The sequence below is a fragment of the Cupriavidus sp. HE11 genome (genome assembly GCF_056097175.1).
Genome location: NZ_CP184465.1, coordinates 57672 through 283526, shown reverse-complemented (window position 1 = coordinate 283526; position 225855 = coordinate 57672). Strand labels below are relative to the sequence as shown.

General features: G+C 65.9%; 208 protein-coding genes and 1 riboswitch (1 of these 209 cut by a window edge). Of the genes, 99 read left to right on the top strand and 109 right to left on the bottom strand.

Going from position 1 to position 225855, the window contains the following annotated elements; translation table 11 throughout:
• Nucleotides 1-115 precede the first annotated feature (115 nt).
• Complete coding sequence (locus ACOABP_RS18730; RefSeq protein ID WP_474229406.1) at nt 116-1039, top strand: rolling circle replication-associated protein; 924 nt, start codon at nt 116-118, stop codon at nt 1037-1039.
• Nucleotides 1040-1518: 479 nt separating this feature from the next.
• Here the strand turns inward: ACOABP_RS18730 and ACOABP_RS18725 are convergent, their stop codons facing one another.
• From ACOABP_RS18725 to ACOABP_RS18715, 3 genes are read right to left on the bottom strand one after another with little or no spacing between them, the layout of a single operon-like run.
• Nucleotides 1519-2952, bottom strand: coding sequence for a TolC family protein (locus tag ACOABP_RS18725; protein ID WP_474229405.1), 1434 nt, complete (start codon nt 2950-2952; stop codon nt 1519-1521).
• A gap of 4 nt (nt 2953-2956) precedes the next feature.
• Entirely contained in the window at nt 2957-4135 is a 1179-nt protein-coding gene (locus tag ACOABP_RS18720) for an HlyD family secretion protein (RefSeq protein WP_474229403.1), read from the bottom strand.
• On the bottom strand, nt 4136-4621 hold the full coding sequence (locus tag ACOABP_RS18715; protein ID WP_474229401.1) for a DUF3302 domain-containing protein: 486 nt from the start codon (nt 4619-4621) through the stop codon (nt 4136-4138). It lies immediately after the preceding gene.
• A gap of 795 nt (nt 4622-5416) precedes the next feature.
• Here ACOABP_RS18715 and ACOABP_RS18710 point away from each other — a divergent pair.
• Nucleotides 5417-5764 carry a hypothetical protein gene (locus ACOABP_RS18710; RefSeq protein ID WP_474229399.1) on the top strand — a complete coding sequence of 116 codons (348 nt, stop codon included), beginning with the start codon at nt 5417-5419 and terminating at the stop codon, nt 5762-5764.
• Between the two features lie 69 nt (nt 5765-5833).
• On the opposite strand, the gene ACOABP_RS18705 is transcribed toward ACOABP_RS18710, so the two are convergent.
• The 7 genes from ACOABP_RS18705 to ACOABP_RS18675 form a co-directional block, all read right to left on the bottom strand.
• Nucleotides 5834-6340 (bottom strand): glycine zipper family protein, encoded by a 507-nt coding sequence (locus tag ACOABP_RS18705; protein ID WP_474229398.1) that lies wholly within the window; start codon nt 6338-6340, stop codon nt 5834-5836.
• A 192-nt stretch (nt 6341-6532) separates the two neighbouring features.
• Entirely contained in the window at nt 6533-9481 is a 2949-nt protein-coding gene (locus ACOABP_RS18700; protein WP_474229397.1) for an ATP-binding protein, read from the bottom strand.
• On the bottom strand, nt 9481-10131 hold the full coding sequence (locus tag ACOABP_RS18695; RefSeq protein WP_474229396.1) for a response regulator: 651 nt from the start codon (nt 10129-10131) through the stop codon (nt 9481-9483). The genes ACOABP_RS18700 and ACOABP_RS18695 overlap by 1 nt, the downstream gene beginning before the upstream one ends.
• 278 nt (nt 10132-10409) lie before the next feature.
• Nucleotides 10410-10973, bottom strand: a complete 564-nt coding sequence (locus tag ACOABP_RS18690) for a hypothetical protein (protein WP_474229395.1) — start codon at nt 10971-10973, stop codon at nt 10410-10412.
• Between the two features lie 241 nt (nt 10974-11214).
• Nucleotides 11215-11601, bottom strand: coding sequence for an ion channel (locus ACOABP_RS18685; protein WP_474229393.1), 387 nt, complete (start codon nt 11599-11601; stop codon nt 11215-11217).
• A gap of 151 nt (nt 11602-11752) precedes the next feature.
• On the bottom strand, nt 11753-13195 hold the full coding sequence (locus ACOABP_RS18680; protein ID WP_474229392.1) for a DUF2252 domain-containing protein: 1443 nt from the start codon (nt 13193-13195) through the stop codon (nt 11753-11755).
• A 34-nt stretch (nt 13196-13229) separates the two neighbouring features.
• Entirely contained in the window at nt 13230-14957 is a 1728-nt protein-coding gene (locus ACOABP_RS18675; protein WP_474229391.1) for a SulP family inorganic anion transporter, read from the bottom strand.
• Between the two features lie 433 nt (nt 14958-15390).
• Between ACOABP_RS18675 and ACOABP_RS18670 the strand changes: the two genes are divergently transcribed.
• Genes ACOABP_RS18670 through ACOABP_RS18660 form a run of 3 tightly spaced genes read left to right on the top strand, consistent with a single transcriptional unit; the run spans nt 15391 to nt 18951 of the window.
• On the top strand, nt 15391-16035 hold the full coding sequence (locus ACOABP_RS18670; RefSeq protein ID WP_474229390.1) for a 4Fe-4S dicluster domain-containing protein: 645 nt from the start codon (nt 15391-15393) through the stop codon (nt 16033-16035).
• A 13-nt stretch (nt 16036-16048) separates the two neighbouring features.
• Nucleotides 16049-17698, top strand: coding sequence for an FAD-binding protein (locus ACOABP_RS18665; RefSeq protein ID WP_474229389.1), 1650 nt, complete (start codon nt 16049-16051; stop codon nt 17696-17698).
• Nucleotides 17699-17706: 8 nt separating this feature from the next.
• The gene (locus ACOABP_RS18660; RefSeq protein WP_474229388.1) at nt 17707-18951 is read left to right on the top strand and encodes a complex I 51 kDa subunit family protein; all 1245 of its coding nucleotides are present in this window, start codon (nt 17707-17709) and stop codon (nt 18949-18951) included.
• A 49-nt stretch (nt 18952-19000) separates the two neighbouring features.
• On the opposite strand, the gene ACOABP_RS18655 is transcribed toward ACOABP_RS18660, so the two are convergent.
• Nucleotides 19001-20506: a DASS family sodium-coupled anion symporter gene (locus ACOABP_RS18655; RefSeq protein ID WP_474229386.1), complete on the bottom strand. Its 1506-nt coding sequence runs from the start codon at nt 20504-20506 to the stop codon at nt 19001-19003.
• 216 nt (nt 20507-20722) lie between these two features.
• On the opposite strand from ACOABP_RS18655, the gene ACOABP_RS18650 reads away from it, so the two are divergent.
• Nucleotides 20723-22078: a dicarboxylate/amino acid:cation symporter gene (locus ACOABP_RS18650; protein WP_474229385.1), complete on the top strand. Its 1356-nt coding sequence runs from the start codon at nt 20723-20725 to the stop codon at nt 22076-22078.
• 89 nt (nt 22079-22167) lie between these two features.
• Here the strand turns inward: ACOABP_RS18650 and ACOABP_RS18645 are convergent, their stop codons facing one another.
• From ACOABP_RS18645 to ACOABP_RS18635, 3 genes are all read right to left on the bottom strand, one after another.
• Entirely contained in the window at nt 22168-22608 is a 441-nt protein-coding gene (locus ACOABP_RS18645) for a DUF6691 family protein (protein WP_474229384.1), read from the bottom strand.
• 2 nt (nt 22609-22610) lie between these two features.
• The gene (locus ACOABP_RS18640; protein ID WP_474229383.1) at nt 22611-23045 is read right to left on the bottom strand and encodes a YeeE/YedE family protein; all 435 of its coding nucleotides are present in this window, start codon (nt 23043-23045) and stop codon (nt 22611-22613) included.
• Nucleotides 23046-23109: 64 nt separating this feature from the next.
• Nucleotides 23110-23634 carry a metal-dependent hydrolase gene (locus ACOABP_RS18635; protein ID WP_474229382.1) on the bottom strand — a complete coding sequence of 175 codons (525 nt, stop codon included), beginning with the start codon at nt 23632-23634 and terminating at the stop codon, nt 23110-23112.
• Nucleotides 23635-23839: 205 nt separating this feature from the next.
• Between ACOABP_RS18635 and ACOABP_RS18630 the strand changes: the two genes are divergently transcribed.
• Nucleotides 23840-24103 carry a hypothetical protein gene (locus ACOABP_RS18630; RefSeq protein ID WP_474229381.1) on the top strand — a complete coding sequence of 88 codons (264 nt, stop codon included), beginning with the start codon at nt 23840-23842 and terminating at the stop codon, nt 24101-24103.
• Between the two features lie 313 nt (nt 24104-24416).
• On the top strand, nt 24417-25310 hold the full coding sequence (locus ACOABP_RS18625; protein WP_474229380.1) for a DMT family transporter: 894 nt from the start codon (nt 24417-24419) through the stop codon (nt 25308-25310).
• A gap of 72 nt (nt 25311-25382) precedes the next feature.
• On the opposite strand, the gene ACOABP_RS18620 is transcribed toward ACOABP_RS18625, so the two are convergent.
• Complete coding sequence (locus ACOABP_RS18620; RefSeq protein WP_474229379.1) at nt 25383-26720, bottom strand: epoxide hydrolase family protein; 1338 nt, start codon at nt 26718-26720, stop codon at nt 25383-25385.
• 357 nt (nt 26721-27077) lie between these two features.
• On the opposite strand from ACOABP_RS18620, the gene ACOABP_RS18615 reads away from it, so the two are divergent.
• Nucleotides 27078-28286 carry a cytochrome P450 gene (locus ACOABP_RS18615; protein WP_474229378.1) on the top strand — a complete coding sequence of 403 codons (1209 nt, stop codon included), beginning with the start codon at nt 27078-27080 and terminating at the stop codon, nt 28284-28286.
• Between the two features lie 39 nt (nt 28287-28325).
• On the opposite strand, the gene ACOABP_RS18610 is transcribed toward ACOABP_RS18615, so the two are convergent.
• From ACOABP_RS18610 to ACOABP_RS18595, 4 genes are read right to left on the bottom strand one after another with little or no spacing between them, the layout of a single operon-like run.
• The gene (locus ACOABP_RS18610; protein WP_474229376.1) at nt 28326-28988 is read right to left on the bottom strand and encodes a response regulator transcription factor; all 663 of its coding nucleotides are present in this window, start codon (nt 28986-28988) and stop codon (nt 28326-28328) included.
• Nucleotides 28975-31815 carry a molybdopterin-dependent oxidoreductase gene (locus ACOABP_RS18605; RefSeq protein WP_474229375.1) on the bottom strand — a complete coding sequence of 947 codons (2841 nt, stop codon included), beginning with the start codon at nt 31813-31815 and terminating at the stop codon, nt 28975-28977. Before ACOABP_RS18605 ends, ACOABP_RS18610 begins: the two co-directional genes overlap by 14 nt.
• Nucleotides 31796-32647, bottom strand: a complete 852-nt coding sequence (locus ACOABP_RS18600) for an FAD binding domain-containing protein (protein WP_474229374.1) — start codon at nt 32645-32647, stop codon at nt 31796-31798. Before ACOABP_RS18600 ends, ACOABP_RS18605 begins: the two co-directional genes overlap by 20 nt.
• A gap of 2 nt (nt 32648-32649) precedes the next feature.
• Nucleotides 32650-33333 carry a TetR/AcrR family transcriptional regulator gene (locus tag ACOABP_RS18595; protein WP_474229373.1) on the bottom strand — a complete coding sequence of 228 codons (684 nt, stop codon included), beginning with the start codon at nt 33331-33333 and terminating at the stop codon, nt 32650-32652.
• 347 nt (nt 33334-33680) lie between these two features.
• Here ACOABP_RS18595 and ACOABP_RS18590 point away from each other — a divergent pair, with 347 nt between their 5' ends.
• Entirely contained in the window at nt 33681-35060 is a 1380-nt protein-coding gene (locus ACOABP_RS18590; protein WP_474229372.1) for a sensor histidine kinase, read from the top strand.
• 21 nt (nt 35061-35081) lie between these two features.
• Here ACOABP_RS18590 and ACOABP_RS18585 read toward each other — a convergent pair whose 3' ends face one another.
• Nucleotides 35082-35711 (bottom strand): hypothetical protein, encoded by a 630-nt coding sequence (locus tag ACOABP_RS18585; protein ID WP_474229370.1) that lies wholly within the window; start codon nt 35709-35711, stop codon nt 35082-35084.
• A gap of 130 nt (nt 35712-35841) precedes the next feature.
• On the bottom strand, nt 35842-36246 hold the full coding sequence (locus ACOABP_RS18580; RefSeq protein ID WP_474229369.1) for an SRPBCC family protein: 405 nt from the start codon (nt 36244-36246) through the stop codon (nt 35842-35844).
• 266 nt (nt 36247-36512) lie between these two features.
• Here ACOABP_RS18580 and mdeB point away from each other — a divergent pair, with 266 nt between their 5' ends.
• Nucleotides 36513-39176: an alpha-ketoglutarate dehydrogenase gene (gene mdeB / locus ACOABP_RS18575; protein WP_474229368.1), complete on the top strand. Its 2664-nt coding sequence runs from the start codon at nt 36513-36515 to the stop codon at nt 39174-39176.
• Between the two features lie 376 nt (nt 39177-39552).
• A complete protein-coding gene (locus ACOABP_RS18570; protein ID WP_474229366.1) occupies nt 39553-41058 on the top strand; it encodes a SulP family inorganic anion transporter in 1506 nt (501 codons plus the stop codon).
• Nucleotides 41059-41122: 64 nt separating this feature from the next.
• Here ACOABP_RS18570 and ACOABP_RS18565 read toward each other — a convergent pair whose 3' ends face one another.
• The 7 genes from ACOABP_RS18565 to ACOABP_RS18535 form a co-directional block, all read right to left on the bottom strand.
• Nucleotides 41123-41533 carry a VOC family protein gene (locus tag ACOABP_RS18565; RefSeq protein ID WP_474229364.1) on the bottom strand — a complete coding sequence of 137 codons (411 nt, stop codon included), beginning with the start codon at nt 41531-41533 and terminating at the stop codon, nt 41123-41125.
• 105 nt (nt 41534-41638) lie between these two features.
• Nucleotides 41639-42067 (bottom strand): helix-turn-helix transcriptional regulator, encoded by a 429-nt coding sequence (locus ACOABP_RS18560; RefSeq protein WP_474229362.1) that lies wholly within the window; start codon nt 42065-42067, stop codon nt 41639-41641.
• Nucleotides 42068-42134: 67 nt separating this feature from the next.
• Nucleotides 42135-43277: a hybrid sensor histidine kinase/response regulator gene (locus ACOABP_RS18555; RefSeq protein WP_474229361.1), complete on the bottom strand. Its 1143-nt coding sequence runs from the start codon at nt 43275-43277 to the stop codon at nt 42135-42137.
• An 8-nt stretch (nt 43278-43285) separates the two neighbouring features.
• Nucleotides 43286-43882: a chemotaxis protein CheB gene (locus ACOABP_RS18550; RefSeq protein ID WP_474229360.1), complete on the bottom strand. Its 597-nt coding sequence runs from the start codon at nt 43880-43882 to the stop codon at nt 43286-43288.
• A 9-nt stretch (nt 43883-43891) separates the two neighbouring features.
• Nucleotides 43892-44782, bottom strand: a complete 891-nt coding sequence (locus ACOABP_RS18545; protein WP_474229358.1) for a CheR family methyltransferase — start codon at nt 44780-44782, stop codon at nt 43892-43894.
• The gene (locus ACOABP_RS18540) at nt 44764-47916 is read right to left on the bottom strand and encodes a response regulator (protein ID WP_474229357.1); all 3153 of its coding nucleotides are present in this window, start codon (nt 47914-47916) and stop codon (nt 44764-44766) included. Before ACOABP_RS18540 ends, ACOABP_RS18545 begins: the two co-directional genes overlap by 19 nt.
• A 161-nt stretch (nt 47917-48077) precedes the next feature.
• Entirely contained in the window at nt 48078-48491 is a 414-nt protein-coding gene (locus ACOABP_RS18535) for a DUF1801 domain-containing protein (protein ID WP_474229356.1), read from the bottom strand.
• Between the two features lie 305 nt (nt 48492-48796).
• Between ACOABP_RS18535 and ACOABP_RS18530 the strand changes: the two genes are divergently transcribed.
• Together ACOABP_RS18530 and ACOABP_RS18525 are read left to right on the top strand one after the other, a co-directional pair.
• A complete protein-coding gene (locus tag ACOABP_RS18530) occupies nt 48797-49693 on the top strand; it encodes a LysR substrate-binding domain-containing protein (protein ID WP_474229354.1) in 897 nt (298 codons plus the stop codon).
• Between the two features lie 14 nt (nt 49694-49707).
• Nucleotides 49708-50823, top strand: coding sequence for an NAD(P)H-dependent flavin oxidoreductase (locus tag ACOABP_RS18525; RefSeq protein WP_474229352.1), 1116 nt, complete (start codon nt 49708-49710; stop codon nt 50821-50823).
• 170 nt (nt 50824-50993) lie between these two features.
• On the opposite strand, the gene ACOABP_RS18520 is transcribed toward ACOABP_RS18525, so the two are convergent.
• The 5 genes from ACOABP_RS18520 to ACOABP_RS18500 all read right to left on the bottom strand — a co-directional run bounded on the left by ACOABP_RS18520 (nt 50994) and on the right by ACOABP_RS18500 (nt 57452).
• Nucleotides 50994-52106, bottom strand: a complete 1113-nt coding sequence (locus ACOABP_RS18520) for an acetoin dehydrogenase dihydrolipoyllysine-residue acetyltransferase subunit (RefSeq protein WP_474229350.1) — start codon at nt 52104-52106, stop codon at nt 50994-50996.
• Complete coding sequence (locus ACOABP_RS18515) at nt 52106-53122, bottom strand: alpha-ketoacid dehydrogenase subunit beta (RefSeq protein ID WP_474229348.1); 1017 nt, start codon at nt 53120-53122, stop codon at nt 52106-52108. The genes ACOABP_RS18520 and ACOABP_RS18515 overlap by 1 nt, the downstream gene beginning before the upstream one ends.
• A gap of 61 nt (nt 53123-53183) precedes the next feature.
• A complete protein-coding gene (locus ACOABP_RS18510; protein ID WP_066740255.1) occupies nt 53184-54182 on the bottom strand; it encodes a thiamine pyrophosphate-dependent dehydrogenase E1 component subunit alpha in 999 nt (332 codons plus the stop codon).
• Nucleotides 54183-54233: 51 nt separating this feature from the next.
• On the bottom strand, nt 54234-55277 hold the full coding sequence (locus ACOABP_RS18505) for an ATP-NAD kinase family protein (protein ID WP_474229346.1): 1044 nt from the start codon (nt 55275-55277) through the stop codon (nt 54234-54236).
• 192 nt (nt 55278-55469) lie between these two features.
• Nucleotides 55470-57452 carry a sigma-54-dependent Fis family transcriptional regulator gene (locus ACOABP_RS18500; RefSeq protein ID WP_474229344.1) on the bottom strand — a complete coding sequence of 661 codons (1983 nt, stop codon included), beginning with the start codon at nt 57450-57452 and terminating at the stop codon, nt 55470-55472.
• 333 nt (nt 57453-57785) lie between these two features.
• Between ACOABP_RS18500 and ACOABP_RS18495 the strand changes: the two genes are divergently transcribed.
• On the top strand, nt 57786-59381 hold the full coding sequence (locus ACOABP_RS18495) for an FMN-binding glutamate synthase family protein (protein WP_474229343.1): 1596 nt from the start codon (nt 57786-57788) through the stop codon (nt 59379-59381).
• Here the strand turns inward: ACOABP_RS18495 and ACOABP_RS18490 are convergent, their stop codons facing one another.
• The 8 genes from ACOABP_RS18490 to ACOABP_RS18455 form a co-directional block, all read right to left on the bottom strand.
• A complete protein-coding gene (locus tag ACOABP_RS18490; protein ID WP_474229341.1) occupies nt 59382-60149 on the bottom strand; it encodes a YdcF family protein in 768 nt (255 codons plus the stop codon). It abuts the gene before it with no gap.
• A gap of 93 nt (nt 60150-60242) precedes the next feature.
• Nucleotides 60243-61031 (bottom strand): 3-oxoadipate enol-lactonase, encoded by a 789-nt coding sequence (gene pcaD, locus ACOABP_RS18485; RefSeq protein WP_474229339.1) that lies wholly within the window; start codon nt 61029-61031, stop codon nt 60243-60245.
• Nucleotides 61032-61045: 14 nt separating this feature from the next.
• Nucleotides 61046-61330 (bottom strand): muconolactone Delta-isomerase, encoded by a 285-nt coding sequence (gene catC, locus ACOABP_RS18480; RefSeq protein WP_066740264.1) that lies wholly within the window; start codon nt 61328-61330, stop codon nt 61046-61048.
• A gap of 33 nt (nt 61331-61363) precedes the next feature.
• Nucleotides 61364-62422 (bottom strand): cyclase family protein, encoded by a 1059-nt coding sequence (locus tag ACOABP_RS18475; RefSeq protein WP_474229338.1) that lies wholly within the window; start codon nt 62420-62422, stop codon nt 61364-61366.
• Between the two features lie 21 nt (nt 62423-62443).
• Nucleotides 62444-62740 (bottom strand): YciI family protein, encoded by a 297-nt coding sequence (locus tag ACOABP_RS18470; protein ID WP_066740266.1) that lies wholly within the window; start codon nt 62738-62740, stop codon nt 62444-62446.
• Between the two features lie 42 nt (nt 62741-62782).
• A complete protein-coding gene (locus ACOABP_RS18465; RefSeq protein WP_474229337.1) occupies nt 62783-64120 on the bottom strand; it encodes a short-chain fatty acid transporter in 1338 nt (445 codons plus the stop codon).
• A 407-nt stretch (nt 64121-64527) separates the two neighbouring features.
• Entirely contained in the window at nt 64528-65175 is a 648-nt protein-coding gene (locus ACOABP_RS18460; protein ID WP_474229336.1) for a BON domain-containing protein, read from the bottom strand.
• 163 nt (nt 65176-65338) lie between these two features.
• Complete coding sequence (locus ACOABP_RS18455; protein WP_474229334.1) at nt 65339-66238, bottom strand: LysR family transcriptional regulator; 900 nt, start codon at nt 66236-66238, stop codon at nt 65339-65341.
• Between the two features lie 132 nt (nt 66239-66370).
• Between ACOABP_RS18455 and ACOABP_RS18450 the strand changes: the two genes are divergently transcribed.
• Nucleotides 66371-67837: an amidase gene (locus ACOABP_RS18450; protein ID WP_474229333.1), complete on the top strand. Its 1467-nt coding sequence runs from the start codon at nt 66371-66373 to the stop codon at nt 67835-67837.
• Nucleotides 67838-67875: 38 nt separating this feature from the next.
• Nucleotides 67876-68802, top strand: a complete 927-nt coding sequence (locus ACOABP_RS18445; protein ID WP_474229332.1) for a LysR family transcriptional regulator — start codon at nt 67876-67878, stop codon at nt 68800-68802.
• Between the two features lie 14 nt (nt 68803-68816).
• Here ACOABP_RS18445 and ACOABP_RS18440 read toward each other — a convergent pair whose 3' ends face one another.
• Entirely contained in the window at nt 68817-69743 is a 927-nt protein-coding gene (locus tag ACOABP_RS18440) for a dihydrodipicolinate synthase family protein (RefSeq protein ID WP_474229331.1), read from the bottom strand.
• 255 nt (nt 69744-69998) lie between these two features.
• On the opposite strand from ACOABP_RS18440, the gene ACOABP_RS18435 reads away from it, so the two are divergent.
• The 5 genes from ACOABP_RS18435 (at nt 69999) to ACOABP_RS18415 (ending at nt 75837) form a co-directional block, all read left to right on the top strand.
• Entirely contained in the window at nt 69999-70964 is a 966-nt protein-coding gene (locus ACOABP_RS18435) for a Bug family tripartite tricarboxylate transporter substrate binding protein (RefSeq protein ID WP_066740280.1), read from the top strand.
• A 12-nt stretch (nt 70965-70976) separates the two neighbouring features.
• On the top strand, nt 70977-72002 hold the full coding sequence (locus ACOABP_RS18430) for a 4-hydroxythreonine-4-phosphate dehydrogenase PdxA (RefSeq protein ID WP_474229330.1): 1026 nt from the start codon (nt 70977-70979) through the stop codon (nt 72000-72002).
• Nucleotides 72003-72026: 24 nt separating this feature from the next.
• Nucleotides 72027-73202 carry an L-rhamnonate dehydratase gene (locus tag ACOABP_RS18425; protein ID WP_474229329.1) on the top strand — a complete coding sequence of 392 codons (1176 nt, stop codon included), beginning with the start codon at nt 72027-72029 and terminating at the stop codon, nt 73200-73202.
• A 115-nt stretch (nt 73203-73317) separates the two neighbouring features.
• Nucleotides 73318-74361, top strand: coding sequence for a patatin-like phospholipase family protein (locus ACOABP_RS18420; RefSeq protein ID WP_474229328.1), 1044 nt, complete (start codon nt 73318-73320; stop codon nt 74359-74361).
• A 3-nt stretch (nt 74362-74364) separates the two neighbouring features.
• Nucleotides 74365-75837: a GntP family permease gene (locus tag ACOABP_RS18415; protein ID WP_474229327.1), complete on the top strand. Its 1473-nt coding sequence runs from the start codon at nt 74365-74367 to the stop codon at nt 75835-75837.
• A 22-nt stretch (nt 75838-75859) separates the two neighbouring features.
• Here ACOABP_RS18415 and ACOABP_RS18410 read toward each other — a convergent pair whose 3' ends face one another.
• Nucleotides 75860-76969: an NADH:flavin oxidoreductase/NADH oxidase gene (locus ACOABP_RS18410; protein WP_474229326.1), complete on the bottom strand. Its 1110-nt coding sequence runs from the start codon at nt 76967-76969 to the stop codon at nt 75860-75862.
• 93 nt (nt 76970-77062) lie between these two features.
• On the opposite strand from ACOABP_RS18410, the gene ACOABP_RS18405 reads away from it, so the two are divergent.
• A complete protein-coding gene (locus ACOABP_RS18405; RefSeq protein ID WP_474229325.1) occupies nt 77063-77938 on the top strand; it encodes a LysR family transcriptional regulator in 876 nt (291 codons plus the stop codon).
• Between the two features lie 21 nt (nt 77939-77959).
• Here ACOABP_RS18405 and ACOABP_RS18400 read toward each other — a convergent pair whose 3' ends face one another.
• Complete coding sequence (locus tag ACOABP_RS18400) at nt 77960-78496, bottom strand: cupin domain-containing protein (protein WP_474229323.1); 537 nt, start codon at nt 78494-78496, stop codon at nt 77960-77962.
• Between the two features lie 197 nt (nt 78497-78693).
• On the opposite strand from ACOABP_RS18400, the gene ACOABP_RS18395 reads away from it, so the two are divergent.
• The 6 genes from ACOABP_RS18395 to ACOABP_RS18370 all read left to right on the top strand — a co-directional run bounded on the left by ACOABP_RS18395 (nt 78694) and on the right by ACOABP_RS18370 (nt 85338).
• Nucleotides 78694-79602 carry a DMT family transporter gene (locus ACOABP_RS18395; protein ID WP_474229322.1) on the top strand — a complete coding sequence of 303 codons (909 nt, stop codon included), beginning with the start codon at nt 78694-78696 and terminating at the stop codon, nt 79600-79602.
• Nucleotides 79586-80356 carry a helix-turn-helix transcriptional regulator gene (locus ACOABP_RS18390; RefSeq protein ID WP_474229320.1) on the top strand — a complete coding sequence of 257 codons (771 nt, stop codon included), beginning with the start codon at nt 79586-79588 and terminating at the stop codon, nt 80354-80356. Before ACOABP_RS18395 ends, ACOABP_RS18390 begins: the two co-directional genes overlap by 17 nt.
• A 121-nt stretch (nt 80357-80477) precedes the next feature.
• A complete protein-coding gene (locus ACOABP_RS18385) occupies nt 80478-82712 on the top strand; it encodes a VTT domain-containing protein (protein ID WP_474229319.1) in 2235 nt (744 codons plus the stop codon).
• Nucleotides 82709-83461 carry an endonuclease/exonuclease/phosphatase family protein gene (locus ACOABP_RS18380; protein ID WP_474229317.1) on the top strand — a complete coding sequence of 251 codons (753 nt, stop codon included), beginning with the start codon at nt 82709-82711 and terminating at the stop codon, nt 83459-83461. The genes ACOABP_RS18385 and ACOABP_RS18380 overlap by 4 nt, the downstream gene beginning before the upstream one ends.
• Before the next feature lie 52 nt (nt 83462-83513).
• Entirely contained in the window at nt 83514-84617 is a 1104-nt protein-coding gene (locus tag ACOABP_RS18375; RefSeq protein WP_474229316.1) for an alpha/beta fold hydrolase, read from the top strand.
• Between the two features lie 295 nt (nt 84618-84912).
• Nucleotides 84913-85338: a hypothetical protein gene (locus tag ACOABP_RS18370; protein WP_066740307.1), complete on the top strand. Its 426-nt coding sequence runs from the start codon at nt 84913-84915 to the stop codon at nt 85336-85338.
• A 44-nt stretch (nt 85339-85382) separates the two neighbouring features.
• Here ACOABP_RS18370 and ACOABP_RS18365 read toward each other — a convergent pair whose 3' ends face one another.
• Nucleotides 85383-85940 (bottom strand): hypothetical protein, encoded by a 558-nt coding sequence (locus tag ACOABP_RS18365; protein WP_474229314.1) that lies wholly within the window; start codon nt 85938-85940, stop codon nt 85383-85385.
• A 107-nt stretch (nt 85941-86047) separates the two neighbouring features.
• Nucleotides 86048-86791: a histidine utilization repressor gene (gene hutC, locus ACOABP_RS18360; protein WP_474229313.1), complete on the bottom strand. Its 744-nt coding sequence runs from the start codon at nt 86789-86791 to the stop codon at nt 86048-86050.
• Between the two features lie 297 nt (nt 86792-87088).
• Here hutC and ACOABP_RS18355 point away from each other — a divergent pair, with 297 nt between their 5' ends.
• The 4 genes from ACOABP_RS18355 (at nt 87089) to ACOABP_RS18340 (ending at nt 91095) form a co-directional block, all read left to right on the top strand.
• Nucleotides 87089-88108: a Bug family tripartite tricarboxylate transporter substrate binding protein gene (locus ACOABP_RS18355; RefSeq protein ID WP_474229311.1), complete on the top strand. Its 1020-nt coding sequence runs from the start codon at nt 87089-87091 to the stop codon at nt 88106-88108.
• A 10-nt stretch (nt 88109-88118) separates the two neighbouring features.
• A complete protein-coding gene (locus ACOABP_RS18350; protein ID WP_474229310.1) occupies nt 88119-89123 on the top strand; it encodes an ornithine cyclodeaminase family protein in 1005 nt (334 codons plus the stop codon).
• A 1-nt stretch (nt 89124) separates the two neighbouring features.
• Nucleotides 89125-89931 carry a phosphate/phosphite/phosphonate ABC transporter substrate-binding protein gene (locus tag ACOABP_RS18345; RefSeq protein WP_474229308.1) on the top strand — a complete coding sequence of 269 codons (807 nt, stop codon included), beginning with the start codon at nt 89125-89127 and terminating at the stop codon, nt 89929-89931.
• A 120-nt stretch (nt 89932-90051) separates the two neighbouring features.
• The gene (locus ACOABP_RS18340; protein WP_474229306.1) at nt 90052-91095 is read left to right on the top strand and encodes a TRAP transporter substrate-binding protein; all 1044 of its coding nucleotides are present in this window, start codon (nt 90052-90054) and stop codon (nt 91093-91095) included.
• 51 nt (nt 91096-91146) lie between these two features.
• On the opposite strand, the gene ACOABP_RS18335 is transcribed toward ACOABP_RS18340, so the two are convergent.
• A complete protein-coding gene (locus ACOABP_RS18335; protein WP_474229304.1) occupies nt 91147-91911 on the bottom strand; it encodes a DUF4410 domain-containing protein in 765 nt (254 codons plus the stop codon).
• Nucleotides 91912-92325: 414 nt separating this feature from the next.
• Between ACOABP_RS18335 and ACOABP_RS18330 the strand changes: the two genes are divergently transcribed.
• On the top strand, nt 92326-93273 hold the full coding sequence (locus ACOABP_RS18330) for a sterol desaturase family protein (RefSeq protein ID WP_474229303.1): 948 nt from the start codon (nt 92326-92328) through the stop codon (nt 93271-93273).
• A gap of 107 nt (nt 93274-93380) precedes the next feature.
• On the opposite strand, the gene ACOABP_RS18325 is transcribed toward ACOABP_RS18330, so the two are convergent.
• The 4 genes from ACOABP_RS18325 to ACOABP_RS18310 form a co-directional block, all read right to left on the bottom strand.
• Entirely contained in the window at nt 93381-94997 is a 1617-nt protein-coding gene (locus ACOABP_RS18325; RefSeq protein WP_474229301.1) for a carboxylesterase/lipase family protein, read from the bottom strand.
• Nucleotides 94998-95080: 83 nt separating this feature from the next.
• The gene (locus tag ACOABP_RS18320) at nt 95081-95839 is read right to left on the bottom strand and encodes an enoyl-CoA hydratase/isomerase family protein (protein ID WP_474229300.1); all 759 of its coding nucleotides are present in this window, start codon (nt 95837-95839) and stop codon (nt 95081-95083) included.
• Nucleotides 95840-95888: 49 nt separating this feature from the next.
• Nucleotides 95889-96668, bottom strand: a complete 780-nt coding sequence (locus ACOABP_RS18315) for a glutathione S-transferase family protein (protein ID WP_474229298.1) — start codon at nt 96666-96668, stop codon at nt 95889-95891.
• A gap of 15 nt (nt 96669-96683) precedes the next feature.
• Nucleotides 96684-97664, bottom strand: coding sequence for a quinone oxidoreductase family protein (locus tag ACOABP_RS18310; protein ID WP_474229297.1), 981 nt, complete (start codon nt 97662-97664; stop codon nt 96684-96686).
• A 228-nt stretch (nt 97665-97892) separates the two neighbouring features.
• Here ACOABP_RS18310 and ACOABP_RS18305 point away from each other — a divergent pair, with 228 nt between their 5' ends.
• Both ACOABP_RS18305 and ACOABP_RS18300 read left to right on the top strand, forming a co-directional pair.
• Nucleotides 97893-99089, top strand: a complete 1197-nt coding sequence (locus ACOABP_RS18305; RefSeq protein WP_474229296.1) for a CaiB/BaiF CoA transferase family protein — start codon at nt 97893-97895, stop codon at nt 99087-99089.
• Between the two features lie 64 nt (nt 99090-99153).
• Nucleotides 99154-100137 carry a Bug family tripartite tricarboxylate transporter substrate binding protein gene (locus ACOABP_RS18300; RefSeq protein WP_474229294.1) on the top strand — a complete coding sequence of 328 codons (984 nt, stop codon included), beginning with the start codon at nt 99154-99156 and terminating at the stop codon, nt 100135-100137.
• 50 nt (nt 100138-100187) lie between these two features.
• On the opposite strand, the gene ACOABP_RS18295 is transcribed toward ACOABP_RS18300, so the two are convergent.
• From ACOABP_RS18295 to ACOABP_RS18260, 8 genes are all read right to left on the bottom strand, one after another.
• A complete protein-coding gene (locus ACOABP_RS18295; RefSeq protein WP_066740324.1) occupies nt 100188-100874 on the bottom strand; it encodes a GntR family transcriptional regulator in 687 nt (228 codons plus the stop codon).
• A gap of 199 nt (nt 100875-101073) precedes the next feature.
• Nucleotides 101074-104262 carry a pilus assembly protein gene (locus ACOABP_RS18290; protein WP_474229293.1) on the bottom strand — a complete coding sequence of 1063 codons (3189 nt, stop codon included), beginning with the start codon at nt 104260-104262 and terminating at the stop codon, nt 101074-101076.
• A gap of 87 nt (nt 104263-104349) precedes the next feature.
• Nucleotides 104350-104889 (bottom strand): pilus assembly PilX family protein, encoded by a 540-nt coding sequence (locus tag ACOABP_RS18285; RefSeq protein ID WP_474229292.1) that lies wholly within the window; start codon nt 104887-104889, stop codon nt 104350-104352.
• The gene (locus ACOABP_RS18280) at nt 104886-105932 is read right to left on the bottom strand and encodes a PilW family protein (RefSeq protein WP_474230439.1); all 1047 of its coding nucleotides are present in this window, start codon (nt 105930-105932) and stop codon (nt 104886-104888) included. The genes ACOABP_RS18285 and ACOABP_RS18280 overlap by 4 nt, the downstream gene beginning before the upstream one ends.
• The gene (pilV, locus tag ACOABP_RS18275) at nt 105932-106534 is read right to left on the bottom strand and encodes a type IV pilus modification protein PilV (RefSeq protein WP_474229291.1); all 603 of its coding nucleotides are present in this window, start codon (nt 106532-106534) and stop codon (nt 105932-105934) included. The genes ACOABP_RS18280 and pilV overlap by 1 nt, the downstream gene beginning before the upstream one ends.
• The gene (locus ACOABP_RS18270; protein WP_474229290.1) at nt 106531-107019 is read right to left on the bottom strand and encodes a GspH/FimT family pseudopilin; all 489 of its coding nucleotides are present in this window, start codon (nt 107017-107019) and stop codon (nt 106531-106533) included. Before ACOABP_RS18270 ends, pilV begins: the two co-directional genes overlap by 4 nt.
• Before the next feature lie 22 nt (nt 107020-107041).
• A complete protein-coding gene (locus ACOABP_RS18265) occupies nt 107042-107479 on the bottom strand; it encodes a type IV pilin protein (protein ID WP_474230438.1) in 438 nt (145 codons plus the stop codon).
• Between the two features lie 367 nt (nt 107480-107846).
• Complete coding sequence (locus ACOABP_RS18260) at nt 107847-108929, bottom strand: mechanosensitive ion channel family protein (RefSeq protein WP_474229289.1); 1083 nt, start codon at nt 108927-108929, stop codon at nt 107847-107849.
• A gap of 276 nt (nt 108930-109205) precedes the next feature.
• Between ACOABP_RS18260 and ACOABP_RS18255 the strand changes: the two genes are divergently transcribed.
• Nucleotides 109206-109559: a hypothetical protein gene (locus ACOABP_RS18255; RefSeq protein ID WP_474229288.1), complete on the top strand. Its 354-nt coding sequence runs from the start codon at nt 109206-109208 to the stop codon at nt 109557-109559.
• 51 nt (nt 109560-109610) lie between these two features.
• Here ACOABP_RS18255 and yddG read toward each other — a convergent pair whose 3' ends face one another.
• Nucleotides 109611-110540 (bottom strand): aromatic amino acid DMT transporter YddG, encoded by a 930-nt coding sequence (gene yddG, locus ACOABP_RS18250; RefSeq protein ID WP_474229287.1) that lies wholly within the window; start codon nt 110538-110540, stop codon nt 109611-109613.
• A 246-nt stretch (nt 110541-110786) separates the two neighbouring features.
• Between yddG and ACOABP_RS18245 the strand changes: the two genes are divergently transcribed.
• Nucleotides 110787-111281, top strand: coding sequence for a hypothetical protein (locus ACOABP_RS18245; protein WP_474229286.1), 495 nt, complete (start codon nt 110787-110789; stop codon nt 111279-111281).
• 279 nt (nt 111282-111560) lie between these two features.
• Nucleotides 111561-112448 (top strand): acyltransferase, encoded by an 888-nt coding sequence (locus ACOABP_RS18240; RefSeq protein ID WP_474229285.1) that lies wholly within the window; start codon nt 111561-111563, stop codon nt 112446-112448.
• 224 nt (nt 112449-112672) lie between these two features.
• Here ACOABP_RS18240 and ACOABP_RS18235 read toward each other — a convergent pair whose 3' ends face one another.
• Nucleotides 112673-114067 (bottom strand): FAD-containing oxidoreductase, encoded by a 1395-nt coding sequence (locus ACOABP_RS18235; protein WP_474229284.1) that lies wholly within the window; start codon nt 114065-114067, stop codon nt 112673-112675.
• A gap of 315 nt (nt 114068-114382) precedes the next feature.
• Between ACOABP_RS18235 and rpoD the strand changes: the two genes are divergently transcribed.
• The gene (gene rpoD, locus ACOABP_RS18230; protein ID WP_474229283.1) at nt 114383-116386 is read left to right on the top strand and encodes an RNA polymerase sigma factor RpoD; all 2004 of its coding nucleotides are present in this window, start codon (nt 114383-114385) and stop codon (nt 116384-116386) included.
• A 98-nt stretch (nt 116387-116484) separates the two neighbouring features.
• Here rpoD and ACOABP_RS18225 read toward each other — a convergent pair whose 3' ends face one another.
• Nucleotides 116485-116688, bottom strand: a complete 204-nt coding sequence (locus tag ACOABP_RS18225) for a cold-shock protein (RefSeq protein ID WP_066740354.1) — start codon at nt 116686-116688, stop codon at nt 116485-116487.
• A 120-nt stretch (nt 116689-116808) separates the two neighbouring features.
• Entirely contained in the window at nt 116809-117951 is a 1143-nt protein-coding gene (locus tag ACOABP_RS18220; protein ID WP_474229282.1) for a citrate synthase, read from the bottom strand.
• A gap of 117 nt (nt 117952-118068) precedes the next feature.
• Between ACOABP_RS18220 and ACOABP_RS18215 the strand changes: the two genes are divergently transcribed.
• The 14 genes from ACOABP_RS18215 to ACOABP_RS18150 all read left to right on the top strand — a co-directional run bounded on the left by ACOABP_RS18215 (nt 118069) and on the right by ACOABP_RS18150 (nt 131014).
• On the top strand, nt 118069-119022 hold the full coding sequence (locus tag ACOABP_RS18215) for a 2-hydroxyacid dehydrogenase (RefSeq protein WP_474229281.1): 954 nt from the start codon (nt 118069-118071) through the stop codon (nt 119020-119022).
• A gap of 39 nt (nt 119023-119061) precedes the next feature.
• Complete coding sequence (locus ACOABP_RS18210; RefSeq protein WP_474229280.1) at nt 119062-119739, top strand: fumarylacetoacetate hydrolase family protein; 678 nt, start codon at nt 119062-119064, stop codon at nt 119737-119739.
• Between the two features lie 67 nt (nt 119740-119806).
• A complete protein-coding gene (locus ACOABP_RS18205; RefSeq protein WP_474229279.1) occupies nt 119807-120565 on the top strand; it encodes an SDR family oxidoreductase in 759 nt (252 codons plus the stop codon).
• A 90-nt stretch (nt 120566-120655) separates the two neighbouring features.
• Nucleotides 120656-121645: a Bug family tripartite tricarboxylate transporter substrate binding protein gene (locus ACOABP_RS18200; RefSeq protein ID WP_474229278.1), complete on the top strand. Its 990-nt coding sequence runs from the start codon at nt 120656-120658 to the stop codon at nt 121643-121645.
• A gap of 151 nt (nt 121646-121796) precedes the next feature.
• The gene (locus ACOABP_RS18195; RefSeq protein WP_474229277.1) at nt 121797-122300 is read left to right on the top strand and encodes a hypothetical protein; all 504 of its coding nucleotides are present in this window, start codon (nt 121797-121799) and stop codon (nt 122298-122300) included.
• A 106-nt stretch (nt 122301-122406) separates the two neighbouring features.
• A complete protein-coding gene (locus ACOABP_RS18190) occupies nt 122407-123129 on the top strand; it encodes a ProQ/FinO family protein (protein WP_474229276.1) in 723 nt (240 codons plus the stop codon).
• A gap of 132 nt (nt 123130-123261) precedes the next feature.
• Nucleotides 123262-123873, top strand: coding sequence for a redoxin domain-containing protein (locus tag ACOABP_RS18185; RefSeq protein WP_474229275.1), 612 nt, complete (start codon nt 123262-123264; stop codon nt 123871-123873).
• Nucleotides 123874-123888: 15 nt separating this feature from the next.
• Entirely contained in the window at nt 123889-124563 is a 675-nt protein-coding gene (gene bluB / locus ACOABP_RS18180; RefSeq protein ID WP_474229274.1) for a 5,6-dimethylbenzimidazole synthase, read from the top strand.
• Nucleotides 124564-124650: 87 nt separating this feature from the next.
• Entirely contained in the window at nt 124651-125574 is a 924-nt protein-coding gene (locus tag ACOABP_RS18175; protein ID WP_474229272.1) for a LysR substrate-binding domain-containing protein, read from the top strand.
• A 166-nt stretch (nt 125575-125740) separates the two neighbouring features.
• Nucleotides 125741-126880 carry an NAD(P)/FAD-dependent oxidoreductase gene (locus ACOABP_RS18170; protein ID WP_474229270.1) on the top strand — a complete coding sequence of 380 codons (1140 nt, stop codon included), beginning with the start codon at nt 125741-125743 and terminating at the stop codon, nt 126878-126880.
• On the top strand, nt 126864-127172 hold the full coding sequence (locus tag ACOABP_RS18165) for a (2Fe-2S)-binding protein (protein WP_066740374.1): 309 nt from the start codon (nt 126864-126866) through the stop codon (nt 127170-127172). Before ACOABP_RS18170 ends, ACOABP_RS18165 begins: the two co-directional genes overlap by 17 nt.
• On the top strand, nt 127169-128653 hold the full coding sequence (locus ACOABP_RS18160) for an FAD/NAD(P)-dependent oxidoreductase (protein ID WP_474229269.1): 1485 nt from the start codon (nt 127169-127171) through the stop codon (nt 128651-128653). Before ACOABP_RS18165 ends, ACOABP_RS18160 begins: the two co-directional genes overlap by 4 nt.
• Before the next feature lie 211 nt (nt 128654-128864).
• On the top strand, nt 128865-129842 hold the full coding sequence (locus ACOABP_RS18155; RefSeq protein WP_066740380.1) for a Bug family tripartite tricarboxylate transporter substrate binding protein: 978 nt from the start codon (nt 128865-128867) through the stop codon (nt 129840-129842).
• A gap of 116 nt (nt 129843-129958) precedes the next feature.
• The gene (locus ACOABP_RS18150) at nt 129959-131014 is read left to right on the top strand and encodes an AbrB family transcriptional regulator (RefSeq protein WP_474229267.1); all 1056 of its coding nucleotides are present in this window, start codon (nt 129959-129961) and stop codon (nt 131012-131014) included.
• A 39-nt stretch (nt 131015-131053) separates the two neighbouring features.
• Here the strand turns inward: ACOABP_RS18150 and ACOABP_RS18145 are convergent, their stop codons facing one another.
• Complete coding sequence (locus tag ACOABP_RS18145) at nt 131054-132331, bottom strand: TIGR03862 family flavoprotein (protein WP_474229265.1); 1278 nt, start codon at nt 132329-132331, stop codon at nt 131054-131056.
• 98 nt (nt 132332-132429) lie between these two features.
• Nucleotides 132430-133242 (bottom strand): class I SAM-dependent methyltransferase, encoded by an 813-nt coding sequence (locus ACOABP_RS18140; RefSeq protein ID WP_474229263.1) that lies wholly within the window; start codon nt 133240-133242, stop codon nt 132430-132432.
• A gap of 218 nt (nt 133243-133460) precedes the next feature.
• Here ACOABP_RS18140 and ACOABP_RS18135 point away from each other — a divergent pair, with 218 nt between their 5' ends.
• Nucleotides 133461-134600: a 3-deoxy-7-phosphoheptulonate synthase gene (locus tag ACOABP_RS18135; RefSeq protein WP_474229262.1), complete on the top strand. Its 1140-nt coding sequence runs from the start codon at nt 133461-133463 to the stop codon at nt 134598-134600.
• A 56-nt stretch (nt 134601-134656) separates the two neighbouring features.
• Here ACOABP_RS18135 and ACOABP_RS18130 read toward each other — a convergent pair whose 3' ends face one another.
• Both ACOABP_RS18130 and ACOABP_RS18125 read right to left on the bottom strand, forming a co-directional pair.
• Entirely contained in the window at nt 134657-134938 is a 282-nt protein-coding gene (locus tag ACOABP_RS18130) for a calcium-binding protein (RefSeq protein WP_474230436.1), read from the bottom strand.
• 199 nt (nt 134939-135137) lie between these two features.
• Nucleotides 135138-136070: an AraC family transcriptional regulator gene (locus ACOABP_RS18125; RefSeq protein ID WP_474229261.1), complete on the bottom strand. Its 933-nt coding sequence runs from the start codon at nt 136068-136070 to the stop codon at nt 135138-135140.
• Nucleotides 136071-136352: 282 nt separating this feature from the next.
• Between ACOABP_RS18125 and ACOABP_RS18120 the strand changes: the two genes are divergently transcribed.
• The 3 genes from ACOABP_RS18120 to ACOABP_RS18110 all read left to right on the top strand — a co-directional run bounded on the left by ACOABP_RS18120 (nt 136353) and on the right by ACOABP_RS18110 (nt 138358).
• Nucleotides 136353-137093, top strand: a complete 741-nt coding sequence (locus ACOABP_RS18120) for an SDR family oxidoreductase (RefSeq protein WP_474229259.1) — start codon at nt 136353-136355, stop codon at nt 137091-137093.
• A 36-nt stretch (nt 137094-137129) separates the two neighbouring features.
• Complete coding sequence (locus ACOABP_RS18115; protein ID WP_474229258.1) at nt 137130-137906, top strand: SDR family NAD(P)-dependent oxidoreductase; 777 nt, start codon at nt 137130-137132, stop codon at nt 137904-137906.
• Between the two features lie 116 nt (nt 137907-138022).
• Entirely contained in the window at nt 138023-138358 is a 336-nt protein-coding gene (locus ACOABP_RS18110) for a hypothetical protein (protein WP_474229256.1), read from the top strand.
• Between the two features lie 15 nt (nt 138359-138373).
• Here the strand turns inward: ACOABP_RS18110 and ACOABP_RS18105 are convergent, their stop codons facing one another.
• The gene (locus ACOABP_RS18105) at nt 138374-139363 is read right to left on the bottom strand and encodes a D-2-hydroxyacid dehydrogenase family protein (RefSeq protein ID WP_474229255.1); all 990 of its coding nucleotides are present in this window, start codon (nt 139361-139363) and stop codon (nt 138374-138376) included.
• Nucleotides 139364-139600: 237 nt separating this feature from the next.
• Here ACOABP_RS18105 and ACOABP_RS18100 point away from each other — a divergent pair, with 237 nt between their 5' ends.
• A complete protein-coding gene (locus ACOABP_RS18100; protein ID WP_474229253.1) occupies nt 139601-140074 on the top strand; it encodes a (2Fe-2S)-binding protein in 474 nt (157 codons plus the stop codon).
• 1 nt (nt 140075) lies between these two features.
• Complete coding sequence (locus ACOABP_RS18095) at nt 140076-142373, top strand: xanthine dehydrogenase family protein molybdopterin-binding subunit (protein WP_474229252.1); 2298 nt, start codon at nt 140076-140078, stop codon at nt 142371-142373.
• 147 nt (nt 142374-142520) lie between these two features.
• Here ACOABP_RS18095 and ACOABP_RS18090 read toward each other — a convergent pair whose 3' ends face one another.
• Entirely contained in the window at nt 142521-143180 is a 660-nt protein-coding gene (locus tag ACOABP_RS18090) for a TetR/AcrR family transcriptional regulator (RefSeq protein ID WP_474229250.1), read from the bottom strand.
• Between the two features lie 125 nt (nt 143181-143305).
• Nucleotides 143306-144739 (bottom strand): cardiolipin synthase, encoded by a 1434-nt coding sequence (gene cls / locus ACOABP_RS18085; protein WP_474229249.1) that lies wholly within the window; start codon nt 144737-144739, stop codon nt 143306-143308.
• Nucleotides 144740-145124: 385 nt separating this feature from the next.
• Here cls and ACOABP_RS18080 point away from each other — a divergent pair, with 385 nt between their 5' ends.
• Complete coding sequence (locus ACOABP_RS18080; RefSeq protein WP_066740400.1) at nt 145125-145898, top strand: response regulator transcription factor; 774 nt, start codon at nt 145125-145127, stop codon at nt 145896-145898.
• 4 nt (nt 145899-145902) lie between these two features.
• Here ACOABP_RS18080 and ACOABP_RS18075 read toward each other — a convergent pair whose 3' ends face one another.
• Complete coding sequence (locus ACOABP_RS18075) at nt 145903-147735, bottom strand: EAL domain-containing protein (protein WP_474229247.1); 1833 nt, start codon at nt 147733-147735, stop codon at nt 145903-145905.
• Nucleotides 147736-148044: 309 nt separating this feature from the next.
• Between ACOABP_RS18075 and ACOABP_RS18070 the strand changes: the two genes are divergently transcribed.
• The 3 genes from ACOABP_RS18070 (at nt 148045) to ACOABP_RS18060 (ending at nt 151135) form a co-directional block, all read left to right on the top strand.
• Nucleotides 148045-149649 carry a methyl-accepting chemotaxis protein gene (locus ACOABP_RS18070; protein WP_474229245.1) on the top strand — a complete coding sequence of 535 codons (1605 nt, stop codon included), beginning with the start codon at nt 148045-148047 and terminating at the stop codon, nt 149647-149649.
• Nucleotides 149650-149849: 200 nt separating this feature from the next.
• A complete protein-coding gene (locus ACOABP_RS18065; protein ID WP_474229244.1) occupies nt 149850-150050 on the top strand; it encodes a hypothetical protein in 201 nt (66 codons plus the stop codon).
• A 434-nt stretch (nt 150051-150484) separates the two neighbouring features.
• Entirely contained in the window at nt 150485-151135 is a 651-nt protein-coding gene (locus ACOABP_RS18060; RefSeq protein ID WP_474229242.1) for an HAD domain-containing protein, read from the top strand.
• A 120-nt stretch (nt 151136-151255) separates the two neighbouring features.
• On the opposite strand, the gene ACOABP_RS18055 is transcribed toward ACOABP_RS18060, so the two are convergent.
• Entirely contained in the window at nt 151256-151801 is a 546-nt protein-coding gene (locus ACOABP_RS18055; protein WP_474229241.1) for a carboxymuconolactone decarboxylase family protein, read from the bottom strand.
• A gap of 133 nt (nt 151802-151934) precedes the next feature.
• Here ACOABP_RS18055 and ACOABP_RS18050 point away from each other — a divergent pair, with 133 nt between their 5' ends.
• A complete protein-coding gene (locus tag ACOABP_RS18050; protein WP_474229239.1) occupies nt 151935-152813 on the top strand; it encodes an AraC family transcriptional regulator in 879 nt (292 codons plus the stop codon).
• Here the strand turns inward: ACOABP_RS18050 and ACOABP_RS18045 are convergent.
• The 4 genes from ACOABP_RS18045 to ACOABP_RS18030 all read right to left on the bottom strand — a co-directional run bounded on the left by ACOABP_RS18045 (nt 152810) and on the right by ACOABP_RS18030 (nt 157507).
• Nucleotides 152810-154909 carry a TonB-dependent receptor gene (locus ACOABP_RS18045; RefSeq protein WP_474229238.1) on the bottom strand — a complete coding sequence of 700 codons (2100 nt, stop codon included), beginning with the start codon at nt 154907-154909 and terminating at the stop codon, nt 152810-152812. The two genes, ACOABP_RS18050 and ACOABP_RS18045, sit on opposite strands and share 4 nt — an antisense overlap.
• A gap of 260 nt (nt 154910-155169) precedes the next feature.
• The gene (locus ACOABP_RS18040) at nt 155170-155565 is read right to left on the bottom strand and encodes a DUF3325 domain-containing protein (RefSeq protein ID WP_474229237.1); all 396 of its coding nucleotides are present in this window, start codon (nt 155563-155565) and stop codon (nt 155170-155172) included.
• Nucleotides 155562-157208 carry a PepSY-associated TM helix domain-containing protein gene (locus ACOABP_RS18035; RefSeq protein WP_474229236.1) on the bottom strand — a complete coding sequence of 549 codons (1647 nt, stop codon included), beginning with the start codon at nt 157206-157208 and terminating at the stop codon, nt 155562-155564. Before ACOABP_RS18035 ends, ACOABP_RS18040 begins: the two co-directional genes overlap by 4 nt.
• Nucleotides 157208-157507 (bottom strand): DUF3649 domain-containing protein, encoded by a 300-nt coding sequence (locus ACOABP_RS18030; RefSeq protein ID WP_474229235.1) that lies wholly within the window; start codon nt 157505-157507, stop codon nt 157208-157210. Before ACOABP_RS18030 ends, ACOABP_RS18035 begins: the two co-directional genes overlap by 1 nt.
• Before the next feature lie 309 nt (nt 157508-157816).
• Between ACOABP_RS18030 and ACOABP_RS18025 the strand changes: the two genes are divergently transcribed.
• Together ACOABP_RS18025 and ACOABP_RS18020 are read left to right on the top strand one after the other, a co-directional pair.
• Nucleotides 157817-159418 carry a class I adenylate-forming enzyme family protein gene (locus ACOABP_RS18025; RefSeq protein WP_474229234.1) on the top strand — a complete coding sequence of 534 codons (1602 nt, stop codon included), beginning with the start codon at nt 157817-157819 and terminating at the stop codon, nt 159416-159418.
• 8 nt (nt 159419-159426) lie between these two features.
• Entirely contained in the window at nt 159427-160266 is an 840-nt protein-coding gene (locus tag ACOABP_RS18020; protein WP_474229232.1) for an IclR family transcriptional regulator, read from the top strand.
• 47 nt (nt 160267-160313) lie between these two features.
• Here the strand turns inward: ACOABP_RS18020 and ACOABP_RS18015 are convergent, their stop codons facing one another.
• Entirely contained in the window at nt 160314-160808 is a 495-nt protein-coding gene (locus ACOABP_RS18015; protein ID WP_474229231.1) for an MgtC/SapB family protein, read from the bottom strand.
• Between the two features lie 92 nt (nt 160809-160900).
• Here ACOABP_RS18015 and ACOABP_RS18010 point away from each other — a divergent pair, with 92 nt between their 5' ends.
• The 3 genes from ACOABP_RS18010 to ACOABP_RS18000 all read left to right on the top strand — a co-directional run bounded on the left by ACOABP_RS18010 (nt 160901) and on the right by ACOABP_RS18000 (nt 162143).
• Nucleotides 160901-161269, top strand: a complete 369-nt coding sequence (locus ACOABP_RS18010; protein WP_474229229.1) for a 5-carboxymethyl-2-hydroxymuconate Delta-isomerase — start codon at nt 160901-160903, stop codon at nt 161267-161269.
• Nucleotides 161270-161386: 117 nt separating this feature from the next.
• A complete protein-coding gene (locus tag ACOABP_RS18005) occupies nt 161387-161626 on the top strand; it encodes a DUF2789 domain-containing protein (protein ID WP_066740421.1) in 240 nt (79 codons plus the stop codon).
• 151 nt (nt 161627-161777) lie between these two features.
• Nucleotides 161778-162143, top strand: a complete 366-nt coding sequence (locus ACOABP_RS18000) for a hypothetical protein (RefSeq protein WP_474229227.1) — start codon at nt 161778-161780, stop codon at nt 162141-162143.
• A gap of 138 nt (nt 162144-162281) precedes the next feature.
• On the opposite strand, the gene garD is transcribed toward ACOABP_RS18000, so the two are convergent.
• Both garD and ACOABP_RS17990 read right to left on the bottom strand, forming a co-directional pair.
• On the bottom strand, nt 162282-163871 hold the full coding sequence (gene garD / locus ACOABP_RS17995; protein WP_474229226.1) for a galactarate dehydratase: 1590 nt from the start codon (nt 163869-163871) through the stop codon (nt 162282-162284).
• 16 nt (nt 163872-163887) lie between these two features.
• Entirely contained in the window at nt 163888-165255 is a 1368-nt protein-coding gene (locus ACOABP_RS17990) for an MFS transporter (protein ID WP_474229224.1), read from the bottom strand.
• A 457-nt stretch (nt 165256-165712) separates the two neighbouring features.
• On the opposite strand from ACOABP_RS17990, the gene kdgD reads away from it, so the two are divergent.
• On the top strand, nt 165713-166627 hold the full coding sequence (gene kdgD / locus ACOABP_RS17985; RefSeq protein WP_474229222.1) for a 5-dehydro-4-deoxyglucarate dehydratase: 915 nt from the start codon (nt 165713-165715) through the stop codon (nt 166625-166627).
• A gap of 178 nt (nt 166628-166805) precedes the next feature.
• The gene (locus ACOABP_RS17980) at nt 166806-167606 is read left to right on the top strand and encodes an enoyl-CoA hydratase (protein WP_474229221.1); all 801 of its coding nucleotides are present in this window, start codon (nt 166806-166808) and stop codon (nt 167604-167606) included.
• A 33-nt stretch (nt 167607-167639) separates the two neighbouring features.
• On the opposite strand, the gene ACOABP_RS17975 is transcribed toward ACOABP_RS17980, so the two are convergent.
• Nucleotides 167640-168566, bottom strand: a complete 927-nt coding sequence (locus tag ACOABP_RS17975) for a LysR family transcriptional regulator (RefSeq protein ID WP_474229219.1) — start codon at nt 168564-168566, stop codon at nt 167640-167642.
• Nucleotides 168567-168665: 99 nt separating this feature from the next.
• Between ACOABP_RS17975 and ACOABP_RS17970 the strand changes: the two genes are divergently transcribed.
• Both ACOABP_RS17970 and ACOABP_RS17965 read left to right on the top strand, forming a co-directional pair.
• A complete protein-coding gene (locus ACOABP_RS17970; protein WP_474229218.1) occupies nt 168666-169748 on the top strand; it encodes a zinc-binding dehydrogenase in 1083 nt (360 codons plus the stop codon).
• Nucleotides 169749-170068: 320 nt separating this feature from the next.
• A complete protein-coding gene (locus ACOABP_RS17965; RefSeq protein ID WP_474229217.1) occupies nt 170069-171061 on the top strand; it encodes an isopenicillin N synthase family dioxygenase in 993 nt (330 codons plus the stop codon).
• A 127-nt stretch (nt 171062-171188) separates the two neighbouring features.
• On the opposite strand, the gene ACOABP_RS17960 is transcribed toward ACOABP_RS17965, so the two are convergent.
• Entirely contained in the window at nt 171189-171650 is a 462-nt protein-coding gene (locus tag ACOABP_RS17960; protein WP_066740433.1) for an HU family DNA-binding protein, read from the bottom strand.
• Between the two features lie 273 nt (nt 171651-171923).
• The gene (locus ACOABP_RS17955; protein WP_474229215.1) at nt 171924-172421 is read right to left on the bottom strand and encodes an Mpo1 family 2-hydroxy fatty acid dioxygenase; all 498 of its coding nucleotides are present in this window, start codon (nt 172419-172421) and stop codon (nt 171924-171926) included.
• Between the two features lie 216 nt (nt 172422-172637).
• Between ACOABP_RS17955 and ACOABP_RS17950 the strand changes: the two genes are divergently transcribed.
• From ACOABP_RS17950 to ACOABP_RS17940, 3 genes are all read left to right on the top strand, one after another.
• Nucleotides 172638-173540 carry an arylamine N-acetyltransferase family protein gene (locus ACOABP_RS17950; protein ID WP_474229214.1) on the top strand — a complete coding sequence of 301 codons (903 nt, stop codon included), beginning with the start codon at nt 172638-172640 and terminating at the stop codon, nt 173538-173540.
• 214 nt (nt 173541-173754) lie between these two features.
• A complete protein-coding gene (locus ACOABP_RS17945; protein ID WP_474229213.1) occupies nt 173755-174519 on the top strand; it encodes an SDR family oxidoreductase in 765 nt (254 codons plus the stop codon).
• 24 nt (nt 174520-174543) lie between these two features.
• Nucleotides 174544-176310, top strand: coding sequence for a class I adenylate-forming enzyme family protein (locus tag ACOABP_RS17940; RefSeq protein ID WP_474229212.1), 1767 nt, complete (start codon nt 174544-174546; stop codon nt 176308-176310).
• Between the two features lie 40 nt (nt 176311-176350).
• Here the strand turns inward: ACOABP_RS17940 and ACOABP_RS17935 are convergent, their stop codons facing one another.
• The 3 genes from ACOABP_RS17935 to ACOABP_RS17925 all read right to left on the bottom strand — a co-directional run bounded on the left by ACOABP_RS17935 (nt 176351) and on the right by ACOABP_RS17925 (nt 177786).
• A complete protein-coding gene (locus tag ACOABP_RS17935) occupies nt 176351-176839 on the bottom strand; it encodes a CreA family protein (RefSeq protein WP_474229210.1) in 489 nt (162 codons plus the stop codon).
• Nucleotides 176836-177324, bottom strand: a complete 489-nt coding sequence (locus ACOABP_RS17930) for an acyl-CoA thioesterase (protein WP_092601105.1) — start codon at nt 177322-177324, stop codon at nt 176836-176838. Before ACOABP_RS17930 ends, ACOABP_RS17935 begins: the two co-directional genes overlap by 4 nt.
• Nucleotides 177325-177504: 180 nt before the next feature.
• Nucleotides 177505-177786 (bottom strand): HU family DNA-binding protein, encoded by a 282-nt coding sequence (locus ACOABP_RS17925; RefSeq protein ID WP_008651272.1) that lies wholly within the window; start codon nt 177784-177786, stop codon nt 177505-177507.
• 562 nt (nt 177787-178348) lie between these two features.
• Here ACOABP_RS17925 and ACOABP_RS17920 point away from each other — a divergent pair.
• The gene (locus tag ACOABP_RS17920) at nt 178349-179551 is read left to right on the top strand and encodes an ammonium transporter (protein WP_474229207.1); all 1203 of its coding nucleotides are present in this window, start codon (nt 178349-178351) and stop codon (nt 179549-179551) included.
• Between the two features lie 233 nt (nt 179552-179784).
• Nucleotides 179785-180645: a mechanosensitive ion channel family protein gene (locus ACOABP_RS17915; protein ID WP_474229206.1), complete on the top strand. Its 861-nt coding sequence runs from the start codon at nt 179785-179787 to the stop codon at nt 180643-180645.
• Nucleotides 180646-180663: 18 nt separating this feature from the next.
• Here ACOABP_RS17915 and ACOABP_RS17910 read toward each other — a convergent pair whose 3' ends face one another.
• Entirely contained in the window at nt 180664-181878 is a 1215-nt protein-coding gene (locus ACOABP_RS17910) for a Bcr/CflA family multidrug efflux MFS transporter (RefSeq protein ID WP_474229205.1), read from the bottom strand.
• 261 nt (nt 181879-182139) lie between these two features.
• Here ACOABP_RS17910 and ACOABP_RS17905 point away from each other — a divergent pair, with 261 nt between their 5' ends.
• Nucleotides 182140-182721, top strand: a complete 582-nt coding sequence (locus tag ACOABP_RS17905) for a hypothetical protein (protein WP_474229203.1) — start codon at nt 182140-182142, stop codon at nt 182719-182721.
• A gap of 75 nt (nt 182722-182796) precedes the next feature.
• On the opposite strand, the gene mdoH is transcribed toward ACOABP_RS17905, so the two are convergent.
• Nucleotides 182797-185403 (bottom strand): glucans biosynthesis glucosyltransferase MdoH, encoded by a 2607-nt coding sequence (gene mdoH, locus ACOABP_RS17900; RefSeq protein ID WP_474229202.1) that lies wholly within the window; start codon nt 185401-185403, stop codon nt 182797-182799.
• Nucleotides 185376-186890 carry a glucan biosynthesis protein G gene (locus ACOABP_RS17895; protein WP_474229200.1) on the bottom strand — a complete coding sequence of 505 codons (1515 nt, stop codon included), beginning with the start codon at nt 186888-186890 and terminating at the stop codon, nt 185376-185378. Before ACOABP_RS17895 ends, mdoH begins: the two co-directional genes overlap by 28 nt.
• Before the next feature lie 561 nt (nt 186891-187451).
• Here ACOABP_RS17895 and ACOABP_RS17890 point away from each other — a divergent pair.
• Nucleotides 187452-187853, top strand: a complete 402-nt coding sequence (locus ACOABP_RS17890; protein WP_474229198.1) for an RT0821/Lpp0805 family surface protein — start codon at nt 187452-187454, stop codon at nt 187851-187853.
• A gap of 46 nt (nt 187854-187899) precedes the next feature.
• On the opposite strand, the gene ACOABP_RS17885 is transcribed toward ACOABP_RS17890, so the two are convergent.
• From ACOABP_RS17885 to ACOABP_RS17875, 3 genes are all read right to left on the bottom strand, one after another.
• Nucleotides 187900-188469 carry a surface-adhesin E family protein gene (locus tag ACOABP_RS17885; protein WP_474229197.1) on the bottom strand — a complete coding sequence of 190 codons (570 nt, stop codon included), beginning with the start codon at nt 188467-188469 and terminating at the stop codon, nt 187900-187902.
• A 171-nt stretch (nt 188470-188640) separates the two neighbouring features.
• Nucleotides 188641-189327 carry a 3,4-dihydroxy-2-butanone-4-phosphate synthase gene (ribB, locus tag ACOABP_RS17880; protein WP_474229195.1) on the bottom strand — a complete coding sequence of 229 codons (687 nt, stop codon included), beginning with the start codon at nt 189325-189327 and terminating at the stop codon, nt 188641-188643.
• A gap of 128 nt (nt 189328-189455) precedes the next feature.
• Nucleotides 189456-189618, bottom strand: a riboswitch (FMN riboswitch).
• A gap of 110 nt (nt 189619-189728) precedes the next feature.
• The gene (locus ACOABP_RS17875) at nt 189729-190601 is read right to left on the bottom strand and encodes a helix-turn-helix domain-containing protein (protein WP_474230590.1); all 873 of its coding nucleotides are present in this window, start codon (nt 190599-190601) and stop codon (nt 189729-189731) included.
• A gap of 201 nt (nt 190602-190802) precedes the next feature.
• Between ACOABP_RS17875 and ACOABP_RS17870 the strand changes: the two genes are divergently transcribed.
• From ACOABP_RS17870 to ACOABP_RS17850, 5 genes are all read left to right on the top strand, one after another.
• Complete coding sequence (locus tag ACOABP_RS17870) at nt 190803-191102, top strand: type II toxin-antitoxin system RelE/ParE family toxin (RefSeq protein WP_474229194.1); 300 nt, start codon at nt 190803-190805, stop codon at nt 191100-191102.
• Entirely contained in the window at nt 191099-191446 is a 348-nt protein-coding gene (locus ACOABP_RS17865; protein WP_474229192.1) for a HigA family addiction module antitoxin, read from the top strand. The genes ACOABP_RS17870 and ACOABP_RS17865 overlap by 4 nt, the downstream gene beginning before the upstream one ends.
• Before the next feature lie 110 nt (nt 191447-191556).
• Nucleotides 191557-192870, top strand: coding sequence for a hemolysin family protein (locus tag ACOABP_RS17860; protein WP_474229190.1), 1314 nt, complete (start codon nt 191557-191559; stop codon nt 192868-192870).
• 434 nt (nt 192871-193304) lie between these two features.
• Entirely contained in the window at nt 193305-194642 is a 1338-nt protein-coding gene (locus ACOABP_RS17855; RefSeq protein ID WP_474229188.1) for an EAL domain-containing protein, read from the top strand.
• 127 nt (nt 194643-194769) lie between these two features.
• Complete coding sequence (locus ACOABP_RS17850) at nt 194770-194901, top strand: entericidin A/B family lipoprotein (protein WP_474229186.1); 132 nt, start codon at nt 194770-194772, stop codon at nt 194899-194901.
• A 127-nt stretch (nt 194902-195028) separates the two neighbouring features.
• Here the strand turns inward: ACOABP_RS17850 and ACOABP_RS17845 are convergent, their stop codons facing one another.
• Genes ACOABP_RS17845 through ACOABP_RS17835 form a run of 3 tightly spaced genes read right to left on the bottom strand, consistent with a single transcriptional unit; the run spans nt 195029 to nt 197950 of the window.
• Nucleotides 195029-195670, bottom strand: coding sequence for a bifunctional 4-hydroxy-2-oxoglutarate aldolase/2-dehydro-3-deoxy-phosphogluconate aldolase (locus ACOABP_RS17845; protein ID WP_474229184.1), 642 nt, complete (start codon nt 195668-195670; stop codon nt 195029-195031).
• Between the two features lie 58 nt (nt 195671-195728).
• Nucleotides 195729-196664 carry a sugar kinase gene (locus ACOABP_RS17840; RefSeq protein WP_474229182.1) on the bottom strand — a complete coding sequence of 312 codons (936 nt, stop codon included), beginning with the start codon at nt 196662-196664 and terminating at the stop codon, nt 195729-195731.
• Between the two features lie 17 nt (nt 196665-196681).
• Entirely contained in the window at nt 196682-197950 is a 1269-nt protein-coding gene (locus ACOABP_RS17835) for an amino acid deaminase (protein WP_474229181.1), read from the bottom strand.
• A gap of 124 nt (nt 197951-198074) precedes the next feature.
• Here ACOABP_RS17835 and ACOABP_RS17830 point away from each other — a divergent pair, with 124 nt between their 5' ends.
• From ACOABP_RS17830 to ACOABP_RS17800, 7 genes are all read left to right on the top strand, one after another.
• Nucleotides 198075-198980, top strand: coding sequence for a MurR/RpiR family transcriptional regulator (locus tag ACOABP_RS17830; RefSeq protein ID WP_474229180.1), 906 nt, complete (start codon nt 198075-198077; stop codon nt 198978-198980).
• 1 nt (nt 198981) lies between these two features.
• Nucleotides 198982-200451 carry an N-acyl-D-amino-acid deacylase family protein gene (locus tag ACOABP_RS17825; RefSeq protein ID WP_474229178.1) on the top strand — a complete coding sequence of 490 codons (1470 nt, stop codon included), beginning with the start codon at nt 198982-198984 and terminating at the stop codon, nt 200449-200451.
• A 44-nt stretch (nt 200452-200495) separates the two neighbouring features.
• A complete protein-coding gene (locus ACOABP_RS17820) occupies nt 200496-200888 on the top strand; it encodes a RidA family protein (RefSeq protein ID WP_474229177.1) in 393 nt (130 codons plus the stop codon).
• Between the two features lie 156 nt (nt 200889-201044).
• Nucleotides 201045-202400 (top strand): GntP family permease, encoded by a 1356-nt coding sequence (locus ACOABP_RS17815; RefSeq protein WP_474229176.1) that lies wholly within the window; start codon nt 201045-201047, stop codon nt 202398-202400.
• 135 nt (nt 202401-202535) lie between these two features.
• Nucleotides 202536-203717 (top strand): ABC transporter substrate-binding protein, encoded by a 1182-nt coding sequence (locus ACOABP_RS17810; protein WP_474229174.1) that lies wholly within the window; start codon nt 202536-202538, stop codon nt 203715-203717.
• Between the two features lie 153 nt (nt 203718-203870).
• Nucleotides 203871-205130, top strand: coding sequence for a PQQ-dependent sugar dehydrogenase (locus ACOABP_RS17805; protein ID WP_474229173.1), 1260 nt, complete (start codon nt 203871-203873; stop codon nt 205128-205130).
• The gene (locus ACOABP_RS17800) at nt 205127-205450 is read left to right on the top strand and encodes a c-type cytochrome (RefSeq protein ID WP_474229172.1); all 324 of its coding nucleotides are present in this window, start codon (nt 205127-205129) and stop codon (nt 205448-205450) included. Before ACOABP_RS17805 ends, ACOABP_RS17800 begins: the two co-directional genes overlap by 4 nt.
• 60 nt (nt 205451-205510) lie before the next feature.
• On the opposite strand, the gene ACOABP_RS17795 is transcribed toward ACOABP_RS17800, so the two are convergent.
• From ACOABP_RS17795 to ACOABP_RS17775, 5 genes are all read right to left on the bottom strand, one after another.
• Nucleotides 205511-206011: a GNAT family N-acetyltransferase gene (locus ACOABP_RS17795; RefSeq protein WP_474229171.1), complete on the bottom strand. Its 501-nt coding sequence runs from the start codon at nt 206009-206011 to the stop codon at nt 205511-205513.
• Nucleotides 206012-206125: 114 nt separating this feature from the next.
• A complete protein-coding gene (locus tag ACOABP_RS17790) occupies nt 206126-206845 on the bottom strand; it encodes an ABC transporter ATP-binding protein (RefSeq protein ID WP_474229170.1) in 720 nt (239 codons plus the stop codon).
• On the bottom strand, nt 206838-207590 hold the full coding sequence (locus tag ACOABP_RS17785) for an ABC transporter ATP-binding protein (protein ID WP_474229169.1): 753 nt from the start codon (nt 207588-207590) through the stop codon (nt 206838-206840). The genes ACOABP_RS17790 and ACOABP_RS17785 overlap by 8 nt, the downstream gene beginning before the upstream one ends.
• Nucleotides 207587-208576, bottom strand: coding sequence for a branched-chain amino acid ABC transporter permease (locus ACOABP_RS17780; protein ID WP_066740498.1), 990 nt, complete (start codon nt 208574-208576; stop codon nt 207587-207589). Before ACOABP_RS17780 ends, ACOABP_RS17785 begins: the two co-directional genes overlap by 4 nt.
• Complete coding sequence (locus ACOABP_RS17775) at nt 208573-209439, bottom strand: branched-chain amino acid ABC transporter permease (protein ID WP_404851414.1); 867 nt, start codon at nt 209437-209439, stop codon at nt 208573-208575. The genes ACOABP_RS17780 and ACOABP_RS17775 overlap by 4 nt, the downstream gene beginning before the upstream one ends.
• 227 nt (nt 209440-209666) lie before the next feature.
• Between ACOABP_RS17775 and ACOABP_RS17770 the strand changes: the two genes are divergently transcribed.
• From ACOABP_RS17770 to ACOABP_RS17750, 5 genes are all read left to right on the top strand, one after another.
• A complete protein-coding gene (locus ACOABP_RS17770; RefSeq protein WP_474229167.1) occupies nt 209667-210587 on the top strand; it encodes an aldo/keto reductase in 921 nt (306 codons plus the stop codon).
• A gap of 27 nt (nt 210588-210614) precedes the next feature.
• Nucleotides 210615-212006 (top strand): NTP/NDP exchange transporter, encoded by a 1392-nt coding sequence (locus ACOABP_RS17765; protein WP_474229166.1) that lies wholly within the window; start codon nt 210615-210617, stop codon nt 212004-212006.
• A 124-nt stretch (nt 212007-212130) separates the two neighbouring features.
• Entirely contained in the window at nt 212131-213237 is a 1107-nt protein-coding gene (locus tag ACOABP_RS17760; RefSeq protein WP_474229164.1) for an S-(hydroxymethyl)glutathione dehydrogenase/class III alcohol dehydrogenase, read from the top strand.
• Between the two features lie 11 nt (nt 213238-213248).
• Nucleotides 213249-214097, top strand: coding sequence for an S-formylglutathione hydrolase (gene fghA, locus ACOABP_RS17755; protein WP_474229163.1), 849 nt, complete (start codon nt 213249-213251; stop codon nt 214095-214097).
• A gap of 140 nt (nt 214098-214237) precedes the next feature.
• Nucleotides 214238-215719, top strand: a complete 1482-nt coding sequence (locus ACOABP_RS17750) for an amidase (protein WP_474229162.1) — start codon at nt 214238-214240, stop codon at nt 215717-215719.
• Nucleotides 215720-215731: 12 nt separating this feature from the next.
• Here ACOABP_RS17750 and msuE read toward each other — a convergent pair whose 3' ends face one another.
• From msuE to kbl, 9 genes are all read right to left on the bottom strand, one after another.
• Complete coding sequence (gene msuE / locus ACOABP_RS17745) at nt 215732-216295, bottom strand: FMN reductase (protein WP_474229160.1); 564 nt, start codon at nt 216293-216295, stop codon at nt 215732-215734.
• A 170-nt stretch (nt 216296-216465) separates the two neighbouring features.
• Entirely contained in the window at nt 216466-217224 is a 759-nt protein-coding gene (locus tag ACOABP_RS17740) for a MetQ/NlpA family ABC transporter substrate-binding protein (RefSeq protein ID WP_474230589.1), read from the bottom strand.
• Nucleotides 217225-217346: 122 nt separating this feature from the next.
• A complete protein-coding gene (locus tag ACOABP_RS17735; RefSeq protein ID WP_474229159.1) occupies nt 217347-218840 on the bottom strand; it encodes an efflux transporter outer membrane subunit in 1494 nt (497 codons plus the stop codon).
• Nucleotides 218837-219811, bottom strand: coding sequence for an efflux RND transporter periplasmic adaptor subunit (locus ACOABP_RS17730; RefSeq protein WP_474229157.1), 975 nt, complete (start codon nt 219809-219811; stop codon nt 218837-218839). The genes ACOABP_RS17735 and ACOABP_RS17730 overlap by 4 nt, the downstream gene beginning before the upstream one ends.
• Nucleotides 219808-220017: a DUF1656 domain-containing protein gene (locus tag ACOABP_RS17725; RefSeq protein ID WP_066740578.1), complete on the bottom strand. Its 210-nt coding sequence runs from the start codon at nt 220015-220017 to the stop codon at nt 219808-219810. Before ACOABP_RS17725 ends, ACOABP_RS17730 begins: the two co-directional genes overlap by 4 nt.
• Nucleotides 220017-221993, bottom strand: coding sequence for an FUSC family protein (locus tag ACOABP_RS17720; protein WP_474229155.1), 1977 nt, complete (start codon nt 221991-221993; stop codon nt 220017-220019). Before ACOABP_RS17720 ends, ACOABP_RS17725 begins: the two co-directional genes overlap by 1 nt.
• Before the next feature lie 5 nt (nt 221994-221998).
• The gene (locus tag ACOABP_RS17715) at nt 221999-222463 is read right to left on the bottom strand and encodes a MarR family winged helix-turn-helix transcriptional regulator (RefSeq protein ID WP_474229153.1); all 465 of its coding nucleotides are present in this window, start codon (nt 222461-222463) and stop codon (nt 221999-222001) included.
• Between the two features lie 126 nt (nt 222464-222589).
• Nucleotides 222590-223567, bottom strand: coding sequence for an L-threonine 3-dehydrogenase (locus ACOABP_RS17710; RefSeq protein WP_474229151.1), 978 nt, complete (start codon nt 223565-223567; stop codon nt 222590-222592).
• Nucleotides 223564-224766, bottom strand: a complete 1203-nt coding sequence (kbl, locus tag ACOABP_RS17705) for a glycine C-acetyltransferase (protein WP_474229149.1) — start codon at nt 224764-224766, stop codon at nt 223564-223566. Before kbl ends, ACOABP_RS17710 begins: the two co-directional genes overlap by 4 nt.
• 98 nt (nt 224767-224864) lie before the next feature.
• On the opposite strand from kbl, the gene ACOABP_RS17700 reads away from it, so the two are divergent.
• A complete protein-coding gene (locus ACOABP_RS17700; protein ID WP_474229147.1) occupies nt 224865-225467 on the top strand; it encodes a helix-turn-helix domain-containing protein in 603 nt (200 codons plus the stop codon).
• A gap of 86 nt (nt 225468-225553) precedes the next feature.
• Here the strand turns inward: ACOABP_RS17700 and ACOABP_RS17695 are convergent, their stop codons facing one another.
• A protein-coding gene (locus tag ACOABP_RS17695; RefSeq protein ID WP_474229145.1) for a GntR family transcriptional regulator crosses the window boundary here: on the bottom strand, nt 225554-225855 show its 3' portion. 370 nt of this gene lie beyond the right edge of the window; the window shows 302 of its 672 coding nt (coding positions 371-672); the start codon falls outside the window, past its right edge; it ends in the stop codon at nt 225554-225556.

Here is a 225855-nt window from a genome sequence, read left to right as displayed (position 1 = left end):
ACTGACACTTAAGAAATCAGCACGCGGCACGCAGGCGACAGACAAAGAAAAACCCCGGCAAGGACGGCAATCCTTCCGGGGCGTGGCACAAGCAGTCAGGCTAAGGACATTGCTCATGCTGGAAAACATTATAGATAGCGCCTATGACGTTTCGCAACCCGATTTTGTTGCGAAGCAGATAGACTTTCACCGGCGCATGGCGCTGGAAGACGTCGAGCGGGAACAGCGGGTGTTGCAGCCCAACGTGCGCAAACAGACGATCGTGCGCGTTGTGGAAATGCCTGACGGACAGACTGAGGTGGTCGGCTATCAGATCAACCGCCACAAGGACCACTGGCGCCCCGACATGCCGCGTGCAATGCGCGGTGAGTCTGAAGACCGCGAGCGCAACGTAGGTCGTGCTGCGCAACGTGCTCGCAAGAACGTTCGCCTGAAGGTGAAGGCTATCCGTGGCGACCACCTGCTGACGTTGACCTATCGCGAGAACATGGAAGACCGCGACAGGGCGGCAAAGGACTTCAAAGAGTTCGTTCGCCGCGTGAACAAGCTCAAGAGTCGTGCCTTCTCCAGGCTGGATTACGTGGCCGTCCTTGAGACGCAGGAACGGGGCGCTTGGCATATCCATGCCGCTGTGAATGGCTGGCAGTCGGTCAAGGTGCTGCGCGCCATCTGGCTTGAGGTCGTGGGGCGTGACAATGGCAACATCGACGTTCAAGGCCCTAGGTCGAAGACCACCGGCAAGCCACGCGGTGTGCATCAGATCGCCGACTACCTTTCGAAATACATCGGTAAGGACGTGGACGACAGCGTTCTGAACAAGAAACGCTATTGGGCGAGCAAAGGCATCGTCGTGCCTGAACGGCTGACGTTGGGGACGTGGGAAGGCGACGACATCGATGAGGCCATGACGCACGCTTTCCGCTGGCTGGCGGACAACCACAATATGCAGGGCGTGGCCGCATACGTGTCACGGGGTCGGCACTGCTTCTGGTTCGCGACTGCGGACCGCTGGTACACCAAGCCAGTGGGCGAGGAATGACGCTAGAACAGTTCCATCTGACGCGTGCGGAATAGGACTAGGTCAAATGCCCATCGTGGCACTGGTCGATGGCCTGCGCGGTATTGCTCTATAGTGCGGACTGTGCGGCCAAGCCAGAGGGCTAGAACCTTGTTTGGGATGCCGGTAGTGGCGGCGTTGAACTCTGACGCGAAAACGTGCTTGGTGGCGGTGTACGGCTTCTTGTTCTGCATGACCCAACGAAGTTTTTTCGCTGGATTGTAAATGCCTGAAACCCGCGTGGGGCAAGGCGTTGCGCCCTGCCCCGATCAAGATGACGTTCTATGTATTATTGCCCGGACGCATGTTGGCGCTAAATAGTAGTGTCGTATCTGAGCCAAATAGAAATGTCGCCCCCTTAGCCAGGCACGTCAGGCGGCTGGTTTTGCGGCTGCTGGAGGATGGTCCCGGTGGACTGATATCGCGCAAGCGCGAACGTGCAGGACATCCTCGTCTTTTTTTCATTGCACCACGGGTACAGCCCCGGAAACGTCGGCGACATCGCCTCTCCACTTCCAGTCTCCCCCCAGCGCCAGCAATAGCGCAATACGTCGGTTGAGATGGGCGCCTCGCACGTTGATGAGGTCCATCTCGGCAGCCAGGAGTGACTGCCGGTCCTTCAGGACACTGCGCGTGTCGGAGGCCCCAATCCTGGCACGTGCTTCTTCACGCTGGACCAGCAACCGGCTTTCGCGCACTCTGTCTTGCAGTTGTGTCGTCCGCTCGGCATAGTTGGAATCGGCCTTCAACCCCGCCTCCACCTCGCTCAGCGCCTGCAGGGCGCTGTTGCCATAGGCGATCAGGGCGGCCTTCTGCCCGGCCGTGTAGTAGTCCGCCCTGGCCTTGAGCTCTCCGCCAGTAAAGATCGGCGCGAAGAACGAGCCATTCAGCCCCTTGATCGGGCTACCGGCCTGATTGAGCAGGAACACATCGCTGCGGATTCCAGTAATGGCCGCGCTGATGGAAATGCGCGGCAAGCGCGCTGCCTCGGCCGACTGCCTCATGTCGAAGGCCGCGGCAACCTGGTGGGCGGCGGCCGCGAGATCAGGGCGACGATCGAGCAGTTCCGCCGGCAGGCCTGCCGGAGGGGCCGCCGGTATGGCCGGCAGATCCAGCCCTGGCCCGATCTTGCCGATTTCACCCGCGGGATAGCGGCCCAGCAGCAATTCCAGGGCCTGTGCAGCCTGGCTTCTAGCCAGCTCAGCCGATTTGAGCGCGTCAAGCTGCGACCGGCGCGCACTCTGCACCTGCAGTAGCTCGCTGTCCGGCGCGATGCCGATGGCAACACGCTTGCCGGCAAGCTCCACCAGTTGATCCTCGATCGCGACGGCCTGCCGCAACCGGTCTTCGAGCCGCGCGTTCTGGATCAGCGTGAACCATGCCGTGGCCGTGGCCGCGGCGACGATGCGCTGTGCCCAGAAATAGTCGTCCATGGTAGCGGCGTACTGGGATTTTGCCGCCCGCGATTGCGCGCGGATACGCCCCCAGAGATCGATCTCCCAGCTCGCGCCAATGGAAAGGATCTGAGTCTCCGAGTTGCCGGCCCTGCCCTTCACGCCTGCGCCCGGCAGCAGGCCGCTGCCCTGAATGGTAACGAGCGCCTGCGCCTGCTCGACGCGCACCGCGGCGAGCAGGAGGTCGCCGTTGTGCGCGATGGCTTCCCGCACCAGCCGCTGGAGTTCAGCATCGTCGAAGGTTGCAAGCCAGCCGTCAGGGGGGCTGCCCGCTGCAGCGTCGTTCGCCCAGGCGGGGCTACCTTCGAGCGCCGGGACCGCCTTGTGTCGAAGGTCGGCACCTTGGGGCGGCGTTTGCAGAGCGCAGCCGCAGAGCATGGCGACCGGAATCGCCAGCAATGCCGGAATAATCTTGTTGACATATGACGACGACACAGACATCCCTTTAGTGAAGCTTGAATACCAGATAGTTCAGCTTGGAGCTGACGCGAAGGAAGACCATACGAATGATGTGGAACATCTCCATATGCTTTGTATAGATCGCGCCGGCCCCGACTGCGCCGGCAGGAAGCATCATGTGCTTCGACTCGTCACGCAGGTCCAGCTTGACCGCGAACCGATTCGGCACGATGTCCGTTGCGCCGGTATCGGGAATCATGCCGCCCTGTGCAAATTGCCCTTGTGATTGCGCCCACACGACCGAGTCCACCTTCGCCTTGATGATCTCTCCCGGATGCGTCGGCAGATAGATCTCGGCAAGGTCTCCCTCCTTGACGTTGTAGAGCTCGTTCTGTCTGTAGAAGGCCAGTACTTCCTGCTGATCCTCCACAAAGCTGAATGCCGGCGAGAAAGGGAACGGGACAAGCATGGTGCCTACGCGCACCTGCAGATTCACGACCTTGCCATCTGAAGGTGCCCGATACACAGTCTGGTCAAGCTCCCACCTGGCCTTCTCAAGCATGACTTCGGTCTCCGCACGCTTGGCGCGCGCAGTGGCGATGGCCGCAAACTCGCCCTGGCTCTTGGCTGACAGCTTCTCTCTGGCTTCATCCTCGGCGGCCTGCGCGCTGACCAGTTCGCCTTCCAGCTCGCGCTGGCGGGCCAGTGCATCGTCCCTGTCGAACTTCGAGCCGGCCCCGGCCGATAACAGCGCGTTATGTTCGTTGAGCCGCTGACGTGCCAGCGTCAGCTTGGCCTGCACCGTACTCACCCTGCCGGCCGCGCCACGCACGAAATCGCTGAGCTGGCGCGCCGACGCCTGGGCCTCGGCAAGCGCCGCGTCGTCCGCCATCAGCCTGCCCTCGAGTTGCTTGACCGAGGCCTGATACGGCGTCGGATCGATACGCAGCAGCACATCGCCCTTCGTGTAGCTCCGGTTACCCTCGGCAGCGAGTTCGATGATGCGGCCGCGAACCTGCGGGACTACCTGAAGGACTTTGCCCACGACGCGAATGTCATGAGAGGAAGGCGCAACCACGTTGAGCGTCAGGATCAGCAGCGTCATCGCGATCACCGGGATCGTGACCGCGATGACCATCGACGTGGTGTTCCACGGCAGCAATTTGAACTTGAAGAAGATCAGCCAAACGGCCAGCCCGTAGACCGCAAGCAACAGAGCATCCATTCAGACCGACTCCTTTCCGCCGCGCATGGCGCTAGCGACAGGTTCCGGCGTCGACAACCCGACGGTCTGCATCCCGTATGCGACGCCTTCGCTTGTCCTGGAGGTCGATACCTCGGTGCCATGCGATGACGCCTCGTCGTCCTCCGGTGCCTTGTCAGTGCCATAGGCCGCCCGATAGAACACCGGCTTGGTATGCGCCCAGAGCCAGGCCAGTGGCCACAGCAGTCCTCCGAAGAAGAGCGAGAGCAGGCACAGCGCGTGTATCGCCTCCATTTGTGGATGGCGCTTCCGATGCGCGACCTTCTCGGGCCAGATATGGAGCATCCAGAACAGGTAGACCCCGGCTACGGGCACAAAGATCAACACCACCCAGGAGATGGCATTGGCCACGTTCTCAAGCGCCTTTCCGCTGAGCGCGGATGCAAAAGCGGGTTCAGTCAGCGCCAGCAGGACGACGCCCGCCAGCAGATATGGTCGCAGTTTCATGGAGTAGTTTCGGGATGGAGCACGAGGGCTCAGTTTCACAGTGCGCCGGCAAGTCTAGGAGGTAGGTGTCCCGCTACGGAGGCCACTGCGGGGAGCGTCCTTGGACGTGCGCCCTGCCGGCTGGCCAGATTGCTCGTCTTCCACTGACGACGGCGTGCCATCGATTGCCGGTGCATCGTCGGCGTACAGGAGGTTGTACTTGCTCCTGGTTGAGGCATCCGAAGCAAGGCACATGGCGGCCTTCGCAGAAAGACCGGCTCCCGTGCACAGGTCAGACTGCTCGGTGGACCTTTGCTGTCCGGGGTTGGGCGAGATCTGCGCGTGCGAAGGCCCGGCGCCCATGATCAGCATTGCAAGGCCTATTGCCTGGACGGCCGATCGGCGGGTCGTGATCATGTCTGCTGTTTCCTCCAAAGGTAATTCCACTACCGTCAACGCCCACCGGCACTTCCGGCGACGTCACGATCGGGCACATACCTTATGGCAGCGCATCAATTGCCGCTATCAAAGAAATTAGAAAGTAAGCACGTGCGGGACGGACCAGTCCCCCGTATCGCCAGGTTTTTCGAATTCCTTTGATAGCCCGCGCGGCGAGGCCGCGCTTACCCTGTCAGCCGTCGCACGCCTCTCAGGTGAAGCCCTGCTCCGCCTGAACCAAATACCAGAATGAATGTTGTTTCCTTGATATCTGCCGGCGTCATTGCCGTCACAGCCACAAGCGTCCTGTCTGGATGCGCGATCCCAAGTGCCGATAGCTTGCACCCGTTCCAGGAACCCTGGCCGTGGACCAGGATCGTGGCCGTCAATCGCACCGATCATGACGTGCTCGCCGTGCGCGCCGGTCGTTGCGAAACCGGGCCCGCATTGCAGCACTCGCAATCAACCCCAACTTTCTGCTTCCTTGGCAAGAAGCCCGACGGGTCGATCGCGGTTACCTGGAACGATGCCGTGACCGGTGCAGAATCCGGTACGGCTTCGAATGAGGGCAAGACCCACGCCTCCAAGGCCCCCCCGCCAGGCCTGTGGCATAACGATCCCCGTCCGGAAGACATCACGGGCGGCTATCTGTGCGTCCTGTTGCGCAACGACGCGCAGGTGAGCCTGAATGCTGCCACCACCGCCGAAGCGTGTGCCGTCCTCTAGGACGTTTTCACACTGGCTCCCCGGGGCCAGGGTGGACCGGTGGCCAACGGCCCGGTCCACCTTCCGCGCCTATTGCACCGAGTAGCCCCGGCCCGTCATACATGCCTTCCACGCCTGCCAGTAGGACGCCAACGCCAGATCGTTGCTGGCCTGCGTCTGCGCGCTGATCGCAGCCGCCTGGCGGCGCTGCTGGCGATGCGTGACACCTCCGGCAACCATGCCGACGGCCGCGCCGGTTGCGGCCCCTTTGCCCGCGTCACCGCTGATCGCACCCACCACGGCGCCGGCGGCCGCGCCACCGGCTGCTCCCCTCAGCCGCTCACCACCCGGCACGATGACCGGGACTGGTGAACTCGCGACTCCGTACGGATCAACGCCTGACTGCCGCTTGGCCCAGCCGTAGCAGGCGCCATCGTCGCTGGCCTGCAGACCGGTTGATTGCCCTCTGGCCGGATAGGCAACGGGCTTCTGCAAAATGGTTTGCGCTTGTGCCAGTCCGGCCGTCCCGGGTATTGCGCCTGACACGAGAGCAAATGCCGTGCACGCGGCAAGAGCGAAGTCGTTACGATTGCTCATGAATTCTCCTGTTCAAAGAAAAAACGCCCACAGGGAGGCGGGCATCTGCGAGGTCTGCCTGGGGAGAGTGCCCAAGACGGTTGCCCGCAAGGGCGGGGGCAATCACTCGTTCCCTCAATGCTCGCCGTACAGAAGAGCAATCACAATCGTAGAAATTAGAAACACAGCGGAGCCGCGCAGCCCGCAATCTGGCTAAGCGGCCGGCAGGGACTCACACATTTTCCTCAGACGCTGCGTGATGTAGCCGGACTGGAGTTCGATCTCGTCGTCCCAGCGATCGGTGTCCGCCGCGTAGTCACGCAGGTCTTCGCACAGTTCGGCCAGTTGCGAGGGGCCGCATACCGCCAGGGTGCCCGAGATGCGATGCAGCAGCCGTTCCAGCCGGTTCACGTCGTGTCCGGCCCGAACGACGTCGCACTCATCCAGATCCGCTCCAGTCTGTATGAGGAAGGCTTCGACATACCCGGCCGGGACCACCGGCATCTCGGGGAGCTCGTCGTCGGCCAGAATATCCGCCTGCACGCCATCGTCCGAGTGCATCCTGCCCGCAGGATCACCGACACCAGCGAGAACTGACGCGAGGCCGGCGAGAGACAGCGGCTTGGTGAGATAGCCGGTGAACCCCCTCGCCTGCCCCTGCGCCACATCCTGGGGCCGCGCGCTTGCGCTCACGGCGTACACCGGAATCTGCATTCCCGCTTTCCTCATTTCGCGGAGCAAGTCGAAGCCGTTCATGACTGGCATGTCTATGTCCGTCAGGACCGCGTCCACGCGATGCTTCATCAGCGCCGCCATCGCCTCGCTGCCGTTGCTCGCTTCGACAACCCTGGCACCCAACACGCGAAGCTGGTCCCGCAACAGGTTCCGGTTCAGCAGGTTGTCTTCGGCAACCAGCGCAGAGAGTCCCGCAAGCGGCGCCAAGGGCCGCTCCTGCAAGGCGGATACGACGAGGGCATCGCCAGGCCGCTTCGGAGTCCGGACCTTTGCCGCGACTGCCTGCGCAGCGGCAAGAATGCCGGACAGACTGTAGGCGGAAACCTCATAGCCACCGTCTTGTCGCGTCATTTCCACGATCGAGCCCAACTGCTTCAGCCATACGATCGATGCCGGCTTTGGCCACCAGTTGATGACTTGCCCGGGATCGAATGCCTCGGAAACCAACAAGCAGTCATAGCAGTCCACGTCAACGGCCTCGTCCATGTCCGAACGCGCTGACGGCTGACACGCCCCCCAGTCGAAATGGTTCAGCAGCCCTTCAAGGCACTCTGGTTCCCGCGACAGCACAAGCGTCCGGGTCGCCGGCAGACGCAGGCGCGGTGGTGGCGCCGTGTCAGACACCCGGAGTGGGAGACGGACCGTGACCCGGGTCCCAACGCCCAGTATGCTGTCCAGCGTGATACGGCCTTTCATCCGCTCCACCAGCCGCATGCAGATCGACAAGCCAAGCCCGGTCCCTCGGGCTTGGGCGAAGCGGTTGTTGTCGACCTGTGAGAATGGCTGGAAGAGCCGATCCTTGTACTCTTCAGGAATGCCAATGCCGGTATCGGAGACGACGATCTCAAGATTCTCGTCCACCCAACGCGTGCGCAAGACGATCTTGCCAACCTGCGTAAACTTGAATGCATTGCCAAGCAGGTTGCTGACGATCTGGGTCACGCGTACCGGGTCAAGATCGAGCCGTGCGGGAAGATCCTTGCCGTGCACCACAAGGAAGTTCAGCTTGCGCTGCGCCGCTAGCGGCGCGAGCGAGATCGCAATCCGGCTGAGCAGTTCAGTGACAGATACAGATTTCTCGACGAGGCTTATTGCCCCCACATCGATCCGGGAAAAGTCGAGCATGTCATTAACGATCTGCAGCAGCCCCTCGGCCGAAACCTGCATCGCACTCATCCTCGTCCGCTGCTCCGGTTCCAGCGCCCCCATCGCGACAAGCTCCATGTTGCCAAGGAGCGAGGCGAGCGGCGTGCGTATCTCGTGGCTCATCGACGCAAAGAACGACACCCTGGCCCTGGCGGCCGCATCGCTTGCGAGCTTCGCCTCGTGCAAGAGCCGCTGTGCGCGTGCTGCTTCGGCATAGGTCCCAGTCAAGAAGCGATAGTTCCAGTAACGGTACATCGCAAACAGCAAGGCGATGAGCGCGACGGCGATCAGGCCGATGACGATCAATTCATCCGTCATTTCCTGAAACTGCTGGCCCACCGGGAGCGCAAAGATCAGATGCCCGAAGTCGGCCACCAGGGGCGGGCGGCGCAACGCCCATCCATAGTCCGGAACCCAGTGAAACATCCCGTCCGGCTGATCTGCCAGCCGGACATCGACGCGTTGCACGCCGTCGCGGGCGTCCGTTGCAACCAGCGGCGTGCCGAGGCTGTCGAAGACAATCGGCTCGGGAATCGACAGGTTGGGCCCGGCAGGCCGTAGCAGCTTCCGCAGGGGGATTCGCGTCAGGACGATGGCGTAAAGCGCATCGCCCTTCGCTACCAACGAGGCGCCGATAATCTCGGGATCGTCTCCTGCTGCCCGGGCCGGGATTCCCTTCCAGATAACGCGCTTCTCTCTTGCCGCCTGCAGGAGGTCCATGTTACGGCTTTGAAAGCTCTCGATGACCGTGCGGATGATCGTCGGTGAGGGCATCAACGGCAGCTCCGATTGCGCGGCCGGTCCCGATGGATCCGTTGCCTCATAGCGATACGTCGCGCCATTTGCAATCGAGATCATCTCGATCGATGGCTTCTGGCTTGCGGCCGTCAGCGTGCGGACCGACTGGTCGCAACTCTGCTGCAAAATTTCGTCCGGCGGAGAAGATGGCGAAACCTGCTTGCAGAGATTGCCGGCCGACCGACCCTTCGAGACGGGAAACGTGCCATTGGCACGCAGTTCCAGAATCAGGTTCGTGGCAGTAAGGGTGCTCCGGCGCTCCAGGACAGCATCGACTACACCTTGCTCATACAGCCGGGCAACCTGCTCCTGCGCGCGCAGTGAGCCATTCAGCCGGACAAGCAAGATTGCTCCTGCAATCGCGATGACGAGCAGCGCCAGCAAGAAGATCACCATCGAGAACACCCGGCGTTCCCGCTGCAGGTGCCGTTCAACGGCGTCTAGGTCGGCTGACGGCGGCGGAGGCTCGAACTCGCCTTGCATCACGCAAGACCGTTGTCGCGCGCGTAGGTGACAAGGTCAGCATTGCTCGTGATGTTCAGCTTTCGCATTGCGGAGCGCTTCTGCGTCGCGACGGTGGCCGGCGAGCGATGGAGATACCTGGCGATTTCCGTGACGGTGCTGCCTGCCGCGAACATGCGCACCACCTCGATCTCCTTCGGAGACAACGGGCTTGAGGTGCCATTGTCCAGTGCACCGGCGCCTGCCATCCGGGCCGCAATCGCCGGCGAGAGACGCTGGCCGTGGCCGGACACCGCGTCGACGCAAATCTGCCTCAGGACGACCAGTTCTTCGTTCTTCCCAACGATGGCAGCGACACCCGCCTCCTTGAGACGAGTGAGCAGGCCACCATTGGTCAGCATCGTGAAGACAACGATCGGTGTTCCGGGGCTAAACTGCCTGAGCCGCTGAATCAGGCGAAGTCCGTCGTCATTGCCCTGGGAACGCTCCATTGTGAAATCCGTAACGATGAGATCAGGGCGTCGCGTTTCCAGCGCGGCGAAGAGTTCCTTTCCTGATGAGCACGTTGCAGAAACTTGGACATTTGGGATCGCGCTCAAGGTGCTCTTGACCGCGAGTTGAATCACCGGGTGATCGTCCGCGATCACGACGGAGATGGTACGTAGGGGCATGCGCGTGACTTCTCCACACTCCAGATCATCCTGGGTGAGTATTCTCTTACAGCATGCAAAGTGGTCCATCCACAAGGCCGAACGGCCTCGATACGTCCTGCGGCACGCACAAACGGACTTGGGGGGCGGCCCGGCCTGTCGGTGGACCAGCCTGCATAGGGCTCCCGAGTCTAACAACTTGTCAGTACGCTCATTTGGCAATAAGGGACAAAAATTTGACTATTCGTCCCATTCACTACCGAGAACACCGGCTTGCAGACCTGGCGCCTGGCGACTCCTCAGTGCACGTCGTGGCTCGCCCCGTAGCTGTGGATGTAGAAGCGGCTACCTGGCCCCGATGCCTGGGTCGCGGGCGCGGCAACCCGGCTGGCCTCTTGTTCGGCGCAGGTCAGCAGTTCCGCCTCTCGCCACTCTTCGCCATCCCATTGCTGAAACATCAACTCGGATACGGGGATGACCTCGAGCGTGCCCGTCCAGTCCGTGGGGCTGGCTCCGACCTGGAGCGCCCGGGACACCAGGGCGATCGACTCGGGGATCGCCATCCCGGCCAGGCTGGTGATCGTCGGCCATGGCGCCAGTCGCTTGTCGCCTGCGGGGAGGCCGAAGCGGTACAGGCCTTGCTGCCTGGATTCGCGCTGCGTAGGCGGGAAAGCCTTCCCGGAACTGCGTTTCCACGACAGGGTCGCGGCCGCCGGCTCCCACGTCTGGGCCTTGGAGAACCACAGGATCGCGCCGCCGCTGTTGGCATACGGGGCGGTCGTGGGCAAGAGTTTCCTGGTTTGGGTAATGGCTGGCAGGTGCGTGCCCACGGTGTAGTGCCAGACCAGTGGGGTGGACATCATTGCTCCTCTCGTGTTCGTTCAACTTGAGAATGGGCGATACCTGGCTCCCAAACAAGCAAGGGCACGGACCATTGCGAGCGCAACAATAGAGCAACACCTCTAGATCCTTGGGCGATAAGCGCATGAGCGCCGTGTCCTGACCTTCCGCCGACCGGTCGGCCCCGCTCCCGTTCTGAATGAGAGGCGTTAGCTGACCAACAGCCTTGTCCTGCACAAGATGGCCACGCGGACACCGCCGGCGTTACCTTGGCCGAATGCCAGCGTGATGTGCTGCAGCCTGGATGCCATAAACCGCAGCGGCGGTCACAAGGCCCATGATAAGGACGCCGAGCAGACCCAGCAGCACTGACAGCACCCGACCGAAGTCAGTCGATGGCACCACATCCCCATATCCGATAGTCAGTGCCGTAATTGCGCAGAAGTACACCACATGCCCCAACGACGCAGGCTCATGCGTAGCGGAATCGACCGCCCCACCCCCGTAGCGCATGGCGATTGACAGCGCGACAAATATCGCCAGCAGGAAGAACATGACGGATCGGAGATGCCATAGCACTCTCGCAAACTCACCGATCGCGTGGCTGGCATGGACGGTGACGTTGGAATAGTCTTCGTCTGCATCGCGCATCTGAGCTCTCCTCGATTTGACACAAATTTCGTTCAGGCGGCCGAGCAACCGTCGCGGTATGACAATTCAGGCGCCCCATGAATCCCTGCCAGAGGAAGGGTCGCCAGTGGCGGCACCCGCGCCAGGCTGGCGGCTGTCCTGCGGGTATTCGTCACTCTCTGCGCGCCTGTATCCGGCCCGACTTTGCAGCTGCCTTCAAGGCAGACCAATCGGCCTCGTTGCGTTCGGCGTACGCGAGCGAAAATTGTTGAATGGCCTCGTCGAAAGCGTCAGATTTTCCGAGATATCCACACAGCAGCGCCGGGTCGCCAGCCTTTGCCATCGAGTGGGCCAGTGCGTGGCCGCAGGACACCGCGTACTCGCTGAAATCCTTGCCGTCGAAAGTGCCGAAGTCGAAGGCACCTTTCATGTCGCGCAACTGGCGCACGTAAAAATCGGTGCTCGTTCTGGACCAGCCCAGGAAAATGTCGCTGGCGGACTGCAGAAGCCGTTGACCGTTGACTACCCTCTCGCCGTGGTTGCCATACTTGCTCGCAGGCAGGTATTGCTCGAGTACAGACGCACGCGCCTCCTTGACCTGCAGAAAGAGCGGACTCTCCCCGTCAGCCATGAAGAGTGCTTCATAACAGCGCGTACCGACCGAACCCACACCAACGACGCGCACTGCAACATCGACCATTTCGTAGCGATCGAACAACGCGCGCTGGGCGCCAGGCAGCGTCAGACGATACTCGGCAAAGAAACGCCGCAGCATGTCTTCAAACTGCTGCGACTCCTTGCGATTTTTGACCGGAAAGTGATAGACAAGCGGTGGCAAGTCCTTGATGCACAGTTTGCCGTTGACCAGTTCCGTGCCATGACTCAAAACGAGTTGCGACGACTGCTGCCTGGCCTTGCTGATGACCGCCCGCTCTCTCCGCCTTAAAACGACCGAATCGGCAATGTCCACCATGCTGTCCGCGCCGAACTGGTAGTACCAGACGTCGAGCGTGTCCATTGTGCTGAACTCTGCCATGCACTGGCGGAAGGTCGCGCACAACCGGCGAACAATGGCCCGCTGCTCGCGCACACCAAGACCGCGTTCGCGAGCGGCAATGGCAAAAGAGGTGGCGAGCCTGCGAACGTCCCAGTCGAAGGGGCCCGGCAGCGTTTCATCGAAGTCATTGGGGCCGAACAGGATGCGGCGCTCCGGGCTGGCAAACAAACCGAAATTTGCCAAATGTGCATCGCCGCCCAACTGTACGATGATGTCCGTCCGTGGCAGCCTGGCCAGATCGAATGCCATGACAGATGCCGCGCCGCGATAGAAGGCGAACGGACTCGCCAGCATCCGGCCGTAGCGGATCGGTATCAGGTCCGGAACCCGGCCGTTATTGGAAGCCTCGATCAAATCGACCGGGTCCCGTTGCACCAGGTTGCAGGTCGCAAGTATCGCGCGCGGCAGACGCTGGCGTGCCGCCTTCCCTGCATCGATCCGTGAAGCGCGAGGACCGCGCCCGGCAAACAGCCCGGAAAGGTCATCAGGCTCTGCAGCCCGAGGCTCCGCCTGTTTTACGGATGCCGCCTCGCGCCGAACCTTCGAAGTCTTTGGCATGACAGTTCGAGATCGATGCACGTTGTCGTGCAGATCACGCCGGCGGGGCGCCAGGAACGGAACTGGGCGGCGGCGCTTCACGGAGGATCTTGATTGCCGCTTCCAAGGTCGGGAATATCTCGTGATGCCCGGCAACCCCGCCGAGCGCGCGATAGATTTCCAGCTCTGTCAGCACCCCCTCAGGTATCGCAACCGTAGCGATACCTACGCCGCGCCGGTCCAGTTCCTGGCAAAGCTGCTGCAGGGTTTTGCCCGCGGTGTAGTCGATATTGAATATCTCGGACGCATCGATGACGACCCAATTTACCTTTGCATTCGTCTGCTCGACGAGTCTCAGGACCTCCTCCATGAAGCGGCCCGAATTTGCGTAGAAGAGGTCCGCCTCGAAGCGATAGGCGACGATTCCCGGTGCCGCGAACAGGTCTGGTGCCACATCGTGCGTTGCCCAAAGCCCGCTGGGATGCGGCGTCAGAACACGCGTGCGCAGCCGGTAGCTGTAGCGCGTATGGTCTATCAGCGAAAGCAGCACAGCGGCAAGAATGCCGTGCATGACATCGACGAAAACCACCACACCCGCGGTGATCAGGGCGATAAGGAATTCGTCCTTCTGGACGCGGAACAGCTCCTTCATGCCATTCACATCGATCAGCTTCACGCCGATCATGAAGACGATTGCCGAAAGCACCGCCGCCGGCAGGAAGCTCAGCGGCCCGGTCAGAAACAACAGCACCAGCAGAACGATGACTGCAGTGGTCAGATGGGCGAACTGGGTTCGTCCGCCCGCGTCATCAACCATCTCCGTCTTGGTCGGGCTCCCGTTGACCACGAAGGTGCCGGTCAGCGCAGCCACCGCATTCGCCCCGGCAAGGCCGACGATATCGACGTTGTCATCACTTCGCTCGTTGTAGCGATTCGCATATGCACGCGCAGTGGCCGCACTTTGCGCGATGATGACAATGAAACACGAGGCGGCCGTCACCAGCACCTGCTCCAACTGGGACGCGTTCAAGGTCGGCAGTGAAAGGGATGGCAACCCGCTGGGAACCTTGCCGATGACCTCGATACCGTGCCGCGAGAAATCGAATGCCGCGCTGGCTGCAATCGCGCCGATCACGGCAATCAGCGCGCCCGGGGCGCGCGGCGCGAATCGTTTGCATCCGAGAATCACGACCAGCACCGCGCACGTAAGTGCAGTCGTGACCAAGCTGATCGCGCCAAACCGCTGAAATACCGAGACGACTTGAAAAAGCGGACCATGCCCCTGCTTGGCCAATCCGACCAGACCCGCAAGCTCACCGGCGGCAACTTGTACGCCGACGCCGGTAAGAAAACCTATCAACGCGCTGCGCGACAGGAAATCGGCAAGAAAGCCAAGGCGAAGAATTCGTGCAAGCACGAGCATGATCGCAACGGCCATGGCGACGGCGCTGGTCAGGCCGACATACTCCGGGCTGCCCAGTGCCGCGACGGCCACCAGGGAGCTTGCGAGGATGGCTGCTGTAGCCGAGTCGGCAGCAACGACCAGGTGCCGCGATGCCCCCAGCAGGGCAAAGGCCACCATTGGCAGCAATATTGTGTAGAGCCCGGTGACGGTCGGGGTGCCCGATATCTTGGTGTATCCCATTACCTCCGGGATGCCGAGCGCGGCCAGCGTGATTCCGGCGACGATATCGTGAGGCAGTTGCGAGCGGTTGATGGGCAGCAAGCCTTTCAAGAAGGGCATGCGATGAGCGGGAGCATTGGTCGGGGTAGTCACCAGCATTTCGTGGGCCTCGAAACGGGACGTTTTCTTCTTCAGCCGACGCAGTGGAATCCGCTCGACCGGCTACCACGCAGGACGCACTTTGCTATGACCACACCACCGAGAGTTCTGCACATTCCCGCCTGAATACATCATAGCGTCACGATTTCAAATCGTAGCCCGGCTGTGTACCGCGATGCAGCATAACCGTGGGCGTGGGCGGGCTGCAGGGGCGTACGGTTGACCCTGGGCCGCGCCGTTCTGGCATCGAATGTGCAATAGGCGCCTCAGATCCATGGGTCATGTCACGGAAGTGCGAACAGGCTGATTCTGCAAAAACAGCCTTTGCGATCTCCCTTGGCAATAACCTTCCCTGTGCTAAGGTTTTATATGACCTATTCGATGGCGCGCCCCGTGTGACGACGCCACCGCAAAATGGGAGGGCGCGGGCAGCATGGTACGTCTGAACATAGAAGGACGAGAAATCGGAGCGCCGGCCAACTGCTCCATTCTGCAGGCGTTCATCCACGCGGGCGAGACGCTCGTCGAAGGTGTCGGCTGCATGGGCCAGGGCGTGTGCGGGTCCTGCCGGGTCATGGTGCGGCGCCGTGGCGAGCAGGAGGTCACCACCGCGCTGGCCTGCGAGACGATGGTCGAGGACGGCATGCAGGTCGCCTTTCTTGATTACTTCACCTCTTCGTCGCGCCATGTCTATCGGATCGACGAGATCGGCGATAGCTGGCAGATCCTGCGCACGATTGCCGAGACCTTTCCGGAGGCCGCCCACTGCCGGCATTGCAGCGGCTGCGACCGGGCCTGCCCCAAGCAACTCGACGTCCAGCGCGGCGTCAATCTGGCCGTGGCGGGCGAATTGACCGAGTCGGCGGCGGTCTTCGACGAATGTGTCATGTGCAACCTGTGCACGCTGGCCTGCCCCGAACTGATCCAGCCGAACCACCTTGGCCTGTTCGTGCGACGGATGATCGCCGCCCTTTCCCTGCGTCCGGCAAACCTGATGCAGCGGCTGCAACAGATCGAGCGTGGCGAGATGACGATCGACCTGGACGCGCCGGGCGCGCATCCCCCACAACAAGGTTGAGGCACGACAAACCATGCCGGCCAGCATCCCCTATGAGGTGGCATGCCAGCGCTACAAGCGCGGCGTGACGCCCCCCATGCGCGACGATGCAACGTCCGTCGACGCCCTCCTGAAGGCCTATCACCCCGATCACGGACCCAATGCCAGAGTCGCCCTGTCTGTCGGGCCAAACCGTGGCGACCCCTGCCAGCCGGATCTCGCGCGCTGCCTGCAGGCCAATGCCCTGATAGACGATGTCGACATCGCCGGCGCGCAGCTCGTCACGACAGACGTCCTTGTCATTGGCGGCGGCGGTGGGGGTTGTGCCGCGGCGCTGACCGCTGCCGCGCAAGGTGCACAGGTCGTCCTGGCCACCAAGCTGCGGCTGGGCGACAGCAACACTGTGATGGCCGAAGGCGGCATCCAGGCGGCAATCGGCGAAGACGACAGCCTGCAGATGCATTTCGAGGACACCCTGCGCGCAGGCCATTTCTGTGCCGACCGTGAACTCGTCGCGCAAATGGTCTCGGATGGTCCCGACGTGATCCGGTGGCTGATTCGGCTCGGCATGATGTTCGACCAGACGGAAGACCGGCCGATCGGCGGCAACCTGCTGCGCAAGAAGCCCGGCGGCGCCTCTGCGGCGCGCATCCTGTCCTATCGGGACTACACCGGGCTGGAAATGATGCGCGTACTGCGCGAAGCGGTAGACCTGGATGCCGGTGTCGCCGTATGGAACCGCTGCCCGGTAGTCGAGTTGCTGTCTGACGAGCGCGGGCGCTGCGCCGGCGCCGTGATCTACAACCTCGAATGGGGTGCCTTCGTGCTGGTGCGTGCCCGGGCGGTGATCCTCGCCACAGGCGGTGCGGGCCGGCTGCATCTGAACGCGTTCCCGACGTCCAACCACTATGGCGCAACGGCCGATGGGCTGGTGCTGGCCTATCGCATGGGTGCCCGGCTGCGCGAGCTTGACTCATTCCAGTACCATCCCACCGGCATCGCCTTTCCGCCCCATCTGGCCGGCGGACTGATCTCGGAAGCCGCGCGCTCCGCCGGGGCAAAGCTGATCAACGGCATGGGCGAGCGATTCGTGGACGAACTCAAGCCGCGCGACGTGGTGGCTTCGGCGATTCTGCGCGAGTGCGCGGAGGGCCGCGGAATCAGCCGCGACGGGCAGGTTGGCGTGTTTCTCGACACGCCCACGCTTGAACTGGAGCATCCCGGCATCCTCGCCAAACGCCTTGTCACCCTGACCCATCTTGCGCACAAGTGCGGGCACGACGCCGCGCAGGAGCCCTTCCTGGTCTACCCGACGCTGCACTACCAGAACGGCGGCGCAGCCATCGACAAGGACGGCGCCACCAACGTGGCGGGCCTCTACGGCGTGGGCGAAGTTACCGGGGGCATCCACGGGCGCAACCGGCTGATGGGCAACGCCCTGCTCGACATCCTGAGCATGGGGCGCCGTGCTGGCGCAAAGGCTGCGGAATCGGTACGCGGTGTGCTGCCCAGCCGCGCCGGCATCGGCCACGTGCATGCATGGCAGCGCGAATTGACGCTGGCGGGCCTGCCGTTGCATATCCAGGCGCCGCAGCTGTTTCCCGGTTACGCGCATTTCGATCTCCGTGTCGACGCCGGCCTGCGCGCCGGCACCCGAGGCCGTACGGTAGGCAGCCTACGATGAGCGATGCCATGGAACGCCCGAACAAGGTACTGCTGAATAAAGAGATCCAGGTCGGTGCCGACCTGGCCGCGTGGCTTGCACACGGCGGCGGCGAAGGGCTGGCCAGGGCGCTTGCCGATCCGGCCGCGATCATCGGCGAAATCGCCCAGGCGGAACTGCGCGGCATGGGTGGCGCCGGCTTCCTGACGCATCGGAAATGGGCGCCGGTCGCGGCAGCGCCCGATGGCGACAAATACGTGATTTGCAACGGCAACGAAGATGAGCCGGGCACGTTCAAGGATCGCGTCCTGTTGGAGCACACGCCACACCAGGTGATCGAGGGTGCGCTGATCGCCGCCGCCGCGACCCGGGCCAACCATGTTGTCCTGTACGTCAACCCGCACCAGGCGCAACCCCTTGCGGTCACGCGCCTGGCGGTCCAGCAATGGCAGGCACATCCGCTATTCGACCAATTGGCGAGCGTGGTCGGTGGTGCCGTATCCCTGCGCGTCATGCCAAGCTCGGGGCTGTATATCGGTGGCGAGGAAACGGCGGTGATCGCCAGCGTCGAGGGCGGATTTCCGTTTCCACGCCGCAAGCCGCCCTACCCGGCCGAACACGGCGTTCATGGCGCGCCAACCATCGTGAACAACACCGAGACGCTGGCCCACGTGCCAGGCATCCTGCGCCACGGCGCGCAGTGGTACCGCGACCTGGGCCTCGGCAAGGCAGTGGGCACGAAGCTCTATTCGCTTTCGGGTGACGTGCTGCGCCCGGGCCTCTACGAATTGCCCATGGGCACCAGCCTGGAATCGCTGGTATTCGGGCACGGCGGCGGCATGCTTCAGGGCAAGGAGTTCAAGGCCGTCTTTACGGGGGGGCCCTCCAACACCCTGCTGACCAAGCGCGATCTCGACGTGGCGCTGGACTTTGATTCCGTGCGCCAACGTCGTTCCAGCCTCGGCACCGGGGCGATGATCGTTGTCTCGGAAGGCACCAGCATCGTGCGCAAGGTTGCCGAGTATGTGAGCTTCTTCGCCCAGGGTTCATGCGGCCAGTGCCCGTCCTGCAAGGGTGGCACGTTCCAGTTGATGCGGCTGCTCAACCGGATCGACACCGGCCGCGGGGTGCGGGCGGACGTGGAGGCATTGGAGAATCTGTGCCGCATCCTCCCGGGGAGCGGCCGCTGCGGACTGATCGACGGCGCCGTGACCGTGGTGGAGAGCTCCATGCACCAGTTCCGCGAGGAGTACGAAAGCCTGTTGACGGCCTGACGCGGCCGTCGGCACCGCCCCAGCCACCGGGCCGTGCGGCCATGGGGCCTCACCAGAAGCCCAGCACCTTCCACCAGAGGCCGCCGACCACGGCGAAGACCAGCAGTTCGAACACGCACATCACCGCGCCCGCCCGCCACCACTGTCCCAGCGTGACATAGCCACTGCCGAAGATGATCGGCGAGGTGCCGGTCGCGTAATGGGTCAACGTCATCATGATCGCCGACCCGGCCGTCATCATCAGCATGAACGGCGGGATGTACTCCGGCGGAATCAGATGCGCCCCCACCGTGAGAAACGCCAGCATCATGGCGCTGATATGGGCGGTGGTGCTGGCGAACAGGTAGTGCGAGAACACGAAAGCCAGCACCAGCACGGCGGCGATCCCTTTCCACTCCATGCCGCTGGCGGCGATGGCGTCCCGCATGTCGGCCGAGAACCAGGCGATCACGCCCAGCTTGTTGAGTTGCTCTGCCAGCATGACCAGTGCGCCGAACCAGATCAGCGTGTCCCAGGCGCTTTTTTCGGAAAGCACATCGTCCCAGTCGATGGTCCCCGTGATGATCAGCGCAAACAGGCCAAGAAAGGCCACCACGGTTGGATCAAGCGTGTAGGCGGGCCCGAAGATCATCGCAGGCAAGTTGGCCCACAAGACCAGCATCATGGCGAACACGCCCATCATCACGCGCTCCTTGCCGCTCAGCGGCCCCATGCGCGCAAGCTCGCCGCGCGCGTAGTCGACGGCGTTGGGCGTGACCTTCAGCTCCGGCGGGGACAGCAGGTAGATGATCAGCGGCATCACGAACAGGCAGAGCAGGCCCGGCAGCAGCATGCATAGCGCCCAGGTGGTCCAGGTCAGGTGCAGCGCCTGCCCACTGGCCTTGGCCACGTAATCCACCACCAGCGGGTTTGGCGCCGTTGCGGTCAGGAACATGGCAGAGGTGATCGGATTGGCGTGGTAGTTCACCAGCGCCAGGTATGTCCCGACCTTGCCTTGCGTGCCCTTGGCCGGATCGGAGTCGAAGGCGCCCGCGATCGATCGCATGATCGGGTGGACGATGCCCCCGCCGCGTGCCGTATTGCTGGGCGTGAACGGCGCCAGCACCAGTTCGCAGATTGCCAGGCCGTACCCGATGCCTACGGTGCGCTTGCCCAGCGCCGCGATGAACATCAGCCCGATGCGATTGCCCAGCCCCGTTTTCTTCAACCCGCGCGAGATCAGGATTGCCACAACGATCAGCCAGATCAGCGGATTCGAGAAACTGCTAAGCGCATCGGCAATGGCACCCTTCGAGGTGGACGATGTCACCTGTGCGAGCGACACGATCACGATCGCCATCATCGCCATGACGCCAATCGGCATCACCTTGAGAATGATGGCAACAATCGTCGTCAGGAAGATGGCAACCAGATGCCAGGCTTCGGGCTTGAGCCCTTCTGGTGCCGGAAGCAGCAGCAGGGTTACCAGGACAACCGTGGCAATAATGGCGGGAGTCAGCCGGAATGGAACGACTGACACGAAGTAGCGGTACATCGCTATCAGCTTGGACAGCATTGCTGTGGACCTCCCTCGCGCGGGATGCGGCGAATACCAATTTCCGGATGACGGATTTTTCGGTTTTTACCCGCTGAAATATGCTGCGTCAAGCGTTTTCAGACAAGATCGTTTCTGAGGGTTGTTGCTTCTAGGCCTTTGGGTCCATACCCAAGCCCGACTACAGGGCACTAAGCTCGCCTTAGCGAATTCCCGGAACCCGCAGTGGAGACGACCATGGAAAAAGCCGAACACGCAAAAAAGCCGCTCTATAAGTCTCTGTACTTCCAGGTCATCACCGCCATTATTCTCGGCGTCCTGCTGGGCCATTTCCATCCGCAGACCGGCGAGGCGATGAAACCGCTGGGCGATGGCTTTATCAAGCTGATCAAGATGATCATTGCCCCGATTATCTTCTGCACTGTCGTGGTCGGCATTGCCGGCATGGAGGATATGAAAAAGGTCGGCAAGACTGGCGGGCTGGCGCTGCTGTATTTCGAGATTGTCAGCAGCATTGCACTGCTGGTCGGCTTGCTGATTATCAATATCGTCAAGCCGGGGGCAGGCATGAACGTCGATCCGTCCACGCTCGATACAAAGGGAATCGCCGCCTATACCGGCCCGGGAAAAATGCAGGGCACGGTCGAATTCCTGATGAACGTGATTCCGAACACCGTCGTCGACGCGTTCGCCAAGGGCGAAATCCTGCAGGTCCTGCTATTTGCCGTCATGTTCGGCTTTGCGCTGCACAGGTTCGGCGGGCGCGGCACGCTGGTTTTCGACTTTATCGAGAAATTCTCGCACGTGCTGTTCACGATCGTCGGCTACATCATGAAGGTCGCGCCGATTGGCGCCTTCGGTGCCATGGCATTCACCATCGGCAAATACGGCGTGAGCTCCCTGCTCCAGCTTGGCCAGTTAATGGCCACCTTCTACGCCACCTGCCTGCTTTTCATCTTTGTCGTGCTCGGTTCCATCGCACGGTTCCACGGATTTTCGATCTGGAAGTTCATCAAGTACATCAAGGAGGAACTCCTGATCGTGCTCGGCACATCGTCGTCGGAATCGGTGCTGCCGCGCATGATGGCGAAGCTTGAGAATCTCGGTGCCCGCAAATCGGTGGTCGGCCTGGTTATCCCGACCGGATACTCGTTCAATCTGGACGGCACCTCGATTTACCTGACCATGGCCGCGGTGTTCATTGCCCAGGCCACCAATACCGACATGACCCTGACCCAGCAACTCACCTTGCTCGCGGTGCTGCTGCTGACCTCGAAGGGCGCAGCCGGCGTTACCGGCAGCGGCTTTATCGTGCTGGCAGCCACGCTTTCCGCAGTGGGGCATGTGCCGGTAGCAGGGCTTGCCCTGATTCTCGGCATCGACCGGTTCATGTCCGAGGCGCGTGCCCTGACCAACCTGATCGGCAACGGCGTCGCCACGGTCGTCGTGGCAAAGTGGACCGGCGATCTGGATATGGAACGGATGCACAGCAGGCTGAATGGCGAGACCGACATCGAGGCGGACGAGCCAGAAGTGGTACTCGATCAGGTTGCGTCGCATATGCCGGACGCCGACGCCGGCGAGAAGCGATAGGCCGGACTTCACGCTGCGCGGCGCCAGTCCGTCATGGGTGCCGCCAACGTATTGTCATGTCCGGCCGCGCTGCGCCCCGCCGCTCCGGATCATTCCTGGGGATTCAGCTTTCGCAATGCCCGGGCGCGCTCCACCACCTCGAAGACGGCCATGCCGGCCAGCATGGCGGCGACGAATCCCGCTGCCTTGGAATAGCCAGTGCCCAGCGCCACCAGTGCCGGGCCCGGACAAAAACCTGCCAGCCCCCATCCCACGCCAAAACACGCACTGCCCAGCACCAGCCGCGCCGTGACACCGGTATTGGCGGGCCACTGAAGCGGCAACCCCAGAACCGTCCGGCCGCGACGCCGTGCAATCAAAACCCCGAGCACCGTCAGCGTGATCGCCCCGATCATGACAAAGGCGAGCGACGGATCCCAGGCACCTGCCAGATCGAGAAAGCCGAGCACTTTGGATGGATTGGCCATCCCGGACACAATCAGCCCAACGCCGAACACCAGGCCGGCCAGCAATGCAAACACGAATGGCATGCTCAGGCTCCCAGGATGTGCCGCTGCACGAAGACGGTCAGGAAGCCGGCCGCCATGAAGGTCAGGGTCGCCACGATGGATCGGACCGAGCCGCGCGACATCCCGCAGACGCCATGGCCGCTGGTGCAGCCACTGGCATAGCGGGTGCCGAGACCCACCAGAAAACCGGCCACCAGGATTTCGGGCCAGCCTGCCTCGATCCTGGATATCGCGGGAAAGCCAAATGCCGCCATCACGACCGGGGCGCCAATCAGGCCGGCGACAAAGGCGATTCGCCATGCCACATCGTGGCGTGGCAAGGCGAGCAGTCCACCCAATATCCCGCTGATGCCGGCGATCCGGCCGTTGAAGAGCAACAGCACCGTTGCCGCAACACCGATAAGGATTCCGCCAGCCAGCGAAGCCCACGGCGTAAAGCTGGAGAAGTCGACCAGCATTATCGTAGTTCCTCCAAGAAAACCGTGATCATGCCACGCGCCTTATCCTGGGCGGGAAACGTGCTCAAAAGCGGATCGTTGCCATGCGCAGATGATGAAGCAGCGCCACGCTGTGTTGCCCATAGAACCAGAGATCGTCGGACACGAAGAAGGCAATCAGCCACGAGGCCGCGACGACAAACAGGTCGCAGCGTCCGCTCTTCCACAAGTTCAGCGAATGACGCCCGGCAATCCATGGTACGCCGAGCGGGTTGGGCCAGTCGGCCAGCAGGTGCATCACGCCGCCGCAGGCGAAACCGAATGCCGGTGCCGCCAGCACGTTCGTGCCAAGGGCGTAATAGGCCCACACCAGCAGGCCGACCCACGCAACGCCCCAATGCGTCCAGGATCGATGCGTAATCCAGAGGCGCCGCGACCTGGACCACCACGCAACTTCCAGCCAGTCTGGCGCGGTGCTGCCGAACAACGCCGCCACGAATCCGAGCACGCCTTCCCAATACCAGCCGTTGCCACCGTGCCTGGCAATAACGGCAACGGCGATAACGGCCGCCGCCCATCCGGTGGCGTGATGTGCCTTGTTTGAAGCCATGGTGACGCGATGCTGGTTCGGCTGCGGTGATCGAGGGGGCGCAATCTTGGCAGATGTGCGCGCGAAACGCCAGCGATGCAGGCAACGCCCGCATTGATTGTCTGGTCCAGCGTGCAATGCGGGGCCGCAACAGTAGGCCCTTGGTCCAATGGAACACGCGACTTGATCGGACTACCGTGAGCGGACCTCACTCTGGAGCGAAAGCATGAAGCCCATCGTCATTCTGGCCAGCGCCGTACTTGCCTTGTCTGCCCTGCCCGCCATGGGTCAATCGGCAAGCGGCGCCAAGGCCCAGCCACCCAGCGACGAGATTGTCCATATGCGACAGGAAATCGCGGCGGCACGGAAGACATACGACACCAAGGTTGCCGAGGCAAAGAAGATCTACAACGAAGCGAAGGCCGCGGCGGCCAAGGAACGTGATGCGGCGATTGCCACCGCGCGCGCCAACGCGAATCAGAAGTCGTAGCAGCCAGGTATCCGCGGTGACGCGCCAGCCCCGCAGCGGCGCGCCCGCCACCATCGCATGGCCGTCTTCATAGACGGCCATGCCGATCCACGACGATCCAGGCCGCCGTCGCCCCAGACCTGACCTCGCCTGACCACGCCTGACCAAACCGGCCGGCAGCCAAGGCCACCGTGTCCGCCCCACCCGCCGAACCGAAGTGCCGCCAACCGGTACAATCGCCCCGCGGTCATCGCAGTACGCCTCCCGTCAACGAGATCCATCCCCTGCCCGGCTGGCTACAGGGCCAGCATCGCGCCGGCGCGCCGGTATTTCCATGAAAACAACCCGCATCGATTCGACCACGCTGTTCCTGCTGACGTTTCCGCCGCTGGCCTGGGCCGGGAATGCAATCGTAGGGCGTCTGGCAGCCGGCAGCGTGCCGCCGATCACGCTGAATCTCGTACGCTGGATCATTGCCGGACTGCTGCTGGTGCCCTACGCCTGGCCAGGCGTGGTTGCCCATCGGGCGGCCTTGTGGCGGCACACGGGCATGCTGGTTGCCATGGGCGTATTGTCGATCGCCAGCTACAACGCGTTCCAGTACCTCGCACTGACTACCTCCTCGCCGATCAATGTCACCCTGATTGGCGCATCGACACCCCTTTTCCTGCTGATCATCGGCGCCTGCTTCTTCCGGGAACGGCTGCGCACGTGGCAGGTGGCCGGCGCCCTGCTGTGCCTGGTGGGCGTGTCATTCGTATTGATGCGTGGCGAACCGGGCCGGCTGGCCCAGCTTGAGTTTGTCGCGGGCGACCTGTTCATGCTGGCGGCAACCATTGCCTGGAGCATCTATACCTGGCTGCTTCGCAAGCACCGGCCCGACCTGCCGCTGCGGGTACTGCTGTTCGCGCAGATCGTTACCGGCGTGATCGCGAGCCTGCCGATTGCGGCATGGGAAATCGGCACGCTGACCCAGCCGCTGCAGTGGAGCGGCAAGGTCGGCTGGATCCTGCTCTACGTGGGCACCGTGCCGTCGCTGCTGGCGTACTTCGCCTGGGATCGCGCCATCGCCCGTGCCGGCGCCCAGCTGCCGGTGTTCTTTATTACGCTGACGCCGCTGTTTGCCGCCGTGCTGTCGACCGTGCTGCTGGGCGACTCGCCGCACTGGTACCACGCCGCCGGCCTGGTCTGCATCGGCGCAGGCATCTGGCTGGCGCAGCGCCGCTAGGCCGGCGCCAGACAAAAAAGCCCAGCCATGCGGCTGGGCCAAAAAGCGGGTCAAGTCCGATGCAGGATTGCCTTACCGCACCGATTTGAACGCCGCACGGAGTTCCTCCGCAAACAGCTGCGGCTGTTCCCACGCCGCGAAATGCCCGCCCTTTGCCACCGAGTGGTAGTAGTACAGCGACGGGTACGCCTGCTTGCTCCAGCTTTCCGGTGCCTGGTAGATCTCGTGCGGGAACACGCTGATAGCCACCGGCACCTTGATTTCGCGCGTCTTCTGGGTCTCGGCACTGAAGTTGTTATTGTTGTTCTCCCAGTAGAAGCGCGATGACGAAGCCCCCGTATTGGTCAGCCAGTAGAGCGTGATGTCGTTCAGGATGGCATCGCGCGACAGCACCCGCTCGGGCACGCCGCCGCTGTCGCTCCACTCGGCAATCTTCTCGTAGGTGAATGACGCCAGGCCCACCGGCGAATCCGACAGCGAATAGCCGATGGTCTGCGGACGCGTCACCATCATCGCGCCATAGGCGGCATTGCGGCCAAAGAAGCTGCTCAATGACTGATAGGCCTTGCGCTCCGGATCGGTCAGTTCCGAAGGCGCTGCATCGCCGGCCAGGATCGACTTCATCAGCGGCCCCGGCACCGTGGCCGGCATGTTCAGGTGGATGGCCTTGAGCCCCGGCGGTGCCTGGCGGGCCAGCGCATCGGAAATGACCGAGCCATGGTCGCCACCCTGCGACACGTAGTGCGTATAGCCAAGCCGCTTCATCAGGGTGTCCCATGCGCGCGCCGTGCGGTCGGGGCCCCAGCCCAGTTCCGTCGGACGGCCTGAGAACCCATAGCCCGGAATTGAGGGAATGATCACGTCGAAGGCATCTTCCGCGCGACCACCGTAGGCCGTGGGATCCGTCAGCGGCCCGATGGTCCTGGTGAACTCGAACACCGAGCCCGGCCAGCCGTGCGTCAGGATCAGCGGCAACGCGTTGGGATGGCGCGACTTCACGTGGATGAAATGGATATCCAGGCCATCGATCTTCGTCACGAACTGCGGCAGCGCGTTGAGCTGGGCCTCGGCCTTGCGCCAGTCGTACTGCGTGCCCCAGTACTTGACCAGTTCCTGCACACGGGCGGTCTGGATGCCCTGGGATTCGTCGCTGACGGTTTCCTTGTCGGGCCAGCGGGTGGCGGCAATGCGGCGGCGCAGGTCATCGAGCTGGGACTGCGGCACATGCACACGGAACGGACGGATGCTCTCGTCGGCGTTGACCTGCGCGGCGGCGACCTTTGCCTTGGGGGCGGCGTCCGCAGCCACGGCGGGCTGGAGATAGCCGGCAAAGGCGATGGCCGCCAGGGCGGCAGTGGCTGCAACCGTCCGGCGCGCTGCCGGAAAGTCTCGGGTCAAAACATGGGACATGATGGGTCTCCTGGTTGGCTCCGGCCCATGCCATGCGGCAAGGATCGGGAGCGGGCGTGAATGAACCATCGCAGTCTAGAAATCGAATGCACGCATGAAATGTCGGCCCGGCCACGTTTTTGGATCGCCATGTATCACCTTGCCCGGGCGATACAGCGTGATACAGAGCGCGCGGCCATCCGGCGCTCCGTAACACCTTGTACCAACGGGCGCCACGGATACATTGCGACACATAACGCGATAGATTGCCGGCCGGCGTACTGCTATAAGTTGCAGCGAAAGCCTGGACCGGCCATCCCTCTTGTCCTCCCTCGCCAGAACAGGCCTACCCAGGCAACCCCAAGAAAAAACGCCCTGATGAAATTCGAGTCCTTCGCCTCCCCCGCCTTCTTCGAAAACCCGTACCCGCTGTACGAGCAGGTCCGCAGCGCCGGCGCCCTGTTGCCGCTGGGCCCGAACATCTTCGTCACGGGCCGCTTCCACGTGATCGACGCCCTGCTGCGTGACCGCCGCATGGGCAAGACCTACCTGCAGAGCGTGCAGGCCCGCTACGGCGAGGCTGCCACGCAAGACCCGGTGTTCCAGGCGCTGAGCCGCACCTTCCTGATGATGAATCCGCCGGCCCACACCCGGCTGCGGGCCTTGCTGATGCAGGCGTTCAACCGGCGGCAGGTCGAAGCGCTGGCGCAGATCGTCGAGACCACCACGCGCAGCCTGCTCGACCGGATCGGCAACAGGACCGAATTCGATCTGATTGCCGATTTCGCCTTGCCGCTGCCCGTAGAGATCATCTGCAGACTGCTCGATATCCCGGTCGAAGACGGCGTGAAGCTTGGCACGGCGGCCAGCCGGCTGGCCAGCGCGCTCGATCTGGCACCGCTCGATGCCGGCCAGCTGGCAGAGGCCAACGAGGCAGCGCTGACGCTGGAGGCCCATTTCCGCAACGTGGTGGCCCAGCGGCGTGCACAACCGGGCGATGACCTGATTTCGAGCCTGCTGGCGGTCGAGGCGGACGGCGCGACGCTGACCGAGGCCGAGATCATCTCGAACGTGATCCTGTTGTTCGTGGCCGGCCACGAGACCACATCAAACATGATCGGCAACACGATGATCGCGCTGTTCCGCGCGCCGGCCGAACTGCAACGTCTGAAGGCGGGTCTGTCGGATCGGTCGCTGGTTGCCAGCGCCGTGGCGGAGTGCCTGCGCCATGACGGCGCCGTGCAGATGGTGGTGCGCACGGCCTTCGAAGACGTGGCGCTGGACGATGTGAGCGTGCCGCGCGGCAGCATCGTCTTCATGCTGATCGGTGCCGCCAACCGCGATCCGGCCGTGTTCAGCAATCCCGACTGCCTGGACCTGTCCCGCGAAGGCGCGCCGTCGTTGTCGTTCGGCGGCGGCATTCACTATTGCCTGGGGGCGCGGCTGGCTACGCTTGAACTGGAATCGGCGATTGCCGGGGTGCTTGGGCGCTTTCCGGCGTTGCAGCCGGTCGATCTGGCGCAGCTGTCATGGCACCGACGCAATAACCTGCGCGGCGTGCAATCCCTGCGCGTTCGCACGCGCTGAAGCCGCCGGCCTGGCGGGCACTGCCAACCCGCCCGCAGGTCAGACGACGCCCTCGCCCGCCAAAGCCTGCATCATCCGGACCACCTCCACCACGGATCGCGCGTTCATCTTGCGCATGGCGTGGCCGCGATAGATCTTCGCGGTGATCTCGGCCACGCCCATGGCGGCGGCAATCTGCTTGTTCATCAGGCCGGTCACCAGGTGACGCAGCACTTCGCGCTCGCGCACGGTCAGCGTTTCCCAGCTGGCGCGCAGGCCGCGCAGCGCGTGCTCGGCCTCCAGCCGCTTCATGTCGCGTTCCAGCGCGGCAATCACCGCATCGATCATTTCCTGGTCCCGGAACGGCTTCGCCAGGAAGTCGACCGCCCCGGCCTTCATGGCGGTGACGGTCATACGGATATCGCCGTGGCCGCTCATGAATATGATGGGCATGTGCGGCAGGCCCTTTTCCACGACCGAGCGCTGGAATGCCAGGCCGCTCTGGCCGCGCAGCCGGACGTCCAGTACCAGGCACGCCGGGCCTTCCGTTTCGGGCGCGCGCAGGAATTCCTCGATGGAGGTAAAGGACCGGACCTGCAGGTCGATCGATTCGAACAGGCCAACCAGCGCGCCGCGCACCAGTTCATCGTCGTCCACGACATGGACCGTGCCTTGCACGAAGTCCAGTACGTCCGGCTGGGGGCTGAGGTCAACGATGGACATGATCGGAATCCGTGGCGCGTACGCCGTCAGTCATGCATCCGGCCAGCGCGCGCCGCACCACGTCCGGCGTGGCAGGCGCCTGTCGTATGCGTACGCCCGTGGCGTCGTGGATGGCGTTCAAGATTGCGGCTGCCGTCGGCACCAGCGCAGGTTCGCCGATTCCCTTGGCACCGTACGGCCCCAGCGCCGTGGGCGCCTCGATAAAGATCGCCCGCACCTCGGGCATGTCGTGCACGGTCGGAATCAGGTAGTCATGCAGGTTGTTGTGCTTGCCGGGATGGTATTTCTCCATCAGCGCCAGGCCCACACCCTGCGCCACCGCGCCTTCGACCTGGCCTTCCAGCAGCGTGGGATTGACCATGCGGCCCACGTCATGCGCGGCCACCACCTTCAACACCCGCACACGGCCGGTCTCGCAATCGACCAGCACCTCCGCGATCTGCGCGCCGAAGGCATAGGTGGCATAGGGCTTGCCCTGGCCTGCGCCGTCCAGCGCCGTAATCGGCGGGTCGAAGCTTTCCTCGGCCGCCACGGCGTAGCCGTGAGCGTCGGCCGGCAGTGCCCGCAGGTCCAGCGGCCGGCCGTCGACGCGCAAGCCGTCAGCGTGGCCGGAAATCGTGGCATCTGCCGGCGCGTTCGCCAGCCGCAGCAACTGCTGCCGCAGCGCCGTGCCCGCCAGGAACGCGGCGCGGCCAGTGATAAATGTCTGCCGCGATGCCGAAGTGCGGCCGCAGTCCGGCGTCAGGTGCGTGTCCGGGCCCACGATCTTCAGACGGTCGACCGGCACGCCCAGCGCATCGGCCGCGATCTGCGGAATCACGGTGTTGGCGCCCTGCCCGGCATCCACCGCGCCCTGGTGCAGCACGATCACGCCGTCAGGCCGCACCCCGAATCGCACCGTCGACGGATTCGGCAATGCCGTGTTGCCACAGCCATAGAAAAACGCGGCAATGCCCACGCCATGGCGCAGCGGCCCCGGTGAAGCCGCATTGAGCGTGGCAATACGGTCGCGGGCCTCGCGCCATACTGGCCTCAGCGCATCCAGGCATTCGATCAGCCCGACGCTCTGGTCCAGCACCTGGCCCGTCGGCAGCGAATCACCGGGGCGCAGCGCGTTCATCGCGCGGAACTCCAGCGGATCGATGCCCGCCTGGTGCGCCAGGTCGTCGATCAACTGTTCCTGCGACATCATGGTCTGCGGCACGCCAAAGCCCCGAAACGCGCCGGCCGGCGTGATATGCGTATGCACCGCCCGCGAATGTGCGCGGTAGTGCGGCACGACATAGGGGCCGCCAGCATGCACCGGCACCCGGTTCGCCACGGCGGTACCCCACGACGCAAATGCGCCGGTGTTGTAGTCGCCCTCGAACTCCACCGCACACAGGCGCCCGTCGGCATCGGCAGCCATGGTCGATACGATCCGGGCCGGATGCCGCTTGGTGGAAGTCGCAATCGACTCCTCGCGCGAGAACACCATGCCGACCGGCCCGTCCACATGCCACGCAGCAAGCGCCAGCCAGGGCTGGACGGTCATGTCCAGCTTGCCGCCGAACCCACCGCCCACGGCAGTGGCCACCACGCGCACCCGTTCCGGGGCAACACCGAGGATGCGCGCCAGATCCCCGCGATGCGGGTGCGGTGCCTGCGTGGAGGAATGGATCTCCACGATGTCGCCTACGCGCCGGGCCCAGCCGGCCTCCGGCTCCAGATAGGCATGCTCGACAAAGCTGGACGTGAACGTGGCGCTGGCAATGTAGCGCGCATCCCGCAGCGCGGCCGCTGCGTCGCCCTGGCGCACCAACCCTTCGATCAGGATATTGCCGGGTCGTCCGGCGTGCAGTTGCGGGCTGTCGTCCTGCGTGGCCTCGTCCACGGTAAGCACCGGCGTCAGCGGCTGCCACGTCACCGGGAATCCCCGCAGGTCCAACGCAGTCACGGCCTCGCGCTCGCCCACGATCAAGGCGACGGCCTCAAGATAGTGGCGCGTTTCGTCGACCGCCAGCACGGGCTGGTCGGCGTAAGGGGTGGCCACACCATGGAGATTCAGGCCCGGCACATCGGCATGCGTCAGCACGCGTTTCACACACGGGTGCGCGGCAAGCCAGGCATCGAGATCGCCAAAGACAAAGCGCGCCCGGTGATGCGGGCTGCGAACGGCCCGCAGCACCAGACTGCCCACCGGCCAGCCATCGGCGCCAAAGCGCTCGCTGCCATCAACCTTTTCCGGACCATCGAGCCGGGTCAGCGGCACGCCCACCGCAGGCCCCTGGCCTGGCGGCAAGGTACATGGCCGGGCGGCGCCGCCACATCCCACCTCGGTCACCGCGTCGACGATCTTCTGATAGCCGGTGCAACGGCACAGCACGCCGTCAATCGCGGCACGCGCGCTGGCGCGATCCGTGACGCGGCCGGCATCGATGGCGGCTGCGGATGCCAGCAGCATGCCCGGCGTGCAGAAGCCGCATTGCACGGCCTGGTGCGCAAGAAATGCCTGCTGAAGGCGTCCGCCGCATTGCGTGCCCCCGGCGATGCCCTCTACGGTCACCACGCTGCGGCCTGCCACCTGCCCCATCGGAACCAGGCAGGCATAGCGCGCTTCGCCATCCACCAGCACCGTACAGCTGCCGCAATCGCCCTGGCGGCAGCCTTCCTTGGTGCCGAATTGCCGCAGGTCGGCGCGCAGATGGTCGAGCAGCCGCATCGATGGGTCCACCGGCAAGGCATGCCATGCGCCGTTGAGCGCGAACCCGTTGTCGCTTGCCGGAACGGCAGCTGCGTCAGCGGCAACTGCGTCGGCGCAGTTGTCCTCAATTACCGGAATCGTCATGCCCTGAGTCCTCGATGCAATGGCCGACCGCCCGCGCGATGGCAAGACGGGCGAGATCGATGCGATGCGCGGCCGTGGCACGGCAGTCGTCAATCGGTGACAACGCCGCCAACGATGCGTCTGCCACCAAGGCCGCAAGCTCGCGCCGGGGCCGGCCGGCCAGTGAGGCCTCCAGCACCGCCATGCGCAGCGGCACCTCTGACGCCCCACCGACAGCGATGGCTGCGCTTGCCAGCGTGTCGTCATCGGCCATGCGCAGACGGACGGCTGCCGAGACCACGGCCAGTGCCATCCCATCGCGATTGGTGCATTTCACGAACGCCGTGCGCTCCGCCACCGCCGGGAGCGCAAACATAACCGCCACCAGCAACTCATCGGCCGCCAGCGCGGTGCGATGCCCGCCCAGCACAAAGTCGCGCAGCGGCAGGCGGCGCACGCCCCGTACGCTCGCCAGTTCGACTTCGGCATCCAGCGCCAGCAGCGGCGGCACGCTATCGGCCACCGGAGACCCATGGCAAAGATTGCCGCCGATGGTGCCCTGCACGCGGATCTGCCGCGAACCGATGCTCGCCGCGGCATCGCGCAGGGCCACCGGCAGCCATGCTGCCTGCACGATGGCTTCCCAGGTGGTGGCCGCGCCGATACTGACGCCGCCGCCGCGCCGCCCAATGCCGCGCAGCGCGTCGATGCCGCTGATGTCCACCCATTCGTGCCGGCCGGGCACAAGCGCCGGCGCCGCGAAGCAGTCCGTGGCGCCGCACAGCACGCGCCGCGGCCGCTCTGCGAGCCTGGTCAGCACGGCGTCGATGGTATGGGGGCGAAGGTAGTGCATGGTCAGGCGGTCTGGCGGCTGGCTGGCGCGTCCGCACGTACCGTGCGCAACACGCTGTCAATCACAAACGACTCCCAGTGTTGCACTGCCTCGGGAGTATCGAGTTCCTCGCCCAGAAACGCGGACAGCGTGTATCGGTTCGACGTATAGAAATACGCCGGCGAGGCGATCAGCAAAAAAACGTCGCGCGCATTGAGGTTCGGGCGAAACAGGCCTTTGGCAACGCCGCTGGCCAGGATCTGCTCGATGATCTGCATGGCATGGGACGAGTACTCGCCCCGACGGCCCGACTTGGATACATGCCGGCCCTTGTGCAGATTTTCCGTATTGAGCAGATTGACGAAATCGGGATTGCGCCGGTAGTAGTCCATCTTGAAACGGATCACGGTCTTCAGCGCTTCCACGGGATCCGACGCATCTGGCGCCACCTTCGCCTCGGCCTCGTCCATCCGCCGGTAGATGCCTTCCAGCACGGCGATGAACAGGCCCTCCTTGCTGCCGTAGTAATAGTAGATCATCCGGTCATAGGACTTCGCCAGACTGGAAATCTTTTCCACGCTGCCGCCCTCGTAACCGTAGCGCGCGAAAACCTTGGTCGCCGCGCGAAGAATCTTGTCGCGGGTGGCCTGCGCCGCGGCCTCCCGGACGCCGGTGCCACGCACGGCCTTTTTTGCTGCTTGTGTCATATCGCTCCTAGGACAGCGACCCGTCGCCGCTGACTCATGAATCCTCACCGATGGATTCGCTCCGTGTCATTTCATACAGGGAACACTACATGAGCGAACGGATCATACCCGGCGAGCCGTCCAATCGCAAGACGATTCAATAAATCCTTATTTTTCAGCATCTTGCGAGGCATTTATGGCAATGGAACCGCTGCGTTCCGGCACCCGAGAAACGCTTATGCATTTGTCATTTCCGAAAACAATGTGCTAAGGTTGATTTATGGAGCGTTCACTACATGAGAGGCGATTCGAAGGGGCCTGTGCGGATCGAACGGAACGCAAGATCAGCGGGCAAGAGGTAAAAGAACATGAACAACGAACTCGACGATTTCCGCTGCACCGTTACGGCGCATGCCCCGCGCCCCCAGGGCCACGACCGTGGCCTTGCGGAGATTGCGCCGCCCGACATGCAGGCCCTGCGTCAGATCTCGCACAGCCTGTCCAACGAAGTCCTGCCGGCCAGGCGCATCGAAACGCTGCTACAGGCGGCGTTGCAAAGCACCGACGCCTCCTGGGGCTGCCTGGCCGTGCTGCACGATGGCGAGTGGGACATCGCGGCCAGCGGCGTGGCGCCCGACCCGTTGCTGACACTTGCCGACCCGGACACCTTCCTGCTGCCGGTCGCCATGGGCGTGCTGCCCATCGGCATCCTCGATGCGGCCGTCCAGTTGCGCAACGGGCTGGTGCTGCGCGACGCCCTGGATGCCCGGGATGCCGCCGACTGGCCGGCTGACGACTATGTACGCCGCTTCCGGCCCCGTTCGGTGATCTGCGTGCCGATGCGCTGCAATGGCGGACTGGTCGGTGCCCTTTACCTGGAACACATGCATACGCCGGGCGTCTTTACGCCGACCCGGACTGCCGTGGTAGAAATCATCGCGCTGCAGGCTGGGTTTGCGCTGGAGAATGCGCGACTGCACGACGCGCTATCGGAACAGTGCGCGCGCCTGAGCAGCACCGAGGAGAAGATGCGCGACACGCTATCGGAACTGGCCCGCGCCAGCCGCTTCCAGGCGTATGGCGAACTGGTCGCGTCAATCGTGCACGAGGTGGCGCAGCCGGTCACGGCGCTGGACTCGTCGGCGCGGGCGGGGCTGCGCTGGCTTGACCGCAGCAGCCCGAATATCGATGGCGCCCGCGAAATGCTCGCGCATATCTCGGCTTGCGCGCTGCGTGCGCGCACCATCATCAACGGCCTGCGCGCCAAGGCCCGGCAGGCGCCCCCTGCGTTCACCGTCTTCGATCTCGATGACGCCCTGCGGGAAGTGGCCGGCATGGTGTCCTGCACGCTCGATGCGATGCAGGTGGAACTACGCGTGGATGGCCCTCCTGCCGCAACACCCTTGCGCGGCGACCGCGTGCCGCTACAGCAGGCCATCATCAACCTGCTGATGAACGGCGCCGACTCGATGCTGGGCATTCCCACGGACAAGCGGTTACTGACGCTGGCCTGCGAGCCCGCGCAGGACGTGCTGCATATCCATATCGACGACCATGGCGAAGGCGTCGCGCCCGAACTGGCCGACCGCATCTTCGAACCGCTGTTCACCACCAAGCCCAACGGCATGGGCATGGGCCTGGGAATCTGCCGATCGATCGTCGACGCCCATCACGGCCGGCTCGACCTGACGCGGCGCGCCACGGGCGGCACGCGGGCCACCATCACGTTGCCGCGCCTTGTCAGCTAGGCCTGCCACACCGGCAACCGACTATTTCCCGCCTGCGGTCTCTATTGGCCCGCAGCACGCTTTCAAGTCGATTTTCCGGTCGCGGCATGCCGGAAGTGCTGGCGGATTCTTGCATAGCAGCGAGGACGGTGGCCGCGCAAAGCGGAATTGCCGGTCGATCATGCACAACTGCGCCGCTGCAATGTCGTTCAGCTTCATGAAGTCGACAGGTTGGATCAGCGTGGTATATCCGCACGCCGTCATGGCCTGCTTGACACCTTCGATATCGGTGCCGGGCCGGCTCCATTGCGTGTAGGCCGGGGGCAACTTGGGACGCTGGCCGAGCAAGGCGGGATCGAAATCAGCGTCGGTGCCGAAGGTCTTGCCTCGCGGTACGTTGGCGCAGGCGGGCAATTCCGGCGAATGGGTGCACACAATGCTTCGGTCGGTATAGGTGAAGCCACGATCGAGCATGCACAGCTGGGCGCGGGCATAGTCGTTGCGCGCCATCTCCACCGGCGTGACCTGCGCCGCATCGGGAAAGCCGCATTCGAGCAGCGCGCTGCGCACCACCTGCTGGCTTGCGCCCGGCTTGGCCCACGTCTCGAACAGCGGTGGTGGCGGCTGCATCGGCCGTGTCATGCAGCCGCCGAGGCCGATGCACAGCAGCAAAGGAATCAGTCTGGCAGGACGGAAAAGCATATTGATTTTCTTTTTGGCATTTTTGCCGACATTCTATGGCATGCCCCGATGCCGGCGCGCCGGCCTGCCACCGGGCGCGCATCGTGCCGGACGTCGCCGACTACTTGCCCTCGACGTGCCGCCTGAAGTTGTCGAGGATGCTCTGCCAGCCCTGCTGCTGTTGCTCCACCGGGTATTCCGATTCCGGGTCGAAGGTCACGCGCACCGTCACGCCCTGGGGCGTCTCCGTAAAATCGACCTCGGCGTGCCGGTCGCCGAAGGCGTACACGATGCGCCGGTTCGGCACGATCTCGGTGTAGGTGCCCGCAAAGTCGAAACCCATGCTGCCGTCCCTGGCTTCCATCCGCGACGAGAACGCCCCGCCCACACGCAGATCGACCGACGCGGCCGTGGTGTGCCAGTCGTCGGACGCGGCATTCCATTGCTTGATGTCCTCGGGCGTCGTGTAGGCGTGCCACACATTGGCGATCGGGGCGGCAACCGTGGTTTGTACGGTGATCTTCATCGTGGAGTCTCCTTGATAGTTAGCCGGATGGATAACTATATGTCGCAAGGAGGCCAAACGCAAACTCAATCTTCCCCGGCATCGCGCGCCCCAGCGGCCTGGCCTGCCACATTTCCGATGGTCAGCCGATTGTTTTGCAATGAGGAGCAACGACAGCACAACATGCCGCCACATGGCATTTTCGCCGCGCAATCCGGAACGTTCTGTTTCCATCCGACACCTAGAATCGATGACACCACAAGGGCATTCGCATCAGGAGACAGGTCATGGGCCGCGCCGAACCGCTTCAGCCGTTGCAGATCGATGGCGATATCGATCCACTGGAAACCCGGGAATGGATGGATGCCCTGAGCGGCATCGTGGCGGCGGCGGGGCCGCAGCGCGCGGGGTTCCTGCTGGATCGGCTCGGCGAGCATGCCAGCCATCTGGGCCTGGACAAGCGTGCGCATCCCTACTCCGCCTACCAGAACACGATTGCGCCGCAGGCGCAGCCACCCTACCCCGGCAACCTGGCAATCGAGCAGCGGCTGACGGCCATCCTGCGCTGGAATGCGCTGGCGATGGTGGTCCGCGCCAACAAGGCCTACGGCGAACTGGGCGGGCACCTTGCCAGCTACGCGTCGGCCGCCGAAATCTTCGAGGTCGGGTTCCAGCATTTCTTCCGCGCCGACACGCCGGAGCGCAAGGGCGACCTGGTCTTCTTCCAGCCGCATTCGGCGCCGGGCGTCTATGCGCGCGCCTTCCTGGAGGGGCGTCTTTCCGAGGCACAGCTGGGCCGCTACCGGCAGGAAGTCGATGGCGGCGGCCTGTGCTCGTATCCGCATCCGTGGCTGATGCCCGATTTCTGGCAGTTCCCGACCGGCTCGATGGGCATTGGCCCGATCAGCGCCATCTACCAGGCGCGTTTCCTGCGCTATCTCGAGCATCGCGGCATCGCCACCACGGCTGGCCGGCGCGTCTGGGGCGTGTTCGGCGATGGCGAGATGGACGAGCCCGAATCGCTGGCGGCCCTGTCACTGGCCGCCCGCGAGGGCCTGGACAACCTGACGTTCGTGATCAACTGCAACCTGCAACGGCTCGATGGTCCCGTGCGCGGCAACGGCCAGGTCATCAACGAGCTTGAAGCGCTGTTCAGCGGCGCCGGCTGGAACGTCGTCAAGGTGATCTGGGGTTCCGAATGGGACGCGCTGTTCGCCCGCGATACCCAGCATGCCCTGCTGAAGCGCTTTGCGGCCATGGTCGACGGCGAGTACCAGAACCTGGGCGCCAAGGACGGCGACTACAACCTGCTGCACTTCTTCCACCAGGACCCCGAGCTGAAGGCGCTGGTGGCGGGCATGAGCGCGGCCGACATCGACGGCCTGCGCCGTGGCGGCCACGACCTGCGCAAGCTCCATGCGGCCTACCATGCCGCCGCCCGGCATCCCGGCCAGCCCACCGTGATCCTGGCCAAGACCAAGAAGGGCTATGGCATGGGCAATGCAGGCGAATCGCGCATGACCGCCCATCAGCAGAAAAAACTCGACCTCGATGCGCTGCACGCGTTTCGCCAGCGCTTTGCGCTGCCCATCGACGATGCCGCACTGGAATCGATGCAGTTCTACAAGCCGGCCGACAACAGCCCCGAGATGACCTACCTGCGCGAGCGCCGTGCCGCGCTGGGCGGGCACCTGCCGCGTCGCACCGATGCCGCGCCGGTCTTGCCCGTGCCGCCGCTCGACAGCTATGCCAGCTTCGCGCTGGCGCCCGACGGGCGCGAGGTGTCGACCACCACGGGCGTGGTGCGCCTGTTCACGAACCTGATCAAGGACCGCACGCTGGGCCGGCGCATCGTGCCGATCGTGGCCGACGAGGCGCGCACGTTCGGCATGGCCAACCTGTTTCGCCAGATCGGCATCTATGCACCGCAGGGGCAGCTCTACGAGCCCGAGGATGCCGGCTCGATGCTCTATTACAAGGAGAGCCGCGACGGCCAGCTGCTGGAAGAAGGCATCACCGAGGCCGGCGCGATGGCGTCCTGGACTGCGGCAGCTACGTCGTACAGCGTCAGCGGCGAACCGATGTTGCCGTTCTATATCTATTACTCGATGTTCGGGTTCCAGCGCGTGGGCGACATGATCTGGGCCGCCGCGGACCAGCGCGCCCGCGGCTTCCTGATCGGCGCCACTGCCGGCCGCACCACGCTCTCCGGCGAGGGCCTGCAGCACCAGGACGGCAGCAGCCAGCTGGTGGCGGCCACGGTGCCCAACTGCCGTGCCTACGACCCGGCCTTTATCGGCGAGGCCGCCGTCATCATCGACCATGGCGCCCGCGCGATGCTGGAACAGCAGCGCGACGAGTTCTACTACATCACGGTCAACAACGAGAACTACGCGCATCCGCCCCTGCCGGCCTCGGCGCATGCCGACGTGGTGCGTGGCATGTATCGCTTCGGCGCACGCGGCGACGGCGCCGCCCGGGTGCGGCTGCTGGGATCGGGCCCGATCCTGCGCGAAGTGATTGCCGCCGCCGACCTGCTGGCGCAGGACTGGAATATCGCCAGCGAAATCTGGAGCGTGACGAGCTTTCCGGAACTGGCCCGCGAGGCGCGCGAGTGCGAGCGGCAGCAAATGTTCGGCGCCCATGCGACCAACGCCGATACCACCAGCCATGTCGCGCGCTGCCTGGCCGGCACGGCCCCGGTGATCGCCGCCACCGACTACGTCCGCGCCTACGCACAACTGATCGCGCCCTATGTTCCGGCGCGCTTTATCGCCCTGGGTACCGACGGCTTCGGCCGCAGCGATACGCGAGGCGCGCTGCGGCGCTTCTTCGAAATCGACCGCCACCATATCGTCACCAGCGCGCTGCATGCGATCGATGCCACGCTGCAGGCGCAGGCGCTGGCGCGTTACGGGCTCGCTACGGGCGCCGCGCCCTGGGACCGCTGATCGGCGGAAAATCTCCGCGAACCTGACCGACGACACATCGATTTGTGGCGAACGCGGCACGGCGACACTGGACGCCGCGTCGTCGTTTGCCTAAAATGCTGCATCGCAGCGATCCACTCGTCTGCGCGCGCTGACATCGCGCAAAGCCCCCAAGTCCCCCGCACCGAGATCCCGATGTAACGCCACCGCGCAACCTCCCCTCGTCACCGCCCCATCGCCAGAAACCGATGGGCCTGACCGAACGGAGGTTCGTGGAGCACGTTTACCCAGCGCATCGCAGTGCGCCGGACCATCGTGGCATCGCTGCATCGCCAATCCCCTCTTTTTCCGTCGTCGCCCGGCCTGGCCGCAGTCGACGCCCCAGCAGGTTTTTCTCATGCAATCGCGTACCTTCGCGCAAGCCTTCCGCGAGGAATGGTTCTCCAACGTCCGGGGCGACATGCTCGCGGGCATCGTCGTGGCGCTCGCACTGATTCCCGAAGCGCTCGCCTTTTCCATCATTGCCGGCGTCGATCCGAAAGTGGGCCTGTACGCCGCCTTCAGCATCGCCGTTGTCTCGGCCATTGCGGGTGGACGCCCCGGCATGATCTCGGCCGCCACCGGCGCCGTGGCGCTGGTCATCGCATCGCTGGTCAAGGCGCACGGCGTGGAGTACGTGCTGGCGGCCGGCATCCTGGCCGGCCTGCTCCAGATCGGCGCCGGCTACCTGCGGCTTGGTGCGCTGATGCGCTTTGTCTCGCGGTCGGTTGTCACCGGCTTTGTCAATGCACTGGCGATCCTGATCTTTCTGGCCCAACTGCCGCAACTGCAGGGCGGCGCCTGGTACGCGTATGCGATGGTCGCGGGCGGCCTGGGCATCATCTACCTGTTGCCGCGCCTGACCCGCGCCGTGCCCTCCCCGCTGGTCTGCATCGTGGTGATGACGGCGATCGCGATGGCCCTGCAGCTCGACCTGCGCACTGTGGGCGACATGGGATCGTTCCCGGACGAACTGCCGGTCTTTGCGCTGCCGCAGGTGCCGCTGTCGCTGGACACGCTGCGCATCATCTTCCCGTACTCGGTCAGCATTGCCGTGGTGGGCCTGCTGGAATCGCTGATGACGGCCAGCATCGTCGATGACTTCACCGATACCGCCAGCGACAAGAACCGCGAATGCCGCGGCCAGGGCTGCGCCAATATCGTGGCCGGCTTCCTGGGCGGCATGCCTGGCTGCGCGATGATCGGCCAGACCGTCATCAACCTGAAGTCAGGCGGGCGCGGCCGCCTGTCTACCTTCGTTGCGGGGGCCTTCCTGCTGGTGCTGGTGGTGTTCCTGGCGCCATGGGTGCGGCAGATCCCGATGGCGGCACTGGTGGCCGTAATGGTGATGGTGTCGATCAGCACGTTCGACTGGCGTTCGGTCGCCAGGCTCCGGACGAACCCGAAAAGCTCGTCCGTGGTCATGGTCGCGACGGTCATCGCCGTGGTGTCGACCCACAACCTTGCCATCGGCGTCGGCCTGGGTGTGCTGCTGAGCGCGGTCTTCTTCACGGAGAAGGCGCGCCGCATCCTGACCGTGTCGTCGACGCTCGATGCCGCCACGCAGGCGCGCCACTACGTGGTGCGCGGCCAGGTGTTCTTTGCTTCGTCGGAAGCATTCGTCGCCGAATTCGATTTCCGGGAGCCGATCGAGGCAGTCAGGCTCGACCTGTCACACGCCCATTTCTGGGACATCACCGCCATCGAGGCACTGGACCGCATCGTCCACAAGTTCCGCCGCAACGGCATCGCCGTCGATATCGCGGGCCTGAACCGCGCCAGCGCAACGATGATCGAGAAGTACGCCACGCACGACAAGGCGGCCGGGGGAGCCGGAGCGGCCGGCGCCGAACTCTCGCACTAACCGCACTCAAACCACATTGAGTCGCGCGCCGGGGCCCCGGCAGGCACCCGACGCGCTGCCCACGTCAGGTCAGTTGCTGGATACGAAGCATGTTGCCGGCGGGGTCGCGCACGCCCATGTCGCGCACACCGTAGGGTTGGTCGGCAGGCTCCTGGACGATCTCGGCGTCACAGTCCTGCAGCCGCTGGAACGTGGCATTCAGATCCTTCGCGCCCAGCAGCAGCATCGCGAACGTGCCCTTGGCCATCATTTCGGCGATCGTGCGCTTTTCGTCGTCGGTGACGCCAGGCGTGGCATTGGGCGGATACAGGACGATCGATGTCTCCGGCCGGCCCTTCGGTCCAATGGTGATCCAGCGGTTGCCGCCGAACTCCACGTCCTTGCGGACCTCGAAATCCAGGGCGTCGCGGTAGAACGCCAGCGAGACTTCCGGGTCGCTGTGCGGCAGGAAGGTCGAATGTATGGTGATGTCCAAGATCGGTCTCCGTGTTGGGAATTGTCAGGAATCGGCCCGGCCGGTGGGGCTGGCCGTTATGGCTGCCCCCGCGTCCGGACCCTGGAAGCCAGTCTAGCCGGGCGGCTACTCCTGCGCTTCTCGATTCCTGATCGGTCGTGTGACCTGCTTGGCGACGCAGGACGGCAGGCCCTCGGTCTGAAGCGCGCACGCGCGCCGGTAGGCACTGGGCGACATCCCGACCAGCTCGGCAAATCGCGTACTGAAGGTACCCAGCGATGCGCAGCCCACCTCGAAGCAGACCTCGGTCACGCTCAGGTCTCCGCGGCGCAGCAACGCCATGGCACGCTCGATGCGCCGCGTCATCAGGTAGGCGTACACGGACTCGCCGTAGGCCAGCCGGAACTGGCGGCTGAGGTGACCGGCCGACATATGAACGCCCCGGGCCAGCGCCTCGACGTCGAGCGGCTGGGCATATTCGCGGTCGATGCGATCCCGCACGCGGCGCAGGCGGGCAAGATCGCGCAGGGTGGTGTCGGGGGCGGCGGCGGACATCGGCCTATTCTGTCATCGGCATCCGCCATCGATCAAGACCCTGCCGCGCGCCGCCGATCCGGCATCGTCAGGCCTGGATGGCCCGCTGTGCCTGGCAGCATTCGCGCGGCAGCGTCACCGTGAATACCGTGGTGCGTTGCTCGGGGGACGACTCGGCCACCACGGTGCCGCCGTGGAGCATGGCCAGTTCCCGGGCGATGTAGAGACCCAGGCCCAGCCCCTCGGAACTGCTGGCGCCGCTTGCAGCGGACGTCGCGCCCATGCCCGAATGAAAGGCATCGAAGATATGCGGCAGCATGCGGGCATCGATCACACCGCCGTTCGATACCGTCACCGTCACGCTGTCCCGGGCCGTGCCGTCCACGCGCACGGCCACCGGCGCACCGGCATCCCCGTGCTGCAACGCATTCCCCACCAGGTTCTGCACGACCTGGGCGACCAGGTCCGGATCGATCGTCACGCGGGTATCGCCCAGTTGCTCCAGCACCAGCTCCAGCGAGCCCCGCGACACCTGGCATTCATCCACGATGGCCGCGCAGATCGCGCCCAGGTCCGCCGGCTGCGGCATCAGGCTGACCCGCCCGCCATGCAGGCGGGCCACGTGCAGCAGCTGGTCCACCATGCGCGCCATGCGCTGGCTGCTGCGGGCAATCCGGTCCGTGGCGGGCCTGAGCTTTTCCTCTCCGCCAAAGCGGCCCAGGAACGACGCCGAGGCGATGATGGCCGACAGCGGCGTGCGCAGATCGTGCGCCAGCACGGCCATCAGCATTTCGTTGGTCTTCAGCAGTTGCTGGGCGGTTTCGAGCTGTTCGGCCAGCAGCTGCTTCTGTTGGGCCAGTTGCACGAACACATCGACCTTGGCGGACAGCACGCGCGCGTCCACAGGCTTGAACAGGAAATCGACCGCGCCCGACGCATAGCCGCGAAACGCGCGCTGGCTGTCATGCCCCGCCGCCGTCAGGAACAGGATCGGGATCTGGCTGGTGCGCTTGCTGCCACGCATCAGTTCGGCCAGTTCGAAGCCGTCCATCTCGGGCATGTGCACATCCAGGATGGCCAGGCCGAAGTCATGGTCCAGCAGCAGTTCCAGCGCCTGGGCGCCGGAGTTGGCGTGGATGATCTCCACGCCCGGCCTTGCCAGCACGGCATCGAGCGCGGTCAGGTTCGCGGCAATGTCGTCGACGGCGAGGATCTTCACGGGAGCTTGCATGGTAGGCATCATTCAATCAGGCGGGCCAGCCCGTGGCCAATCGCTTCCAGGTTCAATATGCGGTCGGCCGCGCCACGTGCGATGGCCTCTTGCGGCATGGTCTCCACCATGGCGGATTCGGGCGACTGCACCCACGCCTGGCCGCCCGCCGCGCGAATCACGGCCAGGCCGCGCGCGCCGTCGTCGTTCGCGCCCGACAGCAGCACGCCCAGCACGCCCGCCCGCCAGGCCACGGCCGCCGATTCGAACAACACATCGATCGATGGCCGCGAAAACCGCACGGGCGGTGCCACCGACAGGGCCAGCCGCACGCCGGCTGGCGCGTCGGGATCCTGTTCGAGCAGCAGGTGGTAATCCGGGGGTGCCAGGTAGAGATGGCCCGGCTGCACGGGCAGCTTGTCTTCGGCCTCGTGCACCGGCATTGCGCAACGCAGGGCAAACAGTCCCGGCAGCAGGCTCGGCCCCGAGGACAGCTGGTGCATGACGATGACCACTGGCGGCATGAAGCGCGCGGGCAGCATCGGCAGCACGGCGTTCAGCGCTTCCAGCGCGCCGGCCGAGCCGCCGATCACCACCCCGCTGCACGGTTGCGTCATGGCTTTCATGATCGCATCTCAGAGCTTGCGGTACAGCCGCTCGCGCGACGACACCGCCTCGAAATCCTGCACATGGGCACTGAAATGCAGGCTTTCCTTGCTACCCAGCCCCAGGAACCCGCGCCGCGCCAGCGCATCGCGAAACAGGCCGATGGCGCGGTCCTGCAGCGGCCGGTCGAAGTAGATCAGCACATTGCGGCACGAGATCAGCTGGGCCTCCTGGAACACGCTGTCGGTTGCCAGGCTGTGGTCCGCAAACACCGATTGCCGGATCAGCTGCCCGTTGAATTTGGCCTTGCCATAGGCGGCGTGATAGTAGTCCGACAACGACGCCCGCCCGCCGGCGGCCAGGTAGTTGTCACCGAAGCTGCGCAGGCGCCCGGCGTCGTACACGCCCGCGCGTGCGGCCGTCAGTGCTTCCGGGTTGATATCGGTGGCATAGAACACGGTGCGCGACGCAAGCCCCTCTTCCTCGAACAGGATAGCCAGCGACCATAGTTCCTCGCCGCTGCTGCAGCCTGCCACCCAGACATTGACCGACGGATAGGTCTGCAGCACCGGCACCACGTGCTCGCGGATGGCCCGGAAGTACGAGGGGTCGCGGAACATCTCGCTGACCTGCACCGTCAGGTATTGCAGCAGCCGGCCAAACAGCACGGCGTCGCGCAGCATGCCGTCCTGCAACTGCGACAGCGTGACCAGGCCCAGGTCCCGCAACGCCTGTTCCAGCCGGCGCCTCAGTGACGCCCGCGAATAGCGCCGGAAATCATGCTGGTACTTGCGGAAGATGGCCTCCAGCAGCAACTCCAGCTCGATGTCGAAATTGACGTCGAGCAGCACCGTGCCGTCGTCCGTCCGCGCGTCGACCAGTGGTTCCCCGCTCCTGGGCTTCAGTTTGCGTGTAGCCATACGCGACACAGCGAAAGCAGTTTGTCCACATCGATCGGCTTGGCGATGTAGTCGTTGGCGCCGGCCTGCAGGCAGGCCTCGCGGTCGGATTGCATGGCCTTGGCCGTCAGCGCGATGATCGGCAGCCGCGCGTACTGGGGCATCTGGCGGATATGCCGCATGGCCGTGATGCCATCCATCTCGGGCATCATGATGTCCATCAGCACCAGGTGGATGTCGTCCACCCGGTTCAATAGATCCAGCGCCTCGCGCCCGCTGCGGGCAATCTCCACGGTGGCGCCCAGCGGCTCGATGACCTTGGACAGCGCGAAGATATTGCGCGCATCGTCTTCCACCAGCAGCAGTTTCCGGCCGTCGAACGTGTCATCGCGGCTACGGGCGGCGCGCAGCATGCGCTGGTGTTCGGGCGGCAGCGACGACTCCACGCTGTGCAGGAACAGCGTCACCTCGTCGAGCAGCCGGTCTGGCGAGCGCGCGCCCTTGATGATGATCGACTTGGAATGGCGGCGCAGCTTCTGTTCGTCCTCGGCGGACAACTGCCGGCCGGTATAGATGATCACGGGCGGCATCGCGCCGGCATTGGCCTGCGCCCGCTGCGCCATGTGGGCCAGCAGGTCGTGACCGGAGCCGTCGGGCAGCACCATGTCCATCACCACGCAGTCGAACGGCGTACCGTCCAGCGCCGCCGTGGCCCCGGCCACGCTGTCAGTGGTCACGATCTCGGCCTCCAGCGACTTCAGCAGCGCGCGAATGCTCTCGCGCAGCGCCGGGTCATCCTCGATCACCAGCACCCGGCGCTGGCCTGCTGCCATGCGCGCCTCCAGGCCCCGGATTGCCGCAGCCAGCTTGTCGCGCTCGCTGGGCTTGAACGTGTAGCCCACCGCGCCCAGGTGCAACGCCGCTTCGGCGTGGTCGCTGACCGATACCAGGTGCGTGGGGATATGGCGCGTGGCGGGGTCGCGCTTGAGCCAGTCCAGCAGCGTCAGCCCCGACTGGTCGGGCAGCGCCACGTCCAGCAGGATGCCGCACGGCTGGTGCTGGCGGGCCAGTTCCAGGCCCTGTGCCGACGTGGTGGCGTGGATGCAGTCGAAATCGAGTTCGTGGGCCAGGTCGTAGAGAATGCCGGCGAAGTCGATATCGTCCTCGACCACCAGGATCAGCCGGTTGCCGCGCGTGCGATGGTCGCGGTCGTCGGGAATCGGCGCCGGATAGCCCGGCTGCACGCGTTCCAGCGGTTCCTGCGCCGGTGCCGGAGCAGGCGGCACGGCGCGGGACGGCGGCGCCATCACCAGTTGTGCCGGCGCGCCGGCCTGCTGCGTCATCAGGCCGGCCTGCGTGGCCGGGTCGCCTGCCAGCAGGCGCGGCACCGTCAAGGAAAACACGCTGCCCTGGCCCGGTTCGCTGGCCACCGAGATCACGCCGCCCAGCAGGCGGCCCAGTTCGCGCGAGATCGACAGGCCCAGCCCCGTGCCGCCATAGCGGCGGCTGGTGGTGCCGTCGGCCTGCTGGAACGCATCGAAGATCACCTGCTGCTTGTCCTTCGGGATGCCGATGCCGGTATCGCGCACCTCGAAGCGCACTGCATCGTCGCCCTGCGCGGCCAGCGCCAGCGTGACCGCGCCAGATTCCGTGAACTTGAACGCGTTGGACAGCAGGTTCTTGAGCACCTGCTGCAGACGCTGGTTGTCCGACACGATGGCGTCGGGCACGCCGGGCAGGAATTCGATCCGGAACGGCACGCCCTTCTGCCCGGCAATCGGCCCGAACATGCCCTGCAGCGTTTCGGTCAGCGCCTTCAGTTCGACCGTTTCGTGCTCGATCACCAGATGGCCAGCCTCGATCTTGGACAGGTCGAGGATGTCGTTGATCAGGTTCAGCAGGTCGGTGTTGGCTGCGTGGATGGTGGCGGCATAACGCACCTGTTCCGTGGTCAGCGTGCCTTCCTTGTTCTCCTGCAGCAGCTTGGCAAGGATCAGCGCACTGTTCAGCGGCGTGCGCAGTTCGTGCGACATATTTGCCAGGAATTCGCTCTTGTACTGGTTGGATCGCTCCAGCGCGCGGGCGTTGGCGGCCAGTTCGGCCTGGAAGGTCAGCATCTCGCGCTTCTGGCCTTCCAGCCGTTGCGAGTGTTCTTCCAACTGGACATTGGTCTGTTCCAGCTCGGCCTGCTGGGCTTCGAGCCGCGCCTGCGAATCCATCAGGGCGCGGCCACGCTCTTCGAGCTCTTCGTTCGATACACGCAGCTCTTCCTGCTGGACCTGCAGCTCCTCGCTCTGGCGCTGGGTTTCGCCCAGCAGCTTTTCCAGGCGGCCCCGGTAGGCGGCGGCCCGCAGCGTCATGCCGATCGACTCGCCAATGCGCTCCAGCAGTTCCACGATGTCGGCGGTATCGCGCTGCATGGCGACGAAGCCCAGCTCCACCACGCCCACCACCTCGCCCTCGGCCGTCAGCGGCGCGGCCACGATCTCGTTGGGCGATGTGCGGCCCAGCGCCGATGACACCTGAAGGTAGTTGGCCGGCAGGCCGCCGACCGCGATCACGCGGTTTTCCACCGCCGCCTGGCCGGCCAGCGTCTGCCCCGGCGCCAGCGTCTGCGGCAGGTCGTCGGCATTGGCCAGCGCCCAGGTGGCGACGCGGCGCATCTGGGCGCCATCCACCTGGTACACCACGCCCACATGCGCCTGGAAAGCCTGCGCCAGCGCGCGCACCAGCGCATCGGCTACATTGCCGGCCGACTGCGGATTGCGCACTGCCTGATGCACACGCACCTGCGTCTGCTGTAGCCACGCCGCACGCTGCATGGCCACTTGCGACACGATATAGCGATAGACCACCGCCGCCAGGAACCACAGCATCACCACGCCCGCGCCACGATTGACGACGGCGTAGATCGGCCGGACGGCGCTGGCCGGCGACACTGCGTAGCCAACGCCGATCAGCACCGTGCCCGCGGCCGCGGTGATCAGCGGCAGCTTCGGGTCATTGCCGTAAAGGGTCAGGCAGACCGGCACCAGGTAGAACAGCCACGCCGCCAGGCCCAGCGGTGTCAGTGCATCGATGCCGAACACCACGGCCATCGAGACCGGAACGAGGATCGCGCCAAACAGGAAGCGTTGCAGGGAAGACGGTTGCATACCGGCCGGGTAGAAGGAAGTCGCGGCTGCACGCGCCGAACGACCGCACGGCGCGCAACAACAAGCCAAAGCGACTTATGCTACCCCGCGGCAGCCGAAATGGATGTCAGTGTCGCGCCGACATGGGCCGGGCCCCTGCCAGCCCGTCAGCCCCCTCCGGATCAGGCCCTGGCCTTGGCTTTCGGCTTGCCGGCCGACTGGTTCAGCGCCACCGCCGCGCGGATCAGCGCCTTCAGGGCGGTCTTGTTGATGGCCTCGCCTTCGCGGAAGTCGATCGCACGGCGCACGTTGCCGTCCAGGCTCGAATTGAACAGCCCCTTTGGATCGTCCAGCGACGCGCCCTTGGCGAATGTCATCTTCACGGCGGCCTTGTAGACCTCGCCGGTGCAGAGGATGCCGTCGTGCGACCACACCGGCACGCTCCATTTCCACTCCTCGACCACTTCGGCATCGGCTTCCTTGACGATTGCCCGCAGTTGCGCAAGCATCTCGCCGCGCCAGTCGCCAAGCTCGGCAATCCTCGCATCGATCAGCTCGGCGGCCGGTACGCCGGCCTGCGGTTCTGCCTTTTTCATGTCGTTGTCTCCGGTGAGTTGTTACCGCCATGCATCACTGTTGATACGCCACCTGCCTTCGCGAAGGCACTGGCTTTCCCCTGGCGGTGGGGCTCCGATCCAGCCCGATGCCTGCCATGCCGTGGGGCGACGCTGGCCGGGCATCACTATAAATCACAGATCCGACGGTTAGGCCGGCAGCTGCGACCATGGCGATCCCGGCCGCCGCCCGGTCCCTCCCGCCTTGACAAAACATTCTCCAATCACAATACTAATTACACTTTCATTCTCAATTGGAGAACGACACCATTGTGTCGTGACACAGCTTGGAACTGGCAGAACTGGAGATTTTTCGCGCCGTAGCACGCGAGCAGAGCATCACCCGTGCCGCCAAGTCGCTGGATCGCGTGCAATCGAACGTGACCACGCGCGTGAAACAGCTGGAAGAAAGCCTTGGCGTGGACCTGTTCCTGCGCGCGAACAAGCAGATGATCCTGACCCCTGCCGGGCAGCGCCTGCTGGGCTATGCGGACCAGTTGCTGGCCCTGGCCGAAGAGGCGCGCCAGTCCATGCGTGCCGATGCCCCGAGCGGCCGGCTGCGCGTGGGATCGATGGAAAGCACGGCGGCCACATTGCTGCCCCGGCCCCTGGGCCGCTTCCATGCCGCGTGGCCCGATGTCGAACTGGACCTGACCACCGGCACCTCGCAGGCACTGGCCGACGCCGTGCTGGAACGCCGGCTCGACTGTGCGATCGTGGCCCACCCCGGCACGGGCAGCCCGCACGACATCGCCGTGTCGGATATGGGCGACGGCCTGGAAGGCGTCTATCTGACCACCGAGGAGCTGGTGCTGGTGCTGCCGGCGACCCATCCGAAGGTACGGCGCCCCGAAGACGTAACGCTGCGCCAGCTGGCCGCCTTCGCGCGCGGCTGCACGTATCGCCGCTGCGCCGAAGACTGGCTCGAACAGGCCGGCGATGATGTGCGCCGCCATCTCACCGTGCTGGAACTCCCCTCGTACCACGCCATCCTGGCCCAGGTCACGGCAGGCTCGGCGGTAGCCATCGTGCCGCGCTCGCTGCTCGCCATGCAGGGCGATGCGGGCACGCTGCAGACCGTTCCTGTCCGGAAAGTGCATACGTACCTGATGCGCCGCTCTGGCTTCACGACTTCCGCCTACGACGCGTTCGAACAGGAACTGCGCCGTAGCCAGCCCGCATGACAAGGAACTTCGCCATGGAACCCACCCGTCAGAACCCGTCCCGCAACCTGTTGTCGCGCCTGGGCATTCGCCTGCCCATCATCCAGGCCCCGATGGCGGGCGTCAGCACCCCCGCCATGGCTGCCGCCGTATCCAATGCCGGCGGCCTGGGCTCGCTCGGCGTGGGCGCCATGGATGCCGACGGCGCGCGCAAGGTGATTCGAGAAACCCGCGCGCTGACCGCCCGGCCGTTCAACATCAACCTGTTCTGCCATGTGCCGGCCACACCCGACGCCGAACGCGAATCCGCATGGCTGGGATACCTGGCATCGGCGTTCGCCGAGTTCGGTGCCACGCCGCCCGGTGCACTGCGCGAGATCTACAAGAGCTTTGTGGTCGACGACGCGATGTACCAGGTGCTGCTGGAAGAAAAGCCGGCCGTGGTGAGCTTTCATTTCGGCCTGCCGGCACAGGAATGGATCGATGCGTTGAAGGCAGCCGGCATCGTGCTGCTGGCCAGCGCCACGTCGCTGCAGGAAGCGCGGCGGATCGAAGCCGCAGGTATCGACGCCATCGTCGCGCAAGGCATCGAGGCGGGCGGCCATCGCGGCGCCTTTGACACCGAAGCCGAGGACGAAGGCCTGGGCACGTTCGCCCTGACGCGCGTACTGGTGGCTCGCACCCGCCTGCCCGTGATCGCCGCCGGCGGCATCATGGACGGCGCCGGCATTGCCGCCGTGCTGGCACTGGGCGCCGCCGCTGCGCAGCTTGGTACGGCCTTCGTCGCCACCGACGAATCGGCCGCCGACGCCGCCTATCGCGCCGCGCTGACCGCCGCCGAAACCCGCCCGACCACGCTGACCCGCGCCATCTCGGGCCGAGCCGCACGCGGCTTCACCAGCCGCTTCACGCGCCTGGGCACCGACGCCGGCGCACCCGCCATCCCCGACTATCCCGTGACGTACGACGCCGGCAAGGCCCTGCACGCCGCCGCCAAGGCCAAGGGCGTCAGCGAGTTCGCCGCCCAGTGGGCCGGCCAGGCCGTGCCGCTGGCCCGCTCCATGCCTTCGGCCGAGCTTGTTGCCGTGCTGGAGCAGGAGTTGCGCGAAGCGCTGGACCAGTTGAGCGGCGTGCGGGCAGCGCTGGGTTGAAACCCCAGGTTGCCACCCCGGCCCCTCTCCCGCATTGCGGGCGAGGGGCACAAACCGGTCTGGAGAGATTGTCGTGGGGGCGAAGCGAAGTCCCGGTAGTTCGATCCTCCCCCATTTCATGGGCGACGGAAGTACATAGCGCCGGATAGCGCCGGATGGCACCCCTGCCATTACCCCGCCAGATGCCCCTTCAACAGCCCGTTCACCTCCCCGGCCTTTTCCATCTGGCTCATATGGCCGGCGTCGTCGAACACCGTCACGGTGGCGCCTGCCGGGGCGTTTTCCGCGTGGGCGGGCGGGACGACCTGGTCCCTGGCACCCCAGATCACCAGCGTGCGCTTGCCGGACCCGGCCAGCCGGCGGCCCGGCTGTTCGCGCTGGCGGCCTTCGCCGAACAGGCTGGCGCCCAATGCGGCCAGCGCCTCCGGCACGCCATCAAGCCGCTTGTAGCGCAGCAGGTCGTCCAGCATCTGCCGGCTGACCAGATCGGGGTTGGCGAACAGCAGTTCGATGACCGGCTTCAGCTCGCGGCGCGACTGCGCGTTGACAAAGCCTTCCGTGTAGCCGTTGTTGATCTCGTCGCCAAAGCCCACCGGCGACACCAGCGCCACGGACAGCACGCGCTGCGGCGCGTCCACCGCCAGTTGCGCGGCGATGCCGCCGCCCATCGAATGACCCACCACGTGCGCCTGCCCGATGTCCACGGCATCGAGAAAGCGCGTCACGAAGCCGGCCATCTCCGCCAGCGTCGTGCCAGCCAGGCGGGGCGTGGTCTGTCCGTGCCCGGGCAGATCCAGCGCCACCACGGTGTACGTGTCCGCCAGCGGGTCGAGGTTGAACAGCCAGTTGTCCAGATCGCCGCCAAAGCCGTGGAGGAAGAGCACCGCTTCGGCGCCGTGGCCCCGGCGGGCGTAGCGGACGCGGAGCCCGTCGACCTCAACGAACTGGTAGGCGGGGCCGGCTTCGTCTTCGTCCTCGTCATCGGCCGGCGTCTCATAGCCGGCGACATACGCGTCGATTTCCGCATCGCTGACCTCATCGGGTGCCAAGACGCCAAGCAGCGCCTTCACGGACAGCACGTCGCCCGCTTCGGCCACCTTGCGCCGCAGCGTGCCGGCGTCGGGCGCCTCCACGGCGTTGGCGATCTTGTCGGTTTCCACATCGAGGATCGGCATGCCCACCGAAATCTCGGCACCGGTGTCGACCAGCCAGGCATTGATGGTGCCTTCCTTCATCGACAGGCCCCATTTGGGCATCACGATCGGGGTGATTGCTGCGGCCATCAGTGCTTGCCTCCCTTCATGGTCTTGCGCACGGCTTCCACGATGCGGGCCGCGCTGGGGATATACAGGTCTTCGAGCGTGGGCGAGAACGGTACCGGCGTGTGCGGCGGGCAGACCATCTCGATGCCGGCCTTGAGCGCGCCAAAGGCCTGCTGCGCGGTCTGGGCGGCGATGTCGGTGGCGATATTGCAGCGCGGGCTGGCTTCGTCCACCACCACCAGGCGGCCGGTGTTCTCCACCGATTCGAGCACGGTGTCCATGTCCAGCGGCGACAGCGTGCGCAGGTCGATCACCTCGGCCTCGATGCCGTCCTTTTCCAGCGTGGCCGCTGCCTCCAGCGCGCGATGCACCATCAGGCCGTAGGCAACGATGGTTACGTCCTTGCCGTCGCGCGCGATATTGGCCTCGCCGAACGGGATCGCGTAAGCGCCCTCGGGCACGTCGCCCTCCAGTCCGTACAGGTTCTTGTGCTCGCAGAAAATCACCGGGTCGTTGTCGCGGATGGCCTGGATCAGCAGGCCCTTGGTGTCATACGGCGTGGACGGGCACACCACCTTGAGCCCCGGAATATGCGTGAAGATCGGCGTCAGCATCTGGCTGTGCTGGGCGGCCGCACGGAAGCCGGCGCCGACCATGGCGCGGATCACCACCGGCGTCTCGGCCTTGCCACCAAACATGTAGCGGAACTTGGCAGCCTGGTTGAAGATCTGGTCGAAGCAGACGCCCATGAAATCGATGAACATCAGTTCGGCGATCGGGCGCATGCCGCATGCAGCGGCACCGATGGCGGCCCCCATGTAGGCCGATTCGGACAGCGGCGTATCCAGCAGCCGGTCGCCATGCTTGGCATAGAGCCCCTTGGTCACGCCGAGCACACCGCCCCAGGCGTCTTTCTCTCCATCGGCGCCTGCGCCGCCGACGATATCCTCGCCGAGCATGATCACGCTCGGATCGCGGGTCATTTCCTGGTCGATCGCTTCATTGATCGCCAGCTTGATGCTGAGTTTTCGGGCCATGTTGATGTCTCCTTTTATCGGGATGGCTTGGATGCCTGGACGCTTGCGTCCGGCCACTCAATCAGTAGCTCACATAGACATCGGTCAGCAGGTCTTCGGGCCCCGGCAGCGGGGCGGCCTTGGCTTCCTGCACGGCGTGGTCGATCAGCGCGGCCACCTCGCGGTCGATGGCATCGAACTCGTCGCGCGTCACCACGCCGGCCTGGGTCACGGCACGCGTGAACAGCTTCAGGCAGTCCTTGTTGGCGCGGATATCGTCCAGCTCGCCGGCGCCGCGATAGGTCTGGGCATCGCCCTCGAAGTGCCCATAGAAGCGAACCATCTTGCATTCCAGCAGCGATGGGCCGCCGCCCTCGCGCGCACGCCGGATGACCTCGCCCGCCGCCTCGTGCACGGCGAAGAAGTCGGTGCCGTCCACGGTCACGCCCGGGATGCCGAAGCCGGCCGCGCGGTCGACATAGCTGTCGACGGCGGTGCCATAGTCGCGCGAGGTGGATTCCGCGTAGCCGTTGTTCTCGATGACGAAGATCACCGGCAGGTTCCACACGGCCGCCAGGTTCAGGCTTTCCAGAAAGGTGCCCTGGTTGGACGCCCCGTCGCCGCAGAACGTGATGCCGACCTCGCCCTTGCCACGGAACTTGGCCGCCAGCGCCGCGCCGCAGACCAGCGGTGCCCCGGCGCCCAGGATGCCGTTGGCGCCCATCATCCCCCTGGACAGGTCGGCGATATGCATCGACCCGCCCTTGCCATTGCAAGAGCCGCCCTTCTTGCCGTAGATCTCCTTCATCATCGCCACCGGGTCCACCCCCTTGGCAATGCAGTGGCCATGGCCCCGGTGCGTGCTGGCAATGCGGTCGCCATCGTGCAGATGGTGCAGGATGCCCACGCCCGCCGCCTCCTCGCCGGCGTAGAGGTGCACGAAGCCGGGAATATCCCCCCGGCCAAAATCCACATGCAGGCGTTCCTCGAAATCGCGGATCGTCCGCATCTTGCGGTACACGGTCAGCAATGTCTCCTTGTCGAGGGGCATCTGCGCTGACTGCGAAGTGCTGGCGCTCATGGTCGTCTCCTTTGGTGGTGGTACTGCCTTGTAATAGGTGGGATGAAGGATTCAGGTCAGCGCCGGTACGCTGCGCATCAGGTGCTCGCACGCCGCATAGCGCATGCAGGCGGCCACGTCGACGCTGCGGAACGCGTGGTCGTGCAGCGTGACGGTGACTTCGTCGCGCGGCCCAAACGCCAGTTCGCGTTCGCCGTCCAGTGCAACGATGCCGGCGCGCTGGCGCACGCGATGGGGCCGCGCATGGGCGATGCGGTGCCAGCCGGCAATCGGCACGTTGCAGAGCAGCCCCGGGGCAATCGGTGCCAGCAGGTCGAAGGCGCCCTCGCCGGCCGGTGCCAGCTCGATCGCCAGGCCGCCCGGCTCGCGCCGGCCTACCGGTTCCAGCAGCCCGGCGATGGCGGACAGGCCAATTGCCTGGGGATCGGCATAGGCCACGTAGACGGCGGCCAGCGTGTCGGCCCGCCATAGCGCGCGGGCACCGATGAACTGCTCGTGCGCGATCACGGCGTCGACCAGCGCGATATCGCGCCGGAAGCCACCGTCGGCATCGCGAATCACGATATCGAGCCGCTTGTTCGATGCCAGCGCCCGGCCGGCCGGGATCTGCCCGGTGGCATAGAGGCCTGCGGCCAGCCCGGTGATGGTCGGCTCGCGCATTTCGGGAAAGGCGTTGTTGGTGCCGGTGGAAAGCCCGGCAATCGGCACCGCGCCGCATTCGCGCACCACCGCGCGGTGCGTGCCGTCGCCCCCCAGCACGATGATGACGGACACGCCGGCGTCGGCCATATGGCGGGCGGCGTGCAGCGTATCGTCGACGCGCGCCGTCACCGGCATGTCGATGAACTCCACGGCGGGCAAACCGGCATCGGGACCCTGGTGACGAGCCAGATGGCGGGTCAGCATGACGCGCAGGCCCTCGCGGTCGGGCATCATCATCACGCGGTCAATGCCGCAGGCGGACAGCGCCGCCAGCAGCCGCAGCACGATATTGACGCGATCAGCCAGTTGCAGGCTGTTGGCGTTGGCGATCACGCGGCGAATATCGCGCGCCGATACGGGATTGGCGATGATGCCGACCAGCGGTACCCCCATGGCCTGTCTCCTGTCGCTCTTGTCGTGACAGGGTCATTGCAATGGGTGTGCCAAGGGATTGCGGACGGCGCCAGCCGTCAAAACGGTGGAAAACCGGGTCCGATCCGCGGGATAACCCGCAGACGGCACGCCGTTCAGGCGTGCCAGGGTGTGACAGGTGTCACAGTACAGCTGTCCAGCGGTGGACAGTCGTCACGGCTGGCCGCCATCGCGCCGGTTAGGCGACGCGATGCCATACCGCTCCATGCGCCGGTACAGGGTCATGCGGCTGATGCCGATCTGCCGCGCCACGGCGCTCAGATTCCAGCCCGATGCGCGCAGGTACTGCATCAGCAGCATGGCATCGGGAGATAGCGCCTGGGGCGAGTTGTCGGCGTCCGGCCCGACCTGGGCCGCAGGCAGGGCCCGCGCCGTCGTGGCGCCGGCGCCAAGACCGTCGGGCAGGTCGTCAGGCGTCACCACGCCAGCGTGGCAGATCGCGCACGCGTATTCGATGACGTTGCGCAGCTCGCGCAGGTTGCCCGGCCAGCGGTGGGCATGCAGCCGCTGGCGGGCCGTGTCGGCCAGCGTCACGCTGCGCTGACCACCATCGCCATCGGCCAGCATCTTGTCGATCAGCCAGTCCAGGTCCTGCCGCTCGCGCAGCGACGGCAGCTCGAAGCGCGCGCCGTTCAGGCGGTAGTAGAGGTCCTCGCGGAATTGGCCGGCCTCCACGAGCTTGTCCAGCCGGTGATGGGTGGCCGAAATCACGCGCACATTGACCGGCACCGGCCGCGTGGCGCCGATAGGCAGCACCTCGCCCTCGGCCAGCACGCGCAGCAGCCGCGATTGCAGGTCGCGCGGCATGTCGCCGATCTCGTCCAGAAACAGCGTGCCGCCATCGGCCTCCTGGATCAGGCCGCGCTTGCCGCGCGCCCCGGCCCCGGAGAAGCTGTTGGGCAGGTGCCCGAACAGTTCGCTTTCGATCAGCGTCTCGGGAATTGCCGCGCAGTTGAACGCCACGAACGGCTGCGCGCGCCGGCCGCCGGCCTGGTGCAGCGCCTTGGCAAAGTACTCCTTGCCGCTGCCGGTTTCGCCGTGGATCAGCATATGGATGCGCGCATCCACCAGCCTTGCCGCGCGTTGCAGCTGCTGCTGCATGGCGGCGTCGCCACCGCTCAACGCCGCCAGCGCGGCCGGCAACGGCGCCGCGGGCTGGGCTTGGGTACGGGACTGCCAGCGCAGCGCCGGCGGCATCACGCTCAGGTACAACAGGCCGCCGCTACGGTGCAGGGCCACCAGCCGCTGTTCGCTGGGCCGGGAATAGACAAAGCGCCCCAGATCGTCGATCCGGGCGTCGAACAGTGCTTCGAATGACTGCCCCAGCACGGGCGTGCCCGGGATTTCGCCCTCCAGCATCCGCCGCGCGCGGTTGTTGCAGCCGACGATGCGGCCGCCTTCGTCCAGCGCCAGCAGGTATTCGGGGCTGACGTCGACGAACTCTGGCGCCACGTTCAGCTTCAGGATCCAGTCCCGATGGTGGACGCGCAGGAAATTGGCGTTTTCGATATGGGCCGCGTAGATGCGCACCATCTGCAGGGCCAGGCCCTGGCTGGCCTTGGCGTCGGGCGACGTCAGCGCCGAGATGTCCAGGATCGCGTTGAGCCGGCCCTGCGTGTCGAACAGCGGCGCGGCGGTACAGGTCAGCGGGATATGCGTGGCATCGAAATGGTCAGCCTGATGGACAGTCAGCGCCTCGCCCGTGACCAGGGCCGTGCCGACGGCGCAGGTGCCCGCCCCGGCCTCGCTCCATTCCGATCCCAGGTACAGGCCGGCGTGGCGCAACGCGGCGTCGGTGTTGGCATCGCCGATATAGTCGACGGTCACGCCCTGGGCATCGGTCAGCAGCACGACGTAGCCAAGACCGGCCACGTGGCCATACAGCGATTCCAGGCCGTGCCGGGCGATGCGCGCAAAGTCGTCGATGCGCTGCTGGTGCTCGCGCAGGCACGACTGTTCCACGATCCGCGCTTCCTGCATGCGCGATGGGTCCAGCCCGTACTGATGGACGCAGCGCCGCCACGAATTCTGGATCATGGCGTCGTGCCCGATCGGCTTGGCGGATTCGGCAGGCAGGGGCAGCCAGGTGGTGGCATGCACCACGGTCTCGATGTGCTCGCGCTGCCGCAGATCCATCGCTGTCTCCTTATCGGTCTGCGGGGTACTGTATCCCACCGCCCTGCCGGCGCAAACGCGGCGCTGCAGCAAAGCGCCGCGAAATGCGCAGGGGGCCACGCCATGGCGGTTAATCGCATTTTTGATCTACATACCTGCCTTCCGGGCCAGGTGACCGGGGTGGCGACTACGCCAACCAAAAGCGACCTGGCAGCCCCGTTCTGACACAATGAGGGCGGTTAATCGCATTTTGTTGTCCGATCATCAAAACAGCGTTTCCAGTGCCGATACTTCACTTGCCTCCCCGTACGCGCCATCATCTGGGGTTGCCCATAAACCGAAAGAGTCCCTCATATGTTCGAGCGTCGTTATGGCGCCGTGGCCCTGTCGGCCTGCGGCCTGATTGTCCTGACCGCCCTGGCGGCCACGCGTGCAGTGTCGTGGTGGTGGGTGGTGCTGCCGCTGGCGCTATGCCTGGTGGGTGTCCACGACCTGCTCCAGCGGCGCCACGCAATCCTGCGTAACTATCCGATCTGGGGCCACGCGCGCTTCTTCCTGGAGTTCATCCGGCCGGAGATCCGCCAGTACTTCATCGAGGACGACACGTCCGAGGCGCCCTTCTCGCGCGCCCAGCGCAGCCTGGTGTACCAGCGCGCCAAGAACGAGGTGGATAGCCGTCCGTTCGGCACGGAATCCGACGTCAAGCGCCCCGGCTACGAATGGATCAGCCATTCGCTGGCCCCGACAAAGATCCCGTCGGCCGATTTCCGCATGACGGTGGGCGCCGACCGCGCCCAGCCCTATGACATCTCGGTCTTCAACGTCTCGGCCATGAGCTTCGGCGCGCTGTCGGCCAATGCCATCCGCGCGCTCAATCGTGGCGCGAAAATCGGCGGGTTCGCGCACGACACTGGCGAGGGTTCGATCTCGCCCTATCACCGCGCGGAAGGCGGCGACCTGATCTGGGAACTCGGCTCGGGCTACTTTGGCTGCCGCCGCCCCGATGGCGGTTTCGATCCCGACCTGTTCGCCAGGCAGGCGGCGGACCCGCAAGTGAAGATGATCGAGATCAAGCTGTCGCAAGGCGCCAAGCCAGGCCATGGCGGAGTGCTGCCGGCGGCCAAGATCACGCCGGAAATCGCGGCCACGCGCGGGGTGCCGATGGGTATCGATTGCGTGTCGCCCGCCGCCCATAGCGAATTCTCCACGCCGCTGGAGCTACTTCAATTCGTCGATCGGTTACGCAACCTGTCAGGCGGCAAGCCCACCGGCTTCAAGCTGTGTATCGGTCATCCGTGGGATTTCTTTGGCGTGGTCAAGGCGATGCTGGAATCGGGCATCCTGCCGGACTTTATCGTGGTCGATGGCGCCGAAGGCGGCACCGGCGCGGCGCCGCTGGAATTTGTCGACCATATCGGCGTGCCGCTGCAGGAAGGACTGCTGCTGGTACACAACACGCTGGTCGGCGCCAACCTGCGCGACAAGATCCGCGTGGGCGCCAGCGGCAAGCTGATCAGTGCCTTCGATATCGCGCGCACGCTGGCGATGGGCGCCGACTGGTGCAATGCCGCCCGGGGCTTCATGTTCGCCCTGGGTTGCGTGCAGGCGCAGAAGTGCCATACCGACCGTTGCCCGGTGGGCGTTGCCACGCAGGACCCGGTGCGCCAGCGCGCCATCGTGGTGCCGGACAAGGCCGAGCGCGTGGCCAATTTCCATCGTCATACCGTGCATGCGCTGCAGGAGCTGCTGCAGGCCGCCGGGCTCCATTCGCCCGCCGAGCTGACGCCGCACCATATCGTGCGGCGCTTGTCGCCCAGCGAGGTCAAGCCGATGTCCGAGCTGTTCGATTTCCTGCAGCCGGGCGATCTGGTCAACGGCAACCTGCGCTTCAGCCTGTGGGAGAAATACTGGCCGATGGCCCGGGCGGACCATTTCGGCATGCCGGGCTGATCAGTACTCGCCGAGCATCCATCCGCTGATATAGGCGAAGTACTCGCGCAGCCAGGCGTTGTAGCGCACGTAGAGCGGCGTGGGCGCGGCCACGCCCGACACGGCGCCGAATCCGGCCTTGCGCGCGATGCGCCCGGCGCGCAGCAGGTGGAAGTCGCTGGTGACCATGACCAGTGCCGCGTCCGCGCCGATGCCATGCTGTTCCAGCACCCGGCGCGAGAACCGCATGTTCTCGTCGGTGCTGGTGCTGCGGTCTTCACGCAGGACGCGCTGCGGCGGCAGGCCCTGGCTGATCAGGTAGTCAGCCATCAACCCGGCTTCGGTGCAATCGAGCCCCCCGAAATCACGTCCACCGCTCACCACGACCGGCGCCGCCGGCCACTGGCGAGCCAGCGCAAGCCCCACGTCAAGGCGAGCTTTCAGCGTGGGCGAGACTTCGCAATTGGGTGATCCGGACCCCAGCACCAGAATGGCCGCCGGCGGCTGCGTGGCCGCTTCGGGCGTGATGGGCGCGTGTGCGCCCTGACTCAGAAAGCGGAAGAAGATGGCAACGCTGATCAGCCAGACGATCAGCAACGCCCAGCCGGCGCGCCACAGCCAGGCCACGCCGGGATGCGTACGGCGCCAGCGCGCGACGGTGTCCCAGCGTGCCGCCAGGGCAAGCGCAGCCAGTCCGAGCACGCCCGGCACGACCACGCCAAAATTCATCACGCCGCGTATCGCCAGCATCAGGGCATCGCCAAGCAGCAAGCTGCCCGGCAACGCCATTGCGATACGCCAACCCTTCGATTTATTCGCCATCCCGAACCCGCAATCTGTTCCAGGCGGCGATGCTACATCCGAATGGCGGCCCCGCGATTGTCAGCCGGCAAGAAACTTGACCACTGCCTCGGTGAACCCATCCACTTGCTGCAGGTTGGAAAGGTGCGCGGCGTACAGTTCGACGTACTGCGCGCCGGGGATGGTCTCGGCCAGGTAGCGGCCATCGGCAGGCGGCGTCGGGATATCGCCCGAACCGGCGATAACCAGCGTGGGCGTCGTAATACGGCCGATTTCGGCACGCAGGTCCGAATCGCGCACGGCCAGGCAATTGGCGGCGTAGCCACGCGCATCGGTGGCGCCCAGCATGGCGCGCAGCTGCTGCACCAGTTCCGGCTGCTGTGCCGCGAAATCGGGCGTCAGCCATTTGTCGACCACGGCGGCGCCAATCGATGCCACGCCATCGCGCTCCACGGCGGCAGCGCGATTGGTCCAGTTCTCGGGCGGGCCGATATAGGCGGCCGTATTGCAGAGCACCAGCTTCTGCAGGCGGTCGGCGTGGTTCAGCGCCAGCCACATGCCCGTGATGCCGCCCATCGACAGGCCGCAGAAATGCACGCGCTGCAGGCCCAGGTGATCGAGCAGCGCGATCACGTCGCCGCCCAGCTGGGCAATGCTGTACGGGCCCTCGGTCACGGCCGACTGGCCATGGCCGCGCGTGTCGTAGCGCAGCACCCGGAAGTGCTTCGTCAGTGCAGCCACCTGCGGCTGCCACATGTCGAAGTTCGTACCCAGCGAGTTGGACAGCACCAGCACCGGCAGGCTGGCATCGCCATCCAGCTGGTAATGGATCTTCACATCGGACGGGGCGGACAGTTCGGCGAACGGCATGATCCGGCTCCCGCTCAGTTCTGGGCGATGGCCGAACCGTGCTGCGCCAGCGCGGTGACCTTCATTTCCATGTACGGATACAGAGGCAGCGCCGTCAGCATCGTGTGCAGCTCGTCGGCATCCTTGACGTCGAAGATGCTCACGTTGGCGTACTGGCCAGCCACGCGCCACAGATGGCGCCACTTGCCGTCGCGCTGCAGTTGCTGCGAGTACGCTTTCTCTTCAGCCTTGATCTTGTCCGCCACCTGCGGATCGAGCGAATGGGGGATACGGACAGTCATTTCGACCATGAACAGCATGGTGGCTCCTTTGGATTGAACGGGGTGACAGGATCAGACAGTGGCAACGGGCGTCACTGGCGAGCCCATTGCGCCGGGCAGCCGCAGCGGCGGCGCCGACAGGAAAAAGCGATGGCGGCCTTCGGCACGCAGACAGGCGGCCAGGTCGCGCAGGTGCCACAGTTCGCCCAGGGGCAAACCCAGCTTGAACAGGCAATGGTGATGCAGCGGCAGCATCGGCACCGGGCCGGCGCTGTCGGGCACCGGCCGCGCCGGATAGCGCTCGACCGCATAGTTGTCGGCGGCAATCGCGGCAATGCCGGAGTCGGTGATCCACTGCAGCAGGCGGTCGTCGCGCCCGTCGAGCGCGCAGCAGCTACGGTGCAGCAGGTCGGCGTCGGGCTGGCCGGCCATCTCGACCAGCATCTCGGCAAACCCGGTGCGCAGCACCAGGATGTCGCCGCTGCCCACTTCGACGCGGTCGGCGTCGATCACGCGCATCAGGTCGTCATAGCCCACCGTGCGGCATTCGCGGCCGTAATGATGGGCCAGGTCGACCAGCACGCCGCGTGCCTGGATACCATGGGCGGCAAACGTTTCGATGCCGAGCGCTTCGGCGTGGCTGTGGTCGTGACCGCAGGCGTGGGCCGCGAAATGGTCGGCTTCGGCGTAGTCCACCGGGCCGACGATATCGGTATTGGGCCGGAACCCGTTGTAGTAGACCCGCTCGGCCACGCCGTCGCCGTCGGCATCGAACAGCGCGCCCACGTGCGCCAGCGAATCCCATTGGGTGGAGTACTGCATCGACAGCAGCACCTGGTCGTCGCTGAGCACGTCCAGCGCGCGCGGGTCGACCTTCGCCAGCGGAAAGTTGACGTAGGCCACGTCGTCGCGGAACGTGGGACGCAGCACCGGCGGATGCCGGCGCGGGTTCAGCACGTTGCCGCCGGGCAGGTCCAGCGGCAGCGACAGGCAGAACGTGCGGCCGCTGCGGATCTCCTGGGCGGCGGCCCGCACGCAGGCCGGGGTGATCAGGTTCAGGCGGCCAAGCTGGTCGTCATCGCCGAAGTCGCCCCAGTTGGCACCTTCGGGCCGTTGCTTCCATCGTTTCATATGGACTGCTCGGATATCTGCTCAGATATGGCGGACGCCATCCAGGTACGCCTTGCGCCAGCGCACGATCTTGACTTCGGCAAACAGGTCCGCCTGGTGGAACGGATCGGCCTCGATAAAGGCCTGGGCCGCCTCGCGCGTGTCGACGTCGAGGATGTAGATCCCGCCGCCGCCATCGCTGCCGTCGTCATTGAGCTTCGCGCCACAAGCCAGCAACAGTTGCTTGTTGGCTTCCAGGTAGTCCAGGTGCGTGGGCCGGTTGGCCTGGCGCACGTGCTGGTGGTTGGGCTTGTCGAAGGTTTCGATCAGGTACGGCATGCGAGGTCTCCTGTTTGTACTGCGTTGTACTGCGCAATGACTTCAGTGGGTGGCCATGCCCCAAGCCAGCAGCGCCACGATGTAGATCGCGCCGACCCAGAACATCATGATCACGGTGTAGCCCATCACGTCCTTGAGCTTGAGCTTCGAGAGCGCCAGCGCCGGCAGGATCCAGAACGGCTGCACCAGGTCGTTCCACGCGTTGCCCAGCATCACCGACATCGACGTCTGCGCCACCGAGCTGCCGATGGCCTTGGCCGCATCGATCATGAACGGACCCTGGATCACCCAGTGGCCGCCACCCGACGGGGCAAAGAAGTTGATGACGAAGCTGCTGACCAGGCCCCAGAACGGCAGGGTCTGCGGCGTGGCGATATCGACGAACACGCGCGAGATGGTATCCACCAGCCCCGAGCCCGCCATCACCGCCATGATGCCTGCGTAGAACGGATACTGCAGGATGATGCCTGAAATCGTCTTGATGCCTTCGTTCAGCTTGGCGACGTAGTTGGCCGGGGTGCCCAGCAGCAGCACGCCGATAAACAGGATCAGGAAGTTGATCAGGTTCAGGTCCAGCGTGCCGCCCTGCACGAAGTACAGCCCCGCATAGGCCATGCCGCACAGGCCGATCAGCAGGCTCAGCAGGCGGCTGTTGTTCATGCGCGCGGCCAGCGTGTTCTCGATGCCCATGCTGTGGCCGCCGGCCGCCGATTCCTTCGTCTCCGGTTCTTCCTTGATCTCGACCACGTCCTTGGCGTCACGCGGATGCAGCATCGCGTTGAGCAGCGGAAGCGTGACGATCACGGCCAGGCTGGTCAGCAACATCGGCACCGAGAAGATGGTGTCCTTGAGCGCGATCACGCCCATCAGCTTTTCCATCGGGTGTCCCGGCGTGGAGATCAGCACCGGGATGCTCGCGGACAGGCCCAGGCCGTACATCGTGAAGCCGCTGTAGGCCGAGGCAATGATCAGGGGGTAGTGCACGCCCTTGACCTTCACGGCCAGCTTGCGGGCAATGATGCCGCCGATCACCAGACCGAAGCCCCAGTTCAGGTAGCTGCCGATGCCGCCAACCAGCGTCGCCACGATGATGGCGCCACGCGGCGTTGCCACGCGCGCCACGATGCTGTTCAGGAAGCGGTCGACCAGCGGGGCGGTAGCCAGCACGTAGCCCATGGCCAGGATCACCGCCATCTGCGTGGTGAACGAGAGCAGATTCCAGAAGCCCTTGCCCCAGTTCATGATGATGGCGTTGGCGCCCTGCCCCTCCACCACCATCGCCATCACCATGCTGAGCAGCGTCAGGCCGATGGCAAATACAAAGGGGTCCGGCAAGTACCGGCGCATCAGTTCAGTAAAGAACCCGGCAACCTTGTTCAAGGCTTGTCTCCTGAGAGTCGAAATGACCGCATATCGAACCAGCGTTCTATATGCGAACGTCTTTTGTACATGGCCGGGAGCGTAAGACTTTGGATCACGCAAAGTCAAGGCAATGAATCGCCGGATTCATTCTGCAGGGCGCAACAATTCGATGCTGCAGCGCAGCGCAACATGGCCCCGTCTGAATGGCAGGAAGTCCGGTGAATTTCAGGGGGAAATGGGGATTTTGCGCTGCAGCATCAACCTTTCAGGCCAGAAAGGCTGGTGACCGGTATCCGCACAGAACGCGCGGCCCGGAATGACCGTATCAAGGCTCGATTCGCTAGCCAGGAAGGCCCGGGGCGCGGCCGGGCCCTCGACATCAACCGCCGTGGAGGATCGATCAACCGATCCGCCGATCCTTCGTATCAACGAATGCGCAGTTCGTTATGGACGTCCTTCACGCCCATGACATGGTCGGCAATGTCCTCGATGCGATGCTTGTCGCCCCGGTCGTGGGCCGCGCCTCGCAGGGTGACCACACCGTCGGCAACATCGACTTCTACTTCGCGCAGATCGACATGGCCGTCGTGGGCCAGGCGCATGCAGACATCGTCGCGAATGCGCGCGTCCGAGCGGACGTAGCCCTTGGGCCAGACTGGCTCGGATCGATGAACCGGCTCGCCATAGCCGCCGCCGTACCCTCCGCCATGGCCGTCACCGTACCCGCGCTCTGCCTCGCGTGGCACACCGGCGACGCGCCCCCCTGCCCCGGCCCGATGGCGCAGCGCGCCGTCCTCGTGCCGGTCCTGCCAGTTCACGTCGGCGGCGCGGTGCCAGCGGGCACGGCCGGGCGCCGTGCGCAGGCCGTCGTCGTCGGCAATGCCATAGGCGGCCGGGTCGACATGCGATGTTTCGTAGACGCTTGCGTCGGGACGCGGCGCTCGTGCCCACGGCCGCGGATACGAATCCGGTCCACTGAAATCCTCGGTCTGGTCGTGCACGGCCCAGTCGCTGCCATCATCGCGCACACCGGGGCGGAACCAGGGGTTTTTCTGCTGCATCTTCTGTGTCATCTGGGTCTCCTTAGCGCGTCTGCCGCGATCTTCGGAGACCATGCAAGTTCTGTACCGCTGCCAGCCGGCCGGAACAACCCCTGAAATCCCGCCATATTGCGGATGCGCAAGGGCCATCCGTGTAGACCTGCCCCCCGCGATGGAAGATTTACCGCACGGTGCCTCAGTCCGTATCCAGTCTTGCGCGCAGGAATTCCACAAAGGCACGCACCTTGGGCGACGCCACGGCGCCGCGCGGGAATACTGCGTTGAAGTCCTGCGCCGGCCCGGTCCAGTCGGGCAGTACGCGCCGCAGCCGGCCGGCCTTGACGTCGACGGCCATGCTCCGGTGCATCGCCAGTGAAATCCCCTGCCCAGCGCACAGCGCATCGTGCAGCAACGCCGGATCGCTGGCGACGATGACCGGGTCCACGCTGAAGTACTGGGTTCGCCCCCCTTCCTTGCGCAGCGGCCACGCATAGCCGCGCTCGCGCCGCGCCTGGTGCAGCGTCAGCGTGGCATGGCCTTCGAGTTCGGATGGGTGCGCCGGCGTGCCCGCACGCTTCAGATAGGCAGGGCTGGCATAAACGCCCGTGGCAAAGCTGCCAAGCCGGCGCGCCACCAGGTCGGAATCGGGCAATACGCCCAGGCGCAGCGCCACGTCGATATCATCGGCCACCAGGTCCAGCGGCACGTGCGACGCCAGGATTTCGAGCCTGACGTCGGGACAGGCCGTGCGGAAATCGGCCAGCAGCGGCGCGATCCACGCCGCGCCGAACGAATACGGCAGCGTGACACGCAGCCAGCCACGCGGGCCGGCCTGCAGCTGCTGGACAGCCGCCTCGGCGTCGTCGATCTGGCGCACCAGATCGCGTGCATGCGCGAAGTACAGCCCGCCCGCCTCGGTCAGCCCGAGCCGGCGCGTGGTCCGATGCAGCAATTGGGCGCCCAGTTGCGCCTCCAGTGCCATCACGCGGCGGCTGACGGTGGTCTTCGGCATCTTCAGCAGCCGTGCACCAGCCGTGAAGCTGCCCGCCTGCACCACGCGTACAAAGATCAGCGTGTCGTTGAGATCCGCAGCCATGGCGGTCCACTCCAGAATGGAAACTGCGCCGATTGTCCCACCAATGGGCCAATGATGCCCATCTCGGATGGCTAATCAGCAGGCCGGGCCATCCGTACGATGAGCGCATTCCCACTGCAAACCGGAGCAAACATGAAACTGAACGAATACGTCGCCCATGACGCGCTGGGCCTTGCCGCCCTGGTCGCCCGCAAGGAAGTCACGCCTCGGGAACTGGCCGAACTGGCGCGCCAGGCCATCGGCGCCGTCAACCCTGCCATCGGCGCGGTGGTCGAGCACTGGCCCTTGGCCGATGCCGGGCACGCTTCGCCCGATGGCCCCTTTGCAGGCGTGCCGTTCCTGATCAAGGACCTGGCGATTGCCATGGCCGGCAAGCGGCTGGAACTGGGGTCGCGGATGGCGGCCAGGCTGGTGGCACGGGCCGATTCCACCCTGATGCAGCGGCTGCGCGCCGCCGGGCTGGTGACGCTGGGCCGCACGACAACGCCCGAAATGGCGTTCAGCACAGCCACCGAATCGGTCCAGCAGGGCCAGACCCGCAATCCGTGGGACACGCAGCGCAGCGCGGGTGGATCGAGCGGCGGCGCTGCCGCGGCCGTGGCGGCCGGCATCGTGCCCATGGCGCACGCCACCGATGCGGCGGGGTCGATCCGCGTGCCGGCATCCTTTACAGGCCTGTTCGGCCTCAAATCCACGCGCGGGCGGGTCTCGAACGGCCCGGCGCTCGATGAGGTATTCGCCGGGCTCGGCGTGCAGGGTGGCCTGAGCCGCACCGTGCGCGACAGCGCCGCGCTGCTCGATGCCATCCATGGCACCGCAGCGGGCGAACCGTATCACACCGCGGCCCCCGCGCAGCCATTCCTGGCCGAAGTGGGCCGCGACCCAGGACGCCTGCGTATCGGGCTGATGCTGGCGCCCTGGAACCATGGCACCGTGTCACAAGTTGTGACAGACGCCACCACCGATGCCGCCCGCAAGCTCGAGGCGCTGGGCCACCACGTCGATCTGCTGCAACCGGCCCTGGGCGTGTCATGGGAAGCCTTTGTCCATGCCAATGCGCAAATCTGGTGTGCCACGCTGGTGAACTGGACCGACGCCATCGCTGCCCAGACTGGCCGCCGCGTGGATGCCGATACGCTGGAGCCCGCCACGCTGGCCGCCTACCGCTACGGCCAGCGCGTTACCGGCCCGGCCTTCGCCGCGGCGCTGGACGTGCGAAATGCCGTCACGCGCGCCACGGCCGGCTGGTTCGAGAACGCCGATATCATCATGACGCCCACAATGCCGGACCTGCCCGAACCGGTGGGCACCTACGCCGTGGGCGCCGGGCAGATGGATGGATTGGCGTGGACCGACCGCGTGTTCCGGCACTCGCCCTTCACCCCGGCCTTCAACGTGGCCGGCCTGCCCGCGATGTCCGTGCCGATGGCCGCCGCGCCGGCCGGGCCGCATGCCGGCTTGCCGATCGGGATCCAGTTCGGCGCCGCCTTTGCGCAGGAAGCCACGCTGCTGCGCCTGGCAGGACAGATCGAGCAGGCCCATCCGTGGGCGAACCGGCGGCCGGCGGTATGGGCAGGGGCTGCCGACGCATTAGAATGACGCGCCGGCCTGGCCCTACCCTAGTCATCTCTGCACCCATGATTCCGTCCGTCTCCGCCCTGCACAATCGCCTGAAGATGCAGCACCTGCGCCTGCTGGTGGCCATCGAGGAACGCGGATCGCTGCGGCGGGCAGCCGAGGCGCTGACACTTTCGCAGCCGGCCGTCAGCAAGATGCTGCAGGACATGGAAGACCTGCTGGGCGTGGCGCTGTTCGAACGGCACGCGCGCGGCCTGCGGCCCACGCGCTTTGGTGGCGCGGCCACGCGTTACGCCAAGCTCGTGTTTGCCGACATGGCCGGGTTGCGCGATGAACTGGTGGCGCTGGAATCGGGCAAGATCGGCCGGGTACGCGTTGGCGCGGTGATGGCCCCCACGCCGGGGCTGCTCGCCAGCGCGATCCGCCAGCTCAACCGCGAGCATCCGCAGCTTGAGATTGCCGTGCAGGTAGACACCAGCGACGTGCTGATGCCTCAACTGGAGCGTGACCAGCTGGACGTGGTACTGGGCCGCGTACCCGAGGGCTGGGACAGCGGCGCGCTGGATTTCGAGCAGCTTGGCGACGAAGGCCTGGCCATCGTGGTGGGGCCGCAGCATCCGCTGGCGCGCCAGCGCACCCCGGCCTTTGCCGAGCTGACCCGCTATCCGTGGATCATGCAGCCCCGCCCCAGCCCGATGCGGGCGCTGCTCGACCGTTCATTCGAGGACGCCGGCGTGCCGGCCCCGCCGTCGACCATCGAGACAGCCGCCGTGCTGATGACCACTTCGCTGCTGATCGACAGCGAACTGATCGCGGTGCTGCCCGAATCGGTGGCCGCCTACTACGCACAGCTGGGCGCGCTGGCCGTGCTGCCGCTGCCCCTGCCGATCAAGCTCGGGCCCTACGGCATCGTTACCCGGCGCGGCCGCCCGGTATCGGCGTCGATGAGCCTGCTGATCGATACGCTGCGCGCCCACGCCGCCTAGCCCCGCTGGCCGGCTCAGCGTCCCCAGCGCAGCACCAGCGGATCGAGCCGGCGGGCCACCTTCAGCAAACCCTCGCGCGTGGCCGGATGCATGGGCTGCAGCGGATGCCGCACGGCATCCGACCGGATCACGCCGCCTTCCTGCATCAGCACCTTGGCCGTAGCCAGCCAGCCCTGGCGGTTTTCGTAGTTGATCAGCGGCAGCCATTGCTGGTAACGCTCCGCCGCCGCCTCGGCGTCGCCGGCCTGCCAGGCGTCCAGGATCTGGCGGATGCCGTCCGGATAGCCGGCACCCGTCATGGCGCCCGTGGCCCCGGCTTCCAGGTCGGCCATCAGCGTAATGGCCTCCTCGCCGTCCCAGGGCCCCACGATGGCATCGCCGCCCAGCGCGATCAGTTCACGCAGCTTGGCGGCCGCCTGGGGCACCTCGATCTTGAAGTACGACACATTGGCAAGTTCGCGGGCCATGCGCGCCAGGAACGGCGCCGACAGCGTGGTGCCGCTGACCGGCGCATCCTGGATCATGATCGGGATGTCGATGGCTGCCGATACCGTGGCAAAGAACTCGTAGATGCTGCGTTCCGGCACACGGATCGTGGCGCCGTGGTACGGCGGCATGACCATCACCATGGCGGCGCCGGCGTCCTGCGCGGCACGGCTGCGCTCGGCACAGATGCGCGAACTGAAATGCGTGGTGGTGACGATCACGGGCACGCGGCCGGCCACGTGGTCGAGCACGGTCGTCATCAGCAGTTGGCGCTCGTCGTCGGTCAGCACGAACTGCTCCGAGAAATTCGCCAGGATGCAGATGCCGTGCGACCCGGCATCGATCATGAAGTCGATGCAGCGTCGCTGGCCGTCCAGGTCCAGCCCGCCCTGGGCGTCGAAGATGGTCGGTGCCACCGGAAACACGCCGCGATACTGGGCCGGGGTCAGGGTCATGCTGGTCTCCTTGTTGTCATGTGCGGCCAACTATACGGGCCGCCGGGGTGGCCTGCCTATTGAATCCTGCGCATACGGTGATCGCCTGTGGTAATCGCTCGCCGGCTTGCCGTCCGGGCCGCATGCCGGCCGTGCCGCGTTAACCCGGATATCAGCGCCACTTATCGCCGCTTCAGAAATGCTCAGTTTTCGGAGGGTACTCATCTCCGTATAGTGGACGTCACGCAGCGCAGACTGCCTACGACGGAGACAGACATGAAGACATGGATGGCCGGCACCCTGGCCGGCATCGCGGTGTTTGGCATGGCGGCGCCATGCGCCTGGGCCGACGACGCCCGCCCGATCCGCATGATGGTCGGAGCCGCGCCCGGCGGCGGCACCGACATCATGGCGCGCATCGTTTCAGACAAGCTGTCCGCCATCCTGAAGCAGCCCGTGGTGGTGGACAACCGCCCCGGCGCCTCGAACACCATCGCCGCCGACATCACGGCCAAGGCGCAGCCCGATGGCAACACGCTGCTGATGGGCGTTTCGACGTCGCAGGCCATCGCGCCGCACCTGCTCAAGCTGCAGTTCAACCCGCTGAAAGACCTGGTGCCCGTGGCGCTGGTGGCCCAGGTGCCCAACGTACTGGTGGTGAACACCCAGTTGCCGATCCAGGACGCGAAGACGCTGGTGGCGCAGATCCAGGCCAATCCGGACAAGTATCGCTACAGCTCGTCCGGCGTCGGCAGCACGCAGCACCTTGCGGCGGCGGCCTTCGTACACCAGATCCACGGCAAGATGCTCCACGTTCCCTACAAGAGCAGCGCCAGCGGCCTGGTGGACCTGATGGGCGGCCAGGTGGACATGAGCTTCGAGACCATGCCGTCGGTCATCAACCATATCAAGGCCGGCAAGCTGCGCGCGCTGGCGGTGACCTCCGACAAGCGCTCGGCGCTGCTGCCCAACGTGCCCACGCTCAAGGAAGCCGGCGTGCCCGATATCCAGGCCAACACCTGGTACGGCGTTTACGCCACCGGCGGCACGCCGCCGGCCACGTTGCAGAAGATCAGCGCAGCCATGGCCCAGGTCATGAAGGACCCCGACACGATCCGCCGCCTGGCCGACGTGGGAGCCGTGCCCGGCGCGATGGACCCCGCCCAATTCGACGCCTTCTCGCGCAGCGAATACGCGCGCTACGGCAAGCTGATCGCCGAACTCGGCGTGAAACTCGACTGAATGGACCAAGACATGCCCCAACGTCCCCGTATTGCCATGGTGCTCGGCGATCCCGCCGGCATCGGCCCCGAACTGATTGCCCGGTTGCTGGCCGACCCCGTTGCCGCGCAGGCGCGCATCCTGCTGATCGCCGACCGCGACGAATGGCGGCGCGGCATGGAAGTGGCCGGCGTGAGCCTGTCGCTGCCCGAAGTAGATCGGCCCGACTTCCAGGGCACCGAGCAAGGCCCGCGCCTGTATCACTGGAATCTGGACGACAAACCCGCCTATCCGCGTGGAGAGGCCAGTGCGGCCGGTGGCCGCTACTGCCTGGGTACGCTGCAGCTGGCCGTGACGCTGGCCCAGGCGGGCCAGGCCGACTCCATCCTGTTCGGCCCGCTCAACAAGAGTTCGATGCACGCGGCCGGCATGGGCCACAACGACGAGCTGCACTGGTTTGCCGAGAAGCTGGGCTACCGTGGCCCGTTCTGCGAATTCAATGTGCTGGACGGCCTGTGGACATCGCGCGTGACGTCGCACGTCGCCATCAAGGAAGTGCCTGCGCTGATTACCCCGGCCCGCGTGCGCGACGCCATCGACCTGATCGACAACGCGCTGCGCCGCTCCGGCGTGACCACCCCGCGCATTGCCGTGTGCGGCCTGAACCCGCATAACGGCGACAACGGCGCCTTCGGCCGCGAGGAAATCGACGTGATCGGCCCGGCCGTGACCGAGGCGCAGTCGCGCGGCGTGGCGGCACAAGGCCCGTTCCCGGCCGACACGATCTTCCTGAAGGTACAGGGCGGCCCGGACCAGCGCCAGTTCGACGCCATCGTCACGATGTACCACGACCAGGGCCAGATCGGCATCAAGCTGATGGGCTTCTCGCGCGGCGTGACGGTTCAGGGCGGCCTGCCCGTGCCGATCACCACGCCGGCCCACGGCACCGCATTCGACATCACGCAGCAGGGCCGCGCCAATCCGGGCGCCACGCTGCAAGCGTTCCACCTGGCCTGCCAGATGGGTGCCCGCCGGCTGGCGGACGCCCGCGCCGCCTGACTCCAACGCCACCAGGACTCCACCATGAAAATCACCAACGTCCGTGCCCGCGTCTTCGAATGGAAGGGCAAGACGGTGCCGCCACAGGCGCATTTCTGCACCAACGCCACCGATATCCTGTACGACCGCGGCGACGCCATGGGGTCGTTCCGCTTCCACGGCTGGCTTGTCGTCGAGGTGGAAACCGATGACGGCCATGTGGGCATCGGCAACTGCGCGCTGGCCCCGCGCGTGGCCAAGCAGATCGTGGACCAGTATCTGGCGCCGATCGTGATCGGGCAGGACCCGTTCGACAACGAATACCTGTGGCAGAAGATGTATCGGCGCACCCATGCCTGGGGCCGCAAGGGCATCGGCATGGCGGCCATCTCCGCCGTGGACATCGCGCTGTGGGACCTGATGGGCAAGGCCACCGGCCGCCCCGTATTCAAGCTGCTGGGCGGACGCACCAAGGAAAAGATCTGGTGCTACGCGTCGAAGCTCTACAACAACGACGACCGCGACGCGTTCCTGGGCGAGGCCCAGCGCTACCTGGACCAGGGTTTCACGGCCATGAAGATGCGCTTCGGCTACGGCCCCAAGGACGGCCCGGCCGGCATGTTGAAAAATCTGGAACAGGTGCGCCTGCTGCGCGAACTGGTGGGCGACGGCGTGGACATCATGCTCGAATGCTATATGGGCTGGACGCTCGAATACGCGCGCCGCATGATCCCGCGCCTGGCCGAGTTCAATCCGCGCTGGCTGGAGGAACCGGTCATTGCCGACGATATCGAGGGCTATGCCGAGTTGAAGAAGATGAGCCCGTTCCCGATCTCGGGTGGCGAGCACGAGTTCACGTCATACGGCTTCAAGGACCTGCTGGAGCGCCGCGCCGTGGACGTGATCCAGTACGACACCAACCGCGTGGGCGGCATTACCGCCGCGCAGAAGATCAACGCGATGGCCGAGGCGTGGTCGGTGCCGGTGATCCCACACGCCGGCCAGATGCACAACTACCACCTGACCATGGCGTCCACGGCGTCGCCGATGTCGGAATTCTTCCCGGTCCACGACGTGGAGGTGGGCAACGAGCTGTTCTACTACATCTTCAAGGGCGAACCGGCGCCGGACAACGGCTACCTGCAGCTGGACGACCACCTGCCGGGCCTGGGCCTGACGCTCAACGAGGCGTATTTCGACCAGTTCGACATTATCGAGTAGGGTTTCCGGGCCGCCTTGCGCGGCCACCCTTCGCTTCCGACCTTGCGTAAGTTGCACTGCACAACAAATAATAGAGCGGCTTGTACCTCACGTGAGTCACCTTCGGGAGCGTTGGATGAACGAGGAAGGCAAGACCGCCGCGGCGCGCGAGCCGCTGCTGATCGACCTGGCGCTGCAGGGCGGTGGGGCCCATGGCGCCTTTACCTGGGGGGTGCTGGACCGGCTGCTGGAAGAGCCGTGGCTTGATATCGACGGGATATCGGGTACGTCGGCCGGGGCGATGAATGCCGCCGTGCTGGTCTACGGCCATGCGCTCGATGGTGCCGCGGGGGCCCGCCGGGCGCTGGAGGCGTTCTGGCAGCGGGTGTCCGATGCGGCCCGCTTCAGCCCGTTCCGGCGCACCCCTCTCGACGTGATCCTGGGCCGCTGGACGCTCGACAACTCCCCCTTGTTCGTCGCCGCCGACCTGGCCGCACGCCTCTGGTCGCCCTACGACCTGAACCGCGCCGGCAGCAATCCGCTGGCCGAGGTGCTGCAGGCCACCATCGATTTCGATGTGCTGGCCCAGGCGCCAATTCATCTGTTTGTCACGGCCACCAATGTGGAAACCGGGCGCGGCCGCGTGTTCAAGAACACCGAGGTCACGGCCAGCGTGCTGCTGGCGTCGGCCTGCCTGCCGACCGTGTTCCAGGCCGTGGAGATCGACGGCGTGCCGTACTGGGACGGTGGCTACGCAGGCAATCCCACCATCACGCCGCTGGTACGTGAATGCCAGTCGCGCGACACCATCCTTGTGCAGATCAACCCGGTGGCCCGCGCCGGCGTGCCCCGCAGCGCGCGCGACATCCTGAGCCGGGTCAACGAGATTTCGTTCAATGCCGCCCTGCTCAAGGAACTGCGCATGATCGCCGTGCTGCAGCGCGTGGCCGACCCGGGCGACGCCGAGGGCGCCCAATGGGCCGACATGCGCATCCATCGCATTGCCAGCGAGCGCGTGGCCGAATTCGGTTCGTCGTCGAAGATGAATGCCGAATGGCCGTTCCTGTGCATGCTGCGCGACGAAGGCCGCGAGGCTGCGGAGCAGTTCCTGGCGAAGCACGGCGATGCACTGGGCAACCGTTCGTCGTTCGATCTCGACGAACTGCTGCAGGAGGTCTGACCCATGGGCTTGCTCGGCATCGTCATCGCCCTGGCGGCGATGATCTGGATGGCATTCCGTGGCTGGAGCATTCTCCTTATCGCCCCGGCCGCCGCCCTGCTGGCCGCCGCCACGGCAGGCGACCCTCTGCTGGCGCACTGGACGCAGACCTTCATGGGCACGGCGGCGGGCTTCGTGGCCCAGTTCTTTCCGCTGTTCCTGCTTGGCGCGCTGTTCGGCAAGCTGATGGACGACAGTGGATCGGTGACCGCAATTGCCGACTGGATGACCCGCACACTGGGCCCCCGGCGCGCAATGCTGGCCGTGGTGCTGGCCGGCGCGCTGCTCACCTATGGCGGGGTCAGCCTGTTCGTGGCGTTCTTCGTGCTGGCGCCGATGGCCCATGCGCTGTTTCGCGCGGCCGACATCCCGCATCGCCTGATGCCGGCGGCCATCGTGCTGGGTACCTCGACCTTCACGATGTCGGCGCTGCCCGGCACGCCGGCCATCCAGAACGCGATCCCGATGCCGTTCTTCAGCACCACACCGTTTGCAGCGCCGGGGCTGGGCATCATCGCCAGCCTGGTGATGCTGGCGTTCGGCATGTGGTGGCTGACGCGTTGCGAAGGCGCCGCGCGGCGCAAGGGCGAAGGTTATGGCGATGGGGTGTCTGCCGGCGTGGATGGGGTGACGGAAGTGGCAGAGGTGGCCGAGCGGCCGCTGATCCGCGAGCGCGCCAGCACCGCGCACGAATTCGATCCGGCCGAAGCGCGGCACGGCCAGCGCAGTGCCGAGCCGCCCGGCCCGCTGGTGGCGCTGCTGCCGCTGATCGTGGTGATTGCCGTGAACCTGACCATGAGCCTGGTCGTGCTGCCGCGCCTTGACGCGGACTATCTGGCGCTGCCCGAATGGGGCGCCACCACCTTGCAGGCCGTGGGTGGCGTGTGGTCGGTGATCGTGGCGCTGGCGGCGGCTATCCTCTGCCTGGTGCTGCTCAACTGGCGGCGCCTGACCGCGCTGCGTGAAACCATGGGCGCCGGCGCGCACGCGGCAGCCTTGCCGGTGCTCAGCGTGGCCAGCCTGGTCGGCTTTGGCGCCGTGGTGGCCGCGCTGCCGGGCTTTGCCGTGGTACGGGACTGGGTATTGTCGATCGAGGGCGGCCCGCTGGTATCGCTGGCCGTCGCCACGAACGTGCTGTCGGCGCTGACCGGCTCGGCATCGGGCGGCCTGACCATCGCCCTCGACGCGCTGGGCGGTACCTATCTGGCGCGCGCGCTCGAAATCGGGCTCGATCCGGCCGTACTGCACCGCGTGGCCGTGATGAGCGCCGGTACGCTCGACACGCTGCCGCACAACGGCGCCGTGGTCACGCTGCTGGCCGTCTGCGGCACCACGCACAAGCAAAGCTACGGCGGCATCGTGATGGTCGGCATCGTCGGGCCGCTGCTGGCGCTGGTGGCCGTGATCGTGCTGGGTACGCTGGTCGGATCGTTCTGACCCGGCCAGCGTTGGCTCACGCTCAGGCCGACTGCACGCGGTAGCGTTCCAGCCAGTGGGCGTACGGCGCGGGCAGTACCCACGACGGACGCTCCACGCCCAGCTTCATCGCGGTCTGGTACGGCCAGTGCGGGTTGCCCAGCAGCGCACGCCCCACCATCACCAGGTCCATCTGGCCTTCCTCGACCACGCGGTTTGCCACCACGGGGTCGTCAATGCCCCACGACGACGCCACCGGCAGGCCGGCCTCGCGGCGCACGCGCTCGGCGATCGGCGCCAGGAAGGCCGGACCCCAGGGGATCTTGGCATCGGGCGTCGAAAAGCCGACGCTGACGTTGAGCATGTCCAGGCCGCCTTCACGCATGGCGCGCACCAGTTCGATCGATTCCTTGAGCGTCTGCTCGTCGTTGCCGTCGTACTCGATCACGCCGAAACGGGCGGTCAGCGGCAGGTTCTGCGGCCAGACCTCGCGCACGGCGGCCAGCGTTTCCAGCAGGAAACGGCCCCGGCCGATGGCGTCCTTGCCATATTCGTCGGTGCGTTCGTTGCCGTGGACCGAAAAGAAGCTCTGCGCCAGGTAGCCGTGCGCGAAGTGCAGCTCCAGCCATTGGAATCCGGCGTCCAGGGCGCGCTTGGCGGCGGCCACGAAATCGGCCTGCACGCGGGCGATGTCGTCGTGCGTCATCGCTTCGGGCATCTTCGACAGATTCGCGCCAAACGGCTTGGCCGACGGCGAGATCGTTTTCCAGCCACGGTCGTCGCCTTCGGGAATATGGTCGTCGCCTTCCCACGGACGGTTGGCGCTGGCCTTGCGGCCCGCATGGGCGATCTGGATGCCGGCAACCGCACCGCCGGCCTTGATGGCCTCGGCAATGCGCGCCATGCCGACGGCCTGCTCGTCATTCCACAAACCCGTGCATCCCGGGGAGATGCGGCCTTCCGGCGACACCGCCGTGGCCTCGACGATCACCAGGCCCGCGCCGCCACGGGCCAGGCCGGCGTAATGGGACAGGTGCCAGTCGTTGGTGAAGCCATCGATGGCGCTGTACTGGCACATCGGCGGCACCGCGATGCGGTTGCGCAGCGTAACGTCTTTCAGGGTGAACGGGGTGAAAAGTGCAGGCGTAGTCATGTGAGGTCTCTGCATGTTGCAATGCAGCGATCTTAGCCATGCCTCGCTATAATGAAAACCGTCCACGCGTTATCGCTTCGATAAGAGTTCATTATGCTTAACCCCCAATGGCTGCGCTCGTTCGCCATGCTGGCGCAAACCGGCAGCTTTACCAGCGCGGCCGACGAGCTTGGCCTGACCCAGGCGGCCGTCAGCCAGCACATCCGCCATCTGGAAGACGCGCTGGGCCCGCTGCTGATCCGGCGCCCACGCGCCCTGGAACTGACGCCGGCCGGCCGCGCGCTGCTGGAATACTGCGCCGACATGGAACTGGCAAACGACCGCCTGCGCGCCCGGCTGGTCGACGATGGCGAAAGCGGCGTGGTCGGGCTGATCACGCCCGGCAGCATTGGCCTGTTCCTGTATCCGCGCCTGCTCGACCTGCAAGGCAAGACGCCGGGCCTGATCATCCGCCACCGCTTCGCCCCTGACGCCGAGGTGCTGGAAGGCGTGCTGCAGAACCGCTTTGATGTGGGACTGGTATCGCTCAAGCCCGACGACCCCCGGCTGACCGCGACCCCGTTCAGCGAAGAGCCGCTGGAGCTGGTCTATCCGGCGGCGGAACAGGTGCAGGGCTGGGACGATCTGCAGCGCATCGGCTTTGTCGACCATCCCGACGGCAAGACCATGGCGAACCGCCTTCTGAGCCGCCACTACCCGGGCAATCCGGGCGTGCACACGCTGCCCTGCCGGGGTTTCAGCAACCAGGTGAGCCTGATGCTGGAACCGGTGGCGCGCGGCTTTGGCTTTACCGTGATCCCGCGCTATGCGCGCCAGGCTTTTGTCCAGAAGGACCAGATCCGGGTGCTGGACTGTCATGCCCCGGTGATCGACAAGCTCTGGCTGATCCACCGCTCGGAGTGGTCGCTGGCGCCGCGCGTGGGGCGCGTGGTGGACTACCTGCGCACGCAGGTAAAGGTCGCGCCGTAGGGGGCCGGGCCGCCCCCCGCCTCAGCCCAGGCGGGACCGGCTGCCCAGCCGGGCAATCGCATCGGCATGGGCCGGGTGCGATGCCGCCAGTTGCACGGGGTCAGCCAGTTCGAATTCGCTGAACTCGAAGCCAGGCGCCACGGTGCAGCCAGCCAGCGCATAGCCGGCGGGGCTTGCATTGCCTGCCCCGGCGGGTGGCACGCGCTCGGCGGCGAACCAGCAGCCAGCCGGCACCACGGCCTGGAACACTGTGCCGGGATGCACCAGCGGATTGCCAAGCCGATGCGTGACCAGCGCACCCTCGGGCGTCAGCCAGTGCACGTGGATCGGGTCTCCGGCATGGAAGTGCCACGCCTCGTCGGCGCGAATCCGGTGCCAGGCCGAAAACGCGGTATCGCACAGCAGGTAGTAGATGGCCGTCGATGCCGAACGCTCGGCGCCGTCGGACAGGCGACGCACGCGGGCGGCGTCGCGGAACGTCTCGCGGTAGTAGCCGCCCTCGGGGTGCGGAATCAGGCCAAGATCGTCGATCAGGCGTTGCTGGGGCGTATCGGGCATGGCGGGACGGTGGCGCGGCAGGCGGGCCGCCACCATACCATGGGCGCCCCGCCCGTCGCCCTCGCCCGCCCCCCCGATGCAGGATTTGCCAAGACAGCCCCGGCGCGCTGCGCTAGTCTGCCGGGCAACTTCCGGAAATCCGCCCGCGATCCGCCAACTGGTGACGATCCGGGCCTGCAATCAGCCCACTACCCAAGATGTCGCGCCCCGTTCCCGCCTGGCTGCCCGCCATGGCCTTTGTCCTGATCTGGTCCACCGGTTTTATCGTCGGCAAGGCCGTGGTGCCGGTGGCCGACACCAGCCTGTTCCTGCTGGCGCGCTTTGCGCTGGCCGCGCTGATGTTCGCACTGGTGGCTGCCGCCGGGCGCGCCGCGTGGCCGCCACTGGCCCAGGTACCCCGCCATCTGCTGGCCGGTGCGCTGATGCAGGGCATCTACCTGTGCGCCGGCTATGGCGCGGTGGCGCACGGCCTGTCGCCGTCGATCATGGCGCTGCTGGGCGCCCTGCAGCCGTTGCTGACCGCCCTGCTTGCCATCCCGCTGCTGGGCGAGCAACCGTCCGCGCGCACCTGGCGCGGGCTGGCTCTGGGCGCGCTGGGCGTGGGTCTGGTAGTCTTGCCAGCCATGCAGGCTGGCGCGCCGCACGCGGTTTCCCCGTGGATCGTGCTGGTCGGCGTGCTTGCGATAGTGTCGATCACGATGGGAACCCTCCTCCAGAAAACCTCGATCAGCCGCGCGGATATCCGCGCCAGCTCGGCCTGGCAGAACGCCGGGGCGCTGCTGGTGGCCGGCGTGGTCGTGAGTGCTTCCGGCGGCATCGGCGCCTTGCGCTGGGAAGGCGGCCCCACGCTGTGGATCTCGCTGGCGTGGGCTGCCGTGGTGCTGTCCGGCCTTGGCACGTGGCTGCTGCTGGGCCTGGTCCGGCGCGGCCAGGCCGCCAACGCCGCCGCGCTGATGTTCCTGGCGCCGCCGCTGGCCGCGGTGCAGGCCGCGCTGCTGTTCGGCGACCGCCTTGGTCCCGTGCAGTGGCTGGGCATGGCCATCGCCGGGGTTGGCGTCTGGCTCTGCCAGACGCAGGGCAAGCCACGTCATGCCGAAGCTCGTTGAGCATGCCTCGCCCCTGGTCGAACCGCGCCGCTATCAGCCCCGGCCGTTCGGTCACGCGCACGACTATCACCAGCTGCTGTTTGGCGTAGACGGCCAGACCGAACTGGAAATCGACGGGCATGCGTATCGGGTGGATGGCACGCACGGCCTGGTCATTCCGGCCGGCCTGCACCACCTGTGCAGCGGCCTGACCGACAACCTGCAACTGGTGGCCGACTTCCCGTCCAGCTCCGTGGCACTGCCCGCGCGGCTGATGGCAACGCCACGCATGTTTGCCATGGATGCCGACTTCGCCACGCGGGTCCGCAGGCTCGCCACCGCACAGCAGGCATCGGACAACGTCCCCGCCCAGCACGCCTGGCAACAGGCGGCGGCGCTGGCGGGCGGCCTGTCCGCCATGCTCGGACTCGACGACCGGCAGGCCGATGCGGCGCGGTTTCCTGTCGGCGCCATCGATCACTACCTGCGCGCGCATCTGTCCACACCCTTGCGGGTGGACCAGCTCGCCGCGCGCATCGGCTGGGGGCCACGGCGCTTTCATACGCTGTTCTGCGAGGCGTTCGGTGACACCCCCCACGGCTACCAGACGCGCCTGCGGCTGGACCAGGCCGTGCAGTGGCTGATGGCTGGCGCGATGCCGCTGGCCGATATCGCGTCCGGTGTCGGCTATCCCGACCAGACCACGTTCACGCGCGCCTTTGCGCGCCGCTTTGGCATGCCACCGGCCGCCTGGCGCATGGCGGCAGCGGCCTGACGCGCAAGTTTTACAAAGACGAGTAAGCGGCACACGAGACGCATCGGCCCGATCGGCCCCAGCCCTTGGACGCCACGGGCTCACGCGACCGGTACGGAACTTGCGAAGCGTACCGTTCGCCATGACGATCGATGCCGAACCCTCCCTGCTACGCCCGGGCCACAATTGCTGGCGCGTGGCCCCCTGCACGCGGCTGGCAATGCTTGTCGATGCCGATGCGTATTTCCCGGCGCTGCGCCAGGCGCTGACGCGCGCAGAGCACAGTATCTTTATCCTCGGCTGGGATATTGACAGCCGCATGCGGCTGCAGCCGGACAGCCCGGCCAACGACTCCCCATCCGACGGCCTGCCCGCCGAACTGCGCGATTTCCTCAATGCCCTGTGCCGCCGCCGAAGGGGCCTGCGTATCTACGTACTGAGCTGGGACTACGCGATGGTGTTCGCGCTGGAGCGCGAGTTCCTGCCGGCCGCGAAAGAGCACTGGCAAACGCACCGGCGGCTGTCGTTCTGCCTGGACGGCAACCATCCGGTGGGAGCCTCGCATCACCAGAAGGTGGTGGTCATCGACCATCGGCTGGCGTTTGTGGGCGGACTGGACCTGACCATCCGCCGCTGGGATACCCACCACCACCTGCCCGACGATCCACGCCGCGTGGACCCGGATGGCAAGCCCTATGCGCCCTTTCACGACGTGCAGTGCATGGTCGATGGCGCGGCCGCACAGGCGCTGGGCGAACTGGCCGCCGAGCGATGGCTGCGCGCGACCGGACGGCATCCGCGCGTGCCGGATGCGGCCAGGGCATCGGCCGCCACCGACCCGTGGCCCGGACAGATCGCGCCCGACGTCACCAACGTGCCGGTGGGCATCAGCCGCACCTTTCCCGCGCGCGACGACGAACCGGGCATCGGCGAAATCCGTACGCTCTACACCGATGCCATTGCCGCCGCCCGCGACAGCATCTATCTCGAAAACCAGTACTTCAGTTCCGGGCTGATCGCCGACGCGTTTGCCCGCCAGTTGCGCCAGCCCAACGGGCCCGATATCGCGCTGGTGTCGCGCAGTACCGAAAGCGGCTGGCTGGAAGAAGCCAGCATGGGCGTGCTGCGCGCGCGCCTGTATCGGGGGCTGCGCGAGGCGGATCCGGATGGGCGCTTCCAGCTGTACTGTCCGCATATACCGGGGCTGGGGGATGCCTGCGTCAACGTGCATAGCAAGGTCATGGCCGTGGACGACCGACTGCTGACGATCGGCTCCGCCAACCTGAGCAACCGGTCTTTCGGGCTCGATACCGAGTGCAATCTGGTGATCGAATCCCGGGGCGACCCGCGCGTTGCCGCGGCCATTCGCGCCATGCGCGACCGTCTGCTGTGCGAACACCTGGCCGTGACGCCCGACACGCTGCATCAGGCCATGTCCGCGCACCCGCGCCTGAACGCCGCGCTGGCCGCTCTGCATCGGCCCGACGGCCGCACGCTGCAGCCGTTTGCGCCGGCCGTGCCCGACGACGTGGATGCCGCGCTGCCCGATGCCACGCTGCTCGATCCGATGGAGCCCATCGACGCCGGACAGGTGATGACCGAATTCGTCAGCCACGAGGCGCGCCCTCGCGTAGCCAGCCGCGTGGCGCTGCTGGTGGCCTTCGTGCTGGTGCTGGCCGGCGTGGTCTTTGCCTGGCGCTATACGCCGCTGCGCGAATGGACCGATTTCCGCCATGTGCTGGCGCTGGTGCACCGCGTGGACGACATGCCGCTGGCGCCAGTGGCAATGATGGGCGCATTCGTGGCCGGCGGGCTGGCGCTGTTTCCGGTCACCGTGCTGATCGTGGTGACCGTGGTGGTATTCGGGCCCCTGTACGGTGGCGCGATTGCGCTGGCGGGCACCGTGCTGAGCACGGCGGCTGGCTACACCGTGGGACGCCTGCTGGGACGCAACGCCGTGCAGCGTTTTGGCGGCAGGCGCCTGAACCGCCTGAGCCAGCAGGTGAGCCAGCACGGGCTGCTGGCCATGGTGGTGCTGCGGCTGGTGCCCGTGGCGCCGTTTACGCTGGTCAACCTGGTGGTGGGCGCGTCGCGCATCCGCTTGCGCGATTGCCTGCTGGGAACGGCCATCGGCATGTCGCCGGGCATCATCGTGTCAGCGTCGCTGGTGGACCGCATCGCCGCCTTCGCCCGCAATCCCGACCCCATGACGTTTGCCCTGCTGGCACTTGTGCTGCTGATTCCCGCCGGGCTGTGGTGGGTGTTGCGGCGCCGGCGCCAGCGGCGCGGTCGCACGGCACATGGGCATGCGCGTGCCGACGCCGATTCGCAGCCCCCGCATTGCTGCCGTCCGCAATCAGGCGAGGCAGCCCGATGACCGCCCGCGATCCAGGCCACGCGCTGCCGGCCGCGCTGCATGCCGATCTCGCGGTGGCAAGCTACAACATCCATGGCGGCGTTGGCACCGACGGGCATTTCGTGCCCAAGCGCATCTGCGAGGTCATCAACGAACTGCGGGCCGACATGATCGCCCTGCAGGAAGTGGAGACGCGCGGCACGGGCTTCGACATGCTGCGCTTCCTGTCCCAGCACACCGGCCTGCACGCGATTCCCGGGCCGACGCTGGTGCGCAACGATGGCGACTACGGCAACGCGCTGCTGACGCGCTATCCGCCGGTGAGGGTGCGCCAGATCGACCTGAGCGTAAGGGGGTGCGAACCGCGTGGCGCCATCGACGCGCTGCTGGAATGCAATGCCATCGAGCCCGGCACGTTCCCGCTGCGCGTGATCGCCACGCACCTGGGTCTGCGACCCGGCGAACGCCGCTGGCAGGTACGACGCCTGCTGACCGCACTGGCCGAGGCACCGGCGCAGCCGACCATCCTGCTTGGCGACGTCAACGAGTGGTTCCTGTGGGGGCGCCCGCTGCGCTGGTTGCACGCGTACTTCGAGCGCACGCCGCATGTGTCGACATTTCCGTCGCGGCTACCGTTCCTGGCGCTGGATCGCATCTGGACCTCGCCACGCGCGCACCTTGTGGCGGTGTCCAGCCATCGCACGCCGCTGGCGCGGCTGGCCTCCGATCACCTGCCGCTGCTGGCGCAGATGCGGCTCACTTCAGGATAGCAACCGTTGCAGTATGATCGCCCGTGCTCATACAACACCAAGGGAGACAACGATGCACGAGAAGGCAGCAACGGCCATGAAGATGCTGGCCGCCACGATGACGCTGGGATGGAGCCTGGCCTACGCACAACCCGCGCCACCCACGCAGCCGCCGCAGGCAAAGGAAGGCGATGTGGAAGTGCGCGACTTCCGCTTCCAGAACGGCCAGACGCTGCCGGCCGTGAAGCTGCACTACGCCACGCTGGGCACGCCCACGCGCGGGGCCGACGGCAAGGTCAACAATGCCGTACTGCTGCTGCACGGCACCACCGGCACCGGGCGCGCCTTCCTGACGCCACTGATGCAGAAGGAACTGTTCGCACCAGGCCAGCCGCTGGACGCGTCGCGCTACTACATCATCATGCCGGACGGCCTGGGCCGTGGCGGGTCCAGCAAACCCAGCGACGGCCAGCGCGCCGGCTTTCCGCGCTATGGCTACACCGACGTGGTGGAAGGCCACTACCGGCTGCTGACCGAAGGCCTGAAGGTTGACCACCTGCGGCTGGTGCTGGGCACGTCGATGGGCGGCATGCAGACCTGGATCTGGGGCGAGCGCCATCCCGACATGATGGACGCGCTGATGCCCATCGCCAGCCAGCCCGTCGCCATGTCCGGCCGCAACTGGCTGTGGCGCCGCACGCTGATCGAGGCCATCCGCAACGACCCCGACTGGAACGGCGGCAACTACACCCGCCAGCCCACGCGCTGGACCAACGCGGTGCCGGTCTTCGCGCTGATGACGCAAAGCGCCGCCACGCTGCAGAAGGCCGCGCCCACCCGCGACCAGGTGAACCAGTACTTCGACAAGGCTGTGGCTGATAGCCGCAGCCTGGACGCCAACGACTACCTGTACTGGTTCGAGTCGTCATGGGACTACAACCCCGAGCCCGACCTGGGCAAGATCCGCGCGCCGCTGTACGCCGTGAACTTTGCCGACGACATGATCAACGCGGTGGACCTCGGCGTCATGCAGCGCACCGTGTCCAGGGTGCCGCGCGGCCGCTTTGTCGAGATGCCAGAAAGCGAACACACGTTCGGCCACCAGACGCTGCAGCACCCCGAGGTCTGGAAGCCTTACCTGGTGGAACTGCTGCAGGGATTACCCGCAGCCAAGTAACGAGGCAACGCAGCGGACCAACAAGAGTCACCCGCTGCACTGCAACGCCGGCACGCGCGTCAGGGCGCGTCCGGCATGGCCTGCATCCGTTGCCGCAGGGCCGCAATACGGGTATTTCGCTAGGCAGGCGCGCTAGATTGGGGCCATGCCGCTGCCTATACTGACTTGCACACCGTGCATGTCATCGAGCGTGGACGTGTGCTTCCGATAACAACGGGCGGGTGAATGGTGGCCCCGGGAGGACGCCGCCGAAGGTCATGTCGATACGGCCTGCCCATGAACAGGAAAAGTGGAGATGGGCATGCCCAGCGAACAGTTCCTTGCTACCCAGGAAACCCGCCGCTCGGGGCTGCGTGCCTTGCGGGCGGCATTGCTCCAGGTCCACAAGGAGGTCATCGGCTATGACCGAGGCCAGTACGAAAGATTGCATGGCCCGATTCCCGCAGGACAGTTCGTGCAGCTGGTGACGGAAGAATCTTTCTTCCGCTGGCTCGATCCGTTGTCGCGCCTGATCATCGAGATCGATGAGGAACTCGACGGCGACGAGCACCACGACGAAACGTGCCGCGCCGTGGCCGGCGCCACGCAGAAGCTGTTCAGCGAGCACGGCGACCAGGCATTCCGCCGGCGCTACCAGGAAGCCCTGCAGGACGAGGCTTCGGTCACGGTGGCACACGGGCGGCTGATGTCGGTGATCGGCCAGTTGCGCCAGTTGCCATAACCCCACGCATCCTCCCGCGTGTCGCCCGGACGGGCCGCCGCCAGCTAGCGGCCCCTGCCGCCGCCCCGGTAGCCGCCCCGGTAACCTCCGCCATACCCGCCCCTATATCCGCTGCCATACGCGGCGCCGTAGCCTCCTCCGTACCCGTGGTATCCACCGTAGTAGCCGCCGTGGTAGCCACCGTGATAGCCATACCAGCCCCGGTAGCCATAGCCCCGGTACCCGTAGTAGCCCCTGTATCCGTAGTAACCCCGATACCCGCAGCAGCCATAGCCGAACCAGATGCTGCCGTAGACGGGCCAGCCCGCGTAGCCATATGGATATCCGTAGGGGTAGCCGGCGTAATAACCCCCGTAGCCCCCGTAATAATTGCCGTAGTAATACGGATAGGCAGGGTACCCGCTGTAGAACGTGCCGTAGGAGCCGGCCGGATAGTTGCCCGAGTCGCCCGTGCCCGAGTAGCTGCTGTAGCTGCCGGCATAGCTGCCGTAGCCACCATAGCTGCCATAGGCCGCGTCATAGCCCGGATAGGCCACGCATCCGCCCAGCACCAGGGCAACTCCAGCCACGAATCCCGCCCGTTTGCCGCGTTTGGCAACCATTTCCCGTCTCCCGCCTGCCCTTCGGGGCGCGCCCGCCTGCGCGTGCGCCCAGCTACTTGATTCTATTGCTTAATCGTTGGCAGACAAGGTTGCCCCGGGCCGGGCGCTCACGGCCCCGGCTGCCCCAGGGCGCCGCCAAAGCGGTAGCGTTTCCCCGGATGCCATAGCACCACTACCGATGCCACCGCGCCGCGCGAGAATGTGCGTCGGCGCAGCACCAGCGCGGGCTCGGTGGTCTCGATCATCAGCATCTCCGCCACTTCGGCACCGGGCAGCAGTGCCTCGATCTGGTACTCGGCGCGCTGCAGCGGCGCCACCCGCATCAGGTGTTCGTTCGGTGTGATGGCACTGAAATCGGCGTCCATGTAGTCCGGCGCCACGGCGGGGTTGACCCAGCGGTCCTCGACCTGGATCGGCGCATCGTTCTCGAAGTGAAGGATGACCGAGTGGAACAGCGTGCTGCGCTCCGCCACGCCGAACTGGCTCGCCAGGCTGCGCGTGGCGCGTTGCCGTTCCAGCCGGTACAGGCTGCTGCGGTGGCGATGTCCCCGGGCGCGGATTTCCTCGGCGATGCTGCGGATCTCCACCACCGTGGCCTGGTAGCGCTGCTCCGCGACGAACGTGCCCGCACCCTTGCGCCGCACCAGGATCTGCTCGGCCTCCAGTTCGTTGAGCGCCCGGTTGACCGTCATGCGCGATACCGCAAAGGTTTCCGCGAGCCGCAGCTCGGGCGGGATGGCCTCGCCCTCGCGCCATACCCCGGCGGCAATCTGTTCCTGCACGTAGTCCTTGATGCGCTGGAATGCCGGCGTGGCCGCATCGCTGGATCGGACGTTCGGACTGGTTGGCATGAGGCTCCCCCTGCGGTCGACACAGGCGTTGGTGCGGCGTGACCCGCAACAGTGAAATGTGCCGCGCGTTGCACGCACGGCCCGCACGCAAGCGCACAGCCCCGGTGCCATCGGCACCAGGCCCGTGCGGTCTCGCATCTTATGAGAAATCCGCTTTCCCATATGCGAAAAGTTGTCTATACAGTATCAGACAGCTTCGCTACGATCAGTCTATACAAGTCGATCCACAGTACAAGGGTCGCGACAAGCTCGACAGGGTCAATGTTGCAATCGAACTGGAAATACGGGGAGTCTCGCGTGAACCGTTACGTACTCCGGCCGGCATCGTGGCGGCTGCCGCTGCTGGCCGTCACTGCCATCCCGGCACTCATCTCCGTGCTGGCGGGCATGCCACGGACAGCGCAGGCACAGCCAGACGACTACCCGGCACGCCCGGTGCGAATCGTGGTGCCGTTCGCCGCCGGCGGCGTGGCCGACGCGCTGCCCCGGCTGGTGGGACAGAAGCTGTCGGAGCAGTGGGGCAAGCCCGTGCTGGTGGACAACAAGCCCGGCGCTGCCGGCAACATCGGCATGGAGACCGTGGCGCGTGCAGCGCCTGATGGCTATACGCTGGGCCTGGCCCCGGCGGGCAACCTGACCGTCAATCCGATCCTGTTCCGCAAGCTCGGCTTCGAGACCCGCGACTTTGTGCCGGTGACGATGCTGGCCGCATCGCCCAATGTGCTGGTGGTCAATCCATCGGTACCGGCGCGCTCGCTCAAGGAGCTTGTCACGTATGCGAAAGCGCATCCGGGCCAGTTGAACTTTGCGTCGCCGGGCAATGGCAGCGGCGCGCATCTGGCCGGCGAACTGCTCAACCTCGAAGCCGGCGTGAAGACCGTCCACGTACCCTACAACGGCATGGCGACGGCGCTGAACGACGTGCTGGGCGGCCAGGTGCAGATGATGTTCGGCGGCATTTCCACCGTCCTTCAGCATGTGCGCACTGGCAAGCTCGTGGCCCTGGCCGTAGCAGGCCCGCGCCGGCTGCCGCAATTGCCCAACGTGCCGACCGTGGCGGAATCGGGCTATCCGGGCTTTGACGTGACGTCGTGGTACGGCCTGGTGGCCCCCAAGGGCACGCCCGACAGCGTGGTCCGCAAATGGCAGAAGGATGTCGCCGCCGTGCTGCGCGACCCCGACGTGAAGCAGAAGCTGGACGGCCTGGGGCTGGAACCCGTGGGCAGCACCAGCCAGGCCTTCGGCGAGACCATCGCCGCCGAAACCACGAAATGGCGCGCCATCGTCCATCGCGCCAACATTCCCCCGCTGCAGTAAGGAGACCCCCGTGAACGAGCTGTACCTGACCTACCTGAACGGCCCCGACGTGGCCGAACTGGCGCTGACCGACGCCGAGATCCTGGCCGCCGTCGACGCCGCGCTGGCCGCCCAGGGCCGTGGCGAGACCGTGATCGAGCCACGCGTGCACCTGGTGCCGGAATCGTCGGACAAGGGGCACTTCAACGTGCTGCGCGGCTTTATCAAGCCGCTGCACGTGGCGGGCGTGAAGGTGGTGTCCGACTATGTCGACAACTACAAGCAGGGGCTGCCGTCCGAGATGGCGCTGCTGAACCTGTTCGATCCCGACAACGGGACCCCGCTGGCCGTGATCGACGCCACCGCCATCACCGACATGCGCACCGGCGCCGTGACCGCGCTGGGCGCCAGGCACCTGGCGCGCAAGGACAGCAAGGTGCTGGGCCACATCGGCGCACGGGGCACGTCGTACTGGAACGTGCGGCTGCTCGATTCGCTGTTCGACTTCGACGAGATCCGCGTGCATTCCCGCCGCCCCGAAAGCCGCGATGCGTTTGCCGCCCGGCTGTCGCGCGACCTGGGCAAGCCGGTGATCGTGACCGACGACTGGGAGTCGTGCGTGCGCGGCGCCGATATCGTGGTCGAAGCCTCGCGGCTGCCCGAACCCACACCGATGCTGCTGACCGAATGGATCAAGCCGGGCGCGCTGGTGATTCCCTACGGCACCATGAGCGCGGTGGAACTGTCGCTGACCGACATCATGAGCAAGATGGTGGTGGACGACTGGGGCCAGTGCCGCAAGGGCCTGCCGTTCGGCGCGCTGCGCCAGCACGTGGACAGCGGCCGGCTGAACGAGGAAAACCTGCACGCCGAACTGGGCCAGATCGTGGCCGGCCTGAAGCCCGGCCGCGAGCGCGACGACGAGACGATCCTGTTCTGGCATCGTGGCCTGTCCACCACCGACATCGCACTCGGCCACGCCATGCTGACCAAGGCCCGCGCCAGGGGACTGGGGCAGACGTTGCGCTTCGCCTGATATGGCCACCGGCATTGCCTCGTTCCGGATGTACAACGCCACGCCGGCCGTTACCGAGGCGTGGCACGCGCTGTTCTCGCGCGTGTTCGCCGACCTGTCGTGGCCGGTGGACGTGGTGCCATTCGCGTGGCCCGCGCCGCTGCCGTCACTGTGGCAACGGCCCGATCTGGTCTGCGGCTTCATGTGCGGACTGCCGTTCGCGCAGGGCATGGCCCCTGTGGTGCCGCTGGTGACACCGGTGCCCTCTCCATCCTCCTACGACGGACTGCCGCGCTACCGCAGCGAACTGCTGGTACGCGCCGACAGCGGCTGGCAAACGGTGGAAGACACCTTCGGCCACCGCTTCGGCTGGATGGCCCGTCACTCCCAGTCGGGCTACCACGCCGCCCGGCAACTGCTGGCGCCGTTTGCCGGCGAGCGAGGCGCACTGTTTTCAGAATCGATCGGCCCGCTGGACACGCCCATGCGCGCACTGACGGCCCTGCGCGAGCGGCAGATCGATATCACGGCGCTGGACAGCTATTTTCTGGATCTGGTACGGCGACATGAGCCGGGGCTGCTCGACGGACTGCAAACCATCGCGTGGACGCCCTGGACGCCGAATCCGTTGCTGGTGGCATCTGGTCATCTGGCGGCGACGGAACGCGAATTACTGATCGATCGGTTGTGTGGGTTGCATGAGGACGAGACCTGCGGGCCGCTGCTTGATGCGGTGCTGGTGGGGCGATTTGTGCGGCCGGTGGTGGAAGCGTATGGGGCGCTGGCGGACAGGGCCAGCGGCGCCGACGAGGATCTGGAGATTCGGTAAACGCGCGCAAGTTCGGACATCAATGCACACCGGACTGAACCTATAATCCGCAACCACCGGCACCGCCCTCGACGGCGAAGCCGAAGCCCAACAAACACTCACCTGCCCACTCGCCCTGCCATGCGCCCCATTCGCCAGCGTACCGCCCGCGCCGTTCTCTCGTTCGCACTGACCACCGGCCTTGCCGTCGCAGTGCCCGCGCTGATTGCGCCCATCGCCCTTGCGCAACCGGCGCCGGTAGCGTGGCAGATGGCTACCGAGTATCCGGCCACGTCGATGCCTGGCGAGGGATTGAGCACCTTTGCACAGGAGGTAGCCGCCCGCACGCAGGGCGCGCTGGCTCCGCATGCAACCTTTGATGCGGCGGCGGGATTCAAATCGGCGCAGATGCCGGCCGCGATTCGCGATGGCAAGCTGCAGGTCGGCGACGCATTCGGCGGGGCCCTGGGTGAAGTCGATCCGATCTTCCTGCTGTCGTCGCTGCCGTTTGTCGCCACGTCAGTCGACCAGGCCCGTCGACTGGCCGATCTGGCGCGCGCCGATTACGCCAGGGCCTTCGAAAGGCAGGGGCAGCGCCTGCTCTACATCACGCCGTGGCCGCCCACCGGGCTTTGGTCGCGCAATGCAGTGGGGTCGCTCGACGCGCTACGCGCCTTGTCGGTGCGTGCCTACGACGAGACGTCGGCCGAAGTCATGCGCGCAGCTGGCGCCAAGGCGCAGAGCCTGTCGTTTGCCGATGCCATGCCGCGCCTGAAGGACGGCTCGGTCAATGCCGTGCTGTCGTCGGGCGATGGTGGCGCGGGCCGCAAGCTGTGGGATTACCTGCCCCACTTCACGGCCATCGGCTATGCCATGCCGCTATCGTTCACGACGATCAACCTCGCTGCGTGGCAGGCCCTGACGCCCGCCCAGCGCGACGCCGTCGCGGCGGCGGGCAAGGCGACCGAAGACCGCCAGTGGGCCCGGCTGAACACGCGACTGGCGGAGAACACCGCCCGCATGCATGCCAATGGCGTCACGATCGAAGACCATCCGGCACCGGCCGTGCAGCAGGCCCTGCGCGACGCCGGCACGAGCGCGATCGGGCTCTGGCAATCCCGCGTCGGTGAACGCGGCGCGGCCTTGCTGAAAACGTACCTCAGTACCGAGGCTGGCTTGCGCTAGTTCGGTCTGGGTATCCCCGGCACGGTATCGCACGCAACGGCCGCCGTCTCCTCAGATGGTGGGACGCACCGCCATCCACCCTTCCACTTCGCTGGCGGCGGCGACTTGCTGGCCGATCGAATCGCCCAGGCGCGTGGCATCGGAATGGATCGAGTCGTGCTTGACTTCGGATACGCCATGCACGCCCGATCCCGCTGCGGCAGCTACCGCCACGTGACCGGCCACGGCGCCGACACCGGCCGTTTCGGCAACGCCCGGCATATGGCCGCTATCGGCATCGGCGTTGAAGCTCTGCAGCGGCACGGCCACGCCGTTGGCCGGCTTGTATGAAATCCGCACCTGCGTCACCACCTGGCTCTTTCCGGCACCCAGGCCAATCAGCAGACGGCGACGGCCGCTGCCTTCGTCGATCTTGCGGAAATCGCCGTCGACGATCACGGCGTTCACATTCGCCGGCGCCGGTGCGTCCGACCGCACCGCGTTCAGTCCCTTGGCCCGCAGCGTACGAACGATCTCGTTGGCGACCTGCTCGCGCGCCTCGGCTGCAGCCTCCGACTGCTCGCTGGCAGCCGAGCCACCGGTAGCCATCGTCTTCACCTTCTGCATCATGCCGCCGTCAAGCTGCACCTGGCCGGCATCGGCATGGAAAGCGTGTACGTAGATCACGTCCGCCTGCACCGATTCCATCAGGCCAGGCTGGTTGAGGCCGGTCACGCCGGCGTTGGCGTAGCCGGCAGCCAGCATCGCGCCGGTGGCGAATGCTGCGATGGTCAGGCGCTTGGTCTGGGCGGCGATGGTCTGGAAAGTGGTTTGCATCTCGACATCCTTCGTGGGGTTGGGCATCGCGCCTGACTTCTGCGGGGTATGCATGGCGGCGCGGTGACCAGAGTATGGAAAACACGCGCGCCAATCGCCAGGCAGCAATTATTTCGTCGGATGTCACGCGGAATGGGTGCCGGCATGGCACATGACGGCCAGCGGTCAGGCAGATGGGAGGGCCTTGCCACCCCGCCGACAAAATGCGCCGTATCCGCATCATCAAGTTATGTCGTCCGGGTTCGCCGGCAGCCTTCGAAATTTCCCGCAAACCCTTGCCAGGCGCGGATCTCAGGACCATGACATGTGGCGACATACTTCCCACGTGGCGCGCTGCCCCGTCGCCCCCTACAGTTGGCTCACCGACGCCGCGACTGCCAAGCCAGGCGTCACCGCCAAACCGAAAGGACGATCATGCAACTCCATAAAATCACCCTCCTGGTCACCGGCTTTGTCGTGACCGCGTCGATGGTCGAGGCCGCGTTCCTGGCCCGCAAGGCCCGCCAGCAAGGCAAGGCCTATCCGTGGCACGAAATGGGCCTGTCGCTGGTCGACATGATCGGCCGCAAGCTGATGGCATTCCTGCCGCTGTCGCTGGCCACGCCGATCTTCGCACTGGCCTGGCAGCACCGCATCTTCACCGTGGAGATCAACAGCGCGCTGGCCGTGCTGCTGCTCTTCGTCGGCCAGGAATTCTGCTACTACTGGTACCACCGCGCCTCGCACCGCATCCGCTTCTTCTGGGCCACGCACGCCGTGCACCACTCGCCCAATGAACTGACGCTGGGCACCGCCTATCGTCTGGGCTGGACCGGCAAGATCACCGGCACCGCCATCTTCTTCGCCCCGCTGGTGTTCCTGGGCGTGCGCCCCGAAGTGGTACTCGCCACGCTGAGCCTGAACCTGCTCTACCAGTTCTGGCTGCACACCACCTGGATTCCCAAGCTCGGCTGGCTCGAATACGTGTTCAACACCCCCTCGGCCCACCGTGTGCACCATGCCTCGAACGTTGACTATCTCGATGCCAACTACGGCGGCGTGCTGATCATCTTCGACCGCCTGTTCGGTACCTACGTGGCAGAGCGCGATGACGAACCGTGCCGCTTCGGCCTGGTACACCCGACCACCACGCACAACCCGCTGGTCAACCAGTTCGAACACTGGATCAGCCTGGGCAAGGACATGCTGGCATCGGGCAACGTGCTGAACGCCATGGGCTACCTGCTGATGCCTCCGGGCTGGGCACCGAACGGCCAGGGCACCACGACCGAAGAACTGCGCCAGCAGCAGAAGCTGCAACAGAGGCAGCAGGGACAGCAGATCGGCACTGAAATGGAGGGCAAGGTGGCAGTCGCGCAGTAAGGGGAGGTGCAGCGGCAGGAAAACGGGCAGCCAGTGCTGCCCGTTTTTCTTTTGCGGGCCATCAATGCCCGCCGACTGGTGGCCGGACGCCGCTAGCCGGATACCTCCTACCGCGCTGCCCAGTATTCCCGGAACGCCCCGCGCGGATCGTCCTGCGAGCGCGTGGCCGACGCCTCGCCGTCAAACACCAGCGTGGTGCGGCGCTCCGCCGTATAGGCGGGCCATGCCGGGGTGCGCGAATTGGCGGGGTCGCCCGTCGCCGCAAAGCTGATCCAGGCACTGGCCAGCTGGTCGGCCAGTCGCAGGCTGGCATCGCTGGGCCCGTTGAGCCCCATGCGGATATCGTGCAGGCTCGGCCCGATATCCACGCCATGCGGCGCGCCGTAGCGGCCGCCATATGCCGGGCTGGGTGTCTTCCACAGGTACGTCCAGACCGGCGCGCCCTTCCCGGTGGCGTGCGCGGCCGCCTTGCGGTCACTCTGCAACTGGGCACCGCGCCGGAACGTCATGTCGGTATCGATGCGCGCCTGCAGTACGAATGGCGTGGCGCGCGGATCTTCGTCGCGATACATCGCCACCAGCTTCGCGGCATCGCCCCCGACACGGTCCTGGGCAAAACGCAGCAGCCCCGCCTCGTCGAGATCGAAATTCACCTGGCGATACGCGCGCTCGTCGAGCGTGGTGCTGACGATCATCGGTACCTGGGCCGACATGGGCGGCGCATCGGGATCGAATGGATGGCGGGGGATCGCCACGCCGTCCACCACCGGAGCAAATGCGCGCGGCGCCTCGCCCTTTACACGGTCGGCATATTCGAACCGCATCTGCGCCGCCAGCAGTTGCTCGAACGGCATCGTGTGCAGGCGGTCGAGCGAACCCTTGCCGGCCTGCAGCGCCGCCAGGTACTTGCCGGCCACTTCGGTGGACTGCGCCGCCGTCATGGCACGGATTCCCGAGCCGCTCATCACGCCGGCGCGATGAAACAGCCCCTGTGCCGATGGCATTGCCATCAGCGTGCTGGTCTTCAGCCCGCCGCCGGACTGGCCGAAGACCAGCACGCGCGACGGATCGCCGCCAAACGACTCCGCGTTCTCGCGCACCCAGCGCAGCGCCGCGACGATATCGAGCATGCCTACCGCACCCGACTGCGCATAGCGCTCGCCACCAATCTCGGCCAGGTTGAGATAGCCGAACGCACCCAGCCGGTGGTTGATGGTGATGAACACGACATCCCCAAAGCGCGCCATCATCTCGCCGTCGAACTGCGGCGAGTTGCCCGATCCCGCATAGAACCCGCCGCCGTGCAGGTGTACCAGCACCGGGCGCTTCGCGCCTTTGGCGGGCGACGGCGTCCACAGGTTCAGCACCAGGCAGTCTTCGCCCATGCCGCCAGGCTGCAGGTCGTAGGCGATCAGGTCGGCATACGCACGCCGCCGGTCCGCCGGCAGCTGGGGCGCATAGTTGCCGTAGGCGGTGGCATCGCGCACGCCGCTCCACTTCTGCACTGGCTGCGGCGGCAGGAACCGATTGGCGCCGCTAGTGTCGGCACCGTAACGCAGGCCCTTGAACACGTGCACGCCGCCCGATTTGAGCCCGCGTACCTTGCCGTCGGCCGTCTCGACCACCGAGAACACCGGATCTTCGGTCATCGCCCGCGCCCCACCCGCCACCGTGCTGCCCGCCGCCAGCGCGGCCGCTGACTTCAGCCACTGCCGCCGCGACATTCCCCTCTGCCCCATTGCTGCCCCCTTTATGGTTTCTCGCTGTCTTTTTGTCGTGTTTTGTCCTGCTCCAGCCTGTGCCGCTGTCAGCGGCCGGTGAATGCCGGGCGGCGCTTCTCCTTCCAGGCCAGCGCCCCTTCCCGGATATCGTCCGACTGCGTGGCGCGGCGAATGTCGTCGGCCAGCGCTTGCGCATCCAGGTCCCCTCGCGCAATGGCATTCAGGTGCCGCTTCATGCCTTGCACGGCAATCGGTGCCAGGCCCGCGACCGTCTCGGCGAGCTGGCTGATGCGCTCGCGTAGCCGGTCGGCTGGCAGCAGTTCGGTCAGGAAGCCGCACGACAGCATCTCGGGCGCCTGGATCTTCTCTGCCGTCAGGAACAGGCGCTTGGCCTGGTTCAGGCCCAGCCGCGTGACGTAGCGGCGCATGCCGCGTTCATAGAAATGCAGGCCCAGCCGCGCGGCCGGCATGAACATCTCCACGGCATCGGTGCCCAGCCTGAAGTCGCAGGCCAGCGACAGGTCGGTGCCGCCTCCGTAGACCCCGCCCTGGATCTCGGCGATGGTCACGGCACGGCAATCCTCCAGGGCGTTGACCAGCGGCTCGAACCCCGCGCCGCGCTGGCCGGCAGCCAGCTTGCCGATATCAAAGCCACTGCAGAAATACTTGCCCGTGCTGCGCAGCATCACCGCGCGGACGTCACTGGCATTGATGGTGTCGATGTGCTGCAGCAATACCTGCAGGTCGTCGGGGCCCAGCCGGTTGGCCACATCGGGACGCTGCAGCGTCAGCGTGGCGACGTGGGCGGAAATATCAAGAGTGGGAAGCGAGCCTTCGGAAGCCATGCGTGGGGTCTCCAGTATGAAATAGGTATCAGGTATCAGGTGTCAGGTGTCACGCGGCAGGCGTGGCCGCCCCGTGGTGGTGTTGGATCGATTGCCGTTGCCTTAGCGCGTCATCGAACCGGTCGATGCGGGCATGGGCGAATGCCGGGCGCTGCTGCACGCGTTGCCACCAATCCGCCACCGCCGGCGCAACGTCGCCAGCCAAGGCCTCGGGGGCCAGTTCGGCGAGCCGGGCAATAAAGGGGATGGCCGCGATATCGGCCAGCGTATGGCGCGCACCCAGCAGCCACGGGCCCGTGCCGAGCATCGCTTCCATCTTCGGTATCAATGCGAGCAGCGCGCGGAGCGCCTCGGCCTTTTCCTCGTCCGAGTATGGCTGTCGCGCGATACGGCGCCACGCCTCGCGCCGTTCCGCCGTGGGAATGCGTGCGAGCCGCGCAGCCAGGTCGGCGTCGTTCCATTGCGCCGCCACCGGTTGCAACGCGATGCTCCAGTTCAGCACCAGCAAGTTCGGCAGCAGCTTTTCGTCCGTCCAGCGAATGAAGTTGCGCATCGAGGCCCGCGCATACGGATCGTCCGGACGCAGTGGCGGCGTCGGCGCGATGTCGTCCAGGTATTCGCAGATGGTGGCGCTTTCATACAGGAAGCGGCCATCGTCGAGCACCAGCGCGGGCACCACGCCGTTCGGGTTCATCGCCAGGAACGCCGGGGAATGGTGCTCCTGCGCAGCCATGTCGACGGGGACGCTCTCGTAGCCGAGAGCCTTTTCGGCCAGGCACAGGCGTACGCGGCGCGACGCGCTCGACAGCCAGCCGTGGAACAGTTTCATGGGCCGGGTCTCCGGTCAGGGAATCAGCACGGTGGCGCCCGTCGTGGCGCGCCCTTCGAGCATGCGATGGGCGTGGCGCACATCCGCCAGCGCAAAGGTCTGCCCGACTTCCAGCTTCAACTGGCCGGCCGCCACCGCTGCGAACAGCGCGCTCGCTGCACCGCGCAGCGACGCGGCATCGGCGATGAACGTGCGCAGCGTGGGGCGCGACACGATCAGCGACCGTGCATGCAGCAACTGCAAGTCGAATGCCTCCACATCGCCGGACGCCGTACCGTAGTTGATCGCCATGCCGCATGGCTTCAGGCATTGCAGCGACGGCACGAACACGTCCTTGCCAACGGCGTCGTAGACCACGGACACGCCCTTGCCCTGCGTAAGCGCCATGACCTCCGACACGAAGTCGGTCTCGCGATAGTCGATCACGTGGTGGCAACCGTTGTGCAGGGCCACGGCGCGCTTGGCTTCGCTGCCCACCGTGCCGATCACCGTTGCGCCCAGCGCGCGCGCCCATTGCGACAGCAGCACTCCCATGCCGCCGGCGGCCGCGTGCACAAGCACCACGTCTGCGGGCTGCACCACGTAGAGCCGCCGCAACAGGTATTCGGCGGTCAGCCCGCGCAACAGCGTCGCGCCGGCCACCTGCTCGGAAATGGGTTCCGGCAACGGTACGACGCGATCGGCCGGCACGTTGCGCGTGACCTGATAGGCGCCGGGGTGCATGCAGGCCACGCGCTGGCCCACGGCGATGCCCGCCACGTCGGGCCCCGTTGCCGTGACCACACCCGCGCCCACCGATCCCGGCGTGATGGGAAATGGCGCGGCCCCATGCGGGCCGTGCGCGCCCTTGCGCTGGTAGATGTCCGCGAAGTTCAGGCCAATGGCCGACTGCCGGATCTGCACCTCCGTACCAGAGGGTGCATCAACAGACACTTCATCGAGATCGAGCACATCGGCGTCGCCGTGGCTCTTTATACGGACTGAGATCGTATGCATACGGTCAGATATCTCCAGGCTGACGGGATCGCATCTCCGGCAATTCCCGCCAATGCTTCGCGGCGGCGTCGCCATTTCGCCCCACTCGGGCAACGACGGGCCGGTGAAGCGTAGCGCATGCGGGACGCTGCCGCATCATGGTAAATCCGTATACGTATATTTATGAATGCCATCCGTATACTTTTACATCTGTACAACCACGCGCAAACGAAGTCCGGAAAAGAACCCATGACCCAAGACGCATCACTCCCACTGGCCGGCTATACCGTCCTGGACCTTTCGATTGCCCGCGCCGGCCCCGTTGCCGTGCGGCTGCTGGCTGACTGGGGTGCCGACGTCATCCGCATCGAGCCGCCGCCGCCGCGCGACCGCGGATCGGTCACCGGGCGCCGGCGCGGATCGGACGAACAGAACCTGCATCGCAACAAGCGCAGCCTCTGCCTGGACCTCAAGACGCCGGAGGGCGCAGAAATCCTGGCCACGCTGGTGCGCAAGGCCGACGTCGTGGTCGAGAATTTCCGCTCCGTCGTGAAAGAGCGGCTGGGCCTGACATATGAGCGGCTGAGTGTCCTGAACCCCCGCGTCGTGCTTGCCAGCATCTCGGGCTTTGGTCAGGACGGACCCTATTGCGAGCGCCCCGGGCTCGACCAGATCGTACAAGGCATGTGCGGACTCAGTTCGGTGACCGGCATGCCCGGCGACGGCCCGCTGCGCGTCGGCATTGCCATCTCCGACACCACGGCCGGCATGTTCCTTGGGCAAGGCATCCTGCTGGCGCTGCTGCAGCGGGAACGCACCGGGCGCGGCCAATGGGTGCACACGTCGTTGATCGAGGCGATGCTCAACAAGCTCGATTTCCAGGGCGCGCGCTATACGGTGGACGGCGTGGTGCCGACGCAGCAGGGCAATGCCCACCCCACGCTTGCACCGATGGGCACCTACCGGTGCCGTGACGGGGTGGTCAACATCGCCGCCAGCACCGACCGCATGTGGATGAATTTCTGCCAGGCGCTGGGCGCCGACGCGCTGGGGGCCGATACGTCCCTGCACAGTGCGGCGGGCCGCAACAGCCAGCGCGAACACCTCGAAGCGGCCATCAATGCCTGTACCGAAGCATTCACCGCCGCCGAACTGACCGAGCGGCTCAACGCGGTTGGCGTGCCATGCGGCCCGGTCTTCGATATCGGCCAGGCCTTCGAGGACGCGCAGGTCCGGCATCTGCGCATGACACGCCCGGCCGAGCATCCCGTGCTGGGCTCGCTGGCGTTGCTGCGCTCGCCGATCAACCTTTCGGCGGCGCCACACCCGGAGCGGTTTGACAGCGCCGCTCCCGATCCCGGCGCTCATACCGACACCATCCTGCGCGATCTGGGCTATGACGACGCCCGCATCGCAGCACTGCGGGACGCCCACATCGCGGCCTAGCGCTCCGCCCAGCCACCCGGGCCACATGATGACCCACACCAGAACGACAACACGGAGACAACCGATGAACCCTCGACGCCCGCGCGCCTGGTGCGCGCTTGCCGCCGCCGGCCTGGCGATATCGTTCGCACAGCCGGCGCTCGCTGCCGACGACTATCCCACCCGCCCCATCCGCATACTGGTCGGCTACACGCCGGCAGGCGCGGCCGATTATGTGGCGCGCATCTTCGGCGAAGCACTGTCCAGGCAACTGGGTCAGACGGTCGTGATCGACAACAAGCCTGGCGCAGGCAGCACGCTCGCCTCGGCGGCACTATCCAGCGCCCCACCGGACGGATATACGCTGGCGCTCGCCACGGCCACGCTGTATGGCATCGACCAGCGCCTCTACAAGGCGCGCTACAAGGGCGAAGATTTCACCCCGATCACACGGCTGACGGTGTCGCCGCTGATCCTGGCCGTCAACAAGAATCTTGGCGTCTCCGATGTCAAGGCGCTCGTGACCAGGGCCAAGGCCGACCCGGGCAAGTTCAACTACTCGTCGTCAGGCGTTGGCGGTTCGCCGCATGTGGCCGGGCTGCTGTTCGAGAAAGCCACCGGCGTGCGCATGACCCACGTTCCCTACAAGGGCGGCGCGCCGGCCCTGCAGGCCGTGGCCGCCGGCGAGGTGCAGATGTCGTTTGGCACGGCGGCTTCCGTATTGCCGATGGGCTCGCAAGGGATTGTCAGGATGATCGGGGTGACCACGCCCAGGCCGTCGGAAGTGGCGCCGGGCCTGCCATCCCTGGCCGAAACGGGTCTGCCCGGGTTCAACTTCACGTTCTGGTTCGGCCTGTACGGCCCGGCGGGACTGCCGCCTGAAATCCGCGACCGGATCTTTGCCGCCGCAAGCAAGGCGATGGCCGACCCGCAGATCCGCGCCAAACTGGCCTCGAATGGCAGCGAAGTGTCGCTATCGGAATCGCCGGCGGCATTTGGGGCATGGGCCCAGGCCGATGGCCGCAACGCACTCGACCGTATCGTCCAGGCCGGTGTGAAGATCGACTGAGGCTCGACCGGCAGGGTCGGCCGGGGGGATGCACCTTCCCCCGGCGCGGTTCAGCGCCGCGCCCGGGTGCGCCCGGCGCCATCACCGGGCATCGACGCAATCATGTCCGCATAGACATCGCCGCCGGTGGCGATATGCCGCACCATGGCGGCCGCGGCATCGTCCTCGCTGCCACGCAGGATAGCCTCCAGCACCTGCTCGTGCTCGGCCAGCGAGGCAAGGATGCGGGCCGGCTTCTCGAAGCGCAGGTCGCGCATGCCGCGCATCCGCGCACGCATCGTCCGGATCTGGCGCGACAGGATATCGTTGCAGCTGGCTTCGTAGATCAGATGGTGGAAGGCGTCGTTGGCCCGGCGATAGGCATCGCCATCGGCCTGTTCCGCTGCTGCCCGGCATGCATCCAGCGCGGCCTCCATCGCCTTGCGCTGGGGCGGCGAGATACGCCGGGCCGCCAGCCGCGCCGACAGCGACTCCAGTTGCACGAGGATTTCGCTCATGGCCACGTACTCGCGCAGCGAGATCGACGCCACGATGGCCCCCTGGCGCGGCACGAGATCCACCAGCCCGGCGGATTCCAGCTGGATCAGCGCTTCACGCACCGGCGTGCGCGACACATTGAAGCGCGCCAGCAACTGCTGCTCCTCCAGCTGCGTGCCACTGGGCAGCTTGCCGCTCAGAATGTCCTGCTCGATCGCAGCGCGGATCGTATCGGACAAGCTCTTCTTATCTTCGGGCATGAAAACACGGCGAACGCGGAGTGGAGATGGCGCGATTCTACTCCTGCCGGCACGTTCGTATGCACAATCCCGCGCTATGTGCACAAATGCGCCCCCACCGTGTTGTTCCGGGTGCCACTTCGGGTCGTCGCGCGGATACGCCTGACCTTCTTCGACAAGGGACCGGGCCCTGCCGCACGGGCAGGGCCGGCTCGTCACGCTATTTCTGGTCGGTCTCCGAATACCAGTAGATACGCTTGCGCTTGCCCACACCGGTCAGTGCCACCTTCTGCACGCCCAGCGCAGACTTGTCGTCCCCCCCTGCGCTGCTGGTCTGGTTGCCCACGCCGAACAGCACCGGCACCACCACGTGCTGCCCATCCTTGTCGACGCTGACCACGCCGAACACCGGCGACGGGGGGAACCCGCCACCGTCCAGGATGATGGAGCGATCGGGATTCTGCCCTGCGCTGGTCAGGAAGCTATATGCATAGCTGCGCGCCGTGCCAAGGTTGGGGTAGCACACGCCGGTCTTGGGCACCGAAGGCGTATTGGTCCCGATATTGGTATTGCCGGCGACGGTCAGCGGCGCGTTCACGGCCTTTTCGCCCGGATTCACCAGTGTGATGTAGAAACCCGAGCGCGAGCCGTCGTACCCGGCCGTGGTGGCGTCGACCAGGCTCGCTTCCGTCAACGGCGTCCAGAGCGCCGGCATGCGCGACGTGTTTGTATCGCGGATCATGTAGAGCCGGTTGACCACGTTGTAGGCCGTGCCCGGCGTGGAGGAGGCCGAGTAAAGCGGATGCTCGCGGTCGCCGGAACCCAGGGACACCGCATCGTAGCCGCGCGTGGAAATCACGTCGGGCGCATAGAAGAACTTGCGCGCATTGTTGGTGTTCGCAGCGCCGCCCAGTGCCGCAAGCTTGTTCATCGTCCAGTTGGCTGGGGCATTGCCGCCGGCAGTTTCGAAATCGGCGCGCCAGACGTTGCCGCCCAGGTCGCCAACGTAGATCCGCTCCACATAGCCATCGCTGTCGCGGTCAAGCGTGGTCACGTCCGACGGAATGGCGCGGGCCAGCCCCGGCACCGCCGTGCAGGCTCCGGAGACACCAGCGCACGACGGCTGGGCCGCCCACACCAGGTTGCCCGTATAGGCGTCCAGGACCAGTAGGCCGCGACCCATGGTGTCGACGCCCGGCGCCGGGTCGCTGTCCTCGGCCGGATCGTAGCCCGCGCCCATGATGATGACCGGATTCGTGTTGCCGCGCACACGCGCCACCTTCGGCTGCGACCACGTCTGCCCCAGTTCCGGGATATCCGCATTGGTGCGCTTCCACACAAAACGCGGGCTCGTCGGGTTGGTGACGTCGATCGCATAGACCAGGCGGCCGCCGCGCCGCGCGGTCAGGTACAGCAGCACACGCGGGTTGGCCGGATCACGCTGGTCCTGCATCACCGTGGTGCTACCGTCAAAGAAGTAATCGCGCGGCTTGGGCTCCGGCGAAATGCCGGCCGGCGTGGTCGACAGCTTGACCTCGGGCGTGTTCGTGTAGAGCCGGCTCAGCCTGTCCAGGAATTCCGGTGCGACAAAGCCCCACAACTCGCCGCCGGGCCGTACCGTGCCGATGCCCTGCGTCTGGTTGCCGTTCACCGCATGGAACACGCCGTCGTTGGTGCCGTAGAACACGACGACGCCCGTGGTACCGCCGTAGTTGACCACCGCCGGGCGCGAATGCAGCACATCGGCGTGGATCGACGAGCGTACCGTGACGGGCGAACCCGGACCAGCTTCGATTTCGGTGCCCGCGATGCTCTTGCTGTCGACCGCCGCCTCGTCCTGGCCGCGCATCCAGGCGATCAGCTTGGGCAATTCGGTCGCAGTAATCGTGGCGCCGCCGTTGGTGCCGCCGTTGAACGCCGCCAGCCCCGACGAGCCTGTCAGCCAGCTGTTCGACGTATCGAAGCTCGGGAACGCGGCAGACGCCGAACAATTGCCCACGCCATTGCAGGTCAGCAGCGTGCGCGAATCCTGGCTGGTCAGCCATTGCACGCGCATCATCTCGCCAACCCCGCCCTTTTCGACAATTTCCCCATCAGGCGTGTCGAGCTTCCATCCGGTGCCAGACGGGCTGTTCTGCCAATAGCCTGAGCCCGGCCAGTTCTTGACAGTACCGCCATAGGTTCCGCCCGAGAACGACAGCGGCGCGTCGGCGGTCCAGAAGCTCACCGAGTTGGCCGAGATGAACCCCGTCTGGGCATTGCTGATGGCCGCAGCGCCCAGCGAGTCCTGCATCACGAGCGTGCCGGTCGGGCCGTAGCCCACCTTGTACTGCTTGAGGTTGCCCATCCAGCGCGGGGCGGCCGATGCGTCCGGCCGGAACATGCCGATATACACCTGGTTCAGGAACTGCCCCTGCGCATTGACCGACGCCGGCAGGCTGACCGACGCAAACACGCTGTTCACGGCCTGCACTTCGTTGAAGATGGACAGCAGATCGGCCGCCAGGGTATTGGAGTCACCGAGCTGGACGGTATACGACTTGCCACCGCCGTTCGTGCCCATGCTTTGCGCCAGTTGCACGTAGTCGGGGTTCTTGCCATCGGTCACCGCAATCGTGTACGTCGTCACGTTCTGGCGGTTGTCCATGTTGCCCAGCACATCGGTCTGGTTCAGGAACCGCGCCCACTCGTCGCCCCAGTTGCTCTGGTACTTGGCATTCGTCGCCAGCACGATTTCCTGCTGCTGCGCCTTGGTGGCGCCCGCGCTGACCAGCGAGTCGAAGGCGTTCTGTCCGGTGTCCTGCGGCTTGCCGTTATTGACCGCGTTGCCGATATAGATGATGAAGTTGTGCTGGCACGGGTTGTCGATCGTCGACGTGTACTTGGTGCCGGACAGGCCGGTGTTGCCCGAAAAGTAGGCCCAGGCCTCCTGCATGGCGCCGCCTACCTGCGAGTTGTTCGAGTTGTCGGCCTGGCGGTCGATCGTTTTCAGGTAGGCCAGGAATGCGTCGATGCCATTGCCGTCCATCACCGGCAACTTGTACGGCGCGGCCGCCGGATAGCGCATCTTGCCGCCCGGGTTGCTGCCGGTGCCGAACATCATCAACCCGACGTTGATATTGCCGTAGAGCGTGGGAGACGTCCTGATCGAGTTGATCGCGTTATAGATGGCGCACTGCAGCGCCCCGACGTCCTTGCCGGCGTTGTTGCTGCTGACCACCCCGCTCGTGGAACAGGTGAAGCTGGCCGAAGCATCCCATGTCGACGCGTTGTCGAGGATGATCAGCACGTTTGGCTTGCCCGACTCCGGCTGCAGCCCCGTGTAGAGATCGATGTCCTCCGCCAGGCTCGGAGACGCCGCGGTAGCCAGGCTCAGGGCAAGGGCGATACAAAGCGAAGAGATGCGCATAGGTGCTGATGTCGGAAAAGCGGCGCGCTTGCACGCGGATTGGCGATCGGCCAGGTAACCCTTCAGCCGATCGGCCCAGGTCTTGGTTCAGGACGGACACGCAGTGCCATACGGCACGCGTACGGCAACCCCCTGATGCAGGGCCGCACGGGTGGCGGTCCCGGCGGTGTCGCTGACCGTCGCGGACACATCCCACTGCGTACCGTTGCACAGCGAATTGCCGCCACCGCCGGTGGTGGAAACGATGCCCGTGTTGTTGTTGCCGTTGCCCACGAAGCAGGACACGTCGTCGGCATTGCTGGTGTCGAGTTCGACGTTCTTGACCGGCTTGCTGGTTTCACAAACCGGCGCGGCCACCTGCGCCGTGTAGTCGGCATTGCCGTCGCCGGTCACGTCGACCGGCACGGTGCTGGCCACCGGCGCCGCCGTGAAGTCCTGGCTGATGACCTGCTCGATCGCCTGTTGCCCGGCGTGGCGAGCCTCCACGGTGTATTGCTGGTTGGCGGCCACCTTGGTATTGACCACGCCGGATCCCACCAGCGAGATGGTCAGCATCAGGAACACGACCAGGAAAACCAGCGTGATCAGCAGCGTGACCCCTTTCTGGCGTTTTTGGATCGGACTCATTGGGACTCCCGTGGACCCGCCACGTTGGCAACGCGGGCCAGTTCCGCATAGACGTGGCGCTTGTATCCGTCACGGAACGGGCCACTTGCCTCCGCCCGGCCAAGATCGTAGGTGCGCTGGTCGGTCCAGCCATCGGTCACCGTGGCGGTGCGGGCCAGCAGTTGCACCCTCACGGCGGTGACGTTGTGCCAGTTGGTCAGCGCCACGGACCAGTCGTAGCCCGGCACGCCGGTGCAGATGGCCGAATTGTCGGTACCGGGATCCGAGACGTAGCAGTCGGGCGCGCCGTTGCCATCGAGATCCATGCCGTACGACAGGTGCATGTCCTCGATGCCTTCCGCCACGGCCTGCACGCGGAAGCCGCCATTGAACAGCTCCGCCATCTTCAGCGTAGGCTTGCCGTCGCCAGTGCCGTTGCACTGGTCGCAGCCGGCCAGGTAGAAGATGCGTACCACTGCGGCACGCAGCTCGGCCGGCACCGTGCTGTCGCACGTCTTGGTGCGCAGCTTGAACGCCGGCGCACTGGCATCGAAAACCAGCGGCACGGTGTCGTCCGCACAAAGCGAAGCCTGCAGGTACGGTGTGCCGACCGCAGCCGCAGACACCGGCGTGGTGCTCACGCGCCGTACGGCCAGGATCTCGGACCCGGGAAGCAGGTTGGGCAGGCATGGCGCCACGGTGCCCGGCGCAAAACCCTGCACGGCAAGCGGCACGGTGGCGGGCGATCCCGAAAAGCCGAGCGACGCGGGGTCGGTGGCGCAAAGGTCGGGCGCCGAAACCACTGCACTGCTTTCCAGGTTGGAGAGACCGAAGAAGCCGGCCAGCTCCACCTCGCGACTCATGATGTCGAGCGAATACCGGCCGTTCTCGATCTGCTCGCCGCTGTTCGCAAAGGCATTGCGCGCACGGCTGGTATTGAAATACAGCGTCGCCAGTGCCGTGAGCAGCAACAGGCTCAGGGTCATCGACACCATCAGCTCCACCAGCGACAGACCTTGCTGGTGGCGCAACCGCGTGACATGCCTCACGGGAATTCGCCGCATCATGACAACACCCCGATGCGTACCTGTACGCTAACGGCACGGCGGTTCGCATCATTGCCGAACTGGTTCTGCCCGCAAGGCAGTGCTGGTGCCGCGGTCTTGGCCAGGCCTTGCCAGGCCACCGTGACACGATACGTCTGCGTGGTCGGATCGATCGCCTCGATACAGCCAAGCGCCCCGATCATCGCCCCCACCTTGTTGGATCCGTCGGCCTCCGCGCTGCCCTGCAGGGCTGCGCCCCACGACGCCAGGTCGGCGGCGGCCACCGCGCGTTGCGCGTCGGTACCCGCCGTGCACGTGGCCGGCGGCACGGTCGTGCTGCCGGCCACGGTGGCGTTCGCCCCGTTTGCGTAGCAGCCGATGACCTGCCGGTTGGCATTGAGCCGCGCCACCATGTCCTGCAGCAGCGTCAACGCCTGCCCGCGCTGGTACGACTCCATTTCAGTCTGGCCCGAGCGCGCGATCATTCCGGCCGTGCCGAGCAGCGCCACCAGCACGATCACGACCGAGACCAGCACCTCGATCAGCGTTGCGCCGCGCTGCGACGCACGCGTGCCGCTGCCGGGACGCGGACGGCAGCGAGTACGGACAGACGCGCTCATGAGCAAGCTCCGCTGACGGTGGCCACGCGGCCGGTGCCATTGATCTGGACGCAGACGATGTTCGACGTGCCGGTGTTCGACACCGACACCTGGAATGTCTGGCTGCCGTTTCCGGGCCGGCCGTCGTTGCCGACCCACAGCGAATTACCGCCACTGGTGCTGACGGTGATATCCGTATAGGGGCCATAGCCGCGCACGCGTTCGGTGCCAGAGGTAACCACCCAGCCTGCCGACCACGTCCCATCGGCGGACAGCGTCGTGATGCCATTGCGCTTGACCGCTTCGCTGCGCATCAGCGTGAACGCAGACGCCAGGTCGCTGGCGGCATTGCGCACACGCTGGCCGGCGATGAACTGCGAGAACGAAGGCGCTGCCATGGTGGCCATGACGGCCAGCACCAGCATCGTGACAACCAGTTCGGTCAGCGTGAAGCCCCTTGCCGCCGCCTTTGCGCCCACCCTGCTGCGCGGCCGGGTCGTCGTCATGCTTAGCGTCGCCGGCATGCGCTTATTTCCAGCAGCCGGCCTGCGCCGAACCGGTAGCAGTCTTGTCGCCCGCCTGATTGAGACCCAGCGTGCCACAGCTCGTATCGCGCGACGCCTGGTTACCGATGGGCGTGGCCGTGATCGTGTAGGCAGGCGGTGTAGCGGCTGCAATGGCGGTCAGCGTGACCTGGTAGTTCGCCGACACACTGGCCGGCGTGGCCGGTGCGTTCAGCGCAGCCAGGTTGACGGCATACGCGCGGTTGTCCACCATGAACCGTTCCTGCAGGCTCGCCAGTTCCAGCATGTAGGACTCGGCGGCCGCGCGGTTGCTGCGGACGACATAGCTTGTGTAGGATGGAAAAACGAATGCGGCAATGATGCCGATGATGGCAACCGTCACCATCAGTTCGACCAGCGTGAAGCCGCAAGATGGTGCGCGGGCGCGCGAGGTGCCGCCCATGCCAGACCCGATGATCCCGATTGGCGCAGGCGCGAACATGCGTCCGCAAACCGGCTGCCTTGTGGGGCTATGCTTGCCCATTTTTTTGCTCCCGTTCTTTCCGGCCGACCCTTAGCCGCGAGGAACTCTTGCCGCCGAGTGTAGAAGGAGCCCTCTAACAGAGTCAACGCCTTTTGAGTATCTGTTATGTACGGCGTTGCCGATTTGCAAATCGGTGCGAATTGCGCAGCCAGACACGCCGGCTGTCGTACGGTTTAATGCGTGATTAATATTCGGCCGGTAGCGTGATCCCGCCAATGACTTTCCGTTCCGGCACATGAGGCTGCTTCCTTTCCCATTAGGAAGCAGCCTGTTTTTTTGGCAGGGATCAGGCAGGTCCGGTCTGCACCGGCTGCATTGCCGGCCGGTCGCCATCCCCCTCGATCCGCAGCCTCGGCAGGAATTGCGGATACTCTCGCTGCATGAAGTCGATCAGCGCTTCGCGCACTGCGCAGCGCAAATCCCAGGCCAGTCCCGACGACGACGCCGTGCATAGCACGCGCAACTGCATCGTCTTGTCGGTGGTGTCGCTGACCACAAGGTTAAAGAATCGGCCATCCCACTCGGGACGCGCATGCACGATTCGCGTCAGCGCTTCGCGCAACGGCGCCAGCGGCATGCCGTAGTCCACATGGAAAAAGACCGACCCCATGATCTGCGCACTATTGCGGGTCCAGTTCTGGAATGGCTTCTCGATGAAATACTGCAGCGGAATGATAAGGCGCCGTTCGTCCCATATCTGCAGTACCACGTAGGTGCTGGTAATTTCCTCCACGCGCCCCCATTCGCCCTCGACGATCAGCACATCGTCAAGCCGCAAGGGCTGCGTCAGCGCCAGCTGCAACCCGGCGATCATGTTGCTGAACACGGGCTTGGCCGCAAAGCCGGCGATCAGGCCCACCACGCCGGCTGACGCCAGCAGGCTCGCACCTACCTGCCGGGCGCCCGGAAATGTCATCAGCAGCATCGCCGCACCCACCACGATGACCAGCGTCATGGCGATGCGCGAGATCACGCGCGTCTGGGTATGGATGCGGCGCGCGCCCATGTTGTCGGCCACATTGACCGGATGCTGATCCAGGATGCCCTGCGCAAACCCGGCGATGATGCGCACCAGCAGCCAGGTCATCGACACGATCATCAGCAGTCCGTTCAGGTGCCGGATGCTGTTGATCCAGACCAGATCGTCGGGCGCCGCCTGCCATGTGGTCTGCAGCAGGAACAGCGGCACCACGAGCCTGGCTGGCACGCGCGCCTTGACCACGATCGCATTGAGCACCGGCGTGTGCCGGGTCATCCGCAGCAGCAGCAGGCCGCCCAGCCTGTGGACAAGCAGCCCGAGAAGAATGGCGGCAACGGCACCCATCGCCGTGCCGAACCAGGGATGACTCACCACGATTGCCATGTTCATCTGTCGGAGTCTCTGCGCTGTGGCCTCAGGAATATGCAGATAGCGACGCCTGTGACGGCCAAAAGTTTCCCGGAAGGCAGTTTTCGATATCAGACAAATGCCGACACGACGAGATGGCGCATCGGGCATAGGCGTATCGGGCATCTGGCGCCTAGACTCGTATCTGGTACGACGTGGAGTATCGCCTACGTACCGTGCAACTCAGACGCACCGGCGGGCACTCATCCAGTGAGCAAGCCTTTGGTGCATTCCACGATCGGATATGGAGTCAATAATATGAAGTATCCCTTCATCGTCATACTGGCGGCGGCCACGCTTGCAGGCTGCGCCGTCCCCTCTCCCTACACCCCGCCACCTACCCCCGCTACGCGCGCCGTTGGCGAAAGCAAGCTCGCGCCGAAGGACGCCGCACAATGCATCGGGCAGAAATGGGCGGATGCCACCAAACAGCAGGTGTGGATGCAATACATGCTTGCCAATGACCAGGCATTCGACGTCTACGTGCCCGGCCAGCAGCCGCCTGCCGGTTCCGCAGCCGTCGTGCGCAAGTCTGCCAACGGACCTGGATCGTGGCTTGGCTTCCGAGGCGACGACAGCAACGCGGCCGGCGCGCTCAGCCAGTGCCAGTAACGGCACGAGTGGCCTGAATGACGTGCGGCACGCCTTGCCGGCGTGCCTGGCTCACGTCCTGGTTTGCGACGCAGCCGGCGCCCGCGCGCCGCGACCTCGCGTCGCAAGCCAGCACAGGATCGACCCGGCACACACCATTGCCGCACCCTTCCAGAACGAAAGGGAAAGTGGCGCGTGCAGCAGCAGGGCGGCCACCGCGGCCGAGATCACGGGAATAAAGTACGACGCGCCCGCCAGCACGGTGACGTTGCCGTGCAGGATGCCCACGTTCCAGGCGGCATAGCCAAAACCCATTGCGCAGGCGGCCAGCACCAGATAGGTAATGCCCTTGAGGCCGAACACCATCGTCTCGCCATCGGTGAACTGGTATTTGCCCCACAGCGCCAGCGCCGTCAGCATGAAGAACAACGTGACGGCGTTCTTGCCCTGTGCGATACGGCTCGTCACAGTGCAATACGCGGCCCAGATCAGGGCACCCGCGAACGCCAGGCCGTAGCTGAGCGGATTGTCCCGCACGTTGCCGGCCATGCCGGCGAGATCCAGGCCCTGGTCGCCGCCCAGCACCGAGGCAATTCCGAGGATGGCCACCAGGAAACCGGGCACCACGAGCCAGTTGGCCCGCTGGCCGTTGAAGGCGATGGCCGCCAGCATCGTGAAGCTTGGCCACAGGTAATTGACCATGCCCACCTCAATGGCCTGCCTGCCGGTGTTTGCATAGCCGATGGACAGCGACAGGCACAGTTCGTAGGTCACGAACAGCACGCTACCCCAGATCAGGTAGGCGCGCGGCAGCGCACGCGTGCGGGGCGGGCCCACCGTCAGCCAGAGCAGCGCGGCAGCTATCGTATACATCAGCGCTGCGCCGCCCGTGGCGCCGAAGCTCTCGCTGACACCCCGAATCAGCCCGACAATCGAACTCCACAGGAGAACCGCGACAAGCCCGATCAGCGTTGCCTGCCTTTTACTGCGCGTGACTGCCATTTTCGTGAGAAATACGATGGATACGGGAGGACGGGCATTTTACCCGCTGCCCGACCCGGCCAGTCTGCCAGGCCGCGCCAGAGGCCGCCGGCCGGGTAGAATGCCGGCGATCGACAGACAACCTCCTCCGGGATGTACCGCCTCAAAACCATCCAGATAATGCTGGCCACCGCCCTGGCCACACTTGTGATAACGGGATGCTCTCGCGAAGCGCAGGCCCCTGCTGCGCCACCTTCACAGCCCGACGTGCGCAGCGAACTCGAAGTGTCCGCCGGGCTGGTGCCCCTGATGGACGAAGCCGTGCTGCACAACACGGTGGACTTCTGCATCGAACACGCGCCTCAGGCGCGCAAGACTGTCGAAGCGGCATGGTCGCTCTGGCAGGACCGCAACGCGACGCGGCTGGCCGTGGCCCGAAGCTATCGCCAGCGCCTGGAAGATTCCGCCGCGAACGGCCCGACCGAGAGCGAGCGGCAGGCCAACCAGGCGCTGCTGGACCAGAATGCGACGCTGATCGAGAGCTTTACCAACCAGCAACTCGACGTGATGAGCGTGGCCCTGGAGCACGAGCAACCGGAAGCGGTGGAGCAGCTTTGCACCGAGCAGTTCGCAAAGGTCAATGCCGGTGAATGGGACATCGGGCAGCGCGACCCCGAGATCGCCGCACTGCTTGACGCCGGCCCGCCGAAGCCGCCCATGCCGGCATCCACTCCGGTGCCGGCGGAAACCGGCCAGCGCTGATCACCTGCGCCGTTTCACCTGTGCCCGTTGCCCGGCGGGATGGCTGCCGGGCCGCCGCTATCGGCACATAGCCTTGCCACATAGTTAAATCTTTAGCTTCAAACGTCTTCACATTGATCAAAGACAAATTGACGCGCTTCAGGCTCTTGCAAACTTGCAGTTATGAATTCGAACTCCACTTCGTCCCCGCTGGCTCCTTCGCCTTCCCCCTCATCGTCCACTGCGCCCAAGCCAATCGAAACGCCCAGCCGGCCCCAGCCCAATGCCAGGCCGCGCCGCATGGCATGGCTGACCGGCCTGCTTAGCGCCACGCTGCTGGCGCTCAACACGCTGGCGTGCTTCGTACCGATCGTGCCGCTGGCGCTGCTCAAACTGGCCGTGCCGACACCGGGGGTGCGCCGCCGTGTGGACCCCTGGCTCAACGCCATTGCAACGGGCTGGATATCGCGCAATTCCCGCTGGATCACACGGCTCCAGCCGGAAATCTGGGATGTCCAGATCAATTCCGATCTACGCCTGGACGACTGGTACCTGGTCAATTGCAACCATCAGTCGTGGGTGGACATCTTCGTGCTCCAGCGTGTACTGAACAAGCGCATTCCGTTGCTGAAGTTCTTCCTGAAGCAGCAACTGCTCTATGTGCCCGTGATCGGACTCGCCTGGTGGGCGCTCGATTTTCCGTTCATGAAGCGCTACAGCAAGGCCCAGCTGCGCCGCAATCCGACACTGGGCCGCAAGGACCAGGAGACCGCACGACGCGCCTGCGAGAAATTCAAGCTGGTACCGACCAGCGTGATGGTGTTTGCCGAAGGCACGCGCTTCTCGCCGGCACGGCGGCAGACGCAGTCGTCGCCGTACCGCAACCTGCTCAAGCCCCGCGCCGGTGCGCTTGCCACCACACTGAACGCCATGGGCACGCAGTTCCGCTCGATGATCGATGCCACGATCATCTACCCTGACGGCGTGCCCAGCTTCTGGCATCTGGCCTCGGGCCGCGCGGGACGGATCATCGTCAGAATTCGGCAAATTCCGATCCCCGACAACTTCTGTGGCGGCGACTACGCCGGCGACAAGGCTTTCCGGTCGGCGTTTCATCATTGGCTGGCCGATCAATGGAAAGCCAAGGACGACGAAATCGATGCGGTGATGCAGGCCCAACAGCCCTGAAGCACTGCCGCTACTGAGACAAATCCGCCTGGCATTTCGGAAGATTCCGATTTTCGTATGAGAAACGTCTCCATACACTGCAGTCGCCCGTGCAATGCGGGTGACCCAACGGAGTTCAGGGTTGACCCCTCCCCTGCTCTCTTCACTTCAGATGCCACGCGGTTCCCCGCCGCGTGGCATTTTTTTCGTCCTTTGCCGATGGCAACAGGCGCGTCGCCAGCGGGCTAAGCCGGCATCCGCAACGACTGCAGCAGGGTCGGCACCAGTTCGGACACCGTGGGATGGATATGCATGGCACGGCTGACTGTCGTATAGGGTGCCTTGGCGTACATGATGTCGAGCAGCGAATGCACGACCTCGTCCCCGGCCAGGCCAAGGATCGCGGCCCCAAGGATCATCTGTGTGTCGGCATCGACCACCACTTTCATGAAGCCCTGGCTTTCGCCTTTCTCGACCGCGCGCCCGACGCGACTCATTGGCCGTGTGGCGGTCAGCACCTTGCGCCCCGATTGCCGCGCCTCGCGCTCGGTCATGCCCACGCGCCCAAGCGGCGGGTCGATAAACAGCGCATAGGCCGGAATGCGATCCGCCACCGAGCGCGGATCGTTGTCGAACAGGTTGGCAGCAACAATCTCATAGTCGTTGTACGACGTATGCGTGAAGGCGCCACGGCCGTTGCAGTCGCCCAGCGCCCAGATGCCCGGGACACTGGTACGTAGCTGTTCGTCCACCTTGATATAACCCCGCGAATCGGTTTCGACACCGGCCTTGTCGAGCCCCAGGTCGTCGGTATTGGGCACCCGCCCGACCGCCATCAGCAGGTGCGAGCCCAGGACCTCGGGCGACCCCGCTGCACAATCGAGCCCCACGGCCACCCGATCCCCCTCCATGCGCGCGCTCAGGCAGTTGGCATCGACACGGATATCGATGCCCTCGGCCTCCAGAATTTCCCGCACGGTTTGCGACACGTCCTCGTCTTCGCGCTGGATCAGGCGCGCCCCTTTCTCGACAATGGTCACCTTTGCGCCGAAGCGCCGGTACATCTGACCAAACTCCAGCCCGATGTAGCTGCCGCCGACGATGACCAGGTGCTCGGGCAGGAAGTCGACGTCCATCATCCCCGCGTTGGTCAAGAACGGCACGTGGTCCAGTCCGGGCATCGGTGGCACCAGGGCCCGCCCGCCGACGTTCACGAAAATCCGCTCGGCCTCCAGCAGTTCGCCGCCGACGCGCACCGTCCTTGCGCTCTCGAAGCGGGCGTGCCCGCCGAAGACCGTGGCGCCGTCCAGGCCGCGCATCCACTGCTCCACCCCGCTTTCGGACTGGCCGGCAATATGGTCCTTGCGCGCCTTCACCTGCTTCATGTCGACCGCGACCGGCCCGCCGATCGTCACCCCGAACCCGGCCGCCCGCCGGGCCAGATGGGCGGCATAGGCACTGGCGATCAGCGTCTTGGTGGGAATGCAGCCGGTATTGACACAGGTGCCGCCAAAGCGCCCTCGCTCGACCACGGCCACCGTCATGCCCTCGCCCGCCAGCCGCGCGGCCAGCGCGGGCCCGGCTTGCCCGGTGCCGATAATGATTGCGTCAAACCGTCGGGTCTTCTCGCCTTGAGTCATCGCAGCTCCTTGACTTGAAATGGCCTCGCCTGCCCCCACACCAGAATATGTCATCGGCGCCAGCGTCATCCGCCCGTTTGTTCTGTTGTAATGCGTCTTAATCAGCATATTTACAACGAAAATCGGGCCGCCGGTTATTGCACCGCACAACCTCGTGAAGTATGATGTGCGGTTCCCCATTTTGCGCACACTGGATTCTGCGGGAGGCCTCAGCCTCGACGTTCCGTGCGCCATTCCTCGATTTCGTTCGCGCCCGCAGGCTTGACCAACAGTCATGTCCGCGACGATCGTCGGCCACCAGTCCAGGAGAATGTATTGGCAAATACGGTTCGTGACGATTCCGCATCCCGCATGACGGCGGCTATTTCGAAGACCGCCCGCCGCAAACCGGCGGGCAAGGCCCAGGCAGCCGCCACGCCGCTGGACCTCACGTCCGCGGCACGCCAGGACGAAGAGCGCCAGCGCCAGATGCGCGCGCTGATCGCGCTTGGCCGCGAGCGCGGCTACCTGACGCACGCGGACATCAACGATCACCTTCCCGACAATGTGACGCAGACGGCGGCGATGGAAACCATCGTCAGCACGTTCAACGACATGGGGGTGTCCGTCTACGAGCAGGCGCCAGACGCAGAAACGCTGCTGCTGAGCGATGCCGCCCCGGCCGCCACATCGGACGAGCAGGCGTACGAGGAAGCCGAAGCCGCACTGTCGACCGTCGACTCCGAATTCGGCCGCACGACCGATCCTGTGCGCCTGTACATGCGTGAAATGGGCGCCAGCGAGCTGCTGACCCGCGCCGGCGAGATCGAAATCGCCAAGCGCATCGAAAGCGGCCTGCAGGACATGATCCAGACCGTGGCCGTGTGCCCGTCCATCGTCTCGGCACTGCTGACGGACGTCGACCGTATCGTCGCCGGCGAACTGCGCATCGACGAACTGGTCGACGGCATCAACGATGGCGCGGAAGACGTCGAGATGGCCAGTTCGGCCGATGACGCATCCGCCGACGCGGACGCGGATGAAGACAACGCCGATTCCGATGACGAATCGGAAGACGACGACGAAGGCGACACCCCGAACCCGGAAAAGGCCAACGCCGCCCGCCTGGAGCAGCTGACCACCGACAGCCTGGCCATCTTCGCGCGTGTGCGCGCCCTGTACGAAAAGCTGCCCCAGACCCCGGTAACGGGCAAGGCCCGCTCCGCGGCCGTCGCGCAGGTGCTCGCCGAGATCCAGCGCGAACTGGCACCGATTCGCTTTACGGCGAAGATGATCGACCGCCTGTGCGCCAGCATGCGCGAACAGGTCGACGCAGTTCGCGTGATCGAGCGCAGCATCCTGGAGATTGCCGTCGAGCGTTGCGGCATGCCGCGCGAGGCGTTCGTGGCATCGTTCCCGGGCCGCGAGACCGACCTCGGCTGGACCAGCCAGATGGCTGCCACGTCGCAGCAGTTTGGTCCGGCGCTGGAGCGTCACCTGCCGGCCATCCAGGCCTGCCAGCGCAAGCTCGTCGATATCGAGACCGCTGTCTCGGTGCCGCTGCAGCAACTCAAGCTGATCAACCGCCAGATGAGCGCCGCCGAGCAGAAGATGCGTCAGGCCAAGCGCGAACTGACCGAGGCCAACCTGCGCCTGGTGATTTCGATCGCCAAGAAATACGTGAATCGCGGCATGCAGTTCCTGGACCTGATCCAGGAAGGCAACATCGGCCTGATGAAGGCGGTGGACAAGTTCGAATACCGGCGCGGCTGGAAGTTTTCGACATACGCCACGTGGTGGGTGCGTCAGGCCGTCACGCGGGCGCTGGCCGATCAGGCGCGCACCATCCGCGTGCCGGTGCACATGATCGAGACAATCAACAAGCTGAACCGCATTTCACGCGAAATCCTGCAGCAGACCGGCCAGGAGGCCCATCCTGCGGTGCTGGCAGAGCGCATGGAAATGACCGAGGAAAAGGTACGCGGCATCCTGCGGATCGCGCGGCAGCCGGTTTCGCTGGAAACCCCGGTGGGTGACGACGCAGACGCAACGCTCGGCGACATGATCGAGGACGTGTCGGCAAGCTCGCCGGCCGAAGCCGCGATTCAGGCCAACCTGCGTGCCGCGATCGATGAAGCACTCGACGCGCTCACGCCGCGCGAAGCCAAGGTGTTGCGCATGCGATTTGGCCTGGACATGGTGTCCGATCACACGCTGGAAGAGGTCGGCAAGCAGTTCGACGTGACCCGCGAGCGGATCCGCCAGATCGAGACCAAGGCAATGCGCAAGCTGCAGCATCCCAGCCGCGCCGACAAGCTGAAGCTGTTCCTGGAGCGGTAAGCAGGCGTCGTACGGCAGAAGAAGTCGTACGGCAGAAATGATACGGCGCCCCGTTTTCAGGCGGGGCGCCGCAGATCACGCAATCAATGCGCGATAAGTTACAGCGGCTTGATCGCGCCTGCCTGCTTGCCCTTCGGGCCTTGCTTCACTTCGAAGCTGACCTTCTGGCCTTCCTGCAGAGACTTGAAGCCGTTGCCTTGAATTTCGGAGAAGTGCGCGAACAGGTCTTCACCGCCGTCATCCGGCGAGATGAAACCAAAACCCTTCGCATCGTTAAACCACTTCACGGTACCAGTTGCCATTTTCTGAATATTCCAACAAAAACGAGATAAAGATGACGTCGCCAAAACGGCGAGCGTGCAGCTACCTTGTATCACACCCCGGGCGTTGACCACAATCCGGATTGTTCTGATATCCGCCATTTACGCCCTGTCCGGCATCACACCGACATAGCGCCCCCTCGGACGGATCACCTGCCCAACCCCCAGTTGCTCCAGACTGTGCGCCAAAAGGCCGATGCTGCGCGCCGTGGCGAACATCGCGAATGGTGCGTCCTCGGGAAGTCCACAATCGATGGCAAGTGCCGCAAGAGCCACATCAATATTGGGCTGCAGTCCGGTCAGGCGGGTGGCCTGCTCGATAAACCGGGCGATGCCCGGGGACGGCGCAAACCGGTTCAGCAGCGCTACCGCGCGGGGGTCGCCATCGGGGTAGAGATGGTGGCCGAAGCCGGGCAGCGGCTGCCCCGTCGACAGGTAGTGCGTGATGACTTGGTCTTCGCCCTGCCGCTCCACTTCGTTGAACAGCGCCTTGACCCGCCCCGAGGCGTCGCCGTGCAGCGGCCCCGACAGCGTGGACAGTCCCGAGAGCAGGCACGCCGGCAAAGACGCCCCGTTCGACGCCGCGATGCGCGCCGCAAACGCCGAGCTGGTCAGTTCGTGATCGACCAGCAGCACCATCGCCACGCGCAGTAGTTCGGCCACTTTCGACCCTTGCCCCCATCCCTGCGCAAACCGGATATGCAGCGGCTGCTGGCCCGGCAGCGCGCCGAACGCATTCGCCAGCTGCCCCACCAGCCCCTGCCCTTCCCCATGCAGCACGCGCGTCATGCGGCCATGCGTGGAGTGCCCGCGGGCGGCCAGTTCGGCCAGCGCCATGAAGGCCGCCACACGCCCCGGCTTGTCCACCTGGACCGGTGACGACAGATCCACCGTCTGCGCCGAATCCCACAACAGTTGCGCGGCCTCTTCCAGCGTGGCCGTCTCGACCAGGGCCACCGCATCGCGGCCCCGGTAGTAGAGCCGCTCGCGGACGAATGTCGAGATCGACGTCGGAATGCTCGGCTCGGCGCCAAACAGCGTGTTGGTAGCCAGCGTCTCGTGCTTGCGGCCCGCCTGCTTGCGCCGGGCCAGCGCCGCTACATCCTCGGCCCGATACAGGCTGCGGCGCGTATCGGCCGGGTCTGACGTCACTTCGATCTTGCCCCGGCTGACGTACGCATAGACCGTCTGCGGCCGCACGCCAAGGCGCGAGCACGCCTCGTCCATCGATATCCAGGCTCCCATCTGCACTCCCCGCACACGCTGCGAAATTTATTTATGTTGATTTTATATATCAATATTGCGCATTGAATCAACATTTAACTACCATGGGTTCCACATTCCAGCCGACAACGACAGCCCATGAAGCCCCAGATCCTGCAACTGAATCCCATCCTGATTCCCGCCGCCAATGACGAACTGGCTTCGCTGTACCAGGTACACAAGCTGTTCGAGATCGAGGACCAGGACGCCTGGTTTGCGCAGCACGGCGCGTCGATCCAGGCTGTCATCACGGGCGGGCACACCGGCATTTCGCGCGCCATGCTCGACCGCCTGCCGGCCCTGAAGGTGGTGGCCGTGAATGGCGTGGGCACCGACGCGGTCGACCTGGCCTACTGCCGCGAGCGCAAGTTGCCCGTCACCGCCACGATCGGGGCGCTGACCGAAGACGTGGCGGACCTGGCGATCGGGCTGCTGATTGCCGCCTGCCGCAATATCGCCGCCGGCGACCGCTTTGTCCGCGACGGTCAGTGGGAACGCTTTCCGCAACCGTCGGCCATCCCGCTGGCGCGCCGTTTCAGCGGCATGCGCGTGGGCATCGTCGGCATGGGCCGCGTGGGCCGCGCGGTCGCCACGCGCGCTGCGGCGTTTGGCTGTCCGATCCGCTATACGGACCTGCGCGCCATGGACGACCTGCCGCACGAATTCGTGCCAGACCTGGTCGATCTGGCGCGCAACAGCGATGCGCTGGTGCTGTGTGCCGCCGCCGACAAGGCCGAAGGCATCGTCAACGCCGCCGTGCTCGATGCCCTGGGCCCGCACGGTTTCCTGGTCAACGTGGCACGCGGGCGCCTGGTCAACGAAGACGACCTGACGCGGGCAATCGAGGCAGGCAGCATCGCCGGCGCGGGCCTGGATGTCTTCGTGGATGAACCGCGCGTGCCGCTGGCGCTGCGCCAGTCCGACCGCACCACGCTGCAGGCGCATCGCGCCAGCGCCACGTGGGAAACGCGCGCCGCCATGATCCGCATGGTGCTCGACAGCGTGGCCGACGGCGTGGCCGGCAAGCGCCCCGCCATGAGCCTGACCACCTGATACGGCCAACGAACCCCGAACTGGAACTGGAGCGTCGAGATGGAATTCGTCCTGCCCGTACCGGCGCCATGCGCGCTGCCCGTGGCCCACAGCAATGCGCATTTCCCGGTCGGCAGGGTGTTCTGCATCGGGCGCAACTACCGCTGGAGCGCCAACGAACCGGCACCGGCCGACATGCCCGCATGGTTCATGAAGCCCGCCACCGCCGTGGCACCGGCCACCGGCACGCTGCCCTACCCGCCCGGCACCGAGGATTTCTGCCACGAAGTGGAACTGGTGGTCGCCATCGGCCGTGAGGGGCGCGATATCGCCCCCGCGCAGGCACAAGCGCATATCTGGGGCTATGCCGTGGGCCTCGACATGACGCGCCGCGACCTGCAGCAGCAGGCCAAGCGCGCCGGTGGCCCCTGGGAGCCCGCCAAGGCCTTCGACCATTCGGCGCCGTGCAGCCCGATCGTTCCGGCGGCCACGGTCGATCACCCACGCGATGGCGAGATCCGGCTGGCGGTCAACGGCACCGTGCGCCAGCACGCCACGCTTGCCGACCTGATCTGGCCCGTGGCCGACCTGATCGCCATGCTGTCGCGCTCGGTGACGCTGCGGGCCGGCGACCTGGTCTTTACCGGCACGCCCGCCGGCGTTGGCCCGCTGCAGCGCGGCGATGTCGTCGACGCCAGCGTGGTCGGCATCGGCGCCATCTCGCTGACCGTTACCTGACGCCCGGCTACGGCTACCTGCCTGTCCGCCACGAACAAGACCTCGAACAAACATCCTGGAGACCGCAATGAGCACTTCCCGAAGAATCGCACTTGTCACGGGCGCCGGCAGCGGCGTCGGCCGGCTGACGGCCCTGGCGCTGCTGGACGATGGCTGGACCGTCGTGCTGGCCGGGCGCCGTGCCGACCCGCTGCAAACGCTGGCGGCAGAAGCCGCCGCGCGCGGCCAGACCGCCCTGGCCGTGCCGACCGACGTCACCGATCCGGCCAGCGTGCAGGCCCTGTTCGACACCATCGAGCAGGAATTCGGCCGGCTCGACATGCTGTTCAATAACGCCGGCGTCAACGCGCCTGCCGTGCCAATTGACGAACTGCCATTGGACAAGTGGTTCAACGCAATCAACACCAACGTGACCGGCGTGTTCCTGTGCGCCCGGGCCGCGTTTGGCCTGATGCGCCGGCAGTCGCCACAGGGCGGCCGGATCATCAACAACGGCTCGGTGTCGTCGCAAACCCCGCGACCGTTCACCGCGCCCTACACGGCCAGCAAGCATGCCGTCAGCGGCCTGACCAAGGCGCTGGCGCTCGATGGCCGCGCGTTCAACATCGCGGCAGGCCAGATCGACATCGGCAATGCGCTGACCGAACTGTCCGAACGCATGACGCGGGGCGTGTTGCAGGCCAATGGCACGACGGCACCGGAGCCGATGATGGACGCCCGCCACGTAGCCAATGCCGTGCGTCATATGGCATCGCTGCCGCTGGACGCCAACGTGTTGAACATGACGGTCATGGCCAGCGCCATGCCGTTCGTCGGCCGCGGCTGACATCCGTTCGAGCGCCCCGGGGCCACGCATCCCCGCCGGGCGCCACCCAGAGTTGACTCAAGTTGACCAGCATTCCAAAGGAGACCCCTCATGCGATTCACCACACGGAAGTTCACCGCCCTTGTCGGCACCCTGGCTGGCTGCGCCACGCTGCTGGCGGCACCGGGCGTCGCCTCGGCGCAGAATTACCCGACCCGCCCGGTCACGATCATCGTTCCCGCGCCGGCCGGCGGCGGCATCGACCTGATCGCACGCGTGGTTGGCGAAAAACTGTCGATCAAGCTCGGCCAGCCGTTTATCGTCGAGAACCGTCCGGGTGCCTCGAACAACCTCGGCACGGCCGTGCTGGCCAACGCCAAGCCCGACGGCTATACGATCGGCATCGTCGGCGGCAGCCATAACATCAACAAGTTCCTGTTCAAGAACCTGGGGTGGGATCCGGAAAAGAGTTTCGAGCCCATCGTGTACACGCATGAGATCCCGCTGGTGTTCGCGGCCTATCCCAAGCTGCCGGTCAAGACTGTGCCGGAACTGGTGACATGGATGAAGGCCAACCCGGGCGAGGCCAAGGTAGCCACCTCTGGCCGCGGCAGTGCCCAGGAGATGGCCGCCGAGATGTTCCGCATGGTCAGCGGCGCGCCGGTGCTGCTGGTGCCCTACAAGGGCTCGTCCGCGGCGCACCCCGACCTGATTGCCGGCCGCACGGCCCTGTACATCGACACGATCAGCGCCATCCAGGAACAGGTGAAGTCCGGCAATGTCCGTGCGCTGGCGGTATCCACCCGCAAGCGTTCGAAGGCGCTGCCCAACGTGCCGACCGCAGATGAGCAAGGCCTGAAGGGCTACGACGCCAGCACCAACGGCGGCTTCCTGGCCCCGGCCGGTACGCCCAAGGACATCGTCGCGAAACTGAATACCGAGATCAACGCCGCGCTGAAACTGCCGGAAGTGCGCGCCAAGCTGGAGACCGCAGGCATCGAGATCCAGGGCGGAACGCCGCAGGAGTACGCCGCCGTGATCAAGTCGGACCTGGTCAAGTGGGGCAAGGTCGTCAAGGAGGCCAATATCCAGGCCGAGTAATTCCAGGCCGGGCAATACCAGGACGTGCCCGGGTGGCATGGGGCTGGCTGGCGACTCGGCTAGAATGCCAGCCTTTCGGCCCCACCCGCTCCCGGGCGCTCCCGGGCGCTCTTGCAGCGGTGGCCGTCCCCATGCACCGTTTTTCAGCGTTATGCCTCAGCCCCACACCGACACCACCGCTTCCGAAAGCGATTTCGACCCGATTCACGAGCCCCGGCTCTGGCGGGACAAGGGCTGGACTGCACGGGTCATCAAGAACGAGGATGGCGACGGCTGGGCCGTCGAGATGATTCGCGAGGGCAGCGTCGAACCCGCGCTGGTAGGCCCGTGGACCATGGGCAGAAACAAGGTCGACCCCAAGCCGCTCGATGCCACCGCGCACCAGACCCTGGTGAAGACCGCCTCCGAGGTGATCCGCCGCCACGAGCAGCAGTTGCACGCGCAACTTAACAAGCAGATTACGATTGAAGTCGACGATCAGGTGATCAGCGTCAGGCTGGCCATCACGCCGGACGAATTCGAGCCGTTTGGCACGCTGACGGCCACCAGCCCGTTCGGTGACCTGCTTGCAAGCACCAATGTGCGGCCCGATTTCCGACTGAACCGCGACAGCGCGTCGCGCTGGGCCGCCGACGGGTTCGGCAAGATCCGCTGACAGATTTCCACGCCCCCTGGTGACGGCGGGGCGGCAATTTCCGACGCACATCCGGCCTTGCCGGTATCCACGCTATAATCCCGCGTCGTTTGACTGAGCTAGAGCAATGGGTTTCGAACAACTGGCAGGACTGAGGGCAAAACTGGCCGAGCAGGCAAAGAAAGAGGCGCGCGAGAAAGCCCCGCGCCGCCCTGCGCCTGCCGCCAAGCCGGGAACGCCGTCCGCAAAGCCGGCCAAACCGGCTAATCCGGCTAAACAGGCCAGGCCGGCAAAATCGGGCAAACCGGCCAGGCCGGATGCACCGGCCGCCCGGCAGCAGACCGCGCCTGTCGATCCGGTGGTACGCAACATCGGCAAGCTGCAAAAGAAATTCCCGCTGGCGTTCCCCAAGAACCCGGCGCCCAAGGTGCCGCTCAAGATCGGCGTCTTCGACGATCTGCTGACGCACGCTACGGAACTGGGCCTGTCCGAAGCCGAGCTGCGCGAGGCGATCCGCACGTGGTGTCGCGGTGCCCGCTACTGGGCCTGCCTGACCCAGGGCGCTGCGCGACTGGACCTGGCCGGGCAGCCTGCCGGCGAGGTGACCGAGGCCGATGCGGCCCGTGGCCGTCAACTGCGCTCCGCCCGTCCGAAGCAGAAGTCCGCGCAGCAAAAGCCGGCCGGGCAAGGGACACAGCAAGCGGCACAACCGGCGGCACCTCAAGCCGAGGCGCAATCGGCACCCCAGCAGGAGGCCGCACCGGCCGACACGCCTGCGATTGCCGAGACGCCCGCCGAGACGCCAACCGCTGCGCCCGACGCACCCGACACACCTGCCCAGCCCGAATAAGGCATACAGGCACACCAGCAGCCCGTCGCACGCACCCGCGTACGAACGGGCTGTTTTTCTGGACGGATCGCCATCCCACGGAGTTTTCGCCGCCGCATACTGCCGCAGTCATGCAGCCCGAGATCCCACACCATGAGCGAAATTCGTCCACAGCCCGCGCCCGCGTGGGCCGTCCAGCAGTGGTTCAACACTGACCGCCCCCTGTCGGTCGAGGCCTTGCGCGGCAAGGTCATCGTGCTGGAAGCCTTCCAGATGCTGTGCCCGGGCTGCGTCTCGCACGGCTTGCCCCAGGCGCTACGGGTCTACCAGACCTTTCCGTCGTCCGAAGTGGCCGTCATCGGCCTGCATACCGTATTCGAGCACCACGACGCCATGACGCCCACGGCGCTGCGCGCGTTCCTGCACGAGTACCGGATTCCGTTTCCGGTTGGGGTGGACACACCCGATGGCCACGGCGGCGTTCCGCTGACGATGCATGCCTATGCCATGCGCGGCACGCCGACGCTGATCGTGATCGACGCGCGCGGCCGGCTGCGCCGACAGTACTTCGGCTCGGTCAGCGACCTGACGCTGGGTGCCGTGATCGGCGAGCTGATCCTGGAAGCCCGTGCGGAAAATGGGGGCGCTGCCGCGCTATCCTCGGGCCATCCGGCCGGCACATCAACCAACGCATCCGCCGACATAGCAGTCGACATATTGGCCAACGATTGCGCGTCGGGCGCCTGCCCCGCCGATACGAAATAAACCTACCGAAACCATATGGCAGACACCGGGCCCGGCCCTCATGTTGACGATACCGAGCGCGCCGCGCTGTACCGCATCCTGGCACTGCGGCGCGATTGCCGGCACTTCACGCCGGGGCCCCGCCTGCCCGATGACCAGCTGGAACGCCTGCTGCACGCCGCCCATCAGGCGCCCTCGGTTGGCCTGATGCAGCCGTGGCGGTTCATGCGCCTGAGCACCCCTGGCTGGCGTGCGCGCCTGGCGCCGCTGGTGGAAGCTGAGCGACAGGCCACGGCCCATGAACTGGGCGAACGCGGCGCGGAATTCCTGCGGCTCAAGGTCGAGGGCATTCGCGACTGCGCCGAATTGCTGGCAGTCATCCTGGCGCCCGACGACGGCACGGTCTTCGGACGTCGCAGCATGCCGGCCGAAATGGCCTGGGCTTCGGCCGCGTGTGCGGTGCAGAACCTGTGGCTGGCCGCGCGCGCCGAGAATCTCGGGCTGGGCTGGGTATCGATGTTCGATCCCGCGGCCCTGGCCAGCGAACTGGGCCTGCCGTCCGGTGCGAAGCCGTTCGGACTGCTGTGCCTGGGACCGGTACCGGCCTTTTACGACGCGCCCATGCTCGAACAGGAAGGCTGGCGCAAGCGCGCCCCATTGCCGGACATTCTCTGGGAACCTTCGGCGCCACCCGAGCCGCCTGCAGGCTAGCCGCCCATACCGCAAGATCGGATTCCAGAGGTCAGGCATACGGATTTGCTATACCATCGCCGCAGCAATCCTCCAGAGGCCCCTGGCATGAAGTTCAAGGAAATCCACGCGTTCCAGGCCGTGATGCGCTCAGGCTCGATGACCGCGGCGGCCACCGAGCTCTATACATCACAGCCGAACGTCAGCCGGCTCATCGCGCAACTGGAATATTCCACCGGCCTGACACTGTTCACGCGCACAGCGGGCCGCCTGCACCCCACCGAGGAAGGCCTGGCCTTCGTGCGCGAGGTGGAACGTGCCTTCGTCGGCCTTGACGCGCTCAAGGACGCCGCGCGCAATATCCGCCAGTTCGGCAAGGGGCGGCTGCGCATCGCCACGGTGCCGTCGCTGGCGATGACCGTGCTGCCGCTGGTGCTGCAGCGGTTCCACACCGAGTACCCCGACGTCAATGTCGCCATGGAAACGGGCAGCACCCAGCTGGTGGCCGACCAAGTCGGCAGCCGCTATTGCGACCTGGGCCTGGTCTCGTTCCTGCCGCCCGCCGCCGTGACCGAGGCCCAGCCCGTGGCCGAGCTCGCCGGTTGTTGCGTGCTGCCGCCCGGGCACCGGCTTACGCAGCTTGACGCCATCACGCCCGCCGATCTGGCCGGCGAATCGTTTATTTCGATGAGCCATGGCGACGGCCTGCGCGCAGCCGTGGATGCCGCCTTCGCCAGCGACGACCGGCGCGTGATGCATTTCGAAACCCCCTACGGCGCCACCATCTGCAAGATGGTCGGCCTGGGCCTGGGGGTTGGCATCGTCAATCCGCTGGTCGCCCGCATGCATGCCGCCGAGGTCGTCATCCGGCCATTCCGGCCGCAAATCCCGTTTGTCAGCTACCTGCTGCTGGCCCGCAACCGGCCCGCCAATGTGCTGGTGGATCGATTTACCGAACGGATGATCGAGGTAATCGCTACCGAAACCGCTTCGCTTCCGCCTGCCCTATCAGGTTTTGGTATGGGCGCCTGACAGACTCGTATTTGCGCGCGGGGTGCTGGCTCCGCAATACTCGACCGGACAGACACATCGGCCAGATCGCGCCAGATGGGCCGATGTTGTCACGATTCTTGCGAGTACCCGACATGATTTCCAGCAGGGCCCAAGGCCCGCACATCCCCCACGGGAGGCGCCGCTGATGGTGGCCTCCAGCTCCCGATTCCCCGTGTTCGACGTTGCCGTGGTCGGCGGCGGCCTGGTCGGCTCCGCCGTGGCCTATGGCCTGCGCAATCGCGTCGCCTCCATTGCCGTGATGGACGAAGGCGATATCGCGCTGCGCGCCTCGCGCGGCAATTTCGGCCTGGTCTGGCTGCAGAGCAAGGGCTACGGCATGGGCGCCTACAGCCGCTGGACGCTGAACTCCACGCGCCTGTGGCCGCAACTGGCGACCGATCTGCTCAAGGAAACCGGCATCGACGTGGCGCTGGAGCAGAAAGGCGGCCTGACGCCGCTGATGGGCGACTACGAGGTGGAAGCGCGCACGGCGTGGGTCAATACGCTGATGTCCCAGCCCGGCGTGGAACCCTATGAGTGGAAGCTGCTCGATCATCACCAGGCCGCCTCGCTGGTGCCCGGCCTGGGCCCGGACGTGACGGGCGCGATCTGGACCCCGCACGACGGCATCGTCAATCCGCTCAAGCTGCTGCGCGCCTTCCATACCGCGTTCAGCACCAGCGGTGTCGAATACCTGCCGCACCACGGCGTGACGGATATCGTGCAGCAGCCCGGCGGCGACTTTGTGCTGACCACGCCCAATGGCCAGGTGCGGGCGCGCAAGATCGTGCTGGCCGGCGGCCTGCGCAATGGCGACCTGGGCGCCATGGTGGGCATCGACATGCCGATGGCGCCGCAGCGCGGCCAGATCCTGGTGCTGGAGCGCACGCGCCGGCTGCTGGACACGCCCATGGTCACGCTGCGCCAGAACGACGAAGGCAGCTGGCTTGTTGGCGATTCGCAGGAAGACGCCGGCTATGCCGACCAGGTGACCACGCTGCCCGTACTGGCGACGCTGGCCGACCGCGCCGTGCGTACGCTGCCCGCGCTGCGCGACGTGCGCGCCGTGCGCGCGTGGTCTGCCCTGCGTGTGCGCGCCAAGGACGGCTTTCCGGTCTACGAGCAATCGGCCACCCATCCGGGCGCATTCATCGTGACCTGCCATAGCGGCGTGACGCTGGCCGCCACGCATGCGATGCACCTGGCCCCGATGATTGCCGCGGGCGCACTGCCGCCCGAACTGGACACCTTTTCGACCCGGAGATTCCATGTTCAGAAGAATTGATGCGGCTGTCCTGCAAGGGACGGCGCGCAGCGTGCGGGTCACCGTGGATGGCACCGCCCTGGAATGCCGCGAGGGCGACAGCGTCGCCGCGGCACTGTTTGCCGCCGGCGTGCTCGCATGCCGCGACACCGCCGTATCGGGCGCCGCCCGCGGGCCGTACTGCATGATGGGCGTCTGCTACGACTGCCTGGTCAGCATCGACGGCCGCCCCAACCAGCAGGCCTGCATGACCCGCGTGCAGGACGGCATGAAGGTGGAGCGCCAGCTCGGCGCGCGCGAGGTGGCAGCATGACGGCCGATATCACCACGTGCGACCTGCTGGTGATCGGCGCGGGCCCCGCCGGGCTGGCCGCCGCCACCCAGGCGGCCGAACTGGGCCTGTCGACGGTGCTGATCGACGAGCAGCCCGCACCGGGCGGCCAGATCTACCGTGCCATCGGCAATACGCCGGTACAGAACCGCGCCATCCTGGGCCAGGACTACTGGCATGGCCTGAGCCTGCTCGAACCGTTCGCCCGCAGCGGCGCACGGCATCTCCCGGCCGCCACCGTCTGGTCGATCAATGCGCGCGAAGCCCTGCCCGGTGTCGCCGATAAAGGCCAGTCTGCCGGTTACGAGGTGGCCTACTCGGTGGCCCGCGCCGGCCAGGACCCGCAAGCCGCGCTGCTGCACTGCCGCCATATCATCCTGGCGACCGGTGCCCAGGAACGGCCCTTCCCGATCCCCGGCTGGACCCTGCCGGGCGTGATTACGGCCGGTGCCGCGCAGATCCTGCTGAAGACCTCGGGCGTGGTGCCCGAGGGCCGTACCGTGCTGGCCGGCGGTGGCCCGCTGCTGTACCTGCTGGCGTGGCAGTACCTGAATGCCGGCGTGAAGCTGGAGGCCATTCTGGAAACCACGGCCAGCGGCCAATGGCGCCAGGCGCTGCCGCATGCATGGGGCTTCCTGCGCTCGCCCTATGTGGGCAAGGGCCTGAAGCTGCTGCGCGCGGTACGCAAGGCCGTCCCCATCATCGGCGGCGTGACCGCGCTGGAGGCGGTGGCGGGAGCCAGCGGCCAGGTTGCCGAACTGCACTACGAGGCAGCCGGCCAGCGCCGCACCATCGCCATCGACCAGTTGCTGCTGCACCAGGGCGTGGTGCCCAACACCAACCTGTCGCGCGCCGTAGGCGCCGAGCATGTCTGGAACGAACGCCAGGACTGCTGGGAACCGCAGGTCGATGACTGGGGGGCCACGTCGGTGCCGCACGTCAGCATTGCCGGCGACGGGGCCGGCATCGCGGGCGCCGTGGCAGCCGAGCATCGGGGCCGGATTGCCGCCGCGCATGCAGCCGCTGCCCTGGGCCGCATCAGCGCCGCCACGCGCGACCGCACCGCGGCCCAGCCACGCGCCGAACTGGCCCGCGCCACGCGCGGCCGCGAGTTCTTCGAGGTGCTGTACCGCCCGCTGCCGCAGTTCCGCCGCCCTGTGGGCGACACCATCGTCTGCCGCTGCGAGGAGGCTACCGCCGAACAGGTGCGCCATGCCGCGCGCATCGGGTGCCAGGGTCCGAACCAGCTCAAGGCGTTTCTGCGCTGCGGCATGGGTCCGTGCCAGGGCCGCTTCTGCGGGCTGACCGTGACCGAACTGATCGCCGACGAACAGCAACGCCATCCGCGCGACGTGGGCTATTACCGGCTGCGGTTTCCCACCAAGCCGGTGACGCTTGGCGAAATTGCCACGCTGCCGCAGACCCAGGCATCGCGCGAAGCGGTGGTGCGATTCAAGAAGTAAGCCGCGAAATTCGTCGCGAATTTCGCCGTGGAGCAAGCCACGACATGGCGGAACGCGTGGCCGGATTGCAATGCAGCCCGGCCACGCAGCAGTTCAGAACACGACAACACAAAATGAGCGGGAGCCGGGATACACCGCGCCTCGCCAGTTGGACCAGCACAGCGAGTTCATCCTGAGAGCACTTATCAACCCATCTATTCGAGAATCAACCATGGTGTTTTCCAAGATCGTCCCCGCTCTCGCGCTCGCCCTGGCCGCCACCTCGGCCGCCACCCCTGCCCTGGCCCAGGAACTGCCCCCGGGTCCGCTCCGCATGCTGGTCGGCTTTGCCCCGGGCGGCGGCAACGACGTCATTGCCCGCACGGTTGCCACGCAATTCCAGTTGAACACCAAGACGACGATCGTGGTGGAGAACAAGCCTGGTGGCGGCAGCACGCTGGCAACGGCCGAGATGGCGCGCTCGAAACCCGATGGCTCCGTGCTGCTGCTGGGTTCCGTTGGCGGCCAGGCCATCGCGCCGTCGATCTACAGCAAGCTGCCCTACGATCCGGTCAAGGGCGTGCAGCCGGTGTCGCTGGTGGCAAAGTCGGCCAACGCGCTGGTGGTGAACAACGACCTGCCGGTCAGGAACGTGCAGGAACTGCTGGCTTACGCCAAGGCCCATCCCGGCAAGCTCAACGTGACGTCGCCCGGCAATGGCACGATCTCGCACCTGTCGGCCGAACTGTTCAAGAGCATGGCCGGCGTATCCATCACGCATATTCCGTATCGCGGCGACGCACCGGCCATGCAGGACGTGATGGCCGGCCAGGCCCAGATGACGTTTGCAAGCCTGCCCTCGGCCAAGGCCGGCGCCGATTCGGGCAAGGTCCGCATTCTGGCCGTGACCAGCACCAGGCGCGTGGAAACGATGCCGAACGTGCCGACCATCGCCGAATCGGGCGTGCCGGGCTATGAAGTGGTGTCCTGGTATGGCGTCTTCACGACGGGCGGCACGCCAATGCCGACGGTCAACCGCCTGGCCCAGGAAATCGCCGCCGTGGTGGCCCAGCCGTCGATCCGCGAATCGATCGCCAAGCAGGGCATGGAGCCCAGCGCGCTGGGCCCGGTCGAGTTCACGCAACTGGTGAACCGCGACACCCAGAAGTGGGACAAGGTGGTGAAGAGCGTTGGCATCAAGCTGGACTGATCGCGCCCCGATCCCCCTGGTCCGCCTCCTGCCCCTCTCCCATTTGCCGGAGCATCGCAGACACTGAGGATAAAATCCGCGGCTGAGTCACCTTTCGCGCAACACTGACACAGGAAATGGCACACACAAGCCGCGCTCTGCACTGGTTCGCTCTCATCGTCGGTACGCTCGGCTTGAGCTATCTGCTGCAACCCGTGATATCGACGGCCAGCGTGCTGGTGGCAGCGATGGCGTGCGCCATGGTGGCCGGCTTCATGGACGTAAAGCTGCGCATCCGCCCCCCGCTGACGGCGTTCGCGCAGGCCATGACCGGAACGGCCATCGCCAGCACGCTGCATCTGGCCGAACTGCTCGAAGCCGCGTCGGACGGGCTGGTGGTGCTTGGCGTGGCCCTGACCATCGGCAGCGCCGTGGCGGTGGGCTGGCTGCTGGTGCGCTATTCGTCATTGCCCGGCACCACCGGCGCCTGGGGCAGCCTGCCCGGCGCGGCATCGATCATGGGCGCGCTGGCGACCGAGAACGGCGGCGACGGCATTCTGGTTTCGCTGATGCAGTACCTGCGCGTCGTGCTGGTCGTCGTTACCGGGCCGCTGGTGGCCCATGCCATCGTGGATGCCCAGATGGCGACTGCCCCGGCATCGGCAGCGGTCGGCCAGGCCTTGCGGCACTTCTCGCCAATCGGCACGCCGGTTGCCATTGGCATCGCCGCGGTGGGCTGCTGGATCGGCGTACGCTTCCGCATCCTGGCCGGTGCATTCCTGGTGCCGCTGGCGCTGGGCGCCGTGTGGGTGACGGTGGTGCCGGTCCCGGTGGCGGTGCCCACGCCGCTGCTGGCCTGCGGCTTCGCGGTGCTGGGCTGGACCATCGGCCTGCAGTTCCGGCGCGAACTGCTGCCACCGCTGGTGGCTTCGCTGCCGACCATGCTGGCGGCCATCGTGGCGATGATCGCGCTGTGCGCGGCCTCTGCCTGGCTGATCTCGGCCAGCCGCAAGGTCAGCTTCCTGACCGCCTATCTGGCTACCTCGCCGGGCGGCGTGGAATCGATCGTCGCCATCGCGCTGGGCACCAACGCGGACATGAACTTCGTGGTGGCAACCCAGACGCTGCGGCTCTTTTCGGTCGTGCTGATCGGGCCGTGGCTGGCAAGACGCATCAGCCGGCTGCCCGGCTAGCGCGCCGACAGGCTTCCAGACTTTCCGCCTTCCGGACCGTCAGCCCTTCAGATACGCGGCGGCACCCGCGCCGGCCACGCGACCGCTGGCAAAGCAGGCCGTCAGCAGATAGCCGCCGGTCGGCGCCTCCCAGTCAAGCATCTCGCCGGCGCAGAACACGCCTGGCATCGCATTCAGCATCAGGTGGTCGTCCATCGCCTCGAAACGGACGCCGCCCGCCGTGCTGATGACTTCATCGATGGGCCGCGCGCGCACCAGCCGCAGCGGCAGCGCCTTGATGGCCGCAGCCAGCGCCACGGGGTCGTGCATCGCCTCCCTGGTCAGGACTTCTCGCAGCAGCCGCGCCTTGACGCCGGTAATGCCCAGCCGGCTCTGCAGATGGCTGGACACCGAACGCGAACCGCGCGGCCGTCCGACTTCTGCGGCAACGTCCTCGGCGGAGCGCCCCGGCGCCAGGTCCAGCGTGATGGTGGCGCTTCCGTGCGCATCGATCAGATCGCGAATCGGCGCGGACAGCGCGTAGACCAGACTGCCCTCGATACCAGACTCGCTGATCACGAACTCGCCTTGCCGGTAGAGCGCCGTGCCATCCGCCGTGGTCACGCCGATGGCGACCGATTTCACGGGCTCGCCAGCGTGCTGCGACCGGAAGACGTCGCTCCAGTCGATATCGAAGCCGCAGTTGGCGGGCCGCAGCGGAGCCACGTCGACACCGCGCGCTGCCAGCATCGGCAGCCACGCACCATCGGACCCCAGGCGCGCCCAGCTGCCGCCGCCCAGCGCCAGCACCACGGTGCGCGCCGCCACGTCGACCTCGACTTCCTTGTCGCCCTGGCGGGTCGCGAAGCGCAGCACATGCCAGCCATCGACGGGTTGCCCGAAACCAATCCAGCGATGCCGGACATGCAGCCGCATCCCGGCCTCGCGCAGCCGGTGAAGCCAGGCGCGCAGCAGCGGCGCGGCCTTCATGTCGGTAGGGAACACCCGGCCGGAACTGCCAACGAAGGTATCGATGCCCAGCGCATGTACCCAGGCACGCAGCCGGGCCGCGTCGAAGGTGTCGAGCAGCGGGCCGATCCGGTCGGCACGTGCCCCGTAGCGGCCCAGGAATGCATCGGCTGGCTCCGAATGCGTGATATTCATGCCGCCCTTGCCGGCCATCAGGAACTTGCGCCCGACCGACGGCATGGCGTCGTAGACATCCACCGGCAAGCCATGCGCGGCGAGCATCTCGGCCGCCATCAGGCCGGCCGGACCCCCGCCAACAACAATGGCACCGGCGTGGCGGACAGGTTCGGCGGAGGTAACGGCGGGCATGGAGATGATGGGGCGATGGCGGAAAGCCGGCGAATTATAAGGGTAGCCAGGAGGTAGCCATGGCGAGCGCGCGGCTTCCCCCGCTGCTTCCTCCGCTGCTACCCCTGCGCCACGATCACATGCGCCTGGATCTTGCCCGACACCGGCCCCTGGCCATGGCGGCTGGCAATCGCCTCGGTGGCGCGGTCGGTGGCCAGGTCCAGCAGGCCGGCATCGCGCGCCTCGATCTCGTTGCGTAGCGGCGTGCCCAGGCAATAGGCCACGGCGACATCGCGCGCCGAGGCGGCGGAACTGACCTTCTCGCGCGTGTCGATCCCGATATCGGCAAACCCCGCGCGGCGCAGATCGTCGCGAATCCGGTCGATATCGTGGTAGCCATGCGGGGTCCGGGCCAGGAACCGGGGCGGATCGTGCGGAAACACGGTGGCGACAGCGTTCGTGACTTCGTCGGCAAAGGCGTTCTCCTCGATACGATCCCAGACGCTGAAGACAAAGCGTCCGCCGGGCCGCAGCACGCGCCGCGCCTCGGCATAGCCGTCGACCCGGTTCGGGAAGAACATCGCGCCAAACTGGCAGCAGACGACGTCGAACGTGGCATCGTTGAACGGCAGGTCCAGCGCATCGGCCACGCGCCATGTCATGCGGCTGTCGGCGCCCTGCCGGCTGGCGGCATAGTCGAGCATCGGCTGGTTGAGGTCGGTCACCACGTAGCGCGCCCCTGCACCAAGCCTGGGCGCCAGCGCCCGCGTGACGGCGCCGCTGCCCGCCGCCGTTTCCAGCACCATGCCCGGTGACGAGGCGGCAACCAGCGCCGCCGTGTCGGCGGCATAGGCCTCGAAGATCAGGGGGACCATCAGCGTGTCGTAGAACTTCGGGATGGAGCCTGCAAACAGCTTGTCGCGGTCGGTCATGTGTCCCCCCCTGGCAGCACCCCGGCCCTGGGCCGGCGATCCTGCGCCATGGTGGCCCCGGCCGCCGGGCCCGTCAACGCTGCCCGGTGACCATTGCCGTCCGGCCTGCCTTAGAATCCCTCACCATCGACATCCTCCGGATGCCGCCGCGCGGGCCCGGCTGGCCGTTGCGGCACGCGCCCGGCAGGTGTCCTTTTCCAGATTCGCAGGAGTTCGCCATGCAAGACCCACAAAAATCGCCGCCCAACGTTGCCGAGGGCTGGCAGGCCCCGCCCGATCGCACGAGCGTGACCGATGACGCGCATGTGGACGACATCATCCCCCTGCCCCCGCCGGAACACCTGATCCGCTTCTTCCCGATCCGCGGCACGCCGGTCGAATCGCTGGTCACCCAGACGCGGCACCGCATCTCGCGCATCCTGCACGGCCTGGACGACCGGCTGCTGGTGATCATGGGCCCCTGCTCGATTCACGACCCGCAGGCCGCCCTCGAATATGCGCGCCGGCTGATGGCGCAGCGCGAGCACTACGCGGATTCGCTGGAAATCGTCATGCGGGTGTATTTCGAGAAGCCGCGCACCACGGTGGGCTGGAAGGGCCTGATCAACGACCCGTACCTGGACGAGAGCTACCGCATCGACGAAGGCCTGCGCATCGCGCGCAGCCTGCTGCTGGACATCAACCGGCTGGGCCTGCCGGCCGCCGGCGAGTTCCTGGACGTGATTTCGCCGCAGTACATCGGCGACCTGATCTGCTGGGGGGCGATTGGCGCGCGTACCACCGAGAGCCAGGTCCACCGAGAACTGGCGTCGGGCATCTCCGCGCCGATCGGCTTCAAGAACGGCACCGACGGCAATATCAAGATCGCCATCGATGCCATTCAGGCCGCATCGCGCCCGCATCACTTCCTGGGGGTGCACAAGAACGGCCAGGTGGCCACGGTCCATACCAAGGGCAACCCGGACTGCCACGTCATCCTGCGCGGCGGCAAGGCGCCCAATTACGATGCCGATTCCGTGGCGACCGCGTGCCGCGAACTGGAAGCGGCCGGGTTGCGCAACGCCCTGATGGTCGATTGCAGCCACGCCAACAGCAGCAAGCAGCACCAGCGGCAGATCGACGTGGCGGCCGACCTGGCAAAGCAGGTCAGCGGCGGCAGCGGCTCGATCTTCGGCGTCATGGTGGAGAGCCACCTGCTGCCTGGAGCCCAGAAATTCACGCCGGGCGAACACCAGACGTGCAACCTGACCTACGGCCAGAGCATCACGGATGCGTGCATCGGGTGGGACGATTCGGTGGCCGTGCTGGAAACGCTAAGCCAGGCGGTGCAGGCGCGCCGCGGGCTGTCGAAGCCATAGCACGCTGCCCGGCCGCCGTGGGCGCCGGGCTTTCGGCTGGCAGGCCTGGCAGGCGGCTAGTTCAGCGAACCGGGATCGCTGGCCGTCTGCTTCTGTTTCGCCTTGGCGACGAAATAGGAACCGATCTGCTTTTGCGTCACGTAGCCTTTCTTCTTCGTATCGATCTTGTCGAAGTTCTTGGCTACCTCGGGCATGCCGGCTTCGGCCTCCTCGCGGGTCAGCTTGCCGTCGCCATTGGTATCGGCCTGCTTGAACTTCTCGGCAAACGCGGCCTTGGCCTCCTGGGCATTCTTCGGCTTGGCGGCTTCCTGCGCCAGCACCGGCGTAGCCATGGCCATCGCCACCAGCAGGGTCCAGATCGTCTTGCGTTGCATCGTCGCCTCCCTTCTTGTATGTGAACTGCGCCGGACCGGCGCAGGCTCGCCATCGTTGGCGAATTCATTCTAAGAATCGACGCACCGCATTTGTGCCTGTTCGAAAACTTTCATCTCGCATGGAAATCCGCTTATCTCGGCGGGTCGCTCCGCCGACGCGCGGCTATGGCTTCTGCGGAAACACGGCCGGAGACAGCGTGAACGATTCCCGCATGTCGCGCACCTCATCCACGGGCGTTCGTCCGAACAGGCGCTTGAACTCGCGGCTGAACTGCGACGCGCTTTCATAGCCCACGCGCGCGGCGGCGGTGGCAGCGGTCGCGCCGTCCCGGATCATCATGAGACGGGCCTGGTGCAACCGGGTGGACTTGATGTACTGGATCGGCGAAGTCTGGGTGACGGCGCGGAAATTGGCATGAAATGCCGGCGCGCTCATGCCCGCCTCTTCGGCCAGCAGCGCCACGTTCAGCGCCGTCGCGTAGTCTGCATGGATGCGCCTGAGCGCGCGGGCCACCCTGCCGAACCGGCCATGGTGCGCCAGCGCGGCCCGCATGGCGCCGCCCTGCCCGCCGGTCAGCACCCGGTAGCAAATCTCGCGGACGATGGCGGGCCCGAGAATCCGGGCGTCCAGCGGCGACACCAGCGACTCCAGCAACCGCAGCGTCGCATCCGCCAGGCTGCCTTCGAGCGGCGTGGAGACGATACCGGCCGGCTGCGCCTGCGGATCGTTCCCCGTGACATCGATCTGGGCAATCAGATCGCTCAGTTCGACCAGATCCAGCCGCACCGATACCGCCAGCATGGGCTCCTGCGGGCTGGCTTCCGTTTCGGTCGAGAACGGCAGCGGCACCGACAGCACCAGATAGTGCTGCGCGTCGTACACGTAGACCGCCTCACCCAGAAAGCCGGTCTTGCGGCCCTGGCACACGATCACGATGCTCGGCTCGTACAGCACGGGCGTGCGTCCCAGCGGACGGTCTGAGCGCATCAGCCGGACGCTTTCCAGCGCCGACTGGGTGTAGCCCTCGTTCGGCGCCAGGCGTTCCAGCAGTTGCACCATGCGCGCGGCCACGGCGTTCGCGCTGCCGCTTGCCATGCCGCTTCCGATTCCGCTTCCGATTCCGATTCCGTCGTTCGACAAGTCTTTTCTCCCCGGCCAGGTGGCCGCCCGCATTCTAGGCGCAATCGCCGCGCCTCGTCACGCGCATCGATAGGAATAGGCAAGGATGCCATCGATCCGTGTATTCGCCGTGGCGCCCGCCACTCATAAGATCGCCTCACTGTCAGACGGACTGTATTGGCTTTGCGCCCTACCGGGCAGCGAAGCATCTCGACCGGCAGCCTTCTTCTTACCCATGACGATCAATAGGAGTATGCAATGACGACGCATTCAAGTTCATCGCAGGTCGTGCTGGTGACCGGCGCCAGCAGCGGCATTGGCGAGGCCGCCGTGCGGTTGCTGGCGCGCCAGGGACATCGCCTGGTCATCGGCGCCCGGCGCACCGGCCGCCTTGCAGCACTGGCGCAAGCACTGCAGACCGAAGGTAGCGAAGTGCGCTTTCGCGCACTGGACGTCACTTCAGCGGAAGACTTCCAGGCCTTCGCCCGCTTCGCGCTGGAATCGTTCGGCCGCATCGACGTGCTGGTCAACAACGCCGGCGTCATGCCGCTGTCGCCGCTGAACCGGCTGCTCGTCGACGAGTGGAACCGGATGATCGACGTGAACATCCGTGGCGTGCTGCACGGTATCGCGGCGGTACTGCCAACCATGGAGCAGCAGGCCGCCGGGCAGATCATCAATATCTCGTCGATTGGAGGCCTCGCAGTTTCGCCAACCGCGGCCGTGTACTGCGCAACCAAGTTCGCGGTACGCGCGATTTCCGATGGGCTGCGCCAGGAGACCGACACCATCCGCGTCACCGTCATCTGCCCCGGCGTCGTCGAATCCGAACTGGCCGACTCGATTACCGACGACACCGCCCGTGCCGCGATGCAGACGTTCCGGCAGGTCGCCATGGCCCCCGACGCGATTGCCCGGGCCATCGCCTATGCGGTGGCGCAACCGGCCGATGTCGACGTCAGCGAGATCGTGGTGCGCCCGACCGCCAGCCCCTACTGAAACCCCTCTCCCGGAACACAACAAGGCACATCGGACATGACATCCCAACACACTGACACAGCCGGCGACATGCCGGGCACCTTCGCCGGCAAGGTCGCCATCGTCACCGGCGCGGCCAGCGGCATTGGCCTGGCGACTACGGAACGGCTGCGCGCCCTGGGCGCCAGCGTGGTCGCCGTCGACCTCGACGCGCGGGTCGAAGCGCTGGCGCGGCCCGGCATCCTGCCGTTCGTGGCCGACGTCTCGCGCGAGGACAGTGCCGTGGGCGCCGTGGCGAACGCCGTCGGTCAGTTTGGCAAGCTCGACATCCTCGTCAACAACGCCGGCATCATCATCAACAAGCCGGTGGTGGAAACATCGCTGGAAGACTGGCACCGCATCCAGGCCGTCAACGCCACCGCCGCCTTCCTGTTCTCGCGCGAGGCCATGCGCGCGATGATGCCGGCCCGCTCCGGCGCCATCGTCAATATCGGCTCGTACGCGTGCTTCCAGGCCTTTCCGACCATTGCCGCCTACGCGGCCTCCAAGGGCGCGCTGGCGCAGTTCACCCGCGCGCTGTCGCTGGAGGCCATCGAGCACGGCATCCGCGTCAACGCCGTAGGCTCCGGCGACGTGGTGACCAATATCACCAACCATATCCATGCCGATGGCCCGGCGTTCCTGGCCGAGCACGGCAGGAAGGCGCCGATCCGCCGCGCGGCCCAGCCGGCCGAGATCGCCGAAGTCGTTGCGTTCCTGGCGTCGGACAAGGCCAGCTACATAGTGGGCGCGGTGGTCATGGCCGACGGCGGCATGAGCGTGGCGCTGCCCTGATGTGGCCTGGGCCAACCTGACCTGCTGCATTGCACACAGGTTCACGCTCGCCCCGGCGTGGAGACAAACTTGACGCCTGCATAAGCCCAGCATGAGGCCGGGTAGAATCCCGCCTCATGCCGAGTGTCATCCATTACCTTCGCGGCGCAGTCGTCGCCGTTGCCGCCTTCTTTGCCTGCGCGGCCCATGCCAGCGATATCGCCTGCGAGGCGCCCGCCACGCGCGCCAGCCAGATCATCTGCGAGACCGCGCTGTTCTCGATGGGGTACCAGCGCATCTATGCCGACCAGCAGCGGCTGCTCAAGGGCGGCGTGATATCGCAGGCGGACATCGACGCCTTCCGGCGCCAGCGCGACGCCTGCGACTCGGCCAGTTGCCTGGATACCGTGTTTTCCGCCTGGCGGCAGCATCTGACAAATATCGGCGCACCGCGATCACGCCAGGGCAGATAGCGGCCCATTACCCGGCTAGGCAGCGGTGCCGCTCCGCAGCCGGCCCAGCACCTCCGGGTTAGCCAGGTTTGCCGGCGCGCCTGCAAAGAAACCGTTGATATTGTCGAACGCGCCGCCGAAATACGCCTCGTAGTTGTCTTTCTCGACAAAGCCGATATGGGGTGTGCACAACGCGTTGTCGAGCCGCAGCAGCGGGTCGTCGGCACCTAGCACCGGCTCGCGCTCATAGGCGTCCACGGCGGCAAACCCGGGCCGGCCGGCCCGCAGTGCATCGACCAGCGCTCCCGGCGCAATCAGTTCGGCCCGGCTTGTGTTCACGAGCAGCGCCGTGGGCTTCATGCAGGCCAGGTCGGCAGCCGTGACGATACCTTCCGTGTGCGGGCCAAGCCGGACATGCAGGCTGACCACATCGCTGTGCGCAAAAAAAGCCTCGCGCGACGGCGCCACCTCGAATCCATCCTTGCGGGCATCGGCGGTGGAACCCTCCCGCCCCCAGACCCATACCCTCATGCCGAACGCCAGGCCGAAGCCTGCCACCTGCCGGCCAATGCGGCCATAACTCCAGACACCAAGCCGCTGGCCGCGCAACTGCTGCCCCAGATGGCCCTGCCACTGTCCCGCACGCAGCCGGTTTGCCTCGGCCACCAGATGGCGCCGGCTGGCGAGCATCAGCGCCCAGGTCAGTTCGGCCGTCGCCGCGCCAGAGCCGCTGCCTTCGGTCACCGCAATCCCGCGTGCCGTGCAGGCCGCCAGGTCGATATGCCCCGCCACCTTGCCGGTCTGGCTGATCAGCCGCAGCCGGGGCAGATGGTCGAGCAGCGCGGCCGTGATGACCGTGCGCTCGCGCGTCAGCACGATGGCGTCGGCATCGGCCAGACGCGCCGCCAGCGCGTCGATGTCCTTCACGTTGTCGTGGAAGACGGTCACGTCGTGGCCAGCCAGCCGGGCGAAACAGTGGAGGCTGCGCACGCAGTCCTGGTAGTCGTCGGGAATCGCAATTCGCATGGAAATCGGGCAGAGACGGCGCCGGCCGGTAGTGGAGTGCCAAAAGTGTAGGAAGAAAACCACGACGGGGAAGCACCCATTTCCATCCAGCGGAAACAGAACATCGGCAATGCTGTTCGGCGCGGGCTGGCTGGCCTAGATTTGAGGCTGCGTCCCGACAGCGCCGCCCCGGACCCGCCGGTCGGCGACGGACGCGTCCCCACGATAACAACGACAAGCAAGACAAAGGAGCGCCCCATGCCCACCTACCAGTTGCAAGTCAACGGCAAACAGCATGCCGTCGACGTCGATAGCGATACGCCCCTGCTCTACGTGCTGCGCGACAACCTGGCCCTGCACGGTCCCAAGTTCGGCTGCGGGCTGGGTCAGTGCGGTGCCTGCACGGTGCTGTTCAACGGGGCGGCCACCCGGTCCTGCGTACTGCCGGTGGCCTCGGTCGGCGATGCGCGCATCACCACGCTGGAGGGACTTGGCAGCGCCGACAAGCCCCATCCGGTGCAACAGGCCTTTATCGACGAGCAGGCCGCGCAGTGCGGCTACTGCATCAACGGCATGGTGATGACCTCGGTCGGCCTGCTCGCGCAGACGCCGAAGCCGTCGGAAGAGCAGATCCGCAACACGCTGGCCGGCAACCTGTGCCGCTGCGGCACGCACACCCGCATCATCAAGGCCGTGCAACGCGCGGCGCAAACCACCGCGAAGGAGGCCTGACATGGATCGTCGCGCATTCCTCAAGGGCAGCGGCGGGCTGCTGGTCTCGTTCACGCTGCCGGGGCTGCTGCCGGCTGCCCACGCGCAGGCGGCAGCAGGCATCGACGCCGCAGGGCAAACCGTCAGGAAAGCTTCGACAGCCAAGGGCGAAGTCGATGCCTGGCTGGCCATCGCGCCTGACGGCCGCGTCACGGTCTACAGCGGCAAGGTGGACCTGGGCACCGGCGCGCGTACCGCGCTGGCGCAGATGGTGGCCGACGAACTCGATGTCGGCTTCCAGCAGGTGGACCTGATCATGGGCGACACGCTGCTGACGCTGGACCAGGGCCAGACCGCCGGCAGCCTGACCATCCAGGACGGCGGCGGCACGCTGCGCCGCGCGGCCGCCTGTGCGCGCCGCGCGCTGGTGACCCGGGCGGCCGCGCAATGGTCCGTCGACGCCGCCACGCTCGCCGTGACTGACGGCGTGATTGCCACCCCGGGCGGCGAGCGCAGGATCGGTTACGGCGAACTGGTTGCAGGCAAGCCGCTGCAGGTAGCGCTCGATCCCAATGTCCCGCTGAAGGCCCCGGCCCAGCACAAGCTCGTCGGCAAGAACGTTCCGCGCGTGGACATCCCCGCCAAGGTCACCGGTCGTTTCACCTTCATGCAGGATTTCCGCCTGCCGGGCATGCTGCACGCCCGCGTGATCCGCCCGGCTGGCCCCGGCGCCAGGCTGGTCAGCATCGACGAGGCGTCGATCCGCGACCTGCCCGGGGTACGCGTCGTCCGCAAGCAGGATTTCCTGGCGGTGCTGAGCCCGAGCGAATGGGGCGCCGTCAAGGCCGCGCGCCTGCTGCAGGTGAAATGGGACGACCCGCCCCACTTCCCGGACCAGGCCGAACTCTATACCTGGTGGCGCAAGCTGCCGGTCAGCAACGTCGAAACGCCTGCCAGCAAGGGCGACGCCGCCACGGCACTGGCCGGCGCGGCCCGTCGCATCGAAGCCACCTACGAGTTTCCGCCGCATACGCATGGCTCCATAGGCCCGGCCTGTGCAGTGGCCGACTTCCGCGACGGCCAGTGCACGATCTGGTCGGCCGCGCAGTCCACGCATTCGCTGCAGGGCGAGATCGCACTGACCCTGGGCGTCGACAAATCGAAGGTGCGCCTGATCTACCTGGACGGCGCCGGCTGCTACGGCCGCAACGGCCACGAGGATTGCTCGGCCGACGCAGCGCTGGTGTCGCAGCTCGCGGGTGCCCCCGTGCGCGTGCAGTGGATGCGTGCCGACGAGCACGGCTGGGACCCGAAAAGCCCGCCCACGGCCATCGACCTCAAGGGCGGCCTGGACGCGCAGAAGCGCCCCGTCGCCTGGCAATCGGAGTTCTACGTGGCCGCCCAGAAGGGCTCCATCGCCGAATTTCCGCTGCTGGCGACGGTCACCTCCGGCATCAAGCGGCCGGCCTATGTCACCGGCAATATCTCGAAGAATGCCGACGTGCTGTACACGCTGCCGAACGTCAGCACCAAGGTCTACCGGCTGACCGACAGCGCCTTCCGCACCGCGCACCTGCGCTCGCCGGGCCGGCTGCAGAACGCGTTCGCCAATGAGGCGTTTTTCGATGAACTGGCGATGGCCGCCGGCGCCGATCCGCTGCAATGGCGGCTGGATTACCTGTCCGATCCGCGTGCGCGTGCCGTGCTGGAGGACGTGGCAAAGCTCTCGGGCTGGAATCACAAAACCGCCAGGTCGATCCGACGCAAGGGCGATCCGCGCGATGTGGTCCGCGGCCGGGGCCTGGCTTTCGTGCGCTACGACAACGACCGCACCTACGTCGCCACCGTGCTCGAAGTGGCAGTCAACCGCAACGACGGCCATATCCGCGTGACCGATGTCTGGTGCAGCCACGACTGCGGCCAGATCATCAGCCCGGACGGCACGCGCAACCAGATCGAAGGGGGCATCGTGCAGACCATCAGCCGTGTGTTGATGGAGGAACTACGATTCGATGCGCATCGCATCACGTCGGTGGACTGGGCCAGCTATCCGATCCTGCGCTTCCCCGATGTGCCCAACATCCACATCAGCCTGATCGACCGGCCTGAAGCGCCCCCCTGGGGTGCCGGCGAAATGGCGCCTGCCACCGTTCCGGCTGCGATCTCGAATGCGGTATTTGCGGCAACGGGCGTGCGGCTGCGGTCGGTGCCGTTCCTGCCCGAGAAGATGCTGGCGGGGCTGAAAGGCGCGGCGGGCGGGAAAGCAAAAGCCGGGAAGGTGACGATGGAGAAACCGGCCACGGAGAAAGCCATCGCCTGACACCAGCGCCGGATTGCCCAATGAACAAGGCCCCCGATGTCCAGGCGTCGGGGGCCTTGTCGACGGTCTTCTCCGGGGCCCTGTCGGGGGCCTTTGATCTTTGGGTCGTTTGATTCCCGAGCCGTTTGACTCTGGGTCTTGCGATGCTCAGCCGCCAGTCTGCAGCCCGCGCTCCACCATCTCCAGCAGGCGCTGGCCGATCACCGCGGCCTGCTCCCTGGCCCGGCTGCGCAGCGGGCCGTCGATCAGCAGGACCGCCAGGCCATGCACGGCAGACCACGCGATGTATTCGGCGCCAGGCCGGCGATCCCCCGCCAGCAAGCCGGCTTCGACCCAGCGATCCAGTGCGGCACCGAGCAACTCGAACGGGTTCAGGCCGCTGTTGCCCGCCTTGGCCGGATCGGTGTCCTGCTCGACATCGTCAGGCACCGAAAACGCCGTGCGGAACAGACCGGTCTCGGCCAGCGCGAATTGCAGGTACCCCATGCCGACCGCGCGCAGGCTGCCGCGCGCGCGCTCGGCGGGCGATGCATCGGGGGGAATCGCCGCCATTTCGGCCTCCATCGCCATCGCCAGGCTCGACAGCGCCCAGGCGCGCACGGCCTGCAACAAATCCTGCCGACTGGCGAAATGGCGATATGCGGCATTGGGCACCACCCCTGCGCGACGCGTGGCCTCGCGCAGCACGATGGCATCCGGACCGCCATCGCGGGCCAGGTCGATCCCCGCTTCCAGCAGCGCGCGGCGCAGGTCGCCGTGCCGATAGGTCGTGCGCGTGGGAGGCGTTGCAGCAACGGCACGGTTCATGTCATCTCCCATGTGGACGGTGTCCACGCCATTTTGTTTCATAGTAGACAGTGTACACAAATCCTGCCAGTGCCTGACACGTCAGCGGCCCCGATGCGGACAATACGGCACAGCGGAAACCATGGCTAGAGGATCGGCGCAAACAGCTTCGCCACGTGCATGGCCACCCGCAGGATGGCGGGCGAGCCCAGGAAATCGTTCGGCCCGATCTGCCGCGCCTGTGCGAAATCGGCTTCGAGCATGCGCGCCACATCGGCCGCGAAATCGGGGTGGGCGGTCATCACCATCAACTCGAAATTGAGGCGGAAGGACCGGTTGTCCAGGTTGGCGGTGCCCACGGCGGCCGCCTCGTCGTCGATCAGGATCACCTTCTGGTGCAGAAAGCCGGGCTGGTAGCGATAGATCTTCACGCCCGCGCGAATCGCCTGGTATGCGTAGATGGTGGAGGCGCCGTAGACCACGCGGTGATCGGGGCGCGACGGGATCAGGATGCGCACGTCCACGCCGCGCAGCACCGCAAGCCGCAACATCGCGAACACGGCTTCGTCGGGCACGAAGTACGGAGACGTCATCCATAGCCGGCGTGTGGCGGACTGGATCGCCTCGACAAAGAACAGCGAGCAGGTCTCTTGCGCATCGGCCGGTCCCGACGGCACGACCTGGCACACCATGTCGCCCACGTAGCCCGACGGCGGCGTCATCAGGTACGGCACTTCCCGCGCGGCCCAGTACCAGTCCTCGGCAAACGCCATCTGCAGGTCAAGCACCGCCGCGCCCCGGATGGCGATATGCGTATCGCGCCACGGCGCCAGCGGCGGGCGGCGCCCCAGGTACTCGTTGCCGACGTTGTGTCCGCCCACGAACGCCTGCGCGCCATCCACGACAACAAGCTTGCGATGGTTGCGAAAATTGAGCTGGAAGCGATTGACAAAGCCAGGATGCGTGGAAAACGGTCGCACTTCCACGCCCGCCTGCTGCAGCACGCGGACATAGCCACGCCCCAGCGCATGGCATCCGATACTGTCGTAGAGAAAATAGACCCTGACCCCGGCGCGCGCCCGATCGCACAGGCGCTTTTGCAACGCGCGCCCGAGTTCGTCGTCATGCACGATGAAGAACTGCACCAGCACCTGCTGGGTGGCCGCGTCGATGGCGGCGAAGATGGCATCGAAGGTGGCATCGCCGTTGACCAGCAGCCGCACATCGTTGTTCATCAGGCACGGCACGCCGGTCAGGCTGGGCAGCGCCCGCATGCAGGCCTGCTCGGGCTGCAGCACCACGCTGGCGGCCAGCGCCTCGCGATCCTGGGCCGTCATGCCGTGGCGGATCTCGCGCAGCCGGTCATTGTTGAAGCGCCGCGCATTGACATAGCCGGCAAACCGGCTACGCCCGAAGATCAGGTACGGAACGATCGTGAAGTACGGCATCATCACCAGCGACCCCGCCCATGCGATGGCGCCTGGCGCCGTGCGCACCGTCATCACGGCATGCAGCGCCGCGATGATTCCGACGATGTGGAACGCGAGGACAACCGCGGCAATCACGCTGGGACTGAGCATAGGCACTGGCACCATGAGCGGCCCGGATTCGATGAACCGTATTCTGGCATAGCGGGTCACTTTGGCGCAGCCCGATATCGCACCCACCCGATCCTGCAGTTCGGCCCGGCGGCCCGGAACCCGGATACGGCGCCCCATTGCCTAATTTTTAATCACGCCGACCGGCCACCCGTCCTGCCGCACCACACCGCGCGCACCTGCCCCGGTTATCCACAAAATCTGTGGATAACGATGGCAGCACGCAACAACCGGTTGGCACACAACCGGACGTCACGCCCCCATTTAAAGAAACGCTGATTGTTGGACCTTCCCCTGGCCGATACGCTGCATCGTGTTTGCCCGATTCAATGCATTTTGCCCGTTCGATAGTGTCCGATAGTGTCGTATGAATGCCCAATTTAATATTGCGCTGCTCGCCAGCCGCAACTCCCCTCTCCACCCGATGCAGGAGTTGCTCTCCATCGCCGGGTTCCAATGCAACGTCTTCCAGACTGGCCGCGAGTTGATCCACGGCCTGGGTCACGACAGCTACGACATGCTGCTGATTGACCGCGACCTGCCCGATATTTCCGCCATTGACGTCATCCGCGCCGTGCGCGCGGTACGCAATCGCGACGTGCCCATCGTGATGTTCTCGGGCGAAAGCGACGACGACGACATGGTGGAAGCGCTGGACGCCGGCGCGGACGACTACATCGTGCGGCCGCTCAACGCTCGCGTGCTATTGGCCCGCATCGCCGCATTGCGCCGGCGCATGTCCGGCACCCGGCTCAACGCCAGCATGCCGCTGCGTGCCGGGCCGTACGAGCTCAACAACCCCGGCCGCTTCGCCACGCTGCATGGGCAACGCATTCCGATGACGCCCAAGGAATTCGACCTCGCCATGCTGATGTTCGCCAACGCAGGCCGCATCCTGGCCACGCAGCGGATCGAAAACACCATCTGGGGACACACGCTGCCGCACTCGTCGCGTGCACTGGCCGGGCTGGTCTCGCGAATGCGACGTACGCTCGATCTCTGCGCCGAGAACGGCGTGACGATCACGGTGGTATACGCGCAGGGGTACCGGCTAGACATCCTGGACAGTGCGGCGCGCGCCGAACTGACGGCACACCGCCGGCCCGGACTGGCCGGCAACGGTGCGCTGGCCGACTACTAGCCCGCTAGCTGTCCAGTTCTCCGCGCGCGGCCAGGTCGGCAATGTCGATACACACCACGCCCTGCGCCACACCTTTCGCTCTGCGCTTGGCAACGGCCGCAGCCGCACCTACATGCTGGCTGCCAAGCGGCCAGGCGGCCATGGCATCGGTGCCTACGCGCACCACCCCGACCGCCATCGTCACGGGCGGAAAGAACATCGGACGTCCGTGCCGGTCTTCCGCCCGGATGCCTCCGGCCACGCGGTCAGATGCCGCGTACATGGCGAGCGCACCGTCATTGAAGCGTGCCATCGCGCCATGGATGCGCGATTCCCAGTCATCGCCCTGAAACAGCACCAGGTAGTCGTCGCCGCCAATATGGCCCAGGAAGTCGCGGGCCGGATCGCAGGCCTGCGCCAAGATGGCCGCGGCCCCCTTGAGCAGTTCGTCGCCCTTCCAGTAGCCATAGTGGTCGTTGAAGGACTTGAAGTGATTCAGGTCCGCATAACAGGCATGGAACGGACTGCGCGCCTCGATCAGGCGGTCGATATGCTGGTTCAGCAGGATATTGCCGGGCAGGAAAGTCAGCGGGTTGGCATAGCGCGCGGCCTCCATGCGCACATCGGTAATCGCGCGCAGCAGGTCGGCGCCGGTGCCCAGGCCCACGTAGCGGCCCTCGTCGGTGATGACAAAACCATCCGCCAGCGCGCGGGTCGGCTCGCCGGCCACATGCTGGGCCATTTCCTCGAGCGTGGTACGCCGGTCGAAACAGACCGGCTGCGGGTCGGCCAGCGTCACGCAGGCCTTGCGGCCGTACAGTTCGCGGTGGAACGGCGTGGCGTAGCGATCGAGCAGTGTCTGGCGGTTGATCAGGCCGATCGGCCGCCGGTTGCCGTCAACCACGGCCACCGCGTGCAGATCGCTCTGCTCGTGGAACCGCGCCAGCACGTCGTTGTTCGATGTCTCGGCATTGACGGCCGGCATCGGGCGCAGCAGCTTGCCCGCCGTCGTGCCCGACCAGCCCGTCCGCAGCGTTTGCGGAAACACGGCAATCTGCCGCGATGCCAGCAGTGAACGCACCTCTGGCGTGATCTCGCCGGGCGGGTTGGCGGCCGGCCGGCCCAGGAAGTAGCCCTGCCCCGCGGCCACGCCCAGATCCCTGACCAGCGCCAGTTCTTCGGCGGTCTCGATACCTTCGGCAATCACCCGGCCGCCCAGCGCATGCATCAGGCTCAGGATCGCGCGCAGCACTTCCAGCCTGCGGGAACTGGCGTGGATGCCTCGCACAAGCGACTTGTCGATCTTGATGAACTGCGGCGTCAGTTCGGCCAGCCGGTCCAGGTTGGCATGGCCGGTACCAAAGTCGTCGAGCGCGTACTGCACGCCCAGTTCCGTGAGCACCCCCACCACATGCGCAAAGCTGGCGGCATCGCCCACTGCCGTCTGTTCCGTGACCTCGATGACCACGCGCGACGGCGCGATGCGCGCCCCGGAGCCCTGCGCACCGTCCAGCCCCAGCAATGCCGCCATGGCGCGGCCGTGATGATCCAGCAGATGCCGCAGCGTCAGCGGACTGAAGTTCAGGAACAGCTTGCCGGACAGGTCCAGGGCCGCCCAGGACCACAGCGCGGTACGCGCCGCCGTCATTTCGAGCCCGATCGTGGTGCCCGTCTCCTGGGCCATGCGAAACAGCGCATCGGGAGATGCGTACATCGAGCCGGCAGGCCCGCGAATCAGCGCTTCATATCCAAGGATCTCACCGCTTGCCAGCGTCACGATAGGCTGAAAGACCGCGTGTAGCGGTGGCGGTCGTACGGCCTCGCGGGCCGCAGCCAGATCGGGGGCAACGGTAAACATGAAACGGATTAGGACGTATGGCAGGCCACCTGCTTGTTGACGGCCGGCCACAAGCAAACTTGAGCACGACTTTGCAATTCAGGCACATATGCAGCGCGCGCCATTGCATGACAGTCATATGTCACCCGTATGACAAACTCGCCGCATGCGTTTTGTCACGCAGCCGTCACAAACTTGCCCGACGATCACGCCGCACCGCAACAAGACCGGGCCCCGCGACGGGTAGCCAGATACGCCATCGCCGAGAGGCCGGACTGCGGCAGTGCAAGGGTCATCGTATGGCGGGGCATCGCCCCGAAGGAGTTCGTAGTGTTGCAAGCCATCAAGCTGGGATTGCCGGGACGGCGCGGCCAATCCGCATGGCAAGGACTGGCAAAGTTGCCGCTGGTCGTGCGCCTGTCCGCGGCGTTTGTCCTGATCTATGCGTTCGGCGCGATTGTCGGACTCACCGGCATCTTCAATCTCATCGACCTCAAGCGCGACACCGACAGGCTGTACCAGCGCGACATGCGCGGCGCCATTGCCGCCGAACGCGCGCAGGCGTCGCTGGCCATGCTGGGCCGCGCGCAACTGGCCCTCACGCTCGCCACCAGTTCCGCCGAACGGGACACCGCCGCCAACGATATCGCACAGGCATCGAAACAGCTCGACGCAGCGGTCGATGGCGTCCGCCAGGCCGCCCCGGCGCAGGCCCGTGCATTGCTCGCCGAGCGTGCGGCGGCCGGCGACCTGATGACGAAGTACGTCGACCTGATTCGCAAGCAGCCGCTCGACTCGCTGCAGTTCGATGCGTCCGTCTCGATCGACGGTCACTTTCTCGGCGAACAGCTACAGAAGCTTGGCGCGCTGGTGGAGACCACGCGTACGACGCTGGCACAGCAGGCTGCCGACACGGTAGCTGGCGTAGCGTCGGCGCAGGTTGCCGCGCAAACGGTGATGAGCGCGCTGCTGGTAGCCAGCCTGGCCGCGGCCGGACTGCTGGCCTGGATCGCCGCGCGCAGCCTGACGCGCGAACTCGGTGGCGAGCCGCGTGACGCGGCGGCCATCGCCACACGCATTGCCGGCGGCGACCTGACCGCGCGCATTGCCCTGCGCGAGCGCGATGGCGGCAGCCTGTTGTTCAACCTGGCGGGCATGCGCGACCAGCTGGCCGGCGTGCTGGCGCGAATCCAGCAGTGCGCGCACGAGATTTCGGCCGCCAGCGACGGCATTGCGCGCGGCAACCAGGAACTGGCAACCCGCACCGGCATGCAGGCCACCGCGCTGGGCGAGGCCACGGCAAATGTCTCGCGGCTGACGACGCTGGTCCAGCAGGCCCACGCGCAGGCGCAGGAATCCAGCGACATGGCGAGCCGGGCGCGCGAAGCCACCGGCGCCGGCATGGCCGCCGTGCGCGACATGAGCGGTGCGATGGCCAACGTCCACGCTCAATCGCGCAATATCTCGGAGATTGTCTCCGTCATCGAGAGCATCGCCTTCCAGACCAATATCCTTGCGCTCAATGCCGCCGTGGAAGCGGCCCGGGCTGGCGAAGCCGGTCGCGGCTTTGCCGTGGTGGCGCAGGAAGTACGGGCCCTGGCCCAGCGCAGCGCCACGGCCGCCCGCGAGATTGGCGGCATCATCGGCGACGCCGCCAACGAGATTGCCCGGGGCGCCGACCTGAGCGGCCGTGTGGAATCGGCCATGTCAGGTATTGACTCCGCAGTGCAGCACAGCCATACGCTGGCCGCCGAACTGCGCATGCTGGCCGACGAGCAGGCCAGCGGCATCCGCACCGTAGGCGATGCGCTGAGCCGCCTGGAACAGACCAGCGCGGACAACGCCAAGCTGGTCGACGTGGTCAGCGATCAGGCGGCGCGGCTCGACAGCCAGGCCGCCGCGCTGGAAACGGACGTCGCGCGCTTCCAGTTCTGAACCGCTACCGCATTGCCGCAACGTCCGCCCGCGAACCGCGAATCGGGCATCCGGATGCCCGCGCCCGCTTCAGCTTCGTTCCGCACCGCCGTAATTCAAGAAGATCCGATTCGCCGGAGAGCTTTTCGCCGCCAGTATCGCGGTATGCCGGTCGGGACATGGATCAACGCTGAGGCGGACAGAGAGCGGAGAACACACACATGCTACGCAAGGCAGTGCATGACGATGCGTCGTTCCACGAGGATTTCGAGGCAGCCGGGCGCGACTGGGCACCCCGGCTCAAGCCCTGTGGCACCTGCCACGCGTGCGAGAAGGAGGTAGGCCGGGCAGACCTGTTCTGCAGCATCACCTGCCAATACGCATTCGAGCATTTCGAAATGCGTTTATTGCGCAAGGAATAGACCCCTGCAGACAATTGCAGACAACTGCGGCGACAACCGCAGCGAGATCCGCAAGGACAAACGCCAGGGCCCGGCAGACTCCAAACGCCCACCGCCGATGATTTGAGGCCCTGTGGCGGTTCACGTCGCGGCCCTCGCCTGCTCTGTGTCAAAGCGACGAACATTTCCTTTCAAATTCCTGTCAACCACCCTCGCCTACCGCCCGTTGAGGCGTGCATTACGGCGATATCCGCAACGCGGAGCAGGCCGGAAATCAAGGCCTGGCGCGGCAGGTGTGTCCGCGAGAAACACTTGGACTTACGCAGTAACCGGCATTAACGAGTCACGCGTAAAAGTTACACAACTGTTGCACTTACGCACACTTTGTGTCGACTTTCCCACGCGAAAGCCGGATACGCTTGATTCATCCCATCACCGATTGACCACGAGAAATCATGACTGAACGCCTCATCATGCTGGACGTACCCGGCGTCCTGTATTCGGACCGCTCCGCTGCCCGCCTGGGCGGTACGCCAAACACGGGGACCCTGCGTGACGTCAGGTTTTTCGATCCCATCGCGCTGGGCTTCCTGCGCCGCCTGTTCGGTATCGCCGGTGCCCGCGTGGTGGTTTCCGACGCATGGCGCCGTGGTACGCCGGCAGCCATCTTCCAGCAGCTCGACCTGCAGGTGGAAGGGATGACGCCACCCGTCGCAGGCGGCCACGGCGCGGAGATCGACGCCTGGTTCGCCCAGCATGCGGCACCGGGCGCATGGGTCATCCTGTCGACTGCCCCGGCATCGTCGTTCACCGAAGCGCAACGTGCTCGCCTGGTAAAGGTGGATCCGGCCGAAGGCCTGACCGTGGACAACTTCCGTCAGGCGCTGGATATCCTTGGCGTGGCCTGCCCGTCGACCGTGACGCCCGATTCGCGCGTGGAGCCGGGCCTGAAAGCCAAGCTGCGCCACCTGCAACGCCTGGCCCGCGACGAACCCGAGCGCTTCATGCCGGCACCGGCCGCTGCCGAAGCCCGCGAACAAGCCATGGCCGTGGCCGTGGCCAGCCTGACGGGCAAGCACCTGGATACTGCCGCCATTCACGCCTGATCCACGGATGATCCTGCGCATCGCCGCAAATATCACAGCGTGATGCAATACAAAAGGCCGCCAGTCATGGCGGCCTTTTCATGCACCCTGCGTCATGGACGCTACGAGGTGTGCGCTACATCAGCGCGCGGTGAGCTTCACCGCCGGAAAATCAACAGGCACGGCAAATGCCACGTTGATGTAGTTGGTGAACAGGTTCAGTGCCACATGGGCCACGATCTCAACGATTTCTCCGTCGTTGAAGCCCACTTCGCGCAGGCCTGCCACGTCGGCACCGGACACCTGGCCGCGCGCCTCCACCAGCTTCAGCGCAAACGCCAGCGCCGCCGCCGTTTTGGGATCTTCGGCGTGCCCTGACTGCGCAGCCGCCATCTCGGCAGCCGACGCGCCAGCCTTGCGGCCCAGCGCTGTATGCGCGGCCAGGCAATAGTCGCAGCGATTGCGGTCGGCCACGGCCACGGCGATCTGCTCGCCAAGCTTTGCCGGAATGACGCCCGCGCCGAGCGCGCCAAACGTGGCCCACATCGACTGCAGTGCAGCCGGCGAATTCGACACGGCGCGGAACATCTGGGGAACACCACCAAAAGCGGACTGGATCTGGGCCAGTGCGGCCTGGCTGTCAGTCGGAGCGGCCTGGGGTTCGGGTACGGAAATGCGTGCGGTCATGATGGAATCTCCTGTCGAAACGATCGAGAAAGTGATCGAAATCAGGACGTCGCCGTCCATGGGTTCCACTATGGTCGTGCAGGGCGTACGATGGGATACCATCCGTCCCGCAAACGTACCAATTCATCCCGCCTTGACCACTGCCCTCACCCCGCTCACCGTCGATCGCCTGTCCGCGCTGCTTGAACGGTTCCGCATCCAGGCGCACCTGTTCCATACCGGACCGCTATGCGGCGTTTCGCGTTTTGACGAGCCGCATCGCGGCTTCCTGCACGTGATGCGCGAAGGCAGCATGACGGTCACGCATCAGGCCAGGGGCCTGCCGCGCCGGCTGGAGATCAACGAGCCATCGCTGCTGTTCTATCCGCGTCCCGCGATCCACACCTTCCACAATCCGCCGGCGGAAGGATCGCAGTTTTCCTGTGCCACGCTGGAATTCGCCGGTGGTGCCAGGAATCCGCTGGCGCGCGCCCTGCCGCCGTTGATCGTGCTCCCACTGGCGGACGTGCCGGGGCTGGCGCCGGCACTTGCACTGCTGTTTGCCGAAACCGAGCGCGTGCGATGCGGTCAGCGCTTGCTGGCGGATCGGCTATTCGAAGTGGTAGTGATCCAGCTGTTGCGCTGGATGCTCGATCATCCCCGGCAGGTCGGGGTCCAGCCCGGGCTCATCACTGGGCTGTCCGATCCGCGGCTGGCGCGGGTGCTGGTAGCCCTGCACGACGCACCGGGAGACAACTGGAATCTGGAAAGGATGGCGGCTTGCGCGGGCATGTCGCGCAGCGCCTTCGCGGCGGCGTTCCGCGATATTGTCGGCCAGCCCCCGGCCGACTACCTGACGGACTGGCGCATCAGCCTGGCCCAGGCGCGGCTGCGCGACGGCGCACAGCTCAAGCTGCTGGCCGGCGAACTGGGCTATGCCAATCCGTCGGCCCTGTCGCGGGTGTTCCTGTCCAGGGTTGGCCAGTCTCCGCGCGACTGGTTGCGCGCGGAGAAGACGGCAACAGCGAATTAATAGTCGACCGTCATCGATACCTTGAACGTACGCGGATTGCCGATATACAGCGTGCTGGCCGACGTCGACACGCCAGCCCAGTAATCCTTGTTCGCCACGTTCTCGACGGCGGCGCGCAGCGTGTAACGCATCTGCGACGCCTTGAAGGTATAGCGCGCCCCCAGGTCGAAGCGGTTCCACGACGGCAGCGCAATCGTGTTGGTGTTGTTCGCGTACTGGCGGCCGGTCTGGATGAAGCGGCCCGACACGGTGGCACCTGCCAGGAACGGCAGGTCGTACTCGCCGCTCAGCGTCATCGTGTAGTTCGGAATGCCAATGCCCTTTTTGCCTTCGGTCTGCGGGTTGCCGGTGTTCAGGTACTGCGAGTCGATATACGACACGCCGCCCAGCAGGCGCACGCCGCGCACCGGTTCGCCAAACACGCTGAACTCCACGCCACGGTTGCGCAGGTCCTGCAGGCCAAACACGTTGCCCTGCATGGTGGTGCCCTGCGGCTGCTCGATCTGGAAGAACGCCAGCGTCGTGCCAAACGATCCCGCGTCGTACTTCACGCCGGCCTCGTGCTGCTTCGACTTGACCGGCGCGAAGACCTCGCCACGGTTGACCGCGGTGTTGCCCGCAGTCGGGCCCTGGGCCAGGCCTTCGATGAAGTTGTAGTAGACCGACACGTTCTGCAGCGGCTTGACCACCAGGCCGAACATCGGCGAAGTGGCCGAATCGCTATAGGTCGACGTCTGGGCACCCGATGCCGTGGCGTACCCGCGCACGTTGATCACCTGCTGGCGCACGCCGGCGGTCAGCAGCACGCGATCGTTCAGGAAGCCCAGCGTATCGGACACCGACACGCCATTGAGGTTGGTCCGCTGCGTCACGTACGGATCGGACATATTGCCCGTGGCCGGTGCCGAGGGATAGGCAACGATCGGCGCGTTATAGAGATTGGTCGCAAACGAGCCCGAGAATTCGAAAGCCGTGGCCCTCTTCTGCTCCAGCCCCGACCAGCTCAGGTTGACCGTGTGCTTGACTGGCCCGGTCACGAACCGGCCGCGTACGCCGACTTCGCCCGAGAACGTATCCTGCTCGAACGGCACGGTCAGGCGCGTTGCCGTGCCAACGCCGTTGTTGCCGACGCTCGCCCCGCTATAGCTGCCGAACTCGTTGGTGTGATGGCCACCGAAAGCGGCATAGGCCGTCCAGTCTTTCGTGATGTCGTACTCGGCGCGGATCGTGCCGTAGATGTCTTCCAGCGAAGAATTGGTCCACGGCTGCGCGAAATTCGTGCTGGCGGACGGCACCGGCGGCAGCGCCGTGCCGGTCAGGGTGACCGTGCTGCGGCCCTGGTAGATGCGTTGCTTCTGGTAGCCGAAATCGGCGTTCACGCGCAGGTTGTCGCCCTGGTAGTCCAGGCCCAGCGTGAACAGGCGCTGCTGGCGGCTTTCGTTGTCGATGGCCGTATCGCCACCGCGCGCCATGGCGTTCACGCGCACGCCGAATTCCTTCTTGTCGCCGAAGCGACGGCCCACGTCGATATGGCCGCCGGCCTGGCCGTCGCTGGTGTAGTCCAGCGTGCCCTGCGTGATCGGCGCGGCCGTGGCGTACTTGGGCACCAGGTTGATCGAGCCGCCCACGGCGGTGCCTGCGGCCGATACGCCGGTCAGGAAAGCGTTGGCGCCGCGGAACACTTCCACGCGTTCGAGCCCTTCGGTCGACGCCAGCTGGCGGGGCGCAATGCCGTAAAGGCCGTTGTAACCGAGGTCATCCGAGCTTAGCGTGAATCCACGCACCACGAAGGTTTCGGAAAAGTTGCCGAAGCCCGAACCGACGCGAACAGCCGGATCGTCGGCCAGCACCTGGCCCACCGTGTGTGCCTGCTGGTTCTGGATCTGCTCGGCCGTGTACGACGTGACGCTGAACGGCACGTCCATGAAATCCTGGTTGCCCAGAATGCCGATGCGGCCACCGCGTGCCACCTGGCCGCCCGCATACGGCGCAGGCAGCTGGTCCGGCGAAGCCTCGCCCTTGACCGTCACCGTGGGCAGCGTCTGCTGCGCGGCGGCCGGTGCGGCTTCCTGCGCAAAGGCCAGGGATGGCAGCACCCCGGCGGCAGCCAGCGACGCGGCCAGGAAACTGAGTCGTACAGAACGGGACGAACGGGAAGAACGGGAAGAACGGGCGGCGCGTGCGGTCTGTGCAACGGCGCAAGGTACGGCAAAAGACAAGATGACACTCCCTAAAATAAATCGATGACTCCTGCACCGCGTTTCCGACGCGGCGGACAGGCGTGACCCGTGTCCGTGAATGACGGCATCGCTCTGCCGGCGATGCTCGTTGGTGCGGGTTGTGGCACGTTGGCGCCCTACGACGGCATGAGCCAGGGCGAAGCCATGGTCGCCGCCATGCCCACGGCGATGGACATCCGCGCCAGCCGCGGCGTGGCATGCGGGGCCCAGGAAAACGCGCCAACCACGGCCAGCGCGCCAAGGGTCAGCAAGCCGGCCCAGTAGACGACGCCAAAGGCCCAGCCTTCGGCCAGTACGCAGGCGGCCAGGGCCAGCACCAGGGCGATCGAGCCCTGCCAGCGCAGCCGCGCGACCACGGCCGGCGCCGGTACGCTGCCGCGCCCGAACATGTCGGCGTGGTGGCGATCCATGGCCTGCGCGAGCCACATGAATCCGCCAATCGCGAATCCCAGGCCCGCCACGCAGGCCGGCCCCGCCGGCATCATCGCCGCCGCGTTCATCGGGATAGTCATTGCGAGACCTCCCGCGACATCTCGCCCACGCCGGCCACCGCACGCGGTGCGGCCGCCTTGCGCGGCGCGGCGCCACGCTTGCCAAGCATCCTGGCCGCCGCACCCAGGCCGATGCCGAGCACCAGCACGGTCAGGTCAAAACCCGCCACCACGACAGGCCCATGGAACAGCGTCACGCCAAGATGGGTGGAGGTGGTCAGCGCGTTCAGCACGGGCAGCCCGGCGAAGAGCGTCGCGGCCACCCACAACTGCACGCGCCACATGGCTCGCGTGGGGCGCCATTGCGCCAGCAGCGCGGCCACGGCCCAGGCGCCGAAGAATGCCTGGATCTCGGTGGCCTGACGTTGCGCCAGATCGACCGGCAGCAAACGGTTGGCCCAGAAATACGCGCCGAACGCGATCGGCAGGCCCGCAATCACGCCCAGGTTGAGCGCCTCGACCAGCCGCAGGCCAAATGGCGTGCGCCCCGTCGCGGCAATGCGTTTGGCATGGCTCTGCCGCGTCTTGACCGCCCACAGCAATGCGCCGGTCGCCACCATCAGGCAGCCGGCAAGGCCGGACGCGAAGAACAGCGCGCGCAGCAGTGGCGGCGCGAAGTGCGCCACATGCAGGCCCAGCATCGTCCAGCGCGTGGTGCTGGCCGGCGCCACCTCATCGCCCCGCGTTTCTTTCAACTCACCGGTGGCACCCTCGAAGACCACCGTGGGCGTGGTCGTGCGGAACTGGCGGCCCTCCTCGCGTGCCACGGCAACGGTGGCATTGGCCTTGTTGGGCGCCTCCACGGTCAGGCGGTGCGGTGCGGCGCCATGCCAGTGCGCCGACGCCTGCGCCAGCATCGGCCCGATCGGCGCCAGCGGCGCGGTCTCGGTGGTCGGCTTCACGCGCGGCGCGCGGGCCGCCAGTTCGGCATTGAACGCCTGCTCGTTGCCCTTGTACACGGCCTGGATGCCCCACGGCATGTACATGAACAGCAGCGTCACCAGCCCCGTGTAGGTGATCATCAGGTGGAACGGCAGCGCCAGCACGGCCACGGCGTTGTGCGCGTCCAGCCACGAGCGCTGTCCCTTGCGGGCGCGGAACGTGAAGAAGTCCGCAAAGATGCGCCGGTGCGTGATGACGCCGCTGATGATCGCCACCAGCATGAACATCGAGCAGAAGCCGATGATCCAGCGCGCCCAGATCGCAGGCATGTAGTGCAGGTCGAAGTGGAGCCGGTACAGGAATTCGCCGCCGCGCGTCTGGCGTGCGCCGGGAATCGGTTCGCCGGATGCCGCGTCGAGCGTGCGGTTTTCCAACCGTGCGCGATTCGGCTTGCCGGCGTCCTCGGGCTTGGCCGGACGCAGCCAGAACATCGAGATGGTGGGATTGCGATCGTCCGGCAGCGTGATGAACCAGCGCTCGGCGCCGGGCGCCTCGCGCTGCAGATAGGCGACGGCGCGCTGGGCGGCATCGGCAGGGGGCACTTTCTGGTTCAGCGAAGCGTGGAACTCCGGCTTCATCCAGATGGTGATCTCGTCCTTGAAATAGCTGGCGGTGCCGCCGCAGAACACCAGGAACAGCACCCAGCACACCAGCAGGCCCGACCACGTATGCAGCCACGCCATGGACTGTCGCAGGCCCTGGCCCTTCTTGAGTTCGGCCATCACGCGCTCCGCAGCGCGAGCCAGCCAAGGGCCAGCACGGCAGCGGGCACGGCCAGGCCGATCCATGCGCGCCAGGCCGTATCGGCGGCAAATACCCAGATCACCGCCAGCGCAAACCACAGGAAGGACAGCAGCGTCGACGTGATGACCGCCTCGATCCGCGCCATGCCGGCCCAGTGCGCAAGCACCAGCGCCAGGCATCCCGTGGCCAATGCGGCAACGGCGTAGCCGCCCAGGATGGCGGCAACTGCCCGCGAGGCAATCGCCATGCGATAGCCAATCGGAACGCCCTGCTTCATGTTTGTACTATGCCGGAAAAAATGTAACGCACATGATAAGCGTTCTCATCTTCATTGTCTTTAAAGACGTACGACAAGCCATGTTTCTGGCACAAGACATTGGCAGACATGTCGCAAACGCGACAAATCCGGGAGCGCGAGCGCAGGCCGCCGGGCCGATATTCGCACAGAGATTTCCCGTTGAATTCCGCACTGCAGAACCATCGTTCCACCGTGCGGTTGACACTCGTCGGAAAACGATGGGACGATGACTCACATCGAATACCGGCGATCCAAGAGGTCAACGCCGGAGCCTTACCCGGAGACATCATGCGCAGTACCGCTGCACCGGCCACCCGTTCTGGGGCCGCACCCGCCTTGGCGCCGTCCGGCGCAAACACGCCCGATTCCCCCACCCCGTTCGAACCCGCATTCGCCCGACTGCACCAGACCATGGCGCCCTGGGTAGCCAGCGAGCCAGACCGGATCGCGATCATGGATGCGCACCGGGCCCTGCGCTACGCAGAACTTGACATGGCCGTTCGCGAAACAGCGACGGCGCTGTCTGGATTGGGGGTGCGCGGCGGCGACCGCGTGGTGCTGGTGACCGAAAACAGCGTGGGCTGCGCGGTGCTGCTGCTGGCGCTGAGCGCCATCGATGCCTGGTCGGTGCCGGTCAACGCGCGGCTGTCGCAGCGCGAGATCGCCAACATCGTCGAGCACGCCGGTGCGCGCGTGACGCTGTATCTGGACAACGATTTCCCCGAAGCGCGCGAGCATGGCCTGGCGCGCGGCGCGCAGTGGGCCGACTGGACCCACGTGGGCAAGCTGCTGGTCAGCGCCATCGACGAAAGTGTGGCGCCCGAACCCGTGGAAGCCGACCCGCGCCAGCAGGTGGCGGCGATGATCTACACGACGGGCACCACGGGCGCATCGAAGGCGGTGATGCTGACGCACGCCAACCTGATGTTCATCGGCCATTCCAACCGCATGCAGTCGCGCGTGAAGCCGGGCGACCGCATCTACGGCGTGCTGCCGATCTCGCACGTGTACGGCCTGTCGGTGCTGCTGGTGGGCCCGGTGTCCAACGGCGCCACGGTGTTCTACGAACCGCGTTTCCGCCCCGACAAGCTCGTGCGCACGCTGATCGACGATCAGCTGACGGTGCTGCACGGCGTGCCGGCCATGTACGCCAAGATCATCGAATGGGGCCGCGCGAACAACCAGTCGTTGCGCACGCCGTCGCTGCGCATGGCGCAGTCGGGCGGCGCACCGCTGACCGCATCGCTGAAAGCGGCGTTCGAGGACGCGTTCGGTATCGTGCTGAACAATGGCTATGGCATGACCGAGACGTCGCCAACGGTCTGCCAGACGCGCGTGGAACAGCCGCGCAGCGACTGCTCGGTGGGTCCGGCCGTGCCCGACGTGGAAATCCGCCTGGGCAATCCGCTGCCCGATGGCAGTGGCGAACTGCTGGTGCGCGGGCCCAACGTGATGAAGGGCTACTACCGGCGCCCCGACCTGACCGCGCAGACCATCGACACCGATGGCTGGCTGCATACCGGCGACCTGGCGCGCATCGATGCCGACGGCGCCGTGTCGATCGTCGGCCGGTCAAAGGAAATCATCATCCATTCGGGCTTCAACGTGTACCCGGAGGAAGTGGAGCAGTCGCTCAATGCCTTCCCGGCCGTGCTGCAGTCGGCCGTGGTTGGGCGCGCGGTGGAAGGCAACGAGGAAGTGATCGCGTTTGTGGAAGTCCGCGGCGGCATGACGCTGGACGAAGCCGCACTGCGGGCCTTCCTGCGCGAGCAGCTGTCGCCCTACAAGATTCCCGCCGAAATCCGCACGGTGTCGCAGCTGCCTGCCGCACCGTCGGGCAAGATCCTCAAGGCCCGCCTGCGCGAGCAGCTGGCGGCCGGCAACGTGTGAGCAGCCTCATGGAAGATACCCTGACCGACCTCGTGGACGCCCCGGACACCGGCACGGCGCCGGCACGAAAGGACAACCGCAAGGAAGACCGCCATTTCGTCACCGCGCTGGCGCGTGGGCTCGACGTGCTGGCCTGCTTCCGCTCGTTCGACGCCGAACTCGGCAATGCCGAACTGGCGCAGCGTTGCGGCCTGCCGAAGTCGACCATTTCGCGGTTGACCCACACGCTGACCGAACTCGGCTACCTGCAGGCACTGACCGACCCCGTGCGCTATCGCCTGGGCAGCTCGGCGCTGGCACTGGCGCCTGCCGGGCAGGAAGGCGCCGACGTGCTGTCGGTGGCCAAGCCATTCATGCGCGAGCTGGCCGAATTGTCGCAGGGCGTGGCGTCGCTGATCGTGCGCGACCGCGGCCGCATGCTGATCTACGAAAACTGCCAGTCCGAGAGCTATCTGACGCTGCGGGTGCCGGTGGGCAGCCGGGTTTCGGGCCTGACCACCGCGGCGGGCCGCGCGTATCTGCTGGCCCTGTCGCCCGCCGAACAGCGCCAGGCACTGACCGCATTCCGCGCCGACGACAAGGTCAGTGCCACGCAGGCCGAAGGCATCCTGTCGACCTGCCGCAACGAACAGCGCCGGCTGGGCTGCACGACATCGTTCGGAGAATGGCTGCCCGATATCAACTCGATTGCGCTGGCGTTCCGTCCGGGCTCGTCGCTGCCGCCGATGACGCTGAGCTGCAGCGGCCCCAACGCCCTGGTGCCGCCCGCCCACCTGCTGGAAAAGGTCCGGCCGCTGCTGCAGCAGCACATCCGGGGCATCGAGGCGGCGCTGGGCGTGGCCGCCTGAGGCCTGAATACCTGAAAGGCCAGAACGACGGCATTGCCGCCGCGCGTTCAGCGTGACGGCGGGCCGCCGTCGTCATCATGCTGTTCCGGCGGCAGCTTCCTGGTCAGCCTGCCGTCGAAGCGTGCGTGCAGGCTGTTCTCCAGCCTGCCGCCGAGCCGCAGCAACAGCATGCCCAGCGTGAGCGCCATCACCACGATCGCGTAATAGCCGGCACCCGATGCCGCGCCCAGGATGGCCGCCAGCCAGATGCCCGCCGCCGTGGTCAACCCCTGCGGCCGGTCATGTACGCCGTGCCGGGCAATCACGCCTACGCCCAGGAAACCCACCCCGGTCAGCAGACCCTGCAGCACGCGCGACATGGCATCGGCCGGGTGCCCGTTGAGTGTCACCACGCAGACGGCCGTGGCGGCGCCCAACGCCACCAGCCCCAGCGTGCGCATGCCGGCCGCCTTGCCGTGCAGGTTGCGGTCCAGGCCGATGATGGCGCCCGCGGCAAGCCCGCCCAACAGGCGCCAGAAGAGTTCCAGGGAGAATTGGTCCATGTCGGCTAGCTTAGCGCGTGACGCGTCGACATGACAGCCGGGATTGCCGTACGATGCGAGTTCACCTGCCCTCGTCCCACGGAACCGTTTCCATGCCCCATCTGATTGTTGAAATCACCGAAAACACGCGCCTGACCTGCTCTCCCGAGGAATTGCTGGACGAAGCGAATGCCGCGTTGCTGTCGAGCGGCCAGTTCCAGGAGCCCGATATCAAGTCGCGCTGCGTCACGCTGTCGACGTTCCGCCAGGGCACGGAACCGGCCGATCGCGCCTTCGTGCATGCCACGCTGCAGATCCTGGACGGCCGCGACCAGGCCGTGCGCAAGCAGCTGGGCGAACTGGTGGTAAATGCGATTTCGGAAATGGTGCGTCCGGGCGCGCCGGGGCAGACCGTGCAGGTCACGGTGAACGTCGTGGAAATGGAACGGGCGACGTTCTCGAAACAGATTATCGGGGGCTGAATATCCGGCGCGATTGCCGGTTGACGTGGGGATGGCCGATGTCACGCACGCCGATCCTGACCTAAGCTGAAACCTCTGGCAGGCCACGCCGGCCGCCGGTCACCGAGAGACATCGCCATGGACACCCCCTTCCACCAGTTTTCCGACCTCTTCGCACAGCTTGGCCTGCCGTCCGACGAGGCCAGCATCCGGGCCTTTATCGGCAAGCATTCGCCGCTTCCGGAAAATGTCGATCTCTGGGACGCACCCTTCTGGACGCCGGCACAGGCCACGCTGCTGCGCGACGAGATCGTCGAGGATGCCGACTGGGCCGAGGCCGTCGACCAGCTCAACCTGGCGCTGCGCGCGCCCGCCTGAGCCGTGCCGCGCGCGAGCGGCACGTAGAGCCTTGGTCCGATGGACGGGAGCGCGGGATCGGCGCTACCATGGGCTCATCCACCATCCAGGTGATTGCGACCTGCCACCCGCCGCCTTGCGGCGGGCGTGCCAGTACGCCACGGAGATATCCATGCTGCTGCGCCGTCAAGCAAGCCAACTCGCATTGCTCGCCGTGCTGTTCGCCGGCCTGACGCCCGCATTCCACGGGCATGCGCAGACGCCGCAGGCGTCGCCAGGCGACGCCGCCATCAACGACGCGATTTCCGACGCGGTACGCCAGGGCTCGATCCGCTTCCAGCCCACCCCGTCGCAACCCCCGACACTCGAGGAACAATGCGACCAGCTGGCCCTGCAGATCGGCGAAACCCCGAACCGCACCTACCGGCCGTCGACCGCGCCGGTTGAAAACAGCCAGGGCAACGAGGTCTCGACGGTCCAGCGCGACCGCACCCGGCGGCAGCTGCAGAAGGTCTATCAGGAAAAATGCATGCAGTAGCGGACCATCGATCCGCTACTGCCAGGCAGGGCAGCCCTTGGTGACCGGAAGCGCGCAGGAAAGAGCCTTATTAGTAACTTCCCTCGGCAGCAGCAAGCTGCTACTACAGCTACTACCCAGGCCACCCGCCTCGACCGCTCAGGTCACCGGGGCCGGGTTGAACAGCGCCAGCGAGTTGTGCAGGCCGTGGTGCTCGGCCCAGGTCTTCTTGCGGCCGCTGGCAACGTCGATCATCAGGCGGAACAGCTCCCAACCCACATCCTCGATGGTGGCTTCGCCCGTGGCGATGCGGCCGGCATTGACGTCCATCAAGTCGTGCCAGCGGCGCGCCAGGTCGCTGCGCGTAGCCACCTTGATCACCGGCACTTCGGCCAGGCCATAAGGCGTGCCCCGGCCCGTGGTGAACACGTGCAGGTTCATGCCGGCGGCCAGCTGCAGCGTGCCGCAGATAAAGTCGCTGGCCGGCGTGGCGGCGTAGATCAGGCCCTTGGTCTTGACCTTGTCGCCGGGCGACACCACGCCAGAGATCGGCGCGCTGCCCGATTTCACGATCGAACCCATGGCCTTTTCGACGATATTCGACAGGCCGCCCTTCTTGTTGCCCGGCGTGGTGTTGGCGCTGCGGTCCACGCGGCCACGGTCCAGGTATTTGTCGTACCAGTCCATCTCGCGGATCATCGCCTCGGCCACTTCCGGCGTGGCGGCGCGCGAGGTCAGCTGGTCGATGCCGTCGCGGACTTCGGTCACTTCCGAGAACATCACCGTGGCGCCGGCACGCACCAGCAGGTCCGTGGCAAAGCCGACGGCCGGGTTGGCGGTGACGCCCGAGAACGCATCGCTGCCGCCGCACTGCACGCCAACCACCAGCTCGGAGACAGGCACCGTCTCGCGCTTGCGGGCATTGAGCGCCTCCAGGTGCGGAATCGCCATCTGCACGATCGAATCGATCATCGAGCCGAAGCCCACGTGCTTGTCGTCCTGCAGGCAGACCACGCCCACCTGCACCTCGCCGGCACCGGTCTGGATCGGGATCGTGCCCGGCGGCATCAGGCGCTCGGGTTGCAGCTTCTCGCAGCCCAGGCTCACCATCATGGCCGTTCCGCCAAAATTCGGGTTCAACGCGATATTGCGCAACGTGCGGATCGGCACCACGGCGTCGGGCGCATCAATTGCCACGCCGCAGCCATAGGTGTGTTCCAGCCCGATCACGTCATCGACGTTCGGATACTTCGGCAGCAGTTCGGACTTGATGCGCTTGACCGCGTGGTCGACCACGCCCGCCACGCACTGCACGGTCTGGGTGATCGCCAGGATGTTGCGGGTGCCCACCGAGCCGTCCGGATTACGGAAACCTTCGAACGTGTAGCCTTCCAGCGGCGGCAGCGGCTCGGGCAGGCGCGTGCCGATCGGCAGGTCGGTCAGGCCCGGGGCCACGGGCATCTCGATCACGCGCTCGTTGACCCAGCTGCCGCGCGGCAGATCCTGCAGCGCATAACCAATGGTCACGTTGTAGCGCGTCACCGCGTCGCCCTTCTTCAGGTCGACCAGTGCCACCTTGTGGCCCTGTGGCACGCGTTCCACCAGGGTCAGGCCGCACGGAAACACCGCGCCGGCGGGCAGGCCGCCATCATTGGCGACGATCGCCACGTTGTCATTGGCGTGGATGCGGATGTACAGCGGCGGACGTTGCTCCGCTGCCTGGGCGTTCTGTACCGACAGGTCCGACATGGTGGGGATTCCTTCTTTATTGGGGGTGCTTCAGTTCGACGCGGCGAATGTCCTTGACGATCACCAGGTAGCTCAGCACGGTCACCAGGGCGTTGATGCCCACGAAGACCAGCGCGCCGTTGAACGAGCCCGTGGCGCTCAGGATATAGCCGATCACGATCGGCGTCACGATGCCCGCGATATTGCCAAACGTGTTGAAAATGCTGCCGGCCAGGCCAATCACTTCCTTGGGCGCCGTATCGGCCACCACGGCCCAGCCCAGGGCGCCGATGCCCTTGCCGAAGAACGCCAGCGCCATGATGCCGACGACCAGCCATTCGGCATCGACGTAGTTACAGGCAATCATCGATACCGACAGCAGCATGCCCGCGACGATCGGCACCTTGCGGGCCAGCGTCAGCGAATGGCCGCGGCGCAGCAGCGTGTCGGAAATCACACCGCCCAGCACGCCGCCCAGGAAACCGCAGATGGCCGGCAGCGAGGCCACGAAACCGGCCTTCAGGATCGACATGCCGCGCGCCTGCACCAGGTACACCGGGAACCACGTCAGGAAGAAGTACGTCAGCACGTTGATGCAGTACTGGCCCAGGTAGACGCCGGCCAGCATGCGGTTGGTCAGCAGCTGCCTGGCGTAGAACCAGCCGGCCGGATTGGCCGCCTTGCCATCCTTCCTGGCTTCCTCGCCTTCGCCCATGTGGATCAGGCCACCGCCCTGCGAGATATGGTCCAGCTCGGCCTGGTTCACGCCGGTGTGGGTGGCCGGGCTGCGCATGACCTTGAGCCAGACCAGTGCCAGCAGCATGCCCATGATGCCCATCCACAGGTACACGTGGTGCCAGCCCCAGCTATGGACGATCCACGCCATCAGCGGCGTGAACACCACGGCGGCAAAGTACTGCGCCGCGTTGAAGATGGCCGACGCGGTGCCGCGCTCGGCGGTCGGGAACCAGCTCGCCACCACCTTGGCATTGGCCGGGAAGGCCGGCGATTCCGCCAGGCCCACGGCAAAGCGCAGCGCGAACAGCACGGTGATGGCCTGGCCGATCGTGGCAAAGACGCCAATCCAGCCTTGCAGCAGCGTGAAGAACGACCACAGGAAAATACTGAAGGCATAGATGCGGCGCGCGCCGAAACGGTCGAGCAGCCAGCCGCCCGGAATCTGCGCCATCACGTAGGCCCAGCTGAAGGCCGAGAAGATATAGCCCATCTGCACGGCCGAGAACCCGAACTCCTCGCGCATGGCGGGGCCGGTGATGGACAGCGTGGCACGATCGGCGTAATTGATCGTGGTCACGATAAAGATCAGGGCAAGGATCCAGTAGCGGACGTTGGTGCGGCGGGCACCGGATTCGGCGGCCGCGCTGGAAGTGGGTGTTGCGTTCATCTGGGTCTCCTCACAGCCGGTGGATCTGGATGCGGGAATGCGTCTGGACCGGCTTGTGATATGTCGTCGTACGACCAGAATTATAGAGACGGGGTTCCTTCCACCGCAGTGCGCGTTTACCCTGACCTGGTGCATTTAGCTGCGTCGCAGTGCATCGGCCGATGTCACCCGATATGGCTGGCTTTCAATTGGCTTGCGGCTTTGCGGGGAATCATGCCCTGCCCGCCACTCCGCCACAAGCGCGCCGGAAAACCGCCCCGGCAGCCCCTCCACCGTCCGTTTCCCTGCCCTTTGCACCGGGGTTTTCCCTTGGTTTCACCCATACCGCTTGCATGGTCAAGTTGTTAGTTGTACGATGACTTATCTCGCAGCATTCACAACGATGGACCAAGGTACCAACCGGCCCTTGATCCACACCTAAACCACCATTCGCCATGTGGCGATCAGGAAGAGCGACATGACTACACCGCAAGAACTGAAGCAGATTATCTCGGAAGGCCTGCTCTCGTTCCCCGTTACCGATTTCGACGCACAGGGCAACTTCCGCGCCGACACCTATATCGAGCGCCTGGAATGGCTGGCGCCGTACGGTGCCTCGGCCCTGTTCGCCGCGGGCGGCACCGGTGAGTTCTTCTCGCTGACGCAACAGGACTACTCGAACGTGATCCGCACCGCGGTGGAAACCTGCCGTGGCAAGGTGCCCATCCTGGCCGGCGCCGGTGGCCCGACCCGCGTGGCGATCGAGTACGCCAAGGAAGCCGAGCGCCTGGGCGCCCACGGTATCCTGCTGATGCCGCACTACCTGACCGAAGCCAGCGAAGACGGTATTGCCAACCACATCGAAGAGGTTTGCAAGGCCACCAAGTGCGGCGTGATCGTCTACAACCGTGCCAATTCGCGCATCGGTGCCGACCTGCTGGCAAAGGTCGTGGACAAGTGCCCGAACCTGATCGGCTTCAAGGACGGCGTGGGTGACATCGAGGCCATGGTACGCGTGCGCCGCAAGCTGGGCGACCGCCTGGCCTACCTGGGTGGCCTGCCCACCGCCGAAGTCTACGCCGCTGCCTACAAGGCGCTGGGCGTGCCCGTGTACTCGTCGGCCGTGTTCAACTTCATCCCGAAGACCGCGATGGACTTCTACCGTGCCGTGGCCGCCGACGACCACGCCACCATCGGCCGCCTGATCGACGACTTCTTCCTGCCGTACCTGGACATCCGCAACCGCAAGCATGGCTACGCCGTGTCGATCGTGAAGGCCGGCGCCAAGCTGGTTGGCCACGACGCAGGCCCGGTGCGCGCGCCGCTGACAGACCTGACCGAAGAAGAAGTGGCACAGCTGGACGCCCTGATCAAGAAGCTGGGTCCGCAGTAAGTCGTACCGTATTGAGTTGAAGCGTTGAGAGCCGACACAAGTCGGCTCTTTTTTTGCCCGATCCCCCGCCTTGCAAGCAGCAGGGATGCCCCCCCGCATCCGTATTCACCCTGATTCCACACCCACGTCCGCCGAAACGCGCGATCATTGCCCCATCGACCGATGACGGAGGCCCGACATGGCAACGCAGTCAGACGACAAGGCAACCGAGCCGCTGGTGCTGCACGACAGCAGCGATGGCGTGGTGACGCTGCGGCTGAACCGTCCGCAGCAGTTCAACGCCCTTTCCGAAGCCATGCTCGCCGCGTTGCACGATGCGCTGCAGGGCATTGCCGTCGATGACAGCGTGCGTTGCGTGATCCTGGCCGCCGAGGGCAAGGCGTTCTGCGCCGGCCACGATCTGCGGGAAATGCGCGGCCAGCCAGACCTTTCCTACTACCAAACCCTGTTCGCCCAGTGCAGCGTGGTGATGCAGGCCATCCAGGCGTTGCCGGTACCGGTCATTGCACGCGTCCATGGCATCGCCACCGCCGCCGGTTGCCAGCTGGTGGCAAGTTGCGACCTGGCGATAGCGTCCACGCGGGCGCAATTTGCCGTGTCCGGCATCAATGTCGGACTGTTCTGCTCCACGCCGTCGGTGGCGCTGTCGCGCAACGTGTCGACGAAACGGGCTTTTGACCTGCTGGTGACGGGCCGCTTCATCGACGCCGAAACGGCAGCCAACTGGGGGCTTATCAACGAAGCCGTGGCCGGGGACGATCTCGATGCCGCCATCGCGCGCAAGGTGACGCAGATCCGGTCGAAAAGCCCGACCGCCATCCGCTATGGCAAGGCCATGTTCTACAGGCAGCAGCCGATGCCGCTGGCCGACGCCTACGCGTACGCAGGCGACGTCATGGCCCGCAACATGATGGAAGAGGATGCCGGCGAAGGCATCGACGCATTCCTGCAGAAGCGCGAACCGCACTGGAAGCAGTGATGGCCGGAGGCCACGGCCCCCCCGCTGCCCCCCCTACCCTGGCACCCCTGCCACGCCCGCCACTTCGCCAAGCACGCCGCGCAGCCATGAAATCGCGGGATCCGCGTGATTGCGCGGGTGCCATGCCGCACTGAGCGTGAACCCGGGCAGATCGAACGGCAACGCGAACGCATCAAGCAGCGTCGCGCAGCGGGCCACCAGCCGTGCCGGCATCGTGCACACATGATCGCTGTGGCAAAGGAGATCGGGCACCACCGTGAAGGTCTGGACCGATGCGACGACCTCGCGTGACCGTCCCTGCAACTGAAGCTGCTCGTCGACGAAGCCAAAGAAGCTGCCGCCGCTCGTGGACACCAGCACGTGACGCAGTTTGCAGTAGGCATCCAGCGTGAGCCGGCGCCGTCCCCTGGGATGTGCCTTTCGCTGTGCCATCACAAACGTTTCGTCTACCAGCTTGCGGGCCCGCATGGTGGGCGGGACCATACGCTCCGAGCCAATCAGCATGTCGACGTCGCCCGACTCCAGCTGCCCGGCGATTTCCGGCTGCCGTGCATGCACGAAAGCCACGCGCACGCCATCCCCTGCAATCCCGGGCAGCCGCTCCAGCAAAGCCATGCCCAGCGTGGACGTCGCGTTATCGCTGGCCGCGATGACGAAGCGGCGCGTATCGACCATTGGATCGAACTCGGGCCGGCGGCGCACGACCGATTCCAGGTCCTTGAGCGCCGCGTGCAGCGGGTCCACCAGCGCCAGGGCCCGGGCGCTGGCGATCATGCCGCGCCCGGTGCCGGCCGGCATCAGCAATGGGTCGCCGAACAGCCGGCGCAGCCGCGCCAGCTGGGCCGACACCGCTGGCTGCGTGAGCCCGAGCCGTTCCGCCGTATGCGTGACATTGCGCTCCGCCAGCAAGGCATCCAGGGTGACCAGCAGGTTCAGGTCCACCCCTTCGAAATCGACCATGCTTATACCTCGAATAGTTGGCATTGATTTCAAAGATAGGTCCGCGCCACCTAAAGTAGCAAGGCCCCGTAGCCATGCCCCCTTTTCCGGAGACCCGTCATGAAAGCCTGGATCCTCGACCAACCCGGCCAACCGCTTGCCCTGCGCGAGATCGACGTACCCGACGTCCGGCCCGGTGCCGTTCTCGTGCGCATGGAAGCCGTACCGCTGCTCAGCTACACCCGCGACTATCTGACCGGCGCGCTGCCGTACATGTACCCGTCCGGCCCGTTCACGCCCGGCACCAACGGTATCGGCACGATCATCGAGACCGGAACGGGCGTACATCAATTCCGGGTCGGACAGAGGGTGGCGGTGAATCCGTACCTGACGAGCGCGGAAAGCGTCGACGCACCGGCCGAAATCCTGATCGGCCTGACCGGCATCAGTGCAGACAGCGGTCCGCTGCTGAGTGATTTCCCGCACGGCACGTTGCGCGAGATCGCCGAGTTTCCGTCTTCGACCCTCATTGCGCTTGACGGACTGGACCACCTTGCCTCGGACCGGTTGGCCACGCTATCGCGGTTTGCCATCCCGTTCGGCGGCCTGCGCCGTGGCCGGCTGGTGGCGGGTGAGACGGTCGTGGTCAATGGGGCATCCGGTGCATTCGGCTCGGCGGCCGTGTTGATGGCGCTGGCAATGGGTGCTTCGGCCGTGGTTGCGCTGGGGCGTCGTGCCGGTCCGCTCGACGCATTGGTACGCATCGGCGGCGACAGGGTACATCCGGTGATACTGACCGGCGACACTGCCACCGACCGGGCGGCCATCCGGCAGGCGGCCTCGGGCGCCGCCGACCTGGCGTTCGACATGGTGGGGCAAGCCACCACGCCAGACAGCACGCTCGCGGCGCTGCACAGCCTGAAACGGCGCGGCCGCATGGTGCTGATGGGCAGCATGAGCGTGCCGCTACCGCTGCCCTACGGCGAGATGCTACGCAACAGCTGGGAGATGATCGGCCATTTCATGTACACGTCGGCCGACTATCGGGCGCTGGTGGCAATGGCGCGTGCCGGACAGCTTCCGCTCGATGCCATCCACGTGAGGGGTTTTCCGTTCGATGCCATCGAGTCCGCCATCGACGCCGCCGGTGCGCAGGCCGGACTCGATGCGACGGTGGTGTCTTTCCCTGGCGGCGGTGTTTGACATTGACGTCTTGCACCATCCCCGCCCCGGCACCTGCCCGCACGCACCACAACCGACCCCGGCATGCGCCGTGACGGTGAAAAATACCCATAATTCGTCCAATTTTCGTTGGCCCGAAACCTGCGATGGTTGTGGTCGAAGAGTAGAAGCGTTCAACCGCCTGTTCCCTGACCGACCCATCGGCGCAGGCAGGCGGCAGGAAATTGCTCTTGATGTCCGCGCCGCCGCGGAACTCGAGAGCCAGAGATTTCCTGTTTTCCCAGGCATCCAGCGTTCCCGGTCGGCCGGACCCGTTCAACTTTTCCTGAACCCGGAACGACATGACCGAAACCACCCTCTCCCTGCACGAACTGGCGCGCGAGTCGCGCATGGGCGCCCATGGCACCGAGACCGATGCGCGCGAGATCCGCCGCATCGACCTGTCGGATTTTGACCAACGCAAATCCGAGATTGCCGACCAACTCTGGCAGGCTGGCGTCGAAATTGGCTTCTTCCAGCTGGAAAACCACGGCATCGACCTGGCAGCCGTGCGCGAAGCGTTTGCCATGACCGAACAGTTCTTCGCGCTGCCTGACACGGTCAAGGGCCAGTATCCGCTGGAGAAAGCGAACAACGCGGGCTGGGAAACACGCGCGCAGGTGCGCCCATCCACCGGCACGCCCGACCAGAAGGAGTCGTACCAGATCACGCGCCCGCATATGGCAACGCTCTGGCCCACCGACGCCGAACTGCCCGGCTTCAAGGCCACGATGCTTGCATTCGAACGTCAATGCTGGGATGTCGGCATGAAGGTGTTGTCCTGCTTCGCCGACAAGCTTGGATTCGACGCGGACTTCTTCGAGCGCGCGCACGACCCCGCTGCCCCCGACTACCAGAGCACGCTGCGCCTGCTGCACTACTACGCGATTCCCCCCGAGGCGCAGGACAAGCTCGATCTCTGGCGTGCCGGCGCGCATACCGATTTCGACTGCCTGACGCTGCTGTTCCAGCGCCAGGGTCAGGGCGGCCTGCAGGTATGCCCGGGCAAGGAGATGGAAGCCCAGGCATGGACACCGATTCCGCCGGACGAGGACGTCATCACCTGCAACATCGGCGACATGCTGATGCGCTGGAGCGATGACCGCCTGCCGTCGAACTTCCACCGCGTACGCAACCCGCTGCCGGGCGAGTACATGGGGCCGCGCTACAGCCTGGCGTTCTTCTGCCAGGCCAACCGCAATGCCATGATCGAGGGGCCGGCAAAGCAGCATCCGGCCATCACGGCGGGGGATTTCCTGCGTCAGCGCGTGGCGGCGAACTTCAAGGCGTATTGATTTTCGGGCGCCAGACAGGCGCCCAAAAATCAAAAAACCCCGTGCTCTTGCGAGACACGGGGTCTTAAGCCGCCCGGCACCTGCACTGGGCAGGCATCGGGCTGGCGACTACCAAAGGGATCGGCTATCAGGCCGCAGCGTCCTTCAGCTTCTTCAGCGGACGGACCTTGACCTTGACGCTGGCCGGCTTGGCCGGGAACCAACGCTCTTCACCCGTGAACGGGTCCTTGCCGAAGCGCTTCTTCTTGGCCGGCACTTGCTGTGCGGTCACCTTCAGCAGGCCCGGCAGCGTGAATTCGCCAGCGCCCTTCTTGTTCAGCGCGCTAACGATGGTGTTTTCGAGGTGAGCCAGCACCGTCTTCACGGCCTTGGCTTCGAGCTGGGTTTGTGCCACCAGGTGAGCGACCAGGCTCGACTTGTTGAAGGTGTCCTTCAGCGGCTTCACGGCCGGAGCAGCAGCGGGAGCAGCCTTCTTGGCCGGAGCGGCGGCCTTCTTTGCGGCAGCCTTCACGGGTGCCTTGGTTGCTGCGGCCTTCTTGGCAGCAGGCTTGGTTGCAGTCTTCGCGGTCGGTTTCGCTTTGGTCGCCATGTCGATATACGAGAGTTGAAGATTGATGTCCCGGCCCCTTGCATCCACCGCAGCGTAGCGCTTGGCATCGCGTGCGAATCGTGCTGGCCGGCACGCACTGAATCATAGCGGAAACAACCAGAAGTAAAGGGGTTTTCTCACATGCGACAGGTCAAACCAAGTGAAAACCCCGGGTTTTGTCGCTGGTTTGCGTCAGCAAACACGCTGCGGAGCACTACGTCCCCCCACTTTCGCGTGTGACAGACGCCGCGAATGCAGAAAAGTTTCCGCGAATCAGTGCGCGTGCGCGGCCATGGCTTCGCGCGTTTCGCGCGCCAGGCCCAGCGCAAAAGCGGTTTCGGCCACCAGGAACAGCGGCCCCACCAGCAGCCCGACAAGGTCGTCGACGAAAGCCGGCTTGCGTCCCTCGAAGTAGTGACCGACGAACTGGATGACCCAGCCCGCCACGAACAGGCCAATGCCCGTCGCCAGCCACGCCATGGTGGAAAGCGCGGCAATCCACGCACCCACCCACACGAAAACCGCAAGGATCGCGGACATCGCCACGCCAAAACCGAACGACAGCCGCAGGTAGAACAGACACGCCAGCACGTAGACGACGATGGCCGGCGTCACGAATAGCGCGCCGTCGCCGAGCGGCATGACGGGCCGGCCCAGCAGCGCGGTCACCGCCAGCACGATCATCGGAATCCCGACGAAATGGGTGCCCACGTTACGGCTGTCGCGGTGGTAGGCTGCGTAGCTGGACAGATGATCGATCAGGGTTTTCACGGGGCGTCTCCTCTTTTCTGGCTGGTTTTCAGGCGCTTCTGGTCGCTCTGGATCACACCGTGGTGGCGCGCCGGCAGCGGTCGGCGCCCACGCCCGTCAGACCACGTTGCGCGCCGGGTTTTGATGTGGATTTATATTAGTGACGCGCTGCGTGCTCCGGAAGAGGGACTACCCGCCATTCGAGCCGCCCTACTAATTCCTGAAGCCCCCCTCGATATGCGCCCCGTAGACGAGATTCCCGCCCTTGCGATCGACCAGCGCGATGCCTGGCTCGGACGGATCGGCATCGACACCGCCCCGCCGCCCACGCTGGACACGCTGAACACCCTGATTGCCGCCCACCTGCGGCATATCCCGTTCGAGAACCTGACACCACTGGTAGGCCGGCGCGTGCAGATCGATCTGCCAGCGGTATTCGACAAGCTCGTCGTCCAAGAGCGCGGCGGCTACTGTTTCGAACTGAACACGCTGTTCTGCGCGGGCCTCAAGGCATTGGGATTCGCGGTGACGCCACTGGCCGCCCGCGTGCGCTGGAACGTGCCCGACGAGCGTCCCACCGGGCTGTCGCACATGCTGCTGCGCGTGGAAGTGGCGCACGAAAGCCATGTGGCGGACGTCGGCTTTGGTGGCCCTACGCCGGATCGCGCGCTGGCGCTGTCACTGCCGGCAGATGCCGCATCGCCCTACCGGCTGCTGCCCTCCCCGGCCGCAGCAGCGGGCACGAGCTTCCATGCCTATGACCTGGCCGTCCGCAATCCGGATGCCGGGGCCAGCAGGAATGCTGACGATGCAGATGACTGGCGCGTGCTGTACCGCTTCGACCTGACGCCGCAGCCGCAGATCGACTACGTGGCGCGCAACTGGTACGTGTCGACACATCCCGACAGCCACTTCACGCAAATGCTGATCGCCGCCCGTACGGACGCCGACGGCACGCGACTGTCGCTTGGCAACGGCAGCCTGACCGAGCGCATGCCCGACGGCACGGTGCGCAAGACCGAACTGGCGACGGCTGGCGACGCCATCGACGTGCTGGCCAACCGCTTCGGCATCCGTATCGATGACGACCTGCGCGCGGCGCTGGCCGCACGGTTGCCGGCCGTGCTGGCGGCACGCTAGCGTGTGCGCACGCCGGTCCGCCCGGGACCCGGAGGGTTCCGCGCTGCGGCACGGTTCATGCATCGCGTGAATTGCCCGCAGAAAGTTTGCTGATATCTGCCCTGCCGTGCTGGTCGGGCTGTGGACTGAGGGGGGACGCCTGCCCATAATGTCCCGGCCAATTCACGATTCAGGCGGCGGCCACGACCGCTGCCTATCCATATCAGGAGACACCATGTCATTGTTCGATCTGTCGGGCAAGGTTGCCATCATCACCGGGTCCTCGCGCGGCATTGGCCGGGCCATTGCCGAGCAAATGGCCATCCAGGGCGCCAAGGTCGTCATCTCGTCGCGCAAGACCGAGGCCTGCCAGGAAGTGGCCGATGCCATCAATGCGCAACACGGCGCCGGCACCGCGCTGGCCGTGGCGGCCAATATCTCGTCGAAGGAAGCCTTGCAGAACCTGGTCGACGAAACCAACCGCACCTTCGGCAAGGTGGATATCCTGGTCTGCAACGCTGCCTCGAACCCCTACTACGGGCCGATGAGCGGTGTGTCGGACGACCAGTTCCGCAAGGTGCTGGACAACAACGTGATCTCGAACCACTGGCTGATCCAGATGGTGGCGCCGCAGATGATCGAGCGCAAGGAGGGTTCGATCATCATCGTGTCGTCGATTGGCGGCCTGCGCGGATCGCCCACCATCGGCGTCTACAACGTGTCGAAGGCGGCCGATTTCCAGCTGGCGCGCAACCTGGCCGTGGAGTTCGGGCCGCACAATGTACGCGTGAACTGCATCGCCCCGGGCCTGATCAAGACCGATTTCGCCAAGGCGCTGTGGGACGATCCGGTACGCTACAAGCAGTCCACCGAGAACGCGCCGCTGCGCCGCATCGGCGAGCCGGTGGAAATCGCCGGTGCGGCGTGTTTCCTGGCGTCGGCGGCCAGCACGTTCATGACGGGCCAGGCCATGGTGGTGGACGGGGGCGTCACGATCTGATCTGTTTTGCGCGGGAGGCAACGCATGTCGCAACATCCGCAACATCCGCAGCAACCCTCGCAGGCCGGCCCGCAGTGGCCGGTCATGTCGATTGCCGAGGCGCACGCCCGGCTGACCGCTTCCGGCGCGCCGTTCGAAACCGAGACGCGTGTGATCCGGGGCATTCCCACGACGGTCTGGAAGAACGCGCCGCCCACGCTGCGCGACCTGTTCCTGGTCGCCGCGGCCTGGGGCGAGAAGACGTTCGTGGTCTACGAGGACGAACGCGTCAGCTATCGCGCGTTTGCCCTGGCGGCCACCGCGCTCGCGCACCAGCTGGTGCGCGACGGCGTGCGCAAGGGCGACCGCGTGGCCGTGGCCATGCGCAACCTGCCCGAGTGGCCCGTGGCATTCTATGCCGGGCTACTGACCGGCGCCATCGTCACGCCGCTGAACGCGTGGTGGACCGGCCCCGAACTCGAATACGGGCTGTCGGATTCGGGCAGCCGCATCGCCATCGTCGACCACGAGCGGCTCGACCGCATCCTGGAACACCTGCCCAACTGCCCTGCGCTGGAACGCATCTACGTGTCCCGCGCGCCGGCCGGCACCACGTTCGACGACCCGCGCATCGTGCCGCTGGCCTCGGTGATCGGCGAATCCGACGCCTGGCCGTCACTGCCATCGCAGTCGCTGCCGCTGGTGCCGCTCGACCCCGAAGACGACGCCACGATCTTCTACACGTCGGGCACCACCGGCAAACCCAAGGGTGCCGTCGGCACCCACCGCAATGCCTGCTCGGTGGCCGTCTGCGCGCAGTTCAGCCCGCTGCGCAACCTGCTGCGGCGCGGCGAGCCGGTACCGGAGGCAAATCCCGACGCCCCGCAGAAGGCCGCGCTGCTGGCCGTGCCGTTCTTCCACGTCACGGGTTGCATGTCGGTGCTGAACGGCGCACTGGCAAGCGGCGGCAAGATCGTGCTGATGTATCGCTGGGACACGCTGCGTGCGATGGAGCTGATCGAGCGCGAGCGCTGCACCTCGGCCGGCGGCGTGCCCACCATCGCCTGGCAGATCATCGAGCATCCAAGGCGCGACGAATTCGACCTGACGTCGCTGGAAAACGTCCATTACGGCGGTGCGCCGGCGTCGCCAGAACTGGTCCGCCGGATCAAGGAAGCGTTTCCGAACGCCGCGCCGGGCATCGGCTGGGGCATGACGGAAACATCCGCCACCTTTACGAGCCACAGCGCCGACGAGTACATCCACCGGCCGGATGCCAGCGGGCCAACGCTGCCCATCGGCGAAATGAAGATCGACGACGGCTTCGGCAATGCCCTGCCGACCGGCGAGATCGGCGAACTGATGGTGCGCGGCGCCAACGTCGTACGCGGCTACTGGAACAAGCCCGAGGCCACGGCAAAGACCTTTGTCGACGGATGGCTGCACACCGGCGACGTGGCGCGGCTGGACGAGGAAGGCTTCCTCTACATCGTCGACCGCATGAAGGACATGCTGATCCGCGGCGGCGAGAACATCTACTGCATCGAGGTGGAAAGCGCGCTGTATGCGCATCCGGCCGTCATGGATGCGGCGGTTGTCGGCATTGCGCACCGCACGCTGGGCGAAGAACCGGGCGCCGTGGTCAGCCTGAAGCCGGGCACACAGGTCACCGAAGCCGAGCTGCAGGATTTCGTGCGCCAGCAGCTGGCCGCGTTCAAGGTGCCGGTGCGAATCATCGTCCGCGACGACATGCTGCCCCGCAACCCGAACGGCAAGGTCCTGAAGTCGAACCTGCGCAAGCTGTTCGAATAGGAAGGCGCGGCGTCGCGAGCCTGGCGACGCCGCGAGACCGTTACTTCACCGGAATCGGCGTCCCGGCAGGCACCGGGACGGCCGTTACCGCGTTCTGCGGGCTGCCGCTGACAATCCGGTCCGAATAGGTCAGGTAGACCAGCGTATTGCGCTTGCGATCGACGGCGCGCACCACGTGCAGCGTCTTAAACAGGATCGACATGCGCTCCGAGAACACGTCCTCCTGCGCCTTGAGCGGCCCCTTGAACGCGATCGTACCCACCTGGCGGCAGGCAATCGATGCCTCGGGCGGGTCCTCGGCCATGCCGAACGTGCCCTTGATGCCGCCGGTGCGGGCACGCGACACGTAGCAGGTCACGCCTTCGACCTGCGGATCGTCGTAGGCCTCGATCACGACCTTGTCCGACCCCGTCACGCGGAAATTCGTAGAAACGCTACCGATTTCCTCGGCATGGGCGGCGGCCAGCAGCGTGGCCAAGCCACAGGCCAGCCCGACTGCCACGACATTGCGCAACGGCCTGGGCGTCATTCGGTGGTCGCCCCCTTGATCTCGTCGTGGCGGCGCTCCATTTCCTGGCGCAGCGCGCGGCGCTGCTTGGCGGCTTCGAAACGCTGGCGCTCCACTTCGTCGCGCGGCTGCAGCGGCGGCACTTCGGCCGGCGTGCCGTTGTCGTCCACGGCCACCATCGTGAAATAGCAGCTGTTGGTATGGCGAACCACCTTGCTGCGAATGTTCTCGGTCACCACCTTGATGCCGATTTCCATCGAGCTGCGGCCCGTGAAGTTCACCGCCGCCAGGAACGTCACCAGTTCCCCGACGTGGATCGGCTGGCGGAACACCACCTGGTCGACCGACAGCGTCACGACATAACGCCCGGCATAGCGGCTAGCGCAGGCGTAGGCCACCATATCCAGGTACTTGAGGATCGTGCCGCCGTGGACATTGCCGGAGAAATTGGCCATGTCCGGCGTCATCAGCACGGTCATGGACAGCTGGTGGGACAAATCATTCATCGCAGAAAATCCAGAAATCGAGCCTGAGGCGCGGGCAGTGTAACCCGGTGCGCCGCGTCATGGCATACCGGACGGCGCGTTTTTCCGCTGCCGGGCGCCAGACAGTCTGAATAATCCGCGGGACAAAATAGAAAAGCGGCCCTGCAGGCCGCTTTCTTTACTTCCTGGGACGCGATGCGCTTACTTCTTCTTGTTCACGGCGTCCTTGAAACCCTGGCCGGCCGAGAACTTCACCGTCTTGGCGGCCGGGATCTTGATCGTTTCGCCGGTGCGCGGATTGCGACCGGTACGTGCAGCACGCTTGCCCGAGCTGAAGCTGCCAAAACCCACCAGCGTGACCGAGTCACCCTTCGCGACTGCCTTCTTGATACTGTCCAGCGCAGCGTTCAGCGCGCGCTCGGCGGCGGCGTTGCTGAGTTCTGCTTCCGCGGCGATGGCCGATACCAGTTCACCTTTATTCATGGCTGATTTCCCTTGTTTGGTCGTCGTCACCGGACTTTTCCCAAGTGGCAAAAGTCCGATCGGCGCAGTCTAATCTGCCCTTTGCAGCTTGAGCAATCCCCAGTGGCACCGATGCAACGAAAACTGCCGGAAATCGTTCTCTGACAAGACTTAGCGGGGTTTTTACCCCTCTGTTTTCCGAATCGGCACATCACATTTCGGAGACTGGACGTATCGGACGACGCACTTTGTGAAACCAGCAGAAAGTTGCCGATACTCCACTGAAACACGCAATTTACACCCCCATTTGCCACACTCGTGGCAACGGACGTCATCGCTCTATTTCGGTGCATAAACGCGTCATGCACCATTCGAGTTCCATTCCGCCCTGCGGTATGCGTCGTTTTGGCGCATGCATGCCCCGGAATCGCCCCGCGCCCGTTCGCCCAGGACCTGCTTCCCGGATGCAGCAATCGCCAGTTGTGTGCGTATCGCCCTGATTTGGCGCTGCAGTCCCCGTTTTGCGGCCAAAACTGGAACGCTAATTGCTTGTCCGTGCTCCCATTTTGAGCATGAGGTAACGATGGACAACCTGAAGACAGGGACGGATGCCTTGTTCATCCTGCTGGGCGCGATCATGGTGCTGGCAATGCACGCCGGGTTCGCCTTCCTGGAACTTGGCACGGTTCGCAAGAAGAATCAGGTCAATGCACTGGTAAAGATTCTGGTCGATTTCGCAGTGTCGACACTCGCCTACTTCTTCATCGGCTACACGATTGCCTACGGGGTGCAGTTCTTTGCCGGCGCCGAGACGCTGGCCGAAAAAAATGGTCACGAACTGGTGAAGTTCTTCTTCCTGGCAACGTTTGCCGCGGCCATCCCGGCGATTATTTCGGGCGGCATCGCGGAGCGCTCGCGGTTCAATCCGCAACTGATGGCAACTTTCGTGCTGGTGGGCTTTGTCTATCCGTTCTTCGAGGGCATCGTCTGGAATAACCGCCTGGGCGTGCAGGACTGGCTGGCCTCGGTGACCGGGGCGCCGTTCCACGACTTCGCCGGTTCGGTGGTGGTGCATGCCGTGGGCGGCTGGATCGCCCTGCCCGCCGTGCTGCTGCTGGGCGCGCGCCGTGGCCGTTACCAGAAGGATGGCCGCATCAGCGCGCATCCGCCGTCGAACATCCCGTTCCTGGCGCTGGGCGCCTGGGTGCTGGCAGTGGGCTGGTTCGGCTTCAATGTCATGAGCGCGCAGACCATCGACAAGATCAGTGGCCTGGTAGCCATCAACTCGCTGATGGCGATGGTCGGCGGCACGCTGGCGGCATGGGCGGCCGGCCGCAACGACCCGGGCTTCTCGTACAACGGCCCGCTGGCCGGGCTGGTGGCGGTATGCGCCGGGTCGGACATCATGCATCCGCTGGGCGCGCTGGTAACCGGTGTCGTGGCCGGCGTGCTGTTCGTCCATATGTTCACGCTGGCCCAGAACAAATGGCATATCGACGATGTGCTGGGTGTCTGGCCGCTGCACGGCCTCTGCGGTGCCTGGGGCGGCATTGCCGCGGGCATTTTCGGCAGCCACCTGCTGGGTGGCATGGGCGGCGTATCGCTGGTGTCCCAGGTGGCCGGCACGCTGATGGGTATCGTGGTCGCGCTGGTCGGTGGCACGGTGGTCTACGGCACGCTGAAGAAGCTGGTGGGCATCCGCCTGGACCCGGAAGAGGAATTCAACGGCGCCGACCTGACGCTGCACCGGATCTCGGCCACGCCGGAGCGTGAAACGAACTGGTAACCCACGGATTTGCAAAGCAATGTGTGAAAAAGCGGCCGGGCATTTACCCGGCCGTTTTTACTTGGCGCGCAAAAAAGATTGACTTGAACTTTCGCTGGCGGGCGCCCAATAATGCCCTTGCCCATTCCGTAAACGCCGACACAGGCGTGCCTTGTGATCCTGACATTATCGACAGCACCTTCCGGTTTTGCTGTCCCTGGTTTTTCCTGCCCGTAAATCACAGGAGCATGTTCATGGATACCACCTCGCTGCAAAGCATCCGCGACGTCATTTACAGCTATGCCACCATATTCGGCGTGAAAATACTGGCCGCGCTGGCATTCTGGGTAGTAGGCCGCTGGCTGATCCATTTCGTGGTGCGCCTGGTGCAGAACTCACTGTCCAAGCAAAGCGTCGACCCCACCCTGCTGCGCTATGTCGGATCGATTGTCACCGTCACACTGAATGTGGTGCTGGTGATCGGCATCCTCGGCTATTTCGGCATCCAGACCACCACGTTCGCGGCGCTGATCGCCGCGGCCGGCGTAGCCATCGGCATGGCGTGGTCCGGGCTGATGTCGAACTTCGCCGCCGGCGCCTTCCTGGTTGTCCTGCGTCCGTTCAAGGTGGGCGATTTCGTGACCGTGGGCGGCGTGACCGGTACGGTGCGCGAAATTGGTCTTTTTGCGACGTCACTCGACACCCCGGACAACGTCCTGACCGTGATCGGCAACAACAAGATCTTCAGCGACACGATCCAGAATTTCACGGCCAATCCGTTCCGGCGCGTGGAACTGAAGGCGCAACTGGCCGGCACCACCGACGCGACGGCAGCCATCGCGCTGCTCAAGGAAAAACTGGCGGCCGTCCCGAACGTGCTGGCCGACCCGCCGGTCGACGTCGAGATCCTGGAATTCACGCTGGTGGGCCCGGTGCTGGCGGTACGTCCGTACTGCCATAACGACAACTACTGGCAGGTGTATTTCGATACCAACCGCACCATCCGCGACAGCTTCGGCGCGGCCGGATTCGCCGCCCCGATGCCGGCACAGATGGTGGTCATGCAGAATGCACCGGCGGTGCCGTTGACCCAGCCGGCCAACCAGGCCGCCTGAGCCGGCAAGCGGCAGCGATCAGCCGGGCTGGCGCATGCCGGCCCGCCCGTACAGACGCAGCAGCACGGCGCCGCTGCCGCAGACCGCCATCACCACGGCCAGCGGCAGCGCCGTACCGTCGTGCCAGACGCTGACTGCCGCACCTGCCAGCGTGCCGAAGCCGAACTGGAGTGTGCCCATCAAGGCCGACGCCGTGCCGGCCCGATGGCTCTGATGCGCCAGCGCCAGTGCCGACGCATTGGGCGTGATGCAGCCCAGCCCGGCCAGGAATACGAAGAAGCAGCACAGCAGCACCGGCAGCGAGGCCACGCCCAGCAGCGTGGCGGCTGCCAGCGTCAGGCCCGCCACGCAGGGCGCGATCAGCGCGACACGCAGCACGTCGTCCAGCGCACGGGCGCGCACCAGCTTCGCGTTGACCTGCGACATTGCGATCAGGCCAAATGCGTTGGCCCCGAAAACAAAGCCGTAGTGGGAGGGATCGATGCCATGCAGTTCGATCAGCACGAACGGCGAGCCCGCGATATAGGCGAACATGCCCCCCTGCACGCACCCGGCGGACAGCGAGTAGCCCAGGAATTCACGGTCGCGCAACAGCTCCCAGTAACCGCGCAGCACGGTACCGGGATGCAGCGTGCGGCGGCGCTGCGGGTCCAGCGATTCTTCCATCCGCGTGTGGATCAGCCACAGCAGCAGCACGGCCGCGCCGCAGTGGATCCAGAAGATCGCGCGCCAGCCCGTGGCCGCCAGCACCGCGCCACCGATCAGCGGCGCCAGGATCGGCGCCAGGCCCATCACCAGCATCAGCGACGAAAAGGCCCGCGCGGACTCGCGCGCCTCGAGCCGGTCGCGAATCACCGCACGCGACACCACCAGCCCGGTGCAGCCACCCAGCGCCTGCAGGAAACGCCAGACCATCAGCGACTCCACGCTCGACGCCATCGCGCAACCGGCGGCGGCCACGCCATAGATCGTCAGACCCGCATAGAGCGGCGCCTTGCGCCCGAACCGGTCGCTGACCGGCCCGTAGAACGCCTGTCCGATGGCCAGTCCCACCAGGAACGTACCCAGCGTCAGCTGTACCCTGCCGATATCGGTATGCAGATCGGCCGCCAGCGCCGGGAAGCTGGGCAGGTACATGTCAATGGAGAGCGGCGCGATGGCGGTCAGCGACGCGCAGATCAGCAGCCAGAGCGGAAAGCGCGCGTCGGTGCGCGCGCTTGCGGAGGACGTCATGAAAGGGTTCCGGTAAGACAAGCCGCAATTGTTGCATGGCGGGCAAGCGCTTGGCGGAGCGGGCGTCAAGTCACCAGAAGTACCGTGGAAAATCTGCCGCAAACCGGCTGCCGGTGCGGCACCACGGGTGGCGCTGCTTTCACGTGTGGCGGGGTGGAGGGTACAATGCCTGCCTGTCGGGACGGATGTACCCCAGACCACGCAGTCAGACGCATCGCGGGAGACGGATCACGGGACCCGTCCCCGGCAACGTTATCCTGCATGACCATACGACATACGCCGTTTATTGCTTCGCTGAGCCTGGTTGCACTGGCAGCCTTGCCGTCGTTGCCCGCATGGGCAGCGCCTGGCAGGCCGCCCGCCATGGCACCGGCATCGTCGTCCGCGCCCGTGGCGGTCGACGAAGCCGAGGCCCTGTCACGCATGCTCAAGGGCGCGGCCACCGGACAGAACACCGGTGCGGCCGGCGTCCCCGAACTGCTGCGCAATACCAATCGCCCGGACAGTGTGCTGGCGCGCGCCTGCCGCCAGCTCAACGATATCCTGCCCATCGAGATCGATGGCGAGACGCGCCTGCGCCGCTGCCAGTCGATACCGGGCAAGCACGTGCTGTTTCAGCTGGAACTGACCAACTACCGCGGCCCGATGCTTGACCTGGCCAGCTTCGAGGTGAACTACGCCGCGCCGCTCCAGCGCAACATCTGCGCCAACCGCGACGTGGAAATCCTGACCAAGCTCGGCGTCAGCATGATGTTCCGCTACATGACGCGCAACGACCGCGGCGAGCGCCGCGTGGGCGACGTCTATATCAACGCACCGATCTGCGTGTCGGCGCTGCGCTGAAACGCATCCGTTTGAAACGGGCAAAAAAAACGGCAGGCCTTGAGCCTGCCGTTCTTCATTGCGGGTACCGTCCGCTCATGCCGCCCGTGGCCTCAGGGGCAGCACGTTCGGCGCGCGGCGCAGCAGCACCCGCGTTTCCTTCCACGCGGCGTCCGCCAGCGGCGATCCCCAGACCAGCTCGTGCAGCTTCGACAATGCGAACGGGTCGCCCAGCAGCACATGCTTCTGCGCCGGCGACAGCGAACCCGGGCCATGGGTCAGCGCGTGCTGCACCAGCGATGCATGCTGCAACCTGGCCGGCTCCGGCTGTACCGTGCGCGGCGTGGCCGTGGCGCACATCAGCGCGTTGGTCACGGGATCGACCACGGCATCGACGAAGCGCGGCGTTTCCTGGGCGTTTTCCACATGCTGCTGCGTTTCGACGATCTCGCGCGGCACGTAGGTTTCCTCGGGGATCATGAACAAACCGGCACGGCGCGCGGCGCGACCCAGAGACACACGCGACAGCATTACCGACAGCGGAATCGACATCGCCAGCGAGCCCACGATCGGCAGCAGCCACCAGATGAAGCCCGGGCTCAGCCAGTACACGCCCGCACCCCACACCAGCCCCAGCACCGTGTGCCAGCCGTGGCGGCGGAAAGCTTCGCCCCACGTGGTCTCGGCGTCCTCGCGCGGGGGCGACTTCCACGAAATGCCCCAGCCGCTGTATGCCGCGATCACGAACTTCGTATGGAACAGCATGCGCGTCGGGGCCAGCAGCGCCGAGAGCGTCATTTCGATCAGCATGCTCAGGAACAGGCGCACCACACCACCGTACTGCTTCGCGTCCTTGAGCAGCAGGATCACGCTTGCCAGCTTCGGCAGGAACAGCAGCGTTGCCGTGGCCGAGAACAGCATCAGCGCCTTTTCCGGATGCCATTCGGGCCAGGTCGGGAACAGCTGGTACGGCTTGGTGAAGTACTCGGGCGGCACCAGCGCGTGCTTGGCCAGCGCGGCCGTGGACAGCAGCAGGAACAGGAACCACAGCGGCGCCGACACGTAGGCCATGATGCCGGTCAGGAACACGGCCCGGTGCACGGCATGGAAGCCCTGCTTCATCCACAGCCTGAAGTTCATCAGGTTGCCCTGGCACCAGCGGCGGTCGCGCTTGACCTCGTCCAGCAGGTTCGGCGGCAGTTCCTCGAACGAGCCCGGCAGGTCGTAGGCAATCCACACGCCCCACCCTGCCCGCCGCATCATCGCGGCCTCGACAAAGTCGTGCGACAGGATTTCGCCGGACAGCGGGCCCTTGCCTGGCAGCGGCGCCAGCCCGCAGTGCTCCATGAACGGCTTGATGCGGATGATGGCGTTGTGGCCCCAATAGTGCGACTCGCCAAGCTGCCAGTAATGCAGCCCCGCCGTAAACAACGGGCCATAGACGCGCGTGGAAAACTGCTGCACGCGTGCATACAGCGTGTCGCGGCCCACGGCCAGCGGCGCGGTCTGGATGATGCCCGCGCCCGGGTTGGCTTCCATCAGGCGCGCCAGCGTCGCCAGGCAGTCGCCGCTCATCACGCTGTCGGCGTCCAGCACGATCATGTAGCGGTACTTGTTGCCCCAGCGGCGGCAGAAGTCGGCCACGTTGCCGGTCTTGCGCTTCACGCGGTGGCGGCGCCAGCGATAGAAGATGCGGCCGAAACCGCCCACGGCACGGCACAGCTCGATCCACGCATCGTGCTCGGCGGTGCGCAGGTCCGGATTGCCGCTGTCGGAGAGCACGAAGAAATCGAAGTGCTGCAGCTCGCCCGTGCGTTCCAGCGATTCGTACGTGGCACGCAGGCCCGCGAAGACGCGCGTCACGTCTTCGTTGCAGATCGGCATGATGATCGCCGTCCGCGCGGACGGGTCGAGCGGCGCATCGCTGGCCGCGCTGCGCGAGATCAGGTGCTTGTCGCCCCCCTTGAACAGTACCAGGAAGCCCATCATCGCCGTCCAGAAACCTGCCGAGACCCACGAGAACAGGATCGCGAACAGCGTCAGGATAGCCACTTCGAGCGGATCGGCACCGTGGTACGGCAGCACACGCGACATGAAGTACGTGGCCATGATGGTCTGGCCCACCACCAGCGCCAGCAGGAACCACCGGCGGTGCGAGCCGGCCGGGTGCCACTTGCCTTCGGCGTCGGGGCCGTCGTGCAACGTGTCCCAGGTCTCGGGCACGGGCGGGCGGCCCAGCATCTTGCGCCAGGCATTGCGGATGCCGCCCCAGACGATATGCGGCGGCCACTGGCGCGGCACCATCGAGGCGCGCTCGGGGTCCGGCCCCGTATTCACGCGCACGGTGCCGTCGTCGTTTCGCTGCAGCAGCGGTTCGCCGTCCACCTGCGGGTTGCCATAGGCCATCGCAAAGCGACGACCCACCGATGCGTAGGTTGCCCCGCCCGGGGCGCTACCGTCACTCAAATCTGAAGCTTCCTTGTCCTTCGGATCGCGACCGGCCAGACGCGTCTGCAATTCAATCATGGCCGACGGCACTTCGATACCCTCGGCCGGCACGCTGGACATCAGCGATTTCGGGGTATCGGCCAGCAGTTCGCTACGCAGTTCGGGCGAAGCCGGCAGGCGGTCGACATAGCGCTCGCATGCTGCCGCCGCCTGGGCCGGGCGCTGCTTTAGCCTGGGGGTAAGATGTAGCTCCATGTCTCGGATTGGGTTGTATTGCCGTTGCGAAGATAGCCGCGCAACTCAACCGGCTTGTTCTCGTCCTTGCGTCGCAAGAACATCGTCATGCGCCAGCCACCCGTGGCCTCGTTGCGCTGGACTGTTGTCTTGAGCAGTTCGCCGTTGGCGTCTGCCGATACCACCGGGTCCAGGCGTGCCTCCTCGGGCAGCTTCTTGAACGCGGGGCCTTCGAAATCCACCACCAGCGAGAAACTGGTGTCGTCCTGCTTGCGCGTCAGGCCCTGCCCGCGGCGCGTCTGCGTGACCCACGACAGCGGCGGCAGGTTCTCGCCGTCCTTCTGCCACTTCAGCCGGTACTCGTAGTCGAACGCCTGCTTCGGCTTGGGCGGGTTGTCCGGCACCCAGAACGCCACGATGTTGTCGTTGGTCTCGTCCGGCGTCGGAATCTGCACCAGTTCCACGCGGCCCGAACCCCAGTTGCCCCTGGGCTCGACCCAGCCGCTCGGACGGCGCTCGTACCAGGAACCGATCTCCTGGTAATTGTCGAAATTGCGGTCGCGCTGCATCAGGCCGTAGCCCTGCGGATTGTTCGCGGCGAACGACGTCACCAGCAGGCGCTTGGGATTGACCAGCGGACGCCAGATCCATTCGCCGGTGCCGAGCTGCACCGACAGGCCGTCGGAGTCATGCACCTCGGGGCGGAAATCGGTGGTGGGCGATGGCTGGTTCTCGCCGAACAGGTACATGCTTGTCAGCGGCGCCAGGCCAAGCTTGGTCACATGCTCACGCAGGAACAGGCGAGACTTGACCTCCATCACCGTCTCGTTGCCGGGCTTGATGATGAAGCGGTAGGCGCCGCTCATGCGGCGCGAGTCCATCAGCGCATAGATTGTCAGCTGCTTGTCGTTGGCCGACGGCCGCTCGATCCAGAATTCGGTAAAGCGCGGAAATTCCTCGCCCGAGTTCAGTGCCGTGTCGACGGCCAGGCCGCGGGCCGACAGGCCATACCACTGGTCCTTGCCCAGCGCGCGGAAGTAGCTGGCCCCCAGGAACGACGCCAGTTCGTCCTTGCGCTTGCCCTGGTTCAGCGGATACATCAGCCGGAAACCAGCAAACCCCAGCCCCTTGAGCTTGGCGGGGTCGACCTTGTGCGACCCGTAATTGAACGCGGCCGGGTCGAAGCGGAATTCACGCACGCTGTTGTTGACCACCTCGTTGATCCGCACGGGCTGGTCGAACACCATGCCCTCGTGGAAAAACGAGATCTCGAACGGCAGCCGGGCCCCGCGCCAGGCAAAGCGCTCGGGCTTGTATTCGATCTCGCGATAGCGGTCGTAAGTCAGCTCTTTCAGCTCGCGCGGCAGTTCCTGCACCTTGGGCGGCTTGTACGGCGACGCCGACAGCTGGCGCGCGCGCGCCGCCACGGTCTCGAAATCGAATGCGTGGGCGGTCAGTGCCAGCACGGCCAGCATGCCGCCGCCAATCCAGCGCCCCAGCCCTGACATCCTGCCGGATAAGCGGCGCGCGGGCGCGGCGGTCGGGCGTTGGACAGGGCGGAACGACGTCGGATATGCGGACATGAAGGCCGTAGACAGGGTTGGCAGGGAAGCAGGCGGCCGGACGAAGCGACCGCACCGGAATACGTCAGGAAACTTCAACGAGTGGCTACAGCAAAAGACGGACCAGCGTGCGGCGCATCAGGCGCGGCAATGGTGCGCAGGTCCGATACAGTCGGGACGGGCGCAACGTACGCTTGTCGGGATTGTTGCAATGCGATGCGAAACCTTAACAATTCGAGCCTTAAAAGTCACGTTTCGTCACCGCAACGTTTGCAACAAAATGTCTCGCCTGTGGGCTGGAAGGCGCCTCGCGCGTGCGCTCAAAGGCTGAAGTCAAGCATAGATCATGCGCGGGAAGGCGCCATGAAGGGGCGCTGATGTCCGGGGGGTGGACCATCAAACGGGCAGATACACGCGCGCTTGTGCATTGAGATGCACCGAATCCGGGGCACGGCGCTTACAATCGCCCCGTTCATCCACCGGTTTTTTCAGTCACGAGGAATCGACATGCACGTACGGCGCCTAATCCGTCCGACCCTGGCCGCCAGCCTGGGCTGCGCCCTGATCCTGGGCACCACGCAACCCGCGTTCGCATATTTCCAGACCTATCTGTCCGGCAGCATCATCGGCACGCTGACCAAGAAGGAAGCGGCCTCGCTGCAGCAATCCGTGGGCAAGGCGCTCAATGAAACGGAGGATAACCAGGTCGTGGAATGGCACTATCCGGCCGAAAACCGGCGCCAGGCCGTCGATGGAACGATCAGCCCGATTGCCACGAAGACCGACCAGGGCCAGAAGTGCCGCCGGCTCAAGTCTGATCTCAAGCGTGGCAGCGCCACCGAGGCCTGGTCGGGCTGGTTCTGCAAGCAGTCGAACGGTACCTGGAAGGCCCGGCACGTCGAAGACTGAAGCCGCTGCACCGTAGCAACGCGGCCGCTGCCCGGCAGCGGCCTGCTCAATGGCAGAGGCGCGTCACCAGTTCGCCGGCCAGCGTACCGGACACCGCCTGTTGCGGCATGCCGGACTGCGGGCCACGGATCGTGTAGAGCGATTCGCCGCGTGCGTAGCGCTTGGGATATAGCGTCTGCTCGATCACCGCGTACATCGACGTGGCGCAATTGAGCACCATCCGCTTCAGCGACGAACGGATGGTGTCGCCGCTGGCGGTCTTGATCACCCCCGGCGGCGCATTGTGCACCAGCACCACGCCCACCTCGGGCCCGCGCCGGCGAATCGACGTCTGATCCAGATAGGAGATCACGCCATTGGCGCCCATCAGCGGCAGCCAGCGCTGAGGATCAGGCGCACCCGGATCGGGCGACGCCACCTGCGTACACCCTTCGCGCGGCGAGCCGCGGAAGATGGTGCCGCCATTGGGCCCCTGGCACTGGTAGAGACCGCTTGCCGCGGCGGCACGTGCTGGAGGATTGCTGAAGGACGGCGCGCCGTTGGACTCGGCCTGCGCCGCCACACTGAAACACGCGCCGGCGAGCAGGGCCGTGCGTGCGAGCATGCGGAAGAACATCGGGGGGTACCCTCGTAAGGACGGGAAGAAGCCCGGGATTTTCGCACAGCCCGCGGCCAAGGCAATAATTCGCGACGCACGGAGTAGCCGGAATACGCCACCCACGCGTCATTCCTGCGCGATATTCGCGCGTCGTTTGCGCAGGATCAGTCCCCCTTGTCGCCGCAACGCTCAGCCTTGCTGCTCGCGCCACGCCACCAGGTCGGCGATGGTCAGCACCGGTAACTGGTACGTCTGCGCAAAGGCCAGCGCCTCGGGCCGGCGCGCCATCGTACCGTCCGGATTCATCAGTTCGCACAGCACCGCCGCCGGCGACAAGCCGGCCATGCGGGCCAGTTCCACCGAGCCCTCGGTATGACCACGTCGCTGCAACACGCCGCCGTCCACGGCCACCAGCGGAAACACATGCCCCGGGCTGACCACCGCATCGGTGCCGGCATCGTCGGCAATCGCCGCGCGGATGGTCGTGATGCGATCAGCCGCGCTGACGCCGGTGGTCACGCCCTCGCGCGCCTCGATGGACACCGTGAAGGCCGTGCCGTACTGGCTGCGATTGTTTTCGACCATCGGACGCAGACCGAGCTTGCGCACCTTCTCGGCGGTCAGGCACAGGCAGACAATGCCGCTGCATTCGCGGATCATCATCGCCATGTTGGCGTTGGTCAGGCGTTCGGCGGCCAGGATCAGGTCGGCCTCGTTCTCGCGGTCGTCGTCGTCGAGCAGCACGACTGGACGCCCCTCGCGCATGGCGTCCAGCGCCTGGGCGATGCGCTCCGCAAGCGGGCGCGGGTCGGCTTCGGCCATGGCGAGATCGCCAGCGGCCAGGTCGGAAAGATGGCTTTGGTTGAGAGTCAGCATTGGTGAAACGCTCCGTGCAATGAAGTTTCCATGGGCGTTTCAGGGGAACGATCAGCGAAAGCGCGCACAACGCTCCGCCAGCGCGGACGGGCAACGCCGTTCGCGCGTGGGAATGCCATGCGGATTCCGCCCATCTTCTTTCATCCGGACTATGACCGTCGGCCCTGGCTTCTCACCAGGTCTGCTGACCCCGCACGGGAATGCGGGCGCTCGCGGGCTCGTGGCGACCCTGCCTTTCGACAGTGGCCACATACCGCCGGTGGGGACTTTCACCCCGCCCTGAAGACGTAACGATGCCGCCGCAGCCTGCATGCCACGACGGCGAAGCGATGTTAGCACGACTGTGCTTTTTTGGCCGAACCGCTATCTGGAAAGAGTTTCCCAGCAGAAAAACCACCGGGCTACGACGACTTCACCGCAGCCGTCGCCATCGCCTCGAACAGCTCGCGGGTCGCGTCGTCGGCCGGATAGAAGCATTCGATCCGCAGTTCCTGCAACGTGACGTCCTGCGGATTGCCCAGCGTGGTCAGCGTGGAAAACAACGACGCGTGGAAGCGCCCGGCACGCACCACCACTGGCAACACCGGCGGCAGCGGCCCATCGGCGGGATCGTCCTCCACCAGCAGCACACCGCCAGGGCCCACCATGTCCGGATGCCACTCGGATATGCGGCGAAAGATCTCACGCGCGGTCTGATCGTTTGCCTGCACCTGCAACTCCTGCCAGACGCGCCGCAGCAGATAGCGGCCCACCTGGCGCGCATTCTCCAGCACCGGCCACAACCCGTCCGGATCGAACACCGCCAGCATCAGGTTCAGGCGCCCGCCCTGGCCGTCCAGCACGGTCGGCTGGCGCTTGCCCAGCAGTTGCGCCAGCATGCGCCGGTACGCGTCGTTGGCATCGACCAGATGCCAGAAGCGGTCCAGCACCACGGCCGGATACGGCTCCTGCTTGGACAGGATCAGCGAAATCGCGTGGCACACCATCTGCATGGTCGGCGCGCCCAGCGTGTTCTCGCTGTAGGCCGGGGCATAGCCGCTAGCCAGCAGCAGCCGGTTGCGCTGGCGCAGCGGCACGCCAAGCCGGTCGGCCAGCGCCAGCACCATCTCGCGGCTGGGCCGGGCGCGACCCGATTCGAGAAAGCTGATATGGCGCTGGGACACCCCCGCCGCCAGCGACAGCGCCAGCTGGCTGTAGCCGCGCTTGCCGCGCCAGTAGCGCAGGAGTCCGGGAAAGTCGAGGGCGGCTTCGGAGCCAGGCGTGAGCGTTTCCATGCGATGCATTACAGCACATGGACGGATGCTGCACGACTACCTGCCAGGTAATCGTCGTCATACACCCATGCCGGCATTGGGCCCTCATTGGACCCATGTTGACCCAATCAAGCGGGTATCTTTCAGATTCGTCGCATTTCGCTACCGCGCGGCGGCCCCTAGCATGTCCGCTTTCCCTCTATCTCGATGCGGGCCAACCACATGATCTGTTCCCTTGCCGACAAGTCCACGGCCGCGCTGTTCTGCGGCCATCACGTGCATACCCTGCCCCCGGCCATCCAGTCCGGCGCCATGCGCAAGCTGGCGATGCTGGACGCCGCAGTGTCGCCGCCGGACCTGGCCGCCGCCCCGACCAACGAACTGGAACCGATGCGCGGGCGGCGGCGCGGCCAGTGGCGGGTGCGCATCGAGGGCGACTGGCACCTGTGCTTCCGCTTCCTGAATGGCGAGGCCTGGGATGTGGAGGTTGCGCAATGCCCCGCCGACGAGGAGCAAGCATGAGCCTCAAGCGAGACGACCTGCCCCGGGCGGATTTCAGCAGCCATGTCACTGGCGAGCCGGCGCCGCCCATCCCGCCGGGCGATATCCTGCTGCACGAGTTCATGGTGCCCAATGCGCTGTCCGCCGGCGCCCTTGCCGTGGCGCTGCGCGTGCCGGTGACACGTATCGAAGGCATTCTCTGGCGTGAACGTGCCATTTCGCCCGAAACCGCATTGCGGCTGGCCCGCTTTTTCTGCACGTCGGCGGAGTTCTGGGTCCGGCTCGAAGCCAACTACGCGCTGCGCGTGGCGCGGGCTTACGCGGGCGCGGCGATCGACCGGGATGTCCAGCCGATCACGGCATGAATCCTGCAAGTCCATTTGAGTGCTGTCCGCGCCACTGCAGCGATGCGGCGTCACATGTGGATGGTATGCTCTGACTTTTCAATTCCCGCGCGCACAGGGCGCGCACCCTGATGGAAATAGCCATACTGCTGGCGCTGATCTTGGTGAACGGCTTGTTCGCCATGTCCGAAATCGCGCTGGTGACAGCCCGCAAGGCCCGTTTGCAACGCCAGATCGAGGACGGGGACCGTGGCGCCATCGCGGCCGTCAAGCTGGGCGAGGACCCGACCCGCTTCCTGTCCACGGTGCAGATCGGCATCACGTCGATTGGCGTGCTTAACGGCGTGGTCGGCGAATCGACGCTGGCATCGCCGCTTGCCGTATGGCTGCAAGGCTTCGGCATATCGTCCACTACGGCGGGCTACATGGCTACTGCCATCGTCGTGGCTGGCCTGACCTATTTCTCGATCGTGCTTGGCGAACTGGTGCCGAAGCGCCTGGGCCAGATGGCACCAGAAACCATCGCCCGCCTGGCCGCGCGCCCGATCTCGTTCCTGGCCGTCGCCTCCACGCCGTTCGTCAAGCTGCTGTCCGGCTCCACGCAACTGGTGCTGCGCATGCTGGGCGTGAAGTCAGATCGTGGCCCCGCCGTGACCGAGGAAGAAATCCACGCGCTGCTGGTGGAAGGCTCCGAAGCGGGCGTGATCGAACGCCACGAGCACACGATGGTGCGTAACGTGTTCCGGCTGGACGACCGCCAGCTGGCCTCGCTGATGGTGCCACGTGGCGATGTGGTCTATCTCGACGTCGAGTCGACCGAGGAAGAAAACCTGCGCCGCATCGAGGAATCCGATCACTCGCGTTTCCCCGTGGTGCGCGGTGGCATGCATGACATCCTTGGCGTGGTCAGCGCGCGCCAGCTGCTGGCCCGCCGCCTGCGCGGCGAAAAGGCCGACCTGACCGCAGTGCTGCAGGCAGCGGTGTTCGTGCCGGAAAGCGTCACCGGCATGGAACTGCTGGAGAACTTCCGTTCCTCGGGCGGCCAGATCGCGTTCGTGATCGACGAGTACGGCGAAGTCCTGGGCCTGGTCACGCTGCAGGACCTGATCGAGGCAATCACTGGCGAGTTCAAGACCGAAACGGCCGGCGAGGAATGGGCTATCCAGCGCGAGGATGGATCATGGCTGCTCGATGGCCTGATCCCGATCCCCGAACTCAAGGACCGCACGGGTCTGCGCGCGGTGCCGGAGGAAGACAAGGAGCGCTATCACACGCTGTCGGGCATGCTGCTGCTGTTGCTGGGCCGCCTGCCGCAAACGGCCGATACGGTCCAGTGGGAAGACTGGAAGTTCGAGATCATCGACATGGATGGCAAGCGCATCGACAAGGTGCTGGCCTCGCGGGTGCCGCCGGAAGATGGTCCCGAATCCGACACCACAGGTTGAGATCCGCAGGCAGAATGAAACAACAACGGGCGCACACCATGCGCCCGTTTTTCTTTGGTGCAACGGCAAATCGTGGCTGGAATCAGGACTGATTTGCGTGCGTGCCCTCTATCGCCATTCGCCCTCGATGGTCAAGATAACAAACGTGACGACAATGCAGAGCGTTGTTTGAAATCAAAACGCGTGCGACGCACGCGCCACGTCGACATCGCTGTTCTCCGAAATTGTTCTTCGCTGCCGTATGATTTGAACTATGCGGTCGGACAACTAAGTAGTAGTACCGAGATGACTGGTCGCGTCATTATCAAAATAATAGAAAGCGAGCGCGCAATCGAATGCGGAAAGCGCGCCTTTTTACGCATGAACGGGAATGCAGTCCGGAGTATCGCGGGCGGCCAATGCACAAATGAACTCGCTGCCAGCACGGGTAATTGATGGATCCTGACACCAAAGACACGCCGTCTCCAGGCGTCGGTGGCAGTGGGTCACCTGCCGACGCACCAGTCACCGCCATCCAGCCGGTTTCCTTCCTGGCCGCGCTGGAAGAACATCGCGCGCACTTCAGTCCGGCCCATCTGCTGGCCGTGCTGGTGATCCGCCTCGACCGCTTTGCGCATGCCTGTGAAAGCATCGGGCCAAAGCGCGCGCACGATCTGCGCGCCCAGGTCAAATCCCGGGTCACCGCAATCGCCAGCATGCCGGTGGCCATGCAGTGGCTGGGGCCGGCCGACCTCGGCGTGGCCTGCGTGCTGCCCGACGGCGCCGAAAACGCCCATGCATTGAGCCAGGTCATGGCCAACGAACTCGGCCGGCCTTTCCAGGTTGGCGGCTTCGAAGCCTTCCTGTCATGCAGTATCGGCAGCGCCGTCGATGGCCACGATACGGGCACCGAACGGCTGCTGCAGCACGCTTTCGACGCCATGCTGCAAATCAACCGGCGTGGCGGCGCAGGCATCGGCACGGCCAGCCGGCCCGCCACGCCACGCATGGCAACCCTGCTCGCGGCGTTGCCCAGCGCGATCGAGCGCGGAGAACTGAGCCTGCAACTACAGCCGCGTGCGTCGCTGACCACGTCCGCGATCACCGCTTACACGGTGCGCTTGCGATGGCAGCATCCGCTGCTCGGACGCGTGGCGCCACAAGACTTCCTGCCCGCCGCAGACGCGCTCGGGCTGATGAATGTAATCGGCGGCTGGACGCTGCAGCAACTGCTGCAGCTATTGCGTGATACCGCCCCGCTCGGCCCCCTGCAATTCACGCTGCTGGCGACCAGCTCGCAACTGCAGGCCGACGACACGATCTGCATGCTGCGCCGGGCCATCGACGCCCATCACGTCAGGCCGGGACAGATCTGCGTAGAGGTGCCGGTCGATATCGTTCCTGATTCAGACGAAGCCACGGTCAAGGCCCGGCGCTTGCGCGATGGCGGTGTGCGCATCGCGCTGGCCGACTTTACCGATTCGGAGGCCAGCCTGGGGGCGCTGTCGCGGGTACAGCCGGACATGGTCACCCTCGACGCGCGCCATCTCGGGCATGCCAGCCAGAGGCCGGACATGGCGGACAGCCTGCGCCGCGCGTGCGAATGGGCCAAGGCACGTGGTGTAACGGTCTGCGCCAAGGGCGTGGAAACCCAGGCACAACTGGACGTGGTGCGCAGCTGGGGTTGCGACACCATGCAGGGCTTTCTGCTGGCGCAGCCGTTTCCGGCACCGTGGCTGATGCAGACGCACACCGCCATCACGGAGCGCGCACGCCTGCTGCTCAAGGCCTGAGCCCACTGCAACGCCGCTGTCTGTCAGACATTTTCGTAATTACAAATTGGCACACATCCTGCATCGACGGAGACTGGGGCGACGTTAAAATGTGCCCACTTCTTACTATCCCTGAAAGGAGCCTCTGATGAAAAAAGGATGGATCTGGTGCGTACTGGTTGCCACGCTGCTCGCAGGCTGCAATACGATGTCCGGCCTGGGACAGGATGTCCAGAAGGGTGGACAGAAGCTTGAAAATTCCGCCGAGAAGGCGAAGTAATTCCGTCATCGCCATTACCTGGCGACAAAAAACAAGGGCGCCACTGGCGCCCTTGTTGCTTTGAAGCGTTCTCGCACGTCAACGTACCGGCGTTGTAATTCTTACCGCCAGCACGACCGCGCCGCGCTCAGGGCTTGCGCAATTGCGCGGCCTCTTCCGCAAGCTTGCGAATGCGCGCCCAGTCCTTCGCCGCCACGGCGTCCTTTGGTACGACCCACGAACCGCCAACGCACACCACATTGGGCAGCGCCAGATAGGTAGGCGCCTTGGCGAGGTCGATGCCGCCGGTCGGGCAGAACTTCAGTTGCGACAGCGGCCCATGCAGCGACTTCAGCATCGGCACGCCCCCGGCAGCCTCCGCCGGGAAGAACTTGAGGAACGAAAAGCCGCACTCCAGCGCGAACATCGCTTCGCTGGCCGTGGCAACGCCGGGCAGCAGCGAGATGCCGGCGCCCTGCGCGCCGTCGGCAAGTTTCTGCGTGAGCCCCGGCGACACGGCGAACTGCGCTCCGACATCACGCACCGCGTGCAACTGCTCGACGGTCAGCACCGTACCGGCGCCCACCACGGCCTGCGGCAGCGCGCGGGCCACGGCTTCCATCGCCTGCAGCGCCACGGGCGTGCGCAGCGTGATTTCCAGCATCGGCAGGCCGCCCTCGACCAGGGCTTCGCTGATGCGCAGCGCGTCGTCCACCGAGTGGTATTCGAGCACCGGAATCACCGGCACGTTGGTCAGGCGTTCGATCAGCGGAGAAGGTTGGATTTGCATGACAGTATTCACAATGTTCATTGTCCTGAGCCGTCAGACCCGGTGAGACCGGGCCGGTTCAGGCGATGACCGAAACGCCGCGCTCCAGGCGGGCCAGCACGGTTTCGGCCGTGGGGATGGGCGCCACCGCGCCGTAGCCGGTGGTCGACAGGGCCGCCGCCACGTTGGCGTAGCGCGCCGCCTCGAACGGGTCGGCGCCGGCCGCCAGGCGCGCCACGAAGCTGCCGCCGAAGCAGTCGCCCGCGCCCGTGGCATCGAGCGGCCGCACCGGATACGGCGCCACCAGCGTGCGCGCATCGCGCGTCGCCACATAGCTGCCCTCCTCGCCCAGCTTCAGTGCCACCACGCTCACGCCGCATTCAAGCAGGTGATCGACGATCGCATCGCGGTCGTCCAGGCCGGTCAGCACGGTGATGTCGTCCCAGCTCGGCAGGCAGATATCGGTCAGCGAGAACGCCTCGCGCATGATGCCGCGCGCCCGCGCCAGCGACCACAGGCGCAGCCGCAGATTGGTGTCCAGCGACACCTGCGCGCCGGCCTTGCGGGCATGCTCCATTGCCGCCAGGCCCGCATCGCAGGCCGACGTACTGATCGCCAGGCTGATGCCGGACAGATGCAGGTAGCGCGCCTGCGCGATGGCCGGCAGCGGCAGCTGTTCGTGGTGATAGCGGCTGGCCGCCGACCCTTCGCGCAGGTAGTCGAAACGGTGGCCGTGATTGTCGTGGGAAACGAAATAGACCCCGGTGGGGGCCGCGGCATTGATGCTCACGTGGCGCGTGTCCACGCGCTCGTGCGTCCACAGGGCCAGCAACCGTTCGCCAAAGCTGTCGGCGCCCACCGCGCTGATGTAGCCGGTGCTCGCGCCCTGGCGTGCGGCCGCAATCGCAAAGTTGGAGGTGTCGCCGCCAAAACCCTGCAGGTAGCGGGCCGGATCGTCGGGCTGCTGGTTGAACTCCACCAGCGGTTCGCCGTAGGCAAGGATGTCGATACTCATGAACGCGCGCCTCTCTCTCAGAAGAACGTCTGCACGATGTCGATAACGCGCAACTGCCCATCCAGCACGGGGATGTGGCGCCACTTGTCAAACGTCAGGCAAGGATGCGAGATATCAAAGGCAATCATATCGCCGACACGAATGTCGTCGCCAGCATCGATTTCCAGGTACGCGTGCTGGTCCATCATGCCGGTCACCGTCCATCCGGCCGGCACCGCCACGGGCGCCGCGCTGCCCGGACGATAGATCTGCGCCGGGATCGGCATGCCGGCATCGAAGGCGGCATCGCGCTTGCCCATGCCGATGATCGCGCGCCGGGGTTCGGGAATCGACTGCACATAGGCCCACAGCTGCAGCGCGGGCAGCAGGCCCTCGCGCATCTTCTGCGCCACTGGATTGCTGGCAAGGATACGCTCCTGCGCCGCCCGGTAGACCCCCACGTCGTGGGTCAGGTAGCAGCCGGGACGCAGCACGATGTCGATCGGCGCGCCAATATCGGTCCGGGCAAATTCCTCGGCCACCACGTCGTACCACGCCGAGCCCGCCCCCGACATCACCACGGGACTACGGCCGAAGCGGCCGGCGGCGGCCAGTTCGCGCGTGACGGCCACGGTGCGCTGCAGGAACCGCCGGATATCGGCCTCCTGCTGCAGCACCCCTTCATAGATCTCGACGCCGGCCAGCGTCAGCGCGTCGGGCCAGCGTGACAGCGCTTCCAGTACCCCGGCCTGCTGCGCGGCGTCGCGCACGCCGGTCCGGCCGCCTTCCACGCCCAGTTCCAGCAGTATCTGCAGCTTCTGCCCCCGCGCCTGGAAAAACGCGCCAAGCTGGTCGACCAGCGCGGCCGAATCCACCAGCGTGAAGAACTCGAAGCCGGGATCGCGCAGCAGATCGGCCACGATTTCCATATTGCGGCGTCCCACCAGCTGGTTGGCCATCAGCACGCGCTTTACGCCGTGTGCCGCGGCCGCGGCGGTCTGCTGCGCCGTAGCCAGCGTGATGCCCCACGCGCCCTCCGCCAGTTGGCGCGCGAACAGCTTCGGCGCCATCGTCGTCTTGCCATGCGGCGCCAACTGCACACCATATGCACCCATGAACTTCCGCATCCACTGCAGGTTGTGGACGAGCTTGTCTTCATACAGTACGGCGGCTGGCAGGCTCAGTTCCTCGCGCAGCAGATGCCAGCCCGGCTGGCCGGCCTCGGCGGGCGCCAGCGGTGCGTCCAGACGGCCCAGCGCCTTGTTCAGCGGATCGATCATGCCTGTCTGGTACTTTGTTTCACGCATGGCTGACATCACCCTGTAAAAATTCAATTGACGTAATCATAGCCTTGAAACTACGATATTTCATCCTTGTTAGAAAGTAACATGCTGTGCCGGGCAAGGGCCCGCCAGCTTCCGCCACCCGCCCATGACCGCATCGTTCGACATCCTGACCCGCATCGCCGAGCGCGGCCCGTCGCTGCGGCTTGCCGAGCAAAAGGTGGCGCAAGTGATTCTTGAGGACCTTGCCGGTGCGGCGGCCACCAGCATCAACGAACTGGCGCGCAAGGCAGCCGTCAGCGAGGCCAGCGTGACGCGCTTTGCCAAGGCCATTGGCTGCCGCGACGTGCGCGACCTGAAGCTGCGGCTGGCCCAGGCCACCGCGGTCGGCACGCGCTTCCTGCAGCCCGCGCCCACCGTTGCCGATGACGCCTCGCCGGCCACGCTGGCCGAGCGCATCCACACCGACGTGCTCACGACGCTGGAAGTCAACCGCAAGCTGATCGATCCCGAACGGATTGCCGAGGCCGCGCGGCTGTTGCTCGATGCACGCATGGTCTACGCTTTCGGCATGGGTGGCGGTTCCACGTTCATGGCCGACGAGGCACGCTACCGGCTGGCGCGGCTGGGCCAGCCGGTGGCGACGTACCACGACGCGCTGCTGCAGAAGATGGTGGCGGCCACGTTGTCGCGCGACGACGTGGTGCTGGCGTTTTCGGCCAGCGGCAACGTGCCCGAGATGCTTGCCAGCTGCGATATCGCGCGCGAGTACGGTGCGCGGCTGATTGCAGTGACCGCGCTGGGCTCGCCGCTGGCGGCCCGCGCCGACGTGCTGTTGCCCGTGCGGACGCTGGAGACCGATTTCATCTTCAAGCCGTCGGCGTCGCGCTACGCGATGCTGCTGGTGGTGGACGTGCTGGCGACCCAGTGCGCGATGCTCCAGCAGGAGCAGAGCAAGGAAAAGCTGCGCCGGCTGAAATACGTGCTCGACGCCCATCGCGGCGTCAGCCATGACAGCGACGGGCCGGACAGCCGCCAGCCGCTGGGAGACTGACATGCCACACCTGTTCGATACCCTGATTCGCTGCGTCATGCTGCTGGACGGCTCGGGCGGCGCGGCGCGCATGGCCGACATCGGCATCCGCGACGGGCGCATCGCGCGCATCGACGAAGCCGGCACCATCGACCCGGACACGGCGTCGCATGTGGTGGAGGGCCACGGCCTGGTGCTGTCGCCCGGCTTCATCGACGTGCATACGCACGACGACACCAATGTCGTGCGCGATCCGGCCATGACGCCGAAGATTTCCCAGGGCGTGACCACGGTCATCGTCGGCAACTGCGGCATCAGCGCCGCGCCGGTGACGCTGGCCGGCGACCCGCCCGACCCGATGAACCTGCTCGGCCGCGCCGACGCGTTCCGCTACCCCGATTTCAAGACCTACGTCGATGCCGTCAACGCGGCCCAGCCGTCGGTCAACGTGGCTGCCCTGGTGGGCCACACGGCGCTGCGCAGCAACCATATGGACCGTTTCGACCGCGCCGCCACGGCCACCGAAATCGGGGCCATGCGCGCGCAGCTTGAAGACGCGCTGGCGCACGGCGCGCTGGGCCTGTCCACCGGGCTGGCCTATGCCAACGCGTTCAGCGCCCCGACCGAAGAAGTCCTGGCGCTGGCCGAACCGCTGGCGAATGCGGGCGCCCTGTACGCCACGCACCTGCGCAGCGAATTCGCCGAGATTCTCGACGCGATGGACGAGGCGTACCGCATCGGCCGCCATGCGCGCGTGCCGGTCGTGATCTCGCACCTGAAATGCGCGGGCGTGCCGAACTGGGGGCGCAGCGCCGAGGTGCTGCAATCGCTTGAAGCCGCACAGCGCTGGCAGCCAGTGGGCTGCGACTGCTATCCGTACACCGCCAGCTCGTCGACGCTGGACCTGAAGCAGGTCACCAGCGACTTCGATATCCAGGTGACCTGGTCCGAGTCCCATCCCGAGATGGGCGGCCGCCTGCTGGCCGATATCGCCACGGAATGGCAGGTGGACCTGACCGAAGCCGCGCGCCGCCTGCAGCCGGCCGGCGCCGTCTACCACTGCATGGAAGACGCCGACGTGGACCGCATCCTGAGCCACCCGGCCACGGTGGTCGGTTCCGACGGCCTGCCCAACGACCCCCTGCCCCACCCGCGCCTGTGGGGCGCCTTTCCGCGCGTGCTGGGCCATTACGCCCGCGACCGCGAACTGTTTCCGCTCGCCGTGGCCATCAACAAGATGACCGGCCTGTCCGCCGAGCGCTTCGGCCTGAAGGACCGAGGCTTCGTGCGCGAAGGCTACTGGGCCGACCTGGTGCTGTTCGATTCAGCCACCATTCGCGACGCCGCCAGCTTCACCGATCCGATGCAGCCGGCCGAAGGCATCGCGGCGGTCTGGGTCAATGGCGAGCTGACCTGGCAGCACCGCGCAGCCACCGGCGTGCGAGCCGGCCGCTTCCTGCCGCGTGATCCGCGCCCGGCCGACCAGCGCTGAGCCCACCCCGGCACAACCCCATACCAAGCACAACAGGAGTTCCCATGGATATCAAACGATTCGGCGTCGAAGGCGGCACGGGCCAGGGCGGCTCGCACATGCCGTTCGCGCGCGCGGTGCAGGCCGACGGCTGGCTGTACGTGTCGGGCCAGGTGCCGATGGTCGACGGCGAAGTGGTCGAGGGCAATATCGTCACCCAGACCCACCAGGCCATCAAGAACGTGCTGGCCATCCTGGCCGAGGCCGGTTACGGCCCCGAGCACGTGGTGCGCTGCGGCGTCTGGCTGGACGATGCGCGCGACTTCCCGTCGTTCAACAAGATCTTCAAGGAATACTTCGGCGCCAATCCGCCCGCGCGTGCCTGCGTGCAGTCGAGCATGGTGGTGGACTGCAAGGTCGAGGTGGACTGCATCGCCTACAGGAAACCCGCGGCCTGAGCCGCACCACACGCCTGCCGCCACCGGTGAGCCAACCGATGGCGGGCAGGCTTTGCCAACCAGCCGCTACGCACCGGTGACCCCGGGCCCAGGCGGCATTTTCATAGCGGAAGCGGACCGTCCAACCGGACGGCAACCGCAACAAGGAGACGAGACATGGGTGCCGTTACCGGAACCACGCTCTTGATTTATGCGCTGATCGCCGTGATCGCGCTGGTGATTCTGATCGCCAAGTTCAAACTGAACCCGTTCATCACGCTGGTGGTGGTATCGGTGGCCCTGGGCTTTGCCGTGGGCATGCCGATGGGTGACATCGTCAAGTCGTTCGAAGCCGGCGTCGGCGGCACGCTGGGCCATATCGCGCTGGTGATCGGGCTTGGCACCATGCTGGGCAAGATGATGGCCGAATCGGGGGGCGCCGAGCGCATTGCCCTGACGCTTATCAACTTCTTCGGCGAGAAGAACGTGCATTGGGCCATGGTGGTCATCGCGTTCATCGTCGGCCTGCCGGTGTTCTTCGAAGTGGGCTTCGTGCTGCTGATCCCGATCGCGTTCAACGTCGCCAAGCGCACGAACACGTCGATGATCCTGGTCGGCATCCCGATGGTCTGCGGCCTGTCCGTGGTGCACGGCCTGATCCCGCCGCACCCGGCAGCGCTGCTGGCCGTGCAGGCCTATGGCGCCGACATGGGCCGCACCATCCTGTACGCGCTGATCGTCGGCGTGCCCACCGCCATCATCGCCGGCCCGCTGTTTGCCAAGCTGATCGACAAGCACGTGAAGCTGCCCGCCGTGAACCCGCTGGCCGAGCAGCTGACCGAGGAAGCGTCGTCGGCCAAGGGCAACCTGCCGGGCTTCGGCATCACGGTGCTGACCATCCTGCTGCCGGTATTCCTGATGCTGATCGGCAGCTGGGCCGACCTGATCGCCACGCCGAAGACGTTTGCCAACGACTTCCTGAAACTGATCGGCAACTCGGTGATGGCCCTGCTGATCGCCACGCTGTTCAGCTTCTACACGTTTGGCAAGGCACGCGGCTTCACGCGCGACATGATCCTGAAGTTCACCAACGAGTGCGTGGCCCCCACGGCCATCATCACGCTGGTGGTGGGCGCCGGCGGCGGCTTTGGCCGCATCCTGCGCGACTCGGGCATCTCGACGGCCATTGTCGACGTCGCCACGCACGCCAATGTGTCGGTGCTGGTGCTGGGCTGGCTTGTCGCCGTGATGATCCGTATCGCCACGGGCTCGGCCACGGTGGCCATGACCACGGCAGCCGGCATCGTGGCCCCGATCGCGGCCAGCGTGCCCGGCACGCGCCCGGAACTGCTGGTGCTGACCACCGGCGCCGGTTCGCTGATCCTGTCGCACGTGAACGACGGCGGTTTCTGGCTGGTCAAGGAGTACTTCAACATGACCGTGGCCCAGACCTTCAAGACCTGGTCGGTGGCCGAGACGCTCATCTCGGTGGTGGCGCTGCTGTTCACGCTGGCGCTGGCAACGGTGGTCTAAGCCGGTCCTGCCTCCCTCTTCCACGCCTGGGAGAGGGAGCCAACCGAGGGCAAACCCGATTGTCCGGCGGCCCTCGCCCCTCCTACACTCCCTGATCGATGCAGCCGTCCGATGCTGCACTTTCGGGAGACCTCCATGACGTTCAGTCCGCTGCGGCGCGCCATGATGGCGTGCGGCGCCCTTGCCGTCCTCGCGCATTCCCCGCTGTCCCACGCTGCCGAACCGGTAAGGATCGGCCTGATCGCGCCGTTCTCGGGCAGCTTTGCCGACTATGGCAAACAGATGGAAGGCGGCATCAAGGCCTGGCAGAAGCTGAACGGCGACACCGTGGCGGGCCGCAAGGTCCAGATCATCGTCAAGGACACCACGGGCCCGGTACCCGACGTAGCCAAGCGGCTGGCGCAGGAACTGGTGGTGCGCGACAAGGTGGACATCCTGGCCGGCTTCGGCCTGACGCCCGAGGCGCTGGCCGTGGCACCCGTCGCCGAGCAGGCCAGAAAGCCCATGGTGATCTTCAACGCGGCCTCGTCGATCATTACCACCAAGTCGAACTACATCGCCCGGGTGTCGATGACGCTGCCGCAGATTTCCGCACCCATGGCAACGTGGGCGGTGCGCAACAACATCAGGAAGGTGGTGACGCTGGTGGCCGACTACGCGCCGGGCATCGACGCCGAGACCGCGTTCAAGACCAATTTCCTGGGCGGCGGCGGCCAGATCGTGGAATCGATCCGCGTGCCGCTGCGCAACCCCGAATTCGCGCCATTCATCCAGCGCATCAAAGACGCCCGTCCAGAAGCGGTGTTTCTGTTCCTGCCGGCCGGCGAACAGGGCGTGGCGTTCATGAAGGGCTTTCGCGAGCGCGGGCTGGCCGACGCCGGCATCCGCGTGATCGCCACAGGCGACCTGACCGACGACCACGTGCTGCCGGCGATGGGCGACGCCACGCTTGGCGTCATCACGTCGTTCCACTATTCCGCAGCGCACGATTCGAAGGAAAACAAGGCCTTCCTGAAGGCCTTCGCCGATGCCAACCCGGGAGCCGGCCGCCCTAACTTCATGGCCGTGGCTGCCTACGACGGCATGGCCGCCATCTACGACGCGCTGAAGAAGACCGGCGGCACCACCGACGGCGACAAGTTCCTGGCGGCCCTGAAGGGCATGAAGATCCAGAGCCCGCGCGGGGCGATCACGATCGACCCTGCCACGCGCGACGTGATCCAGACCGTCTATATCCGCAAGGTGGAAAAGGTGGGCGGCGAGCTCTACAACGTCGAATTCGACAAGTTCGAGGGGGTCAAGGACTCGGGCAAGTAGCCGGGCGGCACGGGGCGGGGGCGGCCGCCCCCTGTCGAAATCTTTCATCGCGAAGTCAGGATTGTGCAATTCCCTTGTCCGGAAAGGTGACCTAACCTTGTCTGGCGGCGCCTGCCTGCGCCGCCACATGACAAGAACTCCGGAGACATCCCGATGAAGAGCTCAGCCGTTGCCCTGGCCGCGTGGCTGGTCGTGGCCGCTTCACCCTTGCTTGCAGCCCCCACCGACAACCTGCAGAAGCTCCAGAGCTTCAAGCAGACCGGCGCACCGCCACCCGAGAAGATTGCCCAGGATGGCAAGACGGCTGACGCGCTGCGCGAGAACCTGAAGGCCATCAAGCTGCCGCCGGGGTTCAAGATCGAGTTGTATGCCGTGGTGCCCGAGGCGCGCCACATGGCCATCGAGCCGTCCACCGGCGTGGTCTTCGTCGGCACGCGCAAGAATCGCGTCTGGCAAGTGACGGACCGCACCAAGCGCCGCGTGGCCGATGACGTGGTCCAGTTCGCCAGCGCCATCACCTTCAAGGTGCCCAACGGCGTGTGCTTCTCGCCGGATGGCGTGCTTTATGTGGCCGAGCAGAACCGTGTACTGGCGTTCCCGGCCGCCCAGTTCTTTGGCGAAGGCGGCCCCGACGTGGCCGCCGGCGTCGTGGTGCCGCAGGGCAAGCTGATCCCCACCGAGTTCGAGAGCTTCAACCATGGCGCCCGCGCGTGCCGGGTGGGCCCGGACGGCAAGCTCTATATCGCGCTGGGCCAGCCGTGGAACGTCCCGCCCAAGGACAAGCTGGCCGCGCTGGACAAGAACGGCCTGGCCGGCATCATCCGCATCGGCCAGGACGGCAAGAACCGCGAGGTCTACGCCCATGGCGTGCGTAACTCGGTCGGGCTCGATTTCAATCCGGCCGACAAGACGCTCTGGTTCACCGACAACCAGGTGGACGGCATGGGCGACGACCAGCCGCCCGGCGAGCTGAACCGCGCCACCAAGGCGGGCCAGAACTTCGGCTTTCCCTGGTATGGCGGCGGCAAGGTGCGCACCGTGGAGTACAAGGACCAGCAACCGCCCAAGGACGTCGTATTCCCGCTGGTGGAATATGCACCCCATGCCGCCGATCTGGGCATGTCGTTCTACACCGGCAAGATGTTCCCGGCCAAGTACCAGGGCGGCGTCTTCGCGGCCGAGCATGGCTCGTGGAACCGTACCAAGCCGATCGGTGCGCGGATCGTCTACACCCCGGTGAAGTCGGACGGCACCGTTGGCGAGACGGAAATTTTCGCCGAAGGCTGGCTCACGCCGAATGGCGAGTACATGGGCCGCCCGGTAGACGTCCAGCAACTGCAGGACGGCTCGCTGCTGGTCTCGGACGATTTCGCCGGCGCGATCTACCGGATCTCGTACTCGGGCGCGAAATGATCTGGCGACTCCGTATCGGCGGCCTGGTGCTGCTGTCGGGTTGGCTCCTGGTGTCGGCCAGCGCCCCCGCGCTGGCCGCCGACGCCCAGGCAGGCCGGACCAAGGCCATGCAATGCCAGACTTGCCATGGGCTCGACGGCAAGTCCAAGCTGCCCGAGGCCCCCAACCTGGCGGGCCAGGTCGAGCAGTACCTGGTGAAGGCACTCAAGGACTACAAGACCGGCGCCCGCAAGGACGAGATGATGACCATGATGGCGAAGCCGCTCAGCGACGCCGACATCGCCAATCTCGCAGCCTTCTACAGCAGTCTCAAGCCGTAGCAGTCTCAGAGCAGCCTTCACCGCGCTCGCCGCGCTGCCCTCAGGCACCTTCGGGCGCCTTCAGCTACCTGAAGGCGTTCTCCCGGCTGGCGGCGGTGGCACCGGCTCGGCGATGAGCTTCGACATCTCCGAGGTCGGCCGCCAGCCTTCCTGCTGATACAGCGGCCGCCCCGCCTCGGTGGCATGCAGGATCGTGAAGGTGGCGCCACGCCGCGCCAGTTCGTCCTCGCCCCGCGCCATCAGTTGCCTTGCCAGGCCGCGCCTGCGGTGGGTCGGCTCGACATAGACATTCAGGACGTAGCCGCGCTTGTCCTGCTCCGGATGCGCCGGATGGGGCGGCCAGTCGATCAGCATCAGGCCGACCCCGGCCACCGGCTTGCCGCCGTCCAGCGCCAGCAGGCCGAAGTAAGTGTCATCGGCAAGCCTCGGCCGCAGCCAGTCGCGAAAATGCAGTGTCATCGTGCGCAGCGTGTCGGGGGCAAAGCCGGCCTCCTGGAACATGGCCTCGCGATGACGGCAAATCAGTTCCAGGTCGTCCGGTTCGATCGGGCGTAGTTCCATGGCTGGGGTCTGGTGGTGGTTCGGGACAATCCGGACGAGCGGTTCGGAGCGGCCATTCTGCACGACGCCGCACTCCCTTGAAATAAGACGAATCCGAATGAAATCGGGCTGCTCCTATGGTGACCCATACTCCTGGCGCACGGTCACCAGGCGATCGAGCAGCGCGTCGTCCGCCAGCAGGCTGGCACTGTCCGACCGATGTACGACCCGGCCGCGATCCAGCACCATTGCCTTGCCGGTCATCGCCAGCGCCAGCCGCGCATGCTGCTCCACCACGATCACGGCCATGCCGCTGTCGGCAATCAGTCCCGCGATCACGCGCTGCAGCGCCTGCACGATGACCGGTGCAAGGCCTTCCATCGGCTCGTCCAGCAACAGCAGTGCCGGGTTCACCATCAACGCCCGGGCGATGGCCAGCATCTGCTGCTCGCCTCCTGACAGCTGGTTGCCCAGGTTGCGGCGCCGCTCTTCCAGTCTCGGAAAAATCCGATAGATACCGGCGATGTCCCACGGCCCGGGACGCGCCACGGCCGTCAGGTGTTCTTCCACGGTCAGCGACGGGAAGATCCAGCGCTCCTGAGGCACCCAGCCGATACCGGCCAGGGCGCGCCGATGTGATGGCATTTTCGCCAGATCACTGCCCCGCCAGAACAGCCTGCCGCCACGCACGCGCGTCATGCCCATCAGCGTTGCCAGCAGCGTGGTCTTGCCCACGCCGTTGCGACCCAGTAGCGCCAGGCTCTCGCCGGCGCCCAGCGTCAGGTCGATCTGATCCAGCACGATGGCGTCGCCGTAACCGGCGCTGATGCCTTCCACGCGCAGCAGCTCAGTCATGGGCAGCCTCCCCAAGATAGACCTCCTTCACGCGCGCGTCGGCGGCGATCTCGGCTGGCGTGCCCTCCGTCAGCACCCGGCCGCCCACCAGCACCGAAATGCGTTCGGCAAAGCGGAACACCAGGCCCATGTCGTGCTCGATAAAGACGATCGTGATGTCGCGCGGCAGGCCGGCGATGACCGCGAACAATTCGGCACTCTCGCCCGCGGGAATGCCGGCCGCCGGCTCGTCCAGCAGCAGGATCGATGGCCGCGTAGCCAGCGCCAGCGCCATTTCCAGCAGCCGCTGCTTGCCGTATGGCAGTTGCCGTGTCTCGGTGTCGGCATCGCGCTCGAGTCGCAGCAGCGCCAGCACCGACATGGCCTCGTCCGCCAGCGCCGCCTGCGATGCCACCGTACGCGACCAGATCCGCGATGCGCCGGTGCGCTCGGCCACGGCCAGCACCACAGACTCCAGCACCGTCAGCCCCGGAAACAGCGCATTGATCTGGAACGTGCGCGTCATGCCCAGCTTCGCGCGCGCGTGCTGCGGCAGCGACGTGATATCGCGCTCGCCCAGCCAGATGCGCCCCGCCGACGGCGGCAAGGCGCCAGTCAGCAGATTGATGAACGTGGTCTTGCCCGCGCCGTTGGGCCCGATCAGGGCATGGCGCGCACCGGGTGCGAATGTCAGCGATATATCGCTATTGGCGGCAAATGCGCCCCATGACTTGCCCAGACCTTCCGTGCACAACGTGGCGGTCATGCGTCGGCTCCGTGTTCGCGCGGGGCAACCGCGCGGCGGCGCGCCATCCAGGCGCTGACCGCCCCCATCACCCCGCCGCGCGCATACAGCACCATCAGCACCAGCAGCAGACCGATCCAGAACTGCCAGTACACGGGATTGATGCCGGCCAGCACGTCCTGCGCGATCATGAACAGCGCCGCGCCGATCAGCGCGCCATAGAGCCGCCCCGTGCCGCCCAGCACCAGCATGACCAGCAATTCCGCCGAACGCGGAAAGCCCAGCACATCCATGCCCACGAACTGCGTGGTCTGGGCCAGCAGTCCGCCCGCCACGCCGGCAATGGCCGCCGCCACGGTAAAGGCCACGCGCAGGCGCCGGGGCACGTTGGCACCCAGCGCGGGCATGCGGCGCGCGCCCTCGCGTACGCCGCGCAGCGACAACCCGAACGGCGACGCCACGATGCGCCGCACCAGCACGAACATCGCAAACAGCACCACCAGGCTGTAGAGATAGGCGGTCTTGCCGTACAGGTCGAATTCGAACATGCCCAGCAGCGGACGCATGGTCACGCCAGACAGCCCGTCGACACCGCCGGTCAGGAAGGCCGCCTTGTTGGCGGCCTCGAACAGCATCAGGCCGATGCCAAGCGTGACCATCAGCCGCGTGAGATCGCCGCCCCGCACCACCAGGAAGCTGCAGAGCCAGCCGGCAAATGCTGCCACCGCCGCCGCGGCCAGCAGGCCCGAAATTGGCTCGCCCCAGCCATGCGCACCCAGCAGGCCGGCCGTGTAGGCGCCCAGCCCGAAGAACGCGGCATGGCCCAGCGACACAACGCCCGCATAGCCCAGGATCAGGTCCAGCGACAGCGCGAAAAGCCCCGTGATCAGAATCTGACTGCCCAGGATCAGATAGTCGGGCAGCAGGAAGAAGACCGCCACCGGCATCAGCCAGAAGACGATTTCGGCCGGGTGCCAGCGGCCGTCGGCAAGGCGATGACGCATCATGCGGCGCGCCTCCCGTAGAGGCCGGCCGGAAACGCCACCAGCAACAGCACCATCATCGCGTAGATGACGAACGCACCCACCGCGGGCACGTAGTACTTGCCGGCCACGTCCGCCACGCCCAGCACCATCGCCGCCACCAGCGATCCGCGAATACTGCCCGCACCGCCTACCGCCACCACGAGCAGGAAATAGACCATGTATTTGAGCGGAAAGGCCGGGTCGAGCCCGAGCACGTCGATCCCGAGGCCTCCGCCCAGGCCAGCCAGCCCGGAACCGAGAGCAAACGTCAGGCTGAAGACCCGCCCCACGTCGATGCCCAGTCCGCTGGCGGCCTGCTGGTTGTCCACCGCCGCGCGCACCTGCGCGCCAAAGCGGGTGCGCGCCACCAGCCAGCCCAACGCCAGCGTGATCACGATCACCACTGCCAGCAGGAACAGGCGATAGGCGCCCAGGTCCAGCCCCGCCACCCTGACCTGCCCGATCAGGAATGCCGGCAGCACCACCGGCTGCTGGCCCGGGCCGAACCACCATGTGGCGCCGGCCATCGCCATGAAGGTCAACCCGATCGAAAACAGCACCTGGTCCAGATGGCTGGCCCGATACAGCCGCCGATAGAGCGTGCGCTCCAGTAGCCAGCCCGCCAGCGCGGCGCCCGCGAAGGCGGCCGGCAATGCCGCCAGGAACGGCACGCCCAGCCGGTTCATCAGCACCACGGCCACGTAGCCGCCCAGCATCGCAAATGCGCCGTGCGCCAGGTTGACGAAGTTCATCAGGCCCATGGTCACGGACAGGCCAATGCTGATCAGGAACAGCAGGCTGCCATATGTCACGCCGTCGAACAGCACGCCGGGCAAGCTCGAAATCACGATCCGGTCCTCTGCATGGGTGGATGGGGGTGGATGATCGCTGCTGGCTGGGAAAATACCGCGCCGATTGTTCAGTGGGCGCCGCTTTTTTGCAATCGGGCCCGACCCGGGCGACCCCGGCTGGCGCGGCGGATGTTGCGACGGTTGCCGGGAGCGTTGTCGGGTTTACTTCGACTGCCGCACGCGCTAAGGTCATTCGGACCGCCGCCAAGGGACGAAACGTCATGCCAATGGACCGCCGCACCTTTCTGGAGATGTCTGCCGGGCTGGCCTTGCTGCCGGCCGGACCCGCACTGGCCGCCGCGCAGGCCGCCACCGTGGACGCACCGATGCGCCGCAGGGTGCCAACCACGGGCGAGCAGTTGCCGGTGATCGGCATGGGCACGGCCGACACCTTCAACGTGGGTCGGGGCAACGACGACCGCTCGGCGCTGACCGAAGTCCTGGCCGCACTGCTGCAGCGCATTCCCAAGGCCGTGATCGACACCGCGCCCAGCTACGGCAGCGCCGAAGCCGTCACCGGCGACCTGCTGCAGGATGCCGGCGCGCGCGGCAAGGTGTTCGTGGCGACCAAGATTTCCACCAGCGCGGCCAACGCCATGGCACAGTTCACGCGGTCACGCGCGGAACTGCATTCGGACAGCGTCGACCTGCTGCAGGTACACAACCTGATCGACTGGCGCGACAACCTGAAGCTGCTGCGGCAATGGAAGGAGCAGGGCAAGGCGCGCTATATCGGCATCACCCACTACCGCGAGGACGCCCACGAGGAACTGGCACATATCCTGCGCAACGAAAAGCTCGACTTCCTGCAGGTCAACTACTCGCTAGGCGAACGCAATGCCGAAAAGTCACTGCTGCCGCTATGCGAACAACGCGGCGTGGCGGTGCTGATCAACCGTCCGTTCCAGGACGGCCGGCTGTTTTCGGCCGTACGCGGCAAGCCGGTGCCCGACTGGGCCGGCGAGATCGACTGCACGTCGTGGGCCCAGCTGTTCCTGAAGTTCATCGTCAGCCATCCCGCCGTGACGGCCGCCATTCCGGCCACCTCCAAGCCGAAGAACATGGCCGACAACCTGGGCGCAGCCTTCGGACGCATGCCCGACACCCGCGAGCGTGCGCGCATCGCCGCGACGCTGGCCTGATCCCACACGCCTGGCCGCGATCGGCGCATGCACGCACCCGACCTGCCCCCCAACGCCGAACCCGGCGGCCCATCACAAGACCCCTTGCAGGGCCGCCTGCTGGGCCTGCGCGCCGGCGAGCGCACCGCCGTGGTGGCCGGCTTCCTGTTCTTCTTCTGCCTGTTCGCCAGCTACTTCATGCTGCGGCCCGTGCGCGAGACGATGGGCATCGCGGGCGGCGTGCAGAACCTGCAATGGCTGTTCACGGCCACCTTCGTGGTAATGCTGGTGGCGATTCCGTTCTATGGTGCCTGCTGCAAATGGCTGCCGCGCCGGCGCTTCGTGCCGTGGGTCTACGCGTTCTTCATCGCCAACCTGCTGGCGTTTGCCGGCGTTACGCGCGCGCTGCCGGACAGCGTCTGGCTGGCGCGCGTGTTCTACGTGTGGCTGTCGGTGTTCAACCTGTTCGTGGTATCGGTGGCCTGGAGCCTGATGGCCGACGTGTTCCGCCCCGAGCAGGCACGGCGGCTGTTCGCGCTGATCGCTGCGGGCGCCAGTGCCGGTGGCCTGGCCGGGCCGGTGGTGGGCGGCTGGCTGGTGGGCCGCATTGGCCTGACCGGGCTGATGCTGCTGTCGGCGGCGCTGCTGGCCGCCACGCTGCCAGTGGTGGGCTACCTCTTTGCATGGCGGCAGCGGCTCGGGGCCGGCGTGATCGATGGCACGGCGCCAGGCGGGCTGGCGGCACAGGACCCAGCCCAGCCGGTGGGCGGCGGGCTATGGGCAGGGCTGTCGATGGTCATGCGCTCGCGCTACCTGCTTGGCATCAGCCTGTTCGTGATCCTGCTCGCCACATCGAGCACCTTCCTGTACTTCGAGCAGGCACGCCTGGTGGCGGCGGCCTTTCCCACGCGGGCGCAGCAGACGCAGGTGTTCAGCGCACTCGATGCCACGGTGCAGGCGCTGACCATCCTCGTGCAGATCTTCTTCTCGGGCCGGCTTGCGAGGCGCTACGGCGTGACGGCGCTGCTGACGGCGGTGCCGCTGGCCGTGACCGGTGGTTTTCTGCTGCTTGCCATGTGGCCCACGTTCGCGGTGCTGGCCGCAGCGATGATCGTACGGCGCGTGGGCGAATACGCGATGCTGCGGCCGGGCCGCGAAATGCTGTTTACGGTGGTCGACCCCGAGACCAAGTACAAGGCCAAGAACGTAATCGACACCGCGATCTACCGCGCCGGCGATGCGGTCAGCGCGTGGGTGCGCACCGCCATCGACGCGTTGTCCGGACACCCCGCCACCGTGGCACTGGCTGGTGCCGCGCTGGCCATCGGCTGGGCATGGCTTGGGCTGTGGCTCGGACGGCGGCACGAAGGCCAGGTGACCGTGGCGGAAGCCGGCGCCGCGCCGCCGGTTCTGGCCCGCCCGGCGAAGCACAGCCGATGACAACCACCCGACAAGGCCAGCCGATAATCGCGCGCCGGTCTGGCCGCACTGCGCCGATGCCCGTATAGTTCTTGCCGTGTTGGCGGCACATGCCGCCCTACCCCATTTGCACAGGAGTTGCCTCATGAAGACCAAAGCCGCCATCGCCTGGAAAGCCGGCGCCCCGCTCACCGTCGAGGAAGTAGATCTCGACGGCCCGCGTGCCGGTGAAGTCCTCGTCGAAATCAAGGCCACTGGCATCTGCCACACCGACTACTACACGCTGTCCGGCGCCGACCCCGAAGGCATCTTCCCGGCCATCCTGGGCCACGAGGGCGCTGGCATCGTTACCGACGTGGGCCCGGGGGTCACGTCGCTGAAGCCCGGCGACCACGTGATTCCCCTCTACACCCCGGAATGCCGCCAGTGCAAGTTCTGCCTGTCGCGCAAGACCAACCTGTGCCAGGCCATCCGCTCGACTCAGGGCAAGGGCCTGATGCCGGACGGCACGTCGCGCTTCTCGATCGACGGCAAGCCGATCTATCACTACATGGGCACGTCGACGTTCGCCAACCACATCGTGGTGCCGGAAATCGCGCTGGCCAAGATCCGTCCGGACGCGCCGTTCGACAAGGTCTGCTACATCGGCTGCGGCGTGACCACGGGCGTGGGCGCGGTGCTGTTCACGGCCAAGGTGGAAGCCGGTGCCAACGTGGTGGTGTTCGGCCTGGGCGGCATCGGCCTGAACGTGATCCAGGCGGCCAAGATGGTGGGCGCCGACAAGATCATCGGCGTGGACCTGAACCCGGGCCGCGAAGCCATGGCACGCAAGTTCGGCATGACCCACTTCATCAATCCGAAGGACGTCGAGAACGTGGTGGACCACATCGTGCAACTGACCGATGGCGGCGCCGACTACTCGTTCGAGTGCATCGGCAATACGCAGGTCATGCGCCAGGCGCTGGAGTGCTGCCACAAGGGCTGGGGCAAGTCGATCATCATCGGCGTGGCCGAGGCCGGCGCGGAGATCTCGACGCGGCCGTTCCAGCTGGTGACAGGCCGCGAGTGGAAGGGTTCGGCCTTCGGCGGCGCACGCGGCCGCACCGACGTGCCCAAGATCGTCGACTGGTACATGGAAGGCAAGCTCAACATCGACGACCTGATCACGCACACGCTGCCGCTCGACCGCATCAACGAGGGCTTCGACCTGATGAAGCGCGGCGAGTCGATCCGCTCCGTGGTCCTGTACTGAGGCAACGGCACATGGAACTGCTGTCTGAACACGGCTGCCACGGCGGCGTCCAGCGTTTCTACCAGCACCAGTCGGCGGCCATCGGGCTGCCGATGCGGTTCTCGGTCTTCCTGCCTCGGCAGGCGCTGGCACCTGATGCCAAACCGCTGCCCACGCTGTTCTACCTCGCCGGCCTGACCTGCACCGAGGAAACCTTCATGATCAAGGCCGGCGCCCAGCAATACGCGGCGCAGCATGGCCTGATCCTGGTGGCACCGGACACCAGCCCGCGCGGCGCGCATGTGCCGGGCGAGGCCGATGCCTGGGACTTCGGCGTCGGCGCCGGCTTCTATGTCGATGCCATCGAGGCGCCGTGGCGCATGCACTGGCGCATGGAAAGCTACGTGGCGGACGAGCTGTTTCACCTGGTCACCGGCGAATTGCCCGCCGATGCCTCGCGCGTCGGCATCTTCGGTCACTCAATGGGCGGCCATGGCGCACTGGTGCTGGCGCAACGCTATCCGCAGCGCTTCCGCTCGGTATCGGCCTTCGCGCCTATCGCCGCGCCGTCGCAGTGTCCGTGGGGCGTGAAGGCGTTCACGGGCTACCTGGGCGAGGACCGCGCCCGCTGGGCCCAGCACGACGCCAGCGCGCTGATGGCCGGGCAGGCATCGGCCCCGTTCCCCGCCGGCATCCTCGTGGACCAGGGCCTGGCCGACAAATTCCTGACCGAGCAACTGCAGCCCGAAGCGTTCGAGGCCGCCTGCGCCAAGGTCGGCCAGCCGCTGACGCTACGCCGGCACGCGGGCTACGACCATGGCTACTACTTCATCTCGACGTTCATTGCCGACCATATCCGGCACCACGCGGAACGGCTTTGAAGACATCCCGCGCCGTACCGCTGTACATACGGTGGTACAGCTTCTTTGCGATGATTTCCGCCGAAGGGTTGCAAGCGACCCATTCTGCTCATGCATTGCCGGGCGTATGATTTGCGTTTCGCCCTCCGAGTCGCACATCCATGTCCGCTCTCCCCTACCGCCCCCACCCCATCGTCATGCTGTCCGCCCGGCAGCTTTCCGAAGCAATTCATGCGAAGCAGGTATCGAGCCGCGAAGTCATGGCGGCCTATCTGGCGCATATCGCGGCCGTGAATCCGGGAAGCAATGCCATCGTGGCGCAGCAGGACGATACCGCGTTGATGGCGCAGGCACAGGCGGCCGACGACGCGCTGGCGCGTGGGGAGTCGAAAGGCTGGATGCACGGCATGCCGCAGGCGCCGAAGGACCTGGCGATGACGCGCGGCATCCGCACCACGTATGGATCGCCGATTTTCAAGGACAACGTGCCGGCCAGCGATTCCGTCATCGTGGAGCGCATGCGCCAGGCCGGGGCCATCCTGATCGGCAAGACCAACACGCCCGAATTCGGGCTGGGCTCGCACACGTTCAACCCGGTCTACGGTGCCACGCGCAACCCTTACGATCCCACGCGGTCAGCGGGTGGCAGCAGCGGCGGTGCCGCGGCGGCGCTGGCGCTGCGCATGCTGCCCGTTGCCGATGGCAGCGACTTTGGCGGCTCGCTGCGCAATCCGGCCGCGTACTGCAATGTGTTCGGCTTCCGGCCATCGGCGGGACGCGTGCCCTATGGCCCGGCGCCCGAGCTGTTCCTGCCGCAACTGGGCTGCGAAGGCCCGATGGCACGCAACGTGGCCGACCTGACGCTGCTGCTGGCAACCCAGTCCGGCCCCGACGCCCGCACACCCCAGGCGCTGCCGCAAGACCCGACGCTCGCCACGCTGACGCCGCAGAACGTCGAAGGTGTGCTTGAGGCCGATCTCTCCGGCAAGCGCGTGGCGTGGCTGGGCGACTGGGGTGGTTATCTGCCGATGGAAGATGGCATCCTGTCGCTGTGCGAACAAGCCCTGCGCTTCTTCCCCGATTTTGGCGTGGCCGTGGACGCGATCCAGCCGCCCTACCCGCCCGAGAAAATCTGGCAGACCTGGCTCGTGCACCGGCATTTCCTGACCGGCAACGCGCGGCTGGCGCTCTACAACAACCCATCCACCCGCGCGCAGCTCAAGCCCGAGGCCATCTGGGAAATCGAGGGTTCGCTCGACCTCAGGGCCAGCGACCTCTATGCCGCCAGCACCCAGCGCAGTGCCTGGTATCAGGCGCTGCTGCGCACATTCGAGACGTTCGACTATATCGCCGTGCCGACCGCGCAGGTGTTTCCGTTCGACGTCGACCAGCATTGGCCGAAGACCATCGCCGGCCGGCAGATGGACACCTATCACCGCTGGATGGAGGTGGTGGTGGCGTGGACGCTGTCGGGCTGCCCCGTGATCAGCGTGCCGGCAGGATTCAATGCGGAGGGCTTGCCGATGGGCATGCAGCTGATCGGCCGTCCGCGCGACGACCTCAGCGTGCTGCGCCTGGCGGCCGCTTACGAGCGCGCCCGCGACTGGGTCGGCGACCGGCTGCCGCCGGCCATCGACGGCTAAGGGAGCAACGCGTCAGGCCACGCGCCGCAGTTGCCGCGCCGAAGCACCGAACAGCGGTGCGGCGCGGTCGGCGGCCAGCTTGATGCGATCGGCCAGCGCGCCGCTGCCGACCTGATAGCCGTCGAAATCGGCCGTCGACGCGTACACGCCAATTGGCAGCGTCAGCGCCTGCAGGAAGCTGAACAGCGGCCGCAGCTGGTGCTCCAGCACCAGCGCGTGGCGATCGCTGCCGCCGGTGGCCGCCAGCAGCACCGGCTTGTCGACCAGGGCATCCATGCCGACCAGGTCGAACAGATGCTTGAAATGCCCCGGGAACGAGCCGCGATACACGGGTGCCGCGGCGATCACCAGATCGGCCGACTCAATGGCCGCGACCTGCGCCTCGATCTCCGCAGGCAGTTCCTGGCGCGTCAGCGCCGCACCCAGCGGCCGGGCGATCTCGCTCAGGTCAACGATCTGCGTGTCGAGCACGAGCCCCCGATCCAGTTCGGCCAGCAGCGCCTGGATCAGTACCAGCGTGCGCGACGGTTGATGGGCGCTGCCATTGACGGCGACAACTTTCAGCGGCGTGGACACAATCTATCTCCGGGGGCGAAAAGGCATGACTCGTACCTTAGCGCCGTCGTCCGGCGATGCGAACGAACCAATTCAAATATGCATAGATGCGAAAACGGCAGCCCGGGCGTGAACCCGGGCTGCCGTTTCGGTTATCGCAGCAATCCTCGCTCGCTATTGCGCGACGCCGATTAGAACGACGGCACCATCGCGCCCTTGAACTGCGTCTTCATGAACTGACGCACTTCTTCGGACTGATACGCGGCCACCAGCTTCTTCACCCACGGCTTGTCCTTGTCCTGCGTACGGACCACGATGATGTTCGCGTACGGGCTATGGATGTCTTCCAGCGCGATGGCGTTCGTGGTCGGCTGCAGGCCGGCGGCCAGCGCGTAGTTCGTGTTGATCACGGCGGCGGCCACGTCAGGCAGCGCGCGGGCCAGCTGAGCGGCGTCCAGTTCCACGATCTTGAGCTTCTTCGGGTTCTCGGCAATGTCCAGCGGCGTGGCGTTCACCCCGTTGGTGCCCACACCCGGCTTCAGCTTGATTGCACCCTGGGCGGCCAGCAGAAGCAGCGCGCGGTTCTCGTTCGACGGATCGTTGGGCACGGCCACCTTGGCGCCTTGCGGCAGATCCTTCGGCGACTTCAGGTTCTTCGAGTAGATGCCCAGCGGCGAGATATACGTGTAGCCCACGCTGACCATCTTGTAGCCACGCTGCTTGATCTGGCTGTCCAGATACGGCTGGTGCTGGAAGCTGTTGGCGTCCAGGTCGCCGGCGTCGAGCGCGGCATTCGGCTGCACGTAGTCGTTGAACTCCACGACCTTCACGTTCAGGCCGTTCTTCTTCGCCACTTTCTGCACCACCTGCCAGACTTCGGAATCCGGGCCGCTGACGGTACCCACGCGAACCGTCTGTTCCTGCGCCGCCGCGTTGCCGGCAGCTACCATGCCCAGTGCCACGGTAGCGGCAACCAGGCTCTTCGTGATCGAGAGCATCTTCATAGGTATTGTTATCCTGGGAATCGAGGAGCAGCCGCACCGGATAGGTGCGGCCGAGGCGCAAGCTTACCTCAATGCGCTTCCGGTTGATTCTCGACCTTTGTGCCGGCTTCCTTGACCACCGGATGGCTGGCGATGGCCGGCGCGTTCTGCCAGCCGCCGCCCAGCGCCAGGAACAGGTTGACCTGGTCCATCGCGACCTGCGCGTCCGATGCGGCCAGCGCGGCATCGGTGTTGGCGAGCGTGCGATCGGCATCCAGGCTCTGCAGGTATGGCGAGCGTCCCGCCTGCCACAGCAGGCGATTCTGGCGCGCGGCCTCGTCGGCCTTGTCACGCGCTGCGCGTAGCGACTGATTGCGCTCCAGTTCGTGCGTGTAGGCCGACAACGCCGTCTGCGTTTCACGCAGCGCCTTCAGCACCACACCATCGAAATGCGCCAGCGCGCCCTCGGCACCGAACTCCGTATTGTGGATACGCGCACGGGTGCCACTGGTCGGAATGGTCCACGAGAGCGCCGGGCCCCAGCCCCAGTGCGCGGTCGGCGCCTGTCCAAGGTGATCGAGGATACCGGTGAAGCCGGCCGATGCGCCAATGCGGATCTGCGGGAACAGGTCGGCCGTGGCCACGCCGATCTTGGCCGTGGCCGACGCCAGTTCGCGCTCGGCCTGCCGCACATCGGGGCGGCGCTTGAGCAGCGCCGTGCCGTCGCCAACGGGCAGCGGCTGCTTCAACGCCGGCACGTGTTCGCAGGACACGCTCTTGACGTCGAGCGCCATGGGCGGCTTGCCCAGCATTACGGCCAGGCGGTACGCCGCACCTTCCTGCTCGGCACGATACTTCGGCAGCACCGCGCGCAGCGTATCGGCCTGGGCCTGGGCACGCAGCACGTCGGTTGGCTGGCCACGGCCGGCATCGACCAGCTTTTGCGCCAGCTGCGCGCCGCGTTCCTGCAGATCAAGCTGGTGCTGGGCCACGTGCAGTTCATGCGTGGCCGTGCAGCCCTGCACATAGGCGCGCACGGTCTCGGCCACCACGCCCACGCGGGCCTGGTCCAGCGCGGCATGGCTGGCCTGGGCGGCTGCCAGCGCGGCTTCGTCTGCACGCTTGAGCTTGCCCCAGAAATCGATCAGGTACGACACCTGGAACCCGATGTCGCCGAAGTTCATCACCGGGATCTTTTCCTCGTGCAGCAGTGGCTCGCCGGCAATCTGGCCGCGTTCCGCGCTGGCGCGGAATTTTGCTTCCGGCAGGTTCTCGGCTTCCACCTCGTGGTAGACCGCGATCGACCGCTTCAGGTTGGCCGCCGCCACGCGCAGATCGGTATTGGCAACCAGCGCCTGCTGCACGAGGTCGTCGATATGCGGATCGTCATACAGGCGCCACCAGTCGTTCGGCACGTCGGCGATGGACACGGCGTCGCTGTCGCTATGAGCGAACGGGCCATTGGCCGCCGAAGACTTCACGGCCGCGTCGTCGGGCACCTTGTGGTCGGGGCCGACGGTCATGCAGGCGGCCAGCGCCAGCGGCAACATCGCCGCCAGCGTGGCACGGGCAAAGCGTTTCACTGCAGCACTCCGGTTGTGGACGCACCCTTGCCGGCCAGCGCGACCTTGTCATGCGAGGCACTCTTGTCAGCCGCCGCCGGCGTGGCAGGCTTGTCATTCGACTGTCCATCCGCCTTTACGGACACCGTGGCGGTACGTCCCGCCACCAGGCGCACGTCCTCGGGCATCTGGTCGAACTGGATGCGCACCGGCACGCGCTGGGCCAGACGCACCCAGTTGAACGTCGGGTTCACGTTCGGCAGCAGGTTCGAGCCATTGGTGCGGTCGCGGTCCTCGATACCGGCCGCGATGCTCTGCACATGGCCCTGCAGCACGCGCTTCTCGCCCATGATGCGGATATCGACCGTGCTGCCGATATGGATGCCCTGCAGCTTGGTTTCCTCGAAATACCCTTCCACGTGGAACGAGTTCGAGTCCACCATCGACAGCACCGGCTTGCCGGTCACCACATAGTCGCCCAGGCGCGGCAGGCGGTCGTTGACGTAGCCTTCCACCGGGCTCAACACCCTGGTGCGTTCCAGGTTCAGCTTCGCCACGCCGATGGCCGCGTCGGCCTGGGCCAGCTGGGCTTCGCCCTGCTGTACCTTGGACAGGCCTTCTTCAATGATTTCCTTCGACACCACATCGGACAGCTTCTGGCTGCGCGATGCCTCGCGACGTGCCTGGCCCAGATTGGCACGCACCGCCGCGGCGGTGGCTTCCGCCTGGCGCAGCGCCAGCGCATAGCGCTCGTGGTCGATCTCGAACAGGACGTCGCCGGCCTTCACGTGCTGGTTGTCCTTCACCGCTATGCGCGTGACCAGCCCCGAAACATCAGGCGCCACCTGCACCACGTCGGCACGGATGTGCCCGTCGCGGGTCCACGGGGCTACCGTGTAGTAGTCCCACAGGTGTTTGACAACGACCGCGCCAACGGCGGTGACGGCCAGCGTCAACACGACCGGCCCGAGCGAAGAGAGTCTGAGTTTCATGATTGCAGCCACGGCACCATGGCAACCACCCCACCGAGGATGATCGCGTACAGCGCCAGATTGAAGAGGGATCGGTGCCACACGAGCCGGTAGAAGCCCACCCGCGACAACACAGCGCGTGCGGCACTCGTGATAAGAAAGGCCGCGAGCATCCACACCAGCAGGCTGGGGATGAACACGCCATAGATACTGATTTCACCGGGCATCATGCTTTTCCGGAAACGGGTGCCGGCAGCGCCGGCGGAAACAGGGCCACCTGCATGTCGACCAGCGCGGCCAGCGCCACGCGCGAGCGCACCTTTTCCTGTGCGTTTGCCAGGCGTGTGCGCAGCGCGGCGGGCGGCGCATCGGCCGAGCCGTCCAGGCGCGCCTTGTAATAGGTGGAAATGCTGCGCAGCACACGGCGCACGGCATGTTGTTCGTCGGCCGGCATTTCGGCCATCTCGCGCTGCAGGGCCAGCGCGGTCAGTTCCACGCGCACCTCGCTGAAACCATCGGTCGAGACCTCGCTGTCGCTGGCGGCCAGCCGCGGCACCAGTTGCGCCAGGCGGTCGAGCATGCGGGCACGCAGCACGGTATGCGAATCGGGGTGCTTGCCCAGCGCGTTGTCGGCGATATCGCTCCAGCCGGCCCGCACCAGCCGGCGCGTGGCGGCCCGCGTACCGAACGGCCGCACCACCAGCGTCCACACCAGCGCGAATGCGATGCCCGCGATGCCGGCCACATTACTGTTGAAGAACGACTGGAAGTTGGCGCTGTACGCACCCTGGATGCCGATGTCGTTGGCCGTGACCACTGCCAGCGGCATGCCGATCATCGCCAGGCGCGGCTGGGCCACGAGCAGGCCGATGATCAGGTACGGCACGGCAAACATCAGCACCAGCATTTCGAAGTCATGCGCGACGGGCAGCACTGCAAACAGCATCACCAGCGAAATCAGCAGGCAGACCACGTTCCAGTTGAAGAACGACCGGATCATCGGCGCCGGTTCGTCCAGCGCGGCAAAGAAACAGCAGGAGATGGCGCCCAGCGCCACCGCCCCGGCCCCGTCGGCCCAGCCGGTGTGGATCCATACCATGCCCATCGCGTAGATCGCCATGGCGACGGTCACTACCGAGAACAGCAGCATGCCGTGATCGTAGTGGCGCGCACGGCCCACTTCCCAGCGCAGGAATTCGGGCACCCACTGGCCTTCGATATGCTTTTCGCCCAGGCGGCGGCACAGCGTCACGCAGTCATGCCAGAGCGCCAGCATCTGCTGGAGCCGGTCTTCCGCCGCCGTGACCAGCGCTGCATCCCAGCCGTCCTGCAGCGGCGCGGCAGTCAGCTCGGGCCGCGCATCGGCGGCAGCGCCGCCCTGGATCCAGGCCTTGACCGCCTGCATCTGCGCAGCCAGCGGCGCGGGCAAGCCACCCGCGGCCTGCAGCGATTCGACGAGGGTCGCGAACGACGCCATCACCGGCAGCAGCATGGTCATGCGCCCGCGCAGTTCGCGTGCGGCACGCACCCGGGCAGTGCTTTCGGCGTCGTAGCTCAACTGGCTGATCAGTTGGTCCAGCGCCAGGATATCTGCCGCCAGACGGTGGCGGCTGTGATGGCGCGACACCGACGCGCCAGGCGCCGGCGACAGCATGTCGGAGGCCCACAGCGTCGCGTCGGCCATCCACTGGCGCGACTTGTCGCACAGCACGTTCGCCACACTGGCCGGCATGATGACCGCGCCGACCACGGCCGCGCACAGGATGCCCAGGCAGATTTCCTCGGAGCGGGCCACCGCAAGATCGAAGATGCCAACCGGGTTGTCGACCGATGGCAGCGCCACCAGCGGCAGGGTGTAGGCGGCCAGCATGAACACATAGCTGCGCGGCGTGCGGTGCATCAGCGCCACGTAGAGCAGGCAGGCCACCCAGATGGCGACCGCGCCCATCAGCAACGGCGGCGAATTCACGAGCGGCGGCACCATGGCAATGCCCGCTGCGGCACCGAGCAGCGTGCCCAGCACACGATACAGGGCCTTCGAACGCGTGGCACCCGTGAGCGGGTGCGCCACGATATAGACGGAACCCATCGCCCAGTACGGGCGGGGCAGCCCCAGGTACATCGCTATGTAGAGCGCCAGCATCGCGGCGATGAAGGCCTTGAAGGAAAACACCCAGTCCCTGGCGGACGGCCAACTCATCATGGCGCTCAGGACTCCTGCTTGCCCGATGCCGAAGCGGCCGCCGCGGCGCGTGACAGCGCGTCGAGCACCCGCAGCGAGGCAGCCATGTCGGCTTCGCTGATATCCGCGAACACCTCGGCACGCAACTGCTTGAGTTCCACCTCGATACGCTCGGCCATGCGTTCGCCGGCCTCGGTCAGCGACAGCACGTTGGCGCGCCGGTCGCTCGGATCCACCTCGCGGCGCACCAGGTCGGCCGCGCAAAGCTGATCCACCAGCCGCACCAGGGTGGCACCTTCCACCCCCACATAGTCGGCCAGCGTGACCTGGCGTACACCGCCGCCAAGGCGACGGATAAACAGCAAAGGCGCGGCGGCCGCGGCGGAAATGCCGTGGGCGGTGACAGCGGCCTGGCTGATCTGTCGCCATTGTCGACCGGACAGCATCAGCTGGCCGGTAAAGGCGAATCGGAGGGTGTCGATCTGTGGCATGGGCCGAATGATAGACGTGAATTAATTAGGATGCAAATGATTTCTTTGCGAATTAGTTCACGTCTTATATTCGGCACATATGATCTGGATGCCGAAAACCGCCGCCGCAGGATTTGAAAATGGTCTTTACGTCACAACGAGAGGCGCGATGGTACGCAGATTTTCCAGCATGTCATCCACCATCTCCTGCAGCCCGTACTGCGGCTGCCAGCCCCAGTCCTGGCGCGCGGCGCTGTCATCGATCGAATCGGGCCAGCCCTGCGCAATGGCCTGCCGGTAGTCGGCCTCGTAGCGGATTTCGAAGCCCGGTTCACGTTTGCGGATGGCCTCGGCGATCTCGGCCGGCGTGAAGCTCATGCCGGCCAGGTTGTAGCTGCCACGCTCGCGCACCGCATCGCGCGGGGCTTCCATCAGTTCCAGCGTGGCGCGAATGGCGTCGGGCATATACATCATCGGCAGGCGCTCGTCGGCATTCAAAAAGCACGTATAGGGCTCGCCACGCACCGCGTAATGGAAGATGTCGACCGCGTAGTCAGTGGTGCCGCCGCCCGGCGGCGTCTTGTGCGAGATCAGCCCCGGATAGCGCACGCTGCGCACGTCCACGCCATGGTTCTCGAAATACCAGCGGCACCACCCTTCGCCGGCCTGCTTGGAGATGCCATAGACCGTGGTGGGCTCCATCACGGTCTTCTGCGGGGTATCCACGCGCGGCGTGGTCGGGCCGAACGCGGCAATCGAACTGGGCCAGAACACGCGCTGGATGCCGTGATGCCGCGCTGCCTCCAGCACGTTCAGCAGCCCGGTCATGTTCAGGTTCCACGCCCATTGCGGCGCCTTCTCACCCGTGGCGGACAACGCCGCCGCCAGCAGGTAGATCTGCGTGATGCCATGCCGCTCGATCACCGTGGTCAGTTCGCCCCGGTCGGTGACATTGAGCATCTCGTGGGCGATGTGCACGTGGCGCCCGGTTGGCACCACGTCCGACGTCACGACCTGCTCGCGGCCGAAGCGCTCGGCCAGCGCCAGTGCCAGCTCCGATCCCAGTTGCCCGTTGGCGCCGATGATCAGGATCTTTGGCACCGCATTGTTTACCGCGTCAGTCATGGAATCAGTCCCAGCTCGCGCCCGGCCTGGGCGAACGCGTCCAGTGCGGGACGCAACGTGCTTTCATCGTGGATCGCGCTCATCTGCACGCGGATGCGCGCCTGGCCCTTCGGCACCACGGGATAGAAGAAGCCCACCACGTAGACGCCCAGTTCCAGCAGCCGGTCGGCCAGCTTCTGGGCGCGCTCGGCGTCGTACACCATGATTGGCACGATCGGATGGTCGCCGGGCTTGATGTCGTAGCCCAGCTTCACGATGCCGTCGCGGAAGAACTTCGTGTTCCGCTCCAGCCTGTCGCGCAGTTCGGTGCTGCCTTCCAGCAGGTCCAGCACCGCGATGCTGCCGCCCACGATGGCCGGCGCCACCGTATTCGAGAACAGGTAAGGCCGCGACCGCTGGCGCAGCAGTTCGATCACCTCCTTGCGGCCGGAAGTAAACCCGCCCGATGCCCCGCCCAGCGCCTTGCCCAACGTGCCGGTGATGATGTCGATCTTGCCGAACACGCCGCGCGCCTCATGCGTGCCGCGGCCGCGCTGCCCCATGAAACCTGTGGCATGGCATTCGTCGATGCCCAGCAGTGCCCCGTGCTCGTCGCAGATCTTGCGCATCTCGTCCAGGCGCGCCACCGTGCCATCCATCGAAAACACGCCGTCGCTGAACACCAGCTTGAAGCGGGCGCCCTCGGCGTCGGCCTGCTTCAACTGCGCACGCAGGTCGTCCAGGTCGTTGTGCCTGTAGCGATAGCGGCGTGCCTTCGACAGGCGGATGCCGTCGATGATCGACGCATGGTTCAGTTCGTCGCTGATCACGGCGTCTTCGGCGCCCAGCAGCGTTTCGAACAGGCCGCCATTGGCGTCGAATGCCGAGCCATAGAGGATGGTGTCTTCGGTGCCCAGGAAACGGGCCAGCCGGCCTTCCAGTTCCTTGTGCAAGTCCTGCGTGCCGCAGATGAAGCGCACCGACGACAGCCCGTAGCCATGCGTGCGCAGCGCTTCATGGGCGGCGTCGATCACCTTGGGGTGCGACGACAGGCCAAGATAGTTGTTGGCGCACAGGTTGATGACCTCGCGGCCGTCCGCCGTGCGGATGGTGGCGCCCTGCGGCGTGGCGATGATGCGCTCGCGCTTGTACAGCCCCGCTTCGCGGATGGCATCGACTTCCGCGCGGATCGATGCATAAAAAGCCTCGGCACTCGACATGGCCAGACTCCCGGTGGTAGTGTCTCGGATCGTTCGATCGATAAATCGAACGTGTTCTATATAACGAACGTGTCGTGCACTATAACGAACGAATGTCGATGACGCAACCCTCACCCGCCAAACCGCCCGCTGCCGTCGACGGCCCACCGGCGGTAGGCAGCGCCCTGCAGGCGCTGCGACAAAGCCAGCAGCTGTCGCTGGACGACCTGTCGCGCCGCGCCGGTGTCTCCAAGTCTATGCTGTCGCAGATCGAACGGAACCTCGCCAATCCCACCGTGGCGGTACTTTGGCGGCTGGCAAACGCGCTCGGGGTGAGCCTGACGGACTTTCTGGCCCAGGGGTCGGCATCTGCCCCGGCGCCGGCCGTGACGGTGGTGCAGGCGCACGCGGTACCGGCGCTGAAGAGCCCGGACGGGCGCTGCGAACTGCGCATCCTGGGTCCGATCGACCTGGCAGGGCGCTTTGAATGGTATGAACTGACGATCCAGCCCGGGGGTGTGCTGGCGTCGGAGCCGCACGAATCGGGCACGCAAGAGCACTTGTCGGTGCTTGGCGGAACGATGACCGTGCGGTCAGCCGGGGATGAAAAGAAACTCAAGCATGGAGAAACCGCCCGCTATGGCGCGGACGTGACCCATGCGATTGCCAATCCGGGCAAGAGCCTGGCGACGGCGCTGCTGGTCGTCGTGCATCCGGGCTAAGGCGACAAGGTTTGGGGGGATAGCCGGGCTCATCGAGGCCGCCCGGCCTCGCCCGCCGACCTCGATTCGTCCACCCGCCCCACTCCTCAATCCTCTTCTTTCATCCGCTCGCTGGCCAGCAGGTTGCGCTTGGTTTCGAGGATGTGTTCCTCCAGCAATTTCGCCACTTCTTCCGCATCGCGTGCCTTGCACGCTTCCAGGATGCGGTAGTGGTCGGCCTGCGGCCCTTCCTTGCCGGTGGCCAGCGACATCTGCTCGTGCGTGTAGCGATCCGTATTGAGGCAGAACTCCTCGATCAGCCGGCGCAGTTTGCGGTTGTTGGCCGGCGCGCACAGCGCCAGGTGAAAGCGCCTGTTGTATTCGGCCCACTCCACCAGCGATTCGGATT

What these genes read in the sequence shown, in the direction of transcription:
- ACOABP_RS17835 (WP_474229181.1), bottom strand. Translation starts at nt 197,950, where the DNA reads ATGCGTGAAACAAAGTACCAGACAGGCATGATCGATCCGCTGAACAAG.
- ACOABP_RS18440 (WP_474229331.1), bottom strand. Translation starts at nt 69,743, where the DNA reads ATGACCCTGACCCCGGCCCAGTATCGCGGCGTGTTTCCGGTGGCACCG.
- ACOABP_RS18135 (WP_474229262.1), top strand. Translation starts at nt 133,461, where the DNA reads ATGCAAGACCCACAAAAATCGCCGCCCAACGTTGCCGAGGGCTGGCAG.
- ACOABP_RS18500 (WP_474229344.1), bottom strand. Translation starts at nt 57,452, where the DNA reads ATGGATCTGCGGCAGCGCGAGCACATCGAGACCGTGGTGCATGCCACC.
- ACOABP_RS18160 (WP_474229269.1), top strand. Translation starts at nt 127,169, where the DNA reads ATGACGGCCGATATCACCACGTGCGACCTGCTGGTGATCGGCGCGGGC.
- ACOABP_RS18220 (WP_474229282.1), bottom strand. Translation starts at nt 117,951, where the DNA reads ATGGGAGCCTGGATATCGATGGACGAGGCGTGCTCGCGCCTTGGCGTG.
- ACOABP_RS18705 (WP_474229398.1), bottom strand. Translation starts at nt 6,340, where the DNA reads ATGAGCAATCGTAACGACTTCGCTCTTGCCGCGTGCACGGCATTTGCT.
- ACOABP_RS17850 (WP_474229186.1), top strand. Translation starts at nt 194,770, where the DNA reads ATGAAAAAAGGATGGATCTGGTGCGTACTGGTTGCCACGCTGCTCGCA.
- ACOABP_RS18665 (WP_474229389.1), top strand. Translation starts at nt 16,049, where the DNA reads ATGCCGGCCAGCATCCCCTATGAGGTGGCATGCCAGCGCTACAAGCGC.
- ACOABP_RS18265 (WP_474230438.1), bottom strand. Translation starts at nt 107,479, where the DNA reads ATGGGCGGCACCTCGCGCGCCCGCGCACCATCTTGCGGCTTCACGCTG.
- pcaD (WP_474229339.1), bottom strand. Translation starts at nt 61,031, where the DNA reads ATGCCGTTCGCCGAACTGTCCGCCCCGTCCGATGTGAAGATCCATTAC.
- ACOABP_RS17980 (WP_474229221.1), top strand. Translation starts at nt 166,806, where the DNA reads ATGGCAACGCAGTCAGACGACAAGGCAACCGAGCCGCTGGTGCTGCAC.
- ACOABP_RS18325 (WP_474229301.1), bottom strand. Translation starts at nt 94,997, where the DNA reads ATGTCGCGGCGGCAGTGGCTGAAGTCAGCGGCCGCGCTGGCGGCGGGC.
- ACOABP_RS17820 (WP_474229177.1), top strand. Translation starts at nt 200,496, where the DNA reads ATGGATATCAAACGATTCGGCGTCGAAGGCGGCACGGGCCAGGGCGGC.
- ACOABP_RS18080 (WP_066740400.1), top strand. Translation starts at nt 145,125, where the DNA reads ATGAATGCCCAATTTAATATTGCGCTGCTCGCCAGCCGCAACTCCCCT.
- ACOABP_RS17700 (WP_474229147.1), top strand. Translation starts at nt 224,865, where the DNA reads ATGACGCAACCCTCACCCGCCAAACCGCCCGCTGCCGTCGACGGCCCA.
- ACOABP_RS18365 (WP_474229314.1), bottom strand. Translation starts at nt 85,940, where the DNA reads ATGGTTGCCAAACGCGGCAAACGGGCGGGATTCGTGGCTGGAGTTGCC.
- ACOABP_RS18025 (WP_474229234.1), top strand. Translation starts at nt 157,817, where the DNA reads ATGCGCAGTACCGCTGCACCGGCCACCCGTTCTGGGGCCGCACCCGCC.
- ACOABP_RS18100 (WP_474229253.1), top strand. Translation starts at nt 139,601, where the DNA reads ATGCCCACCTACCAGTTGCAAGTCAACGGCAAACAGCATGCCGTCGAC.
- ACOABP_RS18195 (WP_474229277.1), top strand. Translation starts at nt 121,797, where the DNA reads ATGCCTCAGCCCCACACCGACACCACCGCTTCCGAAAGCGATTTCGAC.
- ACOABP_RS18445 (WP_474229332.1), top strand. Translation starts at nt 67,876, where the DNA reads ATGATTCCGTCCGTCTCCGCCCTGCACAATCGCCTGAAGATGCAGCAC.
- ACOABP_RS18645 (WP_474229384.1), bottom strand. Translation starts at nt 22,608, where the DNA reads ATGCCATTCGTGTTTGCATTGCTGGCCGGCCTGGTGTTCGGCGTTGGG.
- ACOABP_RS18140 (WP_474229263.1), bottom strand. Translation starts at nt 133,242, where the DNA reads ATGACCGACCGCGACAAGCTGTTTGCAGGCTCCATCCCGAAGTTCTAC.
- ACOABP_RS18215 (WP_474229281.1), top strand. Translation starts at nt 118,069, where the DNA reads ATGAAGCCCCAGATCCTGCAACTGAATCCCATCCTGATTCCCGCCGCC.
- ACOABP_RS18065 (WP_474229244.1), top strand. Translation starts at nt 149,850, where the DNA reads ATGCTACGCAAGGCAGTGCATGACGATGCGTCGTTCCACGAGGATTTC.
- ACOABP_RS18300 (WP_474229294.1), top strand. Translation starts at nt 99,154, where the DNA reads ATGAACCCTCGACGCCCGCGCGCCTGGTGCGCGCTTGCCGCCGCCGGC.
- ACOABP_RS18715 (WP_474229401.1), bottom strand. Translation starts at nt 4,621, where the DNA reads ATGAAACTGCGACCATATCTGCTGGCGGGCGTCGTCCTGCTGGCGCTG.
- ACOABP_RS17725 (WP_066740578.1), bottom strand. Translation starts at nt 220,017, where the DNA reads ATGCCCGGTGAAATCAGTATCTATGGCGTGTTCATCCCCAGCCTGCTG.
- ACOABP_RS18580 (WP_474229369.1), bottom strand. Translation starts at nt 36,246, where the DNA reads ATGAAGATCACCGTACAAACCACGGTTGCCGCCCCGATCGCCAATGTG.
- kdgD (WP_474229222.1), top strand. Translation starts at nt 165,713, where the DNA reads ATGACTACACCGCAAGAACTGAAGCAGATTATCTCGGAAGGCCTGCTC.
- ACOABP_RS18660 (WP_474229388.1), top strand. Translation starts at nt 17,707, where the DNA reads ATGGAACGCCCGAACAAGGTACTGCTGAATAAAGAGATCCAGGTCGGT.
- ACOABP_RS18315 (WP_474229298.1), bottom strand. Translation starts at nt 96,668, where the DNA reads ATGAAACTGTTCCACGGCTGGCTGTCGAGCGCGTCGCGCCGCGTACGC.
- ACOABP_RS18075 (WP_474229247.1), bottom strand. Translation starts at nt 147,735, where the DNA reads ATGTTTACCGTTGCCCCCGATCTGGCTGCGGCCCGCGAGGCCGTACGA.
- ACOABP_RS18110 (WP_474229256.1), top strand. Translation starts at nt 138,023, where the DNA reads ATGCCGAGTGTCATCCATTACCTTCGCGGCGCAGTCGTCGCCGTTGCC.
- ACOABP_RS18010 (WP_474229229.1), top strand. Translation starts at nt 160,901, where the DNA reads ATGCCCCATCTGATTGTTGAAATCACCGAAAACACGCGCCTGACCTGC.
- ACOABP_RS17970 (WP_474229218.1), top strand. Translation starts at nt 168,666, where the DNA reads ATGAAAGCCTGGATCCTCGACCAACCCGGCCAACCGCTTGCCCTGCGC.
- ACOABP_RS18680 (WP_474229392.1), bottom strand. Translation starts at nt 13,195, where the DNA reads ATGCCAAAGACTTCGAAGGTTCGGCGCGAGGCGGCATCCGTAAAACAG.
- ACOABP_RS18015 (WP_474229231.1), bottom strand. Translation starts at nt 160,808, where the DNA reads ATGGACCAATTCTCCCTGGAACTCTTCTGGCGCCTGTTGGGCGGGCTT.
- ACOABP_RS17990 (WP_474229224.1), bottom strand. Translation starts at nt 165,255, where the DNA reads ATGAACGCAACACCCACTTCCAGCGCGGCCGCCGAATCCGGTGCCCGC.
- ACOABP_RS17770 (WP_474229167.1), top strand. Translation starts at nt 209,667, where the DNA reads ATGCCAATGGACCGCCGCACCTTTCTGGAGATGTCTGCCGGGCTGGCC.
- ACOABP_RS18450 (WP_474229333.1), top strand. Translation starts at nt 66,371, where the DNA reads ATGAAACTGAACGAATACGTCGCCCATGACGCGCTGGGCCTTGCCGCC.
- ACOABP_RS17905 (WP_474229203.1), top strand. Translation starts at nt 182,140, where the DNA reads ATGACCATACGACATACGCCGTTTATTGCTTCGCTGAGCCTGGTTGCA.
- ACOABP_RS18505 (WP_474229346.1), bottom strand. Translation starts at nt 55,277, where the DNA reads ATGGGGGTACCGCTGGTCGGCATCATCGCCAATCCCGTATCGGCGCGC.
- ACOABP_RS18285 (WP_474229292.1), bottom strand. Translation starts at nt 104,889, where the DNA reads ATGAGTCCGATCCAAAAACGCCAGAAAGGGGTCACGCTGCTGATCACG.
- ACOABP_RS17940 (WP_474229212.1), top strand. Translation starts at nt 174,544, where the DNA reads ATGTCGCAACATCCGCAACATCCGCAGCAACCCTCGCAGGCCGGCCCG.
- ACOABP_RS18290 (WP_474229293.1), bottom strand. Translation starts at nt 104,262, where the DNA reads ATGCGCATCTCTTCGCTTTGTATCGCCCTTGCCCTGAGCCTGGCTACC.
- mdoH (WP_474229202.1), bottom strand. Translation starts at nt 185,403, where the DNA reads ATGGAGCTACATCTTACCCCCAGGCTAAAGCAGCGCCCGGCCCAGGCG.
- ACOABP_RS17875 (WP_474230590.1), bottom strand. Translation starts at nt 190,601, where the DNA reads ATGGAAACGCTCACGCCTGGCTCCGAAGCCGCCCTCGACTTTCCCGGA.
- ACOABP_RS18125 (WP_474229261.1), bottom strand. Translation starts at nt 136,070, where the DNA reads ATGGCAAGCGGCAGCGCGAACGCCGTGGCCGCGCGCATGGTGCAACTG.
- ACOABP_RS17740 (WP_474230589.1), bottom strand. Translation starts at nt 217,224, where the DNA reads ATGGTAGCTGCCGGCAACGCGGCGGCGCAGGAACAGACGGTTCGCGTG.
- ACOABP_RS18675 (WP_474229391.1), bottom strand. Translation starts at nt 14,957, where the DNA reads ATGCTGGTGACTACCCCGACCAATGCTCCCGCTCATCGCATGCCCTTC.
- ACOABP_RS18105 (WP_474229255.1), bottom strand. Translation starts at nt 139,363, where the DNA reads ATGCGAATTGCGATTCCCGACGACTACCAGGACTGCGTGCGCAGCCTC.
- ACOABP_RS18460 (WP_474229336.1), bottom strand. Translation starts at nt 65,175, where the DNA reads ATGACACAGAAGATGCAGCAGAAAAACCCCTGGTTCCGCCCCGGTGTG.
- ACOABP_RS18145 (WP_474229265.1), bottom strand. Translation starts at nt 132,331, where the DNA reads ATGCCCGCCGTTACCTCCGCCGAACCTGTCCGCCACGCCGGTGCCATT.
- ACOABP_RS18150 (WP_474229267.1), top strand. Translation starts at nt 129,959, where the DNA reads ATGGCACACACAAGCCGCGCTCTGCACTGGTTCGCTCTCATCGTCGGT.
- ACOABP_RS18615 (WP_474229378.1), top strand. Translation starts at nt 27,078, where the DNA reads ATGAAATTCGAGTCCTTCGCCTCCCCCGCCTTCTTCGAAAACCCGTAC.
- ACOABP_RS17950 (WP_474229214.1), top strand. Translation starts at nt 172,638, where the DNA reads ATGCGCCCCGTAGACGAGATTCCCGCCCTTGCGATCGACCAGCGCGAT.
- ACOABP_RS18205 (WP_474229279.1), top strand. Translation starts at nt 119,807, where the DNA reads ATGAGCACTTCCCGAAGAATCGCACTTGTCACGGGCGCCGGCAGCGGC.
- ACOABP_RS18280 (WP_474230439.1), bottom strand. Translation starts at nt 105,932, where the DNA reads ATGCGGCGAATTCCCGTGAGGCATGTCACGCGGTTGCGCCACCAGCAA.
- ACOABP_RS17935 (WP_474229210.1), bottom strand. Translation starts at nt 176,839, where the DNA reads ATGACGCCCAGGCCGTTGCGCAATGTCGTGGCAGTCGGGCTGGCCTGT.
- cls (WP_474229249.1), bottom strand. Translation starts at nt 144,739, where the DNA reads ATGCTCAGTCCCAGCGTGATTGCCGCGGTTGTCCTCGCGTTCCACATC.
- ACOABP_RS18570 (WP_474229366.1), top strand. Translation starts at nt 39,553, where the DNA reads ATGCAATCGCGTACCTTCGCGCAAGCCTTCCGCGAGGAATGGTTCTCC.
- ACOABP_RS18630 (WP_474229381.1), top strand. Translation starts at nt 23,840, where the DNA reads ATGAAGCCCATCGTCATTCTGGCCAGCGCCGTACTTGCCTTGTCTGCC.
- ACOABP_RS18515 (WP_474229348.1), bottom strand. Translation starts at nt 53,122, where the DNA reads ATGGCCCGAAAACTCAGCATCAAGCTGGCGATCAATGAAGCGATCGAC.
- ACOABP_RS18190 (WP_474229276.1), top strand. Translation starts at nt 122,407, where the DNA reads ATGGGTTTCGAACAACTGGCAGGACTGAGGGCAAAACTGGCCGAGCAG.
- ACOABP_RS18185 (WP_474229275.1), top strand. Translation starts at nt 123,262, where the DNA reads ATGAGCGAAATTCGTCCACAGCCCGCGCCCGCGTGGGCCGTCCAGCAG.
- ACOABP_RS17890 (WP_474229198.1), top strand. Translation starts at nt 187,452, where the DNA reads ATGCACGTACGGCGCCTAATCCGTCCGACCCTGGCCGCCAGCCTGGGC.
- ACOABP_RS17840 (WP_474229182.1), bottom strand. Translation starts at nt 196,664, where the DNA reads ATGAGTATCGACATCCTTGCCTACGGCGAACCGCTGGTGGAGTTCAAC.
- ACOABP_RS18400 (WP_474229323.1), bottom strand. Translation starts at nt 78,496, where the DNA reads ATGCCCGATACGCCCCAGCAACGCCTGATCGACGATCTTGGCCTGATT.
- ACOABP_RS18020 (WP_474229232.1), top strand. Translation starts at nt 159,427, where the DNA reads ATGGAAGATACCCTGACCGACCTCGTGGACGCCCCGGACACCGGCACG.
- pilV (WP_474229291.1), bottom strand. Translation starts at nt 106,534, where the DNA reads ATGAGCGCGTCTGTCCGTACTCGCTGCCGTCCGCGTCCCGGCAGCGGC.
- ACOABP_RS17960 (WP_066740433.1), bottom strand. Translation starts at nt 171,650, where the DNA reads ATGGCGACCAAAGCGAAACCGACCGCGAAGACTGCAACCAAGCCTGCT.
- ACOABP_RS18405 (WP_474229325.1), top strand. Translation starts at nt 77,063, where the DNA reads ATGCTTAACCCCCAATGGCTGCGCTCGTTCGCCATGCTGGCGCAAACC.
- ACOABP_RS18410 (WP_474229326.1), bottom strand. Translation starts at nt 76,969, where the DNA reads ATGACTACGCCTGCACTTTTCACCCCGTTCACCCTGAAAGACGTTACG.
- ACOABP_RS18235 (WP_474229284.1), bottom strand. Translation starts at nt 114,067, where the DNA reads ATGACTCAAGGCGAGAAGACCCGACGGTTTGACGCAATCATTATCGGC.
- ACOABP_RS17760 (WP_474229164.1), top strand. Translation starts at nt 212,131, where the DNA reads ATGAAGACCAAAGCCGCCATCGCCTGGAAAGCCGGCGCCCCGCTCACC.
- ACOABP_RS18420 (WP_474229328.1), top strand. Translation starts at nt 73,318, where the DNA reads ATGAACGAGGAAGGCAAGACCGCCGCGGCGCGCGAGCCGCTGCTGATC.
- ACOABP_RS18385 (WP_474229319.1), top strand. Translation starts at nt 80,478, where the DNA reads ATGACGATCGATGCCGAACCCTCCCTGCTACGCCCGGGCCACAATTGC.
- ACOABP_RS17825 (WP_474229178.1), top strand. Translation starts at nt 198,982, where the DNA reads ATGCCACACCTGTTCGATACCCTGATTCGCTGCGTCATGCTGCTGGAC.
- ACOABP_RS17750 (WP_474229162.1), top strand. Translation starts at nt 214,238, where the DNA reads ATGTCCGCTCTCCCCTACCGCCCCCACCCCATCGTCATGCTGTCCGCC.
- ACOABP_RS18730 (WP_474229406.1), top strand. Translation starts at nt 116, where the DNA reads ATGCTGGAAAACATTATAGATAGCGCCTATGACGTTTCGCAACCCGAT.
- ACOABP_RS18425 (WP_474229329.1), top strand. Translation starts at nt 72,027, where the DNA reads ATGAAAATCACCAACGTCCGTGCCCGCGTCTTCGAATGGAAGGGCAAG.
- ACOABP_RS17925 (WP_008651272.1), bottom strand. Translation starts at nt 177,786, where the DNA reads ATGAATAAAGGTGAACTGGTATCGGCCATCGCCGCGGAAGCAGAACTC.
- ACOABP_RS18625 (WP_474229380.1), top strand. Translation starts at nt 24,417, where the DNA reads ATGAAAACAACCCGCATCGATTCGACCACGCTGTTCCTGCTGACGTTT.
- ACOABP_RS18330 (WP_474229303.1), top strand. Translation starts at nt 92,326, where the DNA reads ATGCAACTCCATAAAATCACCCTCCTGGTCACCGGCTTTGTCGTGACC.
- ACOABP_RS18555 (WP_474229361.1), bottom strand. Translation starts at nt 43,277, where the DNA reads ATGCAAGCTCCCGTGAAGATCCTCGCCGTCGACGACATTGCCGCGAAC.
- ACOABP_RS18415 (WP_474229327.1), top strand. Translation starts at nt 74,365, where the DNA reads ATGGGCTTGCTCGGCATCGTCATCGCCCTGGCGGCGATGATCTGGATG.
- ACOABP_RS17860 (WP_474229190.1), top strand. Translation starts at nt 191,557, where the DNA reads ATGGAAATAGCCATACTGCTGGCGCTGATCTTGGTGAACGGCTTGTTC.
- ACOABP_RS18120 (WP_474229259.1), top strand. Translation starts at nt 136,353, where the DNA reads ATGACGACGCATTCAAGTTCATCGCAGGTCGTGCTGGTGACCGGCGCC.
- ACOABP_RS18115 (WP_474229258.1), top strand. Translation starts at nt 137,130, where the DNA reads ATGACATCCCAACACACTGACACAGCCGGCGACATGCCGGGCACCTTC.
- ACOABP_RS17895 (WP_474229200.1), bottom strand. Translation starts at nt 186,890, where the DNA reads ATGTCAGGGCTGGGGCGCTGGATTGGCGGCGGCATGCTGGCCGTGCTG.
- catC (WP_066740264.1), bottom strand. Translation starts at nt 61,330, where the DNA reads ATGCTGTTCATGGTCGAAATGACTGTCCGTATCCCCCATTCGCTCGAT.
- ACOABP_RS18520 (WP_474229350.1), bottom strand. Translation starts at nt 52,106, where the DNA reads ATGGCCGCAGCAATCACCCCGATCGTGATGCCCAAATGGGGCCTGTCG.
- ACOABP_RS18030 (WP_474229235.1), bottom strand. Translation starts at nt 157,507, where the DNA reads ATGAAGCAGGGCGTTCCGATTGGCTATCGCATGGCGATTGCCTCGCGG.
- ACOABP_RS18310 (WP_474229297.1), bottom strand. Translation starts at nt 97,664, where the DNA reads ATGCATACGATCTCAGTCCGTATAAAGAGCCACGGCGACGCCGATGTG.
- ACOABP_RS18695 (WP_474229396.1), bottom strand. Translation starts at nt 10,131, where the DNA reads ATGCCCCTACGTACCATCTCCGTCGTGATCGCGGACGATCACCCGGTG.
- ribB (WP_474229195.1), bottom strand. Translation starts at nt 189,327, where the DNA reads ATGCTGACTCTCAACCAAAGCCATCTTTCCGACCTGGCCGCTGGCGAT.
- ACOABP_RS17790 (WP_474229170.1), bottom strand. Translation starts at nt 206,845, where the DNA reads ATGACTGAGCTGCTGCGCGTGGAAGGCATCAGCGCCGGTTACGGCGAC.
- ACOABP_RS18270 (WP_474229290.1), bottom strand. Translation starts at nt 107,019, where the DNA reads ATGACGACGACCCGGCCGCGCAGCAGGGTGGGCGCAAAGGCGGCGGCA.
- ACOABP_RS18095 (WP_474229252.1), top strand. Translation starts at nt 140,076, where the DNA reads ATGGATCGTCGCGCATTCCTCAAGGGCAGCGGCGGGCTGCTGGTCTCG.
- ACOABP_RS18255 (WP_474229288.1), top strand. Translation starts at nt 109,206, where the DNA reads ATGAAGTATCCCTTCATCGTCATACTGGCGGCGGCCACGCTTGCAGGC.
- ACOABP_RS17975 (WP_474229219.1), bottom strand. Translation starts at nt 168,566, where the DNA reads ATGGTCGATTTCGAAGGGGTGGACCTGAACCTGCTGGTCACCCTGGAT.
- ACOABP_RS18260 (WP_474229289.1), bottom strand. Translation starts at nt 108,929, where the DNA reads ATGAACATGGCAATCGTGGTGAGTCATCCCTGGTTCGGCACGGCGATG.
- ACOABP_RS18525 (WP_474229352.1), top strand. Translation starts at nt 49,708, where the DNA reads ATGGAACCCACCCGTCAGAACCCGTCCCGCAACCTGTTGTCGCGCCTG.
- ACOABP_RS18635 (WP_474229382.1), bottom strand. Translation starts at nt 23,634, where the DNA reads ATGGCTTCAAACAAGGCACATCACGCCACCGGATGGGCGGCGGCCGTT.
- ACOABP_RS18535 (WP_474229356.1), bottom strand. Translation starts at nt 48,491, where the DNA reads ATGAAAAAGGCAGAACCGCAGGCCGGCGTACCGGCCGCCGAGCTGATC.
- ACOABP_RS17815 (WP_474229176.1), top strand. Translation starts at nt 201,045, where the DNA reads ATGGGTGCCGTTACCGGAACCACGCTCTTGATTTATGCGCTGATCGCC.
- ACOABP_RS18640 (WP_474229383.1), bottom strand. Translation starts at nt 23,045, where the DNA reads ATGCTGGTCGACTTCTCCAGCTTTACGCCGTGGGCTTCGCTGGCTGGC.
- ACOABP_RS18545 (WP_474229358.1), bottom strand. Translation starts at nt 44,782, where the DNA reads ATGGCTACACGCAAACTGAAGCCCAGGAGCGGGGAACCACTGGTCGAC.
- ACOABP_RS18345 (WP_474229308.1), top strand. Translation starts at nt 89,125, where the DNA reads ATGGCCACCGGCATTGCCTCGTTCCGGATGTACAACGCCACGCCGGCC.
- ACOABP_RS18650 (WP_474229385.1), top strand. Translation starts at nt 20,723, where the DNA reads ATGGAAAAAGCCGAACACGCAAAAAAGCCGCTCTATAAGTCTCTGTAC.
- ACOABP_RS18295 (WP_066740324.1), bottom strand. Translation starts at nt 100,874, where the DNA reads ATGCCCGAAGATAAGAAGAGCTTGTCCGATACGATCCGCGCTGCGATC.
- ACOABP_RS17785 (WP_474229169.1), bottom strand. Translation starts at nt 207,590, where the DNA reads ATGACCGCCACGTTGTGCACGGAAGGTCTGGGCAAGTCATGGGGCGCA.
- ACOABP_RS18600 (WP_474229374.1), bottom strand. Translation starts at nt 32,647, where the DNA reads ATGCACTACCTTCGCCCCCATACCATCGACGCCGTGCTGACCAGGCTC.
- ACOABP_RS18670 (WP_474229390.1), top strand. Translation starts at nt 15,391, where the DNA reads ATGGTACGTCTGAACATAGAAGGACGAGAAATCGGAGCGCCGGCCAAC.
- yddG (WP_474229287.1), bottom strand. Translation starts at nt 110,540, where the DNA reads ATGGCAGTCACGCGCAGTAAAAGGCAGGCAACGCTGATCGGGCTTGTC.
- ACOABP_RS17805 (WP_474229173.1), top strand. Translation starts at nt 203,871, where the DNA reads ATGAAGAGCTCAGCCGTTGCCCTGGCCGCGTGGCTGGTCGTGGCCGCT.
- ACOABP_RS18335 (WP_474229304.1), bottom strand. Translation starts at nt 91,911, where the DNA reads ATGCAAACCACTTTCCAGACCATCGCCGCCCAGACCAAGCGCCTGACC.
- ACOABP_RS17765 (WP_474229166.1), top strand. Translation starts at nt 210,615, where the DNA reads ATGCACGCACCCGACCTGCCCCCCAACGCCGAACCCGGCGGCCCATCA.
- ACOABP_RS18040 (WP_474229237.1), bottom strand. Translation starts at nt 155,565, where the DNA reads ATGACTATCCCGATGAACGCGGCGGCGATGATGCCGGCGGGGCCGGCC.
- ACOABP_RS17930 (WP_092601105.1), bottom strand. Translation starts at nt 177,324, where the DNA reads ATGAATGATTTGTCCCACCAGCTGTCCATGACCGTGCTGATGACGCCG.
- ACOABP_RS18000 (WP_474229227.1), top strand. Translation starts at nt 161,778, where the DNA reads ATGCTGCTGCGCCGTCAAGCAAGCCAACTCGCATTGCTCGCCGTGCTG.
- ACOABP_RS18510 (WP_066740255.1), bottom strand. Translation starts at nt 54,182, where the DNA reads ATGAGCGCCAGCACTTCGCAGTCAGCGCAGATGCCCCTCGACAAGGAG.
- ACOABP_RS18055 (WP_474229241.1), bottom strand. Translation starts at nt 151,801, where the DNA reads ATGACCGCACGCATTTCCGTACCCGAACCCCAGGCCGCTCCGACTGAC.
- ACOABP_RS17865 (WP_474229192.1), top strand. Translation starts at nt 191,099, where the DNA reads ATGAGCCTCAAGCGAGACGACCTGCCCCGGGCGGATTTCAGCAGCCAT.
- ACOABP_RS18610 (WP_474229376.1), bottom strand. Translation starts at nt 28,988, where the DNA reads ATGTCCATCGTTGACCTCAGCCCCCAGCCGGACGTACTGGACTTCGTG.
- ACOABP_RS17845 (WP_474229184.1), bottom strand. Translation starts at nt 195,670, where the DNA reads ATGCAAATCCAACCTTCTCCGCTGATCGAACGCCTGACCAACGTGCCG.
- ACOABP_RS18540 (WP_474229357.1), bottom strand. Translation starts at nt 47,916, where the DNA reads ATGCAACCGTCTTCCCTGCAACGCTTCCTGTTTGGCGCGATCCTCGTT.
- ACOABP_RS18455 (WP_474229334.1), bottom strand. Translation starts at nt 66,238, where the DNA reads ATGGCTGCGGATCTCAACGACACGCTGATCTTTGTACGCGTGGTGCAG.
- fghA (WP_474229163.1), top strand. Translation starts at nt 213,249, where the DNA reads ATGGAACTGCTGTCTGAACACGGCTGCCACGGCGGCGTCCAGCGTTTC.
- ACOABP_RS18560 (WP_474229362.1), bottom strand. Translation starts at nt 42,067, where the DNA reads ATGTCCGCCGCCGCCCCCGACACCACCCTGCGCGATCTTGCCCGCCTG.
- garD (WP_474229226.1), bottom strand. Translation starts at nt 163,871, where the DNA reads ATGTCGGACCTGTCGGTACAGAACGCCCAGGCAGCGGAGCAACGTCCG.
- kbl (WP_474229149.1), bottom strand. Translation starts at nt 224,766, where the DNA reads ATGTCGAGTGCCGAGGCTTTTTATGCATCGATCCGCGCGGAAGTCGAT.
- ACOABP_RS18380 (WP_474229317.1), top strand. Translation starts at nt 82,709, where the DNA reads ATGACCGCCCGCGATCCAGGCCACGCGCTGCCGGCCGCGCTGCATGCC.
- ACOABP_RS18685 (WP_474229393.1), bottom strand. Translation starts at nt 11,601, where the DNA reads ATGCGCGATGCAGACGAAGACTATTCCAACGTCACCGTCCATGCCAGC.
- ACOABP_RS17720 (WP_474229155.1), bottom strand. Translation starts at nt 221,993, where the DNA reads ATGATGAGTTGGCCGTCCGCCAGGGACTGGGTGTTTTCCTTCAAGGCC.
- ACOABP_RS18550 (WP_474229360.1), bottom strand. Translation starts at nt 43,882, where the DNA reads ATGAAAGCCATGACGCAACCGTGCAGCGGGGTGGTGATCGGCGGCTCG.
- ACOABP_RS18470 (WP_066740266.1), bottom strand. Translation starts at nt 62,740, where the DNA reads ATGCCGTACCTGATCGAAACCTTCGACAAGCCCAACCACCAGCACGTG.
- ACOABP_RS17800 (WP_474229172.1), top strand. Translation starts at nt 205,127, where the DNA reads ATGATCTGGCGACTCCGTATCGGCGGCCTGGTGCTGCTGTCGGGTTGG.
- ACOABP_RS17780 (WP_066740498.1), bottom strand. Translation starts at nt 208,576, where the DNA reads ATGATGCGTCATCGCCTTGCCGACGGCCGCTGGCACCCGGCCGAAATC.
- ACOABP_RS18605 (WP_474229375.1), bottom strand. Translation starts at nt 31,815, where the DNA reads ATGACGATTCCGGTAATTGAGGACAACTGCGCCGACGCAGTTGCCGCT.
- ACOABP_RS17715 (WP_474229153.1), bottom strand. Translation starts at nt 222,463, where the DNA reads ATGCCACAGATCGACACCCTCCGATTCGCCTTTACCGGCCAGCTGATG.
- ACOABP_RS18700 (WP_474229397.1), bottom strand. Translation starts at nt 9,481, where the DNA reads ATGCAAGGCGAGTTCGAGCCTCCGCCGCCGTCAGCCGACCTAGACGCC.
- ACOABP_RS18200 (WP_474229278.1), top strand. Translation starts at nt 120,656, where the DNA reads ATGCGATTCACCACACGGAAGTTCACCGCCCTTGTCGGCACCCTGGCT.
- ACOABP_RS17910 (WP_474229205.1), bottom strand. Translation starts at nt 181,878, where the DNA reads ATGACGTCCTCCGCAAGCGCGCGCACCGACGCGCGCTTTCCGCTCTGG.
- ACOABP_RS17945 (WP_474229213.1), top strand. Translation starts at nt 173,755, where the DNA reads ATGTCATTGTTCGATCTGTCGGGCAAGGTTGCCATCATCACCGGGTCC.
- ACOABP_RS18435 (WP_066740280.1), top strand. Translation starts at nt 69,999, where the DNA reads ATGAAGACATGGATGGCCGGCACCCTGGCCGGCATCGCGGTGTTTGGC.
- ACOABP_RS17870 (WP_474229194.1), top strand. Translation starts at nt 190,803, where the DNA reads ATGATCTGTTCCCTTGCCGACAAGTCCACGGCCGCGCTGTTCTGCGGC.
- ACOABP_RS18620 (WP_474229379.1), bottom strand. Translation starts at nt 26,720, where the DNA reads ATGTCCCATGTTTTGACCCGAGACTTTCCGGCAGCGCGCCGGACGGTT.
- ACOABP_RS18590 (WP_474229372.1), top strand. Translation starts at nt 33,681, where the DNA reads ATGAACAACGAACTCGACGATTTCCGCTGCACCGTTACGGCGCATGCC.
- ACOABP_RS18490 (WP_474229341.1), bottom strand. Translation starts at nt 60,149, where the DNA reads ATGGCGTTGCCGGGCAGCTTGCTGCTTGGCGATGCCCTGATGCTGGCG.
- ACOABP_RS18155 (WP_066740380.1), top strand. Translation starts at nt 128,865, where the DNA reads ATGGTGTTTTCCAAGATCGTCCCCGCTCTCGCGCTCGCCCTGGCCGCC.
- ACOABP_RS18305 (WP_474229296.1), top strand. Translation starts at nt 97,893, where the DNA reads ATGACCCAAGACGCATCACTCCCACTGGCCGGCTATACCGTCCTGGAC.
- ACOABP_RS18005 (WP_066740421.1), top strand. Translation starts at nt 161,387, where the DNA reads ATGGACACCCCCTTCCACCAGTTTTCCGACCTCTTCGCACAGCTTGGC.
- ACOABP_RS18370 (WP_066740307.1), top strand. Translation starts at nt 84,913, where the DNA reads ATGGGCATGCCCAGCGAACAGTTCCTTGCTACCCAGGAAACCCGCCGC.
- ACOABP_RS18690 (WP_474229395.1), bottom strand. Translation starts at nt 10,973, where the DNA reads ATGATGTCCACCCCACTGGTCTGGCACTACACCGTGGGCACGCACCTG.
- ACOABP_RS18165 (WP_066740374.1), top strand. Translation starts at nt 126,864, where the DNA reads ATGTTCAGAAGAATTGATGCGGCTGTCCTGCAAGGGACGGCGCGCAGC.
- ACOABP_RS18655 (WP_474229386.1), bottom strand. Translation starts at nt 20,506, where the DNA reads ATGCTGTCCAAGCTGATAGCGATGTACCGCTACTTCGTGTCAGTCGTT.
- ACOABP_RS17710 (WP_474229151.1), bottom strand. Translation starts at nt 223,567, where the DNA reads ATGACTGACGCGGTAAACAATGCGGTGCCAAAGATCCTGATCATCGGC.
- ACOABP_RS18035 (WP_474229236.1), bottom strand. Translation starts at nt 157,208, where the DNA reads ATGGCCGAACTCAAGAAGGGCCAGGGCCTGCGACAGTCCATGGCGTGG.
- ACOABP_RS18170 (WP_474229270.1), top strand. Translation starts at nt 125,741, where the DNA reads ATGGTGGCCTCCAGCTCCCGATTCCCCGTGTTCGACGTTGCCGTGGTC.
- ACOABP_RS18130 (WP_474230436.1), bottom strand. Translation starts at nt 134,938, where the DNA reads ATGGCCATGGCTACGCCGGTGCTGGCGCAGGAAGCCGCCAAGCCGAAG.
- ACOABP_RS17810 (WP_474229174.1), top strand. Translation starts at nt 202,536, where the DNA reads ATGACGTTCAGTCCGCTGCGGCGCGCCATGATGGCGTGCGGCGCCCTT.
- ACOABP_RS18175 (WP_474229272.1), top strand. Translation starts at nt 124,651, where the DNA reads ATGAAGTTCAAGGAAATCCACGCGTTCCAGGCCGTGATGCGCTCAGGC.
- ACOABP_RS18395 (WP_474229322.1), top strand. Translation starts at nt 78,694, where the DNA reads ATGTCGCGCCCCGTTCCCGCCTGGCTGCCCGCCATGGCCTTTGTCCTG.
- ACOABP_RS18240 (WP_474229285.1), top strand. Translation starts at nt 111,561, where the DNA reads ATGGCATGGCTGACCGGCCTGCTTAGCGCCACGCTGCTGGCGCTCAAC.
- ACOABP_RS18340 (WP_474229306.1), top strand. Translation starts at nt 90,052, where the DNA reads ATGCGCCCCATTCGCCAGCGTACCGCCCGCGCCGTTCTCTCGTTCGCA.
- ACOABP_RS17965 (WP_474229217.1), top strand. Translation starts at nt 170,069, where the DNA reads ATGACCGAAACCACCCTCTCCCTGCACGAACTGGCGCGCGAGTCGCGC.
- ACOABP_RS18225 (WP_066740354.1), bottom strand. Translation starts at nt 116,688, where the DNA reads ATGGCAACTGGTACCGTGAAGTGGTTTAACGATGCGAAGGGTTTTGGT.
- ACOABP_RS18320 (WP_474229300.1), bottom strand. Translation starts at nt 95,839, where the DNA reads ATGGCTTCCGAAGGCTCGCTTCCCACTCTTGATATTTCCGCCCACGTC.
- ACOABP_RS18720 (WP_474229403.1), bottom strand. Translation starts at nt 4,135, where the DNA reads ATGGATGCTCTGTTGCTTGCGGTCTACGGGCTGGCCGTTTGGCTGATC.
- ACOABP_RS18725 (WP_474229405.1), bottom strand. Translation starts at nt 2,952, where the DNA reads ATGTCTGTGTCGTCGTCATATGTCAACAAGATTATTCCGGCATTGCTG.
- ACOABP_RS18090 (WP_474229250.1), bottom strand. Translation starts at nt 143,180, where the DNA reads ATGAACCGTGCCGTTGCTGCAACGCCTCCCACGCGCACGACCTATCGG.
- ACOABP_RS17795 (WP_474229171.1), bottom strand. Translation starts at nt 206,011, where the DNA reads ATGGAACTACGCCCGATCGAACCGGACGACCTGGAACTGATTTGCCGT.
- mdeB (WP_474229368.1), top strand. Translation starts at nt 36,513, where the DNA reads ATGGGCCGCGCCGAACCGCTTCAGCCGTTGCAGATCGATGGCGATATC.
- ACOABP_RS18210 (WP_474229280.1), top strand. Translation starts at nt 119,062, where the DNA reads ATGGAATTCGTCCTGCCCGTACCGGCGCCATGCGCGCTGCCCGTGGCC.
- ACOABP_RS18475 (WP_474229338.1), bottom strand. Translation starts at nt 62,422, where the DNA reads ATGAAACGATGGAAGCAACGGCCCGAAGGTGCCAACTGGGGCGACTTC.
- ACOABP_RS17855 (WP_474229188.1), top strand. Translation starts at nt 193,305, where the DNA reads ATGGATCCTGACACCAAAGACACGCCGTCTCCAGGCGTCGGTGGCAGT.
- ACOABP_RS18595 (WP_474229373.1), bottom strand. Translation starts at nt 33,333, where the DNA reads ATGACACAAGCAGCAAAAAAGGCCGTGCGTGGCACCGGCGTCCGGGAG.
- ACOABP_RS17730 (WP_474229157.1), bottom strand. Translation starts at nt 219,811, where the DNA reads ATGAAACTCAGACTCTCTTCGCTCGGGCCGGTCGTGTTGACGCTGGCC.
- ACOABP_RS17915 (WP_474229206.1), top strand. Translation starts at nt 179,785, where the DNA reads ATGGATACCACCTCGCTGCAAAGCATCCGCGACGTCATTTACAGCTAT.
- ACOABP_RS17920 (WP_474229207.1), top strand. Translation starts at nt 178,349, where the DNA reads ATGGACAACCTGAAGACAGGGACGGATGCCTTGTTCATCCTGCTGGGC.
- bluB (WP_474229274.1), top strand. Translation starts at nt 123,889, where the DNA reads ATGGCAGACACCGGGCCCGGCCCTCATGTTGACGATACCGAGCGCGCC.
- ACOABP_RS18375 (WP_474229316.1), top strand. Translation starts at nt 83,514, where the DNA reads ATGCACGAGAAGGCAGCAACGGCCATGAAGATGCTGGCCGCCACGATG.
- ACOABP_RS18390 (WP_474229320.1), top strand. Translation starts at nt 79,586, where the DNA reads ATGCCGAAGCTCGTTGAGCATGCCTCGCCCCTGGTCGAACCGCGCCGC.
- ACOABP_RS18495 (WP_474229343.1), top strand. Translation starts at nt 57,786, where the DNA reads ATGTTCGAGCGTCGTTATGGCGCCGTGGCCCTGTCGGCCTGCGGCCTG.
- ACOABP_RS18060 (WP_474229242.1), top strand. Translation starts at nt 150,485, where the DNA reads ATGACTGAACGCCTCATCATGCTGGACGTACCCGGCGTCCTGTATTCG.
- ACOABP_RS18430 (WP_474229330.1), top strand. Translation starts at nt 70,977, where the DNA reads ATGCCCCAACGTCCCCGTATTGCCATGGTGCTCGGCGATCCCGCCGGC.
- hutC (WP_474229313.1), bottom strand. Translation starts at nt 86,791, where the DNA reads ATGCCAACCAGTCCGAACGTCCGATCCAGCGATGCGGCCACGCCGGCA.
- ACOABP_RS17885 (WP_474229197.1), bottom strand. Translation starts at nt 188,469, where the DNA reads ATGTTCTTCCGCATGCTCGCACGCACGGCCCTGCTCGCCGGCGCGTGT.
- ACOABP_RS17830 (WP_474229180.1), top strand. Translation starts at nt 198,075, where the DNA reads ATGACCGCATCGTTCGACATCCTGACCCGCATCGCCGAGCGCGGCCCG.